This is a genomic window from Pedobacter nyackensis (assembly GCF_900176505.1).
GTDB classification, from domain to species: Bacteria; Bacteroidota; Bacteroidia; order Sphingobacteriales; family Sphingobacteriaceae; genus Pedobacter; species Pedobacter nyackensis.
Genome location: NZ_FWYB01000005.1, coordinates 1 through 230,686 on the forward strand (window position 1 = coordinate 1; position 230,686 = coordinate 230,686).

Here is a 230,686-nt window from a genome sequence, read left to right on the forward strand (position 1 = left end):
ATGTAAAGGTGGTGACATCAAAGTCGAGTAATACTAATCATCCGAAGCTTTCAAGAGCAGTAAACTGTTGTTTGTTCTTCCTAACTTAACTTCTTTCAATAATATGTCATTTGTTTAGTGTAAAAGCTGCAAGGCGAAAGCTGCGCAATAAAGCGAAAAGATATATACTAAATCATTAAAAATATTTAGGTGCCTATATCGGTGGTGTCCACCTCTTCCCATTCCGAACAGAGAAGTTAAGCCCACCAGAGCCGATGGTACTGCGGTAACACGTGGGAGAGTAGGTCGGTGCCAAATCTTAAAGAAAGCCGGTAGTCAGAAGACTATCGGCTTTTCTTGTTAATCGGTTTTTTTTTATAAGCAGGTTCTACGGGAAATTATTTTGCCCCATTATTATTCTGAAAGAATCCTGTAACGCTCCAGGTTGAGGGAAATAATATTTCCTCTGTACCATCATCATCTTTTCAAGGATTCCAATATTTGATTAAGAAGGTTTGTAATTTCTATAGCATCCATGCTGTCTGCTATAATCATAATTTATATGGTACATAATCCATATGCTTCTTGTAGCATTCTGAACTTGTTGCCTTGTCGTTAGGATGGCTAAATAGGGTAGCCTATCTACTTGAAGTTTTGTAACGGTGTTTGGTGTCCTTTCCTGATACTCTGCTTTATTCGGAAATTCTAATTAGCAGACTAATGTTGACTTATGGATTTGCCTACTAAGTGTTTACTTTGAAATAAGTATTGAGCGTTAGCATACATGCCGTAGGTAATGATGATAAGAGTGTTGAAGAGGTTCTAAGTATGAGCAATCTGGTAGAACCGAGGATAGGATAAATAGTTTATACTGCAGAAGGATTGAATATCCTTCTGCAGTATAAGATTATTTTTTTTGCTGAGATAGAAATGTTACTAGTGATGCGAGCTCTTCATAAGATAATGAATTAGCAAGGCCTGCTGGCATCATAGAAGAGTCCATTTCTTTGCGGGATAAGATATCGGTGGCTTTAATATTAAATACTTCGCCAACAATATTTCTCATGACTACTTTGGTAGCGGTTTCTTCGGTTATGAATCCCATATAGGTTTTATCTCCTTTTGCAGATATCATTACCGTAGCAAAGCCTTGGGAAATAGAGGCATCTGGCTTAAGAATAGACTCTGCTATTTGTTCCCGATTCATAATTGAACCGACCTGCCCCATAAAAGGGCCTTTCATTTTTTCGCCTTTTTTAATGCTGTGGCATGCGAAACAACCCTGACTCGTAAATATAGCCTTACCTTTTACTGGATCGCCTGGTAATTTAGCTATAGCCAAAAGCACATCTTCGATAGATGAGTTTCCAACCTGACCTTCTTTGTTCTTTATTTTCTCCAGGTCGACTTTTTGCTCTTCTGTTGCTGCAATTTTCTCTTCCACGGCAAAGGCAGGAATTTCCATACGGTGACGTGCGTTCAGATCTATAAAAAATTGTCTTCCATTGGCATCGGTTTTTTTAGATTCTGCTAATATAAATTTTTCGATAGCTGGTGATCCTTCCCAAAGTACAGCTTTAAAGAATGGCCCATGAGAATCTGGTCTGGTACCCCACCACCATGATGCATCATAGCTATCTTCTTTTTTATAAAGACGCGATAGCGTAATCAGGATTTGTTTTTTTAATTTTTCGTCTTTAGATTGTTGATAAGCTTTTATCAATCCATCAACCGCTTTCTGGTTATGCATGTAGCGCAATGCCCATAATGCGAGATTTGATTGCTCAGTTCCAATAGCTGCTATACAGGCGTCTAAAGCATTTAGGCTTACTAAAGCCTGCACAGCCAGGTGTGGGATAATAATGTCGGAATTAGGATTGGCATGGGGACCTTCTACGTCTTTTGCAGGTTCTGTAAATGAGGAAGGAACTTTAGTTTGGAGCAAAGCAGAAGCTGTTTCTAGATTGCCCAAACGTCCTAGTCCGATAGTTGCTATTGCCTGAACCCTTTTGGATGGATCCTTAAGTCCTAGTAAAAATGGTTCAGCGCTCACGTTTTTGAGGTATGCTTTAGAATCTGCAAGGGCACGCAGTGCAAATTCTCTCATTACATCTTCTTGGGTAAGTTTTACTAAAGAAGGGATTGCATTTTCTTTAGCTAGTTGTGCATAAGTATACATCCCTGCTATACGGGACTCTAAAGAAAGGCTTTTATCCGATGCAACTTTTAGCGAAGCCTTAGTTGCTTGTTTATTTGGACGGCTAATCAATTCCTGAGATGCAGTTATACGTGCAACAGCACTTGAGGATTTTAGCAATTCAATTAATGTTTTTACAGACACTTTTTTTACATCCGGGAATGCTTTGTAAGTCCAGTTTTTGGGCACTGCAAGTGCTACATATCCTTTGCTTGGGCTACCTGAGTAACCTGCACCATCCCAAGCTGAGAGATAGAGTCGGCCGGAACCATCCACATCCAAATCTGTAATTTGGGGTAGTTTAATAAAATCTTCATCCTTTTGCGTAAAGGTTGGTCCATCAGGAGTAACCCTATGTATATATAACATACTCTGGCCCCAGTCGGCCATCATTGGTACTTTATTATATTTTTCGGGCCAGTTTGGTTCGTCCATAAACAATGCACCTGTTCCTGAGCCGCCTCCAAGATCTGCAAGTGCCGGTATTATTTCATCGGTAAAATGTTGAAACAATACTGGGTATCCATACTCTCCGGATTGGATATGATGTGAAAATCTCACATTCCATCCTCCACCATCATTAGTGTTTTCTCTCGTAAAAATATTCATATATGGATCAATTGCCAGATCATAAACATTACGAGTACCATGGGTGTAGACTTCCATTCCTGTGCCATCAGGGCGCACACGAACAATACCACCTCCAAGCATGGTTAGTTTTTTACCACTTCGGTCAGTAGCATCATGGAAACCGAAATCTCCTACTGCAATGTAAATCCATCCATCAATCCCCATTCTGATACCATTAGTTGCATGGTCCGTTCCTCTTTCCCTGATGTATTTCGCATTGCTAATATTTTTAATAAGTACCTTTGAAGGTCCATCTGCTTTCCCATCACCATCTTTATCTTCAAAAACGACAAGATCCATACCTGTCGCTGCACGCGTTTCTGCAGAAAAGGTCGTGTGTAAAACAAAAACTTTCTCTCCCTGGGCAATTAGACCTCTTGGATTGTCAACCATAGCAAATTCAATGTGTTGATCCATTGTGCCATCATTATTCTTATCTATAAGTTTGAGGATACGACCTTTGTTTGGATCTTTCCCTAGTGATCCAATCATATCTATTCCAACAAATACTTCACCTGTTGGAGCTACTGCCAGGCAGGCAGGACTTGGTGTAACTTCCGGACCTGCAAAACGAGTGATTTTGAGTTCTTCCGGGGCAGCAATAGGAGCCTTAGGTTTGCTCACAAAAAAATTCATGCCCCCAAAGAATATTAGGGAGCCGACGAGACTTAAAGAAAATTTAATCATTTGTATGTAGTTTGTTTGTGTTGTAGCCGTGAATATCTAAATAATTCCTTTCACTTCTTAGTATCTTTTTTAAGATTCATAATTTGGACCTTTCTAAAGTCAACAGGTTGACCTTCACTTTGTAGTGCAATAACCCCTTCTTTCAGTAGTTTTCCATCAAGTTTAACGGCTGGGTCGAAATTATTTACGACTCCACCTCCAATCTGTGGCTTTGAATATTGTAAAACAGTGTCCCCATTGATAAGATGAGTAATTAGTGAATCTCCTAATACGATTAGCTCTGCGCGTACCCATTCATCTTTTTTATATGTTTTAGATTTTGAGTCGATACAATGCCTTTTGTCTATTTTGCCTTCATATATTACATCTGTACCCGGTGAGCACATATTACCAGTAGGTCTGGGTTTTCCATCTTCTAAACCTGCCAGCAATTGGAATTCAATTGATATAGGCCAGTCCTGGTCTTTAAGCATGGTTTTCGGATCCTGAGAATGGAACATAATTCCGCTGTTATTAATGGTATAAGCAGGAGCATCTGATTTCCATTCGCCCGTGATTCTGTATTCTACTAACAAATGGTAGTGAGAAAATGGTTGTTTATAATACAGATGGCCAAATTGGTTATTGTAGGCACCATATTGATCATATCTGACTTTAATCATACCATCCTCAACTCTGAATGTATTTGCATAATTGTCGCCAATCTCATGATGATTGATTTTTACATTCCAATCTTTGATGTCCTTACCATTGAATAAATCTATCCATTCTGGATCATTCTTGGATTTGAGCGTTGAACAGCTGGAGATAAGCATGGATAGTGCTAATCCAATTTGAAATGTTAATTTGAAAGATGTTGTTGGTTTCATAGCTTGTTTTGATTGTAAGATATTAATATGCATGATAGAATCCAATTAGTAATGACTACAATACCGCACACTTCTAGTGTTAAAATATGCTAAATGTTTAAGCTGGAAGTAATAAAAACGTATAATTGTATTTCAGATGAATCTATCAAAATATTGGGTAATGAGATTTAAACATATATTATATTTTACAATATGCTTCTTTTTTAGCACAGCAGCTTTTTCGCAAAGTAAGGATGTTAAGCTTCCTGCAAATTGGTATAATTTGGATTTGTTGCAAGATGGGTACTTTGGGATAAGCACTGAGAAAGCTTATAAAGAGATACTACAAAACAGAAAACCTAAAGAAAGCATAATTATAGCTGTAATTGACGGAGGAGTTGACACTAATCATGAAGATTTAAAGGATGTGTTATGGACCAACAAGAAGGAAATTCCTAACAATGGCATTGATGACGATGGTAATGGTTATGTAGATGATATACATGGATGGAACTTTATAGGGTCTAAAAAGGGGAATTTAGCTTACGATAATTTGGAATTGGTTCGAATCCTCAGGGCTTATCAACCTAAATATAGATCAACGATTAAGTCAACGGTATTAGATAGTACGGAAAAGGAAGAATTTGCGCTCTATACTAAGGCGACAACTGAATTTGGTATCAAGTATAATGATGCTCATGAAACATTTGCTGTTATTGCTGTTATAAATAAGGTGTTGGATTCTGTAGGGAAGTTGCATCATAAGACTATTCCTTCATTAGAGGATATTGATACTTATAAAGCTGATGATGAAATGGAGGAACATTGTAAGAAAATTATCAGGAAGGGGGCAAAAGAGAGTGGGTCAATCGAAAAGTTTCATAAAGAAATGAAGGACGCTTACAAGCAGTATGATGTGATGTTGCGTTATAACTTGAATCCTAAATACGATGAACGCGCAGAGCTTGTTGGTGATGATTATAATAATGCAAATGAGCGAATTTATGGTAATAATGATGTAGCAGGTCCTAATGCAGAACATGGTTCTCATGTGTCGGGAATTATAGGTGCTAAAAGAAACAATAATATTGGTATAAACGGTATTGCTGATCATGTCCGTATAATGGGCATAAGAGTTGTTCCGGAAGGAGACGAACGTGATAAGGATGTGGCTAATGGTATTCGATATGCGGTAGATAATGGGGCGCGAGTAATTAATATGAGTTTTGGTAAAGGCTTTAAATGGAATAAAGCCGTTGTGGATGAAGCCGTAAAATATGCGGCGGAGAAAGGGGTTTTATTAGTGCATGCCGCTGGTAATGATAATAAGAATAATGATGTTGAAGAGAATTATCCTACCAAATATTATGACAGTCCTGAAGCTGTTGAATATAAAAGACTGCACAAGAAGAAAGAACCAACTCTTAAGGAGATGGTACAAAACCCGATGCGGGGTAACACTATGGGACAGACGCGTGTTGGGCCATTAAAGACCGTATTAGATACAGCTAAGTTTCAGTTACCTCAAGCAAATAACTGGATAGAAGTTGGCGCTAGTGCTTATAAAAATGATGCTACTTTAAAAGCATCTTTTTCTAATTATGGTAAGTATACGGTTGATGTATTTGCTCCGGGATTTATGATTAATTCAACTGTCCCAGGATCTAAGTATGAAGAATTTGATGGGACAAGTATGGCTGCGCCTGTGGTTTCAGGCTTAGCTGCTTTAATTTTATCCTACTATCCAGATCTAAAACCACACCAGGTAAGAGATATTATTATGAAATCTGTGGTTAAGGTAGAACAGAAAGTTAAGCGAGAAAATGAAAGAGGTGAATCAGAAAGAGTATACTTTAAAGAATTATGCGTTAGTGGTGGGATTGTAAATGCTTATCAGGCTTTAAAATTAGCTGCGACATATAAAGCTAATCCTTAGTGAAAAGAGGTACTTAGTTACTGTGTGATCAATGATTTGCGAAGCAGGGGTAGCCTGATCCTATTACTAATGTATGTCGTAAAATTAGGGTGTCCAAACAGTGTGAACACCCCAATAATAATTCTTATTTAATAACTACTTTCGCTCCTTCAGTTAATTCCTCAGTTGCTGCTTTTACAATCTGATCTTCGGGTTGTAATTCTCCAAAAACTTCCTGGAGTTCTCCTTTTCTTATGCCTACCGAAACAGGGATTCTTGATATAATATTGTCTGCCACCTTAATAATAAAAGTTCCTGACTGTGCATTTACGATACTACTCACAGGCAACCAGGTGGTAGGAGCAGGCCTACGCATATTCAGTTTTACCTGAGCATACTCGCCGCCTCCAAGTTCAGCAGAACTATTGTTAACGTCGAATTCAGCCGTACTTGATCTGGATTGTTGATCAAGTACTCCACTTATCCTCGACAACTTTGACTGGAATACCTTGCCAGGATGATTGGCTACTGTGAAAGACACTTTAGTTTCCTTATTTATCGATTGTGCGTGTTTCTCGGGGATGGCTACAGTTAACCGTAGATTCTTCGTTTGGGCTATAGAAAAAAGTGCAGTTTGTGAGCCTTCACCTACCAAAGCCCCAAGGGAGACTTTTTTGTCTGTAATAACGCCATCAAAAGGTGCTGTGATTCTTAAATATTGCTGTAGCTGCGCAGAAACACCTGTTTTTGCTTTTACAGAAGCAAATGCGGCACTATCACTCCGGAATTTACTTCTTGCCCTGTCTAATTCTATTTCTGCTACTGCACCGGATTTTGTAGATGCTTTTTTAAGTCTATCATAAGACTGACGGCTGTACAGGTAATCTTCATAGAATTTGTTTTCATCTGATTTCGCTGCAAGGTATTGCTGGCTGATTTCCGGGGCTTCCAGCACAGCCAACAATTGGCCTTTGCGCACTTTGCTTCCTCTGTCAACCAGAATGTTCTTAACAAAGCCCTTTACTTTTGGGTATAAGACAACCTCTTCGAAAGCTTTTAATTCTCCAGGTAGTTCCAATGCATACCCAGGTTGATCTAAAATCGGATTAATTACCTCTACAGCGGTCGGGTTCTTAGATTTTGATGGGGCCATTTTAGGCTTTTCATTTCCACATGCAGCTATTAACAGTAGAAGGGGAAGGAAATAAAATAGTTTAGTATGTGGGTTACAAATGATTTGTTTCATCTATTTATAGTTTTTTTGTAAGATGAAGCCTTTAATCTTATTGGCTTCATGATTTAATTTATTGACCGGTTGGAATTAATACATTTTTTAGATTTGAATTTTCAGGATCATCTGGATCTAGTGATGGGCTATTCCTGGTTTTGTTTTTCATGACCAGTGTATATAGGTGCGGCAATACCAGCAGTGCAGTCAAAGTTGATAATAGCAGTCCACCAATTACAGCCTGACCCAGTGGGGCAACCTGCTCTCCACCTTCGCCCATGCCCAATGACATAGGGATCATGCCGGCAATCATGGCAAGTGTAGTCATGATGATCGGCCGAAGTCGGGATGATGCAGCAAGAAATGCGGCTTGTCTGGAATCAAGGCCATGTTTTAAACGGTTTACTTCTGCCTGGTTGATCATCAGTACCGCGTTTGAAACTGAAACCCCAACCGACATGATAATACCCATATAGGACTGTAAATTCAAGGTGCTTCCACAGATGATGAGCATAATTAAACTACCGCCTATTACGGCAGGAACAACGGATAATATCAATCCTGAGACTGCAAAAGATTGGTAATAGGCAGTCAGCATTAAAAATATCACCACTATGGCTACTAATAACCCTGTTTGAAGTCCGGAAAGTGTATCGTCAAGCAGTTGCATTAATCCTTCTGTAGAAACAATAACACCTCTTGGTGCCTCTCCAATAGTGTCGATTGCCTCTTTTACAGCTTTGGATGCAGTACCAAGGTCGGACTGATGCGTGTTGGCAAGGATGCTGGCATACCTGTTTGGTCCCTCTCTGTTAACCTGGGCAGGAAGTTTAGTCAATGACAAAGTTGCTACATCTTCCAAAACAGGTCCTGAGGCTCCTGATTTTAGCGGCAGCGACCTCAACTTATCAAGTGACTGCATATCAGCTTCAGGAATCTGAACCTGTACCTGGAACACCAATCCTGATTTTGGATCTACCCAAAGGTTTTTATTGGTAAATCGCGTGGAGGACGTAGCTATGGTCAGTGTACGAGCAACATCTTCCATTGTTAAACCAAACTGTGCGGCAAGTTCACGGTTCACATTGATCTGAACACTTGGTGAATTGAGGGGTTCAGCTATCCTTACATCTCTTAAGGATGGTATTTTTAATAATTCGGCCTCAATCTTTTTAGCAAACTTTTCTGCGCCCTTCAATTGTGCTGCAGCTACCTTAATCTGAATTGGAGTCATAGCTCCTTGACTCATGATCTTTTCCACCAATTCTATAGGTTCAAAACTCACTTTAAGTTCTGGTATACTTGATTGGATTTCTTTACGTATAGATTCTTTTAAGTCTGCAATGGATCCGGTAAAAAGATGCTGATCTATGGAAACCTGCAACACAGATTCGTGCGAACCGCTGGTAAATAAAAAGATAGGATTAATGGCTGTGGCAGATGGTTGCAGTCCGACAAAAGCAGAGCTGATTTTTATTGCATTTTCTGGCAATTGTTCCTGAATGATACTGGTAACTTTTTTCAGGTAGGCTTCGGATTTTTCCAAACGGCTACCTTCGGGTGCAATAATCCTTAACTGAATATCACCGCTATTACTCGCCGGAAGTATATCAGTTCCTATGATTAGTGATCCTGTAGTGATAAGTACTAATACGATAAGCGTATAGATTCCTAAAACGCCTGCAATTTTATTTTGTCCATATTTTGTAATGGCCAGGTAACCATGTTTAAATTTCTCAAATCGGGTTAGAGGTTTCTTTTGATTGTTAGGCTTATGATGAACCAGTAGTTCAGGCTTCATTAGCCAGTTGGCCAAAATAGGTACAAAGGTCTGTGAGGCTATAAAGGAAGCGATCATCGCAAAAGCAACTGCCATTGAAAGCGGCATAAACATATCCTTTGGTATGCCAGTCATCATAAATGAAGGGATCAACACTGCCAGGATACAAAACAAGATCAGGATTTTAGGGATGGAGATTTCTAACAGTGCATCCAGAATTGCCCGTTGTTTGGGCTTTTCCATTTCAAAATGCTGGTGAATATTTTCTATCGTCACTGTGGCTTCGTCTACGAGTATACCTATAGCCAGTGCCAGACCACTTAGTGTCATGACATTAATTGTCTGGCCAAACATGTACAGCATAATTACCGCCGAAAGTATCGCAATAGGTATAGTTAGTACAACGATCAGTGCACCTCTTGAATCGCCTAGGAAAAGAAATACCATAATCCCGGTAAGTAATGCACCAAGTACCCCTTCGTGGATCAGGTTTTCCAATGATCTTTCTATATATCCTGACTGATCGAATACATATTTGATATCCACATCTTCGGGCATAGCTGCTTTTAACTTAGGGATTGAAGCCTTGAGGTTTTCGACAACTTTTAAAGTTGAAGCATCTGCTTTTTTGATTACAGGTAGATAAACAGATCTTTTTCCATTAATGATTGCGTATCCTGTGGTTACATCCGCTGCATCTTCAACCGAAGCGATGTCCTTTATGAAAATGGTGTTACCGGCAGTAAGTTTTACCGGAATGTTCAGGAATTCTTCAGGCCCCTTGGCAACTGAGTTTAAGGGACTCATCAGGTTCTGATCTCCAATGCGGATATTCCCGGCTGGAGAAGGGAAATTGTTTTTAGCAATCGCCATGGTTACTTCCTGAGCGGAGAGTCCATAGGACTGCATCAGTTCAGGATTTACTTTTACGACCATGGTACGTACATTCCCCCCAAATGGGGCGGGTGCTGTTACGCCTGGGATGGTCACAAACATAGGCCTGATCTTAGTCAGGGCAAGTGTTTGAAGTTCCGTAATAGAACGTTTAGGACTTTCAAACACCAGCTGGCCAATAGGCATAGAGCTACCGTCAAATCTTACTACCTGCGGAGGAACTGCCCCGGGAGGGAGAAAGCCCATCGCCCTGGAAACCTGTGCAGAGACTTCTCCGGAAGCCTGGGCCATATCTGCACCAGGATAAAAGGTCAGTTTCATTAAGGTGAAACCCTGTACACTTTTAAAATCAATGGCTTTTACCCCGCTAACAAAAATCAGTACTTTCTGGAACTCGTTGGCCATAAAGCCATCCATATAAGCCGGTGTAAGTCCGCCATAAGGCATGGCTATATAAATTACCGGAAGTTCAACTTTAGGGAATATATCGACATTTATATTTCGTATTGCTGTGAAAGAGAAATAGGCGATAGCAATTATAGCTACCATTATAGTGAGTGGTTTTTTTAGGGCAAACCTAATCATATTCATAGTGCTTAATTAAAATGGTTGAGTAAATAAGAAAAGTCGCCCGAAATTTCAGCCTGAGCAGTAATCAGGTTCCAGTAATTCTGACCGGCTTGAATGTTTTCACGTTCTGCAGCCTCTAGTAAAGACTGGATCTGAAGTAGTTCTGTAAGATTGATCAATCCGCTTTCATAGCGGGACAAATAAAGTTCGTATGCATCGGAGGCCTTTTTAAATGCCTTATCACTTTCTTTGAGTAGTTGCTGCTGTTGGGTAATTCTCGATGATAAAGCCTGCAAAGAAGTACTCATTTGTAACCTTTGAAGATTGTATTTCGCCTGAACTCCCTGAATGGTTTTTTTTGATCGTTTCTTTTCAAGGGAACTGGTGTAGGCTCCGCTGATATTCCAGGTCAATCCGATTCCTACAAGATAATTGTCTGCAAAATTCTGGTATCCTGAGCCTAGACCATTTTCTGCTATGCCATTTTTTCCAATGCCACTGCCTCTGGTAGATACCCCTCCAAGAACAGATAATGATGGAAAAATTTTGCGAGAAGCTACCTGCTCCATGGCTTTTTCATACTGCAGTTGCTTATCGATAACCTGAAGATAAGGGTGGTCTTTTTTTACACTATCCGTAGCTATAGCCATGCTGTCACCCATTGCTGGGACTTGCTCTTGTGGTGACCAATCTCGTAATGGAACGACCTCTTGGAAGTTTATCTTACTTGCTTCATATTTGCCCAGCCATTCATGTCTGACTGCCAAAGCTTGTGAATAAGCCGAGGAAGCAAGGGCCGTATCCGCTCCGGGTTTTAGGCCCGCCAATGATAGACTAACCGATAAATCGAGGATTTGATTAACGCGTTTCACATTTTTTTCAGCCCAGTTTAAATTGGCATGGCTGTAATAAATATCAAGATATAGCCGGCTAACTTTGGAATGCAAGGATAATTGTGCGGCATCATAGCTGCTTTGAGCACCCTGAGCCTGGTATTCAGCGGCATCAATTGCTTTACGCTGCTTTCCAAATTCAAAAACTTTCCAGTCCATAACAACTGAGCCAAAAGTGTTGCCAGTTGCCTGAACTCCGCTACCTATGGGTGTATTGTTACCTGTGACATTAAAAACACCTGGAACCGGAAAAAATGCGCCGCTACTTCCCTGAAAAGTTCCATAAGAATTCTGTGCCTGTAGCTGTACTTGTGGGATGGCTCTGCTTTGGACTTCCTTTTTACGGATCTGATATTCTCCTACGGTAGCAGCACGCTCGGCCAGGCCCGGATAAGTTCGATCAGCTTCAGCAAAAGCTTCTTTGAGTGTTAATGTATTTTTCTGTTGGGCTTTTAGTTGCGCGGCAAATGCAATCAACACCAAACATGTTAGTTGAAGAGTATACTTCATTCTCTTTAAATGTTAGATTATAGAATTGAGCAAATAGTAAACTAGTACCGGTATTTAATCCAGTACATAAGGGGCAGTAAGAAACTGCAATTCGCTAATTCTATATTAAGAGAAGTCTGTTTTGTAGAAACAGAGAAAGCTCGGGCCAACGCAGTAGTGAATACGGAATTGGTAGCTGTAAATGATTGTTAAAGACAGCGAGCAGGGAAATAAGGAAAGCTGGTAGCACGAAATAGAGCACCATAAATGTTTCGTTTCCTGAATTGTGCTGACTAACAAAGGATAGTAGATTGTCTTTAGCGTCGGTTAGCTTTTCACAAGTTGTAGAAAGCGCATCTAGTTTGCCATTGGCCGTTAAACCTGTTTTATTCGGCTTACCGGTCTGCATGTTTGACAGGGGAGGAGTTGAAAGAAAATGTTGGATGCCTTTTCTCACGGCGCAGGATGAAAGCACAACAAGTATAATCAACAGGCAAGCACTTAGAAGCTTGTAGCTTTTAAGATTTATTCTGTTTAATTTATACTCCATTGATTTTTTCATTGCAGCAAAAGTAGGGTTTTTAATCTGAACGAGGTAAAAGATTGTTTTTTAAACCACAATATTAAATACCCTTCTTTTTTCCATACTTCAAAGTACTAACTTATTACGTTTTTCGAAATCAAGGTATTTGACCATTGTTTGATACCTTCTTCATAAGTACTAGGTTTAAAATTAAAAGCTTTTTCAAATTTTGAGGAGTCTAAATGATAATCGTGGTCATATTGATAATACATTTCCACTGTCCCTGCAACGACCTTTTTAAATAAACCAACCATTTGCAGCATCAATTTATTCACCGTAGTAAAGTTGCCCTTTGCACCAAAAATGTCCGCGGCCAATGTAATCATCTCCTGACCGGTTATTGGTGTGGCAGTTGGCAGGTGCCAGATCTGATTCCCAGAAGCTTCGTGCTGGCCCAGCAAATACATTGCTTTTCCCGTATCAGGGATATAAGTGAAATTATGGAGTTTCTTAGGATCGCCGATCCATTGCGCAGTTTGGTGTTTAGCAAATTTATCCAGCACCATGCTGCCCAGGAAGCTATTCATAGAATCGGTGCCATAAAAATCAGCAGCTCTGGCAATCGTAGCCTGAATATTGCCCGACTTCACTTCTTCCATTAGCTGAGTGGCAATTTTCGCCCTGACTTCACCCTTTACACTTACAGGATTGTAAGGGGTACTCTCCAACATTGGGCCATTGACTAATCCATACATATATACGTTATCAAAAAATAGCAGTCTGGCTTGTGTTTCCTTTGCTACATTGATTAGGTTCTGCATGATGACTGGCCATTGTTGCTTCCAGATTCCTTTATCATAAACCAGTCCTGCACACATATAGATGACCGTTGATCCTTTCACAGCGTCCAATACTTCTGAATAGTTCAACAAATCTGCCTTTCTCCAGGTCATCCGGGCATCGGTAGTCTTTACCGGCCTCCTGCTAACCAGTCGTACTTCTTCATTATGCTTTAACAATTCACGTGTCAGCGCATTTGCTGATGGCCCGCCGGCTCCCAATATGGTATGCATAGTTTTTGGTTTTGATCTACGTCAAAGGTAAGCGGCTGTAGGTGTTCAAAACGTTAACAAAAGATAAGCATTTCAGCTGGTTACAGGTCCTCTTAAAGTCCTTTTACGAATTCTTGAAAGAGAAACCGGGGTAATACCCAGAAAATTGGCCACATAATGCTGAGGAATACGCAATAGTAAGCCGGCCTGATTTTCAAGCATGGTTAAGTAACGTTCTTCGGGGCTTTGCACAATGAAAGCAGTAATCCGATCTTCATAGCAACAGATATAATATTCGGCTATTAACCTGCCAAACTGCTCCATCTTAAAGGCAAGCTTAGGATGAGCCAATAGCTGCTGCATATCTTCATAAGCAATCAAAATCAATTCCGTATCCTCCATGGCCTGGATGCAGGTGAGGCTTGGCTCTTGTTTGAGGTAACTTTTATAAGAACTTACAAATTCATTTTCAAAGCAAAAATATCCTGTAATTTCTGCTCCATCCTTTACATGGTAAAATCTTAAAGAGCCCTTAATCACGAAACCTACATGCTTGCAAACTTTACCATGAACTACAAAGTGATCTTTCTTTTTAATGCTTGAAGCCATTAAATAAGGAGTAAGTTCGATCCACTCCGCATCGGAAAAAGTAACGAATTTTGCGAGTCCTTCCTTAAATATCTGCAATGTTGTTTTAGAAATCATTTGATTTTTCATGATTAAGCCCGAATTCTATGTTTATAAAAGTAGAGAAAAATAAACATTGGTGGACAGCACATTTTTATTGGCATAAAAAAAAGAATACCGGATTCATTTAACATTTTGTTAATATGTCTGTCATTTGGCAGGTCTAATTTTGCTTCATATTTTATGGGCGAAAATAATACTGCCGGGTTTAACGAAGATGATGTACGTACACTCGATGACAAAGCATTCGAGGATCTTTACCGTCGCATGTATCCTACGCTTAAAAAGTACGCGATATATCTGGTCAAAGATATGGAAGAGGCACAGCTCATTTTAAACGATGTGTTTATATCCATATGGAAAAATAAGATTCTGCTCCTTAATGAAAAGGCTTATTTGTTTCGCGCTGTAAAAAATGGAGCCAATAACTATCATAAAACTTCCAGATTAAATTTTCAGCATCTGGAGGAAGAGGAAGTTCAGGAAATCATAGATGTCAGGGCTGATCCTTTTCAAACATTTATGTATAAGGACAGAATCCGTATGCTTTATGATTTGATAGATCAAATGCCGGAACGCAGGCGTCTTATTTTCTATATGTATAGAATTGAAGGTTTCAGTTATAAGGAAATTGCATCCTTATTGGATATTTCTGTCCGCACAGTAGAAGATCACCTGGTTAAAGGATTTCAGTTTTTACAGGAAAAGGTCTTGAAAAATGAAGCTGAATTCAGATAAATTGAACTTAACTATTTCTTAATAGAACCTTAACATTTTTCGACCCGTAATCGCAGCCTGAATCTTGTCTTGTAGTTATAAAAGCATAACGATGGACCAAGAAACCTGGAAATTAGTACTCGATTATTTATCTGCAAAGGAGCAGGGCAAGGTGCAGGAATTGGCAGATTTGGAGAAGCATTTGCAGAACTGGCTTCGCAAAGATCCTAAGCACCAACAGGAGTTGGATCAGGCTATATGGCTTTGGGAAAGCACTGCTATGGCGCCACAAAATGAATCCTGGAAAGAAAGTTTTGCTGGCATCCAGACTTTAGTGCAAACAGAAAAGCCTGCAAAAAATAAAACATTTATAATTTGGTCGGCTGCAGCAGCAATTGTGACTGCGATGGCGATGTTTATCTTATTTAATAAAAGCGAGCAAAGGTTTTTACCAAATAATCAAATAGCCTGGATCACGAAAGTGTCAGGTCCTGGAAAGATTACCAATATCATGCTTCCGGACAGTACCGAGATTTGGCTAAATGCAGGAAGTAGCATCAGCTTCCCAGACAACATCAAACAGGCTTCTTTTCGAACGGTTAAATTGAACGGAGAGGCCTTCTTTAAAGTGAAGCGTGATCCAAAACATCCTTTTATCGTACACAGCTTAAACATCCAGACCAGAGTATTGGGGACAAGCTTTAATATCCGTGCATGGGGAAAATCCAGTCCTGAAGTAACAGTGCTTACAGGTAAGGTTGCGGTATCTAGGGATTCCGCAGGAGTACAGTCGAAAGCCATTCATCTCATACCCAATCAAAAGGGTGTTTGCGATTTAAAATCAGGATTGCTACATCTTGAAAATGTAGAAGATGCCCATTTTGCCATTGGTTGGACTGAAGGGAAGATGACATTTGATCAAACTCCGATGGAAGAGGTATTTGAAGCAATAGAACGCCGGTATGCAGTTAAGATTAGAACAGATCACTCTTTCAAACCTTGCAAACTCACCGCAAAATTTGATAACGTCAGCATAAATGAAGTATTAAAAACCATTCAAATGACTTTAGATATCCGTTACACCATTAACAAACAGACAATTTATATAAAAGGAGGTAAATGTAATTAGACAACTATACAAAAATAGCCGAAGCATGTTGGCGCACGCTTACGGCTAAGAATTTCAATTTTATTTTAACCCATCAATGATTAAAACATTCAAAGTTATGAAAAAGTCCGCAGTGACTAATCAATTAATTTTTAAAGTAATGCGTTTTTTTACCCTGATTTATATTTTTCTTTCTGTAATGCTCTTTGCGGGGCAGGCTTCGCCTGTCAAAGCTCAGGACCTAAACAGTCGGATCAGCTTCAGTTTTAAACACGGTACCTTAACCGAATTACTTAAAAATATCGAAAAGAAAACCCGTCTCTCTTTTGTCTATACCAACAATGATGCCGTGTTGAATCGGCGAATTGAAACCATTAAGGCCGATAATGAGTTGGTCAGCAGTTTACTAAATCGCATATTGACCCCTATGCAACTCACTTACCAGGTTCAGAACAACCAGGTTATTATAAAAAAAGCAATTCGCGTTAAAGGTAAGGTCACTGATGAAAAAGGCTTGCCTATACCAGGGGTTAGTGTTATTGAAAAAGGTATGGACAATGTGACTGTTACCAGTTTAAATGGGGAGTATAGTCTAAATGTAAAGGATGTCTCAGCTGCACTTCTTTTTAGAATGATGGGATATCAGACCCAGGAACTTTCTTTAAACGGTCAGGCGGTAATTAATGTGAACCTTAAACCCGATCAAACTGCACTTTCGGAAGTAGTAGTTACCGCATTGGGTATTAAACGTTCTGAAAAGGCACTGGGTTATTCCATTGCAAATGTTAAAGGCAGTGATGTAAACACAGTTAAAGAAGTTAATGTCATCAATTCCCTGGCCGGAAAAGTGGCCGGTGTAAATGTGGTCAGTGCAGGTTCTGATCCGGGTTCTTCTGCCTTCATCACAATTCGCGGACAATCTTCTATTGCGACAGACAACCAGCCACTTTTTGTTGTGGATGGTGTTCCTGTGGCACATTCCTTACGTGCAACGTCGGAGGTAGGGCGTTCTTCAGTAGATTATGGTAGCCCCATTGCTGACATCAGCCCGGATGATATTGAAAGTATTACCATATTGAAAGGCGCCAGTGCTGCGGCTTTATATGGTAGTAGGGCAGGAAGTGGCGTGGTGCTGATCACTACAAAGAGTGGTGCGGTAAATAAAAAAGGCTTAGGGCTGAGTTTCAACTCCAATGCCATGTACGACCAGGCCTGGATGTTCCCTCATTTCCAAAATCAGTTCGGTGCAGGAGAATATACCGATGACCCGGCTGTTTCTACTACCTCAGCCTGGGGTTCTCGATTAGATGTAGGTACCAAACACCTACAATGGAATAGTCCACTTGATGCCAATGGGAAACCAGTACTTACGGATTGGGTTTCACATCCCAACAATGCCAAGGATTTTTATGAGACTGGCTCTACTTCTACCAATAACATTGCCATTACCGGTAAGAATGCAGATGGTAATTACAGACTTTCCTATACTAATCTGGTGAATAAAGGTATTGTACCCAATACAGATTTGAGCAGGAATACTTTAAATCTGGCAGCAACTTATGTCTTGCATCCTAAAGTTAAAATCAGTACTAACCTGGGCTATGTAAACAATAAGAGCGATAACCGCCCATCGGCTTACCGGGAAAGCGTAACGCAAATGCTTTATTCGATGCCTTCTAATATGAGCATTAAAGATTTGAGAAATTATTGGAAACCAGGCCGGGAAAATATAGAACAATTCTCAGCAGACGATTCGGATAACCCATATTTTGTGGCCTACGAACATACCAATGGCTATGATAGAAACCGCATAACCGGGAATGTACAGGCTGTGATTGACCTGACCAGTGACCTGAGTTTCATGGCACGGACCGGGCTTGACATGTATAATGAACAACATGAAACCAAACGTCCTTTTAGTTCCAAACGTTTTAAATTTGGTGGCTATGGCGTAGATAATAGTTTCTTCAAGGAGCAGAATACGGATTTTCTGTTGAGTTATAAGAAAACTTTAAATGAAGACTGGTCATTTATCTTGTCTGTTGGCGGTAATCAGATGAATCAAACTGCCAGAAGTACTGCTCAGCGTACCGAAAGTTTGAGTATTCCCGGAATTTACAACATTAACAATGCACAGGCAGGAACGATAACCAATTCTCAATACAACTCCCGCAAACGGATCAATAGTTTGTATGGAATGGGACACGCTTCTTTTAAAGATATGGTGTTCCTGGATGTGACTGGAAGGAATGACTGGTCTAGTACACTTCCTGCAGAAAACAATTCTTATTTCTATCCTTCGGTTTCCTTAAGCACAGTTTTAACCGATGTATTTAAAGTTAAGTCTGATGTGTTGTCTTTTGCAAAAATCAGAGCTAACTGGGCACAGGTTGGTAGTGATACCAATCCTTATCAATTGTTTAATACCGTTCCTTTTAACCAGGATTGGGGTGATGTGAAAAGGGCAACTATTGAATTTAATCTTAAAAATAACTTCTTAAAACCAGAGATTGCTACTTCTTATGAATTTGGAGGAGATCTGCGCTTCCTTGATAGTCGTGTGGGACTGGATGTAACCTGGTATAAAACAAACAAAAGAAACCAGATCATCAATATCCCAACAACCATTGCCTCGGGTGCTTCAAACCGCTTGATCAATGCTGGTAACATTCAGAATAGCGGATGGGAAATTGGCTTCTTCGCCGTTCCGGTAAAAGCAGCGTTGAAATGGGAAATGAATGTAAACTTCAGCAGGAATGAAAATAAAGTAATCTCTTTGATGGAGGGTTTGCCTGAATACTCTATGGGTAGTGCCGATGGAGATAATATCCGTTACCTCATTAAAGAGGGAACCAAAATTGGAGATTTTTATACACCGAGTTATACCAAGGTGCCAAGTGGGCCAAACGCCGGCGCGGCTTTATTGGATAAAACTGGGCATTACATTCGTAACAATAGCGAATATATCAAAGTAGGTAATTACAATCCTGATTTTACGGTGGGCTTTAACAATACTTTCAGCTATAAAAGTTTTACCCTTAATTTTCTCTTAGACTGGCGTAAGGGTGGTAACTTCTACTCTTATGTAGTTAAGAGTTTGATCAATGCAGGTTTGACAGACAATACCATTGCGGGTCGAGATGCGGCGACCGGTGGTTTACCCTGGGTGGATTCGCAAGGGAAAAATCGGAACGATGGGATGATTATTCCTGGTTACATAGCCAATGGCGATGGTACATTCGGCGAAAATAAGGTCATTATTGCTGCTTCTGATTTTTACAACAATACTTATAATAAGTATTATGAACGCTTAACCTATTCCGCATCGTTCCTGAAGTTGAGAGAGGCTTCCTTAACTTATGTGTTTGATAAGCAACTCTTGCGTAAACTTCCAATCAGCAACCTTTCTTTTTCACTGATCGGTAGAAATCTGTATACCTGGACGGTCAATGGATTGGGTTATGATCCAGAAACTACGATGAGTGTTACTGAAGGCTTTAAATTGGGAGTTGGCCACTGGACACTACCAGGAACACGCTCTTTTGGCTTTAAATTAAGTTGTAATTTTTAATCACTAGCAGAAATGAAATTCGAATATAAAACCATTCTGGTGCTGTTTATGACCCTACTGGGTGCATGCACTAAAGATTTTGAAAAAATCAATACCAATCCAAATGCTCCTGAAACCACCAATACCGAGTTCCTGATGTCTGAAGTGGTTTTGTCTACTGCTTATGCCTACCAGGAAAATGCAGTGGGCAGGAGACCGGCATCTGCAGCGCGGTATCTAACATTGGTTCGCAATACCGGCTATGATCTTTTTGATTGGGGGCCTGTAGACTGGGATGATATTTATGCCCGCTTGTCTGTAAACAAGACTTTCATGGAAACTGCACAGAAGCGTTCCGAGAATCAGTATGTTGCGATCAGCAAAATTATAATGGCTTTTAACTTCAGTTATTTAACTGATTTGTATGGAGATGTTCCCTACTCGCAGGCGCTTAAATCTAAAGAGAGCAATGTGATTTACCCGGAGTACGACCAGCAACAAGTGATCTACCCGGATTTGTTAAAGGAACTTCGTGAAGCCAATAACCTTTTGAAAGGGGGGGCTGCGGAAATCAATGCCAAAGCCGATGTGATGTTCAAAGGTAAAGCCTTACAGTGGCGGAAATTTGCCAACACCTTGCGTTTAAGAATGTTGTTGCGCATTTCTAAAAATTATGCACCAGCATTCACCGAAATGCAGGAAATCATCAGCGATAAAACGGCTTATCCAATTTTTGAAAGCAGTGCTGATAATGCTGAAATTCCTTACCTCGGGAACCTGGCTGCATATAGCTGGCCTGGTGGCCCTTTGGCAATGATCGATTTTGATTACCAGAAAACAAAAGTAAGTAAAGAACTGGTTGATCGCCTTGTTCAAAGAAACGATCCAAGATTGGGTGTTTGGGTTGAGCCCGTTAAAAGTACAACAGGTTCAACGGTAGATCTCAATAGATATGTTGGTGTACCTAACGCTATTGATGCACCTTCTGCTTATAACGGCGGTGAAGATCACGTATCTGTTTTTTCTTCTACTTTTTTCAGAAAGAACGGTGCTACTTCAAATCCTTTGTTGAAAGCCAGTTTGGTTACCTATACCGAGCTATGTTTTATTTTGGCCGAAGCCATGCAGAAAGGTAAGCTAAATGTGTCTGGGGAAACTGCAGAATCGATGTATTATAAAGCAATTAAAGAGTCGATGAGTAGTTATGCGGTAACAGCCCCTGCAAGTTATTACGATCAGTCTCTCGTGAAGTACGATGGTTCACCAGAGCAGTTGATCACGCAGAAATGGATGGCCATGCTGTTCAAAGGTGCAGAAGGTTGGTTTGATCAGCGTCGTACTGGTTATCCTGCTTTCGTAACCGGACCGCTTGCTGCGGGACGTGGAATCCCGAAACGCTATGTATTCCCAGATTCTGAAAGGGCCAAAAACAAACTCAATTACCAAAAAGCAGTGTCTGCTTTCGGAGCGGACAAGGAGTCTACATTAATGTGGTCTCTGAAATAGATTAAAAACACATCAAATTTAATATGATTAGCTTAAAAAGACCGATAGCGCTGATGTTCCTGCTTGTTGTGGCGGCCATCAGCAAAACAAATGCTCAGGATTTTAATCCGAAACCCTTCCCAGACCGTGTGATTTTAACCTGGACCGGAAATCCTGAAGTAAGTCAGACCGTTACCTGGCGTACAGATACAACCATTGCGACTTCTAAGGCGCAAATCAAAGCTGAAGATTCTAGTCCGGCTCTGGAAGAGTCCATCACTACTTACGATGCCGGATCCCGTGTTTTGTCAGGTGGAAATAATTATGCCACTGCAAAATATCATCAGGTTACTTTTACCAATCTGAAGCCGGGAACGGTATATGCTTACCGTGTAGGGGCGGGGGACTATTGGAGTGAATGGTTTCAATTTACCACAGCATCCAATACCAACAAACCTTTTTCTTTCATTTATCTGGGTGATGCTCAGAATGATATCCGTTCAAAATGGTCTCGCGTCATCCGTAAAGCATTTGCGCATCAGCCTGATGCCCGATTCATCATTCATACCGGTGATTTGATTAACCGCTCCAACAATGATAAGGAATGGGGTGAGTGGCATTACGGGGGTGGTTTTATCAACGGGATGATCCCTAGCTTGCCTTCTCCGGGTAACCATGAATATGTAAGAGATGACAAGAGAAAGCTGATTCTGGATCCGCACTGGGGTGTACAATATACCTTACCAGGAAATGGGCCTAAAGGATTGGAAGAATCGGTATACTATGTCGATTATCAGAATGTTCGGATCATATCTCTTGACTCTCAGATGATTATCCTGGATGAAGCTTCAGCTAAAATTCAGTACGAATGGTTGGAAAAGGTTTTAAAAGAAAATAAGAAATTGTGGACAGTAATTACCTTCCATCACCCTATTTTTTCTACTGCCAAAAGTAGAGACAACAAAGAATTTAGAGAACAGTTCAAACCTTTGTTTGATAAGTACCACATCGATCTGGTTTTGCAGGGGCATGATCATACCTATAGCCGCGGACAAAACCTTCCACGAGGCCTATCTGGCAGAGAGGCGAGTGGACCGGTTTATTTGGTTTCTGTAGCGGGACCTAAGATGTACAAAGTAGATAGCGCGCGGTGGATGAATGTATCTTTGGAAAATACCCAGCTTTTCCAAACGATTCGCGTAGACGGTCAAAATTTGAAATTTGAGGCTTACAAAACCTCTGGGGAACTGTTCGATGCTTTCTCCCTGAAAAAAACAAGCCGCGATCGTGCTGCAGAATTTAAAGACTTGAATCCGGCTGCAAGGAAATAATAATTAAATGTTTCACGAGTTTAGGCTTTTGAAATATCAACTAATAGAGGTTGTATATAATTCACAAATTATATACAACCTTTTTATTTATCCCCACTTAATGCGTCACTTAAAAACCAGATAGGTTCTTTTTTACTCGGAATTGTAACTAATGTAGAGTCAAGCTGCAATTTGTCGAGCTTTTATGAGCCTCGTGAATTGTTTTTGATTTTTCTACCCTTTTGTTTTGAATATTCATCTTTTTTAGCTGTTTAAAGCAACATATTTGAATAGAACCAAATACTTTTTCTGCAACTAAACTAACCAAACCATATACGAAAAGAAGAAGACTACTGAATGAGTTATGGCGGCCTGCTTACCCAAGGCAGAAATTTTTTCGGGCTCGACCATACTGAAAATAACCTCAAAAATTAGAGAATGGTGAGGGAGCTATCGTGGAAACGAGGAGTTAAATTAAATTTTAGACTTTACCCAGCCAACTTTAAACTATAAAAATTAAGTATGAAAAACAGAAAAAACCACCTTCGCCTCAGCCTGCTCTTTATGATTACAGGCACTTTGTTAATTAATGCCTGTAAAAAAGTGCCGGTTGCCGAAACAGAAGCCATAAGTGTAAAAATGAAGACATCGACTCTTCATGAAGAAACCACCACGCCAACTTTCGTAACGAATACCAAAAATCTTAATATCGTGATGTTTGTGCCCACAGATAATCCGGCATTGCCAGATTATAAAACACGATTAACGGCTTTGTTTACGCATTTTCAAACTTGGTTGCATACCGAGATGTTGAGATATGGTTATGATAAGTATATGGGATTAGCCAAAGTTGATTCTACCAATCTAATTAGATTTATCGAAATACCTGCCGCAGGACCACAGGCAGATTATCCTTATTCTTCTAGCATATCTGCAACTAAAATTCTGAATGAAATAAATGCATACAAAGCTACACATGCATCAGAATTTTCTAATTCATCTCATATGCTGATCTTATTGCCACAAAGAACTGATGCTGGCGACCAACCTTTTTATGGCTGGGGTAAGAACTGCTTTGCATTAGATAATGCAAATATGGCGGTAGATAAGATCCCAAATCCAAACTCTAATTATTTAGGAGGAATGCTGCATGAGCTTGGTCATGGATTAAATCTTCCACATGATCATGCCAAGTATGCATCAGAGCAACCAACATTAGGTACTTCCTTAATGGGCTCAGGAAACGTAACTTTCAGTAAAGGCCAGCCTACTTTTTTAACAGAGGTTGATGCAGCTATATTGAATCGCAATGAGGTTTTCCAAAATCCATTACCAACAGAAACACCTTATGAAAGTGCAACAACTACCATTAGTGCAAATGCAACTTTCAATAGCACTACCCAAGCCTTTAATTTAACAGGTAGTTTTACCAGTAATAAGGATGTAAGTGATATTTTAGTTTATATGGACCCTAATGTAAACAGTGAAGGAACAGGAACGAACAAAGATTACAATGCCGTAACCTGGAGATTTACGCCGGGAACAGGAAATACCATTTCTGGAAGCATTCCGTTAAGCGAACTTTATTATAAAAACAATGAGCCTTATGAGTTAAAAGCCAAGTTATTGCTAAAAAATGGAAACGTAATTACCCAAACGTATTCGTTCTCATTTTTAAATGGTGTACCACAAATTGGCTCAAATGGATCAGCTAAATTCTTCCAGAATGCAAGCTATGGCGGTTATGGCATATCTTTGCCTGTAGGACAATATACTACCGCCGATTTAGTTAGCCTAGGGATCAGCAATAATGATGTATCATCAGTTAATGTAGGTTTAGGCGTAAAAGTGATTATGTATGATGGCGATAACTTTACAGGAAGCAGTATTGAGCTTACTTCATCAAGTTCTTATACCTCTACTTTTAATGATAAAGCATCGTCAATAAAAGTGATTGCACTTTAAATTATATTTCTGGCTTTGCCAACTCGACTGGGTAGTTGGCAAAGCTTTGAAACTTTTTATTATCCTTATTTCTTACAATATAAATTTTAGTTTCAATCCATATTCTTATTTTATGTATAGGTTCCCTTCAACAAATATTTCCGGTAATCAGTTTTACACCGAATTTTCATACTAAACAGCTAATGCCAAAAAGGCACAATATTGTGCCAATATCCTTAGATTTTTGCATAATTATATTGCTATATTCCGTCGTTTTAAATGATTTAATTTCTTTTATGGGAAGTAGGCTCTTAGTGAACTCTTTAAATGATTTTATTATTCAATATTAACTAACTAGGAGCAATGAAAACTGAATTTTGTGATTTGGAGTCCCTTTGGTCGAGATTAAGGAACGGAGAAGAAGAAGCATTGTTTGGCTTATTTAAAGATTTATATAATCCTCTTTTTAATTACGGTTTTTCATTGTATGGAACAAAGGAAAATGTGGAAGATGCAATTAGTCAGGTTTTTCTGGAGCTATGGGAGAAGAGATTGACTCTTAAATCTGTAGCAAACGTTAAAAGCTATCTTTTTACTTATTTACGTCGTAAAATCAGTTGGGAGCACGAAAAAGAAATTAAATGCATTTTGCCTGATCGGGAAATGTATGAAGTGTCTGTTATGGATTATATGGTACAGTTACAGACAGAAGAAGAAATCCGGAGACGTGTACTAAATGCAATTAATAAATTGCCTCCTCGGCAAAAGCAACTGATTATGTTTAAGTTTTATCAGAATTTGGGTTATGATGAAATCTCCGAAATAACAGGACTCGCTACACAGAGTATTTATAATAATATTCATCAATCTTTAAAATCTCTTCATGAAGAATTAAAAATGCCAATTGGATTATTGCTCCTGGTTCTTAAAATGTAGTTGGTTAGAATTTATTTTTTTTGATTGATAATCAGTTTGTTATTATTTTTTTGAAAAACCAACGAGTAGAAATATTCTTTCTGTAGCACTATGGTGTATACAACCAGATAGACTAATGAATAAATCTAATTTAACTATTGAGGACTTATTAGCTAATTCTTCTTTTATTGATTATTGTTTAACAAAGGATTTGGCCGAAACAAATCCTTGGGATTTGCATCTACAAAAACATCCTGAGGATAGAATAATCTGCCTGGAAGCAAAGAAGATTCTTTTGCTTTTGACGGCTGAAATTCCTGAAGATATCATTGAGGATAAATTAAATTCGTTTAAAAAACTGTATTATCAGACCAAGTTTGATGTAAATGCAAACGAACAGAAAAAATCCCCAAAGAAACTCCGGCTTCTTACAATTACCGGTATTGCAGCTTCCTTAATATTTATCGCCACAGGTGTTTTATTCTTTTTTAAAACCAATCGGACATCGGTATCTACCTTTAATGAAATAAAAGGCCAAAGTATAGTTACCAGTCCTACCGATCGGAATAGGATCACTTTAAGCGATGGAACGGTTGCAATTTTGTATCCGGGCAGTAAGCTAACTATTTCCGATGATTATAATGAAGATGATCGAAAAGTCGCAATTACAGGTCAGGTATACCTAAAGATCTTTAAAGATAAGCAAAAGCCCTTTGTCGCATACAGTCGTCATTCTGCAACCACCGCTATTGGTACTGCCTTTTATGTTCGTGATTTTGAAGGTAGTAAAGTGTCTTCAGTATTGCTGATAAATGGAAAAGTGAAAGTAGATAAGCCAGCACATCATATCGCAGAGTTTTTAGAACCAGGAACCTCATTGATTATTGACAATAATACATTAAAATCTGAGAAAAGGACAATCGATAAGATTGAACTAGAAGAATTGGCAAACCGAAAACTGGTATTCCGGAATGAAGTAATGGAAAGTATAGTTTATAAGCTGGAACTTTTTTACGGAGTAGAAATTGATTTAAGCACTTGTAAATGCCAGTTTAAAAATATTACCGGCGATTATTCTGAACAATCTCTTACCACAATTTTAAACACCATAAGTTTCATCAATCAGGTAAACTGGACAATTCGTGAGCATAGAATTGTATTTAGCTCCTCTCAGCTCCCAATAACTAAATAACCAAACAACCAATATAAATCTAAAATTATCTTAACTATGAGAGGAAGAAATCTGCTTTTTCAGCACGGGTTCTGTTATTCCATGGTCCTAGCATTCGCGTTGTTGTTCCAGTCATTAATGATTAGTGCAGTAGCTCAGGCGACTACCATGAGAAAGGAAAAGACCTACTCCATTGGCTTTAAAAATGAACCAATATTAAAGGTCTTTATTAAAATTGAGAACATTTCAGGATTGAAATTTTCTTACAGTCAAAATGACATTAAGGCCGTGCGCCCAATTAAAATTGCTGAAAAGCAAAGGAGTATCATCCAGTTATTAAAAGAATTAAGTTCGGAATCCGGTTTGAATTTTAGCATTTCCAAAGGGCTGGTTGCCGTGGTTCCTAAGGTTGGATTTTCATATCCCGAAGAGGAAACCAAAGTCGTACCAAAGACCGCTATCGATACCGTTGTGCGTGGTTCGGTCTTAGATTTGTTAAAGAAACCATTGATTGGCGTCTCTATCTACGTCAAGGGCAAACCAAATATAGGAACAAGTACTGATGCCCACGGTCAATACTCGATAAGAGTTCCTGCCAATTCTGTTCTCGTTTTTAAAATGGTAGGTTTTATCGTGTCTGAAGAGCCGGCTAATAAATCCGTGATCAATGTAACCCTTAAGGAAGAAGAAGGTGACCTGGACGAAGTTGTCGTTACCGCTTTTGGTAAAAAGCAAAGAAGGGAAGCCGTTGTTGGCTCGGTTACTTCTATAAGCGCTAAAGATCTGAAAGTTCCGTCCAGTAACCTAACCACTGCACTTGCCGGGCGTTTAGCAGGTGTGATCGCTTATCAGCGCAGCGGAGAACCCGGAGCCGATAATGCTAATTTCTTTGTCAGGGGAGTAACTACCTTTGGGAACGGCAGCGGAAACCCATTGATATTAATAGATAACATTGAATTGACGGTGACCGATCTGGCCAGGTTACAGCCAGATGATATTGAGAGTTTCTCTGTTTTAAAAGATGCCAGTGCCACGGCCTTGTATGGTGCCAGGGGTGCCAATGGGGTAATCTTTGTGACCACGAAACAAGGAAAGGAAGGAACAGCCCAGTTTAGCTTCCGTGTTGAAAACTCCGTTTCTGCTCCAACAAAAAAATTAGACATTGCTGATCCCATAACACACATGGAGCTTTATACTGAGGCACAATTAACCAGAGATCCGTTAGCTAAATTATTGTATTCGCAGAATAAAATTGATCATACAAAGGATGGTGACAACCCGGTTGTTTATCCTGCAACAAGCTGGACTGATCTGTTATTTAAGGATCGTACCACTAATCAGCGTGCTAATTTAAGTGTGAGGGGTGGTGGCAAGGTGGCGCAATACTATGTAGCAGGGAGCTATAACCTGGATAATGGAACGTTGAAAGTTGATAAACGAAATAATTTCAACACAAATGTGAAGCTGAGTACGTATCAGTTGCGCTCTAACGTAAACATCCAACTTTCACCCCAAACCGAGTTGGTCGTAAGGTTCTCCGGGTTCTTTGATGATTATAATGGGCCGGCGGATGGCGGTTCAGGTGTATATAAAAAGGCACTTAGGACAAGTCCATCCTTATTTGCTCCCTATTATGCCCCCGATGCTGCAAATATTGCTGCTCAGCATATTCTATTTGGGAACTATCGTTCGGGCAGCTCGTTTTATATCAATCCTTATGCTGACCTGCTACGTGGATATAAAGACTATTCACAAAGCAGGATGCTGGCTCAATTAGAGTTAAATCAAAAGCTATCAGTAATCACTGAAGGTCTTAATTTTAAAGGATTATTTAGCACCAACCGATATTCCTATTTTGATGTGGTAAGGGCGTACGGGTCGTACTATTATGGGATATCGACATATGATAAGCTGAATAATGTATATGCTCTAAACTGGTTAAACGAGCTTCAGGGACCAACTGCGCATGAAGACATCAGACCTTTTGGAGGAAGCCGGGATGTGAATACAAATCTGTATGCACAAGCAACGCTTGACTATAGTCGACTATTCAATGAAAAGCACAATGTTGGTGCAACGTTAATTTATACGATGCAGCAAAGTCTTTTTACAACCAATGATTTTAGTGTGCAGGCCTCTCTTCCCCGCAGAAACATTGGCTTGTCAGGAAGAGCATCCTATGCCTACGACAACAGATATTTTGCGGAGTTTAACTTTGGCTATAATGGCTCAGAAAGATTTTACAAGGACAAGCAGTTCGGATTTTTCCCAACTCTAGGACTTGGCTGGGTAATTTCAAATGAAAAATTCTGGAAGAGTTCATTTATCAATAAATTGAAATTAAGAGGATCCTACGGACTTGTAGGTAATGACCGGATAGGTAGAGATCAAGATCGGTTCTTTTATTTAAGTAGTGTAAATCTGGCCAACGGCGGACGTGGTGCTTCGTTCGGATTTGACAACTCCTATTTCAAGCCAGGGGTTTCTATTGACAGATATCCCAACCTTTTGATTACATGGGAAAAGTCCTACCAAAAGAATCTGGCCATAGAGTTGAGCCTTTTCAACAAGCTCAATTTTGTAGGTGAGGTGTATGAGAAGAGGACGAAAAACATATTGCAGGATAGATATTCAATACCTACGACTATGGGTTTAGCAGTAACCACTCTTGCTAATGTGGGTGAAGCAAAATCAAGGGGCGTCGATTTGAATTTGGATTATACAGAGAATTTTAGCGGAGGAGCCTGGTTTACAATCAGGGGCAGTCTTACCTTTGCCAGAGGAGAATTTTACAAATATGAAGAACCTGAATACAATGAAAAATATAAGCTTCATGCAGGGCAATCTATTTCACAGACATTCGGATACATAGCCGAGCGTTTATTTGTGGATGAGAATGATGTGCGAAATTCTCCTAAGCAGAATTTTGGTTTATACCAGGCTGGAGACATTAAGTACAGAGATATCAATAATGATGGACAGATCACCTCACTGGATCAGGTGCCCATCGGAAATCCAACTACACCTGAAATCACCTATGGTGGTGGTATTACAGCAGGATATAAAAATTTTGATTTCTCTGTTTTCTTACAGGGATTAGGCAGAGAGTCGTTCTTTATAGATACCTGGAAAACTGCTCCCTTCGTGGACTATGATCCTGATGGATTAAACTTTGGACGCATTGGCGAAAACGCGCTGTTAAAAGCTTATGCAGAAAACCATTGGTCAGAGGAGAATAGAAATATTTATGCACTATGGCCAAGACTTTCAGTAGTACCTATTGCAAATAATAACCAGACGAGTACATGGTTTATGAGAAGCGGGAATTTCTTACGCGTAAAATCTCTTGAAGTGGGCTATACCTTGCCAAAGAAGCTTACGGAGCGACTTAAGATGAAAACATTTCGGCTTTACTTTAGTGGCACAAACCTGCTTACGTTCAGCAAATTCAAACTTTGGGATCCGGAACTCGGAAGCAGTGGCTTGGGCTATCCCCTTCAAAAAGTCTTTAATCTGGGCTTAAACATAAACTTTTAATATTTTTGAGATGAAAAGATGTATAAACCTATTTGCTGCAGCCTTTATTTTATTATTTGCTGTTAGTAGCTGTAAAAAATACCTTGATGTAGTACCGGATAGCATTGGTACGATCGATTATGCCTTTAGGATGCGCTCGGAGGCCGAGAAATATTTGTTTACCTGTTACAACAATTTGCCATATTTTGGGGATGTGGGCTCGGATCCAGGTTTTTTTACCGGAGATGAATTTGCCGCGCAATATCCAAGCTCAATTTATTTTGATATCGGACTGTACCGGATCGCCAGAGGAGAGCAAAATATTGTAGATCCTATTGCTAATTTCTGGGATGGTGGAAGAGGGGGGAGATCTTACTATCAGGCGATAAGGGAGTGCAATTTATTTCTTGAGAATGTTGATAAAGTTCCCGATTTGTCTGTGGTTGAAAAGCGAAGGTGGGTTGCTGAGGTTAAATTACTGAAGGCCTATTACCATTTTTTCCTATTCCGTATGTATGGTCCGATTCCTGTTATCCGTAAGAATTTGCCGGTATCAGCTTCTATTGAGGAGGTAAGAGTGCCCAGACAGCCGGTAGATTCTGTAGTGAATTATGTGGTGAGTTTAATTGATGAAGCTACTCCGGATCTTCCTCCTCAGATTATGAATGAGGCATCGGAGTTGGGTAGGTTAACAAAGCCAATTGCATTATCCATAAAAGCACAAGTGTTAGTTACTGCTGCCAGCCCATTGTTTAACGGGAATCCGAGTTATGCTAATTTTAAAGATAAAGCTGGGGTTCAGTTATTTAATCCGACTTATTCCGTTGATAAATGGCAAAAAGCGGCTGATGCCTGCAAGGCCGCGATAAGCGCCGCTGAAGCTATGGGAGCGAAATTGCATTATTATGTGCCTGAATCCGGAGAAACAGTTTCTGATTCTACTAAATTAACGATGAATATCCGGTCGGCTATATCGGATAAATGGAATGCTGAGACCATTTGGGGAGCATCAAATGCATATGCCAGTGGTGTTCAGTCGTTATCTCAGGCAAGGATTACTTCGTCAGACCCTTCAAATGTGCCTACTCCTCCGGCAGACAATGAGTCCATCCGTTCCATACTTTCTCCACCAATACATATTGCAGAGATGTTCTATAGCAATAACGGGGTTCCAATTGAGGAGGATATCCATTATGATTACGCAAACAGACTGACCAAAATAAGAACGGTTACTGATAAAGACAGGTTTTATCTGAAAAAGGACTATGAAACCATTCAGTTAAATTTTGACAGAGAACCAAGATTTTATGCTGACTTGGGTTTTGATGGAGGGATTTGGTATGGGCAGGGATTATATGATGATTCTAAAACCTGGTTCTTACAGGCAAAGGCCGGACAATTTGGAGCCAGACTTGGTGCCTCTCTTTTTTCTGTTACAGGCTATTGGCCAAAAAAATTGGTTAATTATAAAAATGACTTCGGAAGTAATTCAACTGGTTATAATGTAATTGGTTATCCATGGCCGGTAGTTAGGCTTTCTGAAATGTATCTGCTTTATTCTGAAGCTTTGAATGAACTGGCCGGGCCCAATGACGAAACTTATAAGCGGATTGATTTGGTTAGGAAAAGAGCAGGACTCAAGGGAGTAGTTGAAAGTTGGGCAAACTTTTCTAAAAATCCGACAAAGCCAAATACAAAAGAGGGATTTCGGGAAATTATTCAGAGGGAACAGATGATCGAATTGGTGTTTGAGGGCAAAAGATTTTGGAGCATTAAGCGCTGGAAAAAAGCCGAGGAATATTTAAATATACCGATTAGAGGGTGGGACCTTGAACAGGAAGAAGCGGTTAATTACTATAGGGTGAGGCAAATTGTGGCTCCCGTGTTTACACCTAAAGACTATTTATGGCCGCTTTCGGAAAATTCAATCGTGGTAAATCCCAAGTTGGTGCAAAACCCGGGATGGTAATTTTATCTTAAAAAGACAATTATGAAAAAAATATTTTATTACCTGTTGGTTCTCATGGCTGTAACAGGTTTGTATGCCTGTTCGAAGACGGATTTGAATGTTCAGAAGCCAATTGAAAAGGATGATGTAAAACCGGGGGTGGTTACCAACATTAAGATACAAAATAATCCAGGAGGTGCAATCATTACATATTCGGTGCCAGATGATGCTGACTTACAATATGTATTGGCTGAGTATAACATCAATAGTACCACTGTAAGACAGGCAAAAACATCACGCTTTAGTGATACTATAAAAGTAGATGGTTTTAATAAAGCAGGAGTGTATGATGTTAGGTTATATGCTGTTGATAAGAGTGAAAACAGATCTGATGTTGTGGTAGCGAAAGTCAATCCGGAAACACCTCCCTATCGTTCGATTGCCGGTACACTTACGCTGAATGAAGATTTTGGAGGGGTGAACATCACTTTTGCTAATCCAGAGGAGGCTAAAATTGCGGTGGTGATTATTACCAAAGATAGCAATGGGGAGCTTGCTCCAATTGAGACCTTTTATACGGAGACAAAAAAGGGTGTCTTCTCTGCAAGAGGTTATGATCCTTCTCCAAGAGTATTCGGGGTTTATGTAAAAGACAGGTGGAATAACAATTCGGATACCCTGTTCAAAACAATTACGCCGCTATTTGAGAGAAAGTTGGATAAAACCAAATTCAGACCATATAAATTACCGAACGATCAGCCATCGGCATTTGGCTGGGATATGCCATATATGTGGGATGGCAAACCAGGAGAACCTGGTTTTCATACACTTCAGGGAGCTTTACCTCGGCCACATAGATTTACATTTGACCTTGGAGTAGTGACAAAATTAAGTCGTTTCAAAATACTACAGCGTATCGATGGTGGTTGGGTATATAATCATGGTAACCCAAGATCATGGCATATGTGGGGGACTGCTACGCCACCAGATCCTTCAGGAAGTTGGGACAATTGGACAAAATTGATGGATTGTGAATCAAAAAAACCTTCAGAATTGCCTTTTGGACAGACCACGAATGAAGATATTGGGTATGCAAGGGGAACTGATGGTTTGGGAGAGGAGTTTACGTTCCCCCTATCGGCACCTCCTGTCAGATATATCAGAATGGAGATATTGAAAAATTGGGGTGGTACTGACTTCTTCCATGCGCTTGAAATCACTTTCTGGGGAAACACACAATAACTTAAAATTAAGATCATGTTTAAAAAGAATATAAGTTACATAGGTTTAATTCTGGGCATGGCATTTTTTGTGTCCTGCCAAAAATCAGATGATTATAAAAAGTACCTTGCTGATGGAGAAAAGGTGTACCCGGATGGGGCTACGAAGCTTAACGTTTTTCCAGGTAACGGAAGGATATTGCTTACATGGGCAAGGGGAATAGACACCAGGATAAAGAAGTATAAAATTGTCTGGAACAATAAAACAGATTCCGTGGAGTTTGATGCTGCCGCCTTTAAACCTGGTGATACGGTTAAACACTTTTTGGTAAACATGGCTGAAGCCAATTATACCTTTTCCATCTTTTCGGTTGATGATCATGGAAATAAATCGGTCCCTGTTCTAGTGCCGTCCATAAATGTATATGGGCCTAAATATCAATCTACCCTACTAAACAGGACTGTTAAGGCTGCGGTCTATTCAGAAAGCGATAAGGGTTTAACGCTTGTTTGGAAAAAGCCGGATACGGTTAATATTTCAACTAGCATATGGTATACAAACCTTACGGGTGCGCAAAAGAAGGTTATGCTTTCTCCTAATGTGGATACCACAAAAGTTGCGGATTGGAAAATGGGGACAAAGATTTTTTATCAATCTTCTTATAAACCAAGAACGATGGCTATTGATTCATTTGTTGTGCTTACTAAAGATTCTGTAAGCGTTCAGAATTTGCCTCTTGGCAAAGCGCTTTGGAAAAAGGTAGATCTGCCTAATGATGTAGCAGGAAATGCTTATGGTTCTAATTTTGCATCTATCTGGGATGGTCAGGGAGGTGGATATCCTAATATATATCATACCGGGGGAGGTAGTTTGCCCCATCATTTTACAATTGACCTTGGAGGGGTGTATCAGTTAACGCGTTTTGAAGAAATAGGTAGGACAGATTGCGCCTGTCATAACCCTGTTAAATTTGAAATATGGGGAATTGCTGATATTACCAATGCTGCCACTACATTGCCGGGTAACGATGATGCCTGGAAAGCCCAATCTATAGCAAGAGGATGGACACTACTTAAAGAAGTGGAAAGGTCAGATGATGGAATAGCTCCATTTAAAGTAAATCTTCTGGAAGGGATTCCTCCAGTAAGATATATTAGAATCCGGGTTACAAAAACACTAGATAATAGTGTAGAGAGCCATATGAGTGAGATCTCATTCTGGTATAACCCTTAATTTGACGGAACTATACTTATTCACACAATTTAAAAAAATATGATACGAAAACTATTACTATTGTTGCTACTTGCATCCCTGACAACAGCATCGGTTAATGCTCAAAAAAGGATTGGTAACGAAACCCCAGAACAAAAAGAGAAAAGAATGGCCTGGTGGACCCAGGACCGTTTCGGTATGTTTATTCATTGGGGTTTGTATGCCCAGCTTGCAAGGCACGAATGGGTAAAACAACATGAACGAATTACTACAGATAGTTATCAGAAGTATTTTGACAATTTCAACCCGGATAAGTTTGACCCCAAAAAATGGGCAAAAGAAGCAAAGGCCGCTGGAATGAAATATGCCGTACTAACCACCAAACACCATGAAGGATTTTGTTTGTTTGACTCCCAATATACCAATTATAAAGCCACTAAAACGGCTGCCAAACGTGATCTTGTAAGAGAGTTTGTAGATGCATTTCGTGCAGAAGGGATCAAAATTGGGTTTTACTACTCTCTGATCGACTGGCATCATCCTGATTTCACTATAGATGCCTTGCACCCACAACGTCTTGATGGTACTCAGAACCCTGATTATGCTGCTGTAAACAAAGGAAAAGACTGGAACAGGTATAAACAGTATATGCACAACCAAATAAAAGAACTACTTACTAAATATGGCAAGATTGATATACTTTGGCTGGATTTTTCTTACCCTGGCAAAAACGGTAAAGGAAAGGATGATTGGGGTAGTGTTGAATTATTAAAGATGATCCGTAAATTGCAACCCGGAATCGTAGTAGACAATCGTCTTAACCTTGATGAATATGCTGATGGGGAGGATTTTGTAACACCAGAACAAGTAAGCCCTAAAGAACTGGCGCAATACCGTGGTAAAACATGGGAAACCTGCCAAACTTTTTCAGGCTCATGGGGTTACTTCCGAGATGAAAATACCTGGAAAACACATCGTCAGTTACTGGATCTGTTAATAACTTCTGTCGCAAATGGCGGAAACCTGATTCTAAATGTTGGGCCAACTGCCCGTGGTGAATTTGATCACAGAGCAACTAATGCGCTCGATAGTATGTCGTACTGGATGCATGCCAATAGCAAAGCAATATATAACTGCACCTATGCGCCTGTAGGTTTTAATGTTCCAGAACATACTAAACTTACCTATAACCCGAAAACAAAACGGTTATATGTGCATGTATTTGATTATCCGGCAGATGGTAAACTTATCCTGCCAGCTTACCAGGGCAAAATCAAATATGCCCAGTTTTTAAATGATAGTTCGGAATTGATGTATAAGCAGGTTGCAAATGGAGTTGATGTGGAGTTAATACTGCCGAAAAATAAACCGAATTATGAGATACCTGTTGTTGAATTAATGCTTCAATAAGAGTTTATTAGAATGATATTAGCAATAGAAGAGTTCCATGGCTGTTTAATTAAACTCCAATACGAGTTAAAAAAGGCCTTTCTTTCTGGTTGGTCACCGTTCCAAATTGACACTCCTTTCTGATGCAATGAGGGGTATTAGCCAGAAGCAGATATTTACTGCTAATCATTAAAAGCCCATTTAAGGGCATAAAAAAAGCCTTTAGATATGTTCTAAAGGCTTTTGATCTATGTAGCGGGGAGCAGAATCGAACTGCCGACCTCAGGGTTATGAATCCTGCGCTCTAACCATCTGAGCTACCCCGCCGGGCTTTTTGATTATTAAAAAATCGATGTGATTTTCTAAAGAGTTGCAAATATAGAATAATTTACTTTTCTTTAGAAATAAAAATTAAAAATTGTTTAAAAATTCAGGAATATAAGTGCCTTACGATGTCAGAAAAGAAAAAATTTACCCTAGAATATGAATTGAGATCGTCTCCACGTATTTTATTTAGCTTCATTAGTGAGCCGAATGGCTTGTCTCAATGGTTTGCCGATGATGTGATTTTCCGCGATCAGGTATATACATTTACATGGGATGATGAAATACAAAAGGCCAAATTGCTAAGTATAAAAGAAAATAAGCTGGTTAAATTTAAATGGATAGATGATGATCCTCATTGTTATTTTGAAATGGAGATTGTTCAGGATGAATTGACAAATGATGTAGCGCTTGCAATTACTGATTTTGCTACTGAAGACACCATGGCTGAACGTACATTAATTTGGGATAATCAGATAAACTACCTGCATAGTGTATTAGGTGCTTAATTTTTCATTGGCTTTGCCTACATTTGTATATTGAAAAAGATTCATTTACTACTGGTCAAAGCATTTATAAAGCCCTTTTTCGTCACTTTTTTTATAGTGATGTTTATTCTGTTGATGCTTTTTTTGTTTAAGTATGTTGACGATTTGATCGGAAAAGGATTCGAATGGTATGTCATACTTGAACTGATGTATTATGCGTCTGCGGCTAACGTTTCTATGGCGCTACCGCTTTCCATTTTACTGTCATCGATAATGACCTTTGGTACCTTAGGAGAGAATTATGAATTGGTAGCCATTAAATCAGCTGGGATTTCTTTGCAAAAAGCGATGATGCCATTGCTGATTGTGATTATTTTTCTAGCCATCAGTTCCTTTATTTTTTCCGACTACATGTTACCAAAGGCAAATCTGAAGTTTGGTTCCTTGCTTTGGGATATCAGGAATAAGAAATTGTCCTTTTTAATTAAAGAGGGAGTTTTTAACAATAGCATTCCCGGCTATTCTATCAGAGTAGATAAAAAGAATGATGACGGTGCTTTGCACAATGTCATGATTTACGACCATACGGGCAATAGTGGAATAGCTAAAATCATTGTTGCAAAAGAAGGAATGATGTCTAAGGATGATAATCATTTGGTTTTAAAGCTACGTGATGGTGTAAGGTATGAGGAATCGAGTGGAAAGAGTTCTTCTTATAATCCACGACAGGAACTCACCAGGATGCGTTTTAAGGAAACAGATCAAAAATTTGATATTTCCAGTTTCAAAATGAGCAGAACTGATGAGGAAGGTTTTAGAGGGAATACTCAAATGCTTAACCTTAAAGGGCTGACAAAGAAGAAGGATTCCTTATCGCGCGAGTTGGACAGCATTAACAAATTTGCTGCGCTTAATGTAAGCAGCTACTATAAGCAGAATAATTATACTAAAGGCTATACAAAGGTAGTTGCTAAGCCAAAAGATATTAAGGGTGAGATAGTTAATACTATTCCAGGTAACCAGAAATTAATGGTCCTGCAGAGTGCCTTAGATCAGGCTAACAGCGTAATGCAAACAACCGCGGGTAGAATGACGGATCATGCAGATAGGGTTAAAAATATTATAAAGGTTGAAATCGAATATCAAAAGAAGTTTACACTCGCAGCTTCTTGTCTTCTATTGTTTTTTATTGGTGCGCCTTTGGGGGCTATTATAAGAAAGGGCGGACTAGGTTTGCCTGTTGTTGTGGCTATTGTGTTTTTCCTGATCTATCATATAATTGCTACCGTTGCTGAAAAATCAGCGACTCAGGGTTCACTAACTCCTTTTTTCGGGATGTGGTTAGCGATCATTATTTTGTCGCCATTAGGAGCATTCCTTACTTACAAGGCGACGGTTGATTCAGCATTATTTGACGTGAATTACTTTAAACAGGTAGTCGTTAACTTTTTTAAAAGATTTAAGAAAAAGAATTCGCCGGTAAAAATTTGATAAGCGTATGATATTGTGAGGAATGAAATTGTTTTTGAAGGTTGTAACTTTGCAATGCAAATTTAATGGATTTTCAAATTGTTAAATGTAGGTTTGAGAATTGATATACTTATAAAATGGAAATTAAACTCGATGCAATAGAAGATGCTATTGCGGATATAAAAGCTGGTAAAGTTATTATCGTAGTAGATGACGAGGATAGAGAGAACGAAGGTGACTTCTTAACCGCTGCTGCTAATGCTACTCCTGAAGTGATTAATTTTATGGCCACCTACGGTAGGGGCTTAATTTGTGCTCCTTTAACTGAACAGAGATGTGATGAGCTTGGGTTAGAACCTATGGTTGGCAAGAATACAGCCATTTATGAAACTAATTTTACTGTTTCAGTAGATTTACTTGGCCATGGTTGTACAACCGGAATTTCCGCTTCAGATAGATCAAAAACTATTCTTGCATTAATTGATCCTAATATTGATCCTGCTGAATTAGGTAAACCAGGACATATATTTCCCTTAAGATCTAAAGATGGAGGTGTTCTTCGTCGTTCAGGACACACTGAAGCAGCAGTAGATCTGGCCCGTTTAGCCGGAATGGAACCTGCAGGTGTTTTGGTAGAAATTTTGAAGGATGATGGTGAAATGGCAAGACTTCCGGATTTGATTAAAATTGCGGAAAGACACCAACTTAGAATTGTTTCAATAAAGGATCTTATTGCTTATAGGTTAAGTAAAGAAACCTTAATTAAAGAGGAAGTAACCATCAACTTGCCTACACAGTGGGGAGATTTTAGTATGACGGCCTATACACAATTAGACAACAATGCTACGCATTTGGCTATTAGTAAAGGAAAATGGTCTGAAGATGAGCCAGTGTTGGCAAGGGTTCATAGTTCATGTGTAACCGGTGATATATTTGGGTCATGCCGCTGCGATTGCGGACCACAGCTCCATAAGGCTTTAGAGATGATCGATAAAGAAGGTAAAGGCGTTGTTGTTTATATGAACCAGGAAGGACGTGGAATTGGTCTGATCAATAAACTACGCTCTTATAATTTACAGGATGCCGGTCTTGATACCGTTGAAGCTAATATTAAATTGGGCTTTAAGGGTGATGAGCGTGATTATGGTGTGGGTGCACAGATCCTGAGAGCTCAAGGGGTGACAAAGATGAAGTTAATGTCTAATAACCCGACTAAAAGAGCTGGACTAATTGGATATGGCTTAGAAATCATTGAAAACATTGCTATTGAAATTGAAAGCAACGTCCACAATGAGTTGTACTTAAAAACTAAGCGTGATAAAATGGGACATCAAATCATGAAGGGCTAAGGACTTATTTCCTTTTTGGCTTTTTCTGATTATTTATTATAGCCTCTTTATTAGCGGGCGTCTGGACCTCGGTAGATTTTTTCTCTTCTTCCGAGGTCTTCTTTTTTAACTCTTCTTTCTTCTTTTTCTCCTCCCGGCGTATTTTCCCTGAAATCTTTTGAAGAAACTCCCTGAAGCTATCAAATTGTTGGGTATAGATCAGACCTACTGAGGTAACATTTGTATATTGATTTGCTGTATTCGAATTAAAAATACTTTGTTGGGTAGGAGGCTTATTGGCTAGTTTACCCACTAATGTTCCATCTTTCTTGATCAGCGCTAGTACCTCTACTTCACCACCTACATTATCTCTTGAAAAGCCAATAGGTGAAAGATCGTTTGTACTTCTTTTATCTACAATACCTGCATTTAAAACTATCCTATCCTGAAAGAAACGGAATGAGGCATTAGCTTCACTTAGCGAGCGAATATTGATGTCAACAAAATCAAGGTTTAATGAAGACAGTACATTGTTAAATTGATTGAATAGTAGTTCCGTGGCAGTACTAGCTACACCAGAACCTAGCTGCTTGCCCAATCCTTCTTTTCCTGAGCCGGGAGTAAAGCTACGTCTGATGATTAAGCTTAAAGCTTGTAAGTTCCTATTGTTGTCATCATTAAAATAGGTTTGCATTTCTTCCTTAATCGCAGGGTTTGAAGGGAAAAATATATCTAACTTAATGTCAGGTTTCATTAGTAAGCCTGATAATCCCATCTCAACTTCCGTTAGTACCCTTTCATTTTCGTTTTCACCGCTTACTGCTCTGTTCGCCGCAGCATATAGATCCGCCAGACCTGCTCTTAATGAGTATATGGCCTTTAAGTTGATCTGAGCAGTAGTAGGGTTGCCAGTCCACCTGATCGTTCCACCTTGCCTGATATTGAATTTTTTATTAATTACTTCCTGGGCAGTAAAATCGAAAATACCAGATTCAATGATATAGTCGCCCGACATTTCAAAATCGCCCAGACTGTTAATGTTAAGTGCAAGGTTCTTTGAATATCCTCTGCCACTAAGGTTTCCTAATGAAGTAAAAATATTAGCAGTACTATTTGCATCCACATCTATTTTTAAGCTCATGGTTAAGCCATCAAAGCTGGTTTGTTTCTTTACAAAAGCTGTGGTGTCTTTGCTCACAAAAGTGATGAAATCTTTACTCGAAACCGTTTCAGAGCTATTCAGGGGTAGGTTGAAAACTGTTCCTTTTTCTGTTTTAGCATCAATCCCAATATATAGCTTATTGCTTGGGCCTTTAAATTGAAATTTTCCCGTTGCGTAGGCCTGGCCAAAATACAGTGGATTGTCTTTCTCCGTTGTATTTAAGGCCATAAATTTATTAGCATAGATATCCACATCAAGCGTTGGATTGTTGAGATCATTTAAATCTACAGTACCGTTAGCTATGGCTTCATTTCCATCTACATCAAGTAATTTAAGGTCTTCGACTGTAATTACGCTATTATCTACTGTAACATCATGAGATATGGTGTACCTTGTTTTGAGGTAATTAATAATCATCGATGCATTATCCAATGAAATATCACCCTTAATTGCTGGCTTTTTTAAAGGACCCGTCACAGTAAGATCAGCTGAGACATGACCTTTTAAATCTGAAACCAACTGATTAACAAAAGGCCCTAAAACCGCAAGTTCAGTTTTATCCAGCTTTATCTCCAGATCTATTTCTTTCTTCTCCAGGTCGAGATTACCCGTAGCCCTTAGGGTTTCTTTACCCGACGATATAATATTGGTGAAAATATTGGCTTTATTTTTTGATTGATCATAGGATGAGGTATCCGTTAAACTGCCAATATAGGTATCGTTAAAAACCAGGGAGTCGATTTTGATATTGTCATGGATTTCCGGGGATTTAAGGATATTGGCTAATGTGGTTTGACCATTTACATTTCCACTGATTTTAAGGCCTTGTGCTTTTACAAATGGATTTAAAGTTGTTAAGCTGAAATCTTTAAATCCTATCAGCAGCATATCCTTTGGATCGCTGGATAGTACCCCATCTAATGTCAGAAACTGTTTTCCATTGTTAAGGTCAAAGTTGCTGATCTCTGTTTTTCCATCATGAAGATTTATCCGAACTGCTTCCGGGATTTTCCATTCTTCACTGTTTACTATTAAAATAGACGGAAGGATGCTTACACGGGCAGTTGTATCGTTGGCAAACTCTATCAAACCATTCAAATCGAGTTGGTTTTGATCATCTTCGTTAGAGAGCTTAACGTTTAATGAAAGACTGTCATTCCTTAAAATGTTGGAAATGTTGACATTTTTGATGTGTAAACTGTCATTCAGGTCGACCCTGTCCGAGGTAATGATAGCCTGGAGTTGATTGGCACTGGTATTTTCGTCGATAATAATATTGTTGACAACAATGCCTTTGTATTTTAGCTTTTTTATAAAGCCATTAAGTGTTGCCGTATTGTTTGGCGAATCAAAATTACCAGCAAAAATGGCCTGATCTTCAATTTCCAATCCGGGGACAAGGAGTTCGGCAATAGGGGCAAAGCGTTTTATGTTTAGATCAAACTGGAAAATCTGATCGCTAGGTTTTACGATCGTTAACTTTAGGGATGGAATATATTTCTTAGCTAAAGTTTTGTAATAGGAGGGGATGGTATTTAAGTCATACTGCCCCTTGATACTGGCATCAAGTATATCCGATTTTACAGTTAAGCTCCTGGCTTTTCCTACACCGCTAGCCCGGAGTTCAACAGAGTCGACATGATAGATTCCTTTTACATTGTCTAGTTTGATTTCCTGAAGTCGAAGGTTTCCTTGTAAATTGTTTAAGTTGCTTCCCGAAAAGTTGGTACTAAATATGGCGTCAATTTTCAAAGAGTCTTTATATAATTTAAGCGCCCTTAGCTTGGCATTCTTTATGGTCGCTTTAAAATTAAATACCGGAAGTTTTGGGTTCAGATTAACTCCACCATCAAATGCAAGCTGAACATTCTTATCATTAATTTTTAAACTGCCATCAAAAAACTTTTTATCAAATGTTCCATCAATTTTAACATTTCTGTACCTGTAGTTGTTGAAATCAATATAATCGATACCGCCAATTAGTTTTTCTGACAGGCTGTTTATCTCTGTACCTCTTCCCTTAACATATAGTGACGCTGATAATCGCCCCAACATGTTTTCATTGATCAGATTTCCTAAGTTGAAATCGTAGGTTTTAACATTTCCCGTATACGAAGGAATACCTTTTTTATCGATCTTCATGTTTACATCCGATACGACTCTTCCTAGTTTCGTTTTAAATTCTCCGAAGGCAATAAAGTCATTTTTAAAGCCAGTAAATGATCCATTGAAATTAATGTTGCCGAATTTGTCCAGGATTTTAGGAATTACTTTTATTTTTTTACCTGTAACATCTGTTACAATTTCATCCAGATCAGCTTTATTGGTGCCGGCCATATCAATTTTCAGATCCATAAATGTTTCATTAAGATATGGCAGGCCTTTTAGTATAAAATCGCCTTTAATATAGGTAGCTTGTCCAGCCTTAACCGATAGTTTTTTAGCTTTCAGGTTATTCACAAGCCCGGTAATCTGACCATCAATATCAATGTCGAGGTTCATTTGATCTAACTCGGATGTAAAGAATGACACATCATGAGATGAAATGTGACTATCCACAAAATTAGCCTTCATCTTTACCTTGGTGATGTAGTCGTTAAAATCCTCATAGCTTTTAAAGCGCATTTGAAAATAATCCGTTAAGCGGGTTCTGTTGGTTACCAGCATCAGATCCTTTAATTCGATACTATTGGTGTCGATTGTAGTGAAGGCAGTAAGGTTTTTTAAGTAGAAACCACTTTTTTCTTTAAACGTCAGGTCTTTTATATTCGTCTGAAGAATATGGTCTTTTGTGTTGAATTTCTCGAAAATGCCGTTTAAATGTGTTAATGCAACGTCATCAAAGTTGATCCCCTTCATAAGGGTATCCCTTCTATAGTTCTTGTATTTAAAACTAGTATTGTTCAGGATAATGCGGTCGAACGATATCTGATAGGGTTTTTTCTTCTTTTTAACTTTTGGCGGTCCGGAATCAAAATAATCTATGATAAAGTCAAGATTTGTGGATCTGTCTTTATAAGACTTTAAGAAAAAAGATCCGTTGTTGATTTGTACCGTGTTAATAGCTATTATTCGTTCCTTTATAGAGAACTGATTAATATCCACCAGGAATTTTGGCGTATTTAAAATCGTATCCTTCTGCTGGTCAAGCACCAGTAGGTCTTCAATTACAATAGATTTAAAAGGTATTACATAAATGCCGCTTAAAGATATTGTTGTGTTTAATTCTTTGGAAAGGTAGGAGGCCGCTTTTTTTGCCACAAAGGTTTGCACAGGCCTGAGCTGAAGCGCAAACACAAGGAATACAGCCAGTATTATTACTGATGCAACGATCCAAAGAAGTATTTGTAATAGTTTTTTAATAGTTTTGTAGCTTAATTATAAATAACCGTGTCTGTAATACTTGCTATAGAATCTTCTTGCGATGAAACGTCCGTTGCCATATGTAATAACGGCAAAATTACTGCCAATGTTATTGCAAACCAAACAATTCATGAAAATTATGGAGGTGTAATACCTGAGCTTGCCTCAAGGGTACATCAACAAAATATTGTTCCGGTTATTCAACAGGCATTAACAGATGCTAAAGTTACTAAAAAGGAGCTAAATGCTATTGCCTTTACTAGGGGGCCTGGACTATTAGGTTCGCTATTGGTGGGCGTTTCATTTGCTAAATCATTTGCTTTAGCGCTGGATTTACCTTTGGTTTCTGTAAATCATATGCACGCGCATATTCTGGCTCATTTTATTGATGATCCAAAACCTAAATTTCCTTTTCTTTGTCTTACTGTATCAGGGGGACATACACAAATTGTTTTGGTGAAAGATTATTTTGATATGGAAATTGTGGGGGAGACTTTGGATGATGCAGCTGGTGAGGCTTTCGATAAGACTGCAAAAATATTGAATTTGCCTTATCCGGGTGGTCCGCTGATTGATAAGCATGCTAAGGAGGGAAATCCGAAAGCTTTTAAATTTGCTGAGCCGCAAATAAAGGACTTGAATTATAGCTTTAGTGGCTTAAAAACGTCTATACTATATTTTATTCGTGCACAGGAAAAGCTGAATCCTGAGTTTATTGCCGAGAATTTGAACGATATTTGTGCTTCAGTTCAACACAGTATAGTGCATATTTTATTGAATAAATTAAAGAGAGCTGCAGCTCAATATGGAATAAAGGAAATTGCAATTGCCGGTGGGGTTTCTGCTAATAGTGGCTTAAGATCAGCTTTGCAAGATATGGCCGGTCAATTGAATTGGAATGTTTATATTCCTGCATTTCAGTATTGCACAGATAACGCAGGGATGATTGCTATAGCAGGATACCATAAATACCTGAAAGGCGATTTTGTTGGGCAAGATGTAGCTCCGCTCTCAAGAATGGAATTTTAAAAATTAAAACTAAAAGATTATGAACGCAGCGAGCTATATATTTTTCGGATTATTGTTAATCCCATTGATCGTTTTTCTGGGCTGGCTTATTAAAAAGGATAAGAATCGGAATTACATTGGTTTGTTTGTATTGATTGCGATGGCTATAATTGCCTTGATTGCTATTATCAAATTTGATAGCATATTTATGGAAAAAGGGCCGGGGTCAAGACTAAAATCACATACACCAAGTTATAGATAAGCAGAATTATAGATAAGCAAAAAGGGGCTGATAGTACAACTATCAGCCCCTTTTTGCTTATATGCTTTATTTAGTATTAACTGTTTCTTCCAGTTTCTCTCCGGTAACTTCAGCACGAATCTTTGCTTCAATCTCTTCAGATAATTCCGGGTTATCAAGTAACAGTTGCTTAACTGCATCTCTACCTTGTCCTAATTTAGTATCTCCGTAAGAGAACCATGAACCAGCTTTTTTGATGATGTTGAAGTCAACACCAAGGTCAATTATTTCACCGGTTTTTGAGATACCTTCACCAAACATAATGTCGAATTCGGCAATACGGAAAGGTGGAGCAACTTTATTTTTTACAATTTTTACTTTTACTCTATTTCCAGCTACCTCGTCTGAATCTTTAATTTGTGATGTTCTGCGAATATCCAAACGTACAGATGCATAGAACTTAAGTGCATTACCACCGGTAGTAGTCTCCGGGTTACCAAACATTACACCAATTTTTTCACGCAACTGGTTAATGAAGATACAGCAACATCCTGTTTTAGCGATTGTTCCGGTTAGTTTACGCAAAGCCTGAGACATTAAACGAGCTTGTAATCCCATTTTAGAATCACCCATTTCGCCTTCAATCTCCGCTTTAGGCACCAAAGCAGCAACAGAGTCAATTACAATCACGTCGATAGCACCAGAACGGATCAGGTTATCAGCAATTTCTAAAGCCTGCTCACCATTGTCTGGTTGAGATATCAACAAGTTATCAACATCAACGCCTAATTTTTTTGCATAACCTTTATCAAAAGCATGTTCCGCATCGATGATAGCTGCAATGCCACCTTTTTTCTGCGCTTCGGCAATAATGTGAGTAGCTAAAGTTGTTTTACCAGATGACTCAGGGCCATAAATTTCAATAACCCTACCTTTTGGAACACCACCAATACCTAATGCAATATCTAAACTGATAGATCCTGTGGAAATAGATTCAATAGCTTCTACAGCATTGTCTCCCAGTTTCATAACAGTACCTTTACCATATGACTTTTCTAACTTATCTAATGTAAGTTGTAGTGCTTTTAATTTGTCTGCGTTTGCGCTCATATTGTTATAATTCTTTGAGCAAGATAGCTATAAAATATCCTGCTTGTGTGCTAATTATGTTAGCAAATGTAATGTAATTTAATTTTAAATACCCAAATAAAGTTTAATTTATTTTATTGGCTCATCTGATTCGCTAAATATTTTAGTTATTTTACTGTTTTTTTGGAAATATTTACAGAAATGTGTGATCTCACAAATACTGCATTTTGGTGATCTGGCTACACAAATATATCTTCCATGTAAGATCAACCAGTGGTGGGCTACATGAATGGTATGTTCCGGTAGGTTTTTAACCAGGTCTTTCTCCACAGCAAGTGGTGTCTTTCCGGTGGTTAAGCCAATTCTATTGGCTACTCTGAAAACATGGGTATCTACAGCCATTGCCGGAGCATTATAAATTACCGAGGCAATTACGTTTGCTGTCTTTCTTCCAACACCCGGCATTTTCTGCAGCTGAGTCACGTCGGAAGGCACCTCATTGTTAAATTCGTTTAACAATATATTTGCCATCCCCACCAGATGCTTGGCCTTATTGTTCGGATAACTCACACTCCTGATGTAATCAAATACAATGTCCGGAGTCGTTTCAGCAAGTGCTTTGGCATTCGGAAAGCGCTGAAATAGTGCTGGGGTAACCTGATTAATGCGCTTATCGGTGCATTGCGCAGATAGAATAACTGCCACCAGCAATTGAAAAGGGTTGTTATAATGCAGTTCTGTCTCGGCATTTGGTTGCCTGTCAGAAAAATGGGATACAAATTGTTGATACCTTTCTTTTTTGAGCATAGGCAAATTTAGAAAAAAAAAGCTGCCGGTTTTGGCGGCAGCTTAAATTCGTTTTGAAATTACCTGGTTTTGGAATAGGCTAAGATCTTGGCGATAGATTCATCCGAAGGATCTTTTTTAAGCATATTCAACTGAAACTTAATGTTATCATAGAACAATAAGTCTGAACCCTCACTAAAATCGACATTTTCCTTGTCGTGTTGTGGGTAATTTAAGTTGTTAATTGAAGTAAAGGTTTCCATCATAAGCACTAGCGTGTTTTAGTTTTAATGAAAAACGTTTTTCTCATTAATTTATTTTCACATTAGTGTGGTTACTTTGTAATATATTCTTTACAAAAGGAATTCACTCAATAAATCTGCTGAAAAGGAGCTGAAATTAGGACACTTCTTTCACTTTCATCATCTTACGAAGATTGTTCAAAGCATATCTCATACGGCCTAAAGCGGTATTTATGCTCACATCAGTGAGGTCTGCAATTTCCTTAAAGCTAAGATCTGCGTAATGACGCATAATTAAAACTTCTTTTTGATCATCAGGCAATAAATGAATCATTGCCCTTAAATCAGTATGAGTTTGGTCCCTTAACATTTTATCTTCTGCACTTTCTTCATGAAACTGAAGTAAGTTAAACACATCTGTTCCATCTGCACTGGTGATTACCGGTGCTCTTTTTTCTCGTCTGAAATAATCGATGACCAGGTTATGCGCAATACGCATTACCCATGGTAAAAATTTACCTTCTTCGTTGTACCGACCGGATCTGAGTGTATTGATTACTTTAATAAATGCATCCTGAAATATATCCTCGGCCAGGTATTGATCCTTAACCAAAAGGTATATAGATGTATAAATTTTCGACTTATGTCTTTTTAAAAGCTCTTCCAAAACGGTTTCATCACCATTCAGATATAGCTTAATCAAATCTTGATCACTAAATTGCTGTAGTTTCATAGGAGTATCCTTACTAAAATCCCTTGCTGCTTGCTAAAAAAATACTTTAGTAGATGTTTTCTTCTATATGAGTTCTCCTATTAGTTTGTTTGTTAGTGGTTTGATTTCCCGTTAATATTTCAAAAGAAGCATTTTTTTATTAGAAAACCATATAAAAAGTGTTAAAAAAAATTAAAAGTGCGCTCAGAGCCTTATTTTTGCATTTACTGAAAAAACCTAATTTCTGTTATTTGGGTTATATTAGCAGTATTCTATCAATAAATCAATGAGTAGCGAAATCAATAAAGATCCACATAAAAACATTATCATAAAAGGTGCCAGAGTTCATAATCTGAAGAATATAGACGTCGCAATACCGAAAAATAAACTGGTGGTCATCACCGGAATGTCGGGTTCGGGCAAGTCTTCTTTGGCTTTTGATACCTTGTATGCTGAGGGACAACGACGTTATGTTGAAAGCTTATCTTCTTACGCCCGCCAGTTTATGGGACGTATGAATAAGCCTGATGTTGATTATATTAAAGGGATAGCTCCGGCTATTGCCATCGAGCAAAAAGTAATTACTTCAAACCCGAGGTCTACCGTAGGTACATCAACGGAGATATACGATTATTTAAAATTACTTTTCTCCAGAATTGGTAGAACCTATTCACCGGAGTCGGGTAAAATTGTAAAAAGAGATTCGGTAACAACGGTGGTTGATTTTATTTCAACGCTGGAAGATGAAAGTGTAGTTACCGTTTTTTGCCCGTTATTTCCACACAATAACAGATCCTTAAAAGAAGAACTCGCAGTGCTATTGCAAAAGGGATTCCTCAGAGTTTTGTATAAAAAGAAAATACATAAGATAGAGGAGATCCTGGAGGATAAAGATTTCAAAGATTTTGAACTTGCAGATGAACATACTGTTCAGATCCTGATCGATAGGATCGTTGTTAACAATGAAGAAGAGACTTTAAGCCGTATCGCTGATTCTGTACAAACTGCTTTTTTTGAAGGAAAGGGCGATTGCTATGTCGATTATGAAGGTAAATTAACTCATTTCTGTGATCGATTTGAGCTGGATGGAATTCGTTTCGAAGAGCCAACGCCAAACTTTTTTAGTTTTAATAATCCTTACGGTGCGTGTAAAAAATGCGAGGGTTATGGAAATGTGGTTGGTATAGATGAAGATCTGGTTATTCCTGATAAAAGTAAAAGCGTTTACGACAATGCCATCGCTCCATGGAGAGGTGAAAAGATGCGTGAATGGCTTACCAAGCTGATTCAAAATGCAGATAAATTCAATTTCCCTATTCACAGACCTTATAGCGATCTCAGCGAGAAAGAGCAAAAACTAGTCTGGACGGGTAACAAGTATTTTGGAGGTCTGGATGATTTCTTCAAAGAGCTGGAAGAACAAACGTTTAAGATTCAATATCGTGTAATGTTATCCAGATACAGAGGTAAAACCAATTGTCCTGATTGTAAGGGTTCCAGATTACGTAAAGATGCCTCCTATGTTAAAATAGGGGATAAATCTATTATCGATGTAGTATTGATGCCACTGGCAACCATTATGGATTTCTTTAGTAACCTGAAGTTGTCTGAAAATGAGCAGAAAATCTCTAAACGTCTGCTTGCTGAGATCGTAAGCAGGGTGCTTTATTTGAATAATGTAGGTTTAGGATACCTAACCTTAAACAGGCTGTCAAATACGCTCTCAGGCGGTGAGTCGCAAAGGATCAATCTGGCTACCTCATTAGGCAGTAGCCTTGTCGGCTCTATTTACGTTCTGGATGAGCCAAGTATTGGTTTGCATCCCAGAGATACCAATAAGCTGATCGAAGTATTGCAATCACTCAGAAATGTAGGTAATACCGTTCTGGTTGTAGAACACGAAGAGGAGATGATGAAAGCGGCCGATCATATCATTGATATTGGTCCGGAGGCAGGTACACATGGTGGTAATCTTGTTTTTAGCGGCACCTACGAGGAGATCATTAAAGATAAGAAGAGTTTAACTGGTCGCTACCTTTCAGGAGAAGAAAAGATTGTTGTACCTGCGATAAGAAGAACCTGGAAAGATCATGTGCTGATTAAAGGAGCAAGAGAAAACAACCTTAAAAATATAGACGTAAAAATCCCACTTGGTGTGTTTACTGTGGTGAGTGGCGTTTCCGGATCCGGAAAAACCAGCTTAATCAAAAAGATATTTTACCCGGCTTTACAAAAGGCAATCGGTAATTATTCTGGCGAACAGACCGGGGCATATGATGGCATTTATGGTAATTACGAGTTGGTAAGTCAGGTTGAAATGGTAGATCAGAACCCCATCGGGCGGTCGTCCAGGTCAAACCCTGTTACCTATGTAAAGGCATGGGACGATGTACGTGCCTTGTTCTCGGCTTTGCCGGCTTCAAAAGCTGCAGGTTTAAAGCCAGCTGCTTTCTCTTTTAATGTGGAAGGTGGACGTTGTGATGTTTGCCAGGGAGAAGGAGAGGTGAAGATCGAGATGCAGTTTATGGCTGATATTTATTTGCCATGTGAAACTTGCGGAGGTCGCAGATTTAAACAGCAGGTTTTAGATATCACTTACCAGGATAAGAATGTAGCGGATATTTTAGATCTTACTATTGAGGAGGCGGTAGCATTCTTTAGTAATGAGCCTAAAATATTACAGAAGTTGCAACCATTGGTTGATGTGGGGCTCGGATACGTTCATTTAGGGCAGTCTTCCAATACTTTATCAGGAGGAGAGGCGCAACGTATTAAGCTGGCATCTTTCCTGATTAAGGGAAATAATGCCAATAAAACGATGTTTATCTTTGATGAGCCAACAACCGGACTGCATTTCCATGATATTAAAAAGCTATTGATTGCCTTGAATACTTTAATAGAACAGGGCAATTCGATATTGGTAATTGAGCACAATATGGACATGATCAAATCTGCAGACTGGGTGATTGATATCGGTCCGGAAGGAGGCGATAAGGGAGGAAATGTTGTTTTTGAAGGAACGCCTGAAGATCTTTTAAATGTAAAAGCTTCATATACTGCGAAGTACTTGAAAGACCATATGAAACCTGCATGAGTACGATCCTAAAATCAGTGAAATCATTGTATCTTCGCCCATGCTTTTTTTAACACTTTTCCTGGGAATTGTTATAAATATGCTTGGATATATTCCCCCAGGCAATATTAATCTCAGCGTTGTTCAGATTACAATTACAAGAGGGATTCGTCAGGCTTTATATTTTATAGGTGCATTTTCTTTTGTAGAAGTCCTTTTCACCTTTGGGGTTATGCGCTTTGTGCGATGGCTTTCCAGTGAAATCAACCTCGAGAATTCCATAGATATCGTTATGATTGTCATGTTTGGAGTTTTAGGTTTAATAACCTGGAAATCCAGAAAAGAAATGCCCAAAGAAGATTATTCCAAAAAGGATAGTATCAAGTATGGTTTGCTATTGGGGGTTGTTAACCCTATGCAAATCCCATATTGGTTATTTGTGGGGACTTATCTTATAGAACACGAATGGATTGATATCGGATACCTTTCTCTTTCAATTTTCAGCATTGGCTCAGGTATAGGAGCAGGCCTGGCTTTATACGGGTTTGCTCGTTTTGCAAAATACATACAAGAGAAATTTACTTTAAGTAGCTACATCGTCAGTAAGAGCATTGCCTTATTGTTTTTTGCCTTATCGGCTTATCATATCTGTAAAGTCACTTATATCCATTGTATTAAATAAAAAATGGCCTGTGTTAAATGTAACACAGGCCATTTTTTTGCACGAAACGCTTAGTTCTTATTGAATGAGGATCACACGGATTGTTTCAGCAATTCAGGAACCTTTTTGTTGTTCCCTACAATCCAAACGATATCTTCATTCTCAAATACCATATTCGAGTCAGGATTTAGAATGCGCTCACCATTGCGCTCTATCCCTACTACCAGGCCTTGCGTTGTTTCTCTGATCCCTGAACTGCGAATGCTTTGTCCATAGATCGGGGAATTTGTATTCACTACAATTTTTTGCAAGGTCATATCTTTTTTAGGGAAGTTGGTTTCTTCCATGCTTTCATCAACACTACCTGCAAATAATTCGGTAATCATAGCCAGTTGGTTGTCTGTTCCAATAACCATCACCTTGTCGTTCGGGTAAAGTCTCTCATCTCTGCCCGGGGTAGGGATCATAATTTTTCCACGTTCAATCAGGGCAATGTTTACACCATACTTTTCCCTTATCGACAATTCGATCAAGGTATGTCCAACCAGTTTTGATTCAGGGGCAACAACTAATTCAGCAAGGTGGGTATCCCAGGGTAAAATTTCCGGTTGTGCATTTTGAGCTTCCCTTGCATTTAAGTTTAATAAAAAGCGACTCTCCAGGCGATTGTAGAAGCCCTGAAGCTTCCTTGAAAAAATAAACATGCCCGATACAATCAATACCAGGGCAATGGCGATGGCCAACCAGGTATTATAAAACTGGAAAATCAGGAAGCCGACAAAGAAAATGGCCAGGGCAATACGTAAACCTTCCAGGGCAACAAGTGGCCCCCTGGTATATTTTTTATTTAGCCATAGGTGAGCGTAAGCTTTTTTCTCAATCCTTCTGATGGCGAGTGCCCATAAAAATGGGGTCATGATGATTAAGGTCAGCACCAGACTGATCACAATTCCGTTGTCACCCGGGAAAATACCGGTAATGAATGGCTGAAGGTATCTTGAACCTAAAATAGCAATTGAAATGAGGATTACCGAGTGAATGATGGTATTGAAAGTATAAGATTTAAGCAATACCTTCCAATCGCTCAGGGTAGTAATGCCCGCTGTGCTTGAACTGTACCTGTTCAAAGCCTCAACCCATCGCTTAGGTAAGTTTCGCTCCAGAAAGAAGTAGAAGGGTTCTGAGGCTTTTATTAAGTATGGTGTGGTAAATGTTGTAATGGCCGATACTGCTACAGCAATAGGATAAAGGAAATCGCTGGTTACCTTTAGGGTTAAACCCAGGGTGGCAATGATAAATGAAAACTCACCAATCTGAGCTAAACTTAAACCAGTTTGTACCGCAGTTTTAAGTGGTTGTCCGGAAACCAGTGCGCCCATTCCTGAGCTTAAAAATTTACCAAGGATGGTAGCAATGGTAATCACCACGATAGGAACCGCATAGTCCACCAAAATGCTTGGGTCTATCAACATGCCCACCGATACAAAGAAGATGGCTGCAAAGAGGTCTTTAACGGATTTTGTTAAATGTTCTATACGTTCTGCCTGGGTTGTTTCTGCAAGGATGGATCCCATGATAAATGCACCAAGTGCAGGAGAGAAGCCAACTTTAACCGCCAACAATACCATAATTAAACACAATGCTATAGAAACAATCAACATGGTTTCATCATTCATCAGCTTTTTAGTTGCCTTTAAGAAAGTAGGCACTAAGAATATCCCCCCAATAAACCATAAAACAAGGAAGAAGCAGAGTTTCAAAATCGAAATCAGCATTTCTGCACCAGCAAACTGCTGACTCACCGCAAGGGTAGAAAGTAATACCAACAATAAAATGGCCACCAAATCTTCGACAATGAGTACACCAAATACCAATCCGGCAAATTTCTTATGTTTTACGCCGAGTTCTTCAAAGGCCCTGATGATGATGGTAGTGGATGAAACGGAGAGGATACCCCCTAAAAAGATACTGTCCATGGTAGCCCAGCCCATGGCCTTACCGGCCACAAAACCAATGATCAGCATAAACACGACTTCGACAATAGCTGTAATAGAGGCGGAGCCCCCGACTTTTACCAGTTTCTTAAAACTGAATTCAAGCCCCAGGCTAAACAGTAAAAAGATTACGCCAATTTCTGCCCATATGTGGATGCTTTCTTTGTCAGTAACGGTGGGTATAAATTCTACATGGGGGCCAACCAGCAATCCGGCCAAAATATAGCCTAAAACAAGTGGTTGTTTAATTCTTTTAAAGAGTAATGTTGTTATTCCGGCAGCAGCAAGTATTAAGCCTAAATCAGTAATTAATACTGGTAAATGTATCATATAAACGTGTGTATTGTTATGGTGTAAGTATTATCTTAAAATGGTTAGTATAAGATGTAATTACCAAAAAACATGTTTGGGGTACAGATAGTCGAAAATGAACGAGTAGCAGCAACTTAAAAAGGCGTTATAAATCTTAACTTTTAAAAGTTGAGATTGTTTGAAATATTCGGGTATGTCGAAAGACAAAGGATAATCGAATCCTGATTTTTTAAAAGTAGAATGAATAAAGGGGATATCTTCAAAAAGGATTTTTTTGAATGAAGAACCCGATTTTTTACTAAACTTATAGCGGTAAGCCTTTGTTGCAGATTTTTCTTTTACCTGCGTTCTATTCTTTGCGCTGGGCTCTTGTCCCGAAGCAAATTGCAGGGAAATCAGCTGTATAAAAACAAGAGTTAATACGCTAAAAAGAAGCCTCATTGCCGTAAATGTAGCAAAAAATGAGGATTTTTGCTACTAAAAATGGCATTAAATCAGATTAAGCCAATGTGTCGAAATAGGCTAAAGTATCTTCTTTATCTTTCTGCAGTTGTAGCTTTAATGTTTCCAGACCAGTAAATTTAACATCATGTCTTAAAAACTGAAGGAAGGTCATGGTAATATTCTGACCATAGATTTCCTGATTGAAATCGAATATATTTACCTCAATATTTCGTGTCATTCCATTAATGGTAGGCCTTTGACCGATATAAGCCATTCCTTTAAAAGACTGGCCTGACATATCAACGGTTACGGCATAAATTCCATCGGCTGGAATCAGCTTATACGTTTCTTCAATAAAGAGATTGGCGGTAGGGAAGCCTATGGTTCTGCCAATTTTATCGCCTTTTATTACTCTTCCGTGTAAAGAAAAATTATAGCCTAAATATTTGGCTGCAAGAGCCACCTCTCCATTTAAAAGGGCCTTACGTATTTTAGTCGAGCTTACTGCAACATCATTAATGTCTTGCTCAGGTATAACTTCAATTTTATAGTCGTGGATTTGAGCTGCTGCTTCCAGCTCTGGCATGCCACCAGCTCTGTCTTTACCAAAACGATGATCATAGCCTACAATTAAGTGCTTAACCCCTATAGTGTCCACTAAAATGTTTTTAATGTACTCAGAGGGGCTTAGATTGGAAAAATCTCGGGTAAAAGGAGTGATGATTAAATGATCTACACCGAGGCCAGCCAATATTTTGGCCTTCTCAGCAATGGTATTGATCATTTTTAAATCCTGGTTTTCAGGATCAATAATTAATCTTGGATGTGGGAAAAAGGTAAGGATTACACTTTCACCACCGGTTGCTTTGGCCAGTTCACAAAGCCGGTTGATAATTTTTTGATGTCCGTAATGGACGCCATCAAAAGTGCCAATAGTGACTACAGCGTTATTTAATCTCTTAAACTCTGAGAAATGATGGTATAATTTCATAAAATTAATGTAATGGCTGGCGTTTAACCACGCCACCTTTTATGTCAGCAATTTGCTGCTGTATAACAAACGCGTCGGGATCAATTTGCCGGATGGCGGTTTGTAACTTGCCCATTTCCAGTTTCGTTACAACAGTATATAAAATGTCAATGTCTTTCTTTTCACCATAACCACCTTCACCTTTATAAATGGTTACACCTCGTTTCATTTGGTTAATGATGAATTTTTTAATCTGCACGTTCTTCTCCGAAATCACAGTAACACCAGTGTATTGTTCAATACCGTTTACAATATAATCCACGGTATTCGAAGCTGATAGGTAAGTTAGGATTGCATAAAGAGCTGTGTCAATGCTCAAAAGTAATGCAGCAAAACTGAAGATTACTATGTTCAGAATCAGAATAATATTACCCACAGTAAGGGTACTTTTTTTACTGATAAACAGCGCCAGTACCTCAGTTCCATCAATCACACAACCACCTCTCATGGCTAGGCCAATCCCTCCACCCAAAAATAACCCCCCAAAAAAGGCGATCAATAATGGATCGTGCGTAATAGGTTTGAAGGGGGCAATGACTAATAAAATAGCCAAAACGGAAATGGCAATAGAGGTTTTAATGGCAAATACCTTACCCATTTGCCGGTATCCCAAAAGCACAAAAGGAACGTTAATTATTACGATGAGGTAAGACAGGTTAAATCCGGTTATGTTGCTAATCAATAGTGATATACCGGTTACTCCACCATCAATAAAACCACTGGGAAGTAAAAAGCTTTTTAATCCAAAACAAGCAGAAATAATACCCGCCGTTATTAAAAATAAGTTCTTAGTTAAGTTTAATTTCCGTGGTTTTGAATGGTGTCGCATAGCTATGCTTTTTGCTCCCTAAGATAGTCAACCAGATCTTTTACTTCAAACGCATTTTCCAATAAAAAGTTGCCGCTTCTGGTACGAACCAGTTTAGATAAGTAAGCACCGTTGTTCAATTGCTTGCCAAAATCAGAAACCAGTGACCTGATATACGTTCCTTTACTGCAAACGATTCTAAAATCAACCTCAGGTAAAGCAATTCTGGTAATTTCAAATGTAGGTACTGATACGTTGCGGATGCGAAGTTCAGTTTCTTCACCACGTCGTGCTTTTACATACAAGCGTTCGCCGTTTACCTTTACAGCAGAGTGTGCCGGAGGGTATTGTTGAATATCTCCGATAAAAGGTGCTGTAGCAGCATAAATAGCCTCTTCAGTAATCCCATCTATAGGGAATTCCTGATCAACTACTGTTTCCAGATCGAAAGAAGGGGTAGTGGCCCCTAACACCATCGTTCCGGTATATTCCTTTTCTTCTGCCTGGAAGGTGTCTATTTGTTTGGTTAGTTTTCCTGTGCAGAGAATCAACAAGCCTGTAGCAAGTGGATCTAAGGTTCCGGCATGGCCTACCTTAAGCTTCAATGGCTTTAGCGAGTTTCTGATTTTTCCTACCACATCAAAGCTGGTCCATTTATAGGGCTTGTTGATCAGTAGCAGTTCTCCCTCAGCAAAATTGAATTCAGGAAATACTTTGTTTTTTGAAGTTTCTTCTTGTTGGTCTGTCATTACAATACATTCATTTCAACCCCCGAATAATACAGCACAATTAATAGTGCGCCAATAATTATTCTGTACCAGCCAAAAATTCGAAATCCGTGTTTAGATAAAAAGCCAATAAACGATTTAATGGCTATGATGGCTACTATAAAAGCGATAAGGTTACCAAAAAGTAACAGCTTAACGTTTTCTGCATTAAGCAGATGGTAGCCTTTTAATAATTTATATCCCGTTGCAGCGCACATAGTAGGTACGGCAAGGAAAAAAGAGAACTCAGCTGCAGCATGTCTGGTTAGCTTTTGTTGCATTCCCCCAATAATGGTTGCAGCACTTCTGCTCAGACCTGGGAAAACGACTGCTAAAACCTGGAAACATCCAATCTTGAATGCAGTAGCATTAGTGATCTCATGCTCGTGTTTAACTGTCGGATTTTTAAAGAACTTATCAATAAATAACAGTACAATTCCACCCAGTAGCAAAACTACCGCAATAAAAAGTGGATTGCCTAGTGTGTTGTCGATAAAATCGTTCAATAGAAATCCAAAGAATAAAGCAGGAATCACCGCAATGATCAGCTTCACATAAAACTGCCACTTACTAAAATCAAAGAATTTTTTCCAGTAAAGGGCAACAACCGCTAAAATAGCACCCAGTTGGATGGCTACTTCAAATAGTTTTACGAAATCATCTTTACCAATTCCCATGAAGGAGCTGGCGATAACCATATGTCCTGTTGATGAAACAGGTAAAAATTCAGTTAATCCCTCTATTACGGCCAGAATAAAGGCTTGCAAATAATTCATTCAGTACTTCTATTTTTTTAAGATGGCATATACACCAAAGCCAAAGCCAAACAATACCACCAAAGGGGCCAGTAAAGTTTTTCTAAAATCATAGATGTCTGTTGTGCCGATCATCAGGATAAAGCCAAGCACAACAATTGCAATGCTGATCAATAACAGTTGATAATTCTTTTTGGTGAACACAAGTTCAACTTTGCTGCCCTGATTTTCAGGTGATGTTTTTTTCTCTGTCATTATCTGTAAAGATCGTAAATTTTTAAGTTTAAATATTTGCTCACTGCAAATGAGGTACTAATGGCAGTGATAAAGACGCCCACGCCAACAAGACTGGCTAAAATGATTCCAAACTCAGTATAGTTTCTTAGAATAATCATTTCAGGGATTTCTTTTTGTGCATAAAACAAGATGCCCAGTAAAATTAAGATGGCGATAAAAGCTGCGATTAAACCATGTAAAGCTGCCACTAAAATAAATGGCTTACGGATGAAATTGCGGGTTGCCCCAACCAACTGCATACTCTTAATCAGAAAGCGTTGTGAGTAAATTGCTAATCTGATCGTGTTGTTAATCAGCGCGATAGATATGATCAACAATATAGCGGCAAAGCCTAAAATAATCAGACCAATGGTATTGATGTTCTTGTTTACCATGTCGATCAGTGAACTTTGGTAGATCACTTCCTTTACAATTGGATTTTTAGCAATATTGGCTTTTAGTGCATCAATACTTTTATTGTTGGCATAATCAGCTTTTAAATAGACATCGATGGTAGAAAGCAATGGGTTATAACCCAGGAAATTTACGAAATCTTCACCTAAATCATTGGTTAAGTTTCTTGCAGCCATTTCTTTATTTACATAAACCGAGCTTTTAATGGCCTGATTGGCATTAAGCTCTTTCTGAAACTGCAAAATTTCGGTTTCTTTAGCACCTTCATCTACAATAATGTTCAGTACAATATTTTCTTTTACGTAGTTGGAAAGGTTTTTTGCATGCACTAATATCAATCCCAACATGCCCAGCATCAATAAAACCAGTGCAATACTAAATATTGTAGATATGTAAATGGTTTTTGTCTTCTTAGAAGCATCGCTAACTTCAAATTCTTCCATGTAATTGTTTTTATGTTCTGCGAAAATAAAAAATATAAGCAACTAAAGTACAAAGGTAGAACGTATTTTCCTTTTAATTAGTTTAAACAGTTAAACTGTGTTGTAAAATTGTCATCAGGAAAAATCTGAAAAGGTTTAAGAGCGCGATTAAAATTAGTTTGTCTTTTTCTTTTGTAGGAACCTTGCTTTTAAATTGCCTTAGGCTTGTTTTTTACTTGCCTGAGTAAAAGGAGGATAAAACAATAGCAAAAGAAAAACACTATTGCGTTACTGCTGTTCTTGTTAATTACATGATGATCTGGATCGGCTTGTTGTGTAACATTTTTGTACCAAAAGGATATTTCTTGCGTTATAGAGAGAAAAAATTCCTATTGAAAACCTTAAACATTACTCCCATGAAAAAACAAATTACTTTGGTTGTCGCTTTTTTATTGATTATTGCGAGTGTCTCCAGCTGTAAGAAAGAAGAGGCTGATAGCATTAAAAAGAATATCGTAGGCCGCTGGAAGGTGGCAAAAATTGAAACTACTATTGCGGGATCAGCAACTGTGACCTACACGGGAGTCGCATCTGATTTCTTTGAGTTTCGTAACAATGAAGAAAACGAGGTCGTAATCAGCCTTAATTCCAATAGTTATATTGGGACCTATGTTGTGGTTGTTGGCGAACGTCTTAATCTAACTTATAATGGTAAGACGCGTGATGCTCAGGTTACTTCTTCCTCGGGAAGTAAATTGGAATTTACAGCAACCGTTCAAGGTGCCACTCCTCAAACTACAGAGAAATACTACCTCATTAAATAATCGAATAGTAAATGAAACCCAAGAGGCTGCCTGGAGAATTTATCCGGCAGCCTTTTTTGTCGTATATTCGCAGGCATATCCATGGTTCAACAAGAAGATCAAGCACCTCCTTTTCGCAATCTCCTTAAGTGGATAGTCTTAGTGCTGATTGTTGGCATTGCTGCCGGAACATTGTCTGCCGTTTTTTTAACCGCTTTAAATATGGCTACTGCTTTCAGAGATCAGCACACCTGGATGTTGTACCTGTTACCTGTAGCAGGATTGATCATTGGACTGTTGTACCACCATAAGGGGAGGGAAGTAGAGCGGGGTAACAACCTGGTATTTGACACGGTGCATAACCCAAAGGATATTATTCCATTCAAAATGGTGCCCTTAGTGCTGATAGGAACTATTGTAACCCATCTGTTTGGTGGATCTGCGGGGAGGGAAGGAACTGCATTGCAGATGGCAGGTGCTACTGCCGATCAGCTGCATAAACCATTTAACCTGAATAGGGAAGATCGGGGGATATTGCTCATTGCCGGCTTAAGTGCAGGATTTGCCTCTGTTTTTGGTACCCCATGGGCTGGAATTGTTTTTGGGTTAGAAGTATTGATGTTAGCACGGATACCTGTTAAAGCTGTATTTGCAGCTGCGGCAACCGCCTTCATTGGAGCATATGTTACCGAATTATGGGGCGTAGGACATACACATTATCAGATCAGTTATATTCAGCCGCTATCCTTTAGGGCAGTGATGTATAGCGTAATGGCTGGTGTCGCATTTGGAGTAGCTGCAATTTTCTTTGTAAGGTTAACTGATGCCCTATCACATTTGTTTAAAAAGATTACTTATGCCCCGCTACGCCCTTTTATCGGAGGAATTATTGTTGTTTTGTTATTTCTTTTGCCGGGTACTTATAAATATGCCGGACTAGGCATTCCAACCATATTGGAAGCTTTTAATACAGCTGCTCAAAGTCAGGATTTCGCACTTAAAATTATCTTTACAGCCGTAACACTTGGTGCAGGTTTTAAAGGCGGTGAAGTAACACCCTTGTTTTTTATAGGAGCCACTTTAGGTAGCGCATTATCCTTGTTTCTCCCGCTTCCCGTTGGTTTACTTGCCGGAATGGGCTTTGTAGCGGTTTTTGCTGGGGCAGCCAAAACACCACTGGCCTGTTGTATTATGGCCTTAGAACTGTTTGGGATTTCATGTGGGATATATGTGGGGATCGCCTGTATCGTTTCCTATTTTATTTCAGGCCGGCACAGTATTTACAATGCACCTGAAAACAAGATGCCACGTCATTTCTTATTCGGTAAAATCAAATATTCCTTTTTTAGCAAAGCCTGATTCAGAATGATTTGAGATTTAACAAATGCCTGGCTTGTCTTATACTGGTTTTACTTTACAAAAGCGGAGAGGTTTTACTGATTTTGGTTTACAATATGTCCGATACTGAAAAGGCTTTACAGTTTTTTTGCAGATTAATAATAACTGCTTATTTCAACGACTGTATGCATGGGGAAGGACTTTGAAGTCGGGGCAGACCAGCAAGTAACGCTATTTTATAAAACAGTTTCGCTAACAACCTTTATTTCTTTATTTTCGCGCTATAAAAGAAGTAGCATTAATGGATTACCAATTTAAAGAAATAGAGCAAAAGTGGCAAAAATTCTGGGCTCAGAATCAAACGTTTAAAGCAGAAACTGATTCTGCCAAACCTAAGTTTTATGTGCTTGATATGTTTCCCTATCCTTCAGGAGCAGGATTACATGTTGGACACCCGCTTGGCTATATTGCTTCCGATATATTTTCTAGGTATAAAAGACTAAAAGGTTTTAACGTATTGCACCCAATGGGATACGATTCATTCGGATTACCTGCAGAGCAATATGCTATCCAAACTGGTCAGCACCCTGCTTTAACTACTGAGGCTAACATCAATACCTATCGTAAACAATTGGATGGAATTGGTTTCTCATTCGATTGGAGCAGAGAGGTACGCACCAGTGATCCTGAATATTATAAATGGACGCAGTGGATTTTTATGCAGTTGTTTAATTCCTGGTATAACCTGGAAACTGACCGTGCAGAAGATATCACTACGCTGATAGAGAAATTTAATGCCTCAGGAAGCGCTGATGTAAAGGCGGTATGCGATGAGGATACTAAAAACTTCATGCCTAGCGATTGGGCAACCATGACAAGTGAAGAAAAGCAGGAAGAACTGTTAAAATACCGCTTAACTTACCTAAAGGAAAGCACTGTTAACTGGTGTGCAGCTTTGGGTACTGTATTGGCTAATGATGAAGTGATAGGTGGTTTTTCTGAACGTGGCGGTCATCCTGTTGAGCAGAAGAAAATGATGCAGTGGAGCATGCGCATCTCGGCTTATGCTGAGCGCTTGTTGCAAGGCTTAAACACCATCGACTGGCCGGAGCCTGTTAAAGAAATGCAGCGCAACTGGATTGGCAAGAGCGTTGGAGCAAGTGTAAGGTTTGCTATTCAGGCTTCTGATGAGATTTCTGCACTTAGTCAGGATTATATTGAAGTGTTTACCACGCGTGTGGATACTATATTTGGTGTTTCGTATTTGGTACTTGCGCCAGAGCATGAGCTTGTTGCTGAATTAACTACACCAGCACAACAAATCGCCATCGACAATTACATCGCTCAAACGAAAAAGAAATCAGAGCTCGACCGTATGGCCGATGTTAAAACTGTATCTGGAGCTTTTACAGGAAGCTATGTCATTAACCCGGTTAGTGGCGAACGCATTCAGCTTTGGATTGCAGATTATGTTTTGGCAGGATATGGTACAGGTGCCGTAATGGGCGTGCCAAGTGGCGACCAACGCGACTGGTTGTTTGCTACGCATTTTAATTTGCCAATTGTACAGATATTAGATGCTCAACAAGATATCGAACATCAGGCTGATCCAACTAAAGAAGGAAAATACATCAATTCCGGTTTCATTAACGGAATGCACTATACAGAGGCTATTGCGACTTTAAACGCATGGCTGGAAGAAAAAGAAGTTGGTAAGGCTAAAATCAACTACCGCATGCGCGATGCCATTTTTGGCCGTCAGCGTTATTGGGGTGAGCCAATTCCTGTGTATTTTAAAGATGGTTTGCCTTATTTAATTAAGGAAGAAGAATTGCCTTTAATACTACCTGAAATTGATAAATATTTGCCAACTGAAACAGGCGAACCGCCTTTGGGCAGGGCAGAAGGATGGAAGTATGAGGATGAATACGAGTACGAATTGAGTACTATGCCAGGTTGGGCAGGTTCAAGTTGGTACTGGTACCGTTATATGGATGCTAGAAACGATTCACATTTTGCTTCAAAAGATGCAATTGAATACTGGAAAGATGTAGATCTGTATATCGGTGGTTCGGAGCATGCTACCGGTCACCTGTTGTACAGCCGTTTCTGGAACAAGTTCCTCAAAGATTTGGGATATGTCCAGGAGGAAGAGCCTTTCAAAAAACTGATCAATCAGGGAATGATTCAGGGCAGAAGTAATTTTGTATACCGTGTGGTTGATTCAGAAGGAAAGGCTACCAATACGCTTGTTTCTCATGGTTTAAAGAAAGATTATAAAACAGCAGCACTTCATGTTGATGTAAATATAGTGGAAAACGAAATTCTGGATATTGAGCGCTTTAAATTGTTCAGACCAGAGTTTGCTGATGCAGAGTTTATTCTTGAAAACGGTAAGTACATCTGTGGTGTAGAGGTTGAAAAGATGTCGAAATCTAAATTCAACGTTGTAAATCCTGATGTGTTAATCGAAAGCTATGGTGCCGATACTTTACGTATGTACGAAATGTTCTTAGGTCCACTTGAACAAAGTAAACCTTGGAACACTAACGGTATCGAAGGTGTGTTTAAATTTCTGCGTAAATTCTGGCGTTTATTCCACAATGAGAACTGGACATTCCATGTAAGTGATTCTGTACCTACTAAAGCAGAGTTAAAAGCCTTGCATAAAATCATTAAAAAAGTACAGGATGATGTGGAACGTTTCTCGTTTAATACTTCTGTATCTGCATTTATGATTGCTGTGAATGAATTGACCGACCTGAAATGTAAAAACCGTCAGGTGTTGGAAGATCTGGTTGTGACACTTTCTCCATATGCACCGCACATTTGTGAAGAGCTTTGGATGTTGTTAGGCAATGAAGAAGGAAGTTTATCTTATACACCTTATCCAATTTTTAATCCGGCTCATCTGGTTGAGGATGACTTTAGTTATCCGGTTTCAGTAAATGGTAAAACACGTTTAAACTTAAGCTTAAGCCTTACTTTAGAAGCTAAGGAGATTGAAGAAACAGTGTTGGCTAATGAAGATGTAAAAAAATATCTTGACGGTAAAGCTCCTAAGAAAGTGATTGTGGTGAAGGGTAGGATTGTAAATATCGTCTTATAAATTTGAAAAATAAGCCATTCTGTTCACAGGCTGGAACCTTTTGCCCGCTTCGCTAAGGGGGGCAAAAATTCCTAGGCCTATTCACAGAAGGCATATTTTTCTTTCAAAAGCATGGTGGCTGGTCATTTCGGTCAGAAAATATAGAAGGCTGGTATCGTTATGAAACGATACCGGCCTTTTTTGCTTTTATACGTTTGCTTAATAGCTCGTTTCTGGGATCAAGACTAAAAGTTATGGAGCTTGGATAAATCATCAACTAATTTCGGTACAGGATCCTTCAATTTGCGCTCGACTTTAGGTAACCATTGATTAAGCCTTGGTTAAGGGTTGGTTAACCCTTGGTATATCCCCAAGCTTAACCAACCCTTACTCAAAACTTTATTAACCCATACTCAAATACGAGCACATCCCTTGCACATCCCGAAAACAATGGCTATGCTTAAAAAAAGTATTCCGCTCCAAAAGTTTATGATTTGATCCCGTTTTTGTTGGTTTACGTATAATTAAATAAATTATTGATTAATATATTTAATTATTTACAGTAATGTTTGGTTAGTTTGAATGATTATAGTTAGACTTAGGTATGGAATCAGCGGTACCTCCTCGTTTATAGAAGTTACATGTCTAAAACTGATTAAAAGCAGCCAATGAAATAAAGAAATATAACAACATATCATTAATCCTAAATGAGGTATTAATTCAAGAGTCTCGATCGCAAAATTTCTGACAAATGCAAAGAAAAGAGACAGTAGGTTAATGCCCGTGACAATATTTGTTGTACTTTTGAAGGTGCACTATAGTCGCGGGCTCTATTGTAAACCCGTTTTCTAGGCCGTCAGAAAGCCCTGTGGTGCGGTATTTAGAGTTGGCTATAGTGCACATTCGTTTTATATCATGGGAAGCCTACAAACGGATACCCCTACAAAGCCTTCTAAATCCTTTTCGGGACTCATTTTTAAGTTTTAAACTAATAAAAATGAGCATATGAACAACCATCAACTGTATCTACACAACAGACCAACCGGCAGTAAAGAAGAGCTAGAAGCATTTGCAACTGAAACAATGCATTCCTTTTTCAATGATTATGACCTAAGCGAATGTCATTACAATCTTTGGCTAATGATGAAGCAATGCATTTTTGTTAAACATTGGCAATTATGCAAAGAAGAACGCGCTCAAATGGTCAACTTCTACGAAAGCTTTCATAAACTTATTCTCGCTAGTAGTATTCTCTACAACAGTCGGGAAAACGGAGAGCCTGCGAAATAAGTGTTTTCATCTGTCCCAAGTGTTCCGTTTGACCACAAAATATACCTTCTCTGAAGAGGCCTCAGGCGCTGTTGCCCTTCGCAACAGATGCCAGACTCTGAAGAGAATGGTTTATTTTGTATTTTAATAAATATTTCCACCCCAGATAAAATCAGAGAAGCTACTATTTGATAGGTTCCGCCCCAGAACGAAGTACTTATTGATATCAATGGCTAATGCCCTTTGTACAACAGTTTGTTTATCCTGTTGTACTGGTGTTTCTTTTACCTCCAGAGCAGTATCCCCGTTAAAGATAAAATCAATTTCCTGTCCTGTTTTCTTTTGATAGTATTGTATAGTCCCTTGACTTTTAAGCTGTGATGCTATGGCATTTTCAAAGATTTGTCCGCTCGATAGTTGTTCTCCTGCCAGGACATTCAATACCCCCGTATCTGCGAAGTAAAGTTTTGTCTGTTGAGAGATCTCTTTGTCAATGTTTTTTGTAAAGGGCGTTGCCTGATAAATGAAATAGGTATATTCCAATAGTTGAATATATGAGGCTATTTTTTGACGGTTTATTCCCGTAACGCTACTTATTTTGGTATAATCAACTTTATTGCCCGAGCGGGCGGCAAGAACCTTTACCAGTTTATATAAATCTTCACTTATGGAATAATCAGAGAGTAATTTTACGTCTAATTCAATATAAGAATTGATAATATCTTTTAATAATTCAATCTTATCACTGGAGTCTTCTTCAAGGACTACCTCTGGAAATCCTCCATAACGGATATACTCCGCATATAAATCTTTAAATTGGGTATACCAGGCTTCATTAAATGTACGCCAGGCATATTTTTCATAATCAGATACTACAACTTCTTTAAAACGTAAAAATTCTTTAAAACTAAGAGGGTACATTTCAAATATCCTTTTTCTTCCTGCCAGACTTTCAGAAAACTGATTTTTCATGTAGTAAGCACTTGATCCAGTGACAATAAATTTCACATTATAAGTATCGTATAGGTATTTAATCACGCTGGGAAGGTTTTCTACCAATTGTATTTCATCAAGTGCAATCAAAACCGGTTTGGAAAAATCTAGTCCCATTAATTCCAGTTCGCTTTTTAAATTTTCATAATTCTGATTATTAAAGAGAACCCTAATTTCGATTCTTTCACAGTCCAGGTACAAATAATTGCGATGATCAATGTGTTTCAAGATATATTTTACGGCTGTGCTTTTGCCTACTCTACGCATGCCTGTGATCACAGTGACTTGTTTTTTTTGACTGTGCTTCAGTAAATTAGTGTAGATATCTCTTTCTTTCATGATTCAAATATAATCAATTAGTGTTACTATTTGATTGGGTTTTCGTCAAATAGTAATACTTTGTGATTTATTTTTCATCAAATAGTAATACTATATGATTTGTTTTTCATCAAATAGTAATGTTGGGTGTGAGAATTCGGCGAATAAAGCAAGTTGAGCGAGGTGAATTCATTACTGCTACTGACTTAACAGGGGAAGCTAGTAAGTGGTAGTTGAAAAATAATTCAATTATTTTTTTAACCAATTCACCGTGGGATGGCATTTGCGCAGGATGAGTGTTCATTTGAAAACAAAATATACCTTCTCTGAAGAGGCCTCAGGCGCTGTTGCTCTTCGCAACAGATGCCAGACTCTGAAGAGAACGGTTTATTTTGTCCCCTTAATAATTACATAACCCCACTTTAACTTTAAGCTTATTTCTTCCTACTAGGTTTGCCACCGTTAAGTTCAGGAAGATCATGAAGGAATCAAATGCATTATCAGACTACAGGCTATTAGAATATTGTCGCAATGGTAATGATAAAGCATTTGACGTTATCTTTCAGCGCTACTTTAAACCGCTCTATTCTTTATCGCTAAAGTACGTTCGCAATACTGAAGTTGCAGAAGAACTCGTAATGGATCTGATGATGTGGGTATGGGAGAAGAGAGCTGTTGATTTTTGCCCGGATGGTAATCTTAAAGCTTATCTGTTTAGGGCTATACGAAATAGCATAATCAGCTATTTCCGAAAAAAGACATTGGCAACGCAACCACTGGAATTATATCATGAGGAAACCATGCAGGATTCCAAGAAGGCCGACGACAATCATGTTTATGCAGAAATAGAAGCATGCTTTCAGGAAAAGCTAAACGAGCTTAGTCCGCAGCGCCGGAAAGTTTACGAGATGAGTAGAGATGAAAATATGAGCTATCCACAAATTGCCCGGCAATTAAATTTATCAGCCAATACTGTTAAAAGTCACATGAGTTTTTCTTTAAATCACTTGCGAAAGAGTATGCATGAATACCTCGATGTTACTACTATTGTTGCACTTCTTTCCTGGTTTGTAAAATAATTCAATTATTTTTCGAGCCCCATTCACCCTACTGCTGATTTCTTGCGCTATACCTATTGAAGGAAATAGCATATGCAGCAACCCATAGATAAAGAACTACTAAAAAAATACCTTAAGGATACTTGTACGCCCTCAGAATTGCAGCGGGTTCGTGCTTATTTGCTTAGGGCCGATACCGAGGAAATTCTGCACGAACTCATCGCTGCTGAATCAGAAGCAGAATGGAATGATGCAACTAAGACGTCTTTTGTGAAAGACGATCAGATGAGGGAATGGCAGTCGAAGTTTGAATTGAGAAAAGCGGTTTTTCCTGAAACCACAACAACAGAAATTAAGACAACACCAGGCTTTTTTAAGAGGAACAACTTCCTGAAATATGCTGCGGTGTTAACTACAGTAATGTTGGGGATAGGCATCTATTCTTTGAGCAGGTTAAAAGAAAATCAGGCGACTTCGGCAGCAACTACCGCTAAATTAATAATGAAAGAATTTAGCACTGTTAAAGGACAGCGTGCAAAAATTACCCTTGCTGATGGTACCATGGTTTACATGGGGCCGGCCAGTACCTTGAAGTATCCTGAACAGTTTAAGGATTCAATAAGAGGAATTTCATTGGAAGGTGAAGCATTCTTCGAGGTAGCACATAATCCGCACAAACCTTTCATCATAGAAACACACAATATTCATACCCAGGTATTAGGCACCTCGTTTAAGGTGAATGCCATTGAAGGCCGGCCGTTTGAGGTACAGGTGGCAACGGGTAAGGTTAGGGTTGATCGTATAAATCCGGGACACACGGAGCACCTGGCAGTGCTTACGCCCGGTCAGCAGGTTGTATTAAGTAACCTAACAAGCGAGGCTGTTATTGGCCAGGTTGCCATTCAGGAGGTAAGGGATTGGAAACAATCAATTCTTGTTTTTAAGGATCAGACTTTAAGCGAAATAGCGAGACAGCTGGAGCGGGCATACGATGTTCAGTTCAGTTTCAAAAACGCGGCTAAAGCAAGAGAGGTGGTCACTGTAACCCTTCAGGACAATGTTCCTTTAAACCAAACCCTTCGGATCCTAAGTGCCGGGGCACAGTTTAAATACAGTATAAAAGGTAAAAACATCACAATTAATTAAGGAAAGGCGGTTATGACTATTTAGTTACTTAAAGCAAAACGTTCCCAATGGCCCTGGCAGGCTAAAGGGAACGCTTAGATATTTCTTCGGGCCCTCATTGTTTTGGAAGACACATAGGCACGATGAAATCACAGCCGGAAAACCGGCCTATTAACAGAGTATTTGCCCAAAGGGCAATTTTAACCCATATAACATTCAAATATATGCAAAAAGGATCAATAGCTAATCCTTCACTTTTTGTGGAACCCGGTGGTTCCAGATTTTTAAGAATAATTTATTTGCTGATGAAATGTTCATTTATCCTGTTGTTTACTAAGCTTACCATGGTAGGTATGCTGTATGCCAACACCGTAACCGGTCAGGATCTTAGCCGTAAGGTAGATCTGAAGCTGGAGGGGATGGGGATTAAAGAAAGCTTGCTGGCTATAGAGGCCAAAAGCGGAGTTAAGTTTCTGCTTCCGCAGAAGGTACTCGACATCAGCTCCAAAAAGGTAAACCTCAAAGCTCCTGATATTACAGTTGCGGAGGCCATTAAAAATGTGCTTTCCAATTCAGGCTTAAGATATAAAGTAGTAGATCATTATGTGGTAATTGAAGCCATCCCCGCCAGGCGGAGCATCACGGGCAAAGTAATTGATGCGGTGAATAAGGAGACCTTGCCGGGTGTATCTATCCGGATAAAAGGCGTGCAGGGGGGCACCACAACTGACGGAAATGGAAACTTTACTTTAACAATAGCTCAGCCCGAAGCTATTCTTGTGTTTAGTTATATGGGCTATAAAACCCGGGAAGTAAAGGTAGATAAGAATACTAATAACCTTAATGTTGCCCTTAGTTCGGCTAGTAATGCACTAAATGAAGTAACAGTACAGGCCAGGAGAAAAACCAATACCGAGGCTGCAGTTTTAGATGAACGTAAAAAAGCTTCAATTGTACAGGATGCGATATCAGCGGTACAAATAGAACGTACGGCCAGTATTACTACTACACAGGCCTTACAAAGGGTACCCGGTGTTACGGTAACGGATGATAAGTTTGTCGCTATTCGTGGTTTGGGCGACAGGAGTGTGGTTGGTCAGTTAAATGGTGTTCGTTTAGCTTCCTCTGATCCGGACAGGAGTTCGATTCCTTTCGACCTGGTGCCTGCATCCCTTCTGGATAACGTTACCATTTATAAAACAGTGACCCCGGATAAACCTGCCGATGCAGCAGCTGGTATTGTGGAGTTGAAAACCAAATCTGTACCGGATAGCATGGTGTTTAACGTGATTGTTCAATCGGGTTTTAACTCTAATATTGGTATTGGCGGACAACATAACAGCTTTTTTAATAGCGAAATGGGTTTCCTGGGAGATAAGATCAATAACAAGAATTTATCAGCTGATTTCTTAAACCTGGCTACACAATATAAAGGCGGCTTAACGCAGATTCAGAACCTGATTTCAAACAGTGGCTACAGTCCTGCAACAAAACAGGAAGTAACCCGTATAAATAACATCATGCAGGGCTTTGATCCTGTACTGACTACAAAATATAAGCAAAGTCCTTTAAACCAGCTGTATTCGGCCACTTTTGGTAATAGCTATACCCTGTTTAAAAAACATAAGATAGGGGTAATAGCCGGTGGTAACTACTACCGCCGTACTACAGATATCTCGGGCGGCGACATACAGCAGTATAGTATCTATCAGGGCGTTGTTACCGGAAATCCACAAGTAAGCAGTCCGCGTAACATACCCAATTACATTACCCCGAATAACCTGTACATGGGTAGGTACCAGACCTATAAGGAAAACACAGGTAACGAGACCTTAAACTATGGAACTTTGCTAGGTTTAACCTATCGTTTTGATGCCCGTAACGAAATCAGTATGCAGTATCTGGGCAGCTGGGGTGGAGAAACCCAGGCGACCAATATGTATGGAGCATATCAGTATACCGGCTTACCGGGTGAAGTAAAGAGTACCATTTATTCCTTAAAACAATCTTACCGTAACCTCAATACGTTTAATCTTCAGGGCGAACATAAGTTCCTGGAATCAGATTACTCTCCCAAATTAAGTTACAACATTTCTTCTTCAAAAGCAGGACAGAATGATCCCGATTATCGTTTTGTAACCCTGGCAGATTATACGCCACGCGACGGATCTTCTTATTCCCCAGCCGGATCAAACGGAACAGAACATGTTTATTCCAAACATTTGTATGCACTATCTTCCGGGTATGTAAATGGATTTGGTGCCTATGGAATTATTCAGGCGGAGCCAAATGGTCGCCGCTACAGGAACCTTTCTGAAACTAATTACAATTACAAGGCTGATTTAAGTGTCCCTTTTAAATTATTCGGACAAAAACAGGAATTTAAAACAGGGGTTAATTACCTTAACCGCGACCGTGTGTTTACCGAGAACGTGTTGTTTTTACCAGGGTCTAATTTCTCCTCAAATAAAGCCACACCATTGTATACGGTTTCTGGTAATCTGGATCGTTTGGTTGGTCCCGAAATTATTGGCATTCATGCCCCTATAGCCGGATTGGGCGAAGGTGCGAGTCCGGTTGGTGGCTTTTTATATAACAGTCAAAAATCGCCTAATAATTACGCCGGCTTCTTTGAAACCATAGCAGGCTATGCCATGCTGGATTTAAAAGTAACAAAGGACTTAAGACTTACGGGAGGTGTACGTTTCGAATCCACCAATATCCAATCGGCGGTAGATACCTCGGGCGTTTTCTTAGATCCTGCTTTGACAGCACCGGGCACCAACATCCCATTGACTTTAATGAGCCCTAACTCTGTTTACAAACCTGGCTATAAACCTTACTACTCCTTAAATACAACCTATAATTTTAAGGAAAACATGAATTTCAGGGCAGGGTTTAATACCACCTTGGCCAGACCGGAACTGAGAGAAATCACGAATGTATTTGAATTTGATGCTTTCCAGATGGGACTTGTAGTAGGTAATCCAAACCTGATCAATCAGTATACACAAAATCTTGACTTTCGTTGGGAATGGTTTCCAAACAACGGAGAGGTGATTGCCGTATCACTATTTGGTAAGCGAATCAAGAACCAGCTATACAAGGTGTTTAGCTTAAAAACCAGTGGTCTGGCTGCTACCTATCCGGAGTACCCAACCATCAGGTTCGAGAACGATCCTAACATTGGTAAGGTTTGGGGTGTAGAGTTCGAAATCGTAAAAGATCTGGGCAAGGTATGGTTTCCCCTTCGCAATTTCTTTGCGGGAACCAACCTGTTACTGGCACAAAGTGACATCAAAAAATCACCAGAGCGACTCGAAGCCAACAGATCATTAGACAGGCATACGCCAGATAACAGTCCGCTGTTTGAACAGGCGCCTTTCTCTATCAATGGTTGGCTTAATTACGACAACAAGAGGTCTGGTACCAGTCTTACCGGAACATTTAATATGGTTGGTGAGCGCCTGATACAGATTAACCTTACCGGTGAACCGGATCTGTATACCCGTCCCGTGCCTATGCTTGATTTTGTGTTTAGTCAGCGTTTAACCCGACGGATTATTTTTAAAGGTTATGCTAAAAACATCTTAAATCCGGCTGTTCAAACGGTATATGCGAACCCTGGTACAGGGGGTAAATGGTACGGCAACCAATATATTAACCGCAGTTATAAACGTGGAGGAGAGTTCATGATGGGATTCACTTATAATTTGTATTAAAGATGATATTAAAGAAATATATACAACAGTCGCCCATATTTATTGGGGTTTTAATGCTGTTGACCCTTGCCGGCTGTAAAAAGGAGAAGCAGGATTTTGAATACGATAACCGGTTGGTAACGGATGCCCGTAAAAGCTCCTCGCTGCGTATTGTAACCCTGGGTGATTTTAACCAGGTGGTGATGAATGACGATACGCTAACCAGTTATAAGTTTCGCTTGCCAGCTGATCCGATAACAATGACTTTGCCTGGTACGCGGTACTTCCCTGAAAGTGGCAGGTTGGGGGCCACATGGAGTATCCCTCAATCGCTGTTAAAGAACGGAAAAGCTAAGTTCTTTACAGAAACCGTAGACTATAATATCAATGCAGATAAATTAACCATTGACCTTGAGGAAAATGCTAGTCAGGCAATGGATTACTACCTGCTGCCTACAGAGCGTTTTGCAGCATCTGTGCCAAAATTTGTTAAAATTCCCCGTGCCGTTGCAGCGCCATCCGACCCGACGAAATTTAAGGTCAGGATACTGAATCTGTCTGCAAAAATAGAAAACAATGATATGGAGGATCTGGTTGGGGCAATGAGCCTGACCTGGGCTGATGGTACTCCGGTAAGTGATAAAACGAATAATGTTCTTCCCGGACAGTATTCGGATTACATTGAGTTGTCTTACACTACAGCGCAGTTAAGGGTGTTAACACCTGCCGGAATACAGGTGCCTGGTGTAACTAAAAACCTGATCTTTCCGGCAACATCCACGCTTACCGCTCCACGTGGCTGGCCGCCTGAAGATACTAATCTGACTTTTGCTTCATTTAAAAGTTTTGCACCCGGAGGGATATACACGATTATTATTGCGCCCTACAACTTTAATATTCCTTATTTAATCGGTAATCCCGGCGAAGCGGTTACAGCTTATCAAAACGCCAGCAGGATTATGAGCGACATCAGTGAGCCATTGAATGTTACTTATGCAAGGGTACAGGCTATAAATACTTTGCCTGGTATGGATGGGGTAAAAATAACCATGAATGGCGAAGCTTTAGGAGCTGCTCTGGCTTATACCGCACATACCAGCTATCAGAACTATATCATTGGCAGTTACACCATTGAAGCAAAAGATGCAAGCGGAAAGGTGCTGGCTTCCAGTCAGCTAAAGCTCGACGCCAATACCAATTTTACTTTATGGCTTCATCCTGACGCCAATGGGAAAGCCAGTATCAGTGCTGTGGCTAACGATTTAAGCAGGGTCGTACCGGGTAATACTGCCGGCGATGACGCTACTTATGACCGTATTAAGCTGGATTTGCCTTTCAGCATTCGCTTCCTGAATCTTTGTCCTGATGTGCCATATCTAACTTTTACCAAAGATAACGGACAGTCTTTTAACAATAATTTTAATAGGAATCCTGCTGCGGTAAACAATTTAAGGCCAGCAGTTTTTCCGATAGAAGTCCCATACATCCAGCTGGACAAGGATGATGTCGCCTATAAAATTATGGCGTTCCGTTCTTCACCAGGTGTAATTCCGGGAAGCTGGGCAAGCGACATTCCTGTATTAACCGGAAAAGACCTCATCGCCCGTCCGGATTTATATGTTAGGGGAGGTTTGCCTAATCACGAGCCTGGTGTATATACAATCGCCCTTGTGGGTAGTACAAAGGCATCGGCACCCGCTGGCCAAAAAGCTAAAATGATCATTCTAAAACACACCAAATAAAAGAGACATGATTTTACGATCTGGAATGAAGAATACCTTGCTTTACTCATGCATCGTCCTGTTGTTTTTTACAGCAGGCTGTGCCAAGGTAGAATATGCAAAAATTGATGATCCCGCTTATCTAAGGGTTTTTAATAACCTGAACTATAAGATCGGGATTGATAATAAAGATGAGCAACTGCCTTTTTTAACCATGCTGATTGATCCTGAAATGGATCAGAATGGCGTTCCGGTAAGTGCCAAAATCAAAGGCGATTTTCTGGATAAGCGAGATCCTTATGCTCCGCCATATCCATCACATATTGGTAGTGGTACCAGTATCAACAATCCTGAATATCCTGGGAGGGAGAATGTATTGGTAGGCCCTGTTTTAAACGGATTCGACTTAAGCAGCTGGGCGCAAATTCCATCTGGTAAACACCGTATTGTTTTTATGTTCCGCCCAAAAAATGACATTCCCTTCTTTAACCTGGATCCTAAGCTGAAAAAAAATGTACTGATTGATACCACCATAGTGTTGGATCACAAAGAAGTATATACGCTGCATGTGTTACAGAAAGATTACGACACAAAAAGAAACGGTATTTATCTGCGGAAAGAGAACTTCCACAAGCTGCCTTTATCTGATTCATCTCTTTATGTTAATTTTTATAACATGAGTGCCAAAGGCTACTGGCAGGCAGATAATGACATCAAAGGCGGTAATATATATGGTAAGGGAGCGATAGGGAATGGGATTAAAGACGAGATGAACATTTTTCTTACCCTATATAAAAATGCTAATGTTAACACATTGAAGATCACGGGCTACAGCGGCAAATACATGGGGCGTTTGGTCAGGAATTCTGATGTGCTGGAGGTTGCTCCATATTACAATTTCCCCTTATTTGCTGATGCAACTGCCGGAGGGATCCATACGGAAATGTGGCAGCGTTTCGATTTTCTGGCCCCTGGAATGGACATTACGAATATCCCATATGGGCCAACCGATATGGAGACTGATGGCAATTGGGCATCCATAAACTGTTTGACACCATTTCCCAATTATCGACAGTGGAATGAGATCGTCCTGCCTAATATGATTGTAAACATCCACTCTGGCAAGTATAATCCACGCTCGTTCGCAACGGTAAATACCATAGAAATTGTAAATGGAAATGTTTACCTCACCACCATCCAACGTAAATATGCACCGCCGGTTTACTAATGATTTAATCAAAGAGCTATAAAAATGAAACACAAATCATTAAAAAAATACCTTTATCTATTGCCGATGATGCTGTTAATGGGCTTGAACGCCTGTAAGCATGATGATTTGCAAATTGATAAGGCCAATGACAATTTCAGATCAGGTTTTGACTTTGTAAAGAACAATTATGACCTCAGCTTATTTGCTGCGGCAATAGAAAAATCGGGCATAAGTGCGCAGTTAAATGGCGCAGGACCATTTACTATTTTGGCGCCCAGCAATCTTGCTTTTAACATCATCGGGATCAATCGCCCAGGTGATTTTGATAAAATGAACCCGGATACGTTGAAATTTCTGGTACAGCGACATATCTTGAATGAGCGTTTACTGGTTCGGGATATTCCTTTTAATGGGATCGATGTTCGCTACCGTACGCTGGCGGGTACAGAGCTATACACCTCAATAGCCAGCAGAGATGCCAGCATTCAATTGTATTTTAATGGATCCCTTGCAAGCAGGAAAGATGTGACCCTGGCCAATGGTACTTTGCATGTATTGGATCGGGTAATGAAATCGACTGCAAATACTACCGTGCAAAGCTGGCTGGCTAAACGACCGGAATATAGTATTCTGGTAAGTGGTTTAAAAAAGTTTGGCTTTTGGGATGAACTGGCTACTGAAGGACCCTATACCATTTTAGCGCCTAAGAATGCTGAGTTTGAAGCTAAGGGTATGACCGCTGAAGTAATTGCCGGATTAAACGTTGATCGTTATCTGGGGCATCGCTTGTTTGGCTGTTATGTAATGCGGAAGAAACATTTCTTCATTTCAGATTTTGTGGTACTGGGAATCATTAACAGCGATGCATTCTATTATCATCAGGTACCAAATGATACTTACATCATGACCCTGACCGCCGGAAGGTTGAACTTCAGTAATATTAATGATCAATCTATCGGTTATCACGTAGAAGTCAGGACTAATAAAAACTATCCTTATGATATCATATCCGAGGTGAATGGGCATGACCAAAAGGCAATAGATAATCTTGTGGATAATGGACTGGTGCAAGATCTGCAAGGGATACTGGTGCTTCCTGAACAAGCCTTAAAAAATAATTAGATGACTTATAACATAAACAAGATGAATATAAAATTAATTGCCATCTGCCTTTTATTTATAACACTGGCATCTTGCAGAAAAACGGAGTTTCAACCTGAAGTGGAGGGAGTACAGGTGCCTCATGTAGATTTAAGTATCACACTTAATCAGGTTCTGGAAGCTTCAGCAAACACACTATTTAAAGCTGCCTGGAAACGCAGTAATATGAACAGTATTGTTGAAAAAAGAGGTAACCAAACACCGATGACGCTTCTGGTGCCAAGTGATGCCGCATTTATTGCCGATGGAATTACATTAGATGTAATTAATAATACTACACCCGAATTATTAGATAGCTTGTTGCTTTATCACACCCTGTCTCAAGGTGTTAATCCTAAGGATTTAAGTGAAAGGGGAGAGAATACGATTGGTTTGACCTTACTTGAAAATACATATCTGCAGGTAAAGGGATATGAAAATCAATACCAGACCGATCCTTATTTCTATAGGCAATACCTAAATGTATCAGGAAATGAATTGTTGATCAATGGCAAAAAAAGCGGAACTGCTATAGTAACCCTGGCAAAAAATGGAACTTTCTGGCCAATAGACCACGTTTTGAAAAAGCCGACTAAAACCATGATGCAGGTTTTGCAGGAAGATGGAAGATTTGGGATGTACCTGGAGATCATGACTAAAACTGATCAGCAATGGGAAGAGGCGGTGATGGGGGCTGCGGAACGTGTCCCCTTTTCAAAAGGACTGGCAGCGGGATATGACATCCTTATCTTTAAATCCATATTTGCACCTACCGATGAAGCCTTTCATCAGGCCGGATTTAAGGATGTGGATGATTTAATAGCACTGAATAACCGTAATATTCTTCCCTATTTCGATTGGAATACTTATGAACTTGTAGGTTCGGGTTATGCTACGGATACCTTATTAACGATGCACCGCTGGGGCAAGCTTTTTAAAGAAAAAGATGGTTGGGGCTATGGAGACGATAATCCGGATATTTTTTATTCAAATGATTTAAATAATAACCTCCTGTCGGGATATGCATTGTCCACCTCAGGGTATACCGGAACAGTTCCAATTTTTTATGTGCCACTTGATTTTGGAAAAAATGCTGCCGGAAAGGTAACGGTAAAAACCAAATCATCGGAATATCCTGCAGCAACCATTGTAGAAAGCGATATCAATACTTTAATGGGGCCGATACACGTGGTAAATCGCTTAATGCCACCTAAGAATTTTAAATTCTGATCAGATGTTTCAGCTTATACAGATCAATAAAAACATGAGTCATTTACAAAAAATATCAATAAAGCCGCTGTGCATTTTCCTTACGCTAGTTAGCTACGGTATGGTTTTAAACAGCTGTAAAAAGGAGGAGACTGCCGGTAAGAATGCAAATAGCAACAAGATCAGTGCAATTGTGGCCGACAATTTTAACCTCTCGGTTTACAACACTGCCTTGATAAGGACAGGGTTAGCAAAAACTACGGATAAGGAAGGACTGTTTACGGCTATTGCTCCCTCGGATGATGCTTTTAGAAATGCAGGTTTTGGGAATGCAACAGCTATCCTGAGTGCTGATCCATCCAGGGTTGCGACCATTATGAATTACCATATCCTGAACGGTGTGTACGAGTTTAATAAATTGCCGTTCCTGTTTAACCAGGAGGTTAGATCGGCCAATGGAGGTAAGCTTTTTGTCACCCATTGGGTAAAACGTGGCGATACAATTTTAACCATTAACGGATCTAAAGTAGTCTCGCAAAATGTAAAAGCATCTAATGGATTAATTCAGGTTATAGATCGGGTGTTGGAGCCTTATACCCATAACCTGGTTGTAGAAGCCATTGCATCAGATAGAGACCTGAGCCTGTTTTATCAGGCCTTGCAACGTTCGGATTTAGTGGAGACATTAAATGGTAAAGGCCCTTACACGGTGTTTGCGCCTAATAATGCAGCAATGGTAGCTTTTGGTTTACGTACGATAGAGGACATCAATGCGATGGATCCTGCGGTGTTGCAGCGTTTAGTGCGCTATCATATTTCGTCTGATCGCAGGTTTGTATATGATTATGTGCTCAGTACAGGTTCAGCAAATCGTAGCGATCAAACGATGCTTGATGGCAATTCTATACAGGTGATTCTTAAACCTAATCCACAGGTAGCGGGCGCATTTATAGGTATTGAATTGAAGGGGACAGGAAATACATCGGTTATTCAATTGAGCAAACAAGATGTGCTTACCGGAAATGGTGTGGTGCATACCATCGGGGGCCTATTGAAAATTACACAGTAATTAAGATTTTAGAGATGACAGTTAAAAATACAATTCATAAAATATTTTTGCTCCTGGTTATGCTGCTGCCTTTTGCGGCGGCTGCCCAGGAAACCAGCGGTACCTTAAATGGGCAGGTGCTGGATGCAGGAGGAGAACCATTGCCGGGTACTTCTGTTACCGCCATACATCAACCCTCGGGTACAAAGTATGCTACGGCAACCGATAAAAACGGTCATTATTATTTACCCAATCTACGTATCGGTGGACCCTATGTGGTAGAAGCCGTGATGATGAGCATGAAAAATGATAAACGTGAGGGGATTACCATTCGCTTAGGAGCGGCTGTGGTACTAAACTTTGCATTGAGCAACGCATCACAACAGCTGTCGGAAGTAGCTATCAAGGGCACTAAAAGAGGTCCGCAGGCCAGTGCATACGGATCGGGTAAAAACATCAGTGGCGATCAGATCCGCAATATGGCTACCGTATCACGTAGTATTACCGATATTACCCGCTTAGTGCCTCAGGCCAGTAAAGACAATAGTTTTGGTGGTACTAACTTCAGGTACAATAACGTAACCATTGATGGTGCAATTAACAATGATGCCATTGGTTTTAGTCCTTCATTAGGCGGTCAGTCGGGCACCTCTGGAATGGCAGGAAGTTCTACCCGAACAAATCCCATATCGATCGATGCTATTGAGGATATGCAGGTTTATTTAGCCCCATACGATGTGAAGATAGGTAATTTTACCGGTGGTTCTGTGAATGCAGTAACCAGGAGCGGAACCAATACCTTAAGTGGATCGGTTTATGGTTTTGGCCGTAATGCTGCCGTAACAGGAAACGATCGCGTAGGGACATTGGGAAAAATGAACAGCGATTTCTATGATTACCAGACCGGTTTTCGCATTAGTTTCCCTATCATAAAAAACAAATTGTTTTTCTTTAGTAATGAAGAGATTACCCGTAGACAAGATCCTTCGCAGCTCATAGCGGGGATTGCTGAAACGGCTCATATTTTAAGCAGTAAGGATGCTGCGGATATTAGCGCTACCAACTTTTTCAACGCAGGATCGGCAGGTTTATTTAATACTTATGCGAAATCTACTAAGTTTTTTAACCGTTTGGACTGGAACATCAATGATAGACATCAGTTGGCCATTAGAAATAATACCATCATTTCCGAAGCCTCACATATGGATCGCGATCAGCAGGATTTCAGGTTCAGTAGCATGGGTTTTACACAGAAGAATAACCAAAGTTCTACAGTTGCCGAACTGAAAAGCAGGTTCAGCAACAGCTTGTCGGGTAACCTATTAGTAGGCTATACTGCCGTAAATGATTCCAGGGATCCATTCGGCGACCCAAGTTTGCCACAGGTGCAAATTGCAGGTAGAACACCAGGAACCACGATTTACCTGGGCACAGATCGCGAAGCCAGCATTTTTGATATGAAACAGCGTACGCTGGAACTTACGGCAAATGTAAACTGGAACCTGGGTAAGCATACCATAACCTTGGGAACACATAATGAGTTTTACAATATTACCTATGGTTTTGTAAATGCCTGGAACGGAAGGGTTGATTATTTAAGTATTGAAGATTATTTGAACAACAATCCATACCGGGTACGTGGTGCATACAATTATGAGAATAACAGTCGCGCTTATATTGAGCCGCACCCTGGCGCGAAGTTTAACATCAATTTATACAGTTTATATGTGCAGGATGAAATCAGGGTTTCGGAGAAGCTGAAGGTAATTCCAGGATTAAGAGCAGACATGGCTTACCTGGGCGACAGGCCTGAACTGAGTGATAAAACGCGCAGGGCATTGGCTGATCCGTTTTTCGGGAATACCTATGATTACACACCTTTAAGCAGGATCACCAATAAGTACCTGAATAAGGTGCAGCTATCGCCAAGGGTAGGTTTCAGGTATGATTGGAATGGAGATCAAAGCTTAATATTACGTGGGGGAGCAGGTCTTTTTACCGGCCGTATCCCTATGGCCTGGCTGGCTTATGCGTTTTATAACAATGGAAACAGTTATGGTGGTTTTGACCAGAAGGCTGATCAGAAACCTTTTGTACCGGGAAGTAATCCGCTAAAAGGTGGGCCAAATGGTATTGCAGATTTTATTCAGGCAAACGGTTCAATTACTAATAATCCTAATAGTGGTAAAACCCAGATCGATTTAATTGATAATGGTTTTGTAATGCCTCAGGTACTGCGTACAAGTTTGGGATTGGATTACACCTCTGCTAGCCAGTGGAAATTAGGTGTAGATGCCATTTATACCAAAAACATCAAAGATGTATTGTTTCAACAGTTGAACGTGCAGGATAACCCGACCTATTACGGTTATGATAAAGGTCATCAGCAACCGGTATATAGTGGTACTGTAGATCAGCGTTTTTCAAATACCTATTTGTTAAGCAACACCAGTAAAGGCTATCGTTATAGTTTAACAGCAAGTATCGGTAAAAATATTGCTGATCAGTTGCAGGCTTCTGTTTCCTATACTTACGGACAATCGAAAGATCTTTCCAATGGGGTGCGTAACTCGATGGAATCCAACTGGCAGTTGAACCAGTCGCTGGTGCCAAACAATCCAGTATTGGCCAATAGCAATTTTGATATCAGAAACCGTATTGTGAGCACCATCAGTTACAATAAGTTGTGGAGTAAAGCAGGTAAAACTAACGTTTCATTATTTGTGAGTGCACAATCGGGTAGTCCTTTTACTTATGGCGTGGTTAACAATAGCGTACAGGGCTTACCACAGCAGGTGAGTCTGGCTTATATTCCGAATACTGATGAGGCGATCCGCTATTTCCAGAATAATACAGCTGGAACAGCTGAGCAACAGGCCGAGGCTTTTAACAGTTTTATTGATGGAGATAAATATTTAAGCAGCAGAAGGGGGCAGTTTACAGAAAGAAATGAAGGCCGTACGCCCTGGAATGTTCAGGCCGATCTACATGTTTCACACGATCTGTTTGTAAAATCAGATAGGAAGCAGTTTATAACGCTTACTGCGGATGTAATGAACCTGACCAACCTGATCAACAAAAGCTGGGGTATTCAGTATTTCTCCCCCAACACCTTCAACTCTACTTCCAGTGTGGGCTTAACGCCGGTGCTGTTTCCTCCCTCGCAAAATTCGGTAGAGTACCCTTTGTATCAGTTTAAATCGCCGGGCAAGCCTTACAGTATTGATTATTATGGATCAAGAACTCAGGTTCAGCTGGGTTTAAGGTACACGTTTTAATGATGAAGATGAATCGAAATATGACATACAATATGAGTTATTCAAGAAAATTTAATACCTCCATTAGCAAGTGGTTCGGTATATTGACTCTTTTTATCGTGCTGTTTAGCGCCTGTAAAAAAGATGAGGTGGAAATTGTAAAAGTTCCGGTTGAGGTTAAAGATTATTACCCGAACAGTGGTAACCAGGGAACGCTGGTGACTATTGAGGGAACAGGTTTTCCGGCTTCTCCAAATGCAATAACTGCAACTTTTGGTGGTGCTGCAGCAGATGTGGTAAGTGCCACTTCAACAGCTATTGTTTTAAGGGCTCCTGCTGGTGGACGCACCGGAGAAATTGTGATGAAGGTGAACAATGAGACCCTAAATATTGGTACTTATACTTATCAGGAGTTGAGTGTTCAGACGATAAGTCCGGCCAATGGTGCTGCGGGTGCTCATATCCGTATTACTGGTGCAGGGTTTAGCAGTACAAATGGACCTGCCGAAGTGTATGTAAATGGCAAGTTAGCCACGGTGGTAAGTGCCAGTGATAATCTGCTGGTTGCTGAGGTTCCTGAGGGGGCAGGCACAGGACCGGTAACCGTTAAGGTTGATGGGAAAGAGGCCTCGGGGCAAATCTTCAAGTTTCAGGTTATATCCGGAATTAAACCTGCATCAGGTGGGAAAGGTACGCACGTAAAAATTACAGGTGGTGGTTTTGATGAGGTATTGGCTGGTAATTTTGTAGATTTCAATGGTAAACAGGCAATGGTTTTAGAAGCAACGGCTGATTATCTTGTAGTTGTTGCACCTGAGGGTGTACAGACCGGACCGGTATCGGTTACCATCAATAATCAAAAAGCAGCCGGGCCGATGTTTACACTCGTGCCGATGCCAGTAATAGAAACGGTAACTCCATTAAGTGGACCCGCCGGTACAGAAATGACCATTACAGGATTAAACTTCAGCACATTTACAGATGAAAATAAGGTAACTGTAAATGGTAAGCAGCTGGTGGTATTAACTGCTACATCTTTCAAACTTACCTTAAGTATTCCTGGTGGAACGGGTGATGGTAAAGTTATTTTGAATGTGAACGACCAGATTGTTCAGGGGCCTGATTTTAAAGATCAGGGTTTGGGTATAGCCGGGTTAAGTCCGGATAATGGACTTGCCGGCACAGAGGTGACGATTACCGGAACAGGATTTAATACGAACGCTTCTGCAAATACTGTTACTTTTAATGGAGTAACTGCACAGGTAATTAGTGCTACAGCTACAAGTCTGGTGGTGATTGCGCCGACGGCATTAACTACGGGGCCTGTAAAAGTTGTAAACGGAGGGCAAAACGCCATATCACCAGTAAACTTTAACAGAGCGGGTGTAATGACTTTAGCGGGTGGACCGGGAAAAACCGATCTGAGCATTCGTGACCGTGGGGCAAGTATTGCCGTTGATAGCCATGGAAACGTGTTTGTGATGGAGCTCACCAATCATGTGATTAAAAAGATTACACCACAAGGTGTTGTTTCTGTATTTGCCGGTACTTCAGGGCAAACAGGTAACCAAAATGGCACGGGCACTTCTGCCTCATTCAATTTTAGTTACATATCGGGTATGGTAATAGACAAACAGGATGTGTTATACATTACAGATGGTGGTAATAGCAGCGTTCGTAAAATTACACCTGCAGGTGTGGTAAGTACTTATGCCGTGAACCTGACCGTTCCGGGGAAGCTGGCTATTGACGACAATGGCGATTTATATGTGCAAACCCAGTATAGCTTAACAAAAGTAGATAAGGCCGGAGTTAGATCGGTTGTACGAGGTTTTAATGGTGGCAATGAACAAGCCAGACCGGTAATTATTGGTTCTTTCTTCTATTACACTGACAATGATAATCTTTTGATTAGTCGTTTTGACCTAAGTAATGGTACAAATCAGCGAAGCTGGGCAGGAGATGGGAATTTTGGAAATTCCGATGGGCCTAAAAATCAGTCAATGTTGGTTACACCAAGAGGATATATTATAGATGGACAGGGTAATTTCTATTTTTCTGATGGCTTTAGCCAAACAACACGAAAAATAAATATGATTTTAAACGAGATCAGCACCGTCTCCAGACAACCTGCGAGAGGTTATAAAGATGGCGGTTTAAATGAGGCGGAATTCTCTAGCCGAGATGATATGGCTATAGATAAGGATGGCAACATTTATATCGTAGATCAGGGAAATAATGCAATTAGAAAGATGTTTTTGAAGTAGAATTTTTTCAATAGCATGAAGGCCGGTATCGTTTCAAAACGATACCGGCCTTTTTGTTTCCATAGGAAACTCATACAAGGAATTATTTAAATCAAAAAATATTAGTGTAATTCAGAAAGAATTCCGAACTTCTACAATAGTTTCTACTCACATAAATATTATTAACTTATGTACAGCTCCTCACTGCTTCGGCAGGTAGCAATAACCTTTTTGGTTATGTTAGCTGTCAATCCTATTTATGCGCAAAAAAGTTCCGCTAGTGCCTATGTCAAAAACGTGGTACTAAAGGAATCCTCCAATAATTATCTTCCTGACAGAATTGTTGGTAAGTGGATTACTGAACAGAAAAATCTCGTTGTTGAGATCTATAGGTCAGGTGTCGAATTTAAAGCAAAAGTTTTGTGGTTTGATGATGAAGATGAGGTGAGTAGTCCAATAGACAGCAGGGTAGACTTCAGAAATCCTAACCCGGCACTAAGAAGTAGAAAGCTTTTGGGAATGGAAGTACTAAGACAACTGAGGTTTAAAGAGGAGTCGAATAGCTGGGAGGATGGCATCATTTACGATTCAATCAGCGGCAAAGAATGGAGCTCCTGTGCTTTTTTTACAGATAGCGGGCGCTTACGCGTAAAAGGCTACTGGCAATTTAAAATGCTTTGCAAAAGCATAGATTTTTTACCTTATAAGGGCCAGCGTTAAATAATTTTCAGGTTTACTGTGTCATTTTTAATTCGTAGTGTAACAAATTCTATATTTCGTCTACTAATTATGTAGAAAATTAGATATGAAACGAATTATAGCATTGTTTATAGGTTTGGGGACGTTGTTTAGTGCTAAAGCACAATTCTCACTGGGTGGAGCAGCCAAAATTACAGTAACAGGTAGGGTATCTGCAGTAATTCTTGATTCAGTAACGAAAAAACCAATAGATTATGCAAGTGTTTCATTAATCAAAGTGAAGGATAGCAAATCTGTAAATGGTGCAGTTACCGATCAAAAAGGGAAAGTCGTGCTGCAAAATGTAAGTCCCGATGAGTACAAGTTATCCGTAGGCTTTATGGGCTATAAAACAAAAGTAGTGCTGATTAAAACTACGCTTGAAAAACCTGATCATAATGTTGGTGTAGTCTATATAAGCCCTACAGCGGATAATTTAAAGGAAGTGGAAATTACCGGGCAAAAGGCCTTGATTGAAAATAAGGTAGATAAGCTGGTATATAATGCTGAACAGGACATTACCAACGCAGGTGGTGATGCTACTGATGTGATGCGTAAGGTGCCGATGCTTTCTGTTGATATCAATGGAAACGTTCAGTTACGCGGTAGTGCGGTAAGGGTTTTAATCAATGGGAAACCCTCCGGAACAATGGCGAATAGCGTTGCCGACGCTTTGAAGATGATTCCTGCGGAGCAGATTAAAAGCGTTGAGGTAATAACCAGCCCTTCTGCAAAATACGATGCTGAAGGTTCGGGCGGTATCATTAACATCATCACAAAGAAAAAAACTGCCGAAGGAGTTAGCGGAAGTTTAAATACCACCGTAGGTACACGTTCTAATAATGGAAGTTTTAACCTCAGTGCCAAAACCGGACGCTTGTCTGTAAATGGAAGTTTGGGGCTAAATCAGGCCTATCCACAAAACTCTAAAGTCGTTACTTTTAATAGTGCTACTGTAGATGGAGTAACCAATACGACATTGCAAGATGGCTATTCTAAATGGTCAAGGGTTGGCTATAATGGTAGTTATGGTATGGACTACGATATCAATGGTTACAATAACATCAGTACTAATGTGAAACTGAATCGGTTTTCGAATGGTGGACCAGGCAGGTCTGAAATCCTTAGAAATGGTATTGCCTCTACCAATATCAGGGATATGGATATGAGCTTTAATAACCTGGACTGGAATGTGGATTACCGGAAGACCAGTAAAAAGGAAGGGGAGGAGTTTAGTATTTCAGCACAATTGTCGACCGGCAGGAACGGCAGTGATTTTAGTAATCAGTTTATTAGTGCAGGCATTCCTGATGTGCTCATCTTAGGTCACAATACCGGTAAAAACAATGAATATACCCTCCAAAGTGATTACACTTATCCTTTTAGCAAAACCACAGTTTTGGAAACCGGTTTAAAAGGAATCTTCAGAAACATCATAAGTGATTACGATCAGGCACAACAGGACTTTGATTATGATCAGAATGTGGCAGCTGCATATGGCGTATTAAGTTTTAAGCTAACCAAAAAAATAACAGTTAAAGGGGGCGTAAGAGCCGAGTATACTAAAATTGATGGTTTGGCTGGTAATAGCCTAAACTTCGATAACGATTATTTTAACTTGTTTCCAAGTATGATCATCTCGCGAACTTTAAAGGGGATGAGTACGCTTAAACTGAGCTATAACCGTAGGGTACAACGTCCGAGTTTGTTTTATCTGAATCCCTTTAGGAATGAAAGCGATGTGTTTAACCCGATGCAAGGGAATCCAAAACTGGCGCCTGAGTTAACAGATAATATAGAGTTGGGATATTCGACTTTCATTAAAGGTTCGGTAATTAACGCCTCTATATTTTACCGCAATACTCAGGATGTAATTGAAAGCGCAATTCAGCCAATTGTTGAAAACGGAATAGGTAAAAATCTAACTACTTATATTAATGTGGGTACGAGCCAATCCTATGGTTTGAATGTTTTTGGTTCCTACAATCCAAAGCCAAAATGGACTTTAATGGCTAACCTGGGTTTAAACACTTATGAGATTAACGGTACAAATAATAATGTGAATACGGGTACATTTTTGAATTATACCGCTTTCGCAAGATCGGCATATGCCTTGCCAAAAGGTTGGAGCACCGAACTTTGGGGAGTGATTAATGCACCGAAGCGCACCTTCCAGGGTAAAACAGAGAAGATGTATTTTTATGGTGCAGCAGTGAAAAAAGAGATCTTAAAGCAAAAAGCAACCATTGGTTTAAATGTATTGAACCCTTTTAACCGCGACCTGAATATCAAAACCACAAATACGACTGCAAATTCAATTCAAAGCACCAATATTCATTACCCGCTGCGGTCTTTTGGTGTTAATTTTAGCTATAAGTTTGGTAAGATGAACTTCAATGCCCAGCCTAAAAAGAAAAAGGGTGTTAATAATGATGATTTGAAGAAGGAAGAACAGCAGCAACAGGGCGGAGGAGTTGGTGGGATGCAAACGAACTAGTTGCTTCATCTGTTCTTTTAAAATATTGCTATATTGCGTTTCGAAATAGCCGGATACAGTGTCGTATCAGGCTATTTTTTTCTTATTATTAGTAGTAAGAGCAAATATGGCGGCTCAGGTAGGTATATATGATTTGATAGGTGAAAAGCTATTACTCCAGCAGATTGCGATGGGGGATGAAACTGCTTTTAAGTCGATTTTTGATACCTATAAAGCCAGAACATTTACTTTCGTAGTGAATTTCATTCATTCCAAAGCCGATGCCGAAGAAATTGTGCAGGATACTTTTCTGAGCTTATGGCAAAATAGAGTCAGCCTAACCACGGTAGAGCATCCCCGCAATTATATTTACACTGTAGTACGTAATAAAACCATGCGCTATTTGAGCAATGTGGCCAGAGATGAAAAGATGATGAAAGTTGTATGGGCCAATATGCAGATCGAAGTTAACCCCACTGAAGAGGCTTTACAATTAAGAGAAAGCAGAGAGTTGATCAATCAGGCGCTTTCTATGTTGTCTGAGCAAAAACAATTGGTATTCAGAATGTGCCGCGAACAGGGGATGAGTCACGAGAATATCGCGCTTGAAACCGGGCTGTCTAAAAGCCGGGTTAAGAATATTATGGTAGAGATCTTGAAGTATATTAAAATATTTCTTGCTCGTAATTCCTTGATTATTACGTTTCTTTTGAACGTTTTATCTTTTTTTAAAAATAATCCAAATTAAACGGTCCTTTGGCTCTTCCCATGTATCTATGTTTATAGATCCACACCAATAGTGGTGCTATATTTTTGATGAGCCAAACAAATGAGCAGTTTGAAACCCTGCTAAGTAAATATCTTGATAAATCTTGCAGTCTTGATGAAGTTAAGGAGCTGTTTTCTTATATGGGGGTTCCGGAGTATCAGGAACGTCTGGAAGTAATTATGGACAAGCAATATAAAACGCTTGTTCCGGGAGCAGAAATACATGATGTAGATTGGGAAGAAATGTTTGGTTCCATTGTTAATGATCGGAAGAAAACCAAGGTAAAGTCTTTATGGTCGACCATACTACCCATTGCAGCTGCAATCATAGTAGTGGTATCGGTAGGTATCCTGATCTGGGCTAATCAGCAACAGAAAGAACAGAAATCATTAACGGCGAGTGTCAAAAAGGATATTGCTCCGGGTGGTAACAAAGCCATCCTGAAGCTGGCGGATGGAACTGAAATTGTGCTGGATGGACATGATACAGGTGTGCTGGCCAATGAGAATGGTACAAAGATTAGTAAGACTGCAGACGGAATGATATTGTATGATGCGACTAAAACTGCCGGTGATGAGACATCTGCTATGGCCCAAAATCATCTCAATACATTGAGTACGCCCAGTGGAGGACAGTACATGTTGATTTTGCCTGATAAAACTAAAGTATGGCTCAATGCAGAATCTTCTATATCCTATCCTTCAGTTTTTACAGGGAATGAAAGGAATGTTTCATTAGTGGGAGAAGCTTATTTTGAGGTGGCTAAGGATAAGCAGCATCCTTTTAAAGTTAAAGCCGGTGCTGCGGAAGTAAACGTTTTGGGTACGCATTTCAACATTATGTCTTACGCTGAGGAGGGACAAACGCAGGTTTCGCTTGCAGAAGGGTCGGTCCGTGTTGATTTAGGTAATGATTCAAAAGTTTTAAGGCCCGGCCAACAGGCTTCAATTAAAGCTGGCTCAAGCCATATCTCTTTAAGGAATCTTGACATAGATGATGTTACGGACTGGAAAAATGGTTTGTTCCAATTTGACAATACTCCTCTGGATCAGGTCATGCGACAAATTAAAAGATGGTATAGTGTGGATGTTGTTTATCAGGGTGCTAAGCCAGATTTATACATCACAGGTATGATATCAAGAAGTAATAATGTATCGAAAATATTAGCGCTGATAGAGGAGACCGGAGGGATAGATTTTGTGATCGGCGATAAGCAAATTATTGTTAAAAAAGCAAAAGGAGGCAACCATGACTAGATAACTACTCTCTACAAACGTAAAAGGTTAACCTAAAATAACCTTTCCGGATTGCGCCCCGGAAAGGTCGGAAATCCTGCTTGGCGGCAGGTTTTATAGGGTTACCCTTATTTAATTGTGTCAATCAACCAAACACCTAACCCTATATTTTCAAATATATGAATGATTATTCACATTCAATAACGAGCGTTATTGCTCATTTCTTTTCCGTATTAAAACGAAAAAGGACAGTCATTGGTATAAAAAAGCTCATCCTTATGATGAAGTTAACCGCGATTATTATTCTGGCACTTACCTTTCAGGCATCAGCATCAAGCTTTGCCCAGAAAGTCACCATTTCTAAGAACGATGCCAGTTTAAAAGAACTATTTAAAGAAATACGCCGACAAACCGGCTATTATTTCATTTATAATAATGAAGTAATTGAACGCGCAGGGACAGTTAAGGTCCAGGTAAAAGATAAAGATGTATCAGAGGTGCTGAGAGATGTGTTTAGCCAGAAACGGCTTTCCTTTTCTATAGAAGATACAAACATCATTGTTAAAGTGAAAGATGCAGTCCCAGACAGGCTGATTAATGGAAGAATTGTTGCCGAGGAGGACGGATTGCCGTTGCCTGGAGTATCCATTAAGGTTAAAGGCTCAACTAAATCTACATCAACGAATACTAATGGAGAGTTTTCTATAAGAGTGAATGATGGAGAAGTACTGGTTGTGACTATGATTGGGTACGTCATGCAGGAAGTTTCTACCAATGGTAAAAGCTCACTTAATATAAAGCTGAAACAGGATAATAAAGCTTTGTCGGAAGTTGTTGTTACAGGTTTCCAGAATATCAATAAAAAGCTATTTACCGGATCAGCGGTGACCATTAGTGGTGCTGATGTAAAACAGGATGGTGTGGTAGACATTAGCCGCATGCTGGAAGGTAAAGTTGCGGGGGTATCGGTACAAAACGTATCGGGTACATTTGGTACTGCTCCAAAAATCCGTGTCCGTGGGGCTACTTCCATATCCGGAGAAAATAAGCCATTATGGGTTGTTGATGGAGTGGTTTTGGAAGATGTGGTTAACATTTCCAACGACCAGCTTTCCAGTGGAGATGCAACTACGCTGCTGGGGTCATCTGTGGCTGGAATTAATGCCGATGATATAGAGAGTTTCAATATCCTTAAGGATGCATCTGCTACTGCCTTGTATGGCGCAAGGGCAATGAATGGGGTAGTGGTTATTACCACAAAAAAAGGTAAGGCCGGTAATACTGCTGTTAACTATAGTGGTAACTTTTCTTCCTTTCTGAAACCAAACTACAGTACTTACAATATCATGAATTCTGCAGAGGAAATGTCTGTATATTCTGAGATGTATAGAAAAGGAGGATTTGGTCCTAACAGCGTTAATGGTGAACATGGTGGGGTATTCACCAAAATGTACCAGCAAATTAATGCATTTGACGCTAGCACGGGTAAATTTGGAATTGTAAATACCCCAGAAGGGAGGGCTGCATTTTTAAAAAGATACGCCACAGCGAATACAGACTGGTTCGATTTACTTTTTAAAAATTCCTTTGTTCAGGAACATTCCCTAAGCATTTCATCTGGTTCTGAAAAATCGCAGCATTATTTTTCAGTAGGCTATTACGATGATAATGGATGGACACTGGCGGATGAGGCCAAAAGATATACGATGAATTTAAGAGGTAATTATAATCTATCTCCAAAATTATCTGTAGGGATATTAGGAACAGGTGCTTTAAGGAAACAAAGAGCACCCGGTACACTTGGCCGCTCTAGTAACGTAGTAGAGGGTAAGTATACACGTGACTTTGATATTAACCCTTTTAGCTATGCATTAAATACAAGCAGAACGATGACTGCATACGATGAAAACGGTAATCTAGAGTATTTTACCCGTAATTATGCGCCGTTTAATATACTCGAAGAGTTGGAGAACAATTATATCGATCTGGATATGATGGATCTTAAGTTACAAGGGGAATTGAATTATAAGTTCATCAAAAATTTTGAGTTTAAATCGGTAGGTGCTATGCGTTATGTAAAAAGTACCCGCGAACATAAAATTACAGAATACTCAAATATGGCAAATGCTTATCGGTATATGCCTAACTCTACTATTGCCAATGGAAACAGGTACCTGTATGATGACCCTGATCACCCGGAAGTAATAGACAAGGTAAGTGTTTTACCACAGGGCGGTTTTTACAACAGGAATGATGACAACCTGATGAGTTATGACATCAGAAATCAGATAGACTGGAAGCAGAAGTTTGGTAAACATGATGTTGGCGCATTTATCGGTCAGCAAACCAAATTCGCTGACCGACAAAACAGCTATAACAATGGTTATGGTTATCAATACGACAAAGGCGGTACACCATTTACAGATTATAGAATCATTAAAATGCTGCTTGAAAGTAACTACAACTATTATGGCAGGAATAAATTTTATGATCGTTATGCTGCATTTTTCTTAAATGCAAATTATGGTTATGATTCTAAATACATCTTTAACGGTACTGTAAGGTATGATGGTGGTAACCGTATGGGCGCTTCTGCTACGGCAAGATGGTTGCCAACATGGACCCTTAGTGGTGCATGGAATATCGATCAGGAAGATTTTATGAAAAAGATTGATGCAATTAGCTATTTAAAACTTCGTGGTGGATATGGATTGACGGCTAGTTTAGGTGATGCCACTAACTCTTCTGTAGTTTTGTTAAACAGTACCACCAGACGTCCTCGTTTATCGGAAGTAGAGACCCGGATTGTAATTGATGGTTTGGAAAATTCGGAGCTGACTTGGGAAAAGCAATATGAAACCAACGTGGGGGTTGATCTCGGCTTATTTCAAAGTCGATTAAATTTTTCCCTCGACTACTATAAACGTAACGGATTCGATTTAATTGGGGATGTATTGACCTCAGGTATTGGAGGAGAGGCAACAAAAACAGCCAATTATGCCGATATGAAATCACATGGTGTGGAAATTACGCTGGGAGGAACTCCGGTTAAAACTTCCACTTTTAGCTGGAGTACCAATTTTACGTTTGGATACAACAAAAATAAAATCACCAATTTAAAAAGCAAGCCGAGAATTTACGATTTAATTATCTCTGAAGGTGGCCCTGCAGAAGGAGGCGCTGTTAGGGGGCTTTATTCTATTGATTTCCAAAAACTAAACGGATTTGGTGTGCCCACCTTTATTGATGAGGAAGGTAATTCGACTTATGATGTCTATGTACAAAGTACTAATACTAAATATTTAAAATATGAAGGTCCTGTAGATCCTCCATATACGGGTGGTTTTAACAATACGTTCAAATACAAGGATTTTACATTTAACTTCTTCGTATCGTATCAGGCTGGTAATAAAATAAGACTCAATAATGTATTCGATAGCCGTTATTTTGGCAATGAAGCATTGCCAAGAGAATTTTTAGACCGTTGGACTTTACCATTGGATGAGAATTATACCAATACCCCTTCTATTGCAGATTATTTGGTGAGGAAAGACCTTACACTTTTAGGTGCTTACCCATATACAGCTTATAATTATTCGAGTGATCGTGTTGCCGATGGCTCCTTTGTTAGGCTTAAACAGGTTTCTGTGGCTTATAACCTTCCTAAGAAATACAATAATGCTTTAGGCGTAAAAAATGCATCGCTCAAGCTTCAGGGGAATAATGTATGGTTGGTGTATGCCGATAAAAAACTGAAGGGGCAAGATCCTGAATTCTTTGGTTCGGGCGGTGTTGCGCTTCCTATACCAAGACAAATTACTCTGTCATTAAAAGTTGGATTTTAAATAAAAGAACATGAAAAAATATAGTATATATCTTTTTGTATTGCTTGCATTCGTTAGTGCTGGATGTAATAAATATCTTGATCAGGCTCCTGATGAGCGAACTACATTAAATAATCCTTCAAAGGTATCAGAGTTGCTGGTTACCGCTTATCCTCGTGCTAATCATGTGCTACTGGCTGAATCTATGTCTGATATTCCGGCATTTGTAAGTGCTACAGGAATAGATTTCGCAGTAAATCAAAATGGATTTTTCTGGAAGGATGTAGAGGCTGTGGATCAGGATAGCCCAACTTATTATTGGAATGCCTGCTATACTGCTATAGGGGCCGCTAATCAGGCGCTTGCTGCTATAGCCAAAGCATCTAATCCTCAGGCATATTCAGCGCAGAAGGGGGAAGCCCTGGTTGCCCGTGCCTATTCGCATTTTATGTTGGTTACACTGTTCTCTAAATGCTATAACCCGACAACTGCTGAAACAGATTCCGGAGTTCCATATGTGACTGATCCTGAGACTGTAGTGTTTAAAAAGTATGATCGGAAAACAGTAGCCTATACTTATCAGCAGATAGAAAAGGACCTTTTGGAAGGTATGCCTTTAATTGTTGATAACTATAAAGTGCCTGCTTATCACTTTACCCGTAAAGCTACCTATGCTTTTGCTTGTCGCTATTACTTGTTCAAGAAAGACGCTGTAAAGGTTATTGAATATGCGAATCTTGCATTTCCTTCAAACAATTTTGCGGATAATGTAAGACCATGGAAATCTTACGCGACCTTCAATGCTACTCAATTAGAAGCTGCATATACCAACGCAGCCAGTCCTGGTAATTTGTTGCTTGCTGAAACTGTTTCGAGATTAGGAAGGAATTATAAAAGACCGGTATATTCTGTTAGTCAAAATAGATTAAATGCCATCATTGCCCCTGTAGGGACTCCTTTGAATAGCTATGCGATTTATTCTAACAGCTCAACATTTTATTATGTGTTAAAATTTGTTGAACATTTTGTGCGCACAAATATAAATGCTTCCACAGGGACAGGTTATGTAATGGTTCCATTGTTAACTACCGAAGAGGTGTTGTTAAACCGTGCCGAAGCTTATATCATGCAGGAGAAATACCCTGAAGCCCTAACAGATATGAATACGCTGATTAGCACAAGGGTGACAACCTATAATCCTGCAACGCAGAATTTCACAGAAGCTAAAATTAAAACGTTTTATGCTGGCACTACAACGGACACGAAACAAGCTTTTTTTAATGCATTGCTCGATTTGAAGAAAGCAGAATTTGTGCATGAAGGAATGCGTTGGCTGGATATTTTAAGGCATAAATTACCTGTAGTGCATTACGATGCTAATGGTGCTGAGTTTACTTTAAAGGCTGAGGACAATAGGAAATTATGGCAGGTGCCATCGGAAGTTACATTGTCCGGAGTTGAACAGAATCCACGTTAATCATTAAATCTAAGGAAGATGAAAAATATATATACGCTTTTGCTGGCATCGCTTTTCTGCATGATGCTGAGCTGTAAAAAAAGTGAAAATCTGAATAAAGAAATTATCGGTTTAGGTGGAGATACCTGGGCACAGGGCCCCCTGGATCAATGGTTGTTTACAAATTTTACTGAGCCCTATAACATTAGTGTGAAGTATAGGTGGGATGGTACGGAGTACGACAACTCAAAAACCTTAACCCCAGTAAAAATAGATAAAGTTCAGCCCCTGATGGAGGTGGTGAAGTCGGTTTGGATAGAGCCTTATGTAGCTGAAGCCGGACAAAATTTTATTAAAAAGTACGCCCCTAAGAATTACATATTGGTAGGTAGTTTACAGTATAACGCTGGTGGAACGGTTACTTTAGGTGAAGCTGGAGGCGGTGTAAAAGTAACGTTGTTTAATGTGAACAATTTTTCTAAAACAGATAGGGAGATTTCAAAGAGAATACTGAAAACTATTCATCATGAGTTCACGCATATTTTAAATCAAACCATTAATTTTCAGAAAGAATTTCCACAGGTAACACCTGCCGGATATACGGCCGATTGGAACAACAGACCTTTGGTTGCTGGTAATGGAGGTTTTATTACGCAATATTCACAGGCATCGCCTGATGAAGACTTTGCTGAAATGACTGCTATTATGCTTACTGAAGGTAAGGCTGGTTATGAGGCTATACTCAAACCGCTTCCAGCTCCTGCAATAGCTGCAATTCGTACGAAACAGGATATGGTGGTTAATTATTTTAAGCAAAGTTATGGTATTGATTTCTATAACCTTCAAAATAGAGTACAAGCTGCTCTAAATCAAAACTCGCCGCTATTGCCTAGCACTTACCTTGCTTTTGGTGGCCTTTATACTACAGTAACTGGTATTTCACCTGATTTAGCTGGACAGTCTGCCGATTTTACCGCAGTCTTTAATGCTGCAAAAACAGGTCTTGCAGGTTTATCTAGCAGGGTGCTTAGCAATGTTGCTTTAGTTTATGGTGCAGCCGGACAAGTTACACTGCGGGTAAACTACTTAAATTCTGCAGGCTCAGCATTGGTAGCCAATTTTACTTACAACGTTGCTACTGATGCTAATGGGAATATCAACCTGACACTGGCAACTGCTGACGCCAACGGATTGGTTATTGCCCCAGGAATAGTTGCATTAACAAACTACCTGACTCAGAATAAATTTAGCTATAAATGGTTCTATAGTGGGGATTTTAAAAGTGAATACATAGGTCTTCATAAGACCGCGGATGTGAATTCATTCTTTTTTGGTGTTTACGGAAACTAATAACAAAATGAAGAAATTTATATATATAGCATTGGTTATAACAGGGTTTATTGCCGGATGTAAAAAAGATAGTGATCCTATTTTCGAAGATCCAGATGTACGTTTGTCTGCGGTGTTAGCCGAAGATCAGGCTAAACTTTTATCTGCTGCCGATGGCTGGAAGGCCACTATTTATCCCATCGGTGGTAAAGGTTTTACTTATTATTTTAAGTTTACGGCTGATGGTAAGGTCAGTATGTTGTCTGATTTTAACCTCACATCTGCGGGTACGATTGCTGAAAGTACCTATCGACTTAAGGCTTTACAGCGACCTACTTTAATTTTTGATAGCTATAACTACATTCACCTGGCCGCAGATCCAGATGCTGCAATAAGTGGCGGTGGAGCCAGTACTGCCGCAGGTCTTAAATCTGATTTTGAGTTTGCCTTTACGGAAGCTGTTGGAGATACAGTGAAGTTTGTAGGTATTTTTAATCTGAATAGGATGAGTATGGTTAAATTATCGGCTGCAGAGTCTCAAGCCATTTTGGCTGGAGGATTAAAAACGATGATGGAAGCCAATACACTTTATTTAATTGCGAATAGGTATCCTTATATTCAATTTGCTGATGGTACAAAAGGTGCTGTTGATCTCAATCCTGTAGCGAAATCATTTAAGTTTACTTATGTTGATGCTCAAAATACGATCGTAACACAATCGGCGGTCTTTAATTTCGGAATCAATAAAATTGTACTTAGTGATCCAATAAAATATGGCAACGTTATTTTTAAGGAGCTGTTATGGGATTCGGCAACCAAAGCTTATTACATTATGGCTGGTACGACGAGAATTACCTTGCAGAACGGAACCGCGCCATTAGTTCCACTATCATTAATGTTTGGTTATCAAAATACGTTTGCTTACCGGAAAATTACCATACCTGCATCAGGATTGCCGGTTGGGGTTACTTCAGGCTTTACGGCTGTTTATAATTCTACGGTTAGTTTGTTTGCAGCGAGTAGTCCTCCAACAGGAAGAACGATTACTACAATTGTTTTAACCTTAACGAGCAACAATACATTGAGTGTGGATGTAACCTATAAGAGTGGTACAAGTACGTTCCTGGCGAGCGCATCTTATACTTATATAAGAGTAGGAGATGTCTTTACGCTAAGTGCTCCAGTGTATAATGGTAACTGGGTGACAAGAACAACAGAAATTGCACCCTTGACGAATTACATGCTATCAGGACCATTTAAAATTAATTGGGTAACATCATCTAATCCAGCAAACACAAGCGCGATGGGTGGTTTCTATCGTACCGCAGACCCAAGCTCTTTCTTCTATGGTGTTTTGTAAGCAGATCAGCTTTATATTATCCCGAATCTAATATGTTTCAAGGGGTGCTCTTAGAGTACCCCTTTTTTATTTTCTTAAGCCGGTTGTACTTAAGTATTAATCCTTTTTCACTGTTTTCAATATCATCAGGTTTAAGGCATTTAGTGAATAACCACTGATATTATTCTGTGTCATAATCAATGACTGATCATAAAGGATAGGAACTACGTTCGCATATTCAACAATCATTCTGTCCATTTTCTGGTATAGCGGATAACGTTTTTTATTATCGCTTTCATAATAGCTTTGCTCAAACAGGCGATCAAAATCATCATTAAAATAGCCTGTGTAATTAGGACCGTTCGGCACCTTGTTCTTAGAATAGAACATCGCCAGGTAATTCTCCCCGTCCGGATAATCGGCTATCCAGGAACCCCTGAAGAAGTTAACCTCATTTTTAGAAATTAAATCTCTTAAGCTTGAACTAGGACTTACATCCACCTTAACCTTTATCCCTATCGCATTCAATTCACCCTGTATAAATTCAATCAGATCTTTGTAGGTGGTAGATGTGCTTAGGGTGATTTGGGGCATGCCCTTGCCATTAGGGAAGCCTGCCTCTGCTAATAGCTTCGCAGCCTTCTGAGGCTCGTAGTGGTAGCCTTTAACGGCAATGCTGTCAAATCCAGGCATCCCATGCGGGATAAAACCTGAAGTGGCAGGCATACCAATACTATTGCGTAAGTATTTAATCAGTTTGGGCTTGTCTATAGCATAATTAATAGCCTGACGAACCTTTTTAAATCTTAATGGCGATGTTTTTGCAATGGTTTTTGATGTGTCTACCAATATACCTACATACTCGGTACATAAATATGGTCCTTTCCTTAAGTGAAATTTGCCTTTGTACTTACTGGTCATTTTACCACTCTTGGTCAGAATGTCGTCGCGGTAACTACCATCAACCTTGTCAAAATAATCCAGGTCTTTTTTAATGAAGTTCATGAATGCACTCTGTTTATCACTAATGAAGGTTACTTTTACAGCATCCAGATAAGGGAGTTGCTGATTGCCCTCTTTTTCCCAGTAACGCTCGTTTTTTAGCATCACCAATATCTCATCTTCCTTCCAGTATTTGAATTTAAAAGGGCCGGTACCTATTGGGTGACTTCTGAAATCTTTACCATAGTGCTCCACGATTTCATGTGGTACTACCGAACAGTATTGGGTGGTTAGCAAGTTCATGAAAGCAGGAAAGGGTTTCATAAGTTTGATCTGGAAAGTGCTGTCGTTTAAAGCACTAAAACTATTGCTGTCTTTCACTTTATCACTAAATATCCAGCCTCCTGATGAGGCAACTTTAGGATCAATAAGGCGGTAAAAGCTATATTTAAAATCTGCTGCGGTTACTTTTCTTCCCTTTCCTCCGGGGAAAATCGGGTCGTCATGAAAGTAAACATCATCCCGTAGGTTGAAGGTATAGGTAAGGTTATCTGCTGAAATCTGCCATGTTTTTGCAATACAGGGCAGGGGATTTAAGCTGCTATCTATCTGAACGAGGCCATTAAAAATCTGGTTGATCATCCATATGGCATTTTGATTGCGGGCAAAAGCAGGATCAAGGGAGGTGACATTCTGATCAAGGTTCATATTAAACACTTTTTTCTCCATGTCACCGGAAGTATTCCTGCAGGATAGCAGCACTAAAATCAACAGGACATAAAAAATATTGTTTATCATACGGTGCATCGGTTCAGGAATAGTAATTTTGTACAAAGTAATAAATATATCAATATGTCTTTTTTAAATGCGGTTATAAATAAAGTTAAAGATGAAGCGTTGCGCGAGCAACTGCAGGAACGGGTAGATATAATCGAGCATAAAATAAAGTTCATGGATAAGGTGCCTGTAGCCTGTCTGAATGCCAACAACGAATTCAACTATATGTTGGAAGCGGTGATTTTAGCTGCCGGAGGAATCTTGCATGATTTTCCCAATACTGCCAAGGTGGTGATTTATTTGGAAAAGGGAACCAGTATGCTGGAACTGATGGGGGTTGTTCCTGCCTTGCTGGATAAAAGCTGGCCAGCTGTCGAATACAATAGGGTTTACCTGATGAACGGACAGGACCTGGATTCAACAGATGCGGAAGATCTGGTAAATGCCCTTGAAGATATTGCCGAGATGCTATATCCCGGTTTCTTTGTATTTGGAAATGAAGGTATAGATTGGCTTAGCTTTAAAACGCAATAAATTTATCCATCTGCTGATCTGTAAACTTTAAAGTATCAGCATGGAATAAGTTGCCATTTTCATCGAGTTCATTTTTTATGGCGGAAATATGGATTCTTAATGGTAAAACATTCAGGTGGAGATAACTGCATACTCCGCCAAAATGATCTATTCCTCTGATGTTACCATATTTTCCGGAAGAAACGCCAACTAAAGCTGCTTTTTTATCGTAAAAGCTTTCCGGGAAATTGCAGGCGTCAATGAAGGTTTTTAATACTCCGGGGAAGCTGCCATTGTATTCAGGAATGATAAACAAGAATTTAGTTGTGCTGGCAATCAGCTGTTGAATGTGCTCGAAATCCGGGCTTCTTTTGCCATACAGGTCGGATGCGATGAGTGTTTCAGGTAAATCTTCCAGATTAAACAGACGTGTTTGTAATCCTTTTTCGGCTAATGTTTTTTGATAGTATTTTGCAACTTTTAAAGTATTACTTTCAGGTCTGTTTGTTCCTGATATGATAGTTACCATGCGAAAATTGTTAATAAGATGTGTAAAACACTTAATGCATTAGTGTTAGTTTTGCCATTTAGTTTGTATCTTAGCTAATCGTTAAAATATGCCTAAAACAATACAAAAATAGCATTTTTTATAGATTTACTTCAATGTAAATTAAGCCTTAAGTAAATAATTGGTAATTATTAAAAAGATAAATGAGTAAAATTATTGCATTGGCAAATCAAAAAGGTGGTGTGGGTAAAACGACTTCATCTATAAACTTAGCCGCAAGTTTAGCCGTACTGGAATACAGGACTTTATTGGTTGACGCAGATCCTCAAGCAAACTCTACCTCTGGTATAGGTTTTGATCCAAGAAATATTAAAAACAGCATCTACGAATGTATCATCAATGATATTGAACCGATGGATGCGATACAAAAAACAGAAACTCCTAATCTGGATCTGTTGCCTGCACACATCGATTTGGTTGGTGCGGAGATCGAGATGATCAACCTCACTAACAGAGAATACAAAATGAAAGCTGTTATGGAGAAGATCAGGGACCAATATGATTTTATCATTGTTGATTGCTCGCCTTCATTGGGTTTAATTACTATTAACGCGCTTACTGCTGCTGATTCTGTGATCATTCCTGTACAATGCGAATACTTTGCATTGGAAGGTTTAGGTAAATTGCTGAACACAATTAAAATTGTACAAAACCGTTTAAATCCTGAACTGGAGATTGAAGGTATTTTGTTAACAATGTATGATGTGCGTTTACGTTTATCGAACCAGGTAGTGGAAGAAGTGAAAACACACTTTCAGGAACTTGTTTTTGAAACCATCATTCAAAGAAATACACGCTTAAGCGAAGCCCCAAGTTACGGTGTATCTGTAATCATGCACGATGCAAACTGTAAAGGAGCTATCAATTATCTGAACCTGGCACGTGAGATCGTCCGTAAAAATGGATTGGTTAAGGAAGTGCAGGATGTAAATACGGCAATTATATAATTATTTTTTAATGACATCTTTTCAGCGAAAAACAGGTTTAGGAAGAGGATTAAGTGCGCTTTTGGATGATAGCGAATCGGTTAATCCACCTAAGAGTGAGGTTAATCCGGTGAGTGAAACCCGACAGGAGGGCCAGCCGAGCAACAACAGTATCGGCCTGATCAACATCAGTGAAATTGAAACCAATCCATATCAGCCTCGTACCGAATTTGATCAGGTGGCTTTAAATGAGTTGGCAGAATCTATAAGAGTACAAGGCTTAATTCAACCCATCACGGTTAGAAAGCAAGGTGCAAATCAGTATCAGCTTATTTCTGGTGAACGTAGGTTAAGGGCTTCTAAATTAGCCGGATTAACTGAAATACCAGCTTATGTGCGTAGTGCTAACGATCAGCAAATGCTGGAAATGGCACTTATCGAAAATATACAAAGAGAAAACCTGAACGCTATCGAGGTAGCGCTTAGTTTTCAACGTATGTTAGACGAGTGTAACCTGAAACAGGAGCAGCTTGGCGAACGTGTAGGTAAAAATCGTACCACGGTAACCAATTATCTGCGTTTGTTGAAATTACCACCTGCAATTCAGATCTCTATCCGTGATCAGAAAATATCAATGGGGCATGCCCGTGCATTGATCAATGTAGAACAGGAAGAAAAACAACTTTTTATACACCAGGAAATTATTGATAAAGGCCTTTCGGTAAGAAAAGTCGAAGAATTGGTAAGGAGCATAAACAGTGTAGAGGTAAAACCGAAGTTCCAGCTCAAATCAAAATCCGTACCTTTTGAATACCAGAAGCTACAAAAAGATCTGGCCTCTAAATTCGCTACTAAAGTAAAGCTGAAAGTGAGCGAAAATGGTAAAGGAGCTATAGAAATCCCTTTTATGTCGGATGACGACCTGAACCGGATTTTAGAGTTATTAGATTGGTAATGTATAAAACGCTACTGCTATTGGTCTTCTTGTTTTTTGCTGCTTTCGTAGCAAGATCTCAAGAGATTTCGACCAAGAAAAAAGATAGTACAACGCTCGATTCTAAAGCTGATACCCTAAAACCCTACGTAAATGTGGGCAAAATTGCCGGACGTAGGGCGGCCATCAGATCAGCTATGCTACCTGGATTAGGTCAGATTAGAAATGGCTTTAACCTTTATAGGGGGCTAAAAGTGGCGGGTATATATACCGGCGCGACTTTACTTACCCTGTCTTACATCGACAATAGTAAACAGTATGATATTTTTGTAAAGGAACTGGAAGACAGGACCAATGGGATGCCAGACCCGAATAGTCCATATGCGGATACGTCCACCGACCGCCTGATCCAGGCAAAAGACATTTACAGAAGGAACAAACAGGTTATCATCTTTTCTTATGTAGGCTTATACCTCTTGAATATTGTTGAGGCTTATATTGATGCCCGTCTGGCTAATTTCGATGTAGGTGATGTAGCCAAACTAAAGATTCGTCCAGACTTGATGAATTCCGGTCAGATGTATGGCTTTAATGCTTTCGCACCAGGTGTAAAAATTGCAATCAACTTTTGAAATAAAACTATAAGGTAATGAGGTCATTTCTGGATCTTCATTACCGATAAAAAACAAACTAGAAATGAAAATAGCTTTACTAGGTTATGGTAAAATGGGGCAAATCATAGAACGTTTTGCTTTAGAAAGAGGCCATGAAGTTGTCCTGAAAATCAATATCGATAACGTTGAAGACTTAACTACCGCGAACCTGTCGAAGGCCGATGTAGCCATAGACTTTAGTGCTCCTGATGCTGCGTTGAGTAATATTTACGCTTGTTTTGATGCAAATCTACCAGTGGTTGTAGGTACAACAGGTTGGTACGGACAGCTGCAGGATGTGAAGAATGAATGTCTGAGCCGTAACAATACCTTGCTTTATGGATCAAACTTCAGTATAGGAGTTAATCTATTTTTTCATATGAGCAAGATGATGGCTAAACTGATGAATGACTATCCTGCTTATGAAGTTCAGGTAGAAGAAATTCACCATACTCAGAAACTGGATTCTCCAAGCGGCACAGCTATGACCCTGGCTGAAGACATTATTGAGCAAATGGACAGGAAAAAGGAATGGGTAAATGAATTGGTAGGTGTTCAATCTGAAGGAGTTGTTAAAAAAGATCAATTGCTTATTGAATCGCACCGTATTGAGAATGTACCGGGTACACATACTGTATTATACAGCTCGGAAGTAGATGAGATCGAATTAAAGCATACTGCTCATAATCGTTCTGGTTTTGCACTGGGTGCTGTAGTAGCGGCAGAATGGTTACAAAATAAACAGGGCTTTTATAACATAGCCGATATATTTAATTTTAAATAACATATATGAGTTGGAAATTCTGGCAGAAAAGTAAAGACGATCAGCCAAAAAAGAAAAAAACAAAGTCCAGAGAATGGGTTGATGCCATCATTTTTGCGGTAGTTGCCGCAACAATTATAAGGGTGTTTTTTATCGAAGCTTATACTATACCAACTGCTTCTATGGAAAGGTCTTTGCTGGTCGGAGATTTCTTATTCGTAAGTAAAGTGAATTATGGTGCTAGAATACCTATGACACCGGTGGCCTTTCCTTTCGCTCACCATACGATGCCAATAACGGGTACTAAGGCTTATTGGGATGGCGTGCAATGGAAATTCCGCAGATTACCAGGCTTATCAGATATCAAAAGAAATGATGTTGTTGTTTTTAACTATCCTCAAGGTGATACTGTAGCGCTGGAACAGCAAGATGTAGATTATTACCAAATGGTAAGAGCTGAAGGTTGGGCAGCGATCAATAGCCGCTATACCATCGTAAGTAGACCAGTAGATAAAAGAGAAAATTATATCAAACGTTGTATCGGTATAGCCGGTGATACCATTACCATGAGCAATGGGATTGTATCCATAAACGGTAAACCCGAGAAATTAAAAAATACCGGAGAGATTAGTTACGAGGTGGTATTTAAAACACCTGATGTGAACCCAGCTGTTTTTGAAGACTTAGGGTTTAATATCTCTGATGACATCAGAAGTACCATGATGCCTAATGTTTATACGTTTAACGGCACTGAGACGATGATGAGTGAGGTTAAAAAACTCGACTTCATACAATCTGTAAAAGAATATACAGCAACGCCAGGTGAACGTGAAGGTGATATTTTTCCTTATGATCCCAACAGAAACTGGAACGTGGATAACTTAGGGCCAATCATTATCCCTAAAAAAGGGTGGACTGTTAAACTTGATAGTGTTACCATGCCGCTTTATGAAAGAAGCATTCGTATTTATGAAGGTAATAAGCTTGAAAAATCAGGTAATGGCTGGTTGATTAACGGTAAAGCTGCAGATAGCTATACCTTTAAAATGGACTACTACTGGATGATGGGTGATAACCGACATAGATCTGCCGACTCACGTTATTGGGGCTTTGTTCCTGAAGACCATATTGTTGGTAAAGCATTATTCATATGGATGAGTTACGATACCAACGGGTCGTTCTTCAGTAAAATCAGATGGAACAGATTGCTAAGAGGCATTCATTAAGATAAACCAGCTATTCCCATTTTAAGGGCTAGCGCATTCAAATCATTTACAACGGCATCTATTAAAGGGATGCCGTTTTTTTTGCGCTCATTTTCAAACGCATATTCCGGCTCGCCTGGAATAATAACCTTCTTATCAGGGTCTACAGTTTTAGCACTTTTAAAACGCTCGATCCAGTTATCCAGATGATCTTTAAAGTCTTGTGCCGGACGGAAGCCATCTACACGCATAGCGCCAAAAAAGTGACCAATACCTTCCCCTACAGGGTCGGTAGGTGGCTCAAGAAATGCAACGAAAGGGGGCACCCAAGGGCCATAATTAGCACCAGAGAGTACTGCTGATAAAATATCTACCGTAGCACCCAATCCATAGCCTTTGTGACTTCCATGGTCTTTATCACTGCCCAATGGTAATAGCGATCCGCCTTCTTTTAATTCATGTGGATTGATGGAGCCATTTCCATCTTTGTCTTGTACCCAACCTTCAGGAATAGGATGGTTTGCCCTTTGTGCGATTTCCAATTTGCCATTGGCTGCAGCTGCGGTTGCCATATCCACTACTACAGCGGGATACTTTCCTGCAGGGAAAGCATAACACATCGGGTTGGTACCGAGTAAACGTTCATTTGCATATGTAGGGGCTACCAGCGGACTGGCATTGGTCATGCTTATCCCAATCATATCTTCTTCCACCGCCATTAGCGCATGGTAACCGGCAATTCCAAAATGGTTGGAGTTTTTTACCGCTACCCAGCCACTACCATATGTCTTAGCTTTTTCTATTGCAATTTTCATAGCGAAAGGAGCAACAACCAAACCTAAGCCGCCATCACCATCTACAGTGGCAGTGGTAGCCGTTTCGTGAACTACTTTTACGATTGGATTGGCATTGATACGTTTCTTTTCCCATAACCTGATATAGCCACTTAAACGAGCTACACCATGAGAATCAATACCCCTTAAATCAGAACGTAGCAAAACATCAGCAGCAAGTTGCGCATCTGTTTGCGGACAACCCATTGTTAAAAAAACATTTTCTGTAAAGGAGCGTAAATGCTGCTCGGTAAAAGTGTAGAATTTCATTGTAATCAGGCAAATAATACGGTAAACTGGTGGTCCAAAGGTTTGAAAGCGGCGATTAACGATTCAATAAAATCTTCACCATACATTACATACATTGGAGCAATATTTAAAACTCTTTCCTGGAGTACTCCTGTAGGAAAGAGCTTGTCTTTTAGATCTTCGATCTGAGCCAGTGAAGTGGTATGCTTACGCTTTTCGGCCCTAAGCATTTTTTTCTCTAAACTACTGATCAATTTAAGCGCCTTGGTTTTTGCGGCCTCGGCAGATTGCGACAAGGTCTTGTCGATTTTATAGGCATTGAGTTTAATCTGATCAAAAACGGCACGAATAGCACGTTCTTCATCATTTAAAGAAAGCTGAAGGTGAACATGTGATTTGATCCACTCATTCTTAAGTGTTTCTGTTGTCGAGAATAGGTTTTTATAGCTGATACCTAAACTCTGCATCTTTGCCTCACTACGACTATCAATTACCAATGCCGAATTACGCAATAATAAAACCGGGAAATCAATTTTATAATGATCAAAATTAGTTTTTAACTGCAACCAATAAGTCACTTCAGCACCTCCGCCTATGTAGGCCAGGTTAGGTAAAATAACCTCCTGGTATACCGGTCGCATTACTACGTTCGGACTAAACCGTTCCGGATAATTATTAATCTCCTGTTGAAGTTCCTCTTTTTCAAAACTGATGTCGGTATTCATCACTTTGTAGAGCCCATTTTCTTCCACTATTCGCTCCCTCAGTTGGTCGGTCATGTAAAAGAAATTGATCTCCCTTGGGTTTACCTGCGGCTTATGCCCAAGTTCTTCCAATTTTGTATTGCTTTCAGAGATGAATTTAAAACTGTTTTGCTGAGTGATATCCTGATGTATAATTTCAGAGAATTGCTTTTTTAACTCGTGGTCATCTGCATCTACACAAACCAATCCATATTCACCAAATAGCGCATCTACCAATTCACGGGTAGCATCACTTAATTTGGTGTTGTTGGTGTAGGCTGCTTCGACTAGTCTGGATAACATGAGCCCGTTTTTACCAATCCCTAAATAGCCTTTATAAGCATTAAGGGTTTCAATGATATCTTTAGTGTCTAGTCTCCCGGTTGCTCCTGCAGCCTGTTTATTCCAGGCCAGCATTTTATCCTCAATCTTCACATGGTTGATCTCTTCAAAATCATGATCTTCTGTAGCCATCCAATAAACAGGTACAAAATTATAATCGGGAAATTGTAGTTTTAAATCTTTTGCAAGATTTATGGCTGTGATTATTTTATAAATAAAATATAGTGGGCCGGTGAAAATATTTAATTGATGACCAGTTGTAATGGTGAAAGTACGGTTGTCGCCTAGTAATTTGATATTGGTAGCGACAAGGTCCGGAGTTGAGCCGGATGAATATTGCCTTTGTAAAGTCTCAACCAATATGGATCTATCGGCCTTGAAACTACGATTTTTAATGGCTTCGGCGAAGCCATTAAAATCCGGAGTATATTTATAAAAAGACTTTAGCTGATCTTTTCCACTGATGTAGTCCAGTACAACAGCAGAAAAAGCATTCGTTTCCTGATAAGAGATGTGTTTAGCCTGCATTGTTACGAATTTAAGTTAATAAACCATAATTCTTAATCCGCGGCTTTTATTTTACAATCTGTCCATATAGGTCAAAGTCTTCCGCACGGTCGATTTTTACCTGTACGAAACTACCATTGGCAGCATAACCTGTATTTGCATCAATCAAAACTTCATTGTCAACCTCAGGAGAGTCAAATTCAGTACGACCGATAAAGAAGTCGCCCTCTTTTCTATCTATCAAAACTTTATAAGTTTTTCCAACTTTTTCCTGATTGATGTCGTATGAGATTCCTTGTTGTATTTCCATAATCGCATCTACACGTTGCTGTTTCACTTCTTCAGGAACGTCATCAACAAGACTATGTGCATGCGTTTTTTCTTCATGCGAATAAGTAAAGCAGCCCAGTCTGTCGAAACGGGTTTCTTCAACCCAATTCATCATTTCTTCGAAATCCTGTTCTGTTTCGCCCGGATAACCGCAAATCAGCGTTGTACGCATGGCTATACCAGGAACTTTATCTCTGATCTGGTTAACGATATCAATGGTTTTCTGTTTCGTGATACCGCGGCGCATTGATTTCAGCATATTGTCTGTGATGTGCTGTAAAGGCATATCCAGGTATTTGCAGATGTTCTCGCGCTCGTTCATGGCATCTAAAATTTCCATAGGGAAACCAGAAGGGTAGGCGTATTGAAGCCTGATCCATTCAATACCATTTACATCAGATAAACGACGTAACAATTCATCCAGGTTACGTTTTCCGTAAATGTCTAAACCGTAATAGGTAAGATCCTGGGCAATTAGAATCAATTCTTTTGTACCTCCGGCAGCTAATATTTTAGCTTCATTTACCAACTCCTGCATATCTCTCGAAACGTGCTTTCCACGCATTAGCGGAATGGCACAGAAAGAACATGGGCGGTTACAGCCTTCGGCAATTTTAAAGTATGCAAAATGAGAAGGGGTGGTTAGCAAGCGCTCACCAATCAACTCATGTTTATAATTTGCACCTAATGAGTGCAATAAGTTATTCAGATCATTGGTGCCAAAAAACGCATCCACATTAGTGATTTCGGCTTCCAGTTCGGGTTTGTAACGTTCAGATAGACATCCGGTTACAATTACTTTTCCTACTTTGCCTTCCTCTTTTAACTGGCTGTATTGTAATATGGTATCGATTGATTCCTGTTTGGCATTATCAATAAAACCGCAGGTATTGATCACTACGATATCATCTTTACCCATATGATTGGCTTCATGAACCACATCCATGCTGTTACCGCGTAGTTGACCCATTAAAACTTCAGAATCATAGGTGTTTTTTGAACAGCCTAAAGTGATTACGTTGATTTTAGGTTTTTTAACAGGGATTATTTTGGAAGTGTTTTTTGTATTCATGTGTTGTTGTTAATGGGTATTCTTTGCAATATGTCGAAGCGTTGGTTTATTTAAACAAGCTGTCAACAAATGCTTTTTTATCAAATAATTGCAGGTCGTTCATGCTTTCGCCAACGCCTATGTATTTTACAGGGATTTTAAACTGATCGGAGATTCCAATCACAACGCCCCCTTTTGCTGTACCATCCAGTTTGGTGATGGCCAATGCGTTTACGTCGGTAGCCTCTGTAAACTGTTTGCACTGCTCAAAAGCATTTTGTCCGGTAGAGCCGTCCAGTACCAATAATATTTCGTGTGGGGCAGAAGGAATTACTTTTTCCATCACATTTTTAATTTTGCCCAACTCGTTCATCAATCCTATTTTGTTGTGCAGACGGCCAGCTGTGTCAATAATCACTACATCTTCGCCATTGGCAACAGCTGACTGCAAGGTGTCATAAGCTACAGAAGCCGGGTCTGAGCCCATGGCTTGTGCAACCACACGAACACCAACGCGTTCACCCCAAAGTTTGATTTGCTCTACGGCTGCAGCTCTGAATGTATCGGCAGCACCTAAAACAACTTTAAGGTTTTCAGCTTTAAGTTTATGGGCCAGTTTACCAATGGTTGTTGTTTTACCAACACCATTTACACCAACCACCATAATTACATAGGGTTTATGCTGACCGTATTCAAATTGACGGAAGTCGTTACTGTTATTTTCTGCCAGTAGCAATTGAATCTCATCCCGAAGTAAGTGATTCAGTTCAGATGTCGATAAGTATTTGTCTTTGCTTACACGTTGCTGTATACGGTCTATAATTTTTAATGTAGTACTTACGCCAACATCAGAAGTCACGAGTACTTCTTCGAGGTTATCGAGTACATCATCATCAATGGTCGATTTGCCGGCAACAGCTTTAGTAATTTTACTAAAAAATCCTTCCTTAGTTTTTTCTAATCCCTTATCCAGAGCCTCTTGCGCTTCAGGCGCAGTTTCTTTTTTCTTGAAAAAATCGAATAAACCCATACGAATGTATAACAAAACAAAAAAAGCCCTCCCCGTAAAAAGGGACGGCTTTAATATTATTAAATATTAAAATTATTTTTTAGATGCAGAAATAGCATCTTGAACGTGATCGTTGTGAACAATAACTTCTTTGAAAGAATAAGCTCCTTTGTCAGATTTAGTCATTGTAATAACTTTCGAATATTCTTTTCCTTTACCCGTTTTAAGGGTAGCAACTACCTTTTTTGCCATGATTTAATGGATTGTATTTAGTTAATAAACTAAATTGATATTACTTAATTTCTTTGTGAACCGTTACTTTTCTCAATACCGGGTTGAATTTTTTCAATTCTAAACGCTCAGTAGTGTTTTTACGGTTTTTAGTAGAGATATATCTAGACATACCAGGCATGCCGCTAGTTTTATGCTCTGTACACTCTAGAATAACTTGTACTCTGTTACCTTTTTTTGCCATTTTATATACTATTAAGGTTGATTCACATCAACCAATGTTATTTACAAATACCCCTTTTTCACGAAACGACTGATCGCTTCAGTAATACCAATTTTATTGATGGTTTTGATAGCTGAAGTAGATACTTTCAGTGTTATCCAACGATCTTCTTCAGGAATATAAAATTTCTGAAGTTGTAAGTTGGGATAAAACTTACGTTTAGTTTTAACGTTTGAGTGAGAAACATTAAAACCTGTCATCGCCATTTTTCCGGTTAAATCACAAACTCTAGACATGCCTTTATTTATAGTGTTAAATATACTTTCTTAATTTTTTTAAGAGTGTGCAAATATCAATAAAATATTTGTATTCGTCAAGGGCTCTCCAAAATATTTTTAATTTATTTCCAGAGGGTTGTGGTTTTGAAATTGCAACCCGGAGTTCTTGATTGTCCTAAATCTACTTACAGACTCTTCTTAGTGCGGCAAAGATATTAATAATACGCTGTTTACCTATTTATTTTTTCTTTTCGGCTATTTGAGTGTGAAATCTGGTAGCTATTATATGGTTTGTTGGGGCAGACTGCATTCGGTTCCATATTTAATTAATTTTTTTAAGCGGATTGATTTTTTGGACAATGATTCGTGTTTTTTATGTATTTTAGATCCCCTTTAGCAGCTGAGAATCAGTTTTTTCTTTTAAATGGTTGGTTCTCAGGTTTTGATGTTGTGGTAATCGGCTGAATTTTTGTGGATTACGACGTAAAATTGCATACTTTTGCATTGATTTTGGAGTGGTGGAATTTAATTAACGCATTGTAAAAATTGGATCAGATGAAATTACATACCAGGCAATTGGTTGCTGAAGCATTATCACTTATGAGCAAGAGTGTGGCAAATAGCCTCCCTGTGTATGATGATGGGCAGTTTATTGGTAAAATAACTTATGTAGAGTTAAAGGAATTTATAAACGATGAGGCAAAAACTGACGGGACTTTAGCACATCGAATGAATTTTGAATTGGGAACAGCCTGGGCTACCATCAAGAAAATGAGAATTGATGGTTACAAGGAACCGGCTAAAGAGAATTATACCAGGAAACTAGTTGTGAGATTTAGCTCAGCAGCAGCAGTTGCGCTGGTTTTGCTCGGATTAACATGGTTGTTTTTTAAGCCTGCAGATTTAATACCTGCTGCGCAGCAAAACCTGGTGATTACCGGGTTAAATAAAATAATGCTGGTTTTGGCAAATGGGGAACAGGTGCCTTTGAACGGTGAGAAAAAAGGTGTGACGATAGATGGTTCAAAACTAATTTATAATGATGGAAGTAATGTTCTTGAGAAAGGAATGCCCTCATTAGACAAAAAGCTAATGGCTGTGTATACCTCAAATGGTGGTTTATATCAGTTAACGCTACCCGATGGGACTAAAGTCTGGCTAAATGCTGCAAGCAGTTTGAAATTTCCCGCAACTTTTGCCGGTGCTTCTCAACGCAGAGTGGAGTTAAGTGGGGAAGCTTATTTTGAGGTTGCTAAGGTGATACAACAAGCTAAACGATTGCCTTTTATCGTGGTTAGTGATGGGCAGGAAATAGAAGTCCTGGGCACGCACTTTAATGTAAGTGCCTATAAAAGCAATGGAGGCGTAAGAACTACTTTGCTCGAGGGTAGCGTAATGGTTAGGTTATCAGCTCAAAAGGATAAGTTGTCGAAAACAATGGATCCAGCATCTGTAGATCCGCTGAAAATTGAAGGTGGAAAAACTGAAGTGTTGCTTAAACCTAATGAGGAGGCTATTTTGACAGGTACTGATATTGCTGTTAAACACGTAGATGCTGCAGAAGCCATTGCCTGGAGAAATGGAGAGTACATATTCCGTAACACTTCTCTTAATGATATAATGGACGTTGTAGCGCGATGGTATGATATGGATGTAGTTTATCAAAGCAAAGGAGCCGGCGATGCAGTTTTAGGAGGAAGTATTGCCAGGGCCGCAACAATCCAGGATGTATTAAAAATGCTGGAATTAATAGCAGATGTTCATTTTAAAATAGAGGGCAGGAGGATTACCGTAAAATAATAATGCGTTTAAAAGAGGGAGCTTTTATCTTAGTTCTGCTTCTGGTTAATGTGGCTGCACAGGCCCAGAAGTTGAGGTATATAAAAAAGAATGTGTCGCTGGTAAAACTTTTTAAAGAAATAAAAAGTCAGACAGGAGTTAGTGTGGTTTGGAATGAAAAGGAGTTTAATGTCGATCAGCAGATCGATGCTAATTTTCGGAATATCGAACTTAAAAGAGTAATGGATGAGGTTTCCGGAAAGATTCCCTTAACCTATACCATGATGGGTAAAATGATCATTGTGAAAGAACGCAAGATTGTTGATATTCCAGAGCAGCAGGTTCTTGCGGAAGCAAAAATCAAATCATCCCTTGAAGATAGAATGGGAGCGGTTCAGTTACAACAAGTAAACATTGTAAGTACCGGATACCAGCAGCTGCCAAAAGAAAGAGCCCCAGGGAGCTTTGTACTCGTGGATAGTGCTCAGCTGAACCGGAAAGTGGGCCCCGATATTTTTAGTAGGTTGGAGGGAATTACCAGTGGTTTGATGTTCAACAAAAATACAGTCGCAAGTCTTGGCGGTGGTTTAGATCTGTCCATCAGAGCAAGAAGCACCATTTATGCAAATGATCAGCCATTGGTCATTTTGGATAATTTCCCTTTGTATGGTGACTTTAATTCCATTAACCCTCATGATGTGGCCAGCATCACTGTATTAAAGGATGCAGCTGCTGCATCTATCTGGGGTGTAAGGGCTGGTAATGGTGTAATTGTAATCACGACGAAGAAGGCCAAATTTAACCAGTCACTAAATGTGAGTTTCAATAGTAATTTGACGGTTGCGGCTAAACCTGATGTTTTTTACAGTCCAAATTATTTGTCCTCATCAGATTTTATTGACATCGAGACTTTTTTATTTAACAAAGGCCGGTATGATGTAGCCTTAGGGGATAAAATTAATTATCCGGCAGTTTCTCCTGTGGTGAAACTTTTAGATCGACAAAGGAAAGGGCAGTTGTCAGCAGCAGTAGCGGCTGAGCAAATTAATGCGCTGCGTAGAAATGACATTAGAAATGAGGAACTTAAGTATTATTACCGGAATCCGGTTTCTCAGCAATATTTTCTAAACCTGAGTAAAGGGACAAGCCGATCTAATCATTATCTTTCTGCAGGTTATGATCGACAACAGTTCAGTCTGGTCAATAATGAAGATACCCGGATCACTGTCAATACGCAGCATTCGGTGAAATTGTTGAAAAACCTGGAGTTGACAGCAGGTCTTTATTATGTAAGGAAAAATGGAAAGTCAGATAGTACTATACTAACAAAGGGAAAGATTTTTCAACCCTATTATCAATTTAGAGATGCTAGTGGCCGAGCCTCAGTTTTTGAAATGGACTTCAATACAGATTTTACAACAGAAGCGCTTTCCAAAGGTTTTTTAGATTGGTCTTACAGACCTTTGGATGAATTGGGAAAATCTCCTGATATTTTGAAAAGTAACGATTTGCGTTTAGATGGAGGATTAAAGTATACGGTTGTTCCCGGATTAAGCGTCATGGTTAAGGCGCTGTATAATCGCGCTACTTATGGTTTTGATGAATTTCATGGAATTGAAACCTATTCGACCAGAAATTCAATTAACAGGTTTTCCATTGTAAACGGAGGGCAGGTCACCGGTTATAATGTCCCTTTAGGAGGGATTCTGTTTCAGCGTAAAATGAAATATGAATCGAAAAACTTCAGGACGCAGCTCAATTATGAGAAAGACTGGGACAAGCATGCTGTGTCTGCACTGGCTGGGTATGAACTTTCTGAATATGATAGTCAGGCTAATCAGTATTTAAGTTATGGCCTTAATTCCGCATCAGGGCAACCAGCTGTGGTGGATACTTTAAGCGTCTTTAATCAATATCCTTCCGGAACTGGAAAGATCAGTGCTGGAAGGAATCTCTTTGGAAAGTTAGATAGAATTCGTTCAGCCTTCGCCAATGCATCCTACACTTATGATCGGAAATACACATGGTCAATTAGTGCCAGGATGGACGCATCTAATTATTTTGGTGTGAAAACCAATCAAAAAAACGTGCCGCTTTGGTCTGCAGGAACTTTATGGCAGTTGGATAGGGAATCTTTTTATAAGGTTAGTTGGTTGCCTGTTTTGAAGTTACGGGCCTCTTATGGCTATAACGGAAATCTGGATAAGACGAATACGGGGATCGCAACCATCAGAAATAGTAGCATGACTGCTACATATACTAACCTTCCATTTGTGAATTTAGTTAGTGTTGGGAATCCGCAATTGCGGTGGGAAAAAATAGCTATAGCGAATTTTGGTATTGACTTCGGTTTTAAAGATCAGGTGGTTTCTGGCCGGTTTGAGTATTATTTTAAAAGTGGTACTGATATGCTAGGTGATAAAACTTTTCCCGCTAGTTCAGGGATAATGTTCTTAAGAGGGAACTACTCAAAAATGAAGGGCAGTGGTATTGATCTTATGCTAACAGCGCAAAACCTAAAAGGCAAAGTTAAGTGGCAGACGAATTTTTTACTTTCGGCGATGCAGGATAGAATTACACTATATGATGTAGTTGGATCAGAAAATACAGACTATGTAGGAGAATCGAGTATAAGACCTGTAGTGGGTAAGCCGGTTAATGGTATCTACAGTTACAAATGGGCGGGGTTAGATCCTTTGACAGGTGACCCTCGTGGTTATTTACACGGCGAAATTAGTAAGGAATATAGTCGTATTATGGCAGAAACAAAATTGGATGAACTGGAGTACCATGGGGCTGCTCGTCCTACTGTGTTCGGAGGATTAAATAATACCATTTCTTATCGTAGATTTACTTTAGGTTTTAACATCGGCTATAAATTGGGGTATTATTTCAAGAAACCCACGGTAAATTATTTCAGTATGTATGAGGGTTTAACTGGAGCCACGAATGTAGATTTTACGCAACGCTGGCAAAAAAGTGGTGATGAAAAAATAACCAATATACCATCAATGGGTAAATATGAAGACGGTCCAGCAAGAGATAGATTTTATAATGGTTCTTCTGTAAGGGTAGCAAAGGGTGACCACATCAGGTTGCAGGATATCAGTTTCAGCTTTGATCTGGATCGTTCCAATTGGAAGAATATCCCGATGAAACATGTGCAATTGTATGCTTATGTTAATAATTTGGGCCTGATCTGGAAGGCCAATGATTTTGGATTAGATCCGGATGTTGTTCCCTATACAGGCGACCGTTTATCTTACCCATTACCGATAAGTTTTTCTGTAGGAATTAAGACAGGTTTTTAACGGGGGAAATGTTTATGAAGATGAGAGGAAAATTGAGGTATTTACACATTGTAGGTTTACTGTTGATCCTTCAGTCATGTGGTAAAGACTGGTTGGAGGCTAAACCCGACAAGGGATTAATTGTTGCAGGTAGTATAAAAGATTATCAGGCTCTTCTTGATAACTCCGGATTATTTAACAACTTTCAGGCTGTTGGGTTAGGGGAAATAGGTGCCGGAGATTTTTACATTACCCCGTCGGCCTGGGGAGCCTTATTTAATGTTCAGGAAAGATCTGCTTATATATGGGAGCAGACTTCCAATTTTTATAAGGGAGAACGTAGCTCTGATTGGGAAAATGCTTATAAGCGGATTCTAAATGCTAATATAGTTCTGGAAGGGATTGAAAAAGTAAAACCTGCTGGAAATGAACAACAGGAATGGAAGAATGTTAAAGGGAGTGCTTTATTTTTTCGTGCCTTTGATTTTTATAACCTCGCGCAGGAATATTGTATGGCATATCGGCCAGCTACGGCAATTAAGGATTTGGGATTGCCTTTACGACTGGAATCTGATGTAAATGTAAACGTGAAGCGAAGTAACCTTCTGCAAACTTATGACCAGATCATTGCAGATTTGAAAATAGCAGCAGGTTTGTTAGGTACCAGGCCATTGTATAAAACCAGGCCATCTAAAGAGGCTGTGTATGCTTTAATGGCCAGAACTTATCTTTCAATGGAAAATTATGACGAAGCTGGAGTATATGCCAATCTGGCTTTGCAAATTCAATCTGATCTGATGGATTATGCTAAGATAAACAATGTAGGCACCTATCCTATCTCAAGATTCAATAGTGAGGTAATTTTTCACAGTACTTTTAGTTATGGCATATTCAACATCTCCAGATTAACTGTTGAGCCTGCTTTATATGGGGACTATGCACTTGCGGATTATCGGAGATCGTTGTTTTTTACTACGAACGCAAATGGCATGACCTTTCGAGGTAACTATGGTAATGATAAAAACCTGTTTGGCGGACTGGCAACTGATGAATTGTATTTGATTCGTGCAGAATGTAATGCGAGAAAGGGTAAGACATTGCTTGCTTTAGCGGATCTAAATCTTTTACGACGGAACCGCTGGAAGGGGAATTATCAGGATTTAGAGAGTATTGACCCTGAGGTCGTGCTGGGATATGTATTAAAGGAGCGTAGAAAAGAGCTGTTGTTTAGAGGGCTTCGCTGGTCCGATTTGCGAAGGCTAAATAGGGACAATAGATTTGCTGTTACTTTAAACAGGACGTTGAATGCTAATACTTATACTTTGCAACCAAACGATGGAAGGTATGTTTTTCCTATTGACGAAGAAGAACTTCGCTTAAGTGGAATTGAGCAAAACCTACGTTAGGTCGAATAGGAGGTTGCCCCCTAAGGCAACCTCTTTATTTTTTTATTCAAAATGACCAGATGTAACAGAGTTAGACTGGAATGTAACACCAGTGGTTGGCAGAGGATCTCCGTCATTACTTGGCGCTGGATTACTCCCTAACTCCCAATTTGCAGTACATAGAGTCCCCCCGGCTTCACACCTATCTCCGGAATAATATTCGTAGCCTCTGGGATCAGTAGGTGAAGGATAGTCCATGTTTGTCTTGTAATAAGTAAAAACAGTCTGAGTTTCTTTTGTAGAATACATGCTGACCCCAAATGCTAGCCCAGCTGCGAGAACGCCAATTGCTCCTTTTTTGATGTTGTTCATTTTATGTAAAATTAATTAATTTGAGCTGTTGATATATTTCTTCTTTTCTGATTATAGTAAGGCCGAAAATTGCGAGCGTTACAAAAGCCAGATTAAACCAGATATGTTGCTGCCAGGTCATGGCGCTAATTACACCTCCACAATGACAAGGTAATTTACTGCCAGAAAGAACCATGTAGATCAGGTAAAGGGTAAATGCAGATATAAGTAGAAGCGAAGCTTGTAGGCCCGCTTTTCTAACTGATGGAATGATCAGGATAATGCTGATGATAATTTCAATGATTGGAATTGCCCAGGCTATGATCATATGGTAACTACCGATTAATGGGGATTTGGCCAATGTGGAAGCAAAAGACTTTATGGTTAGTAGTTTATCCGCTGCAGTATACATAAAAAGTATAATGAATGAATAAGCAATTATATCAATGATGATTTCGCGGGTTTTAGCAGACAGACGAAAGGCCGTCTGTTTGTTTAATGTAGTTTCCATGATGTCCCTTATTGTATTTCCCTAAAAGTAAAATTGCAGTACATTTTTCTATAAAAAAATGTAAAATGCCAATATACTTAAAAAACGTTTGTGAATTTCTTTAACCCGGATAAATTTTTACATTTATTTAATTGTACTCAAATGAAGTTTGATCGCATTGTTTACCTCCCTTTTTAAAGATAGGATAACGATGATTCAGCTGAAGGAAGGAAGATGCATAAAAGGAAATATTTTATTAAATTGGCAATGGAAAGCATACTGCAGTAAAAAATTTTATAAAAGTTTTGATAGCTTTTTAATAAAGTTATATTTGAACTTTAGTACCGAAACAAATTAAACCATGCAAATTAAATCATTTGAAGAGTATCAAAAAACTTATCAGTATAGTGTAGATTACCCTGAACAGTTTTGGGAGGGGATAGCTAATAATTTTCAATGGAGAAAGAAATGGAATAAAGTATTATCCTGGAATTTCTCAGAACCCAATATTAAGTGGTTCGAAGGGGCGAAGCTCAATATTACTGAGAATTGTTTAGATCGTCATTTGGCAGAAAATGGAGATAAACCGGCCATAATCTGGGAACCAAATGATCCGCAAAAAGAAAGCATCACCCTAAGCTATAAAATATTACATGAGCAGGTTTGTCGTTTTGGCAACGTTTTAAAAAAGAATGGTGTAAAAAAAGGCGACAGGGTATGTATTTATATGCCAATGGTGCCCGAACTTGCTGTAGCTGTTCTGGCCTGTGCACGTATTGGTGCAGTCCATTCCGTAGTATTTGGAGGTTTCTCTGCTAAGTCTATTGCCGACCGTATCAATGATGCCGAATGTAAAGTAGTAATCACTGCTGATGGTGCATTTAGAGGAAGCAAACAAATACAGTTAAAAGAAGTAATTGACGATGCCCTGATTGGCTGTCCTACAGTAGAGCGGGTAATCGTTTTAACCCATACCCGTATGGCTGTATCTATGCTGAAAGGCAGAGATGTTTGGTGGGAAGATGAAATTAAACTGGTAGATACCAATTGCCCGGCGGAAGAAATGGATGCAGAGGATCTGTTGTTTATTTTATATACCTCAGGCTCTACGGGAAAACCTAAAGGTGTGGTACATACTATTGGAGGTTATATGGTTTATGCCGGATATACCTTCTCGAATGTATTCAATTACCAGCCTGATGAGGTATTCTTCTGTACGGCTGATATCGGATGGATTACCGGTCACTCTTATATCGTTTATGGTCCGCTTTCACAGGGAGCTACCACTTTAATGTTCGAGGGAATCCCTACTTATCCTGATGCTTCAAGAATGTGGCAGGTAGTAGAAAAACATAAAGTAAACATTTTATATACCGCACCTACAGCCATCCGCTCGTTAATGAGCTTTGGCGAAGAACCCTTAAAAGGAATTGATTTAAGCTCCCTGAGGGTTTTAGGGTCCGTAGGCGAACCGATAAATGAAGAAGCATGGCATTGGTTTGATGAGAAAATCGGAAAAAGTAAATGTCCGATTGTAGATACCTGGTGGCAAACTGAAACCGGTGGTATCATGATCTCGCCGATTGCGAATGTTACGCCTACGAAACCAAGTTTTGCAACTTTGCCTTTACCCGGAATACAACCAATTTTGGTTGATGAACAGGGTAAGGAAATAGAAGGAAACGGGGTGAATGGTAACTTGTGTATTAAGTTCCCATGGCCAGGTATGTTACGTACAACTTACGGTGATCACGAACGTTGCAAGTTAACTTACTTCTCCACTTATAAAGACCTGTATTTTACGGGTGATGGCTGTTTAAGAGATGAAGATGGCTATTACAGAATTACAGGAAGGGTAGATGATGTGATCAATGTTTCCGGGCACAGAATTGGTACTGCTGAGGTAGAGAATGCAATTAATATGCATGCCGGTGTAGTAGAAAGTGCTGTAGTAGGCTATCCACATGATGTGAAAGGTCAGGGTATTTATGCCTTCGTGATTAATCCTAATGTGCATAACGATGAAGATCTAACCCGTAGGGATATTCTTCAAACAGTTACCAGAGTAATTGGCGCTATAGCCAAACCGGATAAAATTTTATTCGTATCAGGCTTACCTAAAACACGTTCCGGGAAAATTATGCGTCGAATCTTAAGAAAGATCGCAGAAGGAGAAACACAACAAATTGGTGATGTTTCTACATTGCTTGATCCAGCAGTGGTAACTGAAATTGTTGAAAAAGCAGGTAAATTGAAATAAGCCCGCCAAACGCGATATTTAAAAGAAAAGGGGAATTAGCAATCGTTATTTCCCCTTTTCTTCAAAAGAGTAATCGCTTATAGTATCTCGTTCGGATTTATACCTTGAATTCCGATATCCAAAATGGTATAAGACAAGTATAAGACACAACCTCATCGATTCTGTATAGGTCCAGTGTACCTCCAGTGTACCTCCAGTATACCTTTTCTATTCAAACGTATATACTTCATACGTTGTTCAATTTTCAGTTAGGGTTGCCTTAGTCTGAACCGAACCAACACCGTCGCGATAGCGAATGATCACCGAAGCAGGAGGCCAGTCATACAAAAGGCATATAAGAGGCATACAAGAGGTATAGATGTGTATTATATTAGGAAACATAGTTGCTGATAGTTTATACCTGGGGCAGGTTTTTGGTGCTTAATGGATTGTTAAAATATTGGATTTCTTTCCAGTATTTTACTGTTTGTGTTTTTGTGTTAATTTATTTGATAATTATTGTAGTTTTAAGTTTTTTTAGCTATATTGGGATAAGCATATATGCCTGATATAGAACCGAAAATTTAAGCCTATGAAATAGAGAAATATAAACAACATATCGAATTACTTCTTAAATGAGGTATTAATTTAAAGAGTCTCTCCTGGCTAATTCTCACAAATGCAGGACAGGGACAATAGATTAATGCCCATAACAAATATTATTGTACTTTTGAAGGTGCACTATAGCGTTATGGGCTCTATTGTAAATCCGTGTCCATAGGCCGTGAGAAGCCTGCCAGGGCGGTATTTAGAGCTCGCTATGGTGCATCTTCGTTTTACCCCTATCTGCGGTTAAAACCGATCATCAAGCTATTTCTAAATTCCCTCGGGACTCATATTATTCATCTTTAAAATCAATAGTATGAAACTCACTCAACTCGAAGACCAAAAAACTATTTATTACATTAAGGAATTTAACGACGAACTGGGAATCCCCATCCAGGTTGCCTTTGATGATTTAGATGCTGCCAGAGCCTATATAAATAGGTTTAGAACTTTCGGTGACGCCGAAATTATAGAATGCCACCTTAATCCTGTTTTTTACACCGATATAAACAGAGACTGCTATTTTATCCAGTTTAACCGGAAAAATGATATGGTTACGACTTACCTGGTTACTGACCTGCAGCGTGCTGAACTTGCCTTTAGCGGACAGTACTTTTTTGAAGGAGACCTAATTTGCATTTATGTAATGGCGGTAACGCAAGGTGAAGCTGTAAAAACAGCTCATCAAATTAAAGATATGCTAGTAAAGCAAAATCCCTAATTGTTTTATTCATAACAATATGAATTGCCGGGGGAAATGAAAGAAGTTTTTTTACTGAAACAAAAACAACGTATACGCGATAAACAATTTGCTTAAAGACGAGTTCCCGGCATAAAGTTGATAACGCTATGCCGGGGACATCAGTCCCTTTAATGATGGGTGCCATCGGGTATTAATACCCGAAAATCTGCTCTAATGATAATTTGGTAACCTTTCCAAATTTCTCCATGTCTTCCATTTTTACATTTTTTTCGGAAGCAACAATACAATAAGTATAAGGCTTGTTTGCCACTTTCTCTTGATGGAATGTTTTGATATCAGCAAAATTTAATGGTTTTAAACCAACGTACTCATCTATTCTTGAGTCGTGATCAAATCCCAGTTTCTTGTCCGCAAAATAGGCAGAAATGATATCTTGCTTGGTGATCCTGTTTGTTTCAATCGCATTTAAGGCATTCCCTTTCGATACGTCGAAAGATTTGTCTGCTCTTGGAAGATCGTTCAATAGCTCATTCATTCCTTTCACAGCCTCATTCATTTTGTCTGCCTGGCTTCCAACATAGGCAACCATCGCATATTCCTTATCTTTTTTATCAGGTGAAGAATAAACAGCGAAGGTAGAATAAGCCAATGCTTTCGACTCTCTGATGGTTTGGAATACGATAGAGCCCATACCACCACCAAAATAGCTGTTAAATAAGTTTACTTTTGATGCGAGTGCTGAATCGTAAGTTCCACTATTACGTACCCATCTTACTTCTGATTGTACCATGTCGTAATCAGCAAACAAAACCTGGTTGCTGCCAGTGCTGGTATAGCTGAATTTTTTAACAGGAGCCGCAGCGGTAAATTCACTGGGCAATTTGTGTAATTTGCTGATTTCTGCTGTAAAATCACTAAGTGTTTTCGGACCGAAATAAGTAATTGTGTGCTTGTACTTATTGATGTTATGGATGATATCCACTAGTTGCTCCGAGCTGATGTTTTTAATAGCATCATTACTTAGCGTATAATTAAAAGGGTTATTTGCACCGTACTGTGCATAGGTAGTTAAACCACCTAATATGGCAGTTTTGTTTAATTTATTATTGTCCCTTCCTTTTAAAATACGGTTTTTAAGCTCGGAGAGGGCTTGCTCATTGGGTTTGCAATTAGCAAAGATATACTCCACTAAACTTACTGCCTTATCAAAGTTTTCCTGTAATCCTGTGATGGTGATGGCTGCATTTTCGTTACCCACGCTGAAGCTATAGTTACAGGCGATATTGTAAAATTGCTTGTTGATCTCTTCAGCAGAATATTTATCCGTATTTAAAAAAGTGAGGTATTGTGCCGCATAAGGTAGCAATTGGGAATTCCATGCACCAACATCAAACCTGTATGTTAAGCTAAAGATACTGTTGTCTTTGTTTTGAACGGTAATTACATCAGCTATGCCTTCTTTACCAAAGTTTAAGTCTTTCTTGTAATCTAAGAATTTAGGCGCAATTGGTTTTACCGGCATGGTGTATAAACTTTTAGCGAAGCCCGACGTTTCAGTAGCATTGGTGTTAACAGGAGTAATGGCAGGTTTTTCAACTTTTGCAATGCTTTTATCTTCTCCTTTGTGCTTGTAGGTTACCACATAGTTGTCTTTAAAGAACTGATTGGCAAAGTCGGTAATCTGCTTTTTAGTGATTTTCGACATGGCATCAGGAGTGTTTAACGACTTGTCCCAGTTTGCACCACGATTAAGTATAAACTCGTTAGTAAGGGCTTCAACGCGGAATACGTTTTTATCGAAAGCCTCTAATAGACCTAATTTGCTATTGGCTACAGTGGCCTTGATCAGGCTTTCATCAAATTTTCCACTTTTAAGGATGTTGATCTGATCTAATAAAAGTTGTTGTGCCTGCTCCAATGTCTGGCCTTGTTTAGGTTGTGCATATAAAGAAAAGATACCGTAATCTTTCATCTGCTGGTAACCTGCACCGGCACCCTGTACTTTTTGTTGCTGCAATAAATTAATGTCTATTAAACCGGCTTTCCCGTTTGAAAGGATGCTGGAAATAAGATCAAGCAACATACTTTGGGTAGTACTTTCTGCATAGCCTCTATAAGAGATTTTTACGCTTTCAGCACTAGGACCATATACATCAACTTTTTGGACTGTGGTAAGTGGTTTTTCAGGTGCAGGATTGTATAAATCAAGCGGTTTTGGCTTCATATAGGCGAAAGACTGATCTATTTTTTTAATCATTTCATCCGGATTAAGGTCGCCGGCCATTGCAATGATCATGTTGTTTGGCACATAATACTTATTGTAGTATTTTCTGATCTCGACAAGTGAAGGATTTTTTAAATGCTCAATTGTTCCGATGGTGGTTTGCTGACCATAGTTATGTGTTGGGAATAGCTTTTCTGAAGTTTTTTCCTGTACTTTCCAGGTGTCGTTATCTAAACCGCGGTTCTTTTCTTCGTAAACGGCTTCCAGCTCAGTATGAAAAATACGGAACACCGGACTGCGGAAACGTTCTGCCTGCAAGGCTAAAAACTGATCTGTTGCATTGGAAGGGAAATCCTCTTTGTAAACGGTTTCTTCGTACCAGGTATGTGCGTTGGTCGACTGCCCGCCTATAGATTTCATCATTTTATCATACTCGTTCGCAATAGAAAAGTTAGATGCTTGGCCAGAAGTTTTGTCAATCTCGGCATAGATCGCCTTGCGTTTTGCCGGATCTGTAGTTCCACGGTATTGCTCGTAAAGCGTCGAGATTTTATCCAATAATGGCTTTTCCTTTGTATAGTCCATGGTTCCGAATTTATCCGTTCCCTTAAATAATAAATGCTCCAGATAATGGGCCAAGCCTGTTGCGGTAGCCGGATCAGTGTTGCTTCCTGCTCTTACAGCCAGACGGAACTCAATAATGGGTTCTTTTGTGTTTGGAGAGAGTACAACGGTAAGTCCGTTTTTTAGCGTGTAGAAACGGGATTTTGTAGGGTCGTTGGTTACGTACTTATAACTGTACCCACCAGATGAGGCTGTTTTCCACTGATAGGTAGATTGAGCCATCAAGCTTGTCCCTGCAATTAATAAGCAGACAAGCAGCAATAGTTTGTGTTTCATTTAGAATAATTATTAGTTAGTTTTTTTATTTAGCCCGGATGTATCTTCCCTGCTCTTATCAATAAACTTTTGACACAAATCGGTTTAATAAGTTACAGCGACTCGTTATAACCCGGGGGCAAATATAAATTGAAACCTAAGTTTTTTGCCCGAATTCTTGTACTTTTACTGCTACATAAGTTATTTAGTTAACTGTGTATACCCTTAATATAATTACATGAAGAAGCAAAATTCAAAACCCAATATTTTAGTCGTAAACGATGATGGCATTACAGCTCCAGGCATTAAAAACCTGATCGATGTAATGATGGAAATTGGTAATGTGGTGGTTGTGGCGCCAGATGGACCACAGTCGGGCATGGGCCACGCTATTACTATTGGAAAGCCATTGCGTTTTGATCGTGTAGATTTATATCCGGGAGTAGAAATGTATAAATGTTCGGGTACCCCGGTAGATTGTGTAAAGCTCGCTGTAAACAAGATCTTTAAAGGCCAAAAGCCTGATCTATGCGTTTCAGGAATTAACCATGGTTTAAATAACTCTATCAATGTAATCTATTCAGGCACCATGTCGGCCGCCGTAGAAGGTGCTATTGAGGGCATTCCTTCAATAGGCTTTTCACTGGATGATTTTTCTCAGCAGGCGGATTTTAGCCACTGTAAAAAGTTCATTAAGACGATTTCCATGCAGGTTCTGGAACATGGATTACCACCGGCAACTTTGCTGAATGTTAATTTCCCTAATGGTGATGACCTAAGGGGTATAAAAATCTGCCGACAAGCGAATGCCAAATGGGCGGAAGAGTTTGATGAAAGAAAAGATCCTTATGAACGTCCGTATTACTGGCTTACAGGTGTTTTTCAAAATAATGATAAGGGTGAGGATACAGACGTTTGGGCATTGGAGCATGGGTATGTGTCGGTAGTTCCGGTACAGTTCGATCTTACTGCTCATCATGCTATTCCGGTATTGAACAGCTGGACTTTTGATGTTCCCGGATTGCCTTCTGCAACAACGGAAGAAATAAGAAGAACTGCAGCACCTGATGGCCCTTCACTTGGATAATCAGATGATAGGAAGTCGACTAACACAAATTAAGAATTCTGTATTTATTGGTTTGGGCATCGGATTGGTGATCCCTGGAATATTGCTTTCGGTAGTCTGGTATCTGATGCACAAATTTGCCTTTCTAGCTAAGGCCGATCTGTTACTGATTGGATGCATTGCTGTAAATGCGCTGCTAATGCATTATTTTTTTAAATTGAATAAGGAAAATATCGGTCGGGGCATTATCAGTGCTACTTTTATCTGGGCCTTTGCTTTTTTCTTTTATAAAATGAGCCGTTAATGAGGTATTACTTAGTAGCAGGAGAGGCATCTGGTGATTTGCACGGAGCCAATTTAATGAAAGCCTTAAAGGCTGAGGATGCCAATGCTGAATTCAGGTATTATGGCGGCAATAAAATGCATGCCGAAGGTGGTGTGCTGGATAAACATTATTCGGAAATGGCTTTTATGGGCTTTACCGAAGTAGTGTTAAATCTTCGTACCATCTTTAAAAATCTGAAGGCCTGCAAAGCGGCGATACTGGCTTATAAACCTGATGTGCTTATTCTGATAGATTTTCCTGGCTTTAACCTGAAGATTGCTGAATTTGCAAAGGCTAATGGCATCAAAGTTTGCTATTATATCTCGCCAAAGGTTTGGGCCTGGAATCAGAAACGTGTGCTTAAAATTAAGCGGATTGTAGATAAATTGTTCTGCATCTTGCCATTTGAGGTTGATTTTTACAAGGAATGGGGGATGGATGTCGATTATGTAGGCAATCCTTTGCTGGATGAAATCGCGCAATTTACACCGGACGCTGAGTTTAGAAAAAAATATCATCTTGAAAGAGATATCATTGCTTTGTTACCTGGTAGTCGCAAGCAAGAAATAGAGCGCCTTTTACCAGATATGTTAAGTGTAACTCAGTCTTTCCCTGATTACGATTTTGTAGTAGCTGCGGCGCCAAGTTTTGATGAAGCCTATTACAGACAATTTATTAAAACAGATAATGTAAAGCTGGTTTTTGCACAAACTTATAATCTATTGCATGTGGCCAAAGCAGCTATCGTTGCTTCAGGCACGGCAACATTGGAGACCGCACTTTTTCATGTGCCTCAGGTAGTGGTTTATCGCGGTGGAGCCATTTCTGTAGCCATAGCACGCGCATTGGTCAAGATCCGTTTTATATCTCTGGTTAATTTAATTATGGATAGGGCTGTGGTTACCGAGCTCATTCAAAATGATTGTAATACCGGGAAGATTACGAGTACGCTAAGTGGCATCTTAACCGGTACGGAAAGAGAACAAATGTTGAACGATTATGAAGAGTTATCGGCAAAAATGGGTACTGCCGGAGCTTCTGCGCGTACTGCTAAACTGATTCTTGCTTACTTGAAAGGGTAGTTGCCATAAAAGGATCATTTTTTTATGCCATTATATGCTACCCGACAGCGTTCTCCTTCAAGAAGTAAGCGACATTGTTCGTCTTTTTCCGGGATGTTTATACCATTTAATTCTTTACGGTATTGACGCCTGATGTCGATTCTGCTTTTAGCTTCAATAAATCGCCGTACCTGTTCCTGGTTCTCCAATGTTAAACCTGGTACCTGAACTGGCTCATTGTTGTCATCTTTAGCTACCATGGTAAAGTAACAGGTGTTGGTATGTTTCATCTGATTGGTTTTAACGTTTTCAGAGATTACCCTTATTCCAACTACCAGCGATGTGTTGCCAACATAATTTATGGAAGCCATTAAGGATACCAACTCGCCAACCTCAACGGGCGCTAAAAAATTAACGGTATCAATTGATGCCGTTACGCAATAATTACCGGCGTGCTTGGCTGCACATACATAAGCTACCTTATCCATCAGCGAAAGTAAAATACCCCCGTGTATCTTACCTCCAAAATTAGAATAGGCCGGTATCATCAATTCTGTAAGTATAGTTTCAGAAAAGCTTACAGGCTTATAGATCGTAGTAGTTTCAGTTTGTTCCCTGGTTTCCATAATTTGTTTGTTAGGTGGATAGATCTTAGTGTTTATTTAACCTGGCTTCTTCAAGGTCAAGGTTATCTTCCATATTACGCAATACTTCGTGGTCGTATTTTTTTTCTGTTGTCATTTTCTTTAACCCTTTTCTCCTTAAGGCAATCAATTCCAGCATAATTTCCCGGTATAGCTTTCTTACAGAGGTTACCTGTTCTTTCTGAGTCTGCTCCATTAAAGTACGTTGTGTGGCGTTTATGCTTCTTTCCAGTTGTTCTTTAATTCGGGCGATGGTTTCAAACTGGCTCATTTCGGCACTGTATTTATCATTAAGATAGCTTACGCAGTCTTTTGCCAGTTGTAAACGGATGGTCTCTATCTGTTCATCTTCAGGTACATGTTCATCTACTTCTTCAACTTTTAGCAGCCTCAGAAAAATAGGGAGCGTTAGCCCTTGAAATACAAGCGTTACCAATATTACCACAAAGGTGATAAACAAGATCATGTTGCGGTGCGGGAAAGGCTCACCTGTGTTTAAAGTAAGTGGAATCGCTAATGCCGAGGCCAAAGAAACCACACCCCGCATTCCTGCCCAGCCTACTATGAATGGAAGTTTTAAACCGGGACTTTTCTCCTTTTTTCTGATCCGTGGACTTAAAAGCCTCGGAATAAAAGCCGAAGCATAAACGAGAACAATTCTAACAATAATCACAATTGCGCTAATGATTAAGGCATCTTTTATTGCTTCTTCCATTGAATAGCCTTCCAGGCCTGCCACGATCACAGGTAATTCTAATCCAATAAGGATAAATACAAAACCATTTAAGAGAAAACCAAGCGTTGCCCAAACCTCTTTCGCTTGCAGGCGGGTATGGTAGTTTAAGAAATCGCCAGATCGGAATGATAAAAAGAGTCCGCCACTAACTACTGCCAGTACCCCCGACCAATGAAACTCCTCTGCAACGATATACATCAGATAAGGAGCGATGAGTGTGATTGGAGTGGTAATACTTGATGATTTTGCCCAGTACCTAAGTACAAAGTAAAGGAGGTGGGCAATAACCAAACCGACTATTACACCCATTATAGCAAGAATCAGGAAGTCTGTAACAGCCTTTTGGAACACGAACTGACCGGTTAATATCGCTGCTAAAGCAAATCTGAATACCGTCAGTGAGGCCGCGTCATTTACCAGACTTTCTCCTTCCAGTATGGTTAAACCTCTTTTAGGCATACTTACCCCTTTTAAAACAGAGGTTGCAGCAACCGCATCGGGCGGTGAGATGATGCCTCCCAGTAAAAAGCCAAATGCGAGTGTAAAGCCCGGTAAAATGCTCACCGAGAAGTAGGCAATAGCCAATGAGGTGATTAATACTAAAGCAAAACCAAGCGAGAATATAGACCTTCTCCATTTCCAAAACTCGTTCCATGAGGTGTACCATGCTGCTTCAAATAATAAAGGAGGCAGGAAAATAAGGAATACAATATCAGGATTGATGTTTATTGGAGGGACGCCGGGAATAAAACTAATCCCAAGTCCACCTATTACCAGAAAAATAGGATAAGAGATTTTCCATCGTTGGCTCAGCAGGAAAAGAAGAGCCATAGCAAAAAATAAGGCAAGGATTAAAAGGAGGTTCGCATGAATCATGTGCTAAAAATAAACAATTGAACATTCTTTTTTATGGTTTTTTATTAGCCAGATCAGGCTCCCCAACCCCTCGGAGTAGGTGAAAATGAAAGATGTGTTGGGCTAAGGCTGTACCGACAGATTTTCTTTATTAAGTAAATCTTCATGTTGTACCATGTAGCTTAGCGCAGCTTTTACAACTTCATTAAGATTGACTCCTTTCTTTTTAGCCAACAGTGCAGAATCGTGGTGAAGTTTTTCTGAAACCCTTACATTAAAGGATCCTTTGTATACTTTGTCAGGCCTTTTGCCTAATTCCTCACAGGTGGCTAAATAATCTGTAATGGCTTCTTTAAATGCTTGTTCCAGTTCATCAACAGATGCACCTTCAAAGGTTACTAAATCATTTATTCCGTGAATTTTTCCAAAAAATACGCGGTCTTCTGCACTGAATTCTACGGAGCCGATATACCCATTGTACTCAAAATAGTTCTTCATAATCCTGATTAATTTTTTGTATGATTAAATCAATTTGATAGTTTTTTAAAATATTTCCCGGATGTGGTTCGTGCATGCTTATCACGTCCTTTTGTTTATTTGCAAATTTTCTTCTAGACCCTCCGGTTTTACCATTTTTAATTTCTTCAAAACCATAATAGTTTAGAATTCTGATTGCTTCCTGCCAGGTAAAATCTTTTGGCTTAGCGCATAACCGTGCTAATAGTTTATCTATTTTGCTCATACAAATATATATAATTTAATGTGTAACTAAGAAATAGTTACACATTAAAAAGTGCTTGAAGTTTTTTGAATACTTTAAATCTATGCGAAAACCAAATGAAATTGGTAAAGAATAATTAAATAAATAGACTGGCCTAGTTTTGGCCCAATTCACGATTGAGAGGTCCTTTAGACAAATAAGTTGGTTTTAGGTACCCGCTAGGTAGGTTATAGGTACCTCATTAGTGTAAGGACCAACGAGGTACCTGGTGTGTACCTCTAAGCTTGGGATGTCATGGGAAGACTTCTAAAATTCATCTTGTGTTTTTGTCTGTAACGCATTGATTTTCAGTTGTTTTATTGTTTATTGTTTAGGGTGTTCTGCTAGATTTCATACTAGAGATTTTTGAATTCAAAGGGGGGGATTGAGGATTTGAAACTTTCTAGCTTTAAAAAAGAAAAGCTGTTTCATAGCTATGAAACAGCTTTTTAATTGTGGTGGGGGGAGAAGGATTCGAACCTTCGAAGTCTTGCGACAACAGAGTTACAGTCTGTCCCATTTGGCCACTCTGGTATCCCCCCATTTCAATATTTTAATTAAAAAGCCTCAGAAAAATCTGAGGCTTTTAAGGGTGGAGAATATCGGATTCGAACCGATCACCTCTTCACTGCCAGCGAAGCGCTCTAGCCAAATGAGCTAATCCCCCTTATTACAACCGGCAATTAAAACCAGCGTGGGGGCAAAAGTAACTAATTTTAGAAATCCTGCAAATTAAATATTGAAATATTGCACCTGGAAAACTAATTATTGTTTTAACCGCCACGGTATAAGTTGATTGCCGGGGATAATTTATTCCTTACGTGATTTTAATTCTGCAAGGATACTTTTTAGCACTTCATTTCTTTCGCGAGAGGCTTTACTTATTCTAATAAACAGGATGAAAAATAATACTATCCCAGCTAACCATAAAATAGGTGTTAAAAGGGCCATTAGTTCAAAGTAGTGCATAATTTAGATTTAGGTAAGCCTAAATATATAAAAAAATAATTCGGGGTGAATCTGCCGGCACTTTAATTTGTTGCGTATTTTTGCTGCATTACACTCATTCTACAGGTTAATGAGTAGGTTTAACTATTTTCAATACGATTTAATTTGTACTCAAAAGATCAGGCATCACAAATAAAGCAGGAATTCTGGACCACATTTGGTCAGTATATTGCACCTCAATTATCAGCTGAAGGTTCAAGAATTAACTGGATCAACTATAAAACCGGAGTAAAACACCTTTTTTTTAAAATGCAGGCAGATAAACGTCATGCTTCTATAGCTATCGAAATTACGCATCCTGATGTGGGCATGCAGGAGTTGGTGTTCGAACAATTTAAAGAATTCAGAAGATTACTTGAAAATCAGCTGGAGGAAGAGTGGGACTGGGAGCTTCATACGCATGATGAGTATGGAAAGACAATAAGCCGGATTTATACGGTTTTACCAAATGTAAGTATATTTAAAAAAGAAGACTGGCCCGCGCTAATTTCATTTTTCAAGCCAAGAATGATAGCTCTGGATGAATTCTGGAACGATGCACAAGCTGGGTTTGAAGTGTTTAAATAACGCGAAATATAGATGGACAAGAAGTATCTGAGTACAGTGCATAAGATTTATCCGGCAGCAAGAACAACTGAACATGCTATTGATGGCTTACTGGATGTGATTGAAAGGAAGCTGGGCTTAAAAGCCGGACAGTTGATGTATGCCGATAGCATATGTTGCGATGATGTAAATATTATTCAGTATCCGGCCAGGGCTTACGAGATGCTTGGCCCCTTTAAAATGGGTGGTTTAAGTGGATTCCCTTTTGCAGGAATTTCAGGTATGAATGCTTTTGCCAATCACGTGCCTGAGGAAGGAGCAGTAGTGATTTTTTACGCTCCGCATATTGGAATTTCCAGAGCAGGTAAAATAGGAGAGATTCATCGCATCGGACAATCAGATAACTCAGCTTGCTGTGGTGCTGCCGTGGGAGCCTTAACTAAACTGATGAATAATGAGATTCTGATGGACGATATCACGGTACTTGATTACCAGATGAATGCCATTGAGCAGATTTTTTTGCGTCATAAAGACCGGATAAAAAATGCAGAGCATCCAATTCTTGAGGCGACGGAAGTGATGTATGAAGCTATTGAACAGCGTATAGATGTACTGATTTCGAAAACGCATTATCCTTGTAAACATATCATTATTGCAGGTGGGATTTTTATCAACGGTGACAAAGACACGGAGTCTTACTGTGAATATAAACGCTTTGAGCACCGAAACCTCGAAACCGGTCAAACCTCCGACTGGATGAAGGATTTTTAGGAAAAAATCGGGTATATTGTGCTGTTAAAAATTTTACATACATGAAGCAACTCGTTATTATTTTTTCTTTCCTGCTGTTAAGCAGCATCTCTTTTTCTGCCCAATCTCAAACAAAACCCACTTTTACCGGCGCAAAAGCTACACTGAAGCACTATAAAGTACTATATGTACTAAATAATGGTGAGGAAAAAAGAATTGGCGCTATCCTTCGAAACATTAAAAATGCAATGGAAGATCCGCGAATTAAAGGTAAACTAGAAGTTGAACTGATAGTTTTTGGGGATGGAGTAGCATTGTACAATAAGAATAGCCCGTATATGGATAAACTAAAGGATTTAATGTCGAAGGGCGTATTACTGGCGCAGTGCGAAAATACCCTTAAGGAACGAAACATTGATAAAAGTACTTTATATGATTTTATTAGCTATGTACCGAGTGGCAATGGCGAGATCATCATCAGACAACAACAAGGCTGGGCAGTAATCCATCCTTAAATCTTAAACATAGAAATTTTTAAACCCTTTATTTATATGAAGAAAATATTCCTGGTATTTTTTGCCTTATTCATTTCGAACGCATCGTTTTCTCAAGGTGTTTTCAACCTTATCGGTAAGTCGCAAAATCTGTTTGACCTGCTTTCTCAAAATAAGTATACAGAAGCCTACGCTTATTTCGACCCTACTTTTCAGTCTAAGGTAACAATGGATAATTTAAAGTCGTTATGGGGTCAAATAGATGAGCGATTCGGAAAACTAGATGCCTTAAACGTACAAAGTACTAAAGCTGAGGGAGCGTTTTATACTGTTATTGTGGAAGGTAAGTTTGCAAAAGATACACAGAGTTTTATGCTTGCCTACAATAAAATGGAACAGATCGTTGGCTTTTTTCTTCAACCGAAGTCTACAACGGCTTCATACGTGTCACCTGCATATGCCGATACGACATTATATAAAGAGACAGAGATTTATGTTAAAGCCACAGGTCATAATCTCGTAGGAATGTTAACTGTTCCCAAAAAGGCAACTAGCTTTCCGGTAGTTGTTTTGGTACATGGTTCCGGTCCAAATGATATGGACGAAACTGTTGGTCCAAATAAACCGCTTAAAGATTTGGCAGCTGGTTTGGCGGCTAAAGGTGTTGGCAGCATCCGTTATGTGAAAAGAACTATGCTTTACCAAAACGAATTCGGTGGTGCTTTTACTGTTAAGGAAGAAGTTTTAGACGATGCACTAGCTGCTATAGCTCTGGCGCGAACAATCCCTGAAGTTGATAAAAAACAAATTTATTTGTTGGGTCATAGTCTGGGAGGAATGCTAGCTCCAAGACTGGCTGCGTTAGCGCCTGATTTAAATGGGGTTTTGTTACTCGCCGCCCCAGCAAGGTCATTAACAGATATTCTGGTGGAGCAGAATAAATACATGTTTACACGAGTTAAGGATACCACTCAGACCGGTAAATTGCAGCTTGATACAGCAATTAAAATGCTCGATCAAACCAGGATTACTAAATTGGGTACGATGAAGCCTGATTCTACTGTTTTGTTTTTACCTGCATCTTATTGGGTTGATCTTAATAATTACAATCAGGTTGAGGTAGCAAAAAAGTTGAAGCAACGCATTTTTGTAGCTCAAGGAGCTTATGATTTTCAGGTGTCGACCGTTGACTATGATTTATGGAATGCAGCGCTTGGTAAAAAGAAGAATGCCTGGCTAAAATTGTACCCTAGTCTTAATCATTTGATGAGTTGGCAGACGGAGAAGGGATCGATGGAACAATATAATGCGCCTTCAAATGTATCAGAAGAATTAATCACGGATATTGTTGAGTGGGTTAAAGCCAAATCGTAATTAAAACCTTAGTTTAATGTAAAAATGAAGTCCGCCTCATCTGAATTACCTACATAGAATTTAAGGGTAGTTTTAGGCGATTTGATCAACGGTGCAATTGGAGAGATAATGTCTGAAAATTGCATCTTTAACATATCCATATCAGTTTCTTCCGGTACGCGGATCAAAAGGTCACCACCACTGCTTTTTATTTTCCAGTCTCCAAATGCCTCATCTTTTTGTAGCATTTGCTTCCATTCCTGTTGATACTTTCCCATGATTTCTTTGTTTTTATAAAGTTAAAAACTTAGTTGATTTTTTTTGCATTAAGCAATGTTCTCTTATTCACCGTGATTAAATATAAAAATAGATCCGTTGTATTTGTTCTTTATGGAAACGGAACAATTGTTGCATCCTGCTATTATAACACAAATAAAATGAAGATAGATATGATTAAAAGTATTGCTGCAAAATTAGTTTTAACACTTACTTTAATATTAGGAATTAACATGGTCAGCAATGCTGACGTAATCAGGCTAGTGGTTAAAGAAGATCTGGCCAGTTGCACAGGTGTAGCACCTATGACCTGCATGCAGGTGAAATATAAAAACAGTAAAAACTGGGAACTGTTTTACAGTCCGATCTCCGGTTTCAAATATCAGCCGGGCTATCGTTATGTGATTCTGGTGAACCGTACCAAAAGAACAAATGTTCCTGCAGACGCGTCGGCGTATGAATATAAGCTGAAAAAGGTGCTGAGGAAAGTGAAAATGAAACAAAATACAACAACTGCATGGGATTTTGTACTGAAACACAAATGGAAACTGATTCAGATGAATGGTGTAACACAAAATGACTCTCCGGTATACATGACATTCGATGGAGAGCAGAAACGTGTTAGTGGTAAATCCGGTTGTAATTCCTTCTTTGGTGGTTATGATAAAAGTGATGGTAAACTAAGCTTTAAACAAATGGCCGGAACAATGATGGCCTGCAGCCCGGAATTGAATAAATTGGAACGTGAGTTTTTAACCTTGATAGGAGATAAAACCTTTAAATATGACGTTGCCGAACAAACACTTAACCTGTACCAAGGCAATAAGTTGGTATTAATGTTTGGAATGGCACCATTGAAATAAAACATTATCCGATCTTTTTTAGTTAAAGGTATTAAAGATCATTTTTTGGCGGCTGGGATGATAGGGTTAGGGACCTATTATTTCAGCCGTTTTTATTTTTCTTGGAAGCTATATATTAACTTAATATATTTGGTAAATATTTACGTAAGTGTTTACCTATATGGCGCAGAATATTATCAATGAACTTGGTCCCTTAGCCATTGGCTCTAGAATGAGAAGACTTTATGATGCTTTATCTAAAGATGCAGCAAGGATTTATGAAGACCATGAATTGCAATTTGACATCAAGTATTTCACACTGTTTTTCCTCATCAGTAAGCGAAAGCAGATTGGAATAATGGATATCGCTGAAGAGTTGAGTCTTACACATCCCGCAATTATTCATTTAGCTAAAGACTTAGAAAAAAAAGGATACATCGAATCAGTGAGTGCGCCAGGCGATAGCAGAAAAAGAATGCTTCAACTCTCTGCAAAAGGTAAAAAAAGTTTACCCGCTTTTAAAAAGGTATGGGAGAAGATCAATTTTTTAAATGAACAGCTTTTTGCTCAGCAACACCAGTTGTTACAAACGCTCGAAGCCATTGAAAAAACGCTGGAAGAAACGTCCTACTATAAAAGATTTCAAAATGTTACAACTCGATAACCCCACCTGGAATGCCTTAACCAGTACCCATCAGCACTTTGCGTTAGGAGCAGATACTGCTAAGCGATATCCTGCAAATGTTTTACCTTTTGTAGGTTTTGACAGCAAGGCCCTTAACCCCTTTGAGATCCTTAAAAATATAGTAACACCAGGCGAAGTTATTTATGTCGTAGGTGACCTTCCAGAACTTCCCTCCTCATGGACTGTATCGGATAAAATAGAGGGCGACCAAATGGTTTGTTCTCAATTGATCGATATCAAGTATGATGAAAGCACTGAACTTTTAAAACTAGGAGCAGCAGATGCACCGGAAATGTACGCGTTGATTAATCGTGTACAACCCGGATTTTATAAGGAAGATACGGCGAAACTTGGATCCTATTATGGGATCAGGGTAAACGGGCAATTGGTTGCGATGGCTGGGGAAAGACTTAAAATGACAGGTTTGAGCGAGGTGAGTGCGGTTTGTACACATCCCGATCATACCGGTAAAGGCTATGCCGGCCAATTGGTTTCACTGGTCTGTAAACAGATGATTACGCAAGACAAGACCCCTTTTCTGCACGTAGTGAGTAGTAATGAAAGAGCAATTAAGCTCTACGAGCGACTAGGTTTTGTAAAGCGAAGGAGTATTCCTTTTTGGAAGATTAAAGTAAGTGAGGATTAAGCTTACTTATGCAGTGTCTTTAATACGCCATTTATTTATATATAAAAGTAGCAATCTTTTTGAGTTTAATGGAAATAATGTATCGTGCTAATATTTTGTAAAGTCGCATGATGTAATTAACTTCAGATCCTATAAAAGAAGGAACAATTTGGAAGATGCCATAAAAGGACTTGTGCCTCATGTATTAAGTTTCATTGTTAGTGAATTTTGTAAATATGGCTTTTTAATCGCCTATGAAAAGGACTTGTCTGATTTAAAGGGATTGATTGAACCTGATTCTATTTCTGCAGAAGATTTTGAATTGCTGGAGGCGGTAGATGATCCGGTCGTCCAGTTACTGCTTCGCTCAATCGATAAGGTCGTGAATTGCTCGAAAACTTATTTCATGATCAATAATCTGGACGAGTATGAGGTTATGGAAAATGAAGAGTACAATCAGTTGGCTTCTGATAATTATTATATCTACATCATTGATTGGGAAAATAAGACTTATGAGGACCTGCTGATCAATCTGAATGCGGTTTATTTTACCATCGCCAGATTGCTTTACCATTGTGCGACTCAAATCAGACGTAACGAGATTGAATTGCCGGATGAGTTTTATGATGATGAGTTTCTGGATCATTACAATGAATTACTGGATCGGAAGCTGCAATCTGAGGACAAGAATGTCGCTTTGCTTTACGATCTTATTGCTGATTTGAATTTAGATTTATATGACATTGACCAGTTGTCTTAGTAAGTCCTAATTAAATTGATATTATTATCTTTGGGGACAACTAATACCACAAATAATGTCAGATCAGAAAAAAGAGATATTCGATAGTGTTGCACAAAGATTAAAAATTGAGGGTTTTAATGTAATTACACGCGATGAGAGTCGCCCATGGGGTGGTTTTTTCGTAATCGATGAAGAACAGGCTCAGCAATTTGCAAATGTATATTTTGATAAAATAAATGTTGAGGATTTAAAAGTATCAGGTAAACTGAGTCCTAAAATATTAATCGTTGCACCTAATACCCGTCTTTCATGGCAATATCATCACCGCCGTGCGGAAATATGGAGAGTTGTAAATGGAACTGTTGGAGTAATCACCAGTGATACTGACGAGCAGGGGCCTGTACAGCAGCTTGTTCCGGGACAAACCATAGAGCTTAAGCAAGGCGAACGTCACCGCTTAATTGGATTGTCTGACTGGGGTATAGTTTCAGAAATATGGCAACACACCGATACCAATCAGCCTTCAGATGAAGATGATATTGTTAGGGTTCAGGATGATTTCGGACGTTAAGTATCAAATTATTACAAACTAAAATTTTACCAATACTTATATCCGTTAACAACAAATAATGATAATTTTAATTTTTTTCCTTTTACACTGGTTCTTATCACTTTTTTCTCAAACATTCTTTTTACATAGATATGCTTCGCATAAGATGTTTAAAATGAATACTTTCTGGGAGAAGTTCTTTTATTTGATTACGTTCTTATCGCAGGGTTCTTCTTTTTTGAATCCAAGGGCTTACGCCATATTACACCGCATGCATCATGCGTTTAGTGATACCGAAAAAGATCCACATTCTCCACATTTTGTAAAGGATGTTTGGGGAATGATGATTCAAACAAAAAATATTTATCTGAACTATGCAAAGTATAACGTTGAACCTGAAGAACAATTCAGAGACAATTATCCATCATGGCCAATTATCGATAAAATTGGTGATTCCTGGATTACGCGTTTCGTATTTATTGGTTTCTACGTGTGGTTCTATGTAACTTTTGCTACAGCATGGTGGATGTTCCTATTGTTACCTATACACTTTTTAATGGGACCACTTCATGGTGCAATCGTAAACTGGTGTGGACATAAATATGGTTATAGCAATCACGACAACAGCGACCATAGTAAGAATTCATTGCCTCTGGATTTTTTAATGTTGGGAGAGTTGTTTCAGAATAACCATCATAAAAAACCAAACAGCCCGAATTTCGCTTCGCGTTGGTTTGAGTTTGATCCTACTTATCCGTTGATGAAAGTGATGCACTGGATGCGGATTATAAAGATTAGGAAGACAAATTAAGTGATCACTGAATTTGTTGGAGAAAAAAACAAAAAACGAGGGTTCCACATTGGAACTCTCGTTTTTTGTTAATGTAAGTTTTAGTTGCAAAAGTTCAGTCTTATGCAACCCTTGTATTAAGCTAAAGGCGTTAGATATTGGGTGTACGAATACCCTTCTTCGCCTTGATCTGTTTTAATTAACCACCACTGGTCGTTTGCTTTGTTTACCAGGGTTACCACTTCGTTTCTGGCAGCTTTTCCTACAATATCGTCGTTAGTACTGGGTCCTTTACGGATGTTCAGGTTAGAACTGTTAGTGGTTACTTTTAATTTAGTTCCTTCAGTAACACCGGCTACGCTGTTGATATTCATAACGAGGTCGCCCGATGCATAATTTGGATCCAGACGTTCATATGTGTCCCACAACTGTTGTTTTACAGCACCGCTGGTTGAACCATCAATATACAATACACCATCTTGCTCACGTATATTTAAGCCGCTTACGCCGGCAGTATTTGCGGTTTCTATCAGTTCTTTATATTTTTCTTGTAAAGCCATTTTTTTGTTCCTCCTTAATTATTTAATTACCAATTGACTGTTATCTACTTTTTTAGGTTTTAAGGCCTGTAGTACCATCATCAGTTTTTGAAGATTGGCTTTTTGAATCTCTCCTTTTAAAGTAACAACTCCATCAGAAACGGTTGCTGTAACAGTTGGAAAGTCTTTAGTCGCATCTTTAACCGCTGCGGTTAAGGCATCATCCGCAGCAACAACTACCGGAGCGGCTGTATTTACAGGAGTAACAGTTAGGTTGTTAACAACAGATTTTACACCTGGTATGGTAGCTGCAGCTCTATCTGCGGCTTGTTTGCCTGTTTCATCAGCAACGGATCCATTTAGCGTAGCAACGCCTTCGTTAACTGTTACCATAGCTCCGGAGGTAGCTGGATTTGCCAATAGCGCTGTTTCAATGGCAGCCTTTAGGTCTGCATCTTTTGGTTTGCTTTTGCAACCCGTTAAGGCGGCCGTCATCACGGCGAATACCATTAAGGCAGCAATCATTCTGTTCATCGATTTTTTCATAGTTTGATTATTTGTTTTTTAAAGGTTATGAAGCTTGCAAAGCTTATTATTCATCAGATTCTTATTGCTTTGCTGGTATTCATGAGCTCGCAAGCTCGGTTCATGGTGTTTTGTAAGCGGCAAGCTTATGCAGGTTTCATAGTTTGATTATTTGTTTTTTATTGGTTCATGTAACACATAATAGATTTATGACTGATTTTGTTTTTACTAATGCTAATTAAATGCTCCGTTACAAGTTGTCTACGATTGAATAAAACAAAGTTCACACCATACTCATGTACGTAACTTGATAGGAGGTCCGGAAAAAAAGCACAAAAAAAAGGATGTGCAACGCACATCCCTTTTTTCTATCACTTCCTTGAGTTTCTTCCACTAAAAAATCAGTGTCTGAAAGAGGACATAGGAACAATTGCCTTCTTCAGGCATTTTTTTCAGTCCGAAGACAGATCACTTATTTTTTACCCCATCTCCTGTTTCCACCACTGCTAGGCGTTCTTTTCGCTCCGCTTAAATTAGGCTGACGATCAGCCGTCTTTTCTGTACGTGGCGGACGAGCGCCTCTTGAAGGTTTCGCTTTACCTTTAGATTTTGCAGCTGCAGCACCCGACATCAGGCTTTGCCAGCTCATCGCATATGGATGATCTTCCGATACCGGAATCTTTAATCCGATTAATTTTTCAATATCATCCAGGAATTCTTTTTCTTCAGGATCACAAAATGAAAATGCAGTACCACTTAATCCTGCGCGACCAGTACGACCGATACGGTGCACATAAGTTTCAGGGATATTTGGTAGTTCATAATTGATTACATGAGCCAGTTCATCCACATCAATACCACGTGCAGCGATATCTGTAGCAACCAAAATACGTGTTGTTTTGGCTTTGAAATTCGTCAATGCTCTTTGTCTCGCATTTTGCGATTTATTTCCGTGAATGGCTTCTGCTCTTATGCCAACTTTAATCAGATCTTTAACAATACGATCCGATCCATGTTTGGTCCGTGCGAATACCAATGCAGTTTCTATCGTTTTATCCTTTAGGATATGCAACAATAAACCTCTTTTATCATTTTTCTCCACAAAGAAGATCTGCTGTTGTATTTTTTCAGCAGTAGATGATACCGGAGTAACCTCAACTTTAATTGGGTCGGTAAGAATGGTATTGGCCAAAATTTGTATTTCTTTAGGCATGGTAGCCGAGAAAAACAAAGTCTGACGCTTTGCAGGCAATTTGGCAATTACTTTCTTTACGTCATGGATAAAGCCCATGTCGAGCATTCTGTCTGCCTCATCCAATACAAAGATTTCGATATCTTTCAAGTTTACAAAGCCCTGGTTCATCAGGTCTAATAACCTGCCTGGGGTAGCCACAAGGATGTCTACACCTCTGTGTAAAGCATCAGTTTGTGCTTTTTGTCCAACACCACCAAAGATCACCAGATGTTTTAGGGGAAGGTTTTTGCCATAAGCTTTAAAACTTTCCTCAATCTGTATGGCCAGCTCACGCGTTGGTGTTAATACCAATGCCTTAATGGCTTTATGTACCTTTGTATTGGTATGTGGTTTACTTAATAACTGCAACATAGGGATGGCAAAAGCAGCCGTTTTCCCCGTTCCTGTTTGTGCGCAGCCTAATAAGTCCCTGCCTTGTAATATAGATGGAATGGATTGTTCTTGTATAGGGGTAGGTTGTGTATAACCTTCTGTTTGTAGCGCGTTTAAGATGGGCTCAATCAGATTTAATTCGTTGAATAACAATGTATTTGTATTTTAATGTAAAATATATAGAAACAAAAGAATATTGTTTTGCTGTAAAGGTACGCATAACTTTCGGCTTTTGCTTATTGGGGTAAATTCCGACTAAAATGTGCATTTGTTGAAAAATATGGTTGTTTACCGGGCATATTCAACTAAATTTGTAATTTGTACTCTACTCAAAAATTATCATGGCAGAACCGAATTATAACGAAGATAGTATACGTTCCCTCGACTGGAAGGAACACATCAGATTACGTCCCGGTATGTATATTGGAAAACTGGGTGATGGATCAGCCCAGGATGACGGGATTTATGTACTGCTTAAGGAGATCGTAGATAACTCTATTGATGAGTTTGTAATGGGCTCCGGTCGCACCATAGAAATCACGGTTTCTGATCAAAAGGTAAATGTTCGTGATTATGGTCGTGGAATCCCTTTGGGTAAAGTAATTGATTGCGTTTCTAAAATAAATACCGGTGGTAAGTACGACAGTAAAGCCTTTCAGAAATCTGTAGGTCTGAACGGGGTGGGTACCAAGGCCGTAAATGCATTGTCAACAAATTTTGTAGTGCAATCTTACCGCGATAACAAAACTAAAAAGGTTGAATTTTCTAAAGGAGAGATCGTATTAGAAAATGATATCATAGATACCACACAACGGAATGGTACAGCCATTACTTTTTATCCTGATGAAACTATTTTCAGGAATTATCATTATATCCCTGATTTTGTAGAGAGCATGATCTGGAACTATGTGTTCCTGAATGCAGGCCTAACTATGAATTTTAACGGACAGAAGTATTTTTCTGAAAGAGGATTGTACGATCTGTTGCATAAACATGCTGATGTAGAGAGCGTACGCTACCCGATTATTCATCTGGTCGGAAGTGATATTGAGATTGCCATGACCCACGGTCAGCAATATGGCGAAGATTACCATTCTTTTGTTAATGGTCAGCATACTACTCAGGGAGGTACACACCAGGCCGCTTTCAGAGAAGCCGTTGTAAAGACCATCCGTGAGTTTTATAAAAAGGAGTATGATGCTTCAGATATCAGATCTTCCATCATAGCGGCGATTTCTATACGTGTACAAGAGCCGGTATTCGAATCGCAGACTAAAACCAAATTGGGTTCGCAAAATATGGGACCAGATGGTCCTTCTGTGCGGACTTTTATCAACGATTTTGTTAAGAAAGAGCTAGATGATTACCTGCACAAACATTCTGATGTTGCGGATGCCCTATTAAAACGGATCCTGCAATCTGAACGTGAACGTAAGGATATTGCCGGTATTAAAAAGCTGGCCAACGACAGAGCCAAAAAAGCTTCGTTACACAATAAAAAACTAAGAGACTGTAAAGTACACTTCAACAGTACGCACGATAAACGTTATGAAACTACTTTGTTTATCACAGAGGGAGATTCAGCTTCTGGCTCTATCACCAAATCTAGAGATGTGGATTGTCAGGCCGTATTCAGTTTAAAAGGTAAGCCTTTAAATTGTTATGAGCTAACCAAAAAAGTGGTGTACGAAAATGAAGAATTTAACCTTTTGCAGCATGCTTTAAATATTGAAGACGGATTGGAGGGGTTGCATTATAATAATATTGTAATTGCTACTGATGCCGATGTGGATGGAATGCACATCCGCTTGCTCATGATGACCTTCTTCCTGCAGTTCTTTCCGGATCTTGTTCGTTCAGGTCACGTTTATATTCTGCAAACCCCTTTATTCAGGGTTCGTAATAAAAAAGAGACCATTTATTGCTATAGCGATGATGAGCGTAAAAGAGCCATTGAGAAATTAGGCAATAAGCCGGAGATTACACGATTTAAAGGTCTAGGTGAAATCTCTCCGGATGAGTTCGGATTGTTTATCGGTAAAGACATCAGGCTTGACCCTGTGATTCTCAAAGATCAAACCATTAAAAGTTTGCTGGAATATTATATGGGTAAAAATACACCCGACAGGCAACAGCACATCATCAGAAATCTGCGTGTGGAGAAGGACGAGATCGGGGCTGAAGAAATAATAGCTAAGCCTTCTGTTGATGAGGAAGTTGAGGGTTCTTTAGATGTGGCTTAATATTTAATGTAATATATAGGAGATTTGTAAAATTTTTGATTTATACTTGTATTCTGATCGATCCCTTTTGATAGAATAACTTAATAAGTATTGTGGCCCTGGCTGCAGTGAATTAAAAAATTTTATGCCCCTTAACGCAACAAAAAGGTCGCCTATACGCTATTATCTGATCGTATTTTTAATACTGATTTTATTTCTTTTTGCCTTTTTTTTATACCTGAGGTTCAATAAGATGAGCTCGCTTAGGCAAAATGCGGTTGAACTGGTAAAACCGAAAGAAGATTATTCCAAAATAGATAGTTGTATCTATACCCTATATCAGGCCGAGAATAATTCCCGATTATATGCAGTAACAGCTGATCGGGAGTATATAAAAAAGTTCTCTTCACAAATACGGAAAGTTTCTACGCTTTTAACTGAGTTGAATTTTGATGTCGATGAAAGTGGAAATAATGTTGACTTAGTAAGACTCTTAAAACAAAAAAAACTAAAAACAGAAAGTTATTTAAAACTGCGAAAGCTTACTGATAGTCTGGTGATCGGATTTTCTCAATTGGGCCTCGTTGAAAGATCGGCAGAGGCGAAGATTGAACTGCCGGTTGCAAAGAAAGAATTTAGGACTGTTACCAGTTTTGATACCATAAAACATCAGCCAACCCCAAGCAGGAAGTTTTTCGGGCGACTTGCAGAGGCCTTTTCAGGTAAAAAGAAGCTAGACACTTCCCTCACCATTATTAAAACGCAGAAAAATATTGTTGTAAATCAAGATGTAAGGAGTTTTAATAAACAACAGCTTAAGAAAATTGAGGATTATTATAAGCAGCTTTATGCAAACGCCAACAAGTTAAAGAGTGACGAAAAGGCTATTTTATTGCTAAATGGCAAGCTGGTAGCAGAAATCATTCAGGTATTGCAGACTTTTAAAAATGAGGAAATTGCGTATTATGCCGAATCCAGGGCTTTATTAGGTGATGAGCTGATTGCCGATATCAAAGCGATTGATTTGATCACCATGATTAATGTACTCCTATTGGTGAGTCTGGTCCTCATTATCCTTTTCAACATCACCAAGCTATACAAGAATGAAAAGGTACTGATCATGCTGGGTAAACGTGCCTCGCAGGATTCACACTCAAAAAGCCGCTTCCTGGCTAATATGAGTCATGAAATACGCACGCCTCTAAATTCGGTAGTGGGCTTTTCTGAACAGCTGAGCAAAAGCAATCTCACGGAAGAACAAAATAATCAGGTGGAAGCCATTCGTAATTCATCAGAAATGCTGCTTGCCCTTGTTAATGAGATTCTCGATTTCTCTAAGTACGAAGTTGGGAAGATTAATTTTGAGAACGAACCCTTCCTGCCAGAAGCGGAGGTCATGGAAGTGTTTAACAGCATGAATGTACTGGCTGTTAATAAAAATCTTATTCTTGAAAATAAGGTGTCTTTGGAAAAGGGAATTTGCTTGCTGGGGGATCGTTTACGCTTAAAACAGTTGCTGATGAATTTACTGACCAATGCCATTAAGTTTACTGCAAGCGGTAAAGTAACTTTAAGTGTGCATCTGGTTCTTCATGGTAAGAAGCATGGCTCGTTGAAAGTTCAGATTGAAGATACAGGTATTGGTATTGCTCCTGAAGATCTGGAGTTTATTTTTGATGAGTTTGCGCAGGTGTATTCTACCACCAAACAAGGAACCGGTTTAGGCCTGGCTATTTGTAAAAAGATAGTGGAGTTGCAAGGTGGCAAAATCGATGTAACCAGTGCCATTGGAAAGGGCTCGGTATTTAGTTTTGAAATTCCCTATGAGATTACAAAAATTAAGGAGGAACCAGTCAAAATGCTGGTTGAAGCAACACGACCGGGTAAGCTAACCGGAAAGCTCATTTTACTGGTCGACGATAATAAAATGAATGTGCTCCTTGCTCAAACGGTATTGAAAAAATGGAAGATGGGATTTGATTGTGCTTATGATGGTAAAGAGGCATTGGAACTCTTTAAAAAGAATGATTACGATCTCATCCTGACCGATATTCAAATGCCTGTAATGGGCGGAGTGGAGCTTACCCACGAGGTAAGGTACAATGGCGATTTTGCCAAATCAAGAATTCCTATTCTAGGAATAACTGCCCATGTGTTGCAGGAAGACCGGGAAGCTTATTTAAAAGCCGGAATGAATGATCTGGTATTGAAACCTTTTCTGGAACAGGAGCTGATTGATAAAATTACCAAATATATTTAACTACTCTATTTTGGTGTCTTCCGGATGCTGTGGTGGCAATACGGCAACCTCTTTCTCTACCACTACAATTTTTGTATGTACGGCGTATTTACTCGGTTTAATTCCCTTGGCATAGCGTTCGGCATAGGCCTGGGTAAACTCAGCACCAAAATATAAAATGATAGCAGTGTAATAAACCCATAAAAGAATCACGATCAATGAGCTGGCGGCACCAAATGCAGAACCCGGGTTCCCTTTTACAATATAAATGCCGATGATGTATTTACCTAAGCTAAACAGTAATGCGGTAAATAATGCACCCAAGATCGCCGGTTTCCATTTCAGTACTACATCAGGTAATACCTTGAAAATAATCGTAAACACAGCCGTTACTGCTGCCAGTGTTATGGCATTGTTCAATATGGTAATGAGCAAAGTAGTCGTATTATCAATAACAGGTAAGTATTCCGCAATTTTGCTTGAGGAGAGTAAGTAGCCTAGCTTATCGCCGATGGCTACTACAATACTGTTAATCACCAGTGAGACCAGTAATAGGAAGCCTAAAGATACAATCAGGGAGAAGGAGAGTAGCCTGTTAATAAGTAGCTTTTTCCATCCTTTTTTAGGGACTGCTTTTACCTTCCAGATCAGGTTGATGCTGTCTTGAATCTCTATGAAAATAGCCGTGGCACCAATAACTAAAGTTACGATACCTATAATCAGGCCAGCCGTACTTTTCCCTGTTGTATTGGCATTGGTTACGAATGTCTGCAATTGAGCTGCCGCATCGTCGCCCACCAAATCACGAATTTCAGAGAACAGCTCCTCGCTAGGGTTGATGCCCGTGCCACCCGAAACTGGGGAGCTTCCCAAAAATAAACTGGCTGCTGAAATTACAATGATGATAAGCGGTGTGAGTGAAAATATGGTGTAATAGGCGAGTGCCGCACTAAGCTTCATTACTCTGTCTTCCATAAAGCCTTTTCCTGCCGCTATAAACAAATGGGCAGTTGCTTTTACAAAGTGCTTAGCTTTTTTAAAAAATGTCATATTAAAAAGGATATCCTATGCCAATGTTATAAATTAAATTCTCTTTGCGCCATGTGCTGCTGCCAAAGTCGACCTCGTTAAGTACCCAGCGATTTCCTTCAGGCAGGAAAGGTTTGCGGACAGGGAAGGCTACATCCAGGCGAATAACAAAAATGGTGGCATCCAGTCGTAAGCCTGCTCCGGTACCTACGGCAAGTTCTTTTAGCGCATCTTTAAATTCGAAGCCGGATCCCGGACGACCTTCAATAGCTGGTGTGTCTCCGATCGCCGGAGTTCCTTCATCTTCTTTTCTAAGCCATACATTCCCGGCGTCGATAAATAAAGCACCATAGACAATACTAAATAGCTTAAACCTAAGTTCCGTATTTAGCATGGCTTTAATATCTCCACTTTGGTCGGTATAGCTGGAAGTCTGTCCCGGATCTAAAAAGTTTTTGTAATAATAGGTTCCGGGTCCTAATGAACGAGCTGCAAATGCACGTATGTCGTTGGTTCCTCCGGCAAAAAACTGGCGCACGAAAGGGAGTGAGGTGCTGTTTCCGTAGGCATAACCATATCCAAGGTTTAAGCGGCTGGCCCAGGTTATGTTTTTGTTGATTTTGAAATAATCTCTGAGGTCGGCCTCAACACGAACAAACTGATTAATCGGGATGCCGAATATAGATTTCTTACCTTCATTGTTTCTTGAGGCAAACATCCCCCATACATTTCCACCGGTTTCTAAACTTCCATTAAAATAGATGTTGTTACGCTGCGATTCATTCATTTGATCGCTATAAGTGAAATTGTAATTGCTGCCAATGATGAATTGTTTTTCCAGGTTTTTTTGTAAACCGGGATTTTCAGCGAATAACGTGTCTTTACTCGATGCCGTAATTTTAGAGGTTACATAGTTAATGGAAACCGGGTTAAAAGTATGTTCTTTATATTGGCTCTCTTTCCAGTTGTAACCAAACTCTGTTTTAATAGAGTTCAGGTTGTAAGACGAACCTCTGCTTAGTATCTGATAGGATAGGGAAGCGAGAGTTTTAGGAATGAAGTTATTGGTGCTGTTTACCCCTCTAAAAGGAGTTATGAACCTTGGGAAACTTAGTTTAGATTCCGCTGTAAACGAGTAGGAATTTAATCCTTTTGCAACACCACTCACCTGGGTCTCAAAGCCGCCACTTACACTTACATCCAACTGCTCTGCACCCCTGAACAAATTTCTGGTAGTTTGAGTAAGCTTCACCTCAGAACCTACAAAGTTGTTTGATTTACTGGTCCCGGTAACTGAAAAAGATAAGGAGTTTTTCTTTAATGGAGTCAGGTAGATGTTCAGGTCGAGTTGATTGTTTTTAAAGCTGTCCAGGGGCAGGAACTCTGCTTTTACAGCCTGGAAAGCGCCGATGTTAACCATTCGGTTCAACGATTGGTTATGATCTCTTCTGTTGTAAAACTCATCCTTTTTAAAGAATACCAAACGATCAAATAACCCCGGTTTAAAGGTTTTTCTGGTGTCGTAAATATTGAAATCCTTGTATACTTCCGGAGTTGATTTTCTTAAAGCACTATCTCTTCTCAGACTATAGTTGGGGTAGATGTTGATATTATTGATGGTATAAGGTTTTAAACCTGCATCCGGAGCAATATCTTTCACTTTTAGTCTGATGTCTACCTGGTTTTGCCCAGCGGTACTGTCTACCTGTAAAATCAGGTAATCCGGACTGAAATAGAAATATCCTCTCTCTTTTAAATCATTGTCAATGCGGATACGTTCATTTTTAAAGGTCTCCAGGTCGTAATTGTTTCCAACCTGTAATAAGGTTTTATCCTTGGTCTGGTTTATTACAGCAGCAACACCTACGCTATCGGGAGGGAAGGCTACGCTTTTTATTTTATAACGATTGCCTGTGTAAACGTTGTATACGGCTTTACCTTTTTTACCTTTAATTACGGTGTCTCCGGTTACTTCAGCTTGTAAATAGCCTTGGGTAAGCATATAGCTTTTCAATACAGCACGGTTGTACGGTATTTTAACTTCACTTAAAAGCACTGGTGGTTCCCCAATTTTGCGCAACCAGTTGCGTAGGCCTCCCTTTGGTTTTTTAGGTTCGCCGGCAAGATTGTAAAGGCCCAGCTTAAATTTAATGCCGAGTAAAGATTTATTTGGCCTCGGTCTGGTACTACTTTCCAGTCCGTCTTTTACCTCTTTCTGGCCGTCTATTTTCATTTTAGAATCCGGGTTGATTTTTATTTCTGCACCGGTATATAAAAACTGGCCTGGCTTTAAGCTTTTTGTTGTGCTGCAAGCTCCCCAAATTAAGCAGGTGAATATAATTAAGCCGGATCTAGTTAGTTTTTTCATCTTTCTCACGCTGTTCTAATCTTAATCTTTTCTTTTTAGAGAATTTCTGGAATACCTCTCTGAATCTGTTGTAATCTACTACCAGTGCAAATCCTAGACCTGTTTCAATGATCTGGCCTTCAATTATTCCTTCGTTCTGATTACGCCTGTAAGCCCTTAGCCTGTACCTGCCATCACTGGAAAGGAGATATTCTATATTTACGTTTCCGGCGATATCGCTGGAGCCCTGTCCTTGCTGTTGGGTGCCTTCCAGTCCAAAAGTACTGCCCACAGTAACAATCAGACGGTCATTTAGCAGTTTTTTAGAAAGCCCGATTTCAAGGTCGGTTTTCTGTTCCATTTTTCCTGTTGAATAATCTTCGGATGAATTGAGATTGAAATTAATATCAACCCCCTTAACTAAACTGGAAGTAAGGTTGTTTAACTGCTCGGTTAACAATTTACTTACGCTTGAACGTGCAATAGTTGAAATGTTCGTTCCGCCACCCGCAAGACTTTGGAAAGGATTGGCGGTAATAAAGCGCTCAAGAACGAGTAAAGCAAATACCTGTTTGTTTAATTCTCCTTCATCGGTGTTTACCTGTTGTAATTTGGTATACACTTGTCCGCTTAATGCGCCACGCTCATTTTCCGGTAAGTCTAGCTTGAATTTGATGATCGGTTTCATTAGCTCACCCGTCATCATCAGGTATACCTGAAATGGTAGCTTTGTTTTAGCTTGTATCAGGTCCGGTTGGTTCAACAGGTCAATCGGAGCCGCGTTTACTTCATATAAGGCGGTAAGGTCTACATTGGCTTCGGTAGGTTCCCCTGTCCACACAATGTTACTTCCCTGTTGTAATTTGAAGGCTCTTTTTACCGGTCCTACACTTAAATTATAACTTCCATCCGAAATCTCGTATCGTCCGGTTAAACTGGTTTTCCCACTTGGATCCATCGTAGCTGCCAGCGTAGCCTGTCCTTTTACTTTCAGCGCATCCCCATTAGAAGGGTCGACAATTACATTCAACTCTGCATTTTCGTCGATATTGATGGTGGCACTTAGGTTCAGACCTTTTATTGGTGCTTTACTAATGGAATCGGCAGCCGTAAGTGTTTTTTTGCCGTTAAAAGGCGCCGCATTAAATTCAACATATTGCACAATACCTTCCTGACTAATTACTGAAGGATCATCGGCAGGCATGGCGTAGAAGAACTTCGTTTTATCTTCTACACGGACGTTCATGTTAACATTAGGCTGGTTAAGATCGCCACGAACTTTAATTGTGCTGGTTAAATACACGGTGCCATAAACCATTGCGTTGTCTTCCGCAGTAGAGTTTAATGCCCTGAAATTACTGGTGCGGATGTCCATGTTGAACCTGAAGTCCTGGTAATTCGTTGTTAATATTCCACCGGTGATTACCGCTTTCTGGTTCAATGAATCCAGGATGGTGAACTTATTGAAATGGATGCCGGTATCGTTAAAACTGATGGTCTCATTTGGCATCCTGAAATAGGAATTTACATAAGCTACATTAAAGCCCGCCTGGTCAAATTTCAGATCCCCCAATACTTTTGGCGCATCTAAACTTCCCTTAACCGTAAATTGTCCGTTTACAGTTCCGGTTCCTTTTCTAATCTGGCCCATCGATACACTTTCAACGGCTTTTAAATCTATTTTGTCAATATTTACGGTCATATCCAGCGCACTTTCCGGAGCTGTATAATAAAAGCCGTTGGCCCTTAGTTCGTGAACGCCCGATAGCGCAATATTGGTTTCATAGGCATTCTCCGTATTGTTGTTCACGGCAATGCGTAAGGTTCCAAGCACATCTTTTTGATAGCGCAATTGATCTACGGTTAAGTTTGCTTCGAACTTAGGTATAGTGGCGATGTCTTTCACGTTTACCGTTCCATTAATTACTCCCCCGGCCATGGCGCTATCGGCCTCGGCAAAACGGGTCAACGTTTCTATTCTGAAATCTTTAAATTCTACTTTAAGCGGTGAGTTTGGCGTAGTGCTTTCGCTATTGATACTCAGCAATTGTCCGCCATTGCTCAGGTTAAACTGGTTGGCCAGTATACCGGCTTCGCCAAACTGCAGGTAGTTTTCGGGAGCAACAGCCCATTTTTCGTAATTTAGCAATACCTTGCCCGGATCGAAGCTGAATTGGAAATCCTTATTGATGGATTTGAACAGTCCACCAAGCACATACTTGTCCTTGCGCTTACTATCTCGTAAAAATACATTCACATCAAGGTTATTGTTTACTGCGGCACCACTAATCTCATTGTGAAAGAAGGAAATGGCCGGACTTTGTAAACTCTTGATGGTTAATTTATAATTCAGCTTCTGGTCTGCGTTGTTGATGTTTAACCTTGCACTATCCACACGGTAATCGCCGTATACCGCTTGTGGGAATACCGCATTCACAACCAGACTGTCTTTTTGCGTATCCAGTAAACCAAACATCCTGGAAGGGGCAAAAACACTAAGTTCGGGCACCAGGTTTTTCAGGATCTTAGGATTATAGAAATTCACAAAGAACCTAAACCTTTGATCCGGTATTTTGGTTATTGTTCCAAATTGGTAGTATTTGTTAATCTGGTTGATCACTGCACTGCCGAGATTAGTCAGCTGATATTTACCGTCAATTCTAGCCCTCAGGAATTCTGATTTTAAAGTCAGTAAATTATGATCTGCAGTAGCTTCAGAATGTAAAATAATGGTGTCCACATTAAACCGATGACCATCCTTAACCATCTGCATTTGATTAATTGTTATATCGCCGTTCAGGTAATCCGGGTCTGCAGTTTTAATGTCTGCTTTAATCAGGCCTGCCAGTTTAAGTTCTGTAGGACTGAAATTTAGTTTTTGCAAATCTATTTGCTTTAAATCTGCATTGGCTGTTACCGCCGGGTATTTGCCGGAGATGTCTATATGAGCGGTAAGCGAAAAGTTGGCATTAGTATCGGTCATATTGCTCTTCAAATCCAGTTTCTGTTGTTTGTAAGTGCCCGCCAGGTTTAAATTTTTATAAGTGTATTTGTTGTAGTAAACACTCATGATTTGCCCGTTAATCGTTGCTGTTGCTTTTTTGGCATCTAACCCGGTTCCTTTCACATTCGCTTTTAGGCTGATTCTGCCCAAATCTGGTTCCATTTTTAATAGGCGCCCAACATTAAAATTGTTTAGGTTGATGTTTGCTGTATAGTTTTCTTTGCCCTTAGGCCCCTTCATATTGGCCAGCAGCTTTGCTGAGCCCATATCGGTATTGATGTTGAAGCCGGTGTTGAAATTGGTCATAGAGCCTTTAAACTTCCCTGTGGCATTAATGCTGTTTGGTAGGGTGATGTTTGAAGGTAAAGTGTTTTTAGGGATCACCATCAACAGGTCGTTTTTAGTTAAAGAGAAACGTTTAATGTTCAGGTTGAGCACAGTTTTATCTACATCCGGAAGGCCTTTTGCCGTTCCGCTCACATCAATATGCGTGCTTTTTAGTCCATCAACCTGTAGTTTTGGAATCACCAGGTTGTTCATATAGCCATGCGCCAGTGCCGTTACCTTTATCTTTTCATTGCGGTAGTTTGCCGGTACAGCATCGCTAAAATAACCTGCATCTTTTAAACCTATGGTTGTGTTTTTAACCTGTACATAGAGTTTTACCCTTTCAGGATGTTTCGTCAGGTCATCTATGGAGGTGTAATCAAGCTGCGTATTGTTTTCGATGCTGGTATTTGGCGTTTTCAGTATCAGGTTGTTTATTTTGGTTTGCTTTTGAGTATAAGTTACATCGCCTTGAAGCTTTGACAGTTCGAAGCCACTTTTTTCTTTCAGACTACCTGCTTTTACATTGATTAAAATGCCTGCATCGCTATAACTTAGCTTTTCGGCCTGCAGGCCAAGTTTGCTAATCAGCAGGTGATTAAAGTCCATTCCTTTCCCTGGTTTCTCGGCCAGATTATCAAACTTTACCTGGTTTTCGGCCAGACTGATACTGTTTACCAAAAGTGCAATCCCAGCTGCTTCCGGAGCTGTAGGGCCTTTCGTCGCTGTTTTTACAGGTGGGGCAGGCTTATAGGCAAACACTACGTTTGATCGGTTGAGCATAGCATTATTCAGCTGATACTTACTGTTCTTAACATCTGCAACCAGTTTGGTTAACGAGAATTCCTTCAGGTCAACATTGGCATGCATATCCGATTCAGCAGTTTTAAAATCTACTTTACTATCGTTGATTTTTGCCTCCTCAACTTTGTACTGACTGTTGGTCAGGTCTACGAACAGCTGTTTTAGCGAGAGGGTATTTAAATCCAGGTCTGCGCTGGTTTTCGAGAGCTTATCATCAAAACCTATCCTAATCTTATTGAAAGTAAAGTCTTCTATTTCAACCAGTGGCAACTTGCCCAATTCCATCTTTGCGGTGTCAATGCTATTCTCTAAATGGGCTTTTAGTTGTGTTAATGGTTTTTGTTGCAGGTATTTAACTGAAGTGTTGTTTAAAGAAAGGGTTTTGATTACATAATGCTGATTATTCAGGTCAAATGTTTTTAGATGTGCATTAAACTCCCCCAGATTTAACTTCATGTCGTTGCCTGCAACATCATCGTGATAAACAATGCCAATATCTTCGAGGCTAATTGTTCCGACTGAGAATTTTAGCGTAGAGGTGGTATCTTTTTGCACTTCTTCTTCTGGTTTAGTTTGCTCCGACATAAAAGCATCAACCAGAAACGAGAAATTGAATGAGGTATCGGGATTTACCCGGGTCACGTTTGCCCGCATTTTTTGCAAAGTGATGCTGTTTACCTCAACGGTGTTGTTGAGCAGTTTAAATAAGCTAATGTCGACCGCTAATTTTTGGGTGTAAAGTAAGGTGTCACCTTTTTGATCTTCGATGTAAAACTTGTTAAGAACAATGTCTTTAGGAAAGGCAATTTTGATACTTTCCAGACTGATTTCGGTTTTTGTTTTATTTTTAAGGTAGTTTATAGCTTTGTCTTTGACGAAATTCTGAACAGCTGGAATGTTTAATGAAAGCGCAATAAGAACTACCAGCAGAATAACGCTGGCGAGTATCCACAATAAAATTTTAAGGCTTTTTCGTATATATTTATTCAAAGGAGATAGGTTGAAAGTGTATTAATGTATATACTATTACAAACAAATCGATTTAATTGTTTAAAAGTATAAACAAACTTGTATGTTTTATAACTTTGTGGCCGAAAACTGGCAATTATTCTATATTCTACAAGAATAGGCGACCAAGCTGGGACTGTTAAAAACTCAGTTCTTAGAAATTCGTTTTCAACCCTTATATTTACAGCATACAATCCTTTTTTGATGAGCGAAGAAATAGAAAACAACATAAACGAAGAAAACAAACATACCGTAATTCCTATCAACGGACTTTACGAAAACTGGTTCCTCGATTATGCTTCTTATGTAATTCTGGATCGCGCAGTACCACACATCAACGACGGCTTGAAGCCGGTACAGCGTCGTATTATGCACTCTCTTAAGGAGATGGACGACGGACGGTTTAATAAGGCGGCCAACGTAATTGGTAATACCATGAAGTACCACCCGCATGGTGACGCTTCTATTGGTGATGCCATGGTGCAGATCGGTCAGAAGGACTTATTGATCGATTGCCAGGGTAACTGGGGAGATCCGATTACCGGTGATAATGCTGCGGCTCCACGTTATATTGAGGCGCGCTTATCTAAATTTGCCAATGAAGTGGTGTTTAATGGCGATACGACAGTCTGGCAACTGAGTTATGACGGTCGTAATAATGAACCCGTTACTTTACCTGTTAAGTTCCCTTTACTACTTGCTCAGGGGGCCGAAGGTATTGCGGTTGGTTTAGCTACCAAAGTAATGCCCCACAATTTTGTTGAACTACTGGATGCTTCTATTGAAGTATTACAAGGGCAGAGGCCCAATATTTTACCTGATTTCTTTACCGGAGGGATGGCCGATTTTTCTGCCTATAATGAAGGTATGCGTGGTGGCAGGATCAGGGTAAGGGCAAAGATTACTGAGAAGGATAAGAAGACACTCGTAATTACCGAGATACCATATAGCACAACCACTGGTTCGGTTATCGACAGCATCTTGTCGGCCAATGATAAAGGCAAAATCAAGATTAAGAAGATTGAAGACAATACCGCTGCACATGTAGAGATTGTTATTCAGCTTGCACCGGGTATTTCTCCGGATGTGACTATCGATGCTTTATACGCCTTTACTTCATGCGAAGTTTCCATCTCTCCAAATACCTGTATCATTAAGGATGAGAAGCCTCAGTTTTTAAGTGTAAATGATATTCTTACTCAGAATACACTACACACTAAGGCTTTATTGAAGAAGGAACTGGAGATTAAATTGCACGAATTGCAGGAGAAAATCTTCTTCAGCTCTTTGTTAAAAATCTTCATTCAGGAAGGGATGTACAAAAATGCCGAATACGAGAATTCAGGTAATTTTGATGCTGTAGTTGAGGTCTTAAACCGGTTGTTTGAGCCATTTAAACCTGATCTGTATAGGGAGATCTTACCGGAGGATTTCAAAAAGCTGATTGATAAACCAATGAGCAGCATTACCCGCTTTGATGTTAAAAAAGCGGATGATCAGATGAAAGCACTTTCGGATGAGATCAAAGTGGTTAAAAACCACCTGCGTCACCTTACGGAGTATGCTATTGCCTGGTTTCAAAAATTGAAAGATAAGTATGGCAAGGGTAGGGAGCGTAAAACAGAGATCCGTTTGTTTGATCGTGTTGAAGCTTCTAAAGTGGCCCTGGCCAATGTGAAGTTGTACCTGAATCGTGAGGATGGTTTTATTGGAACAGGCTTGCGTAAGGATGAGTTTGTTGCCGACTGTTCTGATATTGACGAGATCATTGTTTTTAGGGAAGATGGAAAATGCATCATCACTAAAGTAGCGGATAAAACTTTTGTTGGTAAAGGGATTCTGCATGCCCAGGTATTTAAGAAAGGGGATGAGCGGACCATTTATAACATGATTTATAAAGACGGGGCCAGTGGTGTTTCTTACATCAAACGTTTTGCCGTAGTAGGGGTTACGCGTGATAAGGAATATGATTTAACCAAGGGTAGCAAGGGCTCTAAAGTTCTATACTTTACGGCTAACCCTAATGGAGAGGCTGAGATTGTAAACGTACAGCTTAAGCCACATACCAAACTAAAGAAATTACAGTTCGACCTTGACTTTGCCGAGATCGCCATTAAAGGACGTGGCTCGCAAGGAAACATCGTTTCTAAATATCCTGTCAAAAAGATCCTGTTAAAGAGCAAGGGGGTGTCTACCTTGTCGGGACTGAAAATCTGGTATGATGATCTGTTGAGAAGACTTAATGTTGATGGCAGAGGGAAATACCTTGGTGAGTTTGATGGCGATGATAAGATCTTGCAGGTACATAAAGATGGCTGGTATGAACTGAGTACTTTTGAACTGAGCAATCACTTTGATGCCGATTTGATATTGATCCAGAAGTTTGATTCTGAAAAACCTTTTGCTGTAGTACAGTATGAGGGTAAGGCGAAAAACTATTTTATAAAAAGATTCGTTTTCGAAGCGATTGGGGTGGGTAAAAAGCTAAGCCTGATTAGTGAGGAGAGTGGTTCTAAATTCTTATACCTGACCAGTAACCCGGCAGCTGTGCTTACGGTGGATGTGTTGAAAGGCAAAACCCAGACTCCGGAGACACTGGAAATTGTGTTGGCAGAGTTTATTGATGTAAAAGGTATCAAGGCAAATGGGAACAGACTTACTGCCCATGACGTTAAAAATATTACCATTTCTAACAATAGAGAGATAGAGTTGGAAGACGAAACGAAAGTGTCATTGCCGACATCTGAAAATGCAACGGAAGACACTGACGAAGCATTTGTTGAAACTGAGGATAGGATTGCTCAGGATACTGATGGGGAAGAGCTTGTTGATCCGGCAATGAGTAAAGATGCTGATGAAGAAGAGGTTCCTTTGCCTGATGGTGAGGAAACCGTAAACGAGATGATTGATGAAGATCCTGAGTTAGCGGTTGAAAAGCCTCAACCGAAACCGAAGAAAGTTTTTGAGACTAAAGCTCCGGCTAAAACAGCAGTTGAAACTCCTGTATCGGCTGAAGCAAAAGTGGAAGAAGTGGAGCAGCCAGTTGCTGAGCAAGCTGCTGTGGTAGAGAAACCTGTTGAGGATAAACCTGCTGTAGCAGAGAAGCCAAAAAAAAGCTGGGGTAGTCCGGTAGCTAAGCCTGTTGAGGCGACGAAGCCAGAAGCTCCAAAACCTGCTGAGGAGAAAAAAGTTGAGGAAAAGCCAAAGGCAGAAAAACCGGTTGAAGAGAAGCCGGAAGAAAAAACCGAACAACCTGTAAAAGATAAAGAGGAACCAGTGGCTAAACCTAAACCGGAAGAGAAACCGGTAAAGAAAGTCGATTTTGAAATTACCAATCCGGATGATATCAAGATTGATGATAAAGGTCAGTTAGGATTCTTTTAATGAGACTGGAATAATAGTAAATCCTTTTTTTATTTCATTCGGCTCTTTATCTGATTTGAAAATGTTCGATCAGTTGCATTAATCCGGATGGGTATATCCCTATCCAGAGGATCAGTAATGTTAAAAACGATAATACGATGCTACTGATCAGGTAAAAAACTGGCCTTACCGTTTTCTCCTGGCTGGCTGGATTTTGTTGTCCGGAAAAAAGTGTATTAATGATTCGGAGGTAATAGTATAATCCATAAACGCTGCTGAGTATAAGAACCAGGGCAAGTACCCAAAATCCGGTTTGCAAACCCGAGGCCAGTATATAAAACTTACCAATAAACCCGGCAGTAAGGGGGATCCCGGCAAGCGAAAGTAATGCGGTACTAAAAATACAGGCGAGCACAGGATGATCCCAAAACAAGGCTTTGAAATTGTTTATATTTTCCATATCGTTTTCTTTGCTGGATAGAATGGTTAGAATTCCAAATGCAGTTAGCGTGGTCACAAAATACACGGCTAAATAAAAACTAACCGCAGGAATACTCATGGCATTACCAGGAATAAAAGCAACCAATAAATAGCCAAGATGAGCAATTGAAGAATAGGCCAGCAGCCGTTTTACATTTTTTTGTTGCAGGGCAAGGAGGTTGCCAATTACCATGGAAGCAATGGCAATAACGACGAAGACCACCATAAGTGCATGGAATCTGAAGCCATCAATCGCAATAAAAAAGCGAATCAGCACTGCAAATACACCTCCCTTAGAGACCGTAGCAATAAAGGAGGTAACGGGTGTAGGAGCACCCTGATACACATCGGCAGTCCACATGTGAAAAGGAACTACGGCTAGTTTAAACCCGATTCCTATCAACATTAATCCGAATCCTGTAAGAAACAATGGGGGTAAGGATGAAATTGTACCCAGTTTACCAGTCATTGCGGAAAAATTCATCGTACCCAGTTGAAAATACATTAGGGCCATCCCGAAAAGGAGGAAGGCCGAAGAGAAGGCCGCCAATATCAGGTATTTAATTCCGGCTTCGATATTATGATGACGGGCCCGAAAATAAGCGATAAGGGCATATAAACCAACAGTAAGCACTTCAAGTCCAAGGAATAAAGAGATAAAATGATTGCTAACTGCCAGTACACAGCCGCCAAGGGTACACAAGAAAAGCAAAACATAATATTCCTTTGGACTTTCTTCTTTCCCTTCAAAATAGAGGTAGGAAATGATATTGACTACCAGGCTTGAAAAAATGATCAGGCCTATCATGAAGATCGAAAAATCATCAATTACAAATAGGGGTTCAATGAAGTATGGAAGTGGTTTTTGCAACTGAAAAATAGATAAAAAAGAGATGACAAATAATAGAAGACTACTAATCTGAATGCTACGGTGATTAAATTTTATGGCAATAAGGAGCATAATCAGTACAGCAGATCCTGCAAGAAGAAGCAATGGCATAAGCGCGGATAAATCGTTAGCTATCATGATTTTACGGTTGGTTTTTAAATTCGGTTGGAAAAAGCTGTTCCATTTGTTTGATCATAGGCCTGGCGGTGTTGATAATTGGCTGTGGATACAACCCAAGCCATATAATGGAGATCGTAAGGACTGCCATGATGAATACTTCTCTCCAAGAAAAGTCAGAAAAAGGTGCTGATGCCGGTATAGGGCCATGAAATACTTTCTGGATCATCCTTAAGGAATAGATGGCGGAAAAGATAAGTCCGATGGTAGCCAGGACCGTAAGCCACATGTTCGATTTAAATGCCCCTAATAAGATAAGGAACTCCGCAACAAAATTTCCCAATCCAGGTAAGCCCAGAGAGGCCATCGCAAACAAAACTGCTATAGCGCCCATCTTTGGCATCTGAAACCAAAGTCCGCCCATCTCATCGATTTCCCGGGTGTGGAGACGTTCTTTTAGCATTCCTGCCATGATAAACAGCGCCCCGGTGCTGATGGCATGGGTCAATAGTTGCATGACTACACCCTGAAATGCCAGTTCATTAAAAGCAAAAATTCCTAAAATCACAAAGCCCATATGGCTTACGCTAGTATAGGCGATGAGGCGCTTAAGGTCGGTTTGTGAGAAGGCAAGGATAGCGCCATAAATAATTCCGATGACACCCAGGAGCATGGCACATGGTGCATATGTTTTTGCAATTTCAGGAAATAAGGGTAATACGAACCTTAAAATGCCATAAGCCCCGGTTTTTAAAAGTAATCCAGCCAGAATTAAACTCCCGGCTGTTGGAGCTTCACTATGTGCATCGGGTAACCAGGAGTGAAAAGGAACAACAGGTAGTTTTACCGCAAAAGCGATCATGAACCCCATCATTAGCCAAAAGGCCGTCTGCGGAGCGATAACTGTTCCCAACAATTCGAAGTAATTAAAAGTATATCTGCCAGTATTCTGAGCATGAATAAAATATAAAGCAAGAATGGAAATGAACATCAATAGTCCGCTGACCTGGGTGAAAATAAAGAATTTGTAAGCCGCATATTCCCGGTTTTTACTTCCCCAGATGCCGATCAGAAAATACATTGGAATCAACATGATCTCCCAGAAAAAGTAAAAAAGAAATAGATCCATGGCCATAAATACGCCTGAAATACCCGCCAAAATCCAAAGCAGATTGAAATGATAAAAGCCCAGATGTTCGGTTATTTCTTTCCAGGAGCACAATACTGCTAAAATCCCAAGGAAAAAAGTTAGCATTAACAATAGCAGGCTTAATCCATCAATTGCCAGATGAAAGCTGATCCCAAAAGAAGGGATCCAATCTTGTTGGAAATCGATCATCCAGGAATCTGTAGAACCGATGTTTATGGCCGCGTAATGCTCTACCCAGAAAGATATCAGGGCAATAAAACCGATAATCAGGGTATATAGCGAAATCCATCGGGGCAAGGTTTTATTCCATTGCCCAACCAGGAATGCCAATAAGCCTCCTCCCATTAATAGACCGATGAGCCAAATAAGTATCATAATATGATTTGTATGCCTAAAATGATGATTGCACCAACAACAAGACCCATAATATACCACCTTAGTGATCCTGATTGCGTAAACGATAAACACCGGTAAAGACCAATTGAGACCAAAGTTATGCCCTGATAAATTTTATCTACGACATCATTTTTGTTGATGTTGGCTAAAAAAACAACTGGACGTACGATAACTGTCTTGTATAATTGATCAAAGCCCCAACCGGCATGCCAGAAGGAGTAGAGGAGGAGTACTGCCTCATTACGTTTTAATTTTTCAATGCGTTCGGGTTGCTTATGCCATAAAATGTAGGCGGTATAAATCCCTCCGAAGGTAGCCAGCGCTGCCAGTAACTGAAAGGAAAATTCTCCATTTGCGGTAGATTTTAGAACCGTTTCAGGCAATACCTGATGAAGAAAGTCTGAAAAAAGAGTAAGGGAACCAAAATTATGGGGCAGTTCGATAAAGCCGGCACAAATGGTGAAAAATGCAAGGATGATTAGTGGAATGGTGATGAGTTTGCCAGGAAGCCGTTGTACCTCCGTTTTCGTTGCTCCCCAGAAAGTAAGAATGACCATTCTTGTGGTATAGAGTGCTGTAATGAATGCACCTAGAAAGGCGATCAGCCACAGTAATGGGTTCCCATTTTTACTAGCCCATGCAAACCAGAGAATCTGATCTTTACTATAAAATCCGGAACTGATCAGGGGCAAGGCAATTAATGATGCTGAGCCAATAACAAAGGTCCAGAAAACCACTGGAAGTTTATTTTTAAGGCCACCCATCTTAGACATATTATGTTCATGATTTAGTGCGTCTATCACTGCACCGGCGGCCAGGAATAACAGGGCTTTAAAAAAAGCATGAATCATAAAATGGAAAATAGCCGCTGTCCAGGCACCCAGACCTAATGCTAGAAACATGTATCCGATCTGGCTGATTGTGGAGTAGGCGAGCACCCGTTTGAGGTCATATTGGGTAAGCGCGCTGAAGCCCGCAATGAATAAAGTTGCGGCTCCGATTCCTGCAACAATCAGCTGCACTGTTGGAGATAGCTCGAAGATGACATGCATCCTGGCGATGAGGTAAACACCTGCCGTTACCATGGTTGCTGCATGAATCAGGGCACTTACAGGAGAAGGCCCGGCCATGGCATCAGGAAGCCAGGTTTGAAAAGGTAGCTGAGCAGATTTTCCTAACCCGCCTGCAAGTAATAATAAGGCGGTTATCGTTGCCATTGAAGCTCCTGGATGCCATAAAGAAGGGGCTTTCGCTAGAATATCTGGAATCAGGAGGGTGCCAAATTGATAAAAAATGACAAAAATCCCAATGGCCATGGCAGTATCTCCTATACGGGTGATGATAAATGCTTTTCGGGCAGCATATCCATTTTCAGAATGCTCATACCAAAAGCCAATCAGTAAGTAGCTGCACAGTCCCACACCTTCCCATCCCAGATATAACAGCAGTAAATTATCAGCCAGTACGAGCAGGAGCATAGAAAACACGAATAGGTTCATGCAGGCAAAAAAGCGGGAATAATCTTTGTCAAAGGCCATAAAGGCAACAGAGTAAAGATGTATTAGGGCTCCGATGAAGGTGATCACGAAAATAAAAACCAGCGATAAGGCATCCAGGTACAGGGTTATCTTTGGATGGAAATCTGCGACCTCCATCCAGGTCCATAAGGTCTGGGAATGATGACCACTGGCTGGAGGGAAGGTAAGAAAGTCAATACCAATGATGATGGTAAAAATGGCAGAAAGGCTAACCATTCCTGCACCAATTATGGCCACCCATGCCGGAGGCATACTTTTTCCTGTCAGCGTCAGTATTAAAAAGCCGGCAAGGGGACAAGCGGGAATAAGCCATAACAGGTGTTCCATAGTTATCCTTTCATCTCTTTTAAATTGTCTATGTCCAGTGATTTATGCTGATGGTAAATCTGGAGGATCAGCGCCAGTCCAACGGAAACTTCTGCTGCAGCCATGGCCAGGATAAAGACGAACATTACTTGTCCGTCCGGTTGCCCCCAGTGCGATCCTGCGGCTACAAAGGCCAGTCCTGATGCGTTCAGCATCACTTCTATGGATAACAGCATAAAAATGATGTTCTTGCGGATGATCACTCCGGCAATGCCCATGACGAAAAGTAGAGCCGCCAGGAGTAGGATCATTTCCATAGATATCTCAGTTTTCATAGTACTTCCTCCTCTTTTAAAAACCGGTGTAAGGTTGTTTTTTTATGTTGTCCGATGTGAGCGGCGCCTACTACGCCTGCCATTAACAGCATGGCAGCTAGTTCAACTCCAATCAAATAGGGCCTGAATAAGGATATTGCAACTGTTTTGGCATCAACAGTCTGCTGAACCAGGTAGGTTGCTGAGGGGCTGCTGATCAGGTAAAATAATTCGGCAAAAAGGATGGCAGATAAGACTGTTGGCCCTATCCATACCTTAGGTTTGAGCCATTCTTTTTCCTGAATTGCGGTTTCCTTGCCAAGGTTTAACAGCATGATCACAAAGATGAAAAGCACCATGATGGCCCCGGCATAAATGATGATTTCCAGCATTGCTGCAAAAGGGGCCCCAAGTAAAAAGAAGATGACCGATAAGGAAAGCAGGGAAATGACAAGGTATAGCAGGGCATGCACGGGATTATGCCTGGTGATGACCATAAGGGTAGAAACCAAGGTCACAAATGCGGTGATGTAAAATATGATGTCCATTTTTAAGGTAATAAACTATGTATGTCAATTGGTGGGTCTTCATTTTCACCGGTTCCTTTTCCCTTCACACCTGCATCCAGTCCGGCGATTTTGTAATAATTGTAACCCGGATATTTCCCCTGACTATTGATCAATAAATCTTCTTTTTCATAAACCATATCCTGCCGGTTGTACTCTGCCATTTCAAAGTCGGGGATCAGTTGTATGGCATAAGTTGGGCAGGCCTCCTCGCAATAGCCACAAAAAATGCAGCGCGAAAAATTGATGCGGAAGAACTCCGGGTACCTTCTCCCATTTTCATCTTCGGTAGCCTGCAGTGAAATGCAGTCTACCGGACAAGCGGCCGCACATAGGTAACAGCCCACACAGCGTTCCCCCATATCCGGATCCCTCGTTAATACAATTCTTCCACGCCAGCGAGGGTGTAGTGATGCTTTTTCTTCCGGATACTGAATCGTTTCCCTTTTCTTGAACATGTGTAGAAAAGTGAGTCCTATTGTTCTTAGCAAACTGATCATCATTTCTTTTTTTATAAGTCATAACCCCACCATATGAGGAGATCATTTATTCATCATCAACAGAATTGCTCCTGTGATCAATAAGTTCAATAATGCCACTGGCAATAATATTTTCCAGCCATATTCCATCAGCTGATCATATCTTGGCCTCGGAAGTGAGGCCCTCAGTAAGATGAAAAACAGGATGAAAACAAAAGTTTTCAGTATAAACCAAATTAACGGGGGAAGGAATCCTGGTCCCAGCCATCCTCCAAAAAATAAAGTGACTACCATTGCCGAAATGAGGGTGATTCCCAGGTATTCGCCAATAAAAAACATTCCGAATTTCATGCCCGAATATTCTGAATGGAAGCCGGCAACCAGCTCGCTTTCTGCTTCCGGAATGTCAAAAGGCAGCCGATGCGTTTCCGCTATCCCGGCAATCATAAAAACGACAAAGGCTACTGGCTGTGTAATGATGAACCAGCAGTCTTGCTGAGCCATTACGATGTCGGTTAGCCTGAATGATCCTGACATCATCACGATTCCCATTAAGGAGAGTCCCATGAATACTTCATAACTGATCATTTGCGCGGCGCCACGTAAGGCGCCCAGAAGCGAATATTTGTTATTCGATGCCCATCCGCCCAGTACGATACTATAAACGCCAATGGAAGACATTGCGAGGAAGAAAAGCAAGCCTACATTCAGGTCTGCAATGAGTATCCCCGGGGCGTAAGGAATCACCACAAAGCTCATGAGTACAGTGGCGGCAACAATAGCGGGTGCAATCACAAATATTGTTTTATCCGCAAATGGGGGAATCCAGTCTTCCTTAAAAAACAATTTGATGGTATCGGCAATGACAATGAACAGCCCGAATGGTCCTGCCCGATTGGGGCCGCATCTATTTTGCCATACCGCAAGCATCCGCCTTTCCAACCAGATCAGCCAGGCAGCAATTGTGGTTAAAGCAAACAACACAATTGCAATCATGAGGATATATCCGAGGACGGTGCTCATGTGTTTCCTTTCGTTAAAGTTCCTTTTGCCGGCCATGAAATACCTGTTAGCCCGGGAATTTGATATGGAATTCCTGCTAGTCCTTGAGGAAGTTCTTCCATGATTCTAACAGGTAAAAAATAAAGTTGATCCTGTATTTGTAGCTGCACAATGTCATTTTCAGCGGTATTCAAATCTTTCGCATCCTTTCTATTGATGGCGATATAGGGCTTTGGGCAGCGCTCATTAATACCAGGACTGTAGATGCTGAGTTCTTCGGATCCGAAAATATGTGATAATGGGAGCATCAACCATTCTCCTGGGGATGGTATAAAGGGGGAAGGAATATGATTTCGATAACTGAGCTCAGCAACACTGATTTCTGGAAATAATCTATTCCCGGGATCGCCACCACGCAAAGACCCACCAACTTCCGCTTGGTACTTGTTAACGGATTGTCCGGAATTCCAGCCTGGAGCCCAGAAAAAAGGGATTAAAGGAGCAGGAGGCATTCCTTTATAACCTTCCATCGTAAACGATAAGGCGGAATCATGGTCCTCCGGAGGTTTAGGTTCACTCACATTGATATTGGCCAACATGGCAGTCCGTCCACTATAACGATGCGGTTCACGGGGGATTTTTTGCCCGGAAATGCGAAAGTCTGCGTCTGGAGCCACGGTGTCGGCACCTTTAAATTGAGGCATTAAATGGGCCATTTCGGCGAGTAAATTTTCTGGAGCTTTTAATTCTTCAGGACATATGCCATTTTGGAATTGTCTGAATTCATCTAGCCACCTCCAGCTTTCCCTGAAATTCTCATTTTTTGGACTAAATACCTGGAAGAAACGCTGTGCCCGACCTTCATTATTGACGATTGTTCCATCCGCTTCTGCAAAGGTGGCTACCGGGATCAGGATACTTGCTTTATTACTGGTTTCATTATGCAAATGATCCAATACCACCAGGTTTCTACAATGGTTAAAAAGCAGGTCTATTTCCCCTTTTCCGCCTCGTCGGTACAGGTCGTTTTCCAGTACAACGACGGTATCCACGTCACCATTTTCCAATACCTCCATGGCATGCGCTAAGGAGGGGGCATCCATCATTGCCAGCCCCATTGAGTTGCATTCGGGTATGACAAATGACAAATTTGCTTTTTTTTCTTTCCCGGATAAGGCAAGGGCAATGTTTGTTGCGGCACTGATGATGGCCTCATTGAAGAGACTTGTGCCGCAAATGATCAAGGGATTTTTTGCCTTTTTAAGGATGCCTGCAATTTGTTTGGCAAGTTTCAAGCTGTGTTTACTCAGCCCTTCAGGTGCCGGAACATTCGTGTTGAGCTGCGCAGCGACAGTATAGCCCAGGCGCGCAATCTCATCGGGAGATAAGTGCAGGGGCTTGTCGGCAAGCTCATCTAGTTTGGTTTTTGTAGGATAAGCGATAAATAAAGCCCCTTTTTCTTCCTGGGCAAGCTCCCTTAATGCGGCATCATGCCAGGTCGGGATACTGATTTCTGCTGCCTTTTCGAATGGGGCTTTACGTATGGCCTGCCTTACTGCGAGCGCAAGCATCGGGGCTGAATTGGTTAAATCTTCGCCAAGGATAAATACCGCATCAGCGGTCTCTGTTTCTTTGAGCGATGGGGAGTGAACATGACCAGAGTTAAGGGTAAGGAGAATATTACGCATCAGCTGAGCTTCTGCTTCGGAAACTCCCTGGTAGAAGTTTTCCTTTCCTACCAATTGTCTAAGGGCAAAATTGGCTTCCAAAGATGCCCTGGGAGAAGCAATTCCAATTGTGGTATCCTTTGTTAAAATCTTTGCCAGTTGGCGATATAAGCTGTCCTTGTCGGCCGCATCTGGAATTTGAGCCCGTACCAAGGGCTGTTGAATCCGGTTAATGTTGTTTACAAATTCGTAACCAAATCGCCCGCGATCGCAAATAAAATACCCGTTTACGGCACCATTATATCGGTTGGTAATTTGACGAAGCTCTCCATATCTTTCCCCTGCAATGACATTGCAACCCAGACTGCAATGCTGACAAATGGATGGAGCCATCGTCATGTCCCATTTTCGGGTATAATGTGCCTTGAGACTTTTGTCGGTAAAAACCCCTGTTGGGCAAACCTCTGCGAGGTTCCCACTAAATTCACTTTCCAGGATGCCATCTTCAGCTCTTCCAAAATAAACATGATTATGGGCTGCAAATACATCCAGGTCTTTTCCGCCTGCATAATCTTTATAAAACCGGACACAGCGGTAGCATTGTATGCAGCGGTTCATTTCATGGTTGATAAATGGACCTAGATATTGGTTTTTATAACTGCGTTTAGGGAATTGAAAACGACGGTAGTTATGGCCGGTCATCACCGTCATATCCTGTAGATGGCAGGAGCCGCCTTCATCACAAACCGCACAATCATGAGGGTGGTTGGTCATCAGCCATTCAATTACTTGTGCACGAAAAGCCCTGGCTGCGGGATCTTCAACAGACAAATACATGTTGTCTTTAACCGTTTCCATGCAGGACATGACCAATCGTCCTTTGGTGTCATCTTCGTCTTTAAAAAGTTTAATGGCACACTGACGACAAGCTCCTACGGATCCCATAGCGGGATGCCAGCAAAAATAGGGCAAGTCAAAACCTAGTGTAAGGCAGGTTTCCAGCACATTTTTGCCTGGTGTTACTTCGTAAGCTTTATGATCAATATAGATTGTGGCCATTTTCTTTTCACCTCCAGGGACATTTTTTCTCTTTGATATGCTTTTCAAAATCCGCTCTAAAATATTTTAACCCACTTTGTAAAGGCTCCATCGCTCCTGGAGCTAGTGCGCAAAAAGTGTTGCCAGGTCCAAGGTGCTTGGTATGCATCTCTAATAATTCCAGGTCTTCCATGCGCCCTTCTCCATTTTCAATGGATAGCAAAATCTTTTCTGTCCAGGGTAAACCTTCTCTGCAGGGGGTACACCATCCGCAGGATTCCTGAGCAAAAAAATGTTCCAGATTATGAATAAAACCAACCGGACAGGTCTGGTCATCAAGCACAATCATGGTTCCCGTTCCCAGGCGACTGCCAGCTGCGGATATAGATTTATAGTCCATTTTAACATCCAAATGTTCTTCCACCAAAAAATCTGTAGAAGCTCCACCGGGCAGGACAGCTCTAAAGGAAACTCCTTTCTTCATGCCACCTGCATGCTCTTCCAGAAGCTCCCGAATGGTAGTTCCCATCGGCAATTCCCACAATCCAGGTTTATTTACTCTGCCGCTGATGCCGTAGATTTTTGTTCCCGCATCAGAGCCTGGACTCAGGTCTTTAAACCAGTCGGCACCATGGTTCACAATATGTGGGATATTGCATAGCGTTTCTACATTGTTGACAATCGTAGGTTTACCAAATAATCCGCTTACTTGTGGGAAGGGTGGTTTGGTACGTGGCGTTGCCCGTTTCCCCTCCAGTGCATTCAACAAGGCCGTTTCTTCTCCACACATATACCGGCCTATGCCCGTATGTAAGTGCATTTCCAGATCGTAGCCGGAGCCGAGGATGTTTTTTCCAAGGTAGCCGGCAGCATAGGCCTCATCGATGGCATGTTTAATTAGCCAGGCGGCTTTTTTATAAGCCCAGCGTAGAAAAACGTAGGAGATGTTGGCCTGTATCGCATACGCGGCTACAATCATGCCCTCAATTAACTGATGGGGATTGCCTTCCAATAGCATGCGGTCTTTGAATGTTCCAGGTTCCATCTCATCGGCATTGGCAATCAGGTATTTTGTTTGCCCAACGGTATTCATGGGGACAAAGCTCCATTTTGTTCCTGTACTGAAACCGGCACCTCCACGGCCTTTCAGGTCTGCTTCCTGCACCATCTTCGTAATGTCCTGGGGTGCCATGGTTGTCAATGCCTTCTCCACAGCCTGATAGCCGCCCACACTCCTGTAATCCTTAAGATTAAGTGAGCTTCGGTTGAAGTTGATATGTTGCGTGAGGGGCCTTTCCATGTTGCCGTTTATTTATATTCTTTTAATATCTCCTGCAGTTTTTCATTTGTCAAATTCCGATAAGTATCCTGGTTGATCATTAATACCGGGGCATGATCGCAGCTACCCAGACAAGGGTTGGGTAAAAGCGTAAACCTGTCATCCGGAGTAGTTTCTCCAAATTTGATGTGTAACAGGGCTTGCAAATGCGCATAAATCTGTTCATAACCCATCACATAGCAGCTGATGCTATCGCATAGTAAAATGATATTTCTGCCTACAGGTTTACGAAAAATAAGGTTGTAAAAGGTGGCCACACTATCCAGTTCTTCGGCCGACATCCCCAGGTGTGCCGCAATGGCCTGAAGACTCTCATCCGATATCCAGCCTCGATGGTGCTGTACGATTTTTAAGGCCTCAATACTGGCAGCCTTTCGCACAGGAACAAGCGCAATCTCATGGTCTATTCTCCTTATTTCATCCGTTGATAGCATCTTTTTGGTTTTATCTGTCAATATCTGCAAGAACATAATCCATGCTGCCCAGAATAGAAAGTAGATCGGCAATGGTATACCCTTTGCTGATATAGGGAAGCATTTGCATGTGTGGAAATGAGGGAGTACGGATTCTAACCCGATAAGGAGAAGTATTGCCATCACTGGTCAGGTAATAGCTATTGGCTCCTTTGGTCGCTTCTATACAACTCATCCCTTCACCGGAAGGGATTACGGGCCCCCAGCTGACGTTTAAAAAGTGTGTGATTAGGGTTTCAATATCCTGCATGGTATTTTTCTTGAGGGGAGGGGTGGTCAATGGATGATCGGATTTGTAACTTCCCTCAGGCATGTTTTTGAGGCATTGATCGATAATCCGCAGGCTTTGCCTCATTTCTTCTACACGGACCAATGCCCTGTCATAGCAATCCCCATTTTGTGCGGTAGGGATGTCAAAATCAAAGTTCTCATAGCCTGAATAAGGTTGTTTTTTTCTAAAATCCCAGTCGAGCCCACAGGCGCGTAAACCTGGGCCCGTAACCCCCCATTCTAAAGCTTCATTTAAAGTATAAATGCCAATGCCTATTGTACGGGCTTTGAAAATGCTGTTTCGCATCACCATTTGGTCGTATTCGCGCAGTTTTTTAGGAAAATAAGCGACAAATTCCCTTACCAGTTTATCCCATCCTAAGGGCAGATCCTGAGCAACCCCACCAATTCTGAACCAGTTGGGGTGCATTCTGGCACCACAAATGGCCTCTACAATGTTAAAAACCTTTTCCCGGTCTGTAAACATATAGAATACCGGTGAAAGCTGGCCGAGGTCTTGCGCAAAAGTGCCATACCATACCAGATGGCTGGCAATGCGAAAGAATTCACAGAGCATGATGCGCATGACTTTTACCCGATCAGGGACGATAATGCCCGCTAATTTTTCTACTGCCAGCAGGTAGGCCAGATTGTTCATTACGCCGCCCAGGTAATCAACGCGGTCGGTATAGGGAATATAAGTGTGCCAGGACTGACGTTCTCCCATTTTCTCGGCACCCCGGTGGTGGAATCCAATATCAGGAACCGCGTCTACAATGTTTTCTCCATCCAATTGCAGGATAATTCGCAACACGCCATGCGTACCAGGGTGCTGCGGGCCAAGATTGAGGAACATAAAGTCCGCGTCTTCACTTTGTCTTTTCATGCCCCAGTCCTCCGGTCGGAATTGTAAGGCCTCCTGTTCCCGGTCTTGCTTTTCATCCCACAGTTTAAAAGGCCCCATCTCTGTAGCCCTGGCAGGATGTTCTTTTCTCAAAGGATGTCCTTCCCAGGTGAGCGGCATAAGAATCCGGCGCAAATTGGGGTGGCCTTCGAAATTTATCCCGAACATATCATACACTTCGCGTTCATACCAGTTCGCGTTTTTCCATAAGGATGTGATGGAGGGCATAGTGGGATATTCCCCATGTAAACCTACTTTGAGGCGTATGAAGCGGTTTCTTTGCAGGGAAAGTAAGTGGTAAACAATGCTGAAATCACCTGTTGCTGATCCATTTTTTTTCGCATGACTTCGTTCATCGATTGCACAGAGGTCATATAAAAGCTCAAAGCGCTGCGGAATCTCCAGCTTGAGGTATTGTAGTACTGCAGTGATATTTTCTTTTGCAACCCATAGCGTGACCACCTCGTCAACTGTAAGTTGGAGGTTGAAAAAAGAAGGTCCAAATCTGGAGACCAGTTCGTCAGTCAAGCCTGAATCGTTATTCATGACTTTAGGTTTATGTTATGGGTGCTATTTATATCTGATCCGGCGTACGAAAATTAATCATCTTTTTACGCTCAGTTCTCTTCTGTTCTTTCATGGATATTTGTTCCGGCTTGATCACTCCCTGCGGCCCAATTGCCCAGCTTAGTGGCCTTTGCTCTTTGCCAACGGAGTCGGCCAGTAGCATTAGTCCCTGTAGAAAGGCATCAGGGCGCGGTGGACATCCGGCAACGTACACATCTACCGGTAAGAATTTATCTACCCCCTGTACCACGCTATAAATGTCATACATCCCGCCTGAATTGGCACAGGAACCCATGGAAATCACCCATTTAGGTTCCATCATTTGCTCATGAAGTCGCTTGATAATAGGCGCCATTTTCACAAAAACAGTCCCGGCAATAACCATCACATCTGCCTCTCTTGGTGTACCACGAATCACTTCTGCGCCAAAACGGGCGACGTCATATTTACTGGTGAGGCTGGTTGCCATTTCTACAAAACAGCAGGAAAGCCCAAAATGAAAGGGCCATATAGAGTTCTTTCGGCCCCATGCGAGTAAGCCCTGCACGGTAGTCAACATGACGCTCTGACCAATAGATTCTTCAAAAGAACTTGTTCCTTTTATTGCATTTGCCGGGTCGACAGGATTACTGAGCCACCATTTCATGTTACAGGTTTTTTAGAATAAGTTTACGGTACGCTTTCAAAATTTTCTTGCCATCGGGACCAAAATCGAGGGCGCCCAGGCTCCATTCATAGATAAGTACGACAAAGAGCAGCCCGATAAAAACACAGATGCTGAGATAACCTGGCCATCCTAATTCTTGAAATGCCAGGGCCCACAAAACAATAAAAACCACCTCTATGTCAAAAATGACAAACATCATAGCAACCAAATAAAACTGCGCGGAAAAGCGCAATCTGGCCGATCCGGTTTCCAATATCCCTGATTCGTAGGGTTGACCGCTGGCGCGTGCTTTATGCCGCTGACCTAAAAAATAGGATAGCGAGAGGATCAATGCTAGTAATGCCAACACAAAAGCACCATACACAAGGAATGGCCAAAGTGGGGCAACAGGAGTGCTCGACGAGTTCATGACTTAGGGATGCTAGACGCTGCCTGTAATGTAATGTTCCAGATTTCCGATAATGAATTTCTGCTCCTCAATGATGTATTTTACCACATCGCCAATTGAAATGATTCCAGTCAGCTTACCATCATCTATGACGGGCAGATGCCGGATAAATTTGTTGGTCATCAGCCACATACATTCTTCGATAGTGTTCTCCGAAGTGACCGTTGGTGGATTTTCAGTCATGATCTCAGAGATTGGGATTTTTTTTGAAGATTTACCCTTTAGAATGACTTTTCGGGCGTAATCTCTTTCCGTAAAAATCCCGATGAATTTCTCATGATCCATCACCAGAAGCGATCCGATGTTCTTTTCAAACATTAATTCTAGCGCTTCAAAGACTGTTGTTGTCGGACTTACATAGATAGCGGAATGGGTTTTTCCTTGTAAGATATTCCTAACTTTTCCCATAATTGAACTCCTTTCTATTACAGATATTTGCGCAATAATCCAATAAGGATGGTTCTATTAAAGTTAAGGCTTATTTTAATAAAAAGAAAGCATTATTCGGTTAATTTTAAATATATAAATCAAAGTGTTCTTTTTGTTTATGCTTGATTTTCAGTATATTTAAGAATAAGTATTTCTTTTTTTTGGATTGCCTTTTTTTTCGGTGTGTAGCAATCCTGATTTTGGTTCAAATAACCGTTCCTTTTGGTTTTCTTTCCGTGTTTTTGATAAACTTATAGCTGAATAAGCTACCTAGATATGAAAAGTAAGACTTTTTTCTTCCTGGTTTTTCTATGTTGCTTTCCCTTGTTTCTACACGCACAAAAAGTGGTGATGATCAAAATTGATGGGGCAATTAATCCGGTGTCGGCTTCTTTTATCCATGAGGAAATCGAAAAGGCAGCTCAGCAGAAGGCGGTTTGTCTGATGATTCAGCTCAATACACCAGGGGGATTATTACAGTCCACACGTAGTATTGTTAGTGATATTCTGGTCGCACCGCTTCCTGTGGTAGTTTATATTTCACCCTCAGGGTCCCATGCCGGTTCAGCCGGAGTCTTTATTACCCTTGCCGCTCATATTGCCGCTATGGCACCGGGAACTAATATCGGTGCAGCACATCCTGTCAATCTGGTGGGCCGAACGGACTCCCTGATGAACATAAAAGCAACAGCTGATGCAGCCCTTTTTATTTGTCGTCATCCTGAATTACTGTCTGGATTGTTGCATCGGATTTGCTCCTGCTGATGATCCTCGTGGCGCTTGTTGTTGCTTAAACAATTCAAAGCGCGAAGGCTGGCCTTTTCTTGGCCATGCATTATTCAGTTCATCAATATCGGCTGTTTCGCGATAAGGGTCTAATTGTACCGATACCACTTCCTTGTCTTTAGCAAACACCTTAGTTACTTTATTCTCGTCTTTTCTCCAGATATAAGCCGGGATGCGATCTACTTCTTTGCTGCCATCCTTAAACGTCCATTCAATGATGATTGGCATCACCAATCCACCAACATTTGTGAAGTCTAATTCATAAAAGTTCTTTTTGCTTTCATACAGTGCCCGCTCATCTGCCGATAAACTATTTATGTAGTTTTTGAACTCCTGATCAGCCGTTTTACTGACTTCAAAACGGTTAAACTTGTTGTAGAAATCATTTAAGCTGGTGTCTCGCTCAACAGCGAATTTACTGCCTTGCTTGCGGTTTCTTTCTCTGCTAATGTTATATTGATCCCTCTCATAGGCTTTTTTCTTTTCGATGTTCTCTGCCACCTGGTTCATGCTGTTCATCTGGTAATAGCGAACATCATTAAGTGCAATATCTACAGGGTCTGTTCCAAAGAACCAACCTCTCCAGAACCAGTCGAGGTCAACTGCCGAAGCATCTTCCATCGTTCTGAACAGATCTGCAGGAGTAGGGTGTTTAAAGGCCCATCGTTTCGCATATTCTTTAAAAGCATAATCAAAAAGCTCGCGTCCCATGACGGTTTCTCTTAAAATGTTCAAAGCTGTAGCCGGTTTAGCATAGGCATTAGGGCCAAAGTTGATGATATTTTCAGAGTTGGTCATGATTGGCTCAAGCTGGTCTTTCGGCATTTTCATATAATCAACGATCTTATGTGCCGGACCACGTTGCGATGGGTATTTGTTGTCCCATGCCTGCTCAGCTAAGTATTGGCAAAAGGTGTTCAAGCCTTCGTCCATCCAGGACCATTGTCTCTCGTCTGAGTTTACAATCATTGGGAAGAAGTTGTGCCCTACCTCATGGATGATTACACCGATCATACCATATTTGATGGCTTCTGTATAGGTGCCGTCCTTTTCGGCACGACCATAATTGAAACAGATCATAGGGTATTCCATTCCGTTTGCAGCCTCTACTGAAATCGCTACCGGGTAAGGGTAAGGGATCGTATGTTTAGAGTATTCTCTTAAGGTGTGGTCAACTACTTTTGTAGAATATTTATTGTAAAGAGGATATGCCTCAGGTCCATAGTACGACATAGACATGATTTTCTTTCCATTGATGTGTGTCGCCATAGCATCCCAAACCAATCTGCGGGACGATACCCAGGCAAAATCTCTAACATTCTCGGCGGTATAAGTCCAGGTTTTTTTAGCTGTTGATTTTCTGCCCATTGCCGATTTGATCTCAGCCAGGTTTACAATTTCTATGGGTGCTTTAGCACTTTGTGCAGCATTCCATCTTTTTAAGCTACTTGCATTTAATACCTGAGCATAATTCTGACATTCGCCGGTAGCGCCAACCACGTGATCGGCAGGTACAGTCATGTTTACCTTATAGTTACCAAAGGCGAGGGCAAATTCGCCACGACCTTCAAACTGTTTGTTTTGCCAGCCCTGGAAATCAGAATAAACCGCCATTCTAGGAAACCATTGCGTAATGGTAAACAGGTAATTGTCGTCTTCAGGAAAATACTCATATCCACCTCTGCCGCCATCAGCCATTCTATCCGGAATTTTATAATTCCAGGTTATTTTAAGCTTATACTTTTGTTTGGGTAGTAAAACAGAAGGTAAATCAATACGCATCATGGTATTGTTGATGGTATAGGGTAAAGCGGTTCCTTTTTCGTCGGTTACCTTTAATATTTTTACGCCAAGGTCGTTAGCAGGGTTGATGATCTCGGATAAAGCTTTATAATTCATCTGCTCCGTTATCTTACTCCTTTCAGTTAGCTTATTGTCGCTGGTTGCTTTATGTTGGTTTTCATCCAATTGCACCCATAGATAGCTTAGCGGGTCTGGCGAATTGTTGTAATAGGTGATGGTTTCAGCACCGTTTAAGCGGAGGTTTTTCTCATCTAATTCTGCATTAATTTCATAATCGGCACGTTGTTGCCAATAGGCCGGTCCGGGTGCACCTGAGGCTGAACGATAGCTGTTCGGATCAGATATGATGGTACCCAGCTGTTCAAATTTATTCCCGTGATTGGATCCCGGGTTATTGATGTGTTGGCCAAATGCGGTTGTACTACAGATGAGGGCCGTGAAAAACAAGAAAGACTTATTCATTGGTGTTTGGTGTTTAAAATTCGGTTAGGCAAGTAAAGCAGAAAAACGTTCTGCTGCCATGACAAACGATATTCCAAATATAGCTGATGAAAGAAAGAAATTCCAGCCCCATCGCTTAATTTTTACAAACCAGATCAGGATAAAGGATAAGGTTAGAATTGAGACAACGATCAGGAGCTGACCAACTTCAAGGCCTACATTAAAAGCGAACAGTTCGGCTGTAATGTTACTGCTTTTGCCCAGCAGACTTTTCAGGTAGTTGGAAAAACCTAAGCCATGAATCAGCCCGAAAAATAAGGCTAAGCCATATTTGAATTTTTGTCCTTTGGGTTTTTGTTTTTTACTGATGATGTTTGATACGGCTGTAATTAGGATCGTAACAGGAATCAAAAACTCTATTAAAGGTGTATTTACACTGATGACCTTAAAAATGCTTAGTGCAAGTGTTACACTATGTCCTACGGTGAAGGCTGTAACCAGTATTAGTACTTTTTTCCAGTCCGTTACAGTGTAAATGCCACAAAGTGCAATTACAAATAAAATATGATCATAGCCCTGCCAGTCTAAAATATGTCGCCAACCTAACTGAAAATAAAGTGGGAAGTCCTGCATTGAATTAATTTGTAACTTTAGCTGATAAAAACAGCAATATCCTTATTTAGATTAAGAAAAGCAAAATGTCGCAATTACTTCTACTCTTTTGGTTAAATATATTTCATCCTTTTTATGTTAGCGTAACGGAGATTGTGCACAATAAAAATACAGGAACGGTACAGGTTAGTGTAAGGATTTTTTTCGACGATTTTGAGAAGGCACTCGAAAAGAAATATAAAACAAAGGTGAATATCTTAAAACCAACAGATAGGAAGCAAGTGGATGCGCTAATTGCTTTATACATTAAGGATCATTTGAAAATTAGTACGAATGCTAAGGCGCTGGATTTAAAATATCAGGGCTATGAAATAGAGGAAGACGCCGCCTGGTGTTATTTCGAAAGCTCAAAAGTTGCTGCGGTTAAACAGTTGGATGTTAAAAACGACATCTTGTTTGAGCAGCACTCTTCGCAAAGTAATATGATTCATGTGATCGTTGACGGTAAACGCAAAAGCACCAAGCTGGATAACCCCAAGAGCGAAGCTTCTTTTAGCTATTAATTCCCCTTCTTTTTATTATTGTTCTAAGGTAATCCGCTAATTGTAATGCGTATTGGGGGTTCTTTTGTAATTAATTTGGTACGTTGTAATTAATTTATCTAAAAGATAACGAAAATACGAACTTAGCTTAACATTAGTTTTGGTTTATTAGAAAATATGAATAGAAGAGATTTTTTTAAAGGAGGGTCGCTGGCGTTTTTAGGCACCACGTTACTTTCGCCGTTTGATTCTATAGCTGCAATCACGGATGCTAAATTAAATGGAAAAGGTAAAATCGCAAAGAACATTATTTTTCTAGTAAGCGATGGAATGAGTACAGGTACGCTCAATATGGCAAACCTGATGTTGAGCAAGAAGACCGGGAAATCCAGTAGCTGGATATCGCTATATGAGCAAAACAAAGTAGTAAGAGCGCTAATGGATACGGCATCTGCAAGTTCTTTAGTTACGGATTCTGCCGCGGCGAGTTCATCCTGGGGCGGGGGTATAAGGGTGCCAAACGGTGCAATAAATGTAAATGCCGACGGCACAGAGAATACACCTATTTTACAGAAATTTAAAAGAGCCGGGAAATCAGTTGGGGTAGTCACTACGGTAACAGCAACTCACGCAACTCCGGCAGGTTTTAGTATTGCCAGCAAAAAGCGCAGCGACGAGCCGGGGATTGCTGTGAAATATTTAGAAATTGGTATGGATGTGGTAATGGGCGGTGGATTGGAACATTTCTCGCCTTTACTAAGAAAAGATAAACAGGATCTGTTTGCGGTTGCTGCCAATAAAGGGTATACAGTAGTTAATGATAGAAAGTCATTGATGGCTCAGGATGGTCCTAAGGCCTTATTGGGAATCTTTAATGAAGGTGCTTTGCCTTATTCCTTAGATAGAGCCAGCGATAGCACTTTGATAGAGAAGATGCCTACACTGGCAGAGATGACCAGGCAAGCAATCAAAACCTTAAGTAAAAACAAAAAAGGGTTTGTTTTGCAAGTTGAGGCCGGTAAGGTAGACTGGGCTGCCCATGCCAATGATGTGGGTGGTTTATTATATGATCAGATTGCTTTAGACGAAGCTATTGCTGCGGTTATCGCATTTGCTGAAAAGGATAATGATACCTTGGTGGTGATTACTACTGACCATGGAAATGCCAATCCTGGTTTGTTTTATGGCCCTCAGGCCGATGCGAATTTCGAAAGGATATTCAATTTTAAAAAGACCAACAACTGGATTTTAGATGGTGTGAATAAAGATACATCCGTTACTGCATTTATAGAGAAAGTAGAAGCTGCACAAGGTTATGCCATTTCTAAAGAAGAAGCCGGACAGGTGTTGATGCATTATGGTAAGTTAGATGAAAAGGGCTTATATAACCCACGTAATTTGCCATATAAAGATTTAGCCTTATTGCAAACAAAATATACTTCAGTAGGCTGGGGGTCGATGGACCATTCGGGTGATTATGTAGAGCTGGCTATGTTTGGTCCCGGTAGTGAGTTATTGAAGCCTTTTGTGAAAAATACTGACTTGCACAATTTAATGCTTGCTGCTACAGGAGTGTTAGCTTAAAACAATCCGATATGAATTTAAAGAAAAATATAAGGAAGAACGCCGCTATACTGGCCGCGGTAACACTTTTGTCTCCAGCTGTATTTGCACAGAAACTGGATGTCAATAAATTACAGGAAGAATTAAAAGCTACTGTTAATAAGGTGTTGCCTGCTAGCGTATTTCTCATCGATTATAACCCCGGTCCATTGGTTTATAGCGGCTACCGTGCAAGTGGGGTGGTGGTTAAGGATGGAATGATCCTGACTGCCGGTCATGCTACTACGATAGGGAAAAAATACAGAGTGGTTTTCCCTGATGGTAAGGAGTGTGTAGCAACGGGTGTGGGTAAGATCAGTGATGTGGATGCTGGCTTATTAAGAATCGATGAGAAGGGCGATTGGCCATTTGTTGAAATGGGTTCTTCATCTTCTTTAAGTTTATATCAACCTTGTTTTAGTATTGCTTATCCTGGTGGTTTCCGACCAAAAGAGACTATCCTTCGGTTTGGCCATGTAGCCGAAATGGGTTCAGAAAAAACGAGGGGTAAGATTCGTACTACCTGTTTGATGGAGCCTGGTGATTCGGGAGGTCCTGTGTTTGATCTAGACGGACGTGTAGTGGGTATTCGCAGCAGTATCTTGTTGTCGCTGGAAAGTAATTTCGAAATTCCTGTGGATGTTTATAGAGCCTACTGGACCGCTTTGAAAAAAGAAAAGACCTATGAGGTGAGCCCATACGCGGAGAAAAATGAGTTAGAGCCGGTAGCTACTTTGAAATCTACTATTAAAAATGTAGCCGGATTGGAGAAGGGTTTAAATGGATTAGAGGCCAAGCTAGATGATTATAGTGTGAAAATCAATAGTTCGCTATTGGGTATTAAGGCTTCAGTTCTTGGTACGGTAATAGCGACTAAGGGCTTGCCGGGTAGTCTTCAAAAAGTTAAAGGTCTGGTGGTTTCTAAGAGCTCCATGGTAGGAGATACTGCGATGATCACTTTAGCTAATGGGAAATCCGTAGCGGCAAAGGTGTTGGCGCGTGATGAAGAGAAGGATTTGGTATTACTACAATTAGATAACGAGTTGAAAAAGGGGATAAATATTGCGGCTATAAGTCAGGATACCCTAAGTTTAGCACAGTTGGGAGACTTTCTATTGTCGCCAAGTCCTGATGATGATGGAGAGCTAAGTTTGATCGGTAGCAGACAGTTTAATTTAGGTCGTACTTATACTAATCCTGCATTTTTAGGTGCAGGATTTGAAAAGGTAGATGGTAGGGTTGTGATCAGGAGTCTGGTTCCTTTGGCTCCGGCCGAAGCGGCTAAGCTGATGAAGGGGGACGAAATTGTTAGTGTTAACGATGTGAAGATTACTGAACCGGGTCAATTTACAACAGCGCTTCGTGATAAAAAGCCTAATGATCTTATTGTTTTGGTAACAGTAAGAGATGGTGTTGAAAGTTCAATAAGCATTAAATTGGGTAAGCGTCCTTTAGTAGAAAGAAGGCAGCACATTGCAGAAAAGTTTACAGATGGGAAGAGTGAGCGCAGAGATGGGTTTAAGAATGTTTTTGTACATGATGGGAAGATTAAACCTGCAGAATGTGGAGGGCCATTATTTGATCTGAATGAGAAATTTATTGGAATGAATTTAGCGCGCTATAGTCGCACAAGTAGCATTGCTGTAGTAGCACTAGAATTGAAAAAATTTATTGAAGCCAATAGTAATGTATTGGTTGCTAAAAGTTAGTTCATAGCTCGCATTAGAACAATCAGCAGCAATAGCTGTTATAAGATCAGATATTTGTGTTATGGCAAGTTTTAAAGAGATTATCAATTCAGATCAACCGGTGTTGGTTGATTTTTCGGCAGAGTGGTGCGGTCCTTGTAAAATGATGGCACCAATTTTACAACAACTCAAGGGGATGATTGGCGATACTGCGACTATCCTTAAGGTTGATGTGGATAAAAATCCCGATGTTTCAAGAGCATACAATATTCAGGGTGTACCTACATTGATCATTTTTAAAAACGGAGAGATTAAATGGCGTCAGAGTGGGGTTATCCAGGCTGGGCAATTGAAAAGCATACTGGAAAGTGTTAGCTAACCGTATTTATTATAATACTTAACAAAGCCGCTGGATGACGTTCAGCAGTTTTCTGGATAAAGACGGCACTTTGGCTACGTAAATAGAGAAATGAAAATAAATTAAAATGGGCTGTATCATTAATCATGATACAGCCCATTTCATTATAAATCTAAATCGATCTTTTATTATTGGTACTGAATATAAATCGGTACTGGTTTTAATTTCATTAACTCTTCAGGTGTCATTAATCTGTTAGGAGCTTTCTTCAAATCATTTTTGTAGAACAATTTAAAACCGGTAAACTGAACTGGCTCAGAGTAAATAAAGTGACGGTAAGTACCTTTTTTAAGCTCCGGTTCACCCCATCCATCCATATGCATTACAATTTGAACTTCCGGACGAAGTTTGATGTTTTGAGAATTGGTTACCATTTTTCTGGTAAAACGGTGGATTACAAATACCTTTGGTGGCAGGTTGTGTTTCTTTGTTAGGTCGGCCAGGTATTGAGAAACGTAATTGATGTCTGCTGCATCATAAGTTCCGATCTTTCTGCCCGGTAATGATCCGTCTTTCATTGAGAATTCAGGGTCAATTCCTAAATGTACATAAGGTAACTGTAAGTATTTTTCTATATGAGGCAACTCAGCTTTAATGTTACTCAAAGCAACCTGTAAATCTAAAAATACAATGGTATTGGGACGCATTTTAGCTATAGCTAATACAGAGTCAATCTGGCTGTTGGCCATACGGTTAATGTATTTACCATCTCTGCCTGGAGTACCACTTGCTACTGCAGCAATATAATGAAGACCTGCTTGTACAGGAGTAGACGGATCTACTTTTTCCCAATGTTTAATCTCGGCGTTTAACTTGCGCCACATTTCTTTAGGTGCATATTCACCAAGTGCACCCATTTTTTTTGAATGTAAGTTTCCGTAATAAACAACGATACGTTTAAAAGGAAGTATGGCTCCGGCAAGTGGGTATACTTTGCTTTTTACAGGCCATTTTCCTGTAGTATCGCCATTGGCTAACTTCAGCATCAAGGCGTTGTATTTAGCTGTGTCAACAGGTTGCATGTTGTTTTCTTCAGCCTCTTCAGTTTCTACAGCGACCGTATCTCCGGAAGCAGTTACTTTAGTTTGCGCTTTTACTTTTTTTGCGTCAGAAGCACAGCTACTGAATAAACCCAGTGTTGCGGTACTAATTAAGACAATGCCTGCCAGATGAGGTATTTTCATAGGGTATAAGATTTTATGCAAGTATAACACCTTTAGCAGGAATATAAAAGCTGCTGTAAAGGTATTCTATAAATTTATTTTAATATTGTTTGGAATTATTCTAAATAAGTTGCTATACTTGCAGTGTTATTTAAAACGATTCTAAACAAAATGCAGAAGACATTGAGAATAAATTTGACGGAAGAATTTGAAAATATAAATAATACTATTTGGTTTAGTTTAGTTGATAAGGATAAGCTTCCGGAGCTCTCCGGAAGCTCCTTTATTTAAAGGAGACCAATAAAAGAAACTTGTTCAGTAAGGTGTTACTGAGGTTAAGTGTGTTTAAGACAAAGGCGCCGGTTTGAGTATCCGGCGCCTTATTTATTTTTATTCGACCATTGCAAAATGGCTGTCTGCTGAACTTAGAAGTTATTGAACTTTCCAAATACACCCAGGGGTAATTTAATCCCTGAAGTTGCCTGTAGGTAAAGTTCACCAGTTTCCAGGTTTTTAACCTGTGGAAAGGAGGTTTTAATCAGGTTTTCTACAATTACAGATGAAAAACCTAAAGAGTAAGTATTCAGAATCAGGAAGTGTTCCTGCTCATCGAGAAGCTGAACTACATCCTGCATCATTTCCTGTATATGGTCTTCCAGTTTCCATTTCTCGCCATTCGGACCGTGTCCAAATGCCGGTGGATCTAAGATGATACCATTGTATTTTTTGCCTCGTTTCAGTTCTCTCTTTACAAATTTCAAGGCATCTTCAACAACCCAGCGTACATCTTTTAGTTTAGATAGTTCCTGGTTTTCATTAGCCCAGTTTACCACTTGCTTTATCGAATCTACGTGGGTGGTATCAGCCCCAGCAGCTTTAGCAATTAAAGAAGCCGCGCCAGTATAAGCAAACAGGTTTAGTACTTTCGGACTAGGTGTTTTGAACTTTTTGATGGATGAGGAAATGTAATCCCAGTTTACCGCCTGCTCAGGAAATACCCCAACATGTTTAAAGGAGGTAAGGCCAAGACGCAGATTGATGGTTACATCATCATTGGTATAGGAAACATTCCATCTGTCGGGTATATTGGCCGCGTTTTTAACCCATTCGCCCGAAGTAGCCGAACGGCCCTTAAACCGGATATGGGTTCTTTTTTTCCATTCCTGTTCCGACAAAGTTTTTTTCCAAACCGCCTGAGGCTCTGGTCTAGACAATACTAAATTGCCAAAACGTTCTAATTTTTCAAAATCACCACAATCAATTAACTCATAATCTTTCCAGTGAGTGGGGGTAAGAAGGCTTATCATAAAAATAGATATATTAAAATTTGCCTTTTGCAGCCTTCATAAAGCGGCTCGCAAAAACAAAATCATTTAGTTCTTGAACGTCAGTATGGGCAATCTCTTTGTTAGAGCCTTCCCAGAATTTTTTACCCTCGTGTAAGAATATGATGTAATCACCAATACCCATTACCGAGTTCATATCGTGAGTAACCACTATCGTTGTGGCATTATATTCTTCCGTCAGCTCCTTGATCAACTCATCAATTACGATGGATGTTTTTGGATCGAGACCGGAATTCGGCTCATCCACAAACAGATACTTGGGATTCATGGCTATGGCGCGGGCAATGCCTACACGTTTTTTCATTCCACCCGAAAGTTCGGCAGGGAATAGTTTGTTCTTGCCTTCAAGGTTTACGCGCTCCAGACAAAAGTTTACGCGCTCTATTTTCTCTTTACGGCTCTGTTCGGTAAACATGTTTAAAGGAAACATGATGTTTTCCTCCACAGTCATCGAATCGAATAGAGCAGACCCCTGAAAGAGCATTCCGATCTCTTTTCTAATCTCGATCTTCTCTTCGAAGTTCATGCCGGTGAACTCGCGACCATCATATTCAACAATCCCTTGCTCAGGATGATGTAAACCGATCATACACTTTAACAGGGTCGTTTTTCCAGAACCTGAACCACCGATAATTAAATTGGTTACGCCGGCTTCAAACTTGCCGGATATCCCTTTGAGTACGTCGTTACTGCCAAATGATTTGTAGATGTCTTTGATTTCAATCATAGCAATAACTGGGTTACAAGGTAATCACAGGCTAAAATGGTAATACAGCTTACTACAACTGCTCTCGTACTGGCCTGTGCTACTTCTAAGGCGCCTCCTTTAACATAGAAGCCTTCGTATGCAGGTACTGAAGTAATGATGAAACCGAAGACAAAAGCTTTAACCAAAGCTACAGTAATGGTATAAGGATTAAAATCTGTAGTGATACCCTGAATGTATTCAGCGGGAGAAACAGCACCGGATAAAGTTCCGCCGAGATAACCGCCCGTAATGCTTAAAAACATAGAAATGATAACCAGTAAGGGAACCATGGTAATGCCGGCAATAATTTTAGGCAGAATCAGGTAGCCCGGAGAGTTAATCCCCATAATTTCCAGTGCATCAATTTGCTCAGTTACGCGCATGGTGCCTATCTCGGAAGAAATAGCGGAACCAATTTTACCAGCCAGTACAATGGCACTAATTGTTGGACTAAGCTCCAATATACTGGAATCGCGGTTAACAGAGCCAATGATCGTTTTTGGAATAAAATCGTTTACCAACTGGAAAGCGATCTGTAAAGTCATTACTGCACCAATAAACGTCGAAATGATGGAGATAAGCCCCAAAGAACCAACGCCAATAAAATCCATTTGCTTAAAGATGGCTTGCAGATATATTTTAAATTTTTCAGGTCTTCTAAATACTGCCTTCAGTAAAAGGAGGTATCTGCCAAAATTGGTGAAATTCATTCAATCAAAAATTAACTGTAGTATTTACGCAATATTAATACAAAGAAACAATAAAAAGTTGAAACCACATGATCGATAAATCATTAATATTGCGGTTTACTAATCCATACAACAATGAATGCAATCATAACAGGTGGTACTAAAGGCATTGGAAAAGCTATAGCCATTAAACTGGCAGAGCAAGGTTATAATCTGGCAATTTGTTCAAGGAAAAATCAGGAACTGGAAAGTTTTTCCGAAGAACTGAAATATACCGGAGCAAAGGTGATGACCTTTAAGGCGGATTGTAGCGTGAAACAGGAAGTCTATGCATTTTGTGATGCAGTTAAGAAGGCAATGGGCAAAGTGGATGTGCTGGTGAATAATGCCGGAACTTTTTTGCCGGGTAGTTTACTGGATGAGGATGATGATAAGCTGGAACAGCAATTAAATCTAAACCTTAATGCAGCTTATTACTTATCTAAATATTTTGGAAAAATGATGCGGGAACAGCAATCTGGGCATATTTTTAACATTTGTTCGATAGCAGCCAAAGAAGTGGTTGAAAATGCAGGAAGCTATTCTGTAACTAAATCGGCCTTGCTAAGTCTTAATAATGTATTGAGGCAGGAGCTATCAAAATATAATGTGAAGGTAACAGCAATATTGCCGGGATCTACACTAACGTCATCATGGGAGGGAACAGAAATCCCGGCTGAACGTTTTGTACAACCAGAAGATATCGCAAGTGCTATATACACCATTTTAAATTTAAGTAAGGGTGTAAACGTTGATGAAGTAGTTTTAAAGCCGCTACAGTTTTAAATTAACAGGAGGGAAATATAATGGAAAAGAGATTATTTAGAAATGAGCATGATAAGGTGATTGCCGGCGTATCGTCGGGCGTAGCCGAGTATATGGAGGTGGATGTAACCATCATCAGATTGCTGTTTGTGCTTTCGACCATATTCTTAGTGGGCACGGGGATATTGGTTTATATTATTATGTGGATTGTTGTGCCGCCAAATAATGATCCGGCAGCACGGTTTTCAAAGTTTAATGACTTTTTTAAGGATCAGAATAAAGGCTTTGGTTCACCAAATCCTTTCGGTACCCCAAAAAGCTCAACTGAAAGCACCGAACCTTTCCAAAACTGGACTTCATCGACAGTAAAGGATGATAGTGCTGATGCATGGAAGAAAACGGGTGATTTTAAAGTATACCAAAAAAATAATGAAACAGGACGTACCGTCGCCGGTTTGTTCTTACTGGTAATTGGTATGTATTTTTTAATGGATGAGTTTAATTTGATCCCATTCGGATTTCAACTGACAAAATTATGGCCATTGGTTTTCGTAGCTATAGGTGCCAGTTTTATCATTAAATCTAAAAATAAAACTGCCTGGGAAAATTGGAAGAATCAGAACCCGGCCAGTGGCATGCAGAATCCGTTTACACCGGAACAACCGGTAACTCCGGTAAATCCTACTCCTACTACGGAGGTGAAACCGGATGATACCAATACTGATGAAGGAACTAGTGATTCGAACACAAAAAAAGACATATAGTTATGAAGGTGGACAGAATAATGTGGGGTATCGTTCTGCTATTTATTGGTGGAGTACTTCTTTTAGAGAACTTTAATGTAATCGATTTTTACTGGAGCAGCGTATGGCGCTTCTGGCCAATATTTTTAATCATTGCCGGTGTTAATATCCTTTTTAACAAAAGTAAATCACAGTTAGGAGGCGTTGTTTCTATCTCGATTCTGGTTATTACATTGGTGTTGCTGTTTTTTAAAGGACAAGAACCACGTAAAAATAGGGCTATTGTATTCAAAGAGTTTGAACACAGAGATTTTGATGATCAAGATGAAGACAGCAGCTTCCGTGAACAGCATTTGTCTTTACCATATGGTACAGATTCGACAGCAAAAAGAACGGTACTAAACATCTCGGGTGGGGGAACTTCGTTTGAACTTAAAGGACATACAGATAGTTTGATCTCGGCTGTTTCCGACCGTGGTGGTAATACTTTCATTTTGAAGAATAATTTTAGCAAGGACAGTGTTGCTACTTTGAATTTAAAAATGAGAGGCAAAGGTGAATGGAATTCAGGTGGTAATAGTATGGATATCAGGCTGAACAGAAAACCTGATTGGGATATCCATGTGAATATGGGCGCAGGAGAAATTGATTTTGACTTGTCGGATTTCAAGGTAAGGCAGTTTAGCTTTGATGGCGGTGCTGCAGCGCTGGATGTTAAACTAGGTAGTTTGCTGCCAATTGCTGATGTAAATGTTAAAACAGGAATCGCTGATGTGAAAATAAACATACCCTCAGCATCCGGATGTCAGATCAGAGCCAAAACGGGATTGTCAGCTAAGGAATTTACTGGGTTTATCAAATTGGATGATAATACGTACGAGACACCGAATTACAAAACTTCCAAAAACAAAATATTTATCAATTTTGATGGGGGATTGAGTAATTTTGAGGTGAAAAGGTATTAGATGGACAACACAATTGAAATAACTCAATATACCGTTGTTATAAATGGTAAACCTGAAGGGCCATATCTATTAAACGAATTAAAAGGTCTTGATATCCTGGCTGAAACATTTATCAGAAAGCCGGGGATGGACGATTATAAAGAAGCTCACGAGTTCCCTGAACTGCGTGAGCTTCTTGGTTTTAAACGTCAGGTTACAGCGCCTCAGTATTTTGCTTCTTTCGATCAGCGCCTGCTGGCTACTGTCGTAGATTATTTCCTAATAAGTTGTGCGTATGTACTGATATTGCTGATTGTTTTTGCTTTTGTGGAGGGAAAAGAACTTAGAATGATGCTTCTTTTTATAGCCCTGCCATTGATACCTATTGCTAGGTTTATTTACGGAAGTATTGCCGAAGCTTCTGCGCAGCAGGCAACTATCGGTAAAAAATTGTTGAAAATCAAGGTGACTGATATGGAAGGTGGGAGACTGACGCTGGAGAAATCATTCTTACGTAATGCATCAAAAATATTTTCAGTAATTCCGTTGTTTAGTGGTTACCTGACTTCATTCTTAAATAGAAAGCAACAATGTCTGCATGATTTGATCGCAAATACATTAGTGGTAAAAGACAGGCTGATCTGACATTTTAGTTATAAACTTAATCTTTATCTTTGTGGCAGATTTTGTATGTCATGGAAGAAGCATTAGTTCAGGGTAGTATGTTGCAGACCCTAAAGGGTGGATATTGTAACAGTTTAACACAATACTCAAGGTTTTTAACGCGGGAGGTTAACATTGGGGATGTTCCTATGGGCGGTTTAAACCCGATTCGTATCCAATCTATGACCACTACGGATACCATGAATACGCTGGCTACGGTGGAGCAAACCATCAGAATGGTTGAGTCAGGCTGTGAATATGTGCGTATTACTGCTCCAAGTATGAAGGAAGCAGAAAATCTGGCCAATATCAAAAAAGAATTAAGATCGCGTGGTTATCAGGTTCCGCTGGTTGCTGATATTCACTTTACACCAAATGCGGCAGAAGCTGCTGCACGAATTGTAGAGAAAGTAAGGGTAAACCCGGGAAATTATGCAGATAAGAAGCGCTTCGAGAATTTTGAATACACCCAGCAAGCCTATCAGGCCGAATTGGATAGAATATATAAGAAATTTACACCGCTGGTAAAGATTTGTAAGGAGTATGGTACAGCTATGCGCATAGGTACCAATCACGGTTCTTTATCTGATCGCATCATGAGTCATTATGGTGATACACCTCGCGGTATGGTTGAGTCGGCTATGGAGTTTATCCGGATGTGCGAAGATCTGAACTATTATAACCTGGTGATTTCTATGAAAGCCAGTAATACACAAGTGATGGTGCAAGCTTATCGTTTGCTCGTAGAAACTATGGTGAAAGAGGGGATGAACTACCCTTTACATCTTGGGGTAACAGAGGCGGGTGATGGTGAAGATGGTCGTATTAAATCGGCTGTTGGGATAGGAACATTGCTGGAAGATGGCCTTGGTGATACAATCAGAGTTTCCTTAACTGAGGATCCTGAATTTGAAGCTCCGGTAGCAAAAGCGTTAGCACTAAGATATGAGAAGAGGGCTGTTGAATTGGAAAGCATAGAACGCCTTAATTCTGAAAGGGGGATCACAATTGAGGAATTGCCTTATTCTCCTTACGAATATAATAGAAGATCTACAGCTGCGGTGCAGCATATTGGAGGACATGAGCATCCAATTGTGATGTTGAATGTTAGCACTCAAAATCTAAAAGATCCTTACTTTTTAAACGCCGTTGGTTATAATTATAGTGCAGGGTTGGATAAATACAATCTGGCCGATCAGGCTTGCGACCTGGTATATCTTGGAGATCAGTTGCCTTCTTTCTCTTTCCCAGGGAATTTAAAACAGGTTTACAATTACAACACCTGGCTTTCACTGAAGGATAAGCACAACTGTCACCCTATTTTATCATTTGAGGAATATACAAGTGCAGCGGTTAAAGACGAGCAGCTGAACCTGGTTAAGATAGATGCTACAGAAGGGCTAAACAAAGACTTGTCGCTTTTGAAAGAGAATGCGGTGCTGGTTCTGGAGACTTCGGCCCTACATGGAATGGCTGAGCAAAGAAGCTTTTTCATTTCGCTAATGAAACGAAACCTGCAAATACCGGTTATCATAAAAAGAACATATCCGGGAGTGAAAAGCGATGATCTGATGTTGTTTGCAGCGACAGATCTGGGCGCTTTATTTACGGATGGACTTGGTGATGGGATCTGGATTGATGCCGATGAATCAGTTGGTTTATCGTTAGTGAACTCTACCAGCTTTGGTATTTTGCAGGCTACACGGACACGTATTTCTAAAACAGAATATATTTCTTGCCCGAGCTGCGGTCGGACTTTGTTCGATTTGCAGGAAACTACACAAATGATCCGTTCCCGTACCGACCATTTAAAAGGTATTAAGATTGGTATTATGGGCTGTATTGTAAATGGACCGGGTGAAATGGCCGATGCCGATTATGGGTATGTAGGTACAGGACCTGATAAAATTACTTTGTACAGGGGGAAGGAAGTGGTAAAGAAGAATGTGAATGCAGCACGCGCATTGGATGATCTGATTGAGTTGATAAAAGAAGATGGGAAGTGGGTGCAAAAATAACCATTCTCCTCAGCGTCTGGCATCTGTTGTTGAAGGACAACAGCGCCTAAGGCCGCATCAGAGAAGGTAATTTTTGCCTTTAGTAGTAGATCAAATAGCATAAAGCCTGGCAGAAAAGGTAATTTTTGCCGTTAGTAACAGATCAAATAGCATAAAGGCCTGGCAGAGGTTTTAAAAAACATAAGTGAACGTGAAGTTTCCCCAGGTGATACCATACAAATCTTTCATTAAAGGAGTACTGGTCGTTTGAATTGAGGAGACGCTAAACTTGTTGAGTACCAGAACAGGTCCGAATGCATAGCTGGTTATGATGTGGTTGATCGGCTGATAATATTTTAAGGTAGGAGCAGTTCCATTTTTTCCAGGTACAAGAAGCGGGGCCGGGCGGGAGGCATTGATTCCTCCTTGTAACATCGCATTACTCAATACCAATTGTAGCATGGGTTTAATAATGAAGTAAATCTGCACTTTACTCCCTGTTTCCGGGCGACTGTATTGCTTCATTAAACCTTGAAAATAGGGACTCATTTTTCCGATCCGGATAAGGGCGTATGCAGCTGCTGCATTTATTCCTGTCCCTGCCTGTAACTGCCCACCTCCAATCACTTCCAGGAAATTGCTATGGTAAAGCAACCGTTTCTCAGCTCTGAAATTTAGATTCAGAACTAAGCTGTTCCCGAACTGATTGGCCCATCCATTTGGTTGTTGATAACTAACAAGACGATGCGCTATTTCCTGGGCTTGCCGGGCCAATGAAGCAGGTCCGTTCACACCAAGATCCAATTCCGTCTGTAAATTATATTTCTTTTTTTCATTATAGGAGTAAAGGCTATAAGTGGCGTATAAGGATCCAGACCAAGGATAATCATCTGGCTGGAAGTCGGGGTTGGTAATAATATTGGGGGTGAAGATTAATTGTGACAGTCCAAAACCGAATATATTCAAACTGCTGTCTCCAGCCTTGGGCAGGATCCGTTCAATTAGTAAATTGGAAGGTTTCTTTTTGATGTAAAACAGAGTGAATTTGTTGGCATTGGTATAAGCCTTGTCGGTGCCATGCCCATAGAAATTTATATAATCGTCGTCCCAGTAAGCCTGCAACAAACGTCTGGGTGCTTCTTGCCGGGCAAAGGAGGCGTTTACCACACTGAACCAGAGCAGGAATAGCAAATACAAAAAACGTTTCATACCCCTATAGTATTGAAAGTTGAATTTATAACCCTCTACTTGTTGAAATAGTTTTACTAATGATCTGCTATTTTTTAAATATGTGATTAGCATAACATTCTTCCTTATGCTAAGGGGAAAACTATTATTTCTAAATAAATTTAATTAATGAATGAATATTCACTTATATTTGTTGCGCAATAAAAAATAATATGCGTGCAAGAGATATAAATAAGGTCGAACTGGTTAAGCAAAAGGCAATTGAGCTTTTAGTTGATCTTGGTTTTGAAGGGTTTACCATGAATAAGCTGGCCAAGGCATGCAAGATTTCTGTAGCTACACTATATATCTACTATCAGGATAAGGATGATTTGATTTTAAAAATAGGTATAGAGGAAGTTGAGCGTATAAGTGCGATCATGCTGGAAAATTTTGATCCTGATAGTTCATTTGAAGAAGGGTTAAGACAGCAATGGAAAAACAGGGCAAAATGCTTGTTTGAAAATCCATTGTCAGCGCAAATGATAGAGCAATTACGTACATCCACTTATCAGTCAAAGGTTCTTGGCATTTTTGGGAAGAACTTTAAAGGACCTCTCGGAAAATTTATGCAGAACTCAATTGAGAGAGGAGAGATTGAGGCTGTGCCTTTCGAGACTTACTGGAGTGTAGCTTTTGCTCCCTTATATAATCTGATCAGGTTTCATAATGAAGGACAAAGTCTGGGCGGAAAACCCTTTGTATTAACGGATGAAATACTGTGGAAAACATTTGACCTGGTACTCAAAGCACTTAGAAAATAATATATAAAACAATGGACATCAACATTGAACACATCCTGCTTTTTAAAACCAATATACGCTCTGAAGGCGATAAACGCTATATCGGTAAAATCATGGAAGAGCACCAGATAGAGGAGTGGACCGTAGATTTGCACGATATAGATTGTGTATTGCGCATTGTATCTCCTACACTGAAACTTGAAGAGGTAATTAATCTGGTTATGAACAGTGGTTATCACTGCGAAGTATTGACCTAAAAAAATAATTGATAAGACCTGAATGTTTATAATACGATGGAACAACCTACAAAAAATATAGCCGAACCTTTCAGCTCTTATCAGATCCTGGTAATTGCGCTGCTTGCCTTACTACAATTTACTATTGTACTAGATTTTATGGTACTGGCGCCTCTTGGGGATTACTTAATGAAATCTTTATCGATGACACCGAAAGGCTTTGGTCTTGTCGTATCTTCTTATGCTTTTAGTGCCGGACTGTCAGGTATTTTAGCCGCCGGTTTTGCTGATAAATTTGATCGTAAAAAGTTGCTTTTGTTTTTTTACACTGGCTTTATCGTAGGAACGTTGTTCTGCGCATTGTCTACAACATATGAAATGCTGCTAGTTGCAAGAATTGTAACCGGACTTTTTGGTGGGGTAATTGGAGCGATATCTATGACAATAGTTACGGATATTTTTGCTATTCATCAGCGCGGCAGGGTAATGGGGTTTGTGCAGATGGCATTTGCGGCCAGTCAGGTATTGGGCATCCCAATTGGTCTTTATCTGGCGAATATATGGGGCTGGCATTCGGCATTTTTGATGATCGTTATATTGGCTGTATTGATAGGTATTACCATCGTTTTAAAAGTGAAGCCGATCGACAAGCATCTTGCTTTACAATCAGACAAGAGTCCGTTTTTACATTTGTGGCATGCTCTGTCTAACCGTTCTTATCAAACCGGTTTCATCGCTACTGCTTTTATGAGTGTGGGTGGGTTTATGCTGATGCCGTTTGGAAGTGCCTATCTGATTAACAATATCAAGATCACCCAACAGGAGTTGCCCATGGTATTTATGTTTACCGGAATGGCTTCGATAGTGATCATGCCTTTGATCGGTAAATTAAGTGACAAAGTAGATAAGTTTATGGTATTTACCGGAGGTTCAGTACTGGCCATCCTATTGATTCTGATTTATACAAACCTTAGTCCGGTTCCATTATGGCAAATAGTGGTTATTAATATGGTGTTGTTTATGGGGATTATGAGTAGAATGATCCCGGCTACAACGCTTACTATGAGTGTGCCTGATATCAAAGATAGAGGCGCATTTATGAGTGTAAACGCTTCATTGCAACAAATGGCCGGTGGAATAGCTGCACTTTGTGCAGGGTTAATTGTAACTCAGGAAACAAGTAATAGTCCTTTGCGCCATTATGATACATTAGGCATTGTGGTCTCGATTTTGATAATAATCTGCATATTTTTGGTTTACAGGGTAAGTGTGATGGTGAAAAAGAAAGAAAAATCGTTTTCATAAATTATTTATTCAGGTACTTCCTCCTGTACTTGACAGGTGTGCTACCAATGATTTTTTTAAAATGCCTGTAAAAGTTAGACGCATTATTAAATCCTGATTCCATGCAGATGGTTTCAACAGTAAGGTTGTCCTCGATTAACATGCGACAGGCATGACTTACCCTGATTTCGGTAAGGAAATCATAATATGTTTTCTTCGTCATTAGTTTAAAGTACCTGCAGAAAGAGGTTATACTTAAATTACTTAATGAGGAAATTTCTTCAAGACTGATTTCTCGTTTGTAATTGGTAAGGGTATAGGTGCAGATTTTATTGATCCTATCAGTATCGATCTTGTTGGTTTGATAAAAAGCATGGGATGAGGTGATGGCTTCGTAATCATCTGATTCAGCAAGGGTGCTTAAAATGTCTAAAAGTATGGTAAGCCTGTTGAGATTTTCTGCATGAAGTGCATTGCTCATCAAGGCAGAAAGTTTTTCTCTTGTTTCCCCTTTAATAATGAGCCCCTTTTTTGCTTTTTCATAAAGTTTGGGGATTTTATATGCTTCAGGTAAGTTTAATAGATCGTGCCCCAGACAATGTGGTAGGAAATGAATAACTATGGCCTCTACATTTAGGCCTGAATCGGATTCAAAATATTTGTCTTTACATCTCCAGGTATGTGGCAGATTTTCGCCAAGCAAGACCATTTCCCCGTCAGAAAAATTGCTGATGTTATCGCCAATAAAACGTACGCCCTCGCCTTTTTTTATGTAATGAAGTTCAAGTTCCGGGTGATAGTGCCAAAGGGTCCCGAAGTTAGGTAAAACATCATTGCGTATACTGAAAGAAGTCTCTAGTTTAACAGGTACTTTGTGAAAATGCGGCTTCATAATTTATATCCTTACATTGAAATACTAAGTTTTAATTTGGTTGGGCTATGCAAAAGAGGTTTAGAACTATTTGCATATTCTAATTTAAAATAAAATAATATCAAAGAAAGATTTCATGATAATATATCACATAAAGTGGGCAAAAACTCGTAGGCTTTTCATTCAGATGCTCCCCATATTTGTGTTACACTGATTTTTGGCAAAATAGTATGAAATATATTATCTGTCAAAACGACGATTAATAACCAGATGTGATTTAAACCTTTAAAAGATGACAACATATACTGAAAAACAAGTTTATCTTGTGTGCAGCGGAGATTTGCGCCTGTCGGCGAATTTGAATTGCTGGGCTGCCCAGGCTGAGATGGAAGACCTATTAGCAAAAGCCCTGGCGTTACAGGGCTGGACTGTAAAACGTGCACATGATTATGATGAAAATAAAAAGCATGGTTTTATAGATTCTCAAAGGATGGGGATTGAAGTATTTAAAAAGATAGATACCAATGCTCCGCTTATCGTAGCAGAAAGTGTTTGGCAATATTCGCATCATGTTTTACCTGGACTTACCACGCATAAGGGACCAATTTTAACAGTAGCTAACTGGAGTGGGCAATGGCCTGGTTTGGTGGGTATGCTTAATCTTAACGGTTCGCTTACCAAGGCTGAGGTAAACTACAGCAGTTTATGGAGCGAAGATTTTAGTGATGATTTTTTTAATAAAGGATTGACGGAGTGGTTATCAACAGGCACGATTAAACATGATACGAATCATGTTAAGTCATTTGATACGGTAAATATACCTGTTGAGGATGAAGAAAAAGGAAGGTTGTTCGGTCGTACGTTACGTGAAAATAAAGCCATTATGGGTGTTTTTGATGAGGGCTGTATGGGGATGTTCAATGCAATTGTTCCGGACGATCTGTTGCATAAAACGGGAATATTCAAAGAGCGCTTAAGTCAGTCGGCATTATACGCCAAAATGAGAACGGTGAAGGATGAAGAAGCAGAGCAAGTGTTTGATTGGTTGCTGCAAAAGGGCATGACCTTTAAATGGGGGACTGAAAGCTTAACGGAACTGACTCGTGAGCAAACGCTTGAACAATGTAAGATGTACATTGCTGCAATGCGTATTGCCGATGATTTTGGTTGTGATACAATTGGTATCCAATATCAACAGGGCTTAAAAGATCTGACGGCAACGAGTGACCTGGTAGAGGGATTGTTAAACAACCAGGACAGGCCTCCCGTATATTCTGAAGCGGGTAAGGAATTATATGCAAAGGAAGCTTTGCCGCATTTTAACGAAGTAGATGAATGTGCTGGTATAGATGCTTTGGTGACCTATCATTTATGGAAAGAACTGGGAATGCCAGGCGAAAATACATTACATGATATTCGTTGGGGTGAACACTTTAGCGGTGACGGTATTGATGATTTTGTATGGTTGTTCCTGATTTCAGGAGCGGCACCACCAGCACATTTTATCAATGGATATGCAGGCGCAAGCAGCGAAAGACAGCCGCCTATGTTTTTTCATCTTGGTGGTGGAAGTTTAAAAGGTATCAGTAAGCCTGGAAGTTTAGTTTGGAGCAGGATTTATATCATGGAGAATGCTTTGCATTGTGATATGGGAGTGGGAGATGCAGTATTTTTACCTGAAGAGGAAACCGAAAGACGCTGGCAGAATACCACGCCACAATGGCCTATTATGCATGCTACGCTTAGTGGGGTGAGTCGTGATCAGATGATGGCACGCCACCAGGCGAACCACATCCATGTGGTTTACGCTACTGATACTGCTTCAGCACATAGAGCCTGCCGTATAAAAGCTGCTGCATTGGAAGAAATGGGGATAAAGGTTCATTTCTGTGGTGATGTGGATCACGAAGGAAAGAAATATGCTTAACTCTGGTATGGAATCTTTGTATGTTATTGGTTTGGATTATGGGACCGATTCGGCAAGAGCGCTGTTGGTTGACGCGCACACGGGTAAGGAATTAGCTACAGCAGTTCATTCTTATAGCAGATGGAAAGCAGGTAAATACTGTGATACGAAGGTGTCACAGTTTCGCCAGCATCCTAAGGATTATATCGAGGCTATGGAGCTTACGATTAAAGAAGTGTTAGCTAAGGTTTCTCCGGAAGTGCGTGAAAATATCAAGGGGATTTCTATCGATACGACGGGTTCTACACCTGTGGCTGTTGATAAACAGGGCTGTCCATTAGCGTTACTGCCTCAATTTGCCGATAATCCGAATGCAATGTTTGTATTGTGGAAGGATCACACTGCAAATATAGAAGCGCAGGAAATAAATGCACTTGCTAAAAAATGGGAAACTGATTTTACAAAGTACGCTGGTGGGATTTATTCCTCGGAATGGTTCTGGTCTAAAATTCTCCACATCCTTAGAGTGGATGCACAGGTAGCGCAACATGCTTTTTCATGGGTTGAACATTGCGATTGGATGCCGGCGTTATTGACTGGTAATACTAATCCGCTGACATTGAAACGCAGTCGTTGTGCCGCTGGCCACAAGGCCATGTGGCATCCTGATTTTGATGGTTTGCCCGCTCAGGATTTTCTAACCACTTTAGATCCTCGCTTATCTGGAATCAGGGATCGTTTATATTCAGAAACATATACCTCTGATGAAAGTGCCGGAACCATTTCAGTTGAATGGGCCGATAGATTAGGTCTGTCATATGATGTACTTGTGGGGGTAGGTGCCCTTGATGCTCATTTTGGTGCAGTGGGCGCTGCAATTAAGCCTTATACGTTGGTAAAGGTAATGGGTACATCAACATGTGATATGTTAACCGTTCCTGCCGAAGGTTTTAACGGTAATCTGATAAAAGGAATATGCGGACAGGTTGATGGATCAATTGTTCCGGGAATGATTGGTATGGAAGCAGGGCAATCTGCGTTTGGTGATTATTATTATTGGTTTCAGCAATTACTTTCATTTCCAATAAGAGAGCTGGCTGCCGACATTTTATCTGCTGCTGAAATAGAGAAGATTACTGCAGCGATACTTCCCGCATTAGCGGAGCGGGCCCGCGAACTCCCGGTAACTGAATCGGACATGGTAGCGTTAGACTGGATCAACGGTCGCCGTACACCTGACGCCAATCTTCAGTTAAAGGCGGCAATTATGGGGCTTGGTTTGGGCTCTGATGCTGCAGCTTTATTTAAAGCATTTGTAGAAGCTACTGCATTTGGCTCCAAAGCTATCGTTAAGCGTTTTGAGGAGGAGAATGTTCCTATTAATGAGGTTATTGCCATAGGCGGGATTGCGAAAAAATCCAGTTACATTATGCAAACACTCGCAGATATTTTAAATGTAAAGATTGCTGTCGCAACAAGCGAACAAGTGTGTGCGTTAGGCGCAGCCATGTTTGCATCGACTGCTAGCGGCATATATCCGGATATCAGCACTGCACAAAGAATGATGAACAGCGGTTTTGATAAGGAGTATTATCCAGACAAAGATCGGGCGATGGTTTATGAGAAGTTATATGAGAAATATGAAAAATTAGGTAATCTGAGCGAGAATTTCACTTTACGTGAAGAGATTTTTGAACAAAAACCAGCATTTCAATAAAAATCAAAATGAAACTATATAAAACACTAAAAGGTATATTTATTTCTAAAGATGGTCGCAATTACCTTGTGGAAAACCATCGTTGGGATAATCTAATTAACAGAGATGATTTATTTGATTATCTGGAATCACTTGTTTTGTTTTTAAAACCTGCTCAAAATGATGGGTTTGCCGCTTCAGATATTATGGCGCCTGTTGAACAACAGGAAATTTGGGCAGCGGGTGTTACTTATATGCGAAGCCGGGAAGCGAGGATGGAGGAAGCAAAAGACAGTGGAGGCGCTGATTTTTATGCTAAGGTTTACGATGCTGAAAGGCCGGAGCTTTTTTTTAAGTCGACGGCTGACCGCTGCGTAGGTACTGGCGGAAAAGTTCATATCAGAAGAGATACAACCTGGAATGTTCCAGAGCCTGAGTTGACCTTGTTTGCTACATCAAGTGGTAAAATTGTTGGCTATACCATTGGGAATGATATGAGTTCCAGAGATATTGAAGGCGAAAACCCTTTGTATCTGCCACAGGCAAAATGTTATGATAATTCGGCAGCAATAGGTCCATGTTTATATGTTCCGGAACAACCGATAGATCCAGACACGAAAATTCTGATGAACATTCAAAGGGATGGTCTTGAGGTATTTGAAGGGGAGATTTCAATTAACCAAATGAAGCGAAGCCATACAGAATTGATTGGATACCTTTTTAGGGAAACCAGCTTTCTTCATGGGGTTTATTTAATGACAGGTACCTGCCTGGTTCCCCCTAATGAATTTACATTGATGGAGCATGATGTTGTTAATATCAGCATCGATGAAGTAGGTACTTTGACCAATACAGTTTCATTTAAAAATATCGGATTATAATGAATTTAACAGGAAAACAGATCATTGGAAATGATTTTGCAGGGGGCGGAGCAAATTCCTTTCAGGCAATAAATCCAAAAAGTGGTGAAGAATTAGCTACTGCTTTTTTCGAAGCAACAGCAACAGATGTTGAACATGCAGCAGGTAAGGCTGAGCATGCTTTTCAGATATATCGTGGGAAGAGTAGTGAAGAACGGGCGGTTTTTTTAGAAGCCATTGCGGCCGAAATAGAGCATTTGGGAAATGATCTGATAGTGCGTTGTGTTTCAGAAACAGGACTGCCTGTTGGTCGTATAGAGGGGGAACGTGGAAGAACCACGGGGCAGTTGTTGTTATTCGCACAGTTTCTAAGGGAAGGTTCATGGGTACAGGCTACGATTGATACGGCTTTGCCAGATCGTAAGCCATTGCCTAAGCCAGATATACGCTCTATGCAAAAGGCCGTAGGGCCTGTTCTTGTATTTGGTGCAAGTAATTTCCCATTGGCATTTTCTGTTGCCGGTGGTGATACCGTTTCAGCTTTGGCAGCTGGTTGTCCGGTAATTGTGAAAGCACATCCGGCGCATCCGGGGACATGTGAATTAATAGCTACAGCCATCATAAATGCGGCAAAAAGAACCAATATGCCAGATGGTGTTTTTTCTATGCTACATGGAGGGATCGAAATTGGTACATCATTAGTGATGCGCCCTGAAATAAAAGCTATCGGATTTACAGGATCAAACAAAGGCGGGAAGGCTATTTTTGACGCTGCAGCAAGCAGACCAGAGCCTATCCTGGTATATGCAGAGATGGGGAGTGTTAACCCGGTATTTGTTTTGCCAGGCGGTATAAAAAAGACAGCAGATAGCATTGCTCAGGGTTTTAGTAACTCTGTTAATTTAGGTGTGGGACAGTTTTGCACAAACCCTGGTATGCTTTTGCTTCAAAGATCAGCTGAAAGTAATTCATTCCTTAATCAGGTTGCGATAGAATTTGCCGCATCAGCAGGGGGGACTATGCTAACTCCTGGGATACAAAGTGCTTATACTAATAGCACAATGAATACGAAATTACTGACTGGGGTTAGTCTATTGGCGGAAGGAAGGTCATCTGAAGATTTTACCGGCGTTACTCCGGCACTTTTCTATACCAATGCAGAGAATCTTCATAAATATGAATCTCTTTCTGAAGAGAATTTTGGCCCTTCAAGTGTGGTTGTTCAGGCTGAAGAAAAGAAAGACCTATTGAACATAGCTTCAAAATTATCGGGACACCTAACAGCTACCGTTTTTGGGACGCCGGAAGACCTGGAAGAGTACAAGGAACTGCTTTATATTCTCGAGCAGAAAGCAGGAAGGCTGATTATTAATGCCTTTCCTACCGGGGTAGAGGTTACACACGCCATGGTTCATGGCGGGCCATTTCCTGCGACTACAAATGCAGCAAGTACTTCTGTAGGTACCAATGCTATTTATCGTTTTACAAGGCCTGTCGCTTATCAGGGCTTCTCGGAGGCATTATTGCCTGCTGAGCTTAAGGATAGCAATCCTTTAAATATTACGAGAAAAATTAACGGAAAATATCTGTGTAACACTTCAGTTTAATACATGCAAAGAGTTTTAAAAGTTCATCCGGCGGATAATGTTATTGTTGCCCTTCAAAATTTAAAGGAGGGAGAGGTTGTTGTTTATGAAAATGAGGAATTTGTGCTGCTGGAAGATATTGACGCAAAGCACAAATTTGTAACAAAACAACTTCAGAAAGGAGATGAATTGATTATGTACGGCGTATTGGTTGGGAAGGCTCAGCAGGGTATAAAAGTCGGACAACGTATCAGTACCGCCAATTTAAAACATGATGCCGAAGATTTTTCAGTTTCAAAACGTAGGCCCCTACCTAAATGGCAAGCTCCAAATGTTGATAAGTGGATTAATAGGACATTTAACGGATATCATCGGTCGGATGGAAAGGTCGGGACTGCTAATTATTGGTTGGTGATCCCATTGGTTTTTTGTGAAAACAAAAATATTCTTAAACTTAGAGATGCATTTGATAAAGCCCTGGGTTTTGGTGTAAGTGAAGCCTATCAAAATCAGGTTGAAGATTTAGTCGCAAGATTTAAGGATGGTGGGGTAGAAAAGGTGAAGGAGTATCAGACACAGGATCCTGCTATTGAAATGGGTTCCCTTGATACTGGAAACCAGGAGAAGGTTTTTAAGCATGTTGATGGCATCAAGTTTCTTACTCATGAAATGGGCTGCGGTTGTACCAATGAGGATGCACAACGCTTGGCTGCTTTGTTTGCCGCATACGCGTGTAATCCAAACGTTGGCGGGATCACCATTTTAAGTTTGGGTTGTCAGAAAACAAGATTCCAGGATTTTCTGGAGGAGGTTAAAAGCCGTAATCCACAATTTGATAAAACAATATTGTTTTTCGAACAGCAGCAATATGGTACCGAAAGTGCGATGCTTTCGGCGGCGATAAAAGAAACCTTTATTGGTTTAACTGAATTGAACAATGTTGAGCGTACACCTGCACCGCTTTCGGCGTTAACGATTGGATTGAAATGTGGCGGAAGTGATGGTTTTTCCGGTATTTCCGCAAATCCTGTTTTGGGACATTTATCAGATCTGCTGGTGGCATTGAATGGAAAGACACTATTAGCTGAATTCCCTGAACTTTGTGGTGTTGAGCAGGATTTAATTAATCGTTGTGAAGATCAGCAGGCTGCTTTTAAGTTTGAGAAATTGATGAGATCTTACGCTGCTATCGCGGAATCTCAACATGCGGGATTTGATATGAATCCATCTGCAGGAAACATTAAAGATGGATTAATTACAGATGCAATTAAATCTGCAGGTGCTGCAAAAAAAGGAGGGACGGCACCTGTGAAAAGTGTGTTGAATTATACAGAACTTCCTGAAGCACCGGGGTTGCATTTGGTATGCACTCCTGGTAATGATGTACTCGCTACAACCGGACAGACAGCAAGTGGTGCAACGATTATTTTATTTACCACAGGTTTGGGGACGCCCACCGGTAATCCTGTTTGCCCAGTGGTTAAAATATCTACCAATACCATATTAGCGCAAAAAATGCCTGATATTATAGATTTTGATTGTGGTGGAATCATCAGAGGTGAAACAACAATTGAAAAAAAGGCAGAGGAACTGCTGGAATATTGTATTAAACTTGCAAGTGGGGATTATTTGACCAAATCCCAGTTATTGAGACAGGATGATTTTATTCCATGGCAACAGAATGTTAATTTATAATTATTGATAAGATAATACATAATGTAGAGAAAATCTATAATAAGATGGGCCCCTTAGCGGAATACTTTTGTATAAGGATCACTACTAGTGAGGGCAAATCCTGAGCAAACCAAATAATAACCTTATAAACGAACAATGAAAAATCTGCCAATATTAGACCTAGCTATTATACTCGCCTACCTGGTGGGCATGGTAATGGTTGGCGTTTACTTTTCCCGTAGAAATAAAAATTCTGATCAATACTCTAAGGCTTCCGGTTCGATACCCGGCTGGGCAATCGGATTGTCTATTTATGCTACTTTTTTAAGTAGTAATACTTTTTTAGGTGTACCAGGTAAAGCTTTTGGCTCAAATTGGAATGCATTTGTATTCAGTATATCTATGCCGCTTGCGGCCTGGGTTGCGGCCAAATATTTTGTTCCGTTTTACCGGAACACGGGAGAGGTTTCGGCTTACACAAACCTGGAAAAGCGTTTTGGTCCCTGGGCCCGTACTTATGCCGTAGCTTGTTTTCTGCTAACCCAACTGGCACGTATGGGGTCAATATTTTTTGGTATTTCCCTAACGTTACAAGCGCTTACCGGCTATAGTATGGAGATGATCATGCTGGTGACAGGTATTTGCATCATTATTTATACGGTAATGGGTGGGATAGAAGCTGTAATCTGGACGGAAGTTGTACAAGGTATATTGAAAACGCTTGGCGCAATTCTAATCATCTATCTGGTCGTGTCCAATATGCCGGGTGGGATATCAAAAATTATTGAAATTGGTAAGCATGATAATAAGTTCGGTCTGGGCAGTTTTAGTCCTGATTTTACGCAAACTACATTCTGGGTGGTGATGTTATATGGGTTTTTTATTAACCTCAATAATTTTGGAATGGATCAGAATTATGTACAACGTTATCATACGGCTTCATCAGCAAAAGAGGCTTCAAAATCAGTATGGCTTTGTGTGTGGATTTATGTACCTGCTTCGTTATTGTTTTTCGTGATTGGAAGTTGTTTGTATGCTTACTACCAGATTAATCCGGAAATGATAGAGCCGATTAAATTGCAGGTTGCTGCCGAGCGTTTAGGTGCCGGGGTATCAGCATTGGACATCCAAAATTTGGCGGCTACACTTCAACCTGCGGATTATGGAGACAAGGTAATGCCTCATTTTATGGTAACCATGATCCCTACAGGTTTAATTGGCCTGATTGTTTCAGCTATTCTTTCTGCTGCTATGAGCACCATCAGTTCAGGAATGAATGCTTCGGCTACAGTGTTTTCTGAAGATATATACAAACGTTATTTTAAGCCTGGTATTAATGATAAGCAAAACTTAAGGCTATTGCATGTTTCGACGATTGTTTTTGGTGTTGCAGGTATGGTTTGCGGGATTGCGATGATTGGGGTGAAGAGTATTCTGGATGTTTGGTGGCAGTTGTCAGGTATTTTTGCGGGTGGTATGCTGGGATTATTCCTGCTGGGCATCATCAGTAAAAAATCAGGTAATCTGGAAGCATTTGCAGCTACTTTGATTGGCCTATTGGTTATTGTATGGATGTCACTCTCTTATTTAATTCCGGAACAATATAGTTATCTGAGAAACCCATTACATGCAAATATGATCATTGTGGTAGGTACCCTCTCTATCTTTTTAACAGGAGCACTTATTGCTCAATTCAATAAAAGAAAAGAATTGGAAGAAATAGAAGAACCGGCAGAAGTAAACTAAAAGTATTCTGGATACCTACATTGAGTGGGGGATTATTTAAACAGGAAAAGCATTACGTAAGTGATGCTTTTCCTGTTTAAATACTATGCTGGATAATGGCTTTTCGTGTCTGTTGAAATGACACTTATTCGGTAAAATAATTCACAAATCAAATTGTTGATAATATAATACATAAGATGGAGAAAATGCACCATATGAAATAGGTTTTACCCCAATACTTTTGTAGTAGTAGCCATGGTTACTAGATAATTAGATGTGCGCGTTCGATTTTACCAAAGGGCACAATTAATAATAGTAAATGCAGTACTAAATACATCAGTACAGGCTTGATGAGCTACAAGTAATAGTTGAGGATAAAAAAAATCATATGAACAAATCAGAAAAAGGATTTATTCCGGTAATGCTTACACCCTTTAAAGATAATGGGGATGTAGATTTTGACGGACTAACAAAATTAACAGAGTTATATATAGAGGCTGGTGCTGCAGGTTTATTTGCCAACTGTTTGTCAAGTGAAATGTTTGAACTTTCCGGTGAAGAAAGACTTAAAGTAGTTGAGCATGTGGTAAAGTCTACTCAAGGCGCAGTACCGGTAGTGGCGACAGGAACTTTTGGTGGTCCTATAGCGCAACAGGCTGATTTTGTAAAGCAAATTTATAACTGTGGTGTAGAAGCGGTAATCGGTATTACCGGACTGCTCGCAGCTGAGCATGATGATGATGCGATTTTTGATGCAAATGTGGCAAGGTTGTTAGATCTTACTGAGCAAATCCCTATGGGGTTTTATGAATGTCCTGTTCCTTACAAACGTTTAATCTCGCCAGAACAACTGGGACATCTTGTGGCCACAGGAAGGGTGACTTATCATAAAGATACCTGTTTGGATATAGATCAGGTGAAGGCTAAGATTGCTGCAACAGCAGGAAACAAATTTGGTTTGTATGATGCTTATATGGCTCATGCTGTAGCCTCGTTAAAAGCAGGTTCTGCAGGTCTTTCTTGTATTCAAGGGAACTTCTTCCCTGAACTGATTGTTTGGTTATGTAATAACTACGATAACAATGATTTAAAACAGGAAGTAGATAAAGTACAGCAGTTCTTTATCGATAATATGGATGTGATGCATAATGTATATCCTATAATATCAAAGTATTATCTGCAAAAAAGAGGTCTTCATATCTCAACTTTTACAAGAAGAAATGATGTGGGGATTTTTGATACAAAAATCAAAACCAGTATTGATGCACTGAGTGGCAGATATGATATTTTAAAAAATGAGCTGGAAATAAAATTTGAAGTAGCTTAACCTAATCCAGATGCAATTAGAAAAGGATCGCTATACCAGCGGTCCTTTTTTTATTTGAGCAACATGCGCTTTGTGTTGTGCAAACAATTTTTTGTTAAACAAAATTCCTTACTTTGCAGGACCGATCAGATCCAGAAAGTTGAAAAATATTACTATAAAAACCATATCAGAAGCGACTCAGGTTTCTTTAACCACAGTTTCGCGTGTATTGAATGGCGTATCGAAGAAGTTTAGGATTAGCCCGGCTACAGAAGCCAAAGTTTTAGAAGCTGCTGAACGATTAGGTTATACACCAAACCAGACAGCCATCAATTTAAGGTTGAATAAAAGCTTTTCTATTGGACTTGTAATTCCAACGCTTGCCAATCCTTTTTTTTCTAATATTGCAAGCATCGTTAATCAGGCCCTACACGCTAAAGGATATTCGGTTTTGGTTACTGACTGCAATGAAGAAGAAAAAACAGAAATTGATGCCGTAAGACAGTTGGCGGCTCGTAATATTGACGGGATGATTATTATTCCATCCGGAAAAGATAAAAAGCATTTTGAGTTACTACTTAAACAAGAAATACCTGTGGTTTTTATAGATCGCTATTTTAATGATCTTCCGATTTCATATGTTTCTACGGACCATTATGAAGGTGCGTTTCTTATGGTTAACCACTTGATTGCTTCTGGACATAAACGGATTGCCTGTATACAGGGAGCACATCATGTCATGTCTAACCGCGAAAGAGTAAGAGGATATAGTGAGGCTATGAAGGCGCAAAAGTTACCCGAATATTACATTGGAGGGAGCAGCTTTACTTATGAAGATGGGTATCTTGAAACCAAATTATTAATGCAAAAAAGTGAGAAGCCAACGGCTATTTTCGCACTCAGTGATACCATCCTTTTGGGTGTTTTAAAAGCGCTTACGGAGGATGGCTATCGTATTCCTGAGGATATTTCGATTGCAACATTTGATAATTCCATATATCTGGATTTTTTGGCCTGTCCGGTTACCAGTATTTCTCAACCTATTTCTGATGTTGCCCAGATTGCTATCAGGTTATTGCTGAATAAAATAGATCAGAAAAGTAACCATGAGGAATCTACTAATGGGCAAGAGAATATTCTGATTGTACCCTCAATCATCTATCGTAAATCTGTTAAAAGTCTCTTATAAATCTTTCCGGTGTTTCTAGTTCGATGCTGTAATTTGCATTCCTCAAATCATCTGGCATAAGGTATGTACAGGTCGATAAGTGCATTTATCTTAAAATGAATTTGTTCGATTTGAGGTTTGATTTGCGCAATCGTTAATTCATTTTAAATGAAATCTGCTTTTTTTGAGTTTTTTCTGAAGATTCCAGTCTGGGATTTAATCGTTATGGCGCTTCTTTTTTAGCAGTTTGCTCATCTGATAAGCTGTCTGAATTATTTTAAATGCGGTTTTTATCTTCGTTAAGCTATGAAAGAGATTTTTTTTATTTTCTCTTTTGGATAATGTAAAAATTTTATATCTTGAACAAACGTTATCGCAACGTATTAACCAAGTATAAAGTTTAATAATGACGAGTTTTTCATTGCTCATTGAGGGTGAGTATTGTTCGCTTTGGACTGCAATAAATACAAGTCAAGATTAAACCGTAGAACCTAATTTGTTTACGGAGATGAAAAGGATATTTACTTTTATTTTTTTTAAGATTTTGCTAATCAATGGGGGGCTGGCCCAGGTCTTTACCAATACCTATTATTCTCAAAATGTAATTCCACAATTAGTTGTTGAGAAGTCAACAATATATACCCCTCTTCCATCAAATTGGCATTATACACACCATCCCTCTATTGTTTATTTCAATGGTAAGTTGATTTCAATTTTTTCCAGTGGAATTAATGGTGAGGATGAGGCTGATCAAAGGGTGATGATCTCTGATTCTAAAGATTTTAAGATATGGTCTGCTCCTGTAGTGCTTCGCAGTCCGACCGTTTCAGGAAATGTGCTTACTCCAGGTGGATTATATGTTATTGACAATAAGCTGGTAGTTTACTACACGGAAAACGGAATAGGTCCGAAAAATAGCCGAACCAATGTGAAGTTATATGCGATTAATTCCCTGGATGGGACGAATTGGTCTGAGTCTATTAATTTAGACGTATCGGTATTCCCATGTCATAGGCCTACCAGGCTTTCATCGGGCAGGTTCATATTAACCGGAAACAGGAGCTTTTATTACACCGATCATTTTTCGGGTACTGCTGGATGGAAGGCTGCTGTCAGACCCGATTTTTCACCAGGCCAAACTGCTACGCTGGTAGAAGGTTCAATAATAGTGCATCAGGATAGTGTTTATACCTTGTTTAGAAGCACCGGGGCTACTTATGATGGTTTTTTATGGCAGGAATCCAGTAAAGATGGATCTGTATGGACGGCACCTCGGAAAACGAATTTTACTGATAATAACACTAAATCCCACCTGGGTAGATTGCCTGATGGAAGATATTATTATGTCGGAACTCCGGATACTTTAAAAGTGAATAGGGGTAAACGAACACCTCTTGTTTTATCGCTTTCTGACGATGGATTTAACTTTAATCAGAATTACATTATTGCCAGCGACAATTATGTGAAGCAGTTTGCAGGTCGTTATAAAGATGGTCAGTTTGGATATCCATACACGATTATACATGATGGTTGTATGTATGTGATTTTGTCTAGACATAAGGAGAAACTGGAAGTGATGCGCTTTGCGCTAAACCAATTAAATAAGACAAAAACAGGTAACGTTAATCCGAATTAAAAATCGGCTAAGTCGCTGTAAATAAAAACCACTACTAACTTTTGTTAACCAAATTAACCAAATATGAAAATACTTAGACTTAAAACAGGCTATGCCTCAAATGAAACAGAATTCGCTTTGATAACACCTTAAATTATAGATAATGAAAAACTTTTTATATGTGATTTTGGCTGTAATGCTCTGTACTTCGTGTAATAAATTTGCAACTGATGTTGATTTTGCGGTATCAGTTGAGCCCGAAAATAACTTACAGGAAGTCCAGACTCAAATTTTTACTAATTCCTATTATTCGCAAACTGCAATTCCACAGCTAACCGTTCAGAAGGCAATAATATATGCCCCTCTTCCATCAAATTGGCATTATACACATCACCCCTCCATTGTTTATTTTAATGGTAAGTTGATTTCAATTTTTTCCAGTGGGGTTAATGGTGAAGACGAGGCTGGACAAAGGGTGATGATTTCTGATTCGGAAGATTTCAATAGCTGGTCTGCATCGGCAGTGCTTCGGAGTCCGACTATTTCTGGAAATGTGCTTACCCCTGGTGGATTATATGTTATTGATAATAAGCTGGTAGTCTATTATACAGAAAATGGTATAGGACCGAATAATACCCGGATTAACGTAAAACTGTATGCTATTAATTCATTGGATGGGGTAAATTGGTCCGCACCCATTGATTTGGGAATATCAGTATTTCCCTGCCATAGGCCCACCAGGCTTTCGTCGGGTAGGTTTATACTAACTGGAAACAGGAATTTTTATTACACCGATCATGTATCGGGTACTGCGGGGTGGAAAGGTACGGTCAGGCCAGATTTTATGCCCGGTCAGACTGCAACATTAGTAGAGGGCTCAATAATAGAACATCTGGATAGCGTTTACACTTTGTTTAGAAGTACAGGTGTAACTTATGATGGGTTTTTATGGCAAGAATCCAGTAAAGATGGCGTAGTGTGGACCGCGCCGAAGAAAACGAATTTTACGGATAATAATACGAAATCCCACCTAGGTAAATTGCCTGACGGAAGGTATTACTATGTCGGCACTCCGGACACTTTGACGGTGAATAGAGGCAAGCGAACACCTCTTGTTTTGTCTACTTCTGTGGATGGGTTTAATTTCAATCAGAACTACATTATTGCGAACGATAATTACGTAAAACAGTACCCAGGCCGTTATAAGGACGGTCAGTTTGGCTATCCATATACGATTATACATGATGGTAATATGTATGTGATTTTGTCCAGACAAAAGGAGCAACTGGAGGTGCTTCGTTTTGAGTTGAGCCAATTACAATAAAATAAAAGCAAATAGCGGTCCCTTGTTTTATGGACGATAGGCTTAATTGCTCCAAATGTAATAGTGCCGTAATAGGTGTTACTGTGAACCCCCTTAATAGAATATGATGAAAACTAAAAGCATTTTTTTTATGATTTGCTGTACTTTTTTAAGTGTAGCATTTGTACAGGCGCAAACTCGCGTAACTGGGATTGTACTTAGCGACGAAAAGGACCCTTTGCCGGGCGTAATTGTTTCGTTGAAAAATACAGCAATAAAAATATATACCGATGGATCAGGTAAATTTACAATTAACACCAAATCAAAAGATGATGTGCTGGTTTTTTCGTACGTAGGTTTTAAAACTTTGACGTTGCCGGTTCAGAATAAAACAACGTTCAATGTAATTTTAGAGAAAGAACTGAATAATCTTGATGAAGTAGTGGTTATTGGTTATGGAGAAGTAAAGCAGAAGGATTTAACAGGAGCAGTTGGAAAAGTTAATCTTAATGATTTGCTGAAAGCGCCTGTTGGCAGATTTGATGAGGCATTAGGAGGAAGGGTAGCAGGAGTTTCTGTTGTCTCAAGTGAAGGAATGCCGGGAAGTGAAATGAACATTGTGATCAGGGGAAATAATTCTGTTACCCAACAAAATTCACCTTTGTATGTAATAGATGGTTTTCCTTCAGAGGAATCCGTAAGTAATGTGATCAATCCTTCAGATATTGAATCTTATACTATTTTAAAGGATGCATCGGCTACAGCAATTTATGGTGCAAGAGCTGCAAATGGAGTTATTGTGATTACCACCAAGAAAGGTAAGATAGGCGCAGCAAGAGTAAGTTATGATGGGAGTTACGCTGTTTCTACTGTTACAAAAAAAATCCCTTTGTTAAATGCTTACGAATTTGTTAAGCTCCAGTCGGAAAACTTTACTGCAGCAGATTTTACCGCAAGGTATTTGAGCGGTAATGAAAAGAGCATAGAGGATTACAGGAATGTTAAAACTGTCGACTGGCAGGATATGATATTTAGAACTGCTGGTACGCAGAATCATAACGTCAATGTTTCCGGAGGGACCCCGCAAACCCGTTACAGCGTTAGCTTATCGGCCTTTGATCAGGACGGGACGATTAGAAACTCTAATTATAGCAGGTATCAGGGCAGGATAAATCTGGACCAGAAAATCAGTGAAAAATTTAGATTTGGCATCAATAGTAACTTTGCGAGGTTTACGCAAACCGGTGAATCACCCTCGCAGGTGTTGTACTCAAATAGTGCGAATCTGTTAAGAAATGTATGGAGCTACCGTCCATTGGCAAGTGTAAACAATGTTGATCTGATTAATGATTTAATTGATGAGTCTATCAGTTCTTCATCTGATTTGCGCATTAATCCTCTGGATATTGTAAACAATGAATATAAAAAACGATTTAATGATGATATCAGGATAAACTCTAATCTTGAGTATAATATCATTCGTGGATTAAAACTTAAAATTTCCGGGGGTATATCGAATCTTGCGTCGCGTTATGATCAGTTTAACAATACCCGAACAAGGAGTGGAAATCAGTTCAGGCAGGATGGGGTAAATGCATCGGTGGATCAGCGTAAAAACTTTAGCTGGTTAAATGAGAATACATTAACATATAATGGTTCATTTGATACGAAAAAGAAACATGCTTTTGATATAATGGTTGGAGAAACCATGCAGGGTGGAGAAACCAATTTTCTTTCTCAGCGCGTAGTCAATATTCCGAATGAAGATCTTGGAATGTCTGGTATGAGCCAGGGAAACACACAGAAAACGACTGCATTGAATAGTGAATGGCAATTGTTGTCCTTCTTGTCAAGGTTCAATTATAATTATAAGTCAAAATATTATGTTACGGCCACAATTAGAGCAGATGGTTCTTCTAAATTTCCTGAAGCAAACAGATGGGGATATTTTCCTTCATTAGGGTTAGGCTGGAACATCCATGAAGAAAGTTTTTTGAAAAATGTTGGCTTTATATCTAGTGCCAAGCTTAGGGGCAGTTGGGGACAAACAGGAAATAACCGTATTCCGGAATATGCTTATTGGGCGCAAATGAGGTCTCTGATTTCCAGAGATGGAGATGTTTATTCTTCTGAATATGTTTTTAATGATGCCAATTCTACTGGTTATGCAGTTACGTCGCCTGGTAATGAGCAGCTTAAATGGGAAACAACTACTCAGACGGATCTCGGATTTGATTTGAGTCTTTTTAATCAAAGGATGTCCCTTACTGCTGATGTTTATAAGAAAGTTACTGATGGTCTGTTGCTTAACGCGAATCTTCCTCCTTCGTTTGGCTTTAGCTCGGCATTAATGAATATAGGTAAGGTGAGTAATCAGGGCTTGGAACTTACATTGGAAAGTCAGAATATTAAAACCAAGTCTTTCCAGTGGAGCTCCAGTTTTAACATTTCATTCAATAAAAATGAAGTGATTGCCTTATCAAGAAACGAAGAAAGTCTGGTTAGTGTGATTTCCTATTCTAATGCGTATATAGCCAGAATAGGGCAGCCCTTGGGTTTAATGTATGGCTATGCTTACGAGGGAACCTATAAATACAATGATTTTGATTTAATGCCTGATGGAAAGTACGTGTTGAAAGCAAATTTGCCTAATAATGGAACTGATCGTACAGGTATTCTTCCGGGAGATATCAAATTTAAAGATATTAATGGTGACGGAATAGTGAACAATGCTGATGCAACAGTTATTGGCAGGGGTATTCCAATTCATACTGGTGGTTTTTCCAATAATTTTCAATATAAAGGTTTTGACCTGAATGTTTTCTTCCAGTGGTCTTACGGAAATAATATTTATAACTCAGATAAGATGTTTTTTGCGAGGGGTAAACCTGAAGTGAATTACAATAGGTTTGCTACTTATGCAGATCGCTGGACTCCGGAAAATCCAAATAGTGATATTCCAAGAGTTGGCGGTTGGGGGACAGGTGTTTTCTCTTCTTATGAAGTGGAGGATGGTTCTTTCTTAAGGCTAAAAACAGTTGCATTGGGTTATACGTTGCCATCTGCCCTAACTAAAAAGCTATCTGCTAAAAAGATTCGTGTATATGTTTCGGGACAGAATTTAATTACCTGGACAAATTATACTGGGTATGATCCTGAAGTTTCAACGAAAAACACAGCGTTAACACCTGGATTTGATGGTTCGTCGTATCCAAGAGCATATGTATTAAATTTTGGTTTAAACTTTATTTATTAATCATGAGAAAGCTAAGAAATTTGATAGTGGTATTCATCGCTATATTGCTTAATGCTTGCAATACATTAGAATTGAAGCCAGAAGGCTTTATTTCTCCAGAAGTATTTTATAAAAATGAGAATGAAGCCTTCATGGCTTTAACCGGGGTCTATAATCCGCTGGCTAATGAATCTTTTTACGGTAGAGATTGGTTTTATGCATTTAATATACAAGATGATCTGGGCTATTACGACCGTAATTATACCAATGAAGAATTGTTCCTGAATAACTTTTCATATACCAATGCCAGAGTCAATAATCTATGGAAAAACCTATACACGGGCATAAACCGTGCTAATTCGTTTTTAGAAAACATCGATCGTGTATCATTTAAAGATGACACCTTAAAAGAAGCCTACCGTGGAGAAGCCATGTTTTTAAGGGCGTATTATTATTTCATTCTTTCGAGTATGTGGGGTGATGTGCCATTCAGAGATAAATCTGTTCAATCGGTATCACAGGAATCCCAGCTCGCAGCAACGTCGGCAACTGATATTTTTAGTTTTGTAGTGACGCAAATGGAAGCCGCGGTACCTAAAGTGTACGATGCTGATAAGCTTACGGCTGTGGGACGAATCTCTAAATCTGCGATTCGGGGTATTTTAGCCAGGGTTTATTTAAAGATGGCCGGGAACCCACTAAATCTCGGTAAACCGGCTTACGAAAAAGCGCTTTTCTGGGCAAATGAAGTTAAAAAAAGTGGTAAGCATACTTTAAATTCAGACTATACACAGGTATTTATCAATTATGTAAAAGATGTTACTGATGTAACATTTAGAGAAAGTATTTGGGAAATTGAGTTTAAAGGCAACCGCCTGGATGGACATGAAACTGCTGGCCTACTTGGTAGTTATAATGGCATTTACAATAATGATAATGTTAGCGAGGATACCCCTGGATATTGCTATGGCTATCTATCCTGCACATTAAAATTGGAAGACCTTTACAAATTACCAGAAGATGCGGTTAGAAAAACCTGGAATCTGGCTGCTTTCCGTTACAATTACAATACTACAACTAAAGTAAGGACAAAAACAAATTGGACAACAGCTCAATTGGTCTATAGAAATGCGGGTAAATTTAGGAGAGAATACGAACTCGTATCCCCGAAGGCCAGAGATTACACCCCAATAAACTTCCCTGTTTTGCGCTATGCAGATGTATTGCTGATGATTGCTGAAGCTGACAATGAAGTTAATACCGCGCCATCTGCTCTGGCCTATGAATGCTTAAATGCCGTACGGAAAAGGGCTATGCCTACTGCTGTAGCTGTAGCAGGATTAACGCAGACCACTTTCAGACAAATGCTGAGGGACGAAAGAGCACGTGAACTTTGCTTTGAAGGCGAAAGAAAAAATGACCTGATTCGCTGGGGTATTTATGTAGAAGCCATGACAAATGGAAGAAAAACTATGGTGGCTGATGCAAGATGGCATGTAAATAAGAGATACGCTTCTGCTATTGCAGATTATACCTCAGAAAGGCATATGTTGTATCCGATCCCTAGTTCTGAGTTGGCAACCAATCAGAAAATGAAACAAAACCCACTTTGGTAATCATTTAAATTATAGATAATGAAAAACTTTTTATACGTGATTTTGGCTGTGATCCTCTTTACTTCATGTAACAAATTTTCAGCCGTAAGTGATTTTTCGGTTTCACTTGACCCTGAAAACACCTATGAAGTGAACAAAACGATCACCTTTAATTTTGATGGAAACCCTAACTATTTAACTTTTTATTCAGGGGAGTTGGGTAATAACTACAAATTGTTAGATAGGAGCATGGTAGACCCAGAAGGACTGCAGGCGTTTATACAATTTAAGGTTAAGGTAGAAGATGCGGCACCTGACAATACTTTAAAGCTGATGATCTCCGATAACTTTACAGGCTTAACGACTAAGAATTATAAAGCCGATTCGACAGCAATTTTTGATTCGGAATGGACCGACCTAAGCACCGCGGCGCAGTTCCCGATTGCTCAAAATGGAGAAGCTAACGTGAATTTGGATATTTCTCAATATTTAACAAAGCCAACATCTATTGCTTTTAAGTATGTAGCAGTACCTAATGCAACTAAAAAGCAACCTAAATGGACGATTTCTAATTTGCATATTTTATTGGAATCTCCAAATGGAGATCAGGTAGAAAGCCTGGACTCAACCCGAAGAGGTTTTGTTCCTTTTGATTTTTTAGATAAGATAACGCCTTATACCAATAGAACTACCGAGGGCCGCTGGAATGTTTCATTTCCTCAAACCACCATGGTGTTGGCTAGTACAGCCGCTGGCCTTACAAAACCATCCAATTTAGATTGGGTCATTTCTAAACCGACAATCTTGAATCAAACCAGTCGCGATTTGGGTATTGTGGTTAAAAGCATGCAGGAGAGAAAGACTTCCTTTGGTTATAAATTTTCTAAAGCTGGTGACTATGAAGTAGTGTTCGTTGCCAAAAACTCCAATTTTGAAAATGAAAGTGTAGTGGTAAAACGTCTGACTGTTAGCATAAAATAATTCGAACCCATGATGATTAATTTTTATAAAATAAAAGTTCCATTACTGTTGGCAATAGTATACTTAAGTATGCCTTCAGTATCGTTTTCTCAAGAAAAGAATATTGATGATATGGAAATGGTGACGGTTCCATCCGGCTTTTTTTACATGGGATCTAATGGACTAAAAGAGAATTTCGATGAAAAACCAATTCATAAAGTAAACCTGAGCAATCAATTTAAAGTATCTGCTACTGAGATTACGAATAAACAGTATGAGTTGTTTGATCCGGAGCATAAAAAACACAGAGGTAAAAATGGTTTCTCTAACGATGATGATGAAGCTGTTGTTTATGTAAGTTGGAATGATGCCATGGCCTACTGTAAATGGCTTTCAAAGAAAGAAGGCAAAACGTATCGCTTACCTACCGAAGCGGAATGGGAATATGCCTGCAGAGCAAATACTTATTCTACGTTTTCAAATGGAGATAAATTGCCCGAAAATGTATTAAAATGGCAAGACAAGCCTGAATCTATATCCTTGCAAAAGCTAACCGTAAGAAAATCTAAACCAAATGGTTTTGGCTTGTATGATATGCATGGTAATGTAGAAGAATGGTGTATGGATTGGTATGGTCCTTATAAAAAAGAGGAAATCACTAATCCATCAGGGTATGCTTCAGGAAATTATAAGGTAACGAGAGGAGGTAGCCACAATAATTTTATGAATTCATTAAGGTCAGCTAATCGTTCTGCACTGATTCCTGATGATAGAAATTATTTGACAGGGTTTAGAATAGTAGAGGTGAACTATACTGCCGGACCATATTATCCGGCAGAAAACGTAAGCCCACTAAATCAGCAAAATGTTAGTCAGACTACTTTTAAATGGATTCAGAACGAGCGGCCTGTATTTTTAGCACCAATTGAATACATCAAAAGTCCAGATTGTGAATCGCGGCCTACTATGTATGCGCATAACCATTGCCCGGCAATTACCTGGTGCCGAAATGGAGATTTGTTGGCCATTTGGTTTTCTACGGAAAGTGAATTTGGTACTGAAATGGCTATCTGGGCCAGCAGGTTAAGGGCCGGTAATAAGGAATGGGATAAAGCATCTCTATTTTATAAAGTACCAGACAGAAATATGACTGGTTCATCTCTTTTTTATGATAAAGAGAGCGGAACATTATTTCATATGAATGGGATGTCACCTTCTGGTTGGTGGAAAAATATGGCTTTGATTTTACGATCATCAAATGATAATGGAGCTACCTGGACTAAGGGAAATATTATAGCTCCAGATCATAGCCAAAGGCATCAGGTTATTGCAGGGATGTTTAAAACCAAACGCGGCTGGCTTGTGCAACCTTGTGATGCAGGGCCTGGTGTTGCGGATGGTTCGGCCTTGTGTATCAGTAAAGATCAGGGTTTAACCTGGAGCGATCCTGCGGGAGCACTGGAATTGCCTTTGTTTGAAGAGGGTAAGACAGGAGGGAGTATAGCTGGAATACATGCTGGAGTGGTTGAGTTAAATAATGGAGATCTGATGGCTTTAGGAAGATCTAATGATATCGTTAATGCTGAGGGTATAAAAAAGATGCCTTTAAGTATTTCAAAAGATGGAGGGAAAACCTGGAGTTATCAGGCATCAGAATTTCCTCCCATATCAGGTGGACAGCGTTTGATATTCATGCGTTTAAACGAAGGTCCCCTATTGCTGGTATCTTTCACACACCATCCTTTAAGATCCGTAGGGGACAAGGCTGGAATGATCATAAACGGGAAAAAAGTTTATGGAATATTTGCCTCCGTTTCGTATGATGAAGGGAAAACATGGCCCTTGAAAAGACTTTTGTCTGATGGTAAACACCGCTTTATGGATGGAGGTGCCTGGACAGGGAGTTTTATCATGGACGAAACTCATTCAGAGCCAAGGGGCTATTTTGCTGCCACACAATCCCCAGACGGAATAGTGCATCTCATAAGCAGTAAAAATCATTATAGATTTAATCTTAAATGGCTGGAAACAAATAAAATTAACCAATCTAAATAAAACTTTATGTTCATTATTGAAAACTATTCACTCGCTGTACTCTTTTGTTTCATTACGATGTTATGTTGGGGGTCCTGGGGCAACACGTTAAAATTAGCTACAAAAACCTGGAGGTTCGAACTCTTTTATTGGGACTATGTGATCGGCGTATTATTGTTCTCCTTGTTTTCAGCCTTAACGCTCGGAAGCATTGGAAGCCAGGGACGTAGTTTTATTCCGGATTTGATGCAGGCAGATTTCTCGAATGTGTCATCCGCTTTTATAGGCGGAGTGATATTTAATCTTTCTAATATTCTGTTGTCTGCTGCTATTGCAATTTCAGGAATGGCAGTAGCCTTCCCATTAGGCGTTGGATTAGCCCTGGTATTGGGTGTAGTGATCAATTACATCAGTACACCAAAAGGAGATCCGGTTGTGCTGTTTGTGGGAGTGGCTTTAATTACAATTGCCATATTGCTTAATGCCAAGGCCTATAAAAATATGGGTTCAAATAGCAGTTCAACTACAAAGGGAATTGTAATAGCCGTTGTAGCCGGTATTTTAATGTCTGTGTTTTACAGATTTATTGCGGCATCTATGGATGTTGACAATTTCGCAAACCCTCAGATGGGTAAAATGACTCCTTACACAGCGGTATTTATTTTTTCAGTAGGCATGTTTGTCAGTAATTTTATAATTAATACCGTTGTAATGAGAAAGCCCTTTGTGGGCTTGCCGGTATCTTATAAGGATTACTTCAATGGTAATTTTAAAACTCATTTAATTGGCGTTTTTGGGGGAGCTGTTTGGGGGTTGGGGAATTCCCTGAATCTTATTGCCGCCGGTAAAGCAGGGGCCGCCATATCCTATGGCCTTGGGCAGGGAGCAACAATGATCGCTGCATTATGGGGGGTGTTTATCTGGAAAGAGTTTAAAGGTGGGCCAAAGGTGAACAATATCTATCTCACTATGATGTTTGTCCTGTTTTTTATAGGCATTGGCTTAATCATTTATGCAGGTACTTAACAAATTATAAAAAAAAATAATATTATATGAAACTAGTAAAGTTTATCTCAACTTGTTTAATAAGTACTGTTTATTTCAATGCGTTAGGGCAAGGTCCCATTCTGATACAGAAGCAGATTAATAATCATCTTGTAATGGATGGTACAAAAAAACCTTTAGAAAGAGGATGGAGCTTGATTACCCCGGCAGAGCAAAAAAAAGGGGAGGTGTCTTTGGTCAAAGCTGAGGGAATTAATATAAAATGCCTGGAAGGCGAAGCGATTACTTTTGGTGTAACTCAAGGTACCGTTCCTGAGTTTAAACCTTCCAATAATTACACCATAGAAGTTAAAGCAAAAATAGTTAAGAATAATGGGCGAGGATTAGATCTCTACGTCCGCGACGGCAAAAATGTAAGCAGACTCATCTGCATAACACATAATCGGGTTATTATAAATGGCGAAAAAGTACCTGTTGCTACATTAAACGGTAAAGAATTCCATACTTATCGTTTAGCCGTAGAGCGGGAGGAACGTAAAATGCATATCTACATAGATGGTATTTATAAATCAACGTCAGACCTTGTTTTACACGGTGGTAAGCCTCTTTTTTCCTTCGGAAAAGGAAATGTTAAGTCTGATACCGAGATCGTTATCAATTATATAACCTATGACCTTACCGGGGCATATGCCCCTAATATTTAGCATAATTACAAATACATTGCAAACGCTTTTTGATAAACATTAGAATGAAGAATGGAATTTTAGTAATAGGAAGTACAAATATAGATATGGTAGCATCAGTATCCCATCTTCCGGTTCCGGGAGAAACGATTGGAGATGCTACGTTTTCAGTAAAATATGGTGGAAAGGGTGCGAACCAAGCCATTGCTGCAGCAAGAGCGGGCGGAGAGGTGACTTTTTTTTCTTTCCTGGGGGATGACAGTTACGGAAATGCGCTTATTAACCACTTTCGGGAGAATCAAATCAACAGCTCTTATATCGTACAGGAAGCAGGTGTCCCGACTGGGACGGCTTTTATTTTTGTTGCAGAGAATGGAGAAAATTGTATCGTTGTTGCACCTGGTGCCAATAAGGAAATGTCGCTGGAGCGGATTAACGATTTTATGACTTCCATCAGAAATTACAAGGCTGTAATTCTACAACTGGAAATTCCAGGGGAAACTGTCTACGCAATCATTAAGGAAGCCTACAGAAATCAGGTTAAAGTTATATTCAATCCATCGCCATGCCATAGCTCTGCAATTGACATATTAAAGTATACAGATGTGTTAATCGTTAACGAGATAGAGGCTACCGAATTGGCGGAATTGAAAAATACTAAAGTCCCGATTCATGTTATCGCTAAAAAGCTTCAGGAAAAGAATGTTGGTGTAGTCATAGTTACGCTTGGTGAGAACGGATGTTACGTGCTATCTGCGGATGTGGATCAATATTTTAGGGGCCACAGAGTTAATGTAGTAGATACGACTGGTGCCGGCGATACCTTTTGCGGCTCCTTTACCAGCAAATTTATGGAAAGCAATGATCTTGTAAAGTCTGTAGAGTATGCATTGGCTTCATCAGCTATTGCTGTTACAAAACTTGGGGCGCAAACAGCTATTCCAGTTAAAGAAGAGGTCGACAGTTTTTTAATTAAACAATCAGCATATGAAATTTAAACAAGTTTTCTTTCTGGCTGTTGCAGCAACGTGTATTTTAAGTAGCTATGCAGAAGCACATAAAACGCCACTGACCGTTATTTTCGAAACGGATATGGGGAACGATATTGATGATGTATTGGCATTGGACATGTTATACAAGTATCAGGATGCGGGGGTAATTAAAATTGCTGCGATTTCTAATAATAAGGGTAATAATTATTCTATACCTTTTATTGATTTACTGAATCGTTGGTATGGTTACCCTAATATCCCTCTGGGAAATGTGGAGCCACCAAAAATTCGGGAAGGTAAAAAGATATCATATGTCGAATATGTTTCGAACTTAAAAAATGAGCAGCGGTCTGATCTTTTTGAAAGAAAGCTAAGCCCAGGTTCAACTGTAGAAGGTTCTGTAGCGATGTATAGAAGGATTTTATCCGGGCAACCCGATAAATCAGTTGTTATTATTTCTGTTGGATTTTTAACAAACCTGTCGAGGTTGCTCAATTCTCCTGCTGACAAATACAGTCCCCTTAATGGTAAAGAACTGATTAATAAAAAAGTCAAATTTATGAGCCTGATGGGCGGGGATTTTAGATCAGATAGAAGCAAAGAATTTAATATACGCTATGATATTGCTGCGGCTAAGGATGTTTTCAGTAACTGGCCTGGTGATATATTTGTAAGTCCCTGGGAACTTGGGGGGGCTGTTGTTTTTCCGGGGGATCTCATAAAGACTGAACTTGGGTATACACCTGCCCATCCTTTAAAACAAGCATACGAGTATTATTTAACCATGCCCTATGACAGGCCAACCTGGGATCTTACCTCTGTGCTTTATGCTGTAGAGCCTTTAAAACAATACTTCAAAGTGTCGAAAGCCGGCTTTATTGAAACAGATGATAAAGGCGCTACCTTTTTCAATAAAAGTAAAAAGGGCAATAGGTATATCCTTACCGCAGATAAACGGCAGCAAGAAACCATGCTGTTAAGATTTAAAGCGCTCGTACAACAAAAACCTAAACTATAGCCAATTGGCTTCAAATTTATATGCTGATGAAATCAATCGCCAACATTCTATTATTATGCTTATTCTTTTCGGGCGTTAAAGCTGAAATAAAGCTCCCCTCATTACTCATGGACAACATGGTTTTGCAACAAAATACTGCGGTGCGTTTATGGGGTGAAGCAAACGTTAATACCGAAGTATTAGTAAAAACATCCTGGGACCATAAAACGTATAAAGCCAAATCTAATGCTGAAGGTAGTTGGGAGATTAAAGTCGCTACAATTGCCGGAAGCTATACACCTTATACTATTTCCATTAGTGATGGACAGGAAAAGCGCTTGACCAATATTTTACTTGGTGAAGTTTGGCTTTGTGGTGGGCAATCTAATATGGAAATGAGCACTCGTGGATTTACCAATCAACCATTGTTTAATGCTAATGATGAGATGCTTGATTCAGATTTTCCGGAAATCAGGTTGTTTTCGGTAAGAAGAGAATTTAATACCCAGCCGCAGGAGGACTGTAAAGGAAACTGGAGGTTGGCCAATTCTCAATCTGTAGAGACTTTCAGTTCTGTTGGTTTCAATTTCGCTAAAATATTAAACAAGACATTAAAAGTACCTATAGGGCTAATAGGATGTTACTGGGGTGGTTCAAGGATTGAGGCCTGGATGAGTGAAGATAAACTTAAGCAGTTTATCAAGGTGGATATTAAATCCGAAAGTTTAACGCCCGCTCTTGCCAATAGAGCACCAACACTTTTATACAATGGGATGCTGAGTCCTGTTTCCAAATTCACCATTAAAGGCTGTGTTTTTTATCAGGGCGAAGCGAATGTTACAAATCCGGCTGCATACCTAAAGCTTTTTCCAGAAATGGTTCGTAACTGGCGCGAAAGTTTTGGCAACGATTTTCCTTTTTACTATGTGCAACTTGCTCCTTTTAGCTACGAGAATATGGGTTGGAATGCTAATGGTACAGAAGTAGCCATTTTTAGAGAAGTTCAGCAGAAAGCACTTGCTTTAATTCCAAATGCAGGAATGGTTGGAACAGCAGATATTGGTTCAGTATCAACCATCCATCCTCCTGATAAACGTACTGTAGCGAAAAGACTGGCTTACTATACATTATTTAAAACATACAATCTGACTGGGATCGGGGGAGTGCCGCCTGGTTATCTTTCTTATGCGGTAGACAACCAAAAAATAATTGTCGAGCTTGATAATGTAGGCTATGGAATATCTGCTTATGGCGAACAAATTGAAGGATTTGAAATTGCTGGGGCAGATAAAGTTTATCATAAGGCAAATGCAGAGATTGTGAAAGGAGCAAAGAATAAAATAGCGCTAAAAAGTGATCAAGTTAAAGATCCTATATCAGTAAGGTACTGTTATAAAAATTATAGCTATGGTAATATTTATAACAGTTATGGAATAGGACTTTTACCTTTCAGGAGCGACACCTATTAAAAAATTATAGCGTCTATTTAAAAATGGAATATGATAATTTAGTACACTAAGTGGAGAAAAATTATAACAAAGCTATCTTCGCATAAGTTTAATTTAGGTTCTTCTAATTTTGATATTAGAACCAAACTTAAATTATAAGCTATTTTAAAATATGAAAATTAGAAATATCAGTGGGATTTTATCTGTAAGTTGCTTGGTTGTCATTGGTTTAGTTAATAAACCGATAGATGTAAATGCACAACTTACAAAGGCGCCAGATTTTCAGTTTCTAAAATACAATAATCCCGGTTTAACCGTTGATCTTGGTGTGGGGTTATGGGCCTGGCCAATTCCCATTGATTATGATGAAGATGGGGATATGGATCTGGTGGTTTCCAGCCAGGGGAAGCCGTTTAATGGAGTTTATTTGTTTGAAAATACCAGTGGCGACAAGAATCCTGTGTTTGCAAAGCCGGTGTTGCTTGCTAAATCAATAAAAGATATCCAGGTTTCTTTTATTGATGGTAAGCCACGCTTTACTGTACCTGGTGCAGAGCTGATCAATTTTACTAAAACTTTTGCTAAGGAAAAGAAAAAGCTGTTTCCTGCCGATTCTATTATGAAAGATATTAAAGGCAGAAACCGCTTTAACCAATGGAAACTGGTGGACTATGATCATGATGGAGATGTTGATATTGTAGTAGGGGTGGATGACTGGATTGATTACGGATGGGATAACGCTTATGACAAAAAAGGGAACTGGACAAACGGACCGCTTCATGGTTATGTTTATCTCATTGAAAATCAGAATGGAAATTATGTAAATAAAGGCCGGATTAAAGCTGGAGGTAAGGAACTGGATGTTTACGGTGCACCCACGCCGAATTTTGCAGATTTTGATGGTGATGGAGATCTGGACTTGATTTGTGGAGAATTTTTAGATAAACTGACTTATTTTGAAAATTTTGGCACAAAGGAAAAGCCTGTTTATGCGCAGGGTAGACATTTGGCTAATGATGCAGGTGTAATAAAGATGGACCTGGAGATGATCATACCAGTTTCTGTAGACTGGGATAAGGATGGTCATGTTGATCTTGTAGTGGGAGATGAAGACGGGCGTGTCGCCTTTATCGAAAATACAGGAAAAGTAAAGAATGGAATGCCTCAATTTAAGTCTCCGGTATATTTTAAGCAGGAAGCAGATAACGTAAAGTTTGGTGCGTTGGTAACGCCTTTTAGCACAGACTGGGATGGGGATGGCGATGAGGATATCATTTGCGGTAATTCAGCTGGACATATTGCTTTCATAGAAAATCTGGGGGGTTATAATGGAATGCCGCGTTGGGCAGCGCCTAAATTGTTGCAAAGTGATGGAAAAGTTATCAGGATACAGGCAGGAAATAATGCCTCTATACAGGGGCCTGCTGAAGCTAAGTGGGGTTATACCACACTCTCTGTTGCAGATTGGGATGGTGATGGACCTAAAGACCTTATTGTAAATTCTATATGGGGGAAAGTTGTTTGGTATAAAAATACTGGAACTAAAACTGCACCTAAACTTGCAAAAGAACAGCAGGTTAATGTAGATTGGGGGAATTCGGCCGTCCCAAAGCCAACATGGAACTGGTGGAGCCCTGAACCAAAATCACTGGTCACACAGTGGCGTACAACTCCTTATGCTATAGACTGGAATAAGGATGGATTGACGGATTTGGTTATGCTGGATACAGGTGGTTACTTGTCTTATTTCGAACGTTTTAAAAAGGGGAATGAACTGCTGTTAAAACAACCTAAGAGAATATTTCAGGCAACCGATTTTGCCGGATATAACGGAAATCACAAAGTAACAGATAGCCTGGCGGGTTTGATAAGATTAAATACGTTAAAATTTGGTGCCAGTGGAAGGCGGAAATTCACGATTGTGGATTGGGACCTTGATGGAAAACCGGATATACTGGTAAATAGTATAAATGTAAGTCTGATGAAAAATATGGGTGTGAAGAATGGCTTGGTACAACTTAAGGATCAGGGACTGCTTGCGGAGTTGGTACTTGCGGGTCATGACACTAGTCCAACTACGGTAGACTGGAATAAAGACGGTATTCCTGATCTTTTAGTCGGTGCCGAAGATGGACATATTTATTATCTGCCTAATCCTGAAAAAAAAAAGTAATGCAGGAAAGACAATTAACAACTGATGCAAAGGGACATTTCTTAAATACCAATCAATGCTTTTCGGCAGATGGTAAATGGCTTGTTTATGATACCCGAAATGATGATAGTAAAATAGCCAGTACAGGTAGTATTGAGATGGTGAATGTGGTTACAGGGGAAGCAAAGCAGCTATATCACACGAAAAATCAAACTGAGTATGGCCCCGGACTTGGTGCTGTCTCTTTTTCTCCTGCGGCCGAACGGGTAATATTCATCCATGGAATAAGAAATTCTGATGAAAAAAATCCATACGGCTTTACCCGCAGAACGGGAGTGGGAATTGATGTTAATCATCCTGAACTGCCCATTTTTATGGATGCGAGGGATCTTAAATCGCCATTTACTCCAGGCGCGCTACGTGGGGGAACTCATGCCCATTCATGGAGTGGGGATGGGCAATGGCTGAGCTTTACCTATAACGATTATGTTATAGAGCAGTTGAGTAAAACTAATCCTGATGTTCAGGACCTGAGAACAGTGGGTGTAATGTTTCCCGCAAAGGTAGAGGTTGTGGATGATGCAAGTGGTGAAAACAACAGCGGCCAAATGTTTGCTGTAGTGGTAACCAGGGTTACAGAAAATCCGATAGCCGATAGTGATGATATCGATAAGGCCTTTGATGAATGTTGGATTGGGAAAAAAGGTTATCAGAAAGCAGATGGAAATTGGCAGGAAAGGGCAATTGCTTTTCAGGGAAATGTAAAGGACAAAAATGGATTGAGTAAAACAGAGATTTTTGTAGTTGATCTACCTGCTGATCTGAGGATGGGAGAAAAGCTTGCCGGAACTGCCAGCAGCAGGCCAGATGTTCCGGAAGGTGTAAAGCAAAGAAGGATTACATTTACTAAAGAAGGTGTGCTTGGACCACGTCATTGGCTGAGGTCAAGTTCTGACGGAACTAAGATTGGTTTCTTGTCAAAAGCCCCATCTGGCTTTATCAATGCTTTTACCGTGTCGCCAAACGGAGGACCGGTTAAGCAGATTAGTTTTCATCAGTTTGATATACAAAGTGGATTAAATTTTAGTCCGGATGGTGAGTATATCAGTTATGTGGCACAAAATGCTGTTTACATTACTGAGCTGGCTACAGGGATATCAAAGCAATTAACAGAAAGTTCAAGTGAAGAGGATAGACCTGTAAGTTCTGTAATCTGGAGCCCAGATGGTAAGACCTTGGCCTATAACCGATATGTAAAAAAGAACGACAGGTTCTTGCAGATTTTTTTGTTGAAATAAAAAGCTCAACGCCATATCTTTCGATTTGGTTTCGATTACTTCCGCAGTCGAATTTTAAATAAGAAATAAATATGCCTCCGTTATTTCAGCTCAGGTTGAGTTTTAAAGAGGGAGTGTTGGTGTCTGCCGATAAGGTTAATAAACCAGTAGCTGCACGTTATGCGTTTAAAGCCTGGACATCGGGCGATTTGTTTAACAAATACGGCCTAACAGCTTCATCTTTTCGAACGGATAACTGGGAGATTAAATAAAAAAGGAAAAATCCCCCGGATGATTCATCCGGGGGATTTTTCGAAATGATTTTTATATGGGTTGTTAATGGTGAAATCTCCGTTGTTAGCGGTATTCTTAATTAGATAATAAAGTACAGATGTTTGATAATGAGTGTGATGAGTTGCTTTTGAATGTTTCTGAGATTTAGTTAACCAAAATCAAACTAATACATCTTTGGATAATAATGGATCAAGATTATATGAAGCATATTTTTTTATTGATGATCCTATGGACATTACTTTTAATTTATTTAATAACGGATTTGCAGGTAAGTGCGCCAACGGGAACAACGGCTTTTGAAAGTGCTAAACCTATAAAAAATGGCAAACTCATGCATCTTTCAGGAAAGGCATCTGGGAACTGAGCTAAACGTTTAGTTTCTATTTAAAAACGCCAGGGTCTTTTCTACAACTTCCTGTAAATCCTTTGGCAGTTGGTCTGCGGTGTAAGGGTGGGACGCACCATAAACGTGATTAGCGCCTTCAATCTTCTGTATTTTTGCGTTCAGTTGTTTTTGTGCCAGATCCAGGGCGACGCTAAACTTAACATTGATGTCATCGTCTCCATGTAAGATTAACCAGGGAATTTTTATACGTTTTGCTGCATTTAGAATGTTGAATTGATCTTTGTGGTGGTTAAAGTCATCAAGCAAGGTGCTGTTTAAAGGCATTTTTTCTTTTGTTCGGGCATTCTCCACATAGATTCTTCCCGTTTTGATCCATTCCGTTTCCTGTTCTTTTTTCCACAGACTGGAGAAATCAGAAATGGCCGACCAGGTAATTAGTTTGCTGATCCTGCTATCTCTTGCTCCCTGAATGATCGCCAGGCCACCACCTCGGCTATGACCTATCAGAGAAATGGATGTTGACGGAAAAGTTGAAGACACATAGTCGATGACCGAATTAACATCTGATAATTCTTTGCTGATGGTATTGGAGGCAAAGGCTTCCATATCAGTCACATCGTTTGGATTTTGCGCCGTAACCCCGCTATGCGACAGATTAAATTTGATATATCTGTAGCCATTTGAAGCAAAAAAAGCAGCAGTTAAGTGATGAGCTCCCCAATCTTTAAAACCTTTAAAGCCATGAATGAAAATTATTGTGGCTGAATTTGGGTTTTTGTCATCATAAGTAGCATCCCCTAGAATTGTTTTCCCTGCCGCTCCATTCAATGTAAAGTGCGCTGATTTGATCATATGTAGCTACGTGTATGGTGTTTAGCTAATATAACAAAATTAAAATGGGGATGTTTATGGGGGTGATATTATTTAAAATCTTTCTAAATAGCTCTTTGTTACAGCATAATGACAGTGGAACAGCCTTGTCTTCTTACTTTTGTTTCGTTAAAAACAAACAGGGTACTAAATTTTGGAATATTTAAAGATCATTGCTTTTACGCATAAACAGATTGACCTGAAATCCTTGGGTAAGTTAGTGATATGTGAGCAGACATTAGACGACAGGTTGAGGAACATTCAATCGGAGTTAGGTGTTAAAGAAATATTCTACGTAGGAACATGTAACAGAGTCGAATTTGTATTCACAGCTTCGGGTAATTTAGATAAAGATTTTATTCTTCGTTTCTTAACTGTGCTGGACATGGGATTACCTTCCCAGTATATGGAACAGTTTATTGAGAACGTATCAGCTTATGAACAACTGGATGCTTTCAATCACCTCTTACGAACTTCTTGTTCACTGGAAAGTCTTGTTGTGGGAGAAAAGGAAATTTTGGCTCAGATCCGTAAAGCCTACGAAGCTTGTCGTGTTGCCGGATTTACAGGAGACTATATGCGGATGATTATGAACCGGGTAGTGAAAACGGCCAAAGAAGTTTATACGCATACCAATATTTCTAAGAATCCTGTATCTGTTGTTTCTTTGGCTTACCGTAAATTACGTGATCTTAAAATGTGCGCTAACTCAAGGCTACTGATTATTGGTGCCGGAGAAACGAATAAAAATTTAGCACAGTATCTTAAAAAACATAAATATTCTAACTTCTCGGTTTTTAACCGGACACTTGAAAATGCAGAAGTGCTGGCTAAAGAATTAAATGGTACGGCTTATCCGCTTACAGAGCTTGAAAATTTCAATCAGGGATTTGATGTGATTATCACTTGTACCGGAGCTACTGAGCCTATTGTTACTGAGGAGATTTATAAAAAGCTACTTAACGGTGAAACCGGTAAAAAGGTGATCGTTGATTTAGCTATTCCTAATGATACCGCTCCAGAAGTGGTTAAAAACTTCCCAATACACTACATAGAGGTTGAATCTTTAAAAGAGATTGCCCGTAAAAATATTCAGGAACGCTATGATGAGCTGGTAAATGCCGAGCACATCATCGAAGAAAACATCAAGGATTTTGCATTGGTATTACGCCAGCGTAAAATTGAAATCGCTATGAGTTGCGTTCCCGAGAAAATTAAGGAAATTAAGCATACTGCTATCAATGGTATCTTTGCCGAGGAGATCAATAATCTGGATGAAAGTTCAAGATTATTACTGGAAAAGGTGGTGAATTACATGGAAAAAAAATACATCAGCGTTCCAATGGTAATGGCAAAGGAGATATTGGTAAAGAATAGCTAAATTTGCCAAAAAATTAGCAATCAACGTGAAAAGACTTATTATAGGTACAAGAGGTAGCGACCTGGCTTTATGGCAAGCCAATTTCATTAAAGATAAATTAGCAGCTATCGGTGTTGAAGCTGAGTTGAAGGTTATCAAAACCCAGGGCGACAAGATTTTAAATCTTAGATTAGATAAGCTGGAAGGCAAAGGTTTTTTTACCAAGGAATTGGAAGAAGAACTTTTAGGTGGTACCATTGATATCGCTGTCCACTCTCATAAAGATTTACCAACTGTTCATCCTGCAGGATTAACGATTGCTGCCGTAACGGAGCGTGAGGATCCTTCAGAGCTTTTATTGATTCTTAAGGATTGTGTAAATATTACGCATAACCTTTCATTGAAAACTGGCGCGATGGTAGGAACTTCATCAAACAGACGTAAGGCGCAGTTACTTGCACTTCGTCCTGATTTGAATATTGAGGATTTGAGAGGGAATGTACCTACACGTATACAAAAGTTGAGAGATGAAGATTATGATGCAATCGTGCTGGCAAAGGCCGGTGTAAACCGTTTGAATATCGATCTTTCTGAATTTCATGTTGAGGTGATAGATACTACTGAAATGGTTCCTGCACCTGCACAAGGCGCATTGGCTATTCAGATCCGGGAAAATGATACCGAATTATTCGATACCCTGCAACAAATACATGATCCGGAAACAGCAGCTGAAATTGGTATAGAACGTAAAGTGCTGAACCTATTTGAAGGCGGTTGTCATATGCCTTTGGGCTGTTATTGCAAAAAGGAAAACGGACAATATGAAGTTTGGACTTCAAAAGCCGAAACTGATGAAGATTTTCCTGATCGTTTATTTTACAGGGTAGAAAATCTGGATGGTTTGGCGGAAAAGATTGTAGCTAAATTTAGTAAGGAAAGAAAGTTCCCTAAGAAAGTATTTATTTCAAGAGAAGTAGGTGAACACAATTATTTCAGAAAAGCCCTTGAAAAACATAATATAGAAATTGATGCGAGATCGCTGATCCGTACTTTTCCTATCGTTACGGTCTTAGATCCGTTTTATTTAAAACATGTAGACTGGATCTTTTTTGCCAGCAGAAATAGCGTTGACTATTTCTTTAAATTAAAACCGACCTTACCTAAGCATGTGAAGTTTGGTGTTGCCGGTAAAGGTTCGGAAGATTCTTTAAGAAGAATAGGCCATTTGGCTGATTATGTTGGTGAAGGTGGTGATATTGAAGAGGTAGGAGAATTGTTTGCAGAAGCTGTTGCTGGAAAAACAGTATTGTTTCCAAGGGCACAGGATTCATTGTTAAGCATTCAAAAAGCTTTAAAGTCGGATACGAAAGTAGTTGATTTACCAATTTATGAAACCGTTATCGAAGAAAATATAGATCAGACTTATGCTGAAGTACTCATCTTTACAAGTCCTTCGAATGTGGAAGCTTATTTTGTAGATAACCTCCTGGAACCAGGACAAAAGGTAATTGCGATAGGTAATTCTACTGCTAAAAAATTCGATGAAATGGGTGTGAAATGTATTCTACCTTATTCTCCTGATGAGATCGGCTTAGCTGAAGCCGTTTTTGGAATTGATATAAAATAGTTTTAGTATTTAGATGTTAGTTTTAGACTTTAGATACATTGTGTAAAAATAATTTGCTATTGAATACTAATCTAACTGCTGCATACTTAATAAAAGAAAAATATGTTACATCGTCCGCGTAGATTAAGGAAAAACCCGATTGTGAGAGAGATGGTAGCCGAAACACGGTTATCTAAAGACATGTTTGTTTATCCGTACTTTGTTGTACCGGGAAAAGATGTGGTTCATCCACTTGATGCAATGCCTGGCATTAGTCATTTTTCTGAAGATACCCTGGTAAGGGATGTTGAGAAGGGATTGAAACTTGGTGTAAACAAGATCATGCTTTTTGGTGTAGGAGATGAGAAAAGCGAAAACGCTGCATCTGCATACCACGATCACTCTTTGGTGCCTTCTGCTGTACGTTTGTTGAAAAAGAACTTTGGTGATGATCTTTACATCGTAACAGATGTTTGTGTGTGTTCTTATACGACGCATGGACATTGTGGGATATTAAAGGATGATTACGTACAAAATGACGAAACGGTAGAAGTAATAGCCAAAATGGCACTTACCCATGCGCAGGCTGGAGCAGATATGCTGGCGCCGTCAGATATGATGGACGGACGCATAGCTGCAATTAGAAGCGTATTGGATGGTGCTAATTATGTGAATACTGCTATTATGTCACATGCTACGAAGTTTGCATCGGCCTATTATGG

Annotated in this window: 175 protein-coding genes, 3 tRNA genes and 1 rRNA gene (1 of these 179 cut by a window edge); 109 read left to right on the forward strand and 70 right to left on the reverse strand. The window is 39.8% G+C overall.

Annotated elements, in window-relative coordinates:
- Positions 1–185 precede the first annotated feature (185 nt).
- Positions 186–297: ribosomal RNA gene (gene rrf / locus B9A18_RS11050) — 5S ribosomal RNA — on the forward strand.
- 589 nt (positions 298–886) lie between these two features.
- Here the strand turns inward: rrf and B9A18_RS11055 are convergent.
- Positions 887–3,493, reverse strand: a complete 2,607-nt coding sequence (locus B9A18_RS11055; protein WP_084289359.1) for a DUF7133 domain-containing protein — start codon at positions 3,491–3,493, stop codon at positions 887–889.
- A gap of 50 nt (positions 3,494–3,543) precedes the next feature.
- The gene (locus tag B9A18_RS11060; protein WP_084289577.1) at positions 3,544–4,362 is read right to left on the reverse strand and encodes a 3-keto-disaccharide hydrolase; all 819 of its coding nucleotides are present in this window, start codon (positions 4,360–4,362) and stop codon (positions 3,544–3,546) included.
- Between the two features lie 160 nt (positions 4,363–4,522).
- Between B9A18_RS11060 and B9A18_RS11065 the strand changes: the two genes are divergently transcribed.
- Positions 4,523–6,277 (forward strand): S8 family peptidase, encoded by a 1,755-nt coding sequence (locus B9A18_RS11065; protein ID WP_084289360.1) that lies wholly within the window; start codon positions 4,523–4,525, stop codon positions 6,275–6,277.
- A gap of 124 nt (positions 6,278–6,401) precedes the next feature.
- Here B9A18_RS11065 and B9A18_RS11070 read toward each other — a convergent pair whose 3' ends face one another.
- The 6 genes from B9A18_RS11070 to B9A18_RS11095 all read right to left on the reverse strand — a co-directional run bounded on the left by B9A18_RS11070 (position 6,402) and on the right by B9A18_RS11095 (position 14,402).
- Entirely contained in the window at positions 6,402–7,502 is a 1,101-nt protein-coding gene (locus tag B9A18_RS11070) for an efflux RND transporter periplasmic adaptor subunit (protein WP_084289361.1), read from the reverse strand.
- A 58-nt stretch (positions 7,503–7,560) separates the two neighbouring features.
- A complete protein-coding gene (locus tag B9A18_RS11075; RefSeq protein WP_084289362.1) occupies positions 7,561–10,749 on the reverse strand; it encodes an efflux RND transporter permease subunit in 3,189 nt (1,062 codons plus the stop codon).
- A gap of 5 nt (positions 10,750–10,754) precedes the next feature.
- Positions 10,755–12,131 (reverse strand): TolC family protein, encoded by a 1,377-nt coding sequence (locus B9A18_RS11080; protein ID WP_084289363.1) that lies wholly within the window; start codon positions 12,129–12,131, stop codon positions 10,755–10,757.
- 100 nt (positions 12,132–12,231) lie between these two features.
- Positions 12,232–12,672 (reverse strand): hypothetical protein, encoded by a 441-nt coding sequence (locus tag B9A18_RS11085; RefSeq protein ID WP_084289364.1) that lies wholly within the window; start codon positions 12,670–12,672, stop codon positions 12,232–12,234.
- 95 nt (positions 12,673–12,767) lie between these two features.
- Positions 12,768–13,706, reverse strand: a complete 939-nt coding sequence (locus B9A18_RS11090) for an NAD-dependent epimerase/dehydratase family protein (RefSeq protein WP_084289365.1) — start codon at positions 13,704–13,706, stop codon at positions 12,768–12,770.
- 72 nt (positions 13,707–13,778) lie between these two features.
- Positions 13,779–14,402 (reverse strand): Crp/Fnr family transcriptional regulator, encoded by a 624-nt coding sequence (locus tag B9A18_RS11095; protein ID WP_084289366.1) that lies wholly within the window; start codon positions 14,400–14,402, stop codon positions 13,779–13,781.
- Between the two features lie 153 nt (positions 14,403–14,555).
- Between B9A18_RS11095 and B9A18_RS11100 the strand changes: the two genes are divergently transcribed.
- The 13 genes from B9A18_RS11100 to B9A18_RS11160 all read left to right on the forward strand — a co-directional run bounded on the left by B9A18_RS11100 (position 14,556) and on the right by B9A18_RS11160 (position 35,879).
- Positions 14,556–15,110, forward strand: a complete 555-nt coding sequence (locus tag B9A18_RS11100; protein WP_084289367.1) for an RNA polymerase sigma-70 factor — start codon at positions 14,556–14,558, stop codon at positions 15,108–15,110.
- A 91-nt stretch (positions 15,111–15,201) separates the two neighbouring features.
- Complete coding sequence (locus B9A18_RS11105) at positions 15,202–16,218, forward strand: FecR family protein (protein ID WP_084289368.1); 1,017 nt, start codon at positions 15,202–15,204, stop codon at positions 16,216–16,218.
- A 97-nt stretch (positions 16,219–16,315) separates the two neighbouring features.
- Complete coding sequence (locus B9A18_RS11110; RefSeq protein ID WP_200816349.1) at positions 16,316–19,768, forward strand: SusC/RagA family TonB-linked outer membrane protein; 3,453 nt, start codon at positions 16,316–16,318, stop codon at positions 19,766–19,768.
- 12 nt (positions 19,769–19,780) lie between these two features.
- Entirely contained in the window at positions 19,781–21,253 is a 1,473-nt protein-coding gene (locus tag B9A18_RS11115; RefSeq protein ID WP_084289370.1) for a SusD/RagB family nutrient-binding outer membrane lipoprotein, read from the forward strand.
- Positions 21,254–21,276: 23 nt separating this feature from the next.
- A complete protein-coding gene (locus tag B9A18_RS11120; protein WP_084289371.1) occupies positions 21,277–22,563 on the forward strand; it encodes a purple acid phosphatase family protein in 1,287 nt (428 codons plus the stop codon).
- Between the two features lie 501 nt (positions 22,564–23,064).
- Complete coding sequence (locus tag B9A18_RS11125; protein ID WP_084289372.1) at positions 23,065–24,507, forward strand: zinc metalloprotease; 1,443 nt, start codon at positions 23,065–23,067, stop codon at positions 24,505–24,507.
- Between the two features lie 342 nt (positions 24,508–24,849).
- The gene (locus B9A18_RS11130; protein WP_084289373.1) at positions 24,850–25,422 is read left to right on the forward strand and encodes an RNA polymerase sigma factor; all 573 of its coding nucleotides are present in this window, start codon (positions 24,850–24,852) and stop codon (positions 25,420–25,422) included.
- A 115-nt stretch (positions 25,423–25,537) separates the two neighbouring features.
- Positions 25,538–26,593 carry a FecR family protein gene (locus B9A18_RS11135; protein ID WP_084289374.1) on the forward strand — a complete coding sequence of 352 codons (1,056 nt, stop codon included), beginning with the start codon at positions 25,538–25,540 and terminating at the stop codon, positions 26,591–26,593.
- Positions 26,594–26,674: 81 nt separating this feature from the next.
- Complete coding sequence (locus tag B9A18_RS11140) at positions 26,675–30,109, forward strand: SusC/RagA family TonB-linked outer membrane protein (RefSeq protein WP_235005297.1); 3,435 nt, start codon at positions 26,675–26,677, stop codon at positions 30,107–30,109.
- 10 nt (positions 30,110–30,119) lie between these two features.
- Positions 30,120–32,057 (forward strand): RagB/SusD family nutrient uptake outer membrane protein, encoded by a 1,938-nt coding sequence (locus B9A18_RS11145; protein WP_084289376.1) that lies wholly within the window; start codon positions 30,120–30,122, stop codon positions 32,055–32,057.
- A 21-nt stretch (positions 32,058–32,078) separates the two neighbouring features.
- Entirely contained in the window at positions 32,079–33,278 is a 1,200-nt protein-coding gene (locus B9A18_RS11150) for a DUF5000 domain-containing lipoprotein (RefSeq protein WP_084289377.1), read from the forward strand.
- Positions 33,279–33,293: 15 nt separating this feature from the next.
- Positions 33,294–34,490, forward strand: a complete 1,197-nt coding sequence (locus tag B9A18_RS11155; RefSeq protein WP_084289378.1) for a DUF4998 domain-containing protein — start codon at positions 33,294–33,296, stop codon at positions 34,488–34,490.
- A gap of 39 nt (positions 34,491–34,529) precedes the next feature.
- Entirely contained in the window at positions 34,530–35,879 is a 1,350-nt protein-coding gene (locus tag B9A18_RS11160) for an alpha-L-fucosidase (RefSeq protein ID WP_144009478.1), read from the forward strand.
- A 232-nt stretch (positions 35,880–36,111) separates the two neighbouring features.
- Here the strand turns inward: B9A18_RS11160 and B9A18_RS11165 are convergent.
- A tRNA-Met gene (locus tag B9A18_RS11165) sits at positions 36,112–36,185 on the reverse strand.
- 125 nt (positions 36,186–36,310) lie between these two features.
- On the opposite strand from B9A18_RS11165, the gene B9A18_RS11170 reads away from it, so the two are divergent.
- The 3 genes from B9A18_RS11170 (at position 36,311) to B9A18_RS11180 (ending at position 39,489) form a co-directional block, all read left to right on the forward strand.
- Positions 36,311–36,691 carry an START-like domain-containing protein gene (locus tag B9A18_RS11170; protein WP_084289379.1) on the forward strand — a complete coding sequence of 127 codons (381 nt, stop codon included), beginning with the start codon at positions 36,311–36,313 and terminating at the stop codon, positions 36,689–36,691.
- Positions 36,692–36,721: 30 nt separating this feature from the next.
- Positions 36,722–38,161, forward strand: coding sequence for an LptF/LptG family permease (locus B9A18_RS11175; protein WP_084289380.1), 1,440 nt, complete (start codon positions 36,722–36,724; stop codon positions 38,159–38,161).
- Between the two features lie 116 nt (positions 38,162–38,277).
- Complete coding sequence (locus tag B9A18_RS11180) at positions 38,278–39,489, forward strand: bifunctional 3,4-dihydroxy-2-butanone-4-phosphate synthase/GTP cyclohydrolase II (RefSeq protein WP_084289381.1); 1,212 nt, start codon at positions 38,278–38,280, stop codon at positions 39,487–39,489.
- Between the two features lie 4 nt (positions 39,490–39,493).
- Here B9A18_RS11180 and B9A18_RS11185 read toward each other — a convergent pair whose 3' ends face one another.
- Entirely contained in the window at positions 39,494–43,891 is a 4,398-nt protein-coding gene (locus B9A18_RS11185) for a translocation/assembly module TamB domain-containing protein (RefSeq protein ID WP_235005298.1), read from the reverse strand.
- Positions 43,892–44,020: 129 nt separating this feature from the next.
- Between B9A18_RS11185 and tsaD the strand changes: the two genes are divergently transcribed.
- Both tsaD and B9A18_RS11195 read left to right on the forward strand, forming a co-directional pair.
- Positions 44,021–45,022, forward strand: a complete 1,002-nt coding sequence (tsaD, locus tag B9A18_RS11190; protein ID WP_084289382.1) for a tRNA (adenosine(37)-N6)-threonylcarbamoyltransferase complex transferase subunit TsaD — start codon at positions 44,021–44,023, stop codon at positions 45,020–45,022.
- Positions 45,023–45,041: 19 nt separating this feature from the next.
- Complete coding sequence (locus B9A18_RS11195; RefSeq protein WP_084289383.1) at positions 45,042–45,263, forward strand: hypothetical protein; 222 nt, start codon at positions 45,042–45,044, stop codon at positions 45,261–45,263.
- A gap of 66 nt (positions 45,264–45,329) precedes the next feature.
- Here B9A18_RS11195 and recA read toward each other — a convergent pair whose 3' ends face one another.
- From recA to B9A18_RS11215, 4 genes are all read right to left on the reverse strand, one after another.
- A complete protein-coding gene (recA, locus tag B9A18_RS11200; protein WP_084289384.1) occupies positions 45,330–46,352 on the reverse strand; it encodes a recombinase RecA in 1,023 nt (340 codons plus the stop codon).
- 108 nt (positions 46,353–46,460) lie between these two features.
- Positions 46,461–47,138: an endonuclease III gene (gene nth, locus B9A18_RS11205; RefSeq protein ID WP_084289385.1), complete on the reverse strand. Its 678-nt coding sequence runs from the start codon at positions 47,136–47,138 to the stop codon at positions 46,461–46,463.
- A 59-nt stretch (positions 47,139–47,197) separates the two neighbouring features.
- The gene (locus tag B9A18_RS11210; protein WP_084289386.1) at positions 47,198–47,383 is read right to left on the reverse strand and encodes a hypothetical protein; all 186 of its coding nucleotides are present in this window, start codon (positions 47,381–47,383) and stop codon (positions 47,198–47,200) included.
- A gap of 133 nt (positions 47,384–47,516) precedes the next feature.
- Positions 47,517–48,092 (reverse strand): RNA polymerase sigma factor, encoded by a 576-nt coding sequence (locus tag B9A18_RS11215; RefSeq protein WP_084289387.1) that lies wholly within the window; start codon positions 48,090–48,092, stop codon positions 47,517–47,519.
- A gap of 265 nt (positions 48,093–48,357) precedes the next feature.
- On the opposite strand from B9A18_RS11215, the gene uvrA reads away from it, so the two are divergent.
- Positions 48,358–51,165 carry an excinuclease ABC subunit UvrA gene (uvrA, locus tag B9A18_RS11220; RefSeq protein ID WP_084289388.1) on the forward strand — a complete coding sequence of 936 codons (2,808 nt, stop codon included), beginning with the start codon at positions 48,358–48,360 and terminating at the stop codon, positions 51,163–51,165.
- Between the two features lie 79 nt (positions 51,166–51,244).
- Complete coding sequence (locus B9A18_RS11225; RefSeq protein ID WP_235005299.1) at positions 51,245–51,826, forward strand: lysine transporter LysE; 582 nt, start codon at positions 51,245–51,247, stop codon at positions 51,824–51,826.
- A 71-nt stretch (positions 51,827–51,897) separates the two neighbouring features.
- Here B9A18_RS11225 and B9A18_RS11230 read toward each other — a convergent pair whose 3' ends face one another.
- From B9A18_RS11230 to B9A18_RS11265, 7 genes are all read right to left on the reverse strand, one after another.
- Entirely contained in the window at positions 51,898–54,129 is a 2,232-nt protein-coding gene (locus B9A18_RS11230) for a cation:proton antiporter domain-containing protein (RefSeq protein WP_084289390.1), read from the reverse strand.
- Positions 54,130–54,610: 481 nt separating this feature from the next.
- On the reverse strand, positions 54,611–55,546 hold the full coding sequence (locus B9A18_RS11240) for a bifunctional riboflavin kinase/FAD synthetase (protein ID WP_084289392.1): 936 nt from the start codon (positions 55,544–55,546) through the stop codon (positions 54,611–54,613).
- A gap of 4 nt (positions 55,547–55,550) precedes the next feature.
- Positions 55,551–56,414, reverse strand: coding sequence for a YitT family protein (locus tag B9A18_RS11245; RefSeq protein ID WP_084289393.1), 864 nt, complete (start codon positions 56,412–56,414; stop codon positions 55,551–55,553).
- A 2-nt stretch (positions 56,415–56,416) separates the two neighbouring features.
- Entirely contained in the window at positions 56,417–57,142 is a 726-nt protein-coding gene (gene truB / locus B9A18_RS11250; protein ID WP_084289394.1) for a tRNA pseudouridine(55) synthase TruB, read from the reverse strand.
- Positions 57,142–57,936, reverse strand: a complete 795-nt coding sequence (locus B9A18_RS11255; RefSeq protein WP_084289395.1) for an undecaprenyl-diphosphate phosphatase — start codon at positions 57,934–57,936, stop codon at positions 57,142–57,144. The genes truB and B9A18_RS11255 overlap by 1 nt, the downstream gene beginning before the upstream one ends.
- Before the next feature lie 9 nt (positions 57,937–57,945).
- Complete coding sequence (locus tag B9A18_RS11260; protein WP_084289396.1) at positions 57,946–58,170, reverse strand: DUF3098 domain-containing protein; 225 nt, start codon at positions 58,168–58,170, stop codon at positions 57,946–57,948.
- A complete protein-coding gene (locus tag B9A18_RS11265; protein WP_084289397.1) occupies positions 58,170–59,048 on the reverse strand; it encodes a cell division protein FtsX in 879 nt (292 codons plus the stop codon). Before B9A18_RS11265 ends, B9A18_RS11260 begins: the two co-directional genes overlap by 1 nt.
- 395 nt (positions 59,049–59,443) lie before the next feature.
- Between B9A18_RS11265 and B9A18_RS11270 the strand changes: the two genes are divergently transcribed.
- The 4 genes from B9A18_RS11270 (at position 59,444) to B9A18_RS11285 (ending at position 65,546) form a co-directional block, all read left to right on the forward strand.
- Complete coding sequence (locus B9A18_RS11270; protein ID WP_084289580.1) at positions 59,444–59,851, forward strand: hypothetical protein; 408 nt, start codon at positions 59,444–59,446, stop codon at positions 59,849–59,851.
- Positions 59,852–59,932: 81 nt separating this feature from the next.
- Complete coding sequence (locus B9A18_RS11275) at positions 59,933–61,189, forward strand: chloride channel protein (RefSeq protein ID WP_084289398.1); 1,257 nt, start codon at positions 59,933–59,935, stop codon at positions 61,187–61,189.
- Between the two features lie 280 nt (positions 61,190–61,469).
- Positions 61,470–64,277, forward strand: a complete 2,808-nt coding sequence (gene leuS, locus B9A18_RS11280; RefSeq protein WP_084289399.1) for a leucine--tRNA ligase — start codon at positions 61,470–61,472, stop codon at positions 64,275–64,277.
- A gap of 984 nt (positions 64,278–65,261) precedes the next feature.
- Complete coding sequence (locus tag B9A18_RS11285) at positions 65,262–65,546, forward strand: hypothetical protein (protein ID WP_084289400.1); 285 nt, start codon at positions 65,262–65,264, stop codon at positions 65,544–65,546.
- A 123-nt stretch (positions 65,547–65,669) separates the two neighbouring features.
- Here B9A18_RS11285 and B9A18_RS11290 read toward each other — a convergent pair whose 3' ends face one another.
- Complete coding sequence (locus B9A18_RS11290; protein ID WP_084289401.1) at positions 65,670–66,857, reverse strand: ATP-binding protein; 1,188 nt, start codon at positions 66,855–66,857, stop codon at positions 65,670–65,672.
- Positions 66,858–67,315: 458 nt separating this feature from the next.
- Between B9A18_RS11290 and B9A18_RS11295 the strand changes: the two genes are divergently transcribed.
- The 18 genes from B9A18_RS11295 (at position 67,316) to B9A18_RS11380 (ending at position 97,738) form a co-directional block, all read left to right on the forward strand.
- Positions 67,316–67,915: an RNA polymerase sigma factor gene (locus tag B9A18_RS11295; protein ID WP_084289402.1), complete on the forward strand. Its 600-nt coding sequence runs from the start codon at positions 67,316–67,318 to the stop codon at positions 67,913–67,915.
- Between the two features lie 72 nt (positions 67,916–67,987).
- Positions 67,988–69,040, forward strand: coding sequence for a FecR family protein (locus tag B9A18_RS11300; RefSeq protein ID WP_084289403.1), 1,053 nt, complete (start codon positions 67,988–67,990; stop codon positions 69,038–69,040).
- Between the two features lie 203 nt (positions 69,041–69,243).
- On the forward strand, positions 69,244–72,741 hold the full coding sequence (locus tag B9A18_RS11305; protein ID WP_084289581.1) for a carboxypeptidase-like regulatory domain-containing protein: 3,498 nt from the start codon (positions 69,244–69,246) through the stop codon (positions 72,739–72,741).
- A 2-nt stretch (positions 72,742–72,743) separates the two neighbouring features.
- Positions 72,744–74,462, forward strand: a complete 1,719-nt coding sequence (locus B9A18_RS11310; RefSeq protein ID WP_084289404.1) for a DUF4397 domain-containing protein — start codon at positions 72,744–72,746, stop codon at positions 74,460–74,462.
- A 7-nt stretch (positions 74,463–74,469) separates the two neighbouring features.
- Positions 74,470–75,669, forward strand: coding sequence for a hypothetical protein (locus B9A18_RS11315; RefSeq protein ID WP_235005300.1), 1,200 nt, complete (start codon positions 74,470–74,472; stop codon positions 75,667–75,669).
- Between the two features lie 24 nt (positions 75,670–75,693).
- Positions 75,694–76,773, forward strand: coding sequence for a fasciclin domain-containing protein (locus B9A18_RS11320; RefSeq protein WP_084289405.1), 1,080 nt, complete (start codon positions 75,694–75,696; stop codon positions 76,771–76,773).
- A 21-nt stretch (positions 76,774–76,794) separates the two neighbouring features.
- Positions 76,795–78,021, forward strand: a complete 1,227-nt coding sequence (locus B9A18_RS11325; RefSeq protein ID WP_159452641.1) for a fasciclin domain-containing protein — start codon at positions 76,795–76,797, stop codon at positions 78,019–78,021.
- Between the two features lie 4 nt (positions 78,022–78,025).
- The gene (locus B9A18_RS11330) at positions 78,026–79,069 is read left to right on the forward strand and encodes a fasciclin domain-containing protein (RefSeq protein WP_235005301.1); all 1,044 of its coding nucleotides are present in this window, start codon (positions 78,026–78,028) and stop codon (positions 79,067–79,069) included.
- Positions 79,070–79,083: 14 nt separating this feature from the next.
- The gene (locus B9A18_RS11335) at positions 79,084–82,326 is read left to right on the forward strand and encodes a TonB-dependent receptor (protein WP_084289407.1); all 3,243 of its coding nucleotides are present in this window, start codon (positions 79,084–79,086) and stop codon (positions 82,324–82,326) included.
- A gap of 32 nt (positions 82,327–82,358) precedes the next feature.
- Entirely contained in the window at positions 82,359–84,572 is a 2,214-nt protein-coding gene (locus B9A18_RS11340) for an IPT/TIG domain-containing protein (protein ID WP_159452642.1), read from the forward strand.
- A gap of 216 nt (positions 84,573–84,788) precedes the next feature.
- Positions 84,789–85,271: a DUF2147 domain-containing protein gene (locus tag B9A18_RS11345; RefSeq protein ID WP_159452643.1), complete on the forward strand. Its 483-nt coding sequence runs from the start codon at positions 84,789–84,791 to the stop codon at positions 85,269–85,271.
- 85 nt (positions 85,272–85,356) lie between these two features.
- Entirely contained in the window at positions 85,357–87,786 is a 2,430-nt protein-coding gene (locus B9A18_RS11350) for a TonB-dependent receptor (RefSeq protein ID WP_084289410.1), read from the forward strand.
- Positions 87,787–87,892: 106 nt separating this feature from the next.
- Positions 87,893–88,513, forward strand: coding sequence for an RNA polymerase sigma factor (locus tag B9A18_RS11355; protein ID WP_084289411.1), 621 nt, complete (start codon positions 87,893–87,895; stop codon positions 88,511–88,513).
- A 68-nt stretch (positions 88,514–88,581) separates the two neighbouring features.
- Entirely contained in the window at positions 88,582–89,790 is a 1,209-nt protein-coding gene (locus tag B9A18_RS11360) for a FecR family protein (RefSeq protein WP_084289412.1), read from the forward strand.
- A gap of 257 nt (positions 89,791–90,047) precedes the next feature.
- Positions 90,048–93,614, forward strand: coding sequence for a SusC/RagA family TonB-linked outer membrane protein (locus B9A18_RS11365; protein ID WP_235005302.1), 3,567 nt, complete (start codon positions 90,048–90,050; stop codon positions 93,612–93,614).
- Positions 93,615–93,624: 10 nt separating this feature from the next.
- On the forward strand, positions 93,625–95,070 hold the full coding sequence (locus B9A18_RS11370; RefSeq protein ID WP_084289414.1) for a RagB/SusD family nutrient uptake outer membrane protein: 1,446 nt from the start codon (positions 93,625–93,627) through the stop codon (positions 95,068–95,070).
- Positions 95,071–95,088: 18 nt separating this feature from the next.
- On the forward strand, positions 95,089–96,399 hold the full coding sequence (locus tag B9A18_RS11375) for a zinc-binding metallopeptidase (RefSeq protein ID WP_084289415.1): 1,311 nt from the start codon (positions 95,089–95,091) through the stop codon (positions 96,397–96,399).
- A 7-nt stretch (positions 96,400–96,406) separates the two neighbouring features.
- Entirely contained in the window at positions 96,407–97,738 is a 1,332-nt protein-coding gene (locus B9A18_RS11380; protein WP_084289416.1) for a DUF4302 domain-containing protein, read from the forward strand.
- 96 nt (positions 97,739–97,834) lie between these two features.
- Here B9A18_RS11380 and B9A18_RS11385 read toward each other — a convergent pair whose 3' ends face one another.
- Entirely contained in the window at positions 97,835–99,457 is a 1,623-nt protein-coding gene (locus B9A18_RS11385) for an ABC transporter substrate-binding protein (RefSeq protein WP_235005303.1), read from the reverse strand.
- Between the two features lie 54 nt (positions 99,458–99,511).
- Between B9A18_RS11385 and B9A18_RS11390 the strand changes: the two genes are divergently transcribed.
- Complete coding sequence (locus B9A18_RS11390) at positions 99,512–99,970, forward strand: hypothetical protein (protein ID WP_084289418.1); 459 nt, start codon at positions 99,512–99,514, stop codon at positions 99,968–99,970.
- On the opposite strand, the gene B9A18_RS11395 is transcribed toward B9A18_RS11390, so the two are convergent.
- Positions 99,957–100,478: an NADPH-dependent FMN reductase gene (locus B9A18_RS11395; RefSeq protein WP_084289419.1), complete on the reverse strand. Its 522-nt coding sequence runs from the start codon at positions 100,476–100,478 to the stop codon at positions 99,957–99,959. The two genes, B9A18_RS11390 and B9A18_RS11395, sit on opposite strands and share 14 nt — an antisense overlap.
- Positions 100,479–100,660: 182 nt before the next feature.
- Here B9A18_RS11395 and B9A18_RS11400 point away from each other — a divergent pair, with 182 nt between their 5' ends.
- The 5 genes from B9A18_RS11400 to lepB all read left to right on the forward strand — a co-directional run bounded on the left by B9A18_RS11400 (position 100,661) and on the right by lepB (position 105,019).
- Positions 100,661–101,464 carry a ParA family protein gene (locus B9A18_RS11400; protein WP_084289420.1) on the forward strand — a complete coding sequence of 268 codons (804 nt, stop codon included), beginning with the start codon at positions 100,661–100,663 and terminating at the stop codon, positions 101,462–101,464.
- A 10-nt stretch (positions 101,465–101,474) separates the two neighbouring features.
- On the forward strand, positions 101,475–102,398 hold the full coding sequence (locus tag B9A18_RS11405) for a ParB/RepB/Spo0J family partition protein (RefSeq protein WP_084289421.1): 924 nt from the start codon (positions 101,475–101,477) through the stop codon (positions 102,396–102,398).
- Positions 102,398–103,009: a DUF5683 domain-containing protein gene (locus B9A18_RS11410; protein WP_084289422.1), complete on the forward strand. Its 612-nt coding sequence runs from the start codon at positions 102,398–102,400 to the stop codon at positions 103,007–103,009. The genes B9A18_RS11405 and B9A18_RS11410 overlap by 1 nt, the downstream gene beginning before the upstream one ends.
- Before the next feature lie 64 nt (positions 103,010–103,073).
- The gene (gene dapB, locus B9A18_RS11415) at positions 103,074–103,814 is read left to right on the forward strand and encodes a 4-hydroxy-tetrahydrodipicolinate reductase (RefSeq protein ID WP_084289423.1); all 741 of its coding nucleotides are present in this window, start codon (positions 103,074–103,076) and stop codon (positions 103,812–103,814) included.
- 5 nt (positions 103,815–103,819) lie between these two features.
- Complete coding sequence (gene lepB, locus B9A18_RS11420; protein ID WP_084289424.1) at positions 103,820–105,019, forward strand: signal peptidase I; 1,200 nt, start codon at positions 103,820–103,822, stop codon at positions 105,017–105,019.
- On the opposite strand, the gene B9A18_RS11425 is transcribed toward lepB, so the two are convergent.
- The 7 genes from B9A18_RS11425 to rpmB form a co-directional block, all read right to left on the reverse strand.
- Complete coding sequence (locus B9A18_RS11425; RefSeq protein ID WP_084289425.1) at positions 105,016–106,101, reverse strand: Ldh family oxidoreductase; 1,086 nt, start codon at positions 106,099–106,101, stop codon at positions 105,016–105,018. The genes lepB and B9A18_RS11425 overlap by 4 nt on opposite strands.
- A 5-nt stretch (positions 106,102–106,106) precedes the next feature.
- Positions 106,107–107,693: a bacillithiol biosynthesis cysteine-adding enzyme BshC gene (gene bshC, locus B9A18_RS11430; RefSeq protein ID WP_084289426.1), complete on the reverse strand. Its 1,587-nt coding sequence runs from the start codon at positions 107,691–107,693 to the stop codon at positions 106,107–106,109.
- A 46-nt stretch (positions 107,694–107,739) separates the two neighbouring features.
- Positions 107,740–109,074, reverse strand: a complete 1,335-nt coding sequence (gene rimO / locus B9A18_RS11435) for a 30S ribosomal protein S12 methylthiotransferase RimO (RefSeq protein WP_084289427.1) — start codon at positions 109,072–109,074, stop codon at positions 107,740–107,742.
- 46 nt (positions 109,075–109,120) lie between these two features.
- Entirely contained in the window at positions 109,121–110,083 is a 963-nt protein-coding gene (ftsY, locus tag B9A18_RS11440; protein ID WP_084289428.1) for a signal recognition particle-docking protein FtsY, read from the reverse strand.
- A gap of 72 nt (positions 110,084–110,155) precedes the next feature.
- Positions 110,156–110,314, reverse strand: coding sequence for a DUF4295 domain-containing protein (locus B9A18_RS11445; RefSeq protein ID WP_084289429.1), 159 nt, complete (start codon positions 110,312–110,314; stop codon positions 110,156–110,158).
- 40 nt (positions 110,315–110,354) lie between these two features.
- Positions 110,355–110,537, reverse strand: a complete 183-nt coding sequence (gene rpmG / locus B9A18_RS11450; protein WP_015809322.1) for a 50S ribosomal protein L33 — start codon at positions 110,535–110,537, stop codon at positions 110,355–110,357.
- 41 nt (positions 110,538–110,578) lie between these two features.
- Positions 110,579–110,812, reverse strand: coding sequence for a 50S ribosomal protein L28 (gene rpmB, locus B9A18_RS11455; RefSeq protein WP_084289430.1), 234 nt, complete (start codon positions 110,810–110,812; stop codon positions 110,579–110,581).
- 537 nt (positions 110,813–111,349) lie between these two features.
- Here rpmB and B9A18_RS11460 point away from each other — a divergent pair.
- The 3 genes from B9A18_RS11460 to B9A18_RS11470 are packed head-to-tail and all read left to right on the forward strand — an operon-like array spanning position 111,350 to position 117,269.
- On the forward strand, positions 111,350–112,594 hold the full coding sequence (locus B9A18_RS11460) for a FecR family protein (RefSeq protein ID WP_084289431.1): 1,245 nt from the start codon (positions 111,350–111,352) through the stop codon (positions 112,592–112,594).
- A gap of 2 nt (positions 112,595–112,596) precedes the next feature.
- Positions 112,597–115,884, forward strand: a complete 3,288-nt coding sequence (locus B9A18_RS11465; RefSeq protein ID WP_084289432.1) for a SusC/RagA family TonB-linked outer membrane protein — start codon at positions 112,597–112,599, stop codon at positions 115,882–115,884.
- 14 nt (positions 115,885–115,898) lie between these two features.
- Complete coding sequence (locus B9A18_RS11470; RefSeq protein ID WP_159452644.1) at positions 115,899–117,269, forward strand: RagB/SusD family nutrient uptake outer membrane protein; 1,371 nt, start codon at positions 115,899–115,901, stop codon at positions 117,267–117,269.
- A gap of 42 nt (positions 117,270–117,311) precedes the next feature.
- Here B9A18_RS11470 and B9A18_RS24980 read toward each other — a convergent pair whose 3' ends face one another.
- Positions 117,312–117,506 (reverse strand): hypothetical protein, encoded by a 195-nt coding sequence (locus tag B9A18_RS24980; protein ID WP_144009479.1) that lies wholly within the window; start codon positions 117,504–117,506, stop codon positions 117,312–117,314.
- A gap of 115 nt (positions 117,507–117,621) precedes the next feature.
- On the reverse strand, positions 117,622–118,110 hold the full coding sequence (locus tag B9A18_RS11480; protein ID WP_084289435.1) for a MauE/DoxX family redox-associated membrane protein: 489 nt from the start codon (positions 118,108–118,110) through the stop codon (positions 117,622–117,624).
- Positions 118,111–118,450: 340 nt separating this feature from the next.
- Between B9A18_RS11480 and acs the strand changes: the two genes are divergently transcribed.
- On the forward strand, positions 118,451–120,349 hold the full coding sequence (gene acs, locus B9A18_RS11485; RefSeq protein ID WP_084289436.1) for an acetate--CoA ligase: 1,899 nt from the start codon (positions 118,451–118,453) through the stop codon (positions 120,347–120,349).
- Positions 120,350–121,250: 901 nt separating this feature from the next.
- The gene (locus B9A18_RS11490) at positions 121,251–121,655 is read left to right on the forward strand and encodes a hypothetical protein (RefSeq protein WP_084289437.1); all 405 of its coding nucleotides are present in this window, start codon (positions 121,251–121,253) and stop codon (positions 121,653–121,655) included.
- A gap of 172 nt (positions 121,656–121,827) precedes the next feature.
- Here B9A18_RS11490 and B9A18_RS11495 read toward each other — a convergent pair whose 3' ends face one another.
- Positions 121,828–124,761 carry a M16 family metallopeptidase gene (locus B9A18_RS11495; RefSeq protein WP_084289438.1) on the reverse strand — a complete coding sequence of 978 codons (2,934 nt, stop codon included), beginning with the start codon at positions 124,759–124,761 and terminating at the stop codon, positions 121,828–121,830.
- 217 nt (positions 124,762–124,978) lie between these two features.
- On the opposite strand from B9A18_RS11495, the gene surE reads away from it, so the two are divergent.
- From surE to lpxB, 3 genes are read left to right on the forward strand one after another with little or no spacing between them, the layout of a single operon-like run.
- On the forward strand, positions 124,979–125,827 hold the full coding sequence (surE, locus tag B9A18_RS11500; RefSeq protein ID WP_084289439.1) for a 5'/3'-nucleotidase SurE: 849 nt from the start codon (positions 124,979–124,981) through the stop codon (positions 125,825–125,827).
- A 4-nt stretch (positions 125,828–125,831) separates the two neighbouring features.
- Positions 125,832–126,110, forward strand: a complete 279-nt coding sequence (locus B9A18_RS11505) for a stationary phase survival protein SurE (RefSeq protein ID WP_084289584.1) — start codon at positions 125,832–125,834, stop codon at positions 126,108–126,110.
- Positions 126,110–127,213: a lipid-A-disaccharide synthase gene (lpxB, locus tag B9A18_RS11510; RefSeq protein WP_084289440.1), complete on the forward strand. Its 1,104-nt coding sequence runs from the start codon at positions 126,110–126,112 to the stop codon at positions 127,211–127,213. Before B9A18_RS11505 ends, lpxB begins: the two co-directional genes overlap by 1 nt.
- A 14-nt stretch (positions 127,214–127,227) precedes the next feature.
- On the opposite strand, the gene B9A18_RS11515 is transcribed toward lpxB, so the two are convergent.
- The 6 genes from B9A18_RS11515 to B9A18_RS11540 all read right to left on the reverse strand — a co-directional run bounded on the left by B9A18_RS11515 (position 127,228) and on the right by B9A18_RS11540 (position 130,854).
- Entirely contained in the window at positions 127,228–127,818 is a 591-nt protein-coding gene (locus tag B9A18_RS11515; protein ID WP_084289441.1) for an acyl-CoA thioesterase, read from the reverse strand.
- A gap of 25 nt (positions 127,819–127,843) precedes the next feature.
- Positions 127,844–129,448, reverse strand: coding sequence for a Na+/H+ antiporter (locus B9A18_RS11520; protein WP_084289442.1), 1,605 nt, complete (start codon positions 129,446–129,448; stop codon positions 127,844–127,846).
- A gap of 102 nt (positions 129,449–129,550) precedes the next feature.
- The gene (locus tag B9A18_RS11525; RefSeq protein WP_084289443.1) at positions 129,551–129,925 is read right to left on the reverse strand and encodes a type II toxin-antitoxin system HicB family antitoxin; all 375 of its coding nucleotides are present in this window, start codon (positions 129,923–129,925) and stop codon (positions 129,551–129,553) included.
- Positions 129,909–130,169: a type II toxin-antitoxin system HicA family toxin gene (locus B9A18_RS11530; protein WP_084289444.1), complete on the reverse strand. Its 261-nt coding sequence runs from the start codon at positions 130,167–130,169 to the stop codon at positions 129,909–129,911. Before B9A18_RS11530 ends, B9A18_RS11525 begins: the two co-directional genes overlap by 17 nt.
- A gap of 474 nt (positions 130,170–130,643) precedes the next feature.
- A tRNA-Tyr gene (locus B9A18_RS11535) sits at positions 130,644–130,729 on the reverse strand.
- Between the two features lie 51 nt (positions 130,730–130,780).
- Positions 130,781–130,854: transfer RNA gene (locus B9A18_RS11540), tRNA-Ala, on the reverse strand.
- A 446-nt stretch (positions 130,855–131,300) separates the two neighbouring features.
- Between B9A18_RS11540 and B9A18_RS11545 the strand changes: the two genes are divergently transcribed.
- The 4 genes from B9A18_RS11545 to B9A18_RS11560 are packed head-to-tail and all read left to right on the forward strand — an operon-like array spanning position 131,301 to position 134,359.
- Positions 131,301–131,762, forward strand: coding sequence for a DUF4268 domain-containing protein (locus B9A18_RS11545; protein WP_084289445.1), 462 nt, complete (start codon positions 131,301–131,303; stop codon positions 131,760–131,762).
- A 12-nt stretch (positions 131,763–131,774) separates the two neighbouring features.
- Positions 131,775–132,512 carry a hypothetical protein gene (locus B9A18_RS11550; RefSeq protein WP_084289446.1) on the forward strand — a complete coding sequence of 246 codons (738 nt, stop codon included), beginning with the start codon at positions 131,775–131,777 and terminating at the stop codon, positions 132,510–132,512.
- Positions 132,513–132,553: 41 nt separating this feature from the next.
- Positions 132,554–133,006: a DsrE family protein gene (locus tag B9A18_RS11555; protein WP_084289447.1), complete on the forward strand. Its 453-nt coding sequence runs from the start codon at positions 132,554–132,556 to the stop codon at positions 133,004–133,006.
- A 36-nt stretch (positions 133,007–133,042) separates the two neighbouring features.
- Positions 133,043–134,359 (forward strand): alpha/beta fold hydrolase, encoded by a 1,317-nt coding sequence (locus B9A18_RS11560; protein WP_084289448.1) that lies wholly within the window; start codon positions 133,043–133,045, stop codon positions 134,357–134,359.
- Between the two features lie 8 nt (positions 134,360–134,367).
- Here the strand turns inward: B9A18_RS11560 and B9A18_RS11565 are convergent, their stop codons facing one another.
- The gene (locus tag B9A18_RS11565) at positions 134,368–134,616 is read right to left on the reverse strand and encodes a hypothetical protein (protein WP_084289449.1); all 249 of its coding nucleotides are present in this window, start codon (positions 134,614–134,616) and stop codon (positions 134,368–134,370) included.
- Between the two features lie 159 nt (positions 134,617–134,775).
- Here B9A18_RS11565 and B9A18_RS11570 point away from each other — a divergent pair, with 159 nt between their 5' ends.
- The 6 genes from B9A18_RS11570 (at position 134,776) to B9A18_RS11595 (ending at position 138,869) form a co-directional block, all read left to right on the forward strand.
- On the forward strand, positions 134,776–135,477 hold the full coding sequence (locus tag B9A18_RS11570; RefSeq protein ID WP_144009480.1) for a DUF4377 domain-containing protein: 702 nt from the start codon (positions 134,776–134,778) through the stop codon (positions 135,475–135,477).
- Between the two features lie 160 nt (positions 135,478–135,637).
- The gene (locus B9A18_RS11575; protein WP_084289451.1) at positions 135,638–136,120 is read left to right on the forward strand and encodes a MarR family winged helix-turn-helix transcriptional regulator; all 483 of its coding nucleotides are present in this window, start codon (positions 135,638–135,640) and stop codon (positions 136,118–136,120) included.
- A complete protein-coding gene (locus tag B9A18_RS11580) occupies positions 136,104–136,787 on the forward strand; it encodes a GNAT family N-acetyltransferase (protein WP_159452646.1) in 684 nt (227 codons plus the stop codon). The genes B9A18_RS11575 and B9A18_RS11580 overlap by 17 nt, the downstream gene beginning before the upstream one ends.
- 148 nt (positions 136,788–136,935) lie before the next feature.
- On the forward strand, positions 136,936–137,526 hold the full coding sequence (locus B9A18_RS11585) for a hypothetical protein (protein WP_084289453.1): 591 nt from the start codon (positions 136,936–136,938) through the stop codon (positions 137,524–137,526).
- Between the two features lie 55 nt (positions 137,527–137,581).
- The gene (locus B9A18_RS11590; protein WP_084289454.1) at positions 137,582–138,079 is read left to right on the forward strand and encodes a cupin domain-containing protein; all 498 of its coding nucleotides are present in this window, start codon (positions 137,582–137,584) and stop codon (positions 138,077–138,079) included.
- Positions 138,080–138,137: 58 nt separating this feature from the next.
- Positions 138,138–138,869: an acyl-CoA desaturase gene (locus B9A18_RS11595; RefSeq protein WP_084289455.1), complete on the forward strand. Its 732-nt coding sequence runs from the start codon at positions 138,138–138,140 to the stop codon at positions 138,867–138,869.
- 116 nt (positions 138,870–138,985) lie between these two features.
- Here B9A18_RS11595 and B9A18_RS11600 read toward each other — a convergent pair whose 3' ends face one another.
- The 3 genes from B9A18_RS11600 to B9A18_RS11610 all read right to left on the reverse strand — a co-directional run bounded on the left by B9A18_RS11600 (position 138,986) and on the right by B9A18_RS11610 (position 141,692).
- Entirely contained in the window at positions 138,986–139,408 is a 423-nt protein-coding gene (locus tag B9A18_RS11600; RefSeq protein WP_084289456.1) for an SH3 domain-containing protein, read from the reverse strand.
- 18 nt (positions 139,409–139,426) lie between these two features.
- Entirely contained in the window at positions 139,427–139,933 is a 507-nt protein-coding gene (locus tag B9A18_RS11605; RefSeq protein ID WP_084289457.1) for a BON domain-containing protein, read from the reverse strand.
- Between the two features lie 451 nt (positions 139,934–140,384).
- Positions 140,385–141,692 carry a DEAD/DEAH box helicase gene (locus B9A18_RS11610; protein WP_084289458.1) on the reverse strand — a complete coding sequence of 436 codons (1,308 nt, stop codon included), beginning with the start codon at positions 141,690–141,692 and terminating at the stop codon, positions 140,385–140,387.
- A 188-nt stretch (positions 141,693–141,880) separates the two neighbouring features.
- Between B9A18_RS11610 and B9A18_RS11615 the strand changes: the two genes are divergently transcribed.
- Both B9A18_RS11615 and B9A18_RS11620 read left to right on the forward strand, forming a co-directional pair.
- On the forward strand, positions 141,881–143,782 hold the full coding sequence (locus B9A18_RS11615; RefSeq protein WP_084289459.1) for a DNA topoisomerase IV subunit B: 1,902 nt from the start codon (positions 141,881–141,883) through the stop codon (positions 143,780–143,782).
- A 232-nt stretch (positions 143,783–144,014) separates the two neighbouring features.
- Positions 144,015–146,021 (forward strand): ATP-binding protein, encoded by a 2,007-nt coding sequence (locus B9A18_RS11620; RefSeq protein ID WP_159452647.1) that lies wholly within the window; start codon positions 144,015–144,017, stop codon positions 146,019–146,021.
- Here the strand turns inward: B9A18_RS11620 and B9A18_RS11625 are convergent, their stop codons facing one another.
- Genes B9A18_RS11625 through B9A18_RS11635 form a run of 3 tightly spaced genes read right to left on the reverse strand, consistent with a single transcriptional unit; the run spans position 146,022 to position 154,501 of the window.
- Positions 146,022–147,050, reverse strand: coding sequence for a YihY/virulence factor BrkB family protein (locus B9A18_RS11625; RefSeq protein ID WP_084289461.1), 1,029 nt, complete (start codon positions 147,048–147,050; stop codon positions 146,022–146,024).
- Between the two features lies 1 nt (position 147,051).
- A complete protein-coding gene (gene tamL, locus B9A18_RS11630) occupies positions 147,052–149,397 on the reverse strand; it encodes a translocation and assembly module lipoprotein TamL (RefSeq protein ID WP_084289462.1) in 2,346 nt (781 codons plus the stop codon).
- A complete protein-coding gene (locus tag B9A18_RS11635) occupies positions 149,381–154,501 on the reverse strand; it encodes a translocation/assembly module TamB domain-containing protein (protein WP_084289463.1) in 5,121 nt (1,706 codons plus the stop codon). The genes tamL and B9A18_RS11635 overlap by 17 nt, the downstream gene beginning before the upstream one ends.
- Positions 154,502–154,723: 222 nt before the next feature.
- Between B9A18_RS11635 and B9A18_RS11640 the strand changes: the two genes are divergently transcribed.
- The gene (locus tag B9A18_RS11640) at positions 154,724–157,903 is read left to right on the forward strand and encodes a DNA gyrase/topoisomerase IV subunit A (RefSeq protein ID WP_084289464.1); all 3,180 of its coding nucleotides are present in this window, start codon (positions 154,724–154,726) and stop codon (positions 157,901–157,903) included.
- Positions 157,904–157,949: 46 nt separating this feature from the next.
- On the opposite strand, the gene B9A18_RS11645 is transcribed toward B9A18_RS11640, so the two are convergent.
- Genes B9A18_RS11645 through B9A18_RS11710 form a run of 14 tightly spaced genes read right to left on the reverse strand, consistent with a single transcriptional unit; the run spans position 157,950 to position 172,900 of the window.
- Positions 157,950–159,389: an NADH-quinone oxidoreductase subunit N gene (locus B9A18_RS11645; protein ID WP_084289465.1), complete on the reverse strand. Its 1,440-nt coding sequence runs from the start codon at positions 159,387–159,389 to the stop codon at positions 157,950–157,952.
- A gap of 4 nt (positions 159,390–159,393) precedes the next feature.
- Positions 159,394–160,893 (reverse strand): NADH-quinone oxidoreductase subunit M, encoded by a 1,500-nt coding sequence (gene nuoM / locus B9A18_RS11650; protein WP_084289466.1) that lies wholly within the window; start codon positions 160,891–160,893, stop codon positions 159,394–159,396.
- On the reverse strand, positions 160,890–162,779 hold the full coding sequence (nuoL, locus tag B9A18_RS11655; protein WP_084289467.1) for an NADH-quinone oxidoreductase subunit L: 1,890 nt from the start codon (positions 162,777–162,779) through the stop codon (positions 160,890–160,892). Before nuoL ends, nuoM begins: the two co-directional genes overlap by 4 nt.
- A 2-nt stretch (positions 162,780–162,781) precedes the next feature.
- Positions 162,782–163,075, reverse strand: a complete 294-nt coding sequence (gene nuoK, locus B9A18_RS11660; protein WP_084289585.1) for an NADH-quinone oxidoreductase subunit NuoK — start codon at positions 163,073–163,075, stop codon at positions 162,782–162,784.
- A gap of 14 nt (positions 163,076–163,089) precedes the next feature.
- Complete coding sequence (nuoJ, locus tag B9A18_RS11665) at positions 163,090–163,620, reverse strand: NADH-quinone oxidoreductase subunit J (protein ID WP_084289468.1); 531 nt, start codon at positions 163,618–163,620, stop codon at positions 163,090–163,092.
- A gap of 2 nt (positions 163,621–163,622) precedes the next feature.
- Positions 163,623–164,141 (reverse strand): NADH-quinone oxidoreductase subunit NuoI, encoded by a 519-nt coding sequence (gene nuoI / locus B9A18_RS11670; protein ID WP_235005304.1) that lies wholly within the window; start codon positions 164,139–164,141, stop codon positions 163,623–163,625.
- Between the two features lie 39 nt (positions 164,142–164,180).
- Positions 164,181–165,140, reverse strand: coding sequence for an NADH-quinone oxidoreductase subunit NuoH (nuoH, locus tag B9A18_RS11675; RefSeq protein ID WP_084289469.1), 960 nt, complete (start codon positions 165,138–165,140; stop codon positions 164,181–164,183).
- Positions 165,137–167,893: an NADH-quinone oxidoreductase subunit NuoG gene (gene nuoG, locus B9A18_RS11680; RefSeq protein WP_235005305.1), complete on the reverse strand. Its 2,757-nt coding sequence runs from the start codon at positions 167,891–167,893 to the stop codon at positions 165,137–165,139. The genes nuoH and nuoG overlap by 4 nt, the downstream gene beginning before the upstream one ends.
- Positions 167,853–169,124: an NADH-quinone oxidoreductase subunit NuoF gene (gene nuoF, locus B9A18_RS11685; protein ID WP_084289470.1), complete on the reverse strand. Its 1,272-nt coding sequence runs from the start codon at positions 169,122–169,124 to the stop codon at positions 167,853–167,855. Before nuoF ends, nuoG begins: the two co-directional genes overlap by 41 nt.
- An 8-nt stretch (positions 169,125–169,132) precedes the next feature.
- On the reverse strand, positions 169,133–169,597 hold the full coding sequence (gene nuoE, locus B9A18_RS11690) for an NADH-quinone oxidoreductase subunit NuoE (protein ID WP_084289588.1): 465 nt from the start codon (positions 169,595–169,597) through the stop codon (positions 169,133–169,135).
- Positions 169,598–169,607: 10 nt separating this feature from the next.
- Entirely contained in the window at positions 169,608–171,356 is a 1,749-nt protein-coding gene (nuoC, locus tag B9A18_RS11695) for an NADH-quinone oxidoreductase subunit C/D (RefSeq protein WP_084289471.1), read from the reverse strand.
- Between the two features lie 28 nt (positions 171,357–171,384).
- Positions 171,385–172,023 (reverse strand): NADH-quinone oxidoreductase subunit B, encoded by a 639-nt coding sequence (locus B9A18_RS11700; RefSeq protein ID WP_084289472.1) that lies wholly within the window; start codon positions 172,021–172,023, stop codon positions 171,385–171,387.
- A gap of 1 nt (position 172,024) precedes the next feature.
- A complete protein-coding gene (locus B9A18_RS11705; protein ID WP_084289473.1) occupies positions 172,025–172,453 on the reverse strand; it encodes an NADH-quinone oxidoreductase subunit A in 429 nt (142 codons plus the stop codon).
- Between the two features lie 12 nt (positions 172,454–172,465).
- Positions 172,466–172,900, reverse strand: a complete 435-nt coding sequence (locus tag B9A18_RS11710) for a CBS domain-containing protein (protein ID WP_084289474.1) — start codon at positions 172,898–172,900, stop codon at positions 172,466–172,468.
- Positions 172,901–173,197: 297 nt separating this feature from the next.
- Between B9A18_RS11710 and B9A18_RS11715 the strand changes: the two genes are divergently transcribed.
- On the forward strand, positions 173,198–173,686 hold the full coding sequence (locus B9A18_RS11715) for a Clp protease/crotonase-like domain-containing protein (protein ID WP_084289475.1): 489 nt from the start codon (positions 173,198–173,200) through the stop codon (positions 173,684–173,686).
- Here B9A18_RS11715 and B9A18_RS11720 read toward each other — a convergent pair.
- The gene (locus B9A18_RS11720) at positions 173,648–175,972 is read right to left on the reverse strand and encodes a M1 family metallopeptidase (RefSeq protein ID WP_084289476.1); all 2,325 of its coding nucleotides are present in this window, start codon (positions 175,970–175,972) and stop codon (positions 173,648–173,650) included. The two genes, B9A18_RS11715 and B9A18_RS11720, sit on opposite strands and share 39 nt — an antisense overlap.
- 24 nt (positions 175,973–175,996) lie before the next feature.
- Complete coding sequence (locus B9A18_RS11725; protein ID WP_084289477.1) at positions 175,997–176,584, reverse strand: HupE/UreJ family protein; 588 nt, start codon at positions 176,582–176,584, stop codon at positions 175,997–175,999.
- A gap of 65 nt (positions 176,585–176,649) precedes the next feature.
- Between B9A18_RS11725 and B9A18_RS11730 the strand changes: the two genes are divergently transcribed.
- From B9A18_RS11730 to trxA, 4 genes are all read left to right on the forward strand, one after another.
- Positions 176,650–177,126: a DUF6702 family protein gene (locus B9A18_RS11730; RefSeq protein ID WP_084289478.1), complete on the forward strand. Its 477-nt coding sequence runs from the start codon at positions 176,650–176,652 to the stop codon at positions 177,124–177,126.
- Between the two features lie 156 nt (positions 177,127–177,282).
- Positions 177,283–178,689, forward strand: a complete 1,407-nt coding sequence (locus B9A18_RS11735) for an alkaline phosphatase (protein ID WP_084289479.1) — start codon at positions 177,283–177,285, stop codon at positions 178,687–178,689.
- Positions 178,690–178,700: 11 nt separating this feature from the next.
- On the forward strand, positions 178,701–180,416 hold the full coding sequence (locus tag B9A18_RS11740) for a trypsin-like peptidase domain-containing protein (RefSeq protein WP_084289480.1): 1,716 nt from the start codon (positions 178,701–178,703) through the stop codon (positions 180,414–180,416).
- A gap of 61 nt (positions 180,417–180,477) precedes the next feature.
- Complete coding sequence (gene trxA, locus B9A18_RS11745; protein ID WP_084289481.1) at positions 180,478–180,774, forward strand: thioredoxin; 297 nt, start codon at positions 180,478–180,480, stop codon at positions 180,772–180,774.
- A gap of 167 nt (positions 180,775–180,941) precedes the next feature.
- Here trxA and B9A18_RS11750 read toward each other — a convergent pair whose 3' ends face one another.
- From B9A18_RS11750 to B9A18_RS11765, 4 genes are all read right to left on the reverse strand, one after another.
- Positions 180,942–181,997, reverse strand: coding sequence for a hypothetical protein (locus B9A18_RS11750; RefSeq protein ID WP_084289482.1), 1,056 nt, complete (start codon positions 181,995–181,997; stop codon positions 180,942–180,944).
- Between the two features lie 404 nt (positions 181,998–182,401).
- Entirely contained in the window at positions 182,402–183,283 is an 882-nt protein-coding gene (locus B9A18_RS11755) for an RsmD family RNA methyltransferase (protein ID WP_084289483.1), read from the reverse strand.
- 13 nt (positions 183,284–183,296) lie between these two features.
- Positions 183,297–184,049 (reverse strand): ABC transporter ATP-binding protein, encoded by a 753-nt coding sequence (locus B9A18_RS11760; RefSeq protein ID WP_084289484.1) that lies wholly within the window; start codon positions 184,047–184,049, stop codon positions 183,297–183,299.
- Positions 184,046–184,780, reverse strand: a complete 735-nt coding sequence (locus B9A18_RS11765; RefSeq protein WP_084289485.1) for an MlaE family ABC transporter permease — start codon at positions 184,778–184,780, stop codon at positions 184,046–184,048. Before B9A18_RS11765 ends, B9A18_RS11760 begins: the two co-directional genes overlap by 4 nt.
- Before the next feature lie 114 nt (positions 184,781–184,894).
- On the opposite strand from B9A18_RS11765, the gene B9A18_RS11770 reads away from it, so the two are divergent.
- The 5 genes from B9A18_RS11770 to ispG are packed head-to-tail and all read left to right on the forward strand — an operon-like array spanning position 184,895 to position 189,931.
- Positions 184,895–185,584, forward strand: coding sequence for an SDR family oxidoreductase (locus tag B9A18_RS11770; RefSeq protein ID WP_084289486.1), 690 nt, complete (start codon positions 184,895–184,897; stop codon positions 185,582–185,584).
- Positions 185,585–185,604: 20 nt separating this feature from the next.
- Positions 185,605–186,327 carry a PspC domain-containing protein gene (locus B9A18_RS11775; RefSeq protein ID WP_084289487.1) on the forward strand — a complete coding sequence of 241 codons (723 nt, stop codon included), beginning with the start codon at positions 185,605–185,607 and terminating at the stop codon, positions 186,325–186,327.
- 2 nt (positions 186,328–186,329) lie between these two features.
- Positions 186,330–187,271, forward strand: coding sequence for a LiaF transmembrane domain-containing protein (locus B9A18_RS11780; RefSeq protein WP_084289488.1), 942 nt, complete (start codon positions 186,330–186,332; stop codon positions 187,269–187,271).
- Entirely contained in the window at positions 187,272–187,895 is a 624-nt protein-coding gene (locus B9A18_RS11785; protein ID WP_084289489.1) for an RDD family protein, read from the forward strand.
- 50 nt (positions 187,896–187,945) lie between these two features.
- Positions 187,946–189,931 (forward strand): (E)-4-hydroxy-3-methylbut-2-enyl-diphosphate synthase, encoded by a 1,986-nt coding sequence (gene ispG, locus B9A18_RS11790; RefSeq protein WP_084289490.1) that lies wholly within the window; start codon positions 187,946–187,948, stop codon positions 189,929–189,931.
- A gap of 171 nt (positions 189,932–190,102) precedes the next feature.
- Here the strand turns inward: ispG and B9A18_RS11795 are convergent, their stop codons facing one another.
- Entirely contained in the window at positions 190,103–191,119 is a 1,017-nt protein-coding gene (locus B9A18_RS11795) for a lipid A deacylase LpxR family protein (RefSeq protein ID WP_159452648.1), read from the reverse strand.
- A gap of 191 nt (positions 191,120–191,310) precedes the next feature.
- Between B9A18_RS11795 and B9A18_RS11800 the strand changes: the two genes are divergently transcribed.
- The 3 genes from B9A18_RS11800 to B9A18_RS11810 are packed head-to-tail and all read left to right on the forward strand — an operon-like array spanning position 191,311 to position 193,421.
- On the forward strand, positions 191,311–191,901 hold the full coding sequence (locus B9A18_RS11800; RefSeq protein ID WP_084289492.1) for a TetR/AcrR family transcriptional regulator: 591 nt from the start codon (positions 191,311–191,313) through the stop codon (positions 191,899–191,901).
- 11 nt (positions 191,902–191,912) lie between these two features.
- The gene (locus tag B9A18_RS11805; protein WP_084289493.1) at positions 191,913–192,137 is read left to right on the forward strand and encodes a hypothetical protein; all 225 of its coding nucleotides are present in this window, start codon (positions 191,913–191,915) and stop codon (positions 192,135–192,137) included.
- Positions 192,138–192,173: 36 nt separating this feature from the next.
- The gene (locus B9A18_RS11810; RefSeq protein WP_084289494.1) at positions 192,174–193,421 is read left to right on the forward strand and encodes an MFS transporter; all 1,248 of its coding nucleotides are present in this window, start codon (positions 192,174–192,176) and stop codon (positions 193,419–193,421) included.
- A 1-nt stretch (position 193,422) separates the two neighbouring features.
- On the opposite strand, the gene B9A18_RS11815 is transcribed toward B9A18_RS11810, so the two are convergent.
- Positions 193,423–194,292 carry an AraC family transcriptional regulator gene (locus tag B9A18_RS11815; RefSeq protein ID WP_084289495.1) on the reverse strand — a complete coding sequence of 290 codons (870 nt, stop codon included), beginning with the start codon at positions 194,290–194,292 and terminating at the stop codon, positions 193,423–193,425.
- A 271-nt stretch (positions 194,293–194,563) separates the two neighbouring features.
- Between B9A18_RS11815 and B9A18_RS11820 the strand changes: the two genes are divergently transcribed.
- From B9A18_RS11820 to B9A18_RS11930, 22 genes are all read left to right on the forward strand, one after another.
- Positions 194,564–196,198 (forward strand): fucose isomerase, encoded by a 1,635-nt coding sequence (locus B9A18_RS11820; protein WP_084289496.1) that lies wholly within the window; start codon positions 194,564–194,566, stop codon positions 196,196–196,198.
- Between the two features lie 7 nt (positions 196,199–196,205).
- A complete protein-coding gene (locus tag B9A18_RS11825; RefSeq protein WP_084289589.1) occupies positions 196,206–197,894 on the forward strand; it encodes a ribulokinase in 1,689 nt (562 codons plus the stop codon).
- Between the two features lie 8 nt (positions 197,895–197,902).
- Positions 197,903–198,754: a fumarylacetoacetate hydrolase family protein gene (locus tag B9A18_RS11830; RefSeq protein WP_084289497.1), complete on the forward strand. Its 852-nt coding sequence runs from the start codon at positions 197,903–197,905 to the stop codon at positions 198,752–198,754.
- Positions 198,754–200,340, forward strand: a complete 1,587-nt coding sequence (locus tag B9A18_RS11835; RefSeq protein WP_084289498.1) for an aldehyde dehydrogenase (NADP(+)) — start codon at positions 198,754–198,756, stop codon at positions 200,338–200,340. The genes B9A18_RS11830 and B9A18_RS11835 overlap by 1 nt, the downstream gene beginning before the upstream one ends.
- A 3-nt stretch (positions 200,341–200,343) precedes the next feature.
- The gene (locus B9A18_RS11840) at positions 200,344–202,014 is read left to right on the forward strand and encodes a UxaA family hydrolase (protein ID WP_084289499.1); all 1,671 of its coding nucleotides are present in this window, start codon (positions 200,344–200,346) and stop codon (positions 202,012–202,014) included.
- A gap of 135 nt (positions 202,015–202,149) precedes the next feature.
- Positions 202,150–203,739, forward strand: a complete 1,590-nt coding sequence (locus B9A18_RS11845) for a sodium:solute symporter family protein (RefSeq protein WP_084289500.1) — start codon at positions 202,150–202,152, stop codon at positions 203,737–203,739.
- Between the two features lie 367 nt (positions 203,740–204,106).
- A complete protein-coding gene (locus B9A18_RS11850) occupies positions 204,107–205,045 on the forward strand; it encodes a dihydrodipicolinate synthase family protein (RefSeq protein ID WP_084289501.1) in 939 nt (312 codons plus the stop codon).
- Positions 205,046–205,136: 91 nt separating this feature from the next.
- Positions 205,137–206,213, forward strand: a complete 1,077-nt coding sequence (locus B9A18_RS11855) for a LacI family DNA-binding transcriptional regulator (RefSeq protein WP_235005306.1) — start codon at positions 205,137–205,139, stop codon at positions 206,211–206,213.
- A 487-nt stretch (positions 206,214–206,700) separates the two neighbouring features.
- Complete coding sequence (locus B9A18_RS11865) at positions 206,701–207,828, forward strand: exo-alpha-sialidase (protein WP_084289504.1); 1,128 nt, start codon at positions 206,701–206,703, stop codon at positions 207,826–207,828.
- Positions 207,829–207,970: 142 nt separating this feature from the next.
- The gene (locus B9A18_RS11870; RefSeq protein WP_084289505.1) at positions 207,971–209,131 is read left to right on the forward strand and encodes an exo-alpha-sialidase; all 1,161 of its coding nucleotides are present in this window, start codon (positions 207,971–207,973) and stop codon (positions 209,129–209,131) included.
- Positions 209,132–209,234: 103 nt separating this feature from the next.
- A complete protein-coding gene (locus B9A18_RS11875) occupies positions 209,235–212,366 on the forward strand; it encodes a SusC/RagA family TonB-linked outer membrane protein (RefSeq protein ID WP_235005307.1) in 3,132 nt (1,043 codons plus the stop codon).
- A 2-nt stretch (positions 212,367–212,368) separates the two neighbouring features.
- The gene (locus B9A18_RS11880) at positions 212,369–213,961 is read left to right on the forward strand and encodes a RagB/SusD family nutrient uptake outer membrane protein (protein ID WP_084289506.1); all 1,593 of its coding nucleotides are present in this window, start codon (positions 212,369–212,371) and stop codon (positions 213,959–213,961) included.
- Between the two features lie 18 nt (positions 213,962–213,979).
- A complete protein-coding gene (locus B9A18_RS11885; protein ID WP_084289507.1) occupies positions 213,980–214,921 on the forward strand; it encodes a DUF5017 domain-containing protein in 942 nt (313 codons plus the stop codon).
- Positions 214,922–214,930: 9 nt separating this feature from the next.
- Complete coding sequence (locus tag B9A18_RS11890; RefSeq protein ID WP_235005308.1) at positions 214,931–216,955, forward strand: SUMF1/EgtB/PvdO family nonheme iron enzyme; 2,025 nt, start codon at positions 214,931–214,933, stop codon at positions 216,953–216,955.
- A 6-nt stretch (positions 216,956–216,961) separates the two neighbouring features.
- A complete protein-coding gene (locus tag B9A18_RS11895; protein ID WP_084289509.1) occupies positions 216,962–217,960 on the forward strand; it encodes a GRP family sugar transporter in 999 nt (332 codons plus the stop codon).
- 26 nt (positions 217,961–217,986) lie between these two features.
- Positions 217,987–218,643, forward strand: coding sequence for a hypothetical protein (locus B9A18_RS11900; RefSeq protein ID WP_084289510.1), 657 nt, complete (start codon positions 217,987–217,989; stop codon positions 218,641–218,643).
- Between the two features lie 44 nt (positions 218,644–218,687).
- Entirely contained in the window at positions 218,688–219,620 is a 933-nt protein-coding gene (gene rbsK / locus B9A18_RS11905) for a ribokinase (protein ID WP_084289511.1), read from the forward strand.
- Positions 219,610–220,632 carry a nucleoside hydrolase gene (locus B9A18_RS11910; RefSeq protein WP_084289512.1) on the forward strand — a complete coding sequence of 341 codons (1,023 nt, stop codon included), beginning with the start codon at positions 219,610–219,612 and terminating at the stop codon, positions 220,630–220,632. Before rbsK ends, B9A18_RS11910 begins: the two co-directional genes overlap by 11 nt.
- 26 nt (positions 220,633–220,658) lie before the next feature.
- Entirely contained in the window at positions 220,659–222,080 is a 1,422-nt protein-coding gene (locus B9A18_RS11915) for a sialate O-acetylesterase (protein ID WP_159452650.1), read from the forward strand.
- 151 nt (positions 222,081–222,231) lie between these two features.
- Entirely contained in the window at positions 222,232–224,232 is a 2,001-nt protein-coding gene (locus tag B9A18_RS11920) for an FG-GAP repeat domain-containing protein (protein ID WP_084289514.1), read from the forward strand.
- Positions 224,232–225,509 carry a DUF3748 domain-containing protein gene (locus B9A18_RS11925; RefSeq protein ID WP_084289515.1) on the forward strand — a complete coding sequence of 426 codons (1,278 nt, stop codon included), beginning with the start codon at positions 224,232–224,234 and terminating at the stop codon, positions 225,507–225,509. Before B9A18_RS11920 ends, B9A18_RS11925 begins: the two co-directional genes overlap by 1 nt.
- Before the next feature lie 71 nt (positions 225,510–225,580).
- The gene (locus B9A18_RS11930) at positions 225,581–225,760 is read left to right on the forward strand and encodes a hypothetical protein (protein ID WP_084289516.1); all 180 of its coding nucleotides are present in this window, start codon (positions 225,581–225,583) and stop codon (positions 225,758–225,760) included.
- A gap of 395 nt (positions 225,761–226,155) precedes the next feature.
- Here B9A18_RS11930 and B9A18_RS11940 read toward each other — a convergent pair whose 3' ends face one another.
- Complete coding sequence (locus B9A18_RS11940; RefSeq protein WP_084289518.1) at positions 226,156–226,980, reverse strand: alpha/beta hydrolase family protein; 825 nt, start codon at positions 226,978–226,980, stop codon at positions 226,156–226,158.
- Between the two features lie 172 nt (positions 226,981–227,152).
- On the opposite strand from B9A18_RS11940, the gene hemA reads away from it, so the two are divergent.
- From hemA to hemB, 3 genes are all read left to right on the forward strand, one after another.
- Positions 227,153–228,379 (forward strand): glutamyl-tRNA reductase, encoded by a 1,227-nt coding sequence (gene hemA, locus B9A18_RS11945; protein WP_084289519.1) that lies wholly within the window; start codon positions 227,153–227,155, stop codon positions 228,377–228,379.
- A 25-nt stretch (positions 228,380–228,404) separates the two neighbouring features.
- Entirely contained in the window at positions 228,405–229,985 is a 1,581-nt protein-coding gene (gene hemC / locus B9A18_RS11950; protein WP_200816352.1) for a hydroxymethylbilane synthase, read from the forward strand.
- Between the two features lie 102 nt (positions 229,986–230,087).
- Positions 230,088–230,686 carry the 5' portion of a porphobilinogen synthase gene (gene hemB, locus B9A18_RS11955; protein WP_084289521.1) on the forward strand. 370 nt of this gene lie beyond the right edge of the window, so the window shows 599 of its 969 coding nt (coding positions 1–599); its start codon is at positions 230,088–230,090; its stop codon lies beyond the right edge, outside the window.

Bases quoted from the DNA above. Each gene is read 5' to 3' on its own strand.
- B9A18_RS11055 (WP_084289359.1), bottom strand. From the start codon at position 3,493: ATGATTAAATTTTCTTTAAGTCTCGTCGGCTCCCTAATATTCTTTGGG.
- B9A18_RS11060 (WP_084289577.1), bottom strand. From the start codon at position 4,362: ATGAAACCAACAACATCTTTCAAATTAACATTTCAAATTGGATTAGCA.
- B9A18_RS11065 (WP_084289360.1), top strand. From the start codon at position 4,523: ATGAGATTTAAACATATATTATATTTTACAATATGCTTCTTTTTTAGC.
- B9A18_RS11070 (WP_084289361.1), bottom strand. From the start codon at position 7,502: ATGAAACAAATCATTTGTAACCCACATACTAAACTATTTTATTTCCTT.
- B9A18_RS11075 (WP_084289362.1), bottom strand. From the start codon at position 10,749: ATGAATATGATTAGGTTTGCCCTAAAAAAACCACTCACTATAATGGTA.
- B9A18_RS11080 (WP_084289363.1), bottom strand. From the start codon at position 12,131: ATGAAGTATACTCTTCAACTAACATGTTTGGTGTTGATTGCATTTGCC.
- B9A18_RS11085 (WP_084289364.1), bottom strand. From the start codon at position 12,672: ATGAAAAAATCAATGGAGTATAAATTAAACAGAATAAATCTTAAAAGC.
- B9A18_RS11090 (WP_084289365.1), bottom strand. From the start codon at position 13,706: ATGCATACCATATTGGGAGCCGGCGGGCCATCAGCAAATGCGCTGACA.
- B9A18_RS11095 (WP_084289366.1), bottom strand. From the start codon at position 14,402: ATGAAAAATCAAATGATTTCTAAAACAACATTGCAGATATTTAAGGAA.
- B9A18_RS11100 (WP_084289367.1), top strand. From the start codon at position 14,556: ATGGGCGAAAATAATACTGCCGGGTTTAACGAAGATGATGTACGTACA.
- B9A18_RS11105 (WP_084289368.1), top strand. From the start codon at position 15,202: ATGGACCAAGAAACCTGGAAATTAGTACTCGATTATTTATCTGCAAAG.
- B9A18_RS11110 (WP_200816349.1), top strand. From the start codon at position 16,316: ATGAAAAAGTCCGCAGTGACTAATCAATTAATTTTTAAAGTAATGCGT.
- B9A18_RS11115 (WP_084289370.1), top strand. From the start codon at position 19,781: ATGAAATTCGAATATAAAACCATTCTGGTGCTGTTTATGACCCTACTG.
- B9A18_RS11120 (WP_084289371.1), top strand. From the start codon at position 21,277: ATGATTAGCTTAAAAAGACCGATAGCGCTGATGTTCCTGCTTGTTGTG.
- B9A18_RS11125 (WP_084289372.1), top strand. From the start codon at position 23,065: ATGAAAAACAGAAAAAACCACCTTCGCCTCAGCCTGCTCTTTATGATT.
- B9A18_RS11130 (WP_084289373.1), top strand. From the start codon at position 24,850: ATGAAAACTGAATTTTGTGATTTGGAGTCCCTTTGGTCGAGATTAAGG.
- B9A18_RS11135 (WP_084289374.1), top strand. From the start codon at position 25,538: ATGAATAAATCTAATTTAACTATTGAGGACTTATTAGCTAATTCTTCT.
- B9A18_RS11140 (WP_235005297.1), top strand. From the start codon at position 26,675: ATGGTCCTAGCATTCGCGTTGTTGTTCCAGTCATTAATGATTAGTGCA.
- B9A18_RS11145 (WP_084289376.1), top strand. From the start codon at position 30,120: ATGAAAAGATGTATAAACCTATTTGCTGCAGCCTTTATTTTATTATTT.
- B9A18_RS11150 (WP_084289377.1), top strand. From the start codon at position 32,079: ATGAAAAAAATATTTTATTACCTGTTGGTTCTCATGGCTGTAACAGGT.
- B9A18_RS11155 (WP_084289378.1), top strand. From the start codon at position 33,294: ATGTTTAAAAAGAATATAAGTTACATAGGTTTAATTCTGGGCATGGCA.
- B9A18_RS11160 (WP_144009478.1), top strand. From the start codon at position 34,530: ATGATACGAAAACTATTACTATTGTTGCTACTTGCATCCCTGACAACA.
- B9A18_RS11170 (WP_084289379.1), top strand. From the start codon at position 36,311: ATGTCAGAAAAGAAAAAATTTACCCTAGAATATGAATTGAGATCGTCT.
- B9A18_RS11180 (WP_084289381.1), top strand. From the start codon at position 38,278: ATGGAAATTAAACTCGATGCAATAGAAGATGCTATTGCGGATATAAAA.
- B9A18_RS11195 (WP_084289383.1), top strand. From the start codon at position 45,042: ATGAACGCAGCGAGCTATATATTTTTCGGATTATTGTTAATCCCATTG.
- recA (WP_084289384.1), bottom strand. From the start codon at position 46,352: ATGAGCGCAAACGCAGACAAATTAAAAGCACTACAACTTACATTAGAT.
- nth (WP_084289385.1), bottom strand. From the start codon at position 47,138: ATGCTCAAAAAAGAAAGGTATCAACAATTTGTATCCCATTTTTCTGAC.
- B9A18_RS11210 (WP_084289386.1), bottom strand. From the start codon at position 47,383: ATGATGGAAACCTTTACTTCAATTAACAACTTAAATTACCCACAACAC.
- B9A18_RS11215 (WP_084289387.1), bottom strand. From the start codon at position 48,092: ATGAAACTACAGCAATTTAGTGATCAAGATTTGATTAAGCTATATCTG.
- uvrA (WP_084289388.1), top strand. From the start codon at position 48,358: ATGAGTAGCGAAATCAATAAAGATCCACATAAAAACATTATCATAAAA.
- B9A18_RS11225 (WP_235005299.1), top strand. From the start codon at position 51,245: ATGCTTGGATATATTCCCCCAGGCAATATTAATCTCAGCGTTGTTCAG.
- B9A18_RS11230 (WP_084289390.1), bottom strand. From the start codon at position 54,129: ATGATACATTTACCAGTATTAATTACTGATTTAGGCTTAATACTTGCT.
- B9A18_RS11240 (WP_084289392.1), bottom strand. From the start codon at position 55,546: ATGAAATTATACCATCATTTCTCAGAGTTTAAGAGATTAAATAACGCT.
- B9A18_RS11245 (WP_084289393.1), bottom strand. From the start codon at position 56,414: ATGCGACACCATTCAAAACCACGGAAATTAAACTTAACTAAGAACTTA.
- truB (WP_084289394.1), bottom strand. From the start codon at position 57,142: ATGACAGACCAACAAGAAGAAACTTCAAAAAACAAAGTATTTCCTGAA.
- B9A18_RS11255 (WP_084289395.1), bottom strand. From the start codon at position 57,936: ATGAATTATTTGCAAGCCTTTATTCTGGCCGTAATAGAGGGATTAACT.
- B9A18_RS11260 (WP_084289396.1), bottom strand. From the start codon at position 58,170: ATGACAGAGAAAAAAACATCACCTGAAAATCAGGGCAGCAAAGTTGAA.
- B9A18_RS11265 (WP_084289397.1), bottom strand. From the start codon at position 59,048: ATGGAAGAATTTGAAGTTAGCGATGCTTCTAAGAAGACAAAAACCATT.
- B9A18_RS11270 (WP_084289580.1), top strand. From the start codon at position 59,444: ATGAAAAAACAAATTACTTTGGTTGTCGCTTTTTTATTGATTATTGCG.
- B9A18_RS11275 (WP_084289398.1), top strand. From the start codon at position 59,933: ATGGTTCAACAAGAAGATCAAGCACCTCCTTTTCGCAATCTCCTTAAG.
- leuS (WP_084289399.1), top strand. From the start codon at position 61,470: ATGGATTACCAATTTAAAGAAATAGAGCAAAAGTGGCAAAAATTCTGG.
- B9A18_RS11285 (WP_084289400.1), top strand. From the start codon at position 65,262: ATGAACAACCATCAACTGTATCTACACAACAGACCAACCGGCAGTAAA.
- B9A18_RS11290 (WP_084289401.1), bottom strand. From the start codon at position 66,857: ATGAAAGAAAGAGATATCTACACTAATTTACTGAAGCACAGTCAAAAA.
- B9A18_RS11295 (WP_084289402.1), top strand. From the start codon at position 67,316: ATGAAGGAATCAAATGCATTATCAGACTACAGGCTATTAGAATATTGT.
- B9A18_RS11300 (WP_084289403.1), top strand. From the start codon at position 67,988: ATGCAGCAACCCATAGATAAAGAACTACTAAAAAAATACCTTAAGGAT.
- B9A18_RS11305 (WP_084289581.1), top strand. From the start codon at position 69,244: ATGCAAAAAGGATCAATAGCTAATCCTTCACTTTTTGTGGAACCCGGT.
- B9A18_RS11310 (WP_084289404.1), top strand. From the start codon at position 72,744: ATGATATTAAAGAAATATATACAACAGTCGCCCATATTTATTGGGGTT.
- B9A18_RS11315 (WP_235005300.1), top strand. From the start codon at position 74,470: ATGATTTTACGATCTGGAATGAAGAATACCTTGCTTTACTCATGCATC.
- B9A18_RS11320 (WP_084289405.1), top strand. From the start codon at position 75,694: ATGAAACACAAATCATTAAAAAAATACCTTTATCTATTGCCGATGATG.
- B9A18_RS11325 (WP_159452641.1), top strand. From the start codon at position 76,795: ATGAATATAAAATTAATTGCCATCTGCCTTTTATTTATAACACTGGCA.
- B9A18_RS11330 (WP_235005301.1), top strand. From the start codon at position 78,026: ATGTTTCAGCTTATACAGATCAATAAAAACATGAGTCATTTACAAAAA.
- B9A18_RS11335 (WP_084289407.1), top strand. From the start codon at position 79,084: ATGACAGTTAAAAATACAATTCATAAAATATTTTTGCTCCTGGTTATG.
- B9A18_RS11340 (WP_159452642.1), top strand. From the start codon at position 82,359: ATGAGTTATTCAAGAAAATTTAATACCTCCATTAGCAAGTGGTTCGGT.
- B9A18_RS11345 (WP_159452643.1), top strand. From the start codon at position 84,789: ATGTTAGCTGTCAATCCTATTTATGCGCAAAAAAGTTCCGCTAGTGCC.
- B9A18_RS11350 (WP_084289410.1), top strand. From the start codon at position 85,357: ATGAAACGAATTATAGCATTGTTTATAGGTTTGGGGACGTTGTTTAGT.
- B9A18_RS11355 (WP_084289411.1), top strand. From the start codon at position 87,893: ATGGCGGCTCAGGTAGGTATATATGATTTGATAGGTGAAAAGCTATTA.
- B9A18_RS11360 (WP_084289412.1), top strand. From the start codon at position 88,582: ATGAGCCAAACAAATGAGCAGTTTGAAACCCTGCTAAGTAAATATCTT.
- B9A18_RS11365 (WP_235005302.1), top strand. From the start codon at position 90,048: ATGATGAAGTTAACCGCGATTATTATTCTGGCACTTACCTTTCAGGCA.
- B9A18_RS11370 (WP_084289414.1), top strand. From the start codon at position 93,625: ATGAAAAAATATAGTATATATCTTTTTGTATTGCTTGCATTCGTTAGT.
- B9A18_RS11375 (WP_084289415.1), top strand. From the start codon at position 95,089: ATGAAAAATATATATACGCTTTTGCTGGCATCGCTTTTCTGCATGATG.
- B9A18_RS11380 (WP_084289416.1), top strand. From the start codon at position 96,407: ATGAAGAAATTTATATATATAGCATTGGTTATAACAGGGTTTATTGCC.
- B9A18_RS11385 (WP_235005303.1), bottom strand. From the start codon at position 99,457: ATGATAAACAATATTTTTTATGTCCTGTTGATTTTAGTGCTGCTATCC.
- B9A18_RS11390 (WP_084289418.1), top strand. From the start codon at position 99,512: ATGTCTTTTTTAAATGCGGTTATAAATAAAGTTAAAGATGAAGCGTTG.
- B9A18_RS11395 (WP_084289419.1), bottom strand. From the start codon at position 100,478: ATGGTAACTATCATATCAGGAACAAACAGACCTGAAAGTAATACTTTA.
- B9A18_RS11400 (WP_084289420.1), top strand. From the start codon at position 100,661: ATGAGTAAAATTATTGCATTGGCAAATCAAAAAGGTGGTGTGGGTAAA.
- B9A18_RS11405 (WP_084289421.1), top strand. From the start codon at position 101,475: ATGACATCTTTTCAGCGAAAAACAGGTTTAGGAAGAGGATTAAGTGCG.
- B9A18_RS11410 (WP_084289422.1), top strand. From the start codon at position 102,398: ATGTATAAAACGCTACTGCTATTGGTCTTCTTGTTTTTTGCTGCTTTC.
- dapB (WP_084289423.1), top strand. From the start codon at position 103,074: ATGAAAATAGCTTTACTAGGTTATGGTAAAATGGGGCAAATCATAGAA.
- lepB (WP_084289424.1), top strand. From the start codon at position 103,820: ATGAGTTGGAAATTCTGGCAGAAAAGTAAAGACGATCAGCCAAAAAAG.
- B9A18_RS11425 (WP_084289425.1), bottom strand. From the start codon at position 106,101: ATGAAATTCTACACTTTTACCGAGCAGCATTTACGCTCCTTTACAGAA.
- bshC (WP_084289426.1), bottom strand. From the start codon at position 107,693: ATGCAGGCTAAACACATCTCTTATCAGGAAACGAATGCTTTTTCTGCT.
- rimO (WP_084289427.1), bottom strand. From the start codon at position 109,074: ATGAATACAAAAAACACTTCCAAAATAATCCCTGTTAAAAAACCTAAA.
- ftsY (WP_084289428.1), bottom strand. From the start codon at position 110,083: ATGGGTTTATTCGATTTTTTCAAGAAAAAAGAAACTGCGCCTGAAGCG.
- B9A18_RS11445 (WP_084289429.1), bottom strand. From the start codon at position 110,314: ATGGCAAAAAAGGTAGTTGCTACCCTTAAAACGGGTAAAGGAAAAGAA.
- rpmG (WP_015809322.1), bottom strand. From the start codon at position 110,537: ATGGCAAAAAAAGGTAACAGAGTACAAGTTATTCTAGAGTGTACAGAG.
- rpmB (WP_084289430.1), bottom strand. From the start codon at position 110,812: ATGTCTAGAGTTTGTGATTTAACCGGAAAAATGGCGATGACAGGTTTT.
- B9A18_RS11460 (WP_084289431.1), top strand. From the start codon at position 111,350: ATGAAATTACATACCAGGCAATTGGTTGCTGAAGCATTATCACTTATG.
- B9A18_RS11465 (WP_084289432.1), top strand. From the start codon at position 112,597: ATGCGTTTAAAAGAGGGAGCTTTTATCTTAGTTCTGCTTCTGGTTAAT.
- B9A18_RS11470 (WP_159452644.1), top strand. From the start codon at position 115,899: ATGAAGATGAGAGGAAAATTGAGGTATTTACACATTGTAGGTTTACTG.
- B9A18_RS24980 (WP_144009479.1), bottom strand. From the start codon at position 117,506: ATGGACTATCCTTCACCTACTGATCCCAGAGGCTACGAATATTATTCC.
- B9A18_RS11480 (WP_084289435.1), bottom strand. From the start codon at position 118,110: ATGGAAACTACATTAAACAAACAGACGGCCTTTCGTCTGTCTGCTAAA.
- acs (WP_084289436.1), top strand. From the start codon at position 118,451: ATGCAAATTAAATCATTTGAAGAGTATCAAAAAACTTATCAGTATAGT.
- B9A18_RS11490 (WP_084289437.1), top strand. From the start codon at position 121,251: ATGAAACTCACTCAACTCGAAGACCAAAAAACTATTTATTACATTAAG.
- B9A18_RS11495 (WP_084289438.1), bottom strand. From the start codon at position 124,761: ATGAAACACAAACTATTGCTGCTTGTCTGCTTATTAATTGCAGGGACA.
- surE (WP_084289439.1), top strand. From the start codon at position 124,979: ATGAAGAAGCAAAATTCAAAACCCAATATTTTAGTCGTAAACGATGAT.
- B9A18_RS11505 (WP_084289584.1), top strand. From the start codon at position 125,832: ATGATAGGAAGTCGACTAACACAAATTAAGAATTCTGTATTTATTGGT.
- lpxB (WP_084289440.1), top strand. From the start codon at position 126,110: ATGAGGTATTACTTAGTAGCAGGAGAGGCATCTGGTGATTTGCACGGA.
- B9A18_RS11515 (WP_084289441.1), bottom strand. From the start codon at position 127,818: ATGGAAACCAGGGAACAAACTGAAACTACTACGATCTATAAGCCTGTA.
- B9A18_RS11520 (WP_084289442.1), bottom strand. From the start codon at position 129,448: ATGATTCATGCGAACCTCCTTTTAATCCTTGCCTTATTTTTTGCTATG.
- B9A18_RS11525 (WP_084289443.1), bottom strand. From the start codon at position 129,925: ATGAAGAACTATTTTGAGTACAATGGGTATATCGGCTCCGTAGAATTC.
- B9A18_RS11530 (WP_084289444.1), bottom strand. From the start codon at position 130,169: ATGAGCAAAATAGATAAACTATTAGCACGGTTATGCGCTAAGCCAAAA.
- B9A18_RS11550 (WP_084289446.1), top strand. From the start codon at position 131,775: ATGGACAAGAAGTATCTGAGTACAGTGCATAAGATTTATCCGGCAGCA.
- B9A18_RS11555 (WP_084289447.1), top strand. From the start codon at position 132,554: ATGAAGCAACTCGTTATTATTTTTTCTTTCCTGCTGTTAAGCAGCATC.
- B9A18_RS11560 (WP_084289448.1), top strand. From the start codon at position 133,043: ATGAAGAAAATATTCCTGGTATTTTTTGCCTTATTCATTTCGAACGCA.
- B9A18_RS11565 (WP_084289449.1), bottom strand. From the start codon at position 134,616: ATGGGAAAGTATCAACAGGAATGGAAGCAAATGCTACAAAAAGATGAG.
- B9A18_RS11570 (WP_144009480.1), top strand. From the start codon at position 134,776: ATGAAGATAGATATGATTAAAAGTATTGCTGCAAAATTAGTTTTAACA.
- B9A18_RS11575 (WP_084289451.1), top strand. From the start codon at position 135,638: ATGGCGCAGAATATTATCAATGAACTTGGTCCCTTAGCCATTGGCTCT.
- B9A18_RS11580 (WP_159452646.1), top strand. From the start codon at position 136,104: ATGTTACAACTCGATAACCCCACCTGGAATGCCTTAACCAGTACCCAT.
- B9A18_RS11590 (WP_084289454.1), top strand. From the start codon at position 137,582: ATGTCAGATCAGAAAAAAGAGATATTCGATAGTGTTGCACAAAGATTA.
- B9A18_RS11595 (WP_084289455.1), top strand. From the start codon at position 138,138: ATGATAATTTTAATTTTTTTCCTTTTACACTGGTTCTTATCACTTTTT.
- B9A18_RS11600 (WP_084289456.1), bottom strand. From the start codon at position 139,408: ATGGCTTTACAAGAAAAATATAAAGAACTGATAGAAACCGCAAATACT.
- B9A18_RS11605 (WP_084289457.1), bottom strand. From the start codon at position 139,933: ATGAAAAAATCGATGAACAGAATGATTGCTGCCTTAATGGTATTCGCC.
- B9A18_RS11615 (WP_084289459.1), top strand. From the start codon at position 141,881: ATGGCAGAACCGAATTATAACGAAGATAGTATACGTTCCCTCGACTGG.
- B9A18_RS11620 (WP_159452647.1), top strand. From the start codon at position 144,015: ATGAGCTCGCTTAGGCAAAATGCGGTTGAACTGGTAAAACCGAAAGAA.
- B9A18_RS11625 (WP_084289461.1), bottom strand. From the start codon at position 147,050: ATGACATTTTTTAAAAAAGCTAAGCACTTTGTAAAAGCAACTGCCCAT.
- tamL (WP_084289462.1), bottom strand. From the start codon at position 149,397: ATGAAAAAACTAACTAGATCCGGCTTAATTATATTCACCTGCTTAATT.
- B9A18_RS11640 (WP_084289464.1), top strand. From the start codon at position 154,724: ATGAGCGAAGAAATAGAAAACAACATAAACGAAGAAAACAAACATACC.
- B9A18_RS11645 (WP_084289465.1), bottom strand. From the start codon at position 159,389: ATGATAGCTAACGATTTATCCGCGCTTATGCCATTGCTTCTTCTTGCA.
- nuoM (WP_084289466.1), bottom strand. From the start codon at position 160,893: ATGATACTTATTTGGCTCATCGGTCTATTAATGGGAGGAGGCTTATTG.
- nuoL (WP_084289467.1), bottom strand. From the start codon at position 162,779: ATGGAACACCTGTTATGGCTTATTCCCGCTTGTCCCCTTGCCGGCTTT.
- nuoK (WP_084289585.1), bottom strand. From the start codon at position 163,075: ATGGAAATGATCCTACTCCTGGCGGCTCTACTTTTCGTCATGGGCATT.
- nuoJ (WP_084289468.1), bottom strand. From the start codon at position 163,620: ATGGACATCATATTTTACATCACCGCATTTGTGACCTTGGTTTCTACC.
- nuoI (WP_235005304.1), bottom strand. From the start codon at position 164,141: ATGATGATCAGTTTGCTAAGAACAATAGGACTCACTTTTCTACACATG.
- nuoH (WP_084289469.1), bottom strand. From the start codon at position 165,140: ATGAGCACCGTCCTCGGATATATCCTCATGATTGCAATTGTGTTGTTT.
- nuoF (WP_084289470.1), bottom strand. From the start codon at position 169,124: ATGGAAAGGCCCCTCACGCAACATATCAACTTCAACCGAAGCTCACTT.
- nuoE (WP_084289588.1), bottom strand. From the start codon at position 169,597: ATGCTATCAACGGATGAAATAAGGAGAATAGACCATGAGATTGCGCTT.
- nuoC (WP_084289471.1), bottom strand. From the start codon at position 171,356: ATGAATAACGATTCAGGCTTGACTGACGAACTGGTCTCCAGATTTGGA.
- B9A18_RS11700 (WP_084289472.1), bottom strand. From the start codon at position 172,023: ATGAAATGGTGGCTCAGTAATCCTGTCGACCCGGCAAATGCAATAAAA.
- B9A18_RS11705 (WP_084289473.1), bottom strand. From the start codon at position 172,453: ATGAACTCGTCGAGCACTCCTGTTGCCCCACTTTGGCCATTCCTTGTG.
- B9A18_RS11710 (WP_084289474.1), bottom strand. From the start codon at position 172,900: ATGGGAAAAGTTAGGAATATCTTACAAGGAAAAACCCATTCCGCTATC.
- B9A18_RS11715 (WP_084289475.1), top strand. From the start codon at position 173,198: ATGAAAAGTAAGACTTTTTTCTTCCTGGTTTTTCTATGTTGCTTTCCC.
- B9A18_RS11720 (WP_084289476.1), bottom strand. From the start codon at position 175,972: ATGAATAAGTCTTTCTTGTTTTTCACGGCCCTCATCTGTAGTACAACC.
- B9A18_RS11725 (WP_084289477.1), bottom strand. From the start codon at position 176,584: ATGCAGGACTTCCCACTTTATTTTCAGTTAGGTTGGCGACATATTTTA.
- B9A18_RS11730 (WP_084289478.1), top strand. From the start codon at position 176,650: ATGTCGCAATTACTTCTACTCTTTTGGTTAAATATATTTCATCCTTTT.
- B9A18_RS11735 (WP_084289479.1), top strand. From the start codon at position 177,283: ATGAATAGAAGAGATTTTTTTAAAGGAGGGTCGCTGGCGTTTTTAGGC.
- B9A18_RS11740 (WP_084289480.1), top strand. From the start codon at position 178,701: ATGAATTTAAAGAAAAATATAAGGAAGAACGCCGCTATACTGGCCGCG.
- trxA (WP_084289481.1), top strand. From the start codon at position 180,478: ATGGCAAGTTTTAAAGAGATTATCAATTCAGATCAACCGGTGTTGGTT.
- B9A18_RS11750 (WP_084289482.1), bottom strand. From the start codon at position 181,997: ATGAAAATACCTCATCTGGCAGGCATTGTCTTAATTAGTACCGCAACA.
- B9A18_RS11755 (WP_084289483.1), bottom strand. From the start codon at position 183,283: ATGATAAGCCTTCTTACCCCCACTCACTGGAAAGATTATGAGTTAATT.
- B9A18_RS11760 (WP_084289484.1), bottom strand. From the start codon at position 184,049: ATGATTGAAATCAAAGACATCTACAAATCATTTGGCAGTAACGACGTA.
- B9A18_RS11765 (WP_084289485.1), bottom strand. From the start codon at position 184,780: ATGAATTTCACCAATTTTGGCAGATACCTCCTTTTACTGAAGGCAGTA.
- B9A18_RS11770 (WP_084289486.1), top strand. From the start codon at position 184,895: ATGAATGCAATCATAACAGGTGGTACTAAAGGCATTGGAAAAGCTATA.
- B9A18_RS11775 (WP_084289487.1), top strand. From the start codon at position 185,605: ATGGAAAAGAGATTATTTAGAAATGAGCATGATAAGGTGATTGCCGGC.
- B9A18_RS11780 (WP_084289488.1), top strand. From the start codon at position 186,330: ATGAAGGTGGACAGAATAATGTGGGGTATCGTTCTGCTATTTATTGGT.
- B9A18_RS11785 (WP_084289489.1), top strand. From the start codon at position 187,272: ATGGACAACACAATTGAAATAACTCAATATACCGTTGTTATAAATGGT.
- ispG (WP_084289490.1), top strand. From the start codon at position 187,946: ATGGAAGAAGCATTAGTTCAGGGTAGTATGTTGCAGACCCTAAAGGGT.
- B9A18_RS11795 (WP_159452648.1), bottom strand. From the start codon at position 191,119: ATGAAACGTTTTTTGTATTTGCTATTCCTGCTCTGGTTCAGTGTGGTA.
- B9A18_RS11800 (WP_084289492.1), top strand. From the start codon at position 191,311: ATGCGTGCAAGAGATATAAATAAGGTCGAACTGGTTAAGCAAAAGGCA.
- B9A18_RS11805 (WP_084289493.1), top strand. From the start codon at position 191,913: ATGGACATCAACATTGAACACATCCTGCTTTTTAAAACCAATATACGC.
- B9A18_RS11810 (WP_084289494.1), top strand. From the start codon at position 192,174: ATGGAACAACCTACAAAAAATATAGCCGAACCTTTCAGCTCTTATCAG.
- B9A18_RS11815 (WP_084289495.1), bottom strand. From the start codon at position 194,292: ATGAAGCCGCATTTTCACAAAGTACCTGTTAAACTAGAGACTTCTTTC.
- B9A18_RS11820 (WP_084289496.1), top strand. From the start codon at position 194,564: ATGACAACATATACTGAAAAACAAGTTTATCTTGTGTGCAGCGGAGAT.
- B9A18_RS11825 (WP_084289589.1), top strand. From the start codon at position 196,206: ATGGAATCTTTGTATGTTATTGGTTTGGATTATGGGACCGATTCGGCA.
- B9A18_RS11830 (WP_084289497.1), top strand. From the start codon at position 197,903: ATGAAACTATATAAAACACTAAAAGGTATATTTATTTCTAAAGATGGT.
- B9A18_RS11835 (WP_084289498.1), top strand. From the start codon at position 198,754: ATGAATTTAACAGGAAAACAGATCATTGGAAATGATTTTGCAGGGGGC.
- B9A18_RS11840 (WP_084289499.1), top strand. From the start codon at position 200,344: ATGCAAAGAGTTTTAAAAGTTCATCCGGCGGATAATGTTATTGTTGCC.
- B9A18_RS11845 (WP_084289500.1), top strand. From the start codon at position 202,150: ATGAAAAATCTGCCAATATTAGACCTAGCTATTATACTCGCCTACCTG.
- B9A18_RS11850 (WP_084289501.1), top strand. From the start codon at position 204,107: ATGAACAAATCAGAAAAAGGATTTATTCCGGTAATGCTTACACCCTTT.
- B9A18_RS11865 (WP_084289504.1), top strand. From the start codon at position 206,701: ATGAAAAGGATATTTACTTTTATTTTTTTTAAGATTTTGCTAATCAAT.
- B9A18_RS11870 (WP_084289505.1), top strand. From the start codon at position 207,971: ATGAAAAACTTTTTATATGTGATTTTGGCTGTAATGCTCTGTACTTCG.
- B9A18_RS11875 (WP_235005307.1), top strand. From the start codon at position 209,235: ATGATGAAAACTAAAAGCATTTTTTTTATGATTTGCTGTACTTTTTTA.
- B9A18_RS11880 (WP_084289506.1), top strand. From the start codon at position 212,369: ATGAGAAAGCTAAGAAATTTGATAGTGGTATTCATCGCTATATTGCTT.
- B9A18_RS11885 (WP_084289507.1), top strand. From the start codon at position 213,980: ATGAAAAACTTTTTATACGTGATTTTGGCTGTGATCCTCTTTACTTCA.
- B9A18_RS11890 (WP_235005308.1), top strand. From the start codon at position 214,931: ATGATGATTAATTTTTATAAAATAAAAGTTCCATTACTGTTGGCAATA.
- B9A18_RS11895 (WP_084289509.1), top strand. From the start codon at position 216,962: ATGTTCATTATTGAAAACTATTCACTCGCTGTACTCTTTTGTTTCATT.
- B9A18_RS11900 (WP_084289510.1), top strand. From the start codon at position 217,987: ATGAAACTAGTAAAGTTTATCTCAACTTGTTTAATAAGTACTGTTTAT.
- rbsK (WP_084289511.1), top strand. From the start codon at position 218,688: ATGAAGAATGGAATTTTAGTAATAGGAAGTACAAATATAGATATGGTA.
- B9A18_RS11910 (WP_084289512.1), top strand. From the start codon at position 219,610: ATGAAATTTAAACAAGTTTTCTTTCTGGCTGTTGCAGCAACGTGTATT.
- B9A18_RS11915 (WP_159452650.1), top strand. From the start codon at position 220,659: ATGAAATCAATCGCCAACATTCTATTATTATGCTTATTCTTTTCGGGC.
- B9A18_RS11920 (WP_084289514.1), top strand. From the start codon at position 222,232: ATGAAAATTAGAAATATCAGTGGGATTTTATCTGTAAGTTGCTTGGTT.
- B9A18_RS11925 (WP_084289515.1), top strand. From the start codon at position 224,232: ATGCAGGAAAGACAATTAACAACTGATGCAAAGGGACATTTCTTAAAT.
- B9A18_RS11930 (WP_084289516.1), top strand. From the start codon at position 225,581: ATGCCTCCGTTATTTCAGCTCAGGTTGAGTTTTAAAGAGGGAGTGTTG.
- B9A18_RS11940 (WP_084289518.1), bottom strand. From the start codon at position 226,980: ATGATCAAATCAGCGCACTTTACATTGAATGGAGCGGCAGGGAAAACA.